142 protein-coding genes, 1 tRNA gene and 10 pseudogenes (1 of these 153 only partly in view) are annotated in these 182500 nt (G+C 35.9%); 72 read left to right on the forward strand and 81 right to left on the reverse strand.

All coding sequences use genetic code 11. The features are described 5' to 3' along the window. The 3 genes from LEP1GSC049_RS215665 to queG form a co-directional block, all read right to left on the reverse strand. Window positions 1–141 carry the beginning of an LA_2444/LA_4059 family outer membrane protein gene (locus tag LEP1GSC049_RS215665; RefSeq protein ID WP_016560832.1) on the reverse strand. It extends 834 nt beyond the left edge of the window, so the window shows 141 of its 975 coding nt (coding positions 1–141); it begins with the start codon at window positions 139–141; its stop codon lies beyond the left edge, outside the window. Between the two features lie 442 nt (window positions 142–583). Continuing rightward, window positions 584–901 (reverse strand): hypothetical protein, encoded by a 318-nt coding sequence (locus LEP1GSC049_RS215660; RefSeq protein ID WP_016748774.1) that lies wholly within the window; start codon window positions 899–901, stop codon window positions 584–586. A 232-nt stretch (window positions 902–1133) separates the two neighbouring features. Beyond that, the gene (queG, locus tag LEP1GSC049_RS215655) at window positions 1134–2072 is read right to left on the reverse strand and encodes a tRNA epoxyqueuosine(34) reductase QueG (RefSeq protein ID WP_004751966.1); all 939 of its coding nucleotides are present in this window, start codon (window positions 2070–2072) and stop codon (window positions 1134–1136) included. Window positions 2073–2092: 20 nt separating this feature from the next. Between queG and LEP1GSC049_RS215650 the strand changes: the two genes are divergently transcribed. Continuing rightward, the gene (locus tag LEP1GSC049_RS215650) at window positions 2093–2515 is read left to right on the forward strand and encodes an LIC_11502 family protein (protein WP_004751828.1); all 423 of its coding nucleotides are present in this window, start codon (window positions 2093–2095) and stop codon (window positions 2513–2515) included. Between the two features lie 381 nt (window positions 2516–2896). On the opposite strand, the gene LEP1GSC049_RS215645 is transcribed toward LEP1GSC049_RS215650, so the two are convergent. From LEP1GSC049_RS215645 to LEP1GSC049_RS215630, 4 genes are all read right to left on the reverse strand, one after another. Beyond that, window positions 2897–3814, reverse strand: coding sequence for a DUF350 domain-containing protein (locus LEP1GSC049_RS215645; RefSeq protein WP_004751725.1), 918 nt, complete (start codon window positions 3812–3814; stop codon window positions 2897–2899). Between the two features lie 10 nt (window positions 3815–3824). Continuing rightward, window positions 3825–4583 (reverse strand): type I methionyl aminopeptidase, encoded by a 759-nt coding sequence (gene map / locus LEP1GSC049_RS215640; RefSeq protein WP_004770678.1) that lies wholly within the window; start codon window positions 4581–4583, stop codon window positions 3825–3827. A gap of 6 nt (window positions 4584–4589) precedes the next feature. Then, window positions 4590–4784, reverse strand: coding sequence for a hypothetical protein (locus LEP1GSC049_RS215635; protein WP_000907541.1), 195 nt, complete (start codon window positions 4782–4784; stop codon window positions 4590–4592). Window positions 4785–5068: 284 nt separating this feature from the next. Continuing rightward, window positions 5069–8482, reverse strand: a complete 3414-nt coding sequence (locus LEP1GSC049_RS215630) for a SpiroCoCo family coiled-coil protein (RefSeq protein ID WP_004752369.1) — start codon at window positions 8480–8482, stop codon at window positions 5069–5071. A 238-nt stretch (window positions 8483–8720) separates the two neighbouring features. Here LEP1GSC049_RS215630 and LEP1GSC049_RS215625 point away from each other — a divergent pair, with 238 nt between their 5' ends. From LEP1GSC049_RS215625 to lmtA, 7 genes are all read left to right on the forward strand, one after another. Continuing rightward, on the forward strand, window positions 8721–9500 hold the full coding sequence (locus LEP1GSC049_RS215625) for a class I SAM-dependent DNA methyltransferase (protein ID WP_004752615.1): 780 nt from the start codon (window positions 8721–8723) through the stop codon (window positions 9498–9500). 82 nt (window positions 9501–9582) lie between these two features. Continuing rightward, window positions 9583–9879, forward strand: a complete 297-nt coding sequence (locus tag LEP1GSC049_RS215620; RefSeq protein WP_004751957.1) for an STAS domain-containing protein — start codon at window positions 9583–9585, stop codon at window positions 9877–9879. Between the two features lie 59 nt (window positions 9880–9938). Further along, window positions 9939–10877 carry an ABC transporter ATP-binding protein gene (locus LEP1GSC049_RS215615; protein WP_016560786.1) on the forward strand — a complete coding sequence of 313 codons (939 nt, stop codon included), beginning with the start codon at window positions 9939–9941 and terminating at the stop codon, window positions 10875–10877. After that, on the forward strand, window positions 10858–11604 hold the full coding sequence (locus tag LEP1GSC049_RS215610; protein WP_016560829.1) for an ABC transporter permease: 747 nt from the start codon (window positions 10858–10860) through the stop codon (window positions 11602–11604). Before LEP1GSC049_RS215615 ends, LEP1GSC049_RS215610 begins: the two co-directional genes overlap by 20 nt. After that, window positions 11601–13307: a GldG family protein gene (locus LEP1GSC049_RS215605; RefSeq protein WP_016560770.1), complete on the forward strand. Its 1707-nt coding sequence runs from the start codon at window positions 11601–11603 to the stop codon at window positions 13305–13307. The genes LEP1GSC049_RS215610 and LEP1GSC049_RS215605 overlap by 4 nt, the downstream gene beginning before the upstream one ends. Then, window positions 13304–14323 (forward strand): DUF4340 domain-containing protein, encoded by a 1020-nt coding sequence (locus LEP1GSC049_RS215600; protein ID WP_004751906.1) that lies wholly within the window; start codon window positions 13304–13306, stop codon window positions 14321–14323. Before LEP1GSC049_RS215605 ends, LEP1GSC049_RS215600 begins: the two co-directional genes overlap by 4 nt. A gap of 421 nt (window positions 14324–14744) precedes the next feature. Next, on the forward strand, window positions 14745–15497 hold the full coding sequence (gene lmtA, locus LEP1GSC049_RS215595) for a lipid A Kdo2 1-phosphate O-methyltransferase (protein ID WP_004769262.1): 753 nt from the start codon (window positions 14745–14747) through the stop codon (window positions 15495–15497). A gap of 1924 nt (window positions 15498–17421) precedes the next feature. Here lmtA and LEP1GSC049_RS215590 read toward each other — a convergent pair. Next, window positions 17422–18162, reverse strand: a complete 741-nt coding sequence (locus LEP1GSC049_RS215590; protein ID WP_004752506.1) for an LIC_11490 family protein — start codon at window positions 18160–18162, stop codon at window positions 17422–17424. A 3-nt stretch (window positions 18163–18165) separates the two neighbouring features. Between LEP1GSC049_RS215590 and LEP1GSC049_RS215585 the strand changes: the two genes are divergently transcribed. The 3 genes from LEP1GSC049_RS215585 to LEP1GSC049_RS215575 all read left to right on the forward strand — a co-directional run bounded on the left by LEP1GSC049_RS215585 (window position 18166) and on the right by LEP1GSC049_RS215575 (window position 21189). Continuing rightward, on the forward strand, window positions 18166–19500 hold the full coding sequence (locus tag LEP1GSC049_RS215585; protein WP_004781825.1) for a hypothetical protein: 1335 nt from the start codon (window positions 18166–18168) through the stop codon (window positions 19498–19500). Continuing rightward, window positions 19500–19964 carry a chemotaxis protein CheX gene (locus tag LEP1GSC049_RS215580; protein ID WP_001167022.1) on the forward strand — a complete coding sequence of 155 codons (465 nt, stop codon included), beginning with the start codon at window positions 19500–19502 and terminating at the stop codon, window positions 19962–19964. The genes LEP1GSC049_RS215585 and LEP1GSC049_RS215580 overlap by 1 nt, the downstream gene beginning before the upstream one ends. Window positions 19965–20637: 673 nt before the next feature. Next, window positions 20638–21189, forward strand: coding sequence for a hypothetical protein (locus LEP1GSC049_RS215575; protein WP_016560814.1), 552 nt, complete (start codon window positions 20638–20640; stop codon window positions 21187–21189). Window positions 21190–21441: 252 nt separating this feature from the next. On the opposite strand, the gene LEP1GSC049_RS215570 is transcribed toward LEP1GSC049_RS215575, so the two are convergent. Continuing rightward, entirely contained in the window at window positions 21442–22437 is a 996-nt protein-coding gene (locus LEP1GSC049_RS215570) for a tetratricopeptide repeat protein (protein WP_004751862.1), read from the reverse strand. Next, complete coding sequence (locus LEP1GSC049_RS215565) at window positions 22434–23045, reverse strand: LIC_11485 family protein (protein ID WP_004752187.1); 612 nt, start codon at window positions 23043–23045, stop codon at window positions 22434–22436. The genes LEP1GSC049_RS215570 and LEP1GSC049_RS215565 overlap by 4 nt, the downstream gene beginning before the upstream one ends. 144 nt (window positions 23046–23189) lie before the next feature. Between LEP1GSC049_RS215565 and LEP1GSC049_RS215560 the strand changes: the two genes are divergently transcribed. The 5 genes and pseudogenes from LEP1GSC049_RS215560 to LEP1GSC049_RS215550 all read left to right on the forward strand — a co-directional run bounded on the left by LEP1GSC049_RS215560 (window position 23190) and on the right by LEP1GSC049_RS215550 (window position 26432). Next, the gene (locus LEP1GSC049_RS215560; protein ID WP_004752458.1) at window positions 23190–23897 is read left to right on the forward strand and encodes a Crp/Fnr family transcriptional regulator; all 708 of its coding nucleotides are present in this window, start codon (window positions 23190–23192) and stop codon (window positions 23895–23897) included. Between the two features lie 78 nt (window positions 23898–23975). Continuing rightward, window positions 23976–24174: pseudogene (locus LEP1GSC049_RS2000000229255) on the forward strand (heavy metal translocating P-type ATPase); the annotation flags it as partial. 44 nt (window positions 24175–24218) lie between these two features. After that, a pseudogene (gene ccoS / locus LEP1GSC049_RS2000000226205) lies at window positions 24219–24390 on the forward strand (cbb3-type cytochrome oxidase assembly protein CcoS). Beyond that, window positions 24380–24576: pseudogene (locus LEP1GSC049_RS215555) on the forward strand (urease accessory protein UreH domain-containing protein); the annotation flags it as partial. The pseudogenes ccoS and LEP1GSC049_RS215555, both read left to right, overlap by 11 nt. A 161-nt stretch (window positions 24577–24737) precedes the next feature. Next, the gene (locus LEP1GSC049_RS215550; RefSeq protein WP_004759026.1) at window positions 24738–26432 is read left to right on the forward strand and encodes a DUF342 domain-containing protein; all 1695 of its coding nucleotides are present in this window, start codon (window positions 24738–24740) and stop codon (window positions 26430–26432) included. A 294-nt stretch (window positions 26433–26726) separates the two neighbouring features. Here the strand turns inward: LEP1GSC049_RS215550 and LEP1GSC049_RS215545 are convergent, their stop codons facing one another. The 4 genes from LEP1GSC049_RS215545 to xerD form a co-directional block, all read right to left on the reverse strand. Beyond that, window positions 26727–27092 (reverse strand): TfoX/Sxy family protein, encoded by a 366-nt coding sequence (locus LEP1GSC049_RS215545; RefSeq protein ID WP_025186044.1) that lies wholly within the window; start codon window positions 27090–27092, stop codon window positions 26727–26729. Window positions 27093–27176: 84 nt separating this feature from the next. Beyond that, the gene (locus tag LEP1GSC049_RS215540) at window positions 27177–27575 is read right to left on the reverse strand and encodes an LA_2478/LA_2722/LA_4182 family protein (protein WP_004759025.1); all 399 of its coding nucleotides are present in this window, start codon (window positions 27573–27575) and stop codon (window positions 27177–27179) included. Further along, window positions 27572–28000: an ATP-binding protein gene (locus LEP1GSC049_RS215535; RefSeq protein ID WP_004752220.1), complete on the reverse strand. Its 429-nt coding sequence runs from the start codon at window positions 27998–28000 to the stop codon at window positions 27572–27574. Before LEP1GSC049_RS215535 ends, LEP1GSC049_RS215540 begins: the two co-directional genes overlap by 4 nt. Window positions 28001–28563: 563 nt before the next feature. Next, window positions 28564–29460 (reverse strand): site-specific tyrosine recombinase XerD, encoded by an 897-nt coding sequence (xerD, locus tag LEP1GSC049_RS215530; protein ID WP_000204200.1) that lies wholly within the window; start codon window positions 29458–29460, stop codon window positions 28564–28566. Between the two features lie 97 nt (window positions 29461–29557). Between xerD and LEP1GSC049_RS215525 the strand changes: the two genes are divergently transcribed. From LEP1GSC049_RS215525 to LEP1GSC049_RS215515, 3 genes are all read left to right on the forward strand, one after another. Then, the gene (locus LEP1GSC049_RS215525) at window positions 29558–30433 is read left to right on the forward strand and encodes a tetratricopeptide repeat protein (RefSeq protein WP_004751824.1); all 876 of its coding nucleotides are present in this window, start codon (window positions 29558–29560) and stop codon (window positions 30431–30433) included. 130 nt (window positions 30434–30563) lie between these two features. Further along, window positions 30564–31592 (forward strand): LA_2486 family SGNH/GDSL-type esterase, encoded by a 1029-nt coding sequence (locus LEP1GSC049_RS215520; protein ID WP_016750126.1) that lies wholly within the window; start codon window positions 30564–30566, stop codon window positions 31590–31592. 256 nt (window positions 31593–31848) lie between these two features. Beyond that, window positions 31849–32382 (forward strand): DUF1564 domain-containing protein, encoded by a 534-nt coding sequence (locus LEP1GSC049_RS215515; RefSeq protein WP_025186045.1) that lies wholly within the window; start codon window positions 31849–31851, stop codon window positions 32380–32382. Window positions 32383–32928: 546 nt separating this feature from the next. Here the strand turns inward: LEP1GSC049_RS215515 and LEP1GSC049_RS215510 are convergent. Continuing rightward, window positions 32929–34365, reverse strand: a complete 1437-nt coding sequence (locus tag LEP1GSC049_RS215510) for an MBOAT family O-acyltransferase (protein ID WP_004752236.1) — start codon at window positions 34363–34365, stop codon at window positions 32929–32931. Continuing rightward, on the reverse strand, window positions 34355–35695 hold the full coding sequence (locus LEP1GSC049_RS215505) for an LA_2490 family SGNH/GDSL-type esterase (protein ID WP_004759109.1): 1341 nt from the start codon (window positions 35693–35695) through the stop codon (window positions 34355–34357). The genes LEP1GSC049_RS215510 and LEP1GSC049_RS215505 overlap by 11 nt, the downstream gene beginning before the upstream one ends. 805 nt (window positions 35696–36500) lie before the next feature. Between LEP1GSC049_RS215505 and trxB the strand changes: the two genes are divergently transcribed. After that, a complete protein-coding gene (gene trxB, locus LEP1GSC049_RS215500) occupies window positions 36501–37448 on the forward strand; it encodes a thioredoxin-disulfide reductase (RefSeq protein ID WP_004752474.1) in 948 nt (315 codons plus the stop codon). Window positions 37449–38906: 1458 nt separating this feature from the next. On the opposite strand, the gene lsa20 is transcribed toward trxB, so the two are convergent. After that, window positions 38907–39500, reverse strand: a complete 594-nt coding sequence (lsa20, locus tag LEP1GSC049_RS215495; RefSeq protein ID WP_004752230.1) for an LIC11469 family lipoprotein adhesin Lsa20 — start codon at window positions 39498–39500, stop codon at window positions 38907–38909. Between the two features lie 50 nt (window positions 39501–39550). Continuing rightward, window positions 39551–41017, reverse strand: a complete 1467-nt coding sequence (locus LEP1GSC049_RS215490; protein ID WP_004770675.1) for an NADase-type glycan-binding domain-containing protein — start codon at window positions 41015–41017, stop codon at window positions 39551–39553. Between the two features lie 169 nt (window positions 41018–41186). On the opposite strand from LEP1GSC049_RS215490, the pseudogene LEP1GSC049_RS08015 reads away from it, so the two are divergent. The 4 genes and pseudogenes from LEP1GSC049_RS08015 to LEP1GSC049_RS215475 all read left to right on the forward strand — a co-directional run bounded on the left by LEP1GSC049_RS08015 (window position 41187) and on the right by LEP1GSC049_RS215475 (window position 48498). Further along, a pseudogene (locus tag LEP1GSC049_RS08015) lies at window positions 41187–42709 on the forward strand (RCC1 domain-containing protein). 15 nt (window positions 42710–42724) lie between these two features. Further along, on the forward strand, window positions 42725–44233 hold the full coding sequence (locus LEP1GSC049_RS215485; RefSeq protein WP_016560807.1) for a di-heme oxidoreductase family protein: 1509 nt from the start codon (window positions 42725–42727) through the stop codon (window positions 44231–44233). Window positions 44234–45839: 1606 nt separating this feature from the next. Continuing rightward, window positions 45840–46733 carry an alpha/beta hydrolase gene (locus LEP1GSC049_RS215480; protein ID WP_016560811.1) on the forward strand — a complete coding sequence of 298 codons (894 nt, stop codon included), beginning with the start codon at window positions 45840–45842 and terminating at the stop codon, window positions 46731–46733. Window positions 46734–47388: 655 nt separating this feature from the next. Beyond that, window positions 47389–48498: an esterase/lipase family protein gene (locus LEP1GSC049_RS215475; protein ID WP_016748788.1), complete on the forward strand. Its 1110-nt coding sequence runs from the start codon at window positions 47389–47391 to the stop codon at window positions 48496–48498. 447 nt (window positions 48499–48945) lie between these two features. On the opposite strand, the gene hisF is transcribed toward LEP1GSC049_RS215475, so the two are convergent. The 10 genes from hisF to hisD are packed head-to-tail and all read right to left on the reverse strand — an operon-like array spanning window position 48946 to window position 63228. Next, a complete protein-coding gene (gene hisF, locus LEP1GSC049_RS215470; protein WP_004752488.1) occupies window positions 48946–49716 on the reverse strand; it encodes an imidazole glycerol phosphate synthase subunit HisF in 771 nt (256 codons plus the stop codon). Further along, entirely contained in the window at window positions 49713–51176 is a 1464-nt protein-coding gene (gene gatA / locus LEP1GSC049_RS215465) for an Asp-tRNA(Asn)/Glu-tRNA(Gln) amidotransferase subunit GatA (protein ID WP_016560805.1), read from the reverse strand. Before gatA ends, hisF begins: the two co-directional genes overlap by 4 nt. Next, window positions 51173–51463, reverse strand: a complete 291-nt coding sequence (gene gatC, locus LEP1GSC049_RS215460) for an Asp-tRNA(Asn)/Glu-tRNA(Gln) amidotransferase subunit GatC (RefSeq protein ID WP_004751692.1) — start codon at window positions 51461–51463, stop codon at window positions 51173–51175. The genes gatA and gatC overlap by 4 nt, the downstream gene beginning before the upstream one ends. 26 nt (window positions 51464–51489) lie before the next feature. Then, the gene (locus LEP1GSC049_RS215455) at window positions 51490–52905 is read right to left on the reverse strand and encodes an undecaprenyl-phosphate glucose phosphotransferase (RefSeq protein ID WP_004752430.1); all 1416 of its coding nucleotides are present in this window, start codon (window positions 52903–52905) and stop codon (window positions 51490–51492) included. Between the two features lies 1 nt (window position 52906). Then, window positions 52907–55882 (reverse strand): LPS-assembly protein LptD, encoded by a 2976-nt coding sequence (locus LEP1GSC049_RS215450; protein ID WP_004759068.1) that lies wholly within the window; start codon window positions 55880–55882, stop codon window positions 52907–52909. Between the two features lie 23 nt (window positions 55883–55905). After that, on the reverse strand, window positions 55906–56742 hold the full coding sequence (locus LEP1GSC049_RS215445; protein ID WP_004752175.1) for an undecaprenyl-diphosphate phosphatase: 837 nt from the start codon (window positions 56740–56742) through the stop codon (window positions 55906–55908). Between the two features lie 6 nt (window positions 56743–56748). Further along, complete coding sequence (locus LEP1GSC049_RS215440; RefSeq protein ID WP_004752285.1) at window positions 56749–57468, reverse strand: lipoprotein LipL31; 720 nt, start codon at window positions 57466–57468, stop codon at window positions 56749–56751. A gap of 46 nt (window positions 57469–57514) precedes the next feature. Next, complete coding sequence (gene mfd / locus LEP1GSC049_RS215435; RefSeq protein ID WP_004752366.1) at window positions 57515–61060, reverse strand: transcription-repair coupling factor; 3546 nt, start codon at window positions 61058–61060, stop codon at window positions 57515–57517. Beyond that, entirely contained in the window at window positions 61057–61914 is an 858-nt protein-coding gene (gene panC, locus LEP1GSC049_RS215430) for a pantoate--beta-alanine ligase (protein ID WP_004752185.1), read from the reverse strand. Before panC ends, mfd begins: the two co-directional genes overlap by 4 nt. Before the next feature lie 30 nt (window positions 61915–61944). Further along, window positions 61945–63228: a histidinol dehydrogenase gene (hisD, locus tag LEP1GSC049_RS215425; protein WP_004752051.1), complete on the reverse strand. Its 1284-nt coding sequence runs from the start codon at window positions 63226–63228 to the stop codon at window positions 61945–61947. Window positions 63229–63327: 99 nt separating this feature from the next. On the opposite strand from hisD, the gene LEP1GSC049_RS215420 reads away from it, so the two are divergent. Continuing rightward, window positions 63328–64092 carry an exodeoxyribonuclease III gene (locus tag LEP1GSC049_RS215420; RefSeq protein ID WP_004751893.1) on the forward strand — a complete coding sequence of 255 codons (765 nt, stop codon included), beginning with the start codon at window positions 63328–63330 and terminating at the stop codon, window positions 64090–64092. Between the two features lie 20 nt (window positions 64093–64112). Here the strand turns inward: LEP1GSC049_RS215420 and LEP1GSC049_RS215415 are convergent, their stop codons facing one another. Beyond that, a complete protein-coding gene (locus tag LEP1GSC049_RS215415) occupies window positions 64113–64586 on the reverse strand; it encodes a hypothetical protein (protein ID WP_004779412.1) in 474 nt (157 codons plus the stop codon). A 1177-nt stretch (window positions 64587–65763) separates the two neighbouring features. After that, window positions 65764–66660: an alpha/beta fold hydrolase gene (locus LEP1GSC049_RS215410; RefSeq protein WP_016560765.1), complete on the reverse strand. Its 897-nt coding sequence runs from the start codon at window positions 66658–66660 to the stop codon at window positions 65764–65766. 32 nt (window positions 66661–66692) lie between these two features. Here LEP1GSC049_RS215410 and LEP1GSC049_RS2000000229260 point away from each other — a divergent pair. Both LEP1GSC049_RS2000000229260 and LEP1GSC049_RS215405 read left to right on the forward strand, forming a co-directional pair. Beyond that, window positions 66693–66907 (forward strand): annotated as a pseudogene (locus LEP1GSC049_RS2000000229260) (hypothetical protein). A gap of 144 nt (window positions 66908–67051) precedes the next feature. Next, window positions 67052–68395, forward strand: coding sequence for a glycerate kinase type-2 family protein (locus tag LEP1GSC049_RS215405; protein ID WP_016560784.1), 1344 nt, complete (start codon window positions 67052–67054; stop codon window positions 68393–68395). Window positions 68396–68796: 401 nt separating this feature from the next. Here LEP1GSC049_RS215405 and LEP1GSC049_RS215400 read toward each other — a convergent pair whose 3' ends face one another. Beyond that, window positions 68797–69789: a GGDEF domain-containing response regulator gene (locus LEP1GSC049_RS215400; RefSeq protein ID WP_004751734.1), complete on the reverse strand. Its 993-nt coding sequence runs from the start codon at window positions 69787–69789 to the stop codon at window positions 68797–68799. Between the two features lie 130 nt (window positions 69790–69919). On the opposite strand from LEP1GSC049_RS215400, the gene LEP1GSC049_RS215395 reads away from it, so the two are divergent. Genes LEP1GSC049_RS215395 through LEP1GSC049_RS215385 form a run of 3 tightly spaced genes read left to right on the forward strand, consistent with a single transcriptional unit; the run spans window position 69920 to window position 71254 of the window. Continuing rightward, on the forward strand, window positions 69920–70297 hold the full coding sequence (locus tag LEP1GSC049_RS215395; RefSeq protein ID WP_004759062.1) for a hypothetical protein: 378 nt from the start codon (window positions 69920–69922) through the stop codon (window positions 70295–70297). A 52-nt stretch (window positions 70298–70349) separates the two neighbouring features. Continuing rightward, a complete protein-coding gene (locus LEP1GSC049_RS215390; RefSeq protein WP_004759046.1) occupies window positions 70350–70808 on the forward strand; it encodes a four-helix bundle copper-binding protein in 459 nt (152 codons plus the stop codon). A gap of 14 nt (window positions 70809–70822) precedes the next feature. Continuing rightward, the gene (locus LEP1GSC049_RS215385; RefSeq protein WP_004758970.1) at window positions 70823–71254 is read left to right on the forward strand and encodes an LIC13259 family plasminogen/vitronectin/complement-binding protein; all 432 of its coding nucleotides are present in this window, start codon (window positions 70823–70825) and stop codon (window positions 71252–71254) included. 1030 nt (window positions 71255–72284) lie between these two features. Here the strand turns inward: LEP1GSC049_RS215385 and LEP1GSC049_RS215380 are convergent. The 3 genes from LEP1GSC049_RS215380 to LEP1GSC049_RS215370 all read right to left on the reverse strand — a co-directional run bounded on the left by LEP1GSC049_RS215380 (window position 72285) and on the right by LEP1GSC049_RS215370 (window position 77026). Continuing rightward, window positions 72285–73736, reverse strand: a complete 1452-nt coding sequence (locus LEP1GSC049_RS215380; RefSeq protein ID WP_016560789.1) for a sensor histidine kinase — start codon at window positions 73734–73736, stop codon at window positions 72285–72287. Between the two features lie 22 nt (window positions 73737–73758). Next, window positions 73759–74790, reverse strand: coding sequence for a sensor histidine kinase (locus tag LEP1GSC049_RS215375; RefSeq protein WP_004752543.1), 1032 nt, complete (start codon window positions 74788–74790; stop codon window positions 73759–73761). Window positions 74791–76567: 1777 nt separating this feature from the next. After that, a complete protein-coding gene (locus LEP1GSC049_RS215370; protein ID WP_004752607.1) occupies window positions 76568–77026 on the reverse strand; it encodes a peptidylprolyl isomerase in 459 nt (152 codons plus the stop codon). A gap of 201 nt (window positions 77027–77227) precedes the next feature. Here LEP1GSC049_RS215370 and LEP1GSC049_RS215365 point away from each other — a divergent pair, with 201 nt between their 5' ends. The 3 genes from LEP1GSC049_RS215365 to LEP1GSC049_RS215355 are packed head-to-tail and all read left to right on the forward strand — an operon-like array spanning window position 77228 to window position 83304. Next, window positions 77228–80092 carry an adenylate/guanylate cyclase domain-containing protein gene (locus LEP1GSC049_RS215365; protein WP_004752059.1) on the forward strand — a complete coding sequence of 955 codons (2865 nt, stop codon included), beginning with the start codon at window positions 77228–77230 and terminating at the stop codon, window positions 80090–80092. Continuing rightward, entirely contained in the window at window positions 80076–82193 is a 2118-nt protein-coding gene (locus tag LEP1GSC049_RS215360) for a FecR family protein (protein WP_004751943.1), read from the forward strand. The genes LEP1GSC049_RS215365 and LEP1GSC049_RS215360 overlap by 17 nt, the downstream gene beginning before the upstream one ends. Further along, a complete protein-coding gene (locus LEP1GSC049_RS215355) occupies window positions 82183–83304 on the forward strand; it encodes an LIC11435 family protein (protein ID WP_004752192.1) in 1122 nt (373 codons plus the stop codon). Before LEP1GSC049_RS215360 ends, LEP1GSC049_RS215355 begins: the two co-directional genes overlap by 11 nt. Before the next feature lie 351 nt (window positions 83305–83655). Here the strand turns inward: LEP1GSC049_RS215355 and LEP1GSC049_RS215350 are convergent, their stop codons facing one another. Next, window positions 83656–85527 carry an ABC-F family ATP-binding cassette domain-containing protein gene (locus LEP1GSC049_RS215350; protein WP_004752046.1) on the reverse strand — a complete coding sequence of 624 codons (1872 nt, stop codon included), beginning with the start codon at window positions 85525–85527 and terminating at the stop codon, window positions 83656–83658. A gap of 42 nt (window positions 85528–85569) precedes the next feature. Continuing rightward, on the reverse strand, window positions 85570–86994 hold the full coding sequence (locus tag LEP1GSC049_RS215345; RefSeq protein WP_016750270.1) for a sensor histidine kinase: 1425 nt from the start codon (window positions 86992–86994) through the stop codon (window positions 85570–85572). A 282-nt stretch (window positions 86995–87276) separates the two neighbouring features. Between LEP1GSC049_RS215345 and LEP1GSC049_RS215340 the strand changes: the two genes are divergently transcribed. Beyond that, entirely contained in the window at window positions 87277–90330 is a 3054-nt protein-coding gene (locus LEP1GSC049_RS215340; protein WP_004777069.1) for a PAS domain-containing hybrid sensor histidine kinase/response regulator, read from the forward strand. A gap of 75 nt (window positions 90331–90405) precedes the next feature. On the opposite strand, the gene LEP1GSC049_RS215335 is transcribed toward LEP1GSC049_RS215340, so the two are convergent. After that, the gene (locus LEP1GSC049_RS215335; protein ID WP_001164880.1) at window positions 90406–90882 is read right to left on the reverse strand and encodes a cyclic nucleotide-binding domain-containing protein; all 477 of its coding nucleotides are present in this window, start codon (window positions 90880–90882) and stop codon (window positions 90406–90408) included. 584 nt (window positions 90883–91466) lie between these two features. On the opposite strand from LEP1GSC049_RS215335, the gene LEP1GSC049_RS215330 reads away from it, so the two are divergent. Beyond that, entirely contained in the window at window positions 91467–92456 is a 990-nt protein-coding gene (locus LEP1GSC049_RS215330) for an alpha/beta fold hydrolase (RefSeq protein ID WP_016560821.1), read from the forward strand. Window positions 92457–92714: 258 nt separating this feature from the next. Here the strand turns inward: LEP1GSC049_RS215330 and pgsW are convergent, their stop codons facing one another. The 7 genes from pgsW to LEP1GSC049_RS215295 all read right to left on the reverse strand — a co-directional run bounded on the left by pgsW (window position 92715) and on the right by LEP1GSC049_RS215295 (window position 98808). Next, window positions 92715–93812: a poly-gamma-glutamate system protein gene (gene pgsW, locus LEP1GSC049_RS215325; protein ID WP_004751931.1), complete on the reverse strand. Its 1098-nt coding sequence runs from the start codon at window positions 93810–93812 to the stop codon at window positions 92715–92717. Next, window positions 93809–94267, reverse strand: a complete 459-nt coding sequence (gene pgsC, locus LEP1GSC049_RS215320; protein ID WP_004752111.1) for a poly-gamma-glutamate biosynthesis protein PgsC — start codon at window positions 94265–94267, stop codon at window positions 93809–93811. The genes pgsW and pgsC overlap by 4 nt, the downstream gene beginning before the upstream one ends. Further along, the gene (gene pgsB / locus LEP1GSC049_RS215315; RefSeq protein WP_016560775.1) at window positions 94255–95478 is read right to left on the reverse strand and encodes a poly-gamma-glutamate synthase PgsB; all 1224 of its coding nucleotides are present in this window, start codon (window positions 95476–95478) and stop codon (window positions 94255–94257) included. The genes pgsC and pgsB overlap by 13 nt, the downstream gene beginning before the upstream one ends. Window position 95479: 1 nt before the next feature. Next, complete coding sequence (locus LEP1GSC049_RS215310; protein WP_004751802.1) at window positions 95480–96736, reverse strand: SpoIIE family protein phosphatase; 1257 nt, start codon at window positions 96734–96736, stop codon at window positions 95480–95482. A gap of 60 nt (window positions 96737–96796) precedes the next feature. Beyond that, a complete protein-coding gene (locus LEP1GSC049_RS215305; protein ID WP_004752333.1) occupies window positions 96797–97918 on the reverse strand; it encodes a sensor histidine kinase in 1122 nt (373 codons plus the stop codon). A 108-nt stretch (window positions 97919–98026) separates the two neighbouring features. Continuing rightward, window positions 98027–98416 (reverse strand): FKBP-type peptidyl-prolyl cis-trans isomerase, encoded by a 390-nt coding sequence (locus tag LEP1GSC049_RS215300; protein ID WP_004752350.1) that lies wholly within the window; start codon window positions 98414–98416, stop codon window positions 98027–98029. Continuing rightward, entirely contained in the window at window positions 98413–98808 is a 396-nt protein-coding gene (locus LEP1GSC049_RS215295; RefSeq protein WP_004752328.1) for an RNA recognition motif domain-containing protein, read from the reverse strand. The genes LEP1GSC049_RS215300 and LEP1GSC049_RS215295 overlap by 4 nt, the downstream gene beginning before the upstream one ends. A gap of 110 nt (window positions 98809–98918) precedes the next feature. Between LEP1GSC049_RS215295 and LEP1GSC049_RS215290 the strand changes: the two genes are divergently transcribed. From LEP1GSC049_RS215290 to LEP1GSC049_RS215275, 4 genes are all read left to right on the forward strand, one after another. Beyond that, entirely contained in the window at window positions 98919–99965 is a 1047-nt protein-coding gene (locus LEP1GSC049_RS215290; RefSeq protein ID WP_004782000.1) for a serine/threonine protein kinase, read from the forward strand. 283 nt (window positions 99966–100248) lie between these two features. Next, entirely contained in the window at window positions 100249–102540 is a 2292-nt protein-coding gene (locus LEP1GSC049_RS215285; RefSeq protein ID WP_016560830.1) for an inorganic phosphate transporter, read from the forward strand. A 624-nt stretch (window positions 102541–103164) separates the two neighbouring features. Next, on the forward strand, window positions 103165–103653 hold the full coding sequence (locus tag LEP1GSC049_RS215280; RefSeq protein ID WP_004752142.1) for a GNAT family N-acetyltransferase: 489 nt from the start codon (window positions 103165–103167) through the stop codon (window positions 103651–103653). Window positions 103654–103755: 102 nt separating this feature from the next. Then, complete coding sequence (locus LEP1GSC049_RS215275; protein WP_016560762.1) at window positions 103756–104229, forward strand: hypothetical protein; 474 nt, start codon at window positions 103756–103758, stop codon at window positions 104227–104229. An 11-nt stretch (window positions 104230–104240) separates the two neighbouring features. On the opposite strand, the gene clpX is transcribed toward LEP1GSC049_RS215275, so the two are convergent. The 5 genes from clpX to LEP1GSC049_RS215250 all read right to left on the reverse strand — a co-directional run bounded on the left by clpX (window position 104241) and on the right by LEP1GSC049_RS215250 (window position 108264). Continuing rightward, window positions 104241–105503 (reverse strand): ATP-dependent Clp protease ATP-binding subunit ClpX, encoded by a 1263-nt coding sequence (clpX, locus tag LEP1GSC049_RS215270; RefSeq protein WP_004752381.1) that lies wholly within the window; start codon window positions 105501–105503, stop codon window positions 104241–104243. A gap of 11 nt (window positions 105504–105514) precedes the next feature. After that, entirely contained in the window at window positions 105515–106111 is a 597-nt protein-coding gene (gene clpP, locus LEP1GSC049_RS215265) for an ATP-dependent Clp endopeptidase proteolytic subunit ClpP (protein WP_000111455.1), read from the reverse strand. After that, window positions 106108–107463 carry a trigger factor gene (gene tig / locus LEP1GSC049_RS215260; protein WP_004752608.1) on the reverse strand — a complete coding sequence of 452 codons (1356 nt, stop codon included), beginning with the start codon at window positions 107461–107463 and terminating at the stop codon, window positions 106108–106110. The genes clpP and tig overlap by 4 nt, the downstream gene beginning before the upstream one ends. A 34-nt stretch (window positions 107464–107497) precedes the next feature. Next, a tRNA-Gly gene (locus LEP1GSC049_RS215255) sits at window positions 107498–107569 on the reverse strand. A gap of 62 nt (window positions 107570–107631) precedes the next feature. After that, the gene (locus LEP1GSC049_RS215250; RefSeq protein ID WP_004752733.1) at window positions 107632–108264 is read right to left on the reverse strand and encodes an arylesterase; all 633 of its coding nucleotides are present in this window, start codon (window positions 108262–108264) and stop codon (window positions 107632–107634) included. A 62-nt stretch (window positions 108265–108326) separates the two neighbouring features. Here LEP1GSC049_RS215250 and LEP1GSC049_RS215245 point away from each other — a divergent pair, with 62 nt between their 5' ends. The 3 genes from LEP1GSC049_RS215245 to LEP1GSC049_RS215235 all read left to right on the forward strand — a co-directional run bounded on the left by LEP1GSC049_RS215245 (window position 108327) and on the right by LEP1GSC049_RS215235 (window position 112115). Beyond that, window positions 108327–110069, forward strand: a complete 1743-nt coding sequence (locus LEP1GSC049_RS215245) for a glycoside hydrolase family 3 protein (RefSeq protein ID WP_016748793.1) — start codon at window positions 108327–108329, stop codon at window positions 110067–110069. Further along, on the forward strand, window positions 110066–111229 hold the full coding sequence (hemW, locus tag LEP1GSC049_RS215240; RefSeq protein ID WP_004751926.1) for a radical SAM family heme chaperone HemW: 1164 nt from the start codon (window positions 110066–110068) through the stop codon (window positions 111227–111229). Before LEP1GSC049_RS215245 ends, hemW begins: the two co-directional genes overlap by 4 nt. A gap of 478 nt (window positions 111230–111707) precedes the next feature. Next, window positions 111708–112115 (forward strand): acyl-CoA thioesterase, encoded by a 408-nt coding sequence (locus LEP1GSC049_RS215235; RefSeq protein ID WP_004759021.1) that lies wholly within the window; start codon window positions 111708–111710, stop codon window positions 112113–112115. Window positions 112116–112464: 349 nt separating this feature from the next. Here LEP1GSC049_RS215235 and ilvN read toward each other — a convergent pair whose 3' ends face one another. Both ilvN and ilvB read right to left on the reverse strand, forming a co-directional pair. Further along, window positions 112465–112950, reverse strand: coding sequence for an acetolactate synthase small subunit (gene ilvN / locus LEP1GSC049_RS215230; RefSeq protein WP_016560825.1), 486 nt, complete (start codon window positions 112948–112950; stop codon window positions 112465–112467). Continuing rightward, a complete protein-coding gene (gene ilvB, locus LEP1GSC049_RS215225) occupies window positions 112947–114656 on the reverse strand; it encodes a biosynthetic-type acetolactate synthase large subunit (protein WP_004763503.1) in 1710 nt (569 codons plus the stop codon). Before ilvB ends, ilvN begins: the two co-directional genes overlap by 4 nt. A gap of 414 nt (window positions 114657–115070) precedes the next feature. Between ilvB and LEP1GSC049_RS215220 the strand changes: the two genes are divergently transcribed. From LEP1GSC049_RS215220 to LEP1GSC049_RS215210, 3 genes are all read left to right on the forward strand, one after another. Further along, on the forward strand, window positions 115071–116180 hold the full coding sequence (locus LEP1GSC049_RS215220) for a tetratricopeptide repeat protein (RefSeq protein ID WP_016560823.1): 1110 nt from the start codon (window positions 115071–115073) through the stop codon (window positions 116178–116180). Between the two features lie 665 nt (window positions 116181–116845). Further along, a complete protein-coding gene (locus LEP1GSC049_RS215215; RefSeq protein WP_004752262.1) occupies window positions 116846–119377 on the forward strand; it encodes a methyl-accepting chemotaxis protein in 2532 nt (843 codons plus the stop codon). 80 nt (window positions 119378–119457) lie between these two features. Continuing rightward, window positions 119458–119727, forward strand: coding sequence for a hypothetical protein (locus LEP1GSC049_RS215210; RefSeq protein ID WP_004422893.1), 270 nt, complete (start codon window positions 119458–119460; stop codon window positions 119725–119727). A gap of 382 nt (window positions 119728–120109) precedes the next feature. Here the strand turns inward: LEP1GSC049_RS215210 and LEP1GSC049_RS215205 are convergent, their stop codons facing one another. After that, a complete protein-coding gene (locus LEP1GSC049_RS215205; RefSeq protein ID WP_004763482.1) occupies window positions 120110–122113 on the reverse strand; it encodes a hypothetical protein in 2004 nt (667 codons plus the stop codon). Window positions 122114–122284: 171 nt separating this feature from the next. Here LEP1GSC049_RS215205 and LEP1GSC049_RS215200 point away from each other — a divergent pair, with 171 nt between their 5' ends. From LEP1GSC049_RS215200 to LEP1GSC049_RS215175, 6 genes are read left to right on the forward strand one after another with little or no spacing between them, the layout of a single operon-like run. Continuing rightward, on the forward strand, window positions 122285–123577 hold the full coding sequence (locus LEP1GSC049_RS215200) for an ABC1 kinase family protein (protein ID WP_016748797.1): 1293 nt from the start codon (window positions 122285–122287) through the stop codon (window positions 123575–123577). After that, the gene (locus LEP1GSC049_RS215195) at window positions 123574–123819 is read left to right on the forward strand and encodes a FeoA family protein (RefSeq protein WP_016560815.1); all 246 of its coding nucleotides are present in this window, start codon (window positions 123574–123576) and stop codon (window positions 123817–123819) included. The genes LEP1GSC049_RS215200 and LEP1GSC049_RS215195 overlap by 4 nt, the downstream gene beginning before the upstream one ends. Window positions 123820–123844: 25 nt before the next feature. Continuing rightward, a complete protein-coding gene (feoB, locus tag LEP1GSC049_RS215190; protein WP_020767480.1) occupies window positions 123845–125911 on the forward strand; it encodes a ferrous iron transport protein B in 2067 nt (688 codons plus the stop codon). Between the two features lie 11 nt (window positions 125912–125922). Continuing rightward, window positions 125923–127878, forward strand: coding sequence for an LTA synthase family protein (locus tag LEP1GSC049_RS215185; protein ID WP_016560816.1), 1956 nt, complete (start codon window positions 125923–125925; stop codon window positions 127876–127878). A gap of 15 nt (window positions 127879–127893) precedes the next feature. Further along, window positions 127894–128892, forward strand: a complete 999-nt coding sequence (locus LEP1GSC049_RS215180; protein ID WP_004752171.1) for an N-acetylneuraminate synthase family protein — start codon at window positions 127894–127896, stop codon at window positions 128890–128892. Continuing rightward, window positions 128885–130030 (forward strand): peptidoglycan DD-metalloendopeptidase family protein, encoded by a 1146-nt coding sequence (locus LEP1GSC049_RS215175; protein ID WP_004752379.1) that lies wholly within the window; start codon window positions 128885–128887, stop codon window positions 130028–130030. The genes LEP1GSC049_RS215180 and LEP1GSC049_RS215175 overlap by 8 nt, the downstream gene beginning before the upstream one ends. 538 nt (window positions 130031–130568) lie before the next feature. On the opposite strand, the gene LEP1GSC049_RS215170 is transcribed toward LEP1GSC049_RS215175, so the two are convergent. Continuing rightward, a complete protein-coding gene (locus tag LEP1GSC049_RS215170) occupies window positions 130569–131630 on the reverse strand; it encodes a saccharopine dehydrogenase family protein (RefSeq protein ID WP_004752396.1) in 1062 nt (353 codons plus the stop codon). Between the two features lie 574 nt (window positions 131631–132204). On the opposite strand from LEP1GSC049_RS215170, the gene LEP1GSC049_RS215165 reads away from it, so the two are divergent. Next, window positions 132205–132744, forward strand: coding sequence for a hypothetical protein (locus LEP1GSC049_RS215165; protein WP_004752666.1), 540 nt, complete (start codon window positions 132205–132207; stop codon window positions 132742–132744). Window positions 132745–133042: 298 nt separating this feature from the next. Continuing rightward, window positions 133043–133966, forward strand: a complete 924-nt coding sequence (locus LEP1GSC049_RS215160; RefSeq protein ID WP_016748801.1) for a hypothetical protein — start codon at window positions 133043–133045, stop codon at window positions 133964–133966. Between the two features lie 414 nt (window positions 133967–134380). Here LEP1GSC049_RS215160 and fliH read toward each other — a convergent pair whose 3' ends face one another. From fliH to fliF, 3 genes are read right to left on the reverse strand one after another with little or no spacing between them, the layout of a single operon-like run. Further along, entirely contained in the window at window positions 134381–135304 is a 924-nt protein-coding gene (gene fliH / locus LEP1GSC049_RS215155; RefSeq protein WP_001096786.1) for a flagellar assembly protein FliH, read from the reverse strand. A gap of 3 nt (window positions 135305–135307) precedes the next feature. After that, window positions 135308–136276 (reverse strand): FliG C-terminal domain-containing protein, encoded by a 969-nt coding sequence (locus tag LEP1GSC049_RS215150; protein ID WP_004759080.1) that lies wholly within the window; start codon window positions 136274–136276, stop codon window positions 135308–135310. Then, window positions 136276–137979, reverse strand: a complete 1704-nt coding sequence (gene fliF / locus LEP1GSC049_RS215145; protein ID WP_004761960.1) for a flagellar basal-body MS-ring/collar protein FliF — start codon at window positions 137977–137979, stop codon at window positions 136276–136278. The genes LEP1GSC049_RS215150 and fliF overlap by 1 nt, the downstream gene beginning before the upstream one ends. A gap of 1205 nt (window positions 137980–139184) precedes the next feature. Here fliF and LEP1GSC049_RS215140 point away from each other — a divergent pair. From LEP1GSC049_RS215140 to LEP1GSC049_RS2000000229265, 13 genes and pseudogenes are all read left to right on the forward strand, one after another. After that, entirely contained in the window at window positions 139185–139601 is a 417-nt protein-coding gene (locus LEP1GSC049_RS215140) for a GNAT family N-acetyltransferase (RefSeq protein ID WP_004752210.1), read from the forward strand. Between the two features lie 343 nt (window positions 139602–139944). Next, window positions 139945–140028: pseudogene (locus tag LEP1GSC049_RS2000000227910) on the forward strand (IS5/IS1182 family transposase); the annotation flags it as partial. Between the two features lie 320 nt (window positions 140029–140348). Continuing rightward, a complete protein-coding gene (gene fliI, locus LEP1GSC049_RS215135) occupies window positions 140349–141713 on the forward strand; it encodes a flagellar protein export ATPase FliI (RefSeq protein ID WP_004751760.1) in 1365 nt (454 codons plus the stop codon). Between the two features lie 2 nt (window positions 141714–141715). Then, window positions 141716–142282 carry a flagellar export protein FliJ gene (fliJ, locus tag LEP1GSC049_RS215130; RefSeq protein ID WP_004759082.1) on the forward strand — a complete coding sequence of 189 codons (567 nt, stop codon included), beginning with the start codon at window positions 141716–141718 and terminating at the stop codon, window positions 142280–142282. Window positions 142283–142313: 31 nt separating this feature from the next. After that, on the forward strand, window positions 142314–142439 hold the full coding sequence (locus tag LEP1GSC049_RS2000000228950; RefSeq protein WP_004752444.1) for a hypothetical protein: 126 nt from the start codon (window positions 142314–142316) through the stop codon (window positions 142437–142439). Window positions 142440–142441: 2 nt separating this feature from the next. Beyond that, window positions 142442–143089, forward strand: a complete 648-nt coding sequence (locus LEP1GSC049_RS215125; RefSeq protein WP_004752237.1) for a periplasmic-type flagellar collar protein FlbB — start codon at window positions 142442–142444, stop codon at window positions 143087–143089. Between the two features lie 12 nt (window positions 143090–143101). Then, complete coding sequence (locus LEP1GSC049_RS215120; RefSeq protein WP_004752704.1) at window positions 143102–143494, forward strand: transporter; 393 nt, start codon at window positions 143102–143104, stop codon at window positions 143492–143494. 110 nt (window positions 143495–143604) lie between these two features. Then, window positions 143605–144062: pseudogene (locus LEP1GSC049_RS2000000229065) on the forward strand (SH3 domain-containing protein); the annotation flags it as partial. A gap of 470 nt (window positions 144063–144532) precedes the next feature. Next, entirely contained in the window at window positions 144533–145537 is a 1005-nt protein-coding gene (locus tag LEP1GSC049_RS215115) for a hypothetical protein (protein WP_016560833.1), read from the forward strand. A gap of 808 nt (window positions 145538–146345) precedes the next feature. Further along, window positions 146346–146660, forward strand: a complete 315-nt coding sequence (locus LEP1GSC049_RS215105; RefSeq protein ID WP_016560831.1) for a nucleotidyltransferase family protein — start codon at window positions 146346–146348, stop codon at window positions 146658–146660. Continuing rightward, window positions 146650–146850 (forward strand): HepT-like ribonuclease domain-containing protein, encoded by a 201-nt coding sequence (locus LEP1GSC049_RS2000000228755; RefSeq protein WP_004777063.1) that lies wholly within the window; start codon window positions 146650–146652, stop codon window positions 146848–146850. The genes LEP1GSC049_RS215105 and LEP1GSC049_RS2000000228755 overlap by 11 nt, the downstream gene beginning before the upstream one ends. A gap of 12 nt (window positions 146851–146862) precedes the next feature. After that, window positions 146863–147000: pseudogene (locus LEP1GSC049_RS2000000228760) on the forward strand (HepT-like ribonuclease domain-containing protein); the annotation flags it as partial. Between the two features lie 154 nt (window positions 147001–147154). Then, window positions 147155–147536: pseudogene (locus LEP1GSC049_RS2000000229265) on the forward strand (integrase core domain-containing protein); the annotation flags it as partial. A 444-nt stretch (window positions 147537–147980) separates the two neighbouring features. On the opposite strand, the gene LEP1GSC049_RS2000000226270 reads toward LEP1GSC049_RS2000000229265, so the two are convergent. From LEP1GSC049_RS2000000226270 to asd, 18 genes are all read right to left on the reverse strand, one after another. Next, a complete protein-coding gene (locus tag LEP1GSC049_RS2000000226270) occupies window positions 147981–148562 on the reverse strand; it encodes a guanylate kinase (protein WP_078131343.1) in 582 nt (193 codons plus the stop codon). Continuing rightward, window positions 148559–148840, reverse strand: coding sequence for an extracellular matrix/biofilm biosynthesis regulator RemA family protein (locus tag LEP1GSC049_RS215090; protein WP_016560763.1), 282 nt, complete (start codon window positions 148838–148840; stop codon window positions 148559–148561). Before LEP1GSC049_RS215090 ends, LEP1GSC049_RS2000000226270 begins: the two co-directional genes overlap by 4 nt. After that, on the reverse strand, window positions 148840–149880 hold the full coding sequence (locus LEP1GSC049_RS215085; RefSeq protein WP_004751868.1) for a hypothetical protein: 1041 nt from the start codon (window positions 149878–149880) through the stop codon (window positions 148840–148842). The genes LEP1GSC049_RS215090 and LEP1GSC049_RS215085 overlap by 1 nt, the downstream gene beginning before the upstream one ends. A 45-nt stretch (window positions 149881–149925) precedes the next feature. After that, a complete protein-coding gene (locus LEP1GSC049_RS215080; protein WP_004752326.1) occupies window positions 149926–150279 on the reverse strand; it encodes a hypothetical protein in 354 nt (117 codons plus the stop codon). An 8-nt stretch (window positions 150280–150287) separates the two neighbouring features. Continuing rightward, a complete protein-coding gene (locus LEP1GSC049_RS215075; RefSeq protein WP_004752416.1) occupies window positions 150288–152273 on the reverse strand; it encodes a FapA family protein in 1986 nt (661 codons plus the stop codon). Between the two features lie 26 nt (window positions 152274–152299). After that, complete coding sequence (gene whiG / locus LEP1GSC049_RS215070) at window positions 152300–153100, reverse strand: RNA polymerase sigma factor WhiG (RefSeq protein ID WP_000039671.1); 801 nt, start codon at window positions 153098–153100, stop codon at window positions 152300–152302. A 127-nt stretch (window positions 153101–153227) separates the two neighbouring features. Then, window positions 153228–153704 carry a hypothetical protein gene (locus tag LEP1GSC049_RS215065; protein WP_004752146.1) on the reverse strand — a complete coding sequence of 159 codons (477 nt, stop codon included), beginning with the start codon at window positions 153702–153704 and terminating at the stop codon, window positions 153228–153230. A gap of 3 nt (window positions 153705–153707) precedes the next feature. After that, window positions 153708–154622 carry a MinD/ParA family protein gene (locus tag LEP1GSC049_RS215060; protein ID WP_000371638.1) on the reverse strand — a complete coding sequence of 305 codons (915 nt, stop codon included), beginning with the start codon at window positions 154620–154622 and terminating at the stop codon, window positions 153708–153710. A 27-nt stretch (window positions 154623–154649) separates the two neighbouring features. Next, window positions 154650–155930, reverse strand: a complete 1281-nt coding sequence (flhF, locus tag LEP1GSC049_RS215055; RefSeq protein ID WP_004751794.1) for a flagellar biosynthesis GTPase FlhF — start codon at window positions 155928–155930, stop codon at window positions 154650–154652. 52 nt (window positions 155931–155982) lie between these two features. Beyond that, entirely contained in the window at window positions 155983–158100 is a 2118-nt protein-coding gene (gene flhA, locus LEP1GSC049_RS215050) for a flagellar biosynthesis protein FlhA (protein WP_004752545.1), read from the reverse strand. 9 nt (window positions 158101–158109) lie between these two features. Beyond that, window positions 158110–160302 carry an EscU/YscU/HrcU family type III secretion system export apparatus switch protein gene (locus LEP1GSC049_RS215045; RefSeq protein WP_016560771.1) on the reverse strand — a complete coding sequence of 731 codons (2193 nt, stop codon included), beginning with the start codon at window positions 160300–160302 and terminating at the stop codon, window positions 158110–158112. Next, window positions 160299–161078, reverse strand: a complete 780-nt coding sequence (fliR, locus tag LEP1GSC049_RS215040) for a flagellar biosynthetic protein FliR (protein WP_004752158.1) — start codon at window positions 161076–161078, stop codon at window positions 160299–160301. Before fliR ends, LEP1GSC049_RS215045 begins: the two co-directional genes overlap by 4 nt. 6 nt (window positions 161079–161084) lie before the next feature. Continuing rightward, window positions 161085–161348: a flagellar biosynthesis protein FliQ gene (gene fliQ / locus LEP1GSC049_RS215035; protein WP_000137385.1), complete on the reverse strand. Its 264-nt coding sequence runs from the start codon at window positions 161346–161348 to the stop codon at window positions 161085–161087. After that, a complete protein-coding gene (gene fliP / locus LEP1GSC049_RS215030) occupies window positions 161345–162148 on the reverse strand; it encodes a flagellar type III secretion system pore protein FliP (protein ID WP_016560803.1) in 804 nt (267 codons plus the stop codon). Before fliP ends, fliQ begins: the two co-directional genes overlap by 4 nt. A gap of 32 nt (window positions 162149–162180) precedes the next feature. Beyond that, on the reverse strand, window positions 162181–163014 hold the full coding sequence (fliO, locus tag LEP1GSC049_RS215025; RefSeq protein ID WP_016560822.1) for a flagellar biosynthetic protein FliO: 834 nt from the start codon (window positions 163012–163014) through the stop codon (window positions 162181–162183). Beyond that, the gene (gene fliN / locus LEP1GSC049_RS215020; RefSeq protein WP_004752432.1) at window positions 163011–164075 is read right to left on the reverse strand and encodes a flagellar motor switch protein FliN; all 1065 of its coding nucleotides are present in this window, start codon (window positions 164073–164075) and stop codon (window positions 163011–163013) included. The genes fliO and fliN overlap by 4 nt, the downstream gene beginning before the upstream one ends. Before the next feature lie 518 nt (window positions 164076–164593). Next, complete coding sequence (locus tag LEP1GSC049_RS215015) at window positions 164594–164920, reverse strand: DUF971 domain-containing protein (RefSeq protein ID WP_004752643.1); 327 nt, start codon at window positions 164918–164920, stop codon at window positions 164594–164596. Between the two features lie 302 nt (window positions 164921–165222). Then, window positions 165223–167448: an archaetidylserine decarboxylase gene (gene asd, locus LEP1GSC049_RS215010; protein WP_004759110.1), complete on the reverse strand. Its 2226-nt coding sequence runs from the start codon at window positions 167446–167448 to the stop codon at window positions 165223–165225. Window positions 167449–167498: 50 nt separating this feature from the next. Here asd and LEP1GSC049_RS215005 point away from each other — a divergent pair, with 50 nt between their 5' ends. Beyond that, window positions 167499–168365 (forward strand): LIC_11366 family protein, encoded by an 867-nt coding sequence (locus tag LEP1GSC049_RS215005; protein WP_004759014.1) that lies wholly within the window; start codon window positions 167499–167501, stop codon window positions 168363–168365. Window positions 168366–168478: 113 nt separating this feature from the next. Here the strand turns inward: LEP1GSC049_RS215005 and LEP1GSC049_RS215000 are convergent, their stop codons facing one another. After that, window positions 168479–169675 (reverse strand): sterol desaturase family protein, encoded by a 1197-nt coding sequence (locus LEP1GSC049_RS215000; protein WP_004751914.1) that lies wholly within the window; start codon window positions 169673–169675, stop codon window positions 168479–168481. A 6-nt stretch (window positions 169676–169681) separates the two neighbouring features. Next, on the reverse strand, window positions 169682–170467 hold the full coding sequence (locus LEP1GSC049_RS214995) for an SDR family NAD(P)-dependent oxidoreductase (protein ID WP_004751997.1): 786 nt from the start codon (window positions 170465–170467) through the stop codon (window positions 169682–169684). Between the two features lie 187 nt (window positions 170468–170654). Here LEP1GSC049_RS214995 and LEP1GSC049_RS214990 point away from each other — a divergent pair, with 187 nt between their 5' ends. Further along, on the forward strand, window positions 170655–171311 hold the full coding sequence (locus LEP1GSC049_RS214990; RefSeq protein WP_004752312.1) for a glutathione S-transferase family protein: 657 nt from the start codon (window positions 170655–170657) through the stop codon (window positions 171309–171311). A gap of 73 nt (window positions 171312–171384) precedes the next feature. After that, window positions 171385–171621 carry a hypothetical protein gene (locus LEP1GSC049_RS214985; RefSeq protein WP_004752400.1) on the forward strand — a complete coding sequence of 79 codons (237 nt, stop codon included), beginning with the start codon at window positions 171385–171387 and terminating at the stop codon, window positions 171619–171621. Window positions 171622–171628: 7 nt separating this feature from the next. Here the strand turns inward: LEP1GSC049_RS214985 and LEP1GSC049_RS214980 are convergent, their stop codons facing one another. Next, a complete protein-coding gene (locus tag LEP1GSC049_RS214980; protein ID WP_004771486.1) occupies window positions 171629–173584 on the reverse strand; it encodes a M3 family metallopeptidase in 1956 nt (651 codons plus the stop codon). Between the two features lie 517 nt (window positions 173585–174101). Here LEP1GSC049_RS214980 and lsa23 point away from each other — a divergent pair. Further along, window positions 174102–174713, forward strand: coding sequence for a surface adhesion protein Lsa23 (lsa23, locus tag LEP1GSC049_RS214975; RefSeq protein ID WP_004752226.1), 612 nt, complete (start codon window positions 174102–174104; stop codon window positions 174711–174713). A gap of 352 nt (window positions 174714–175065) precedes the next feature. After that, a complete protein-coding gene (locus LEP1GSC049_RS214970; RefSeq protein WP_004751338.1) occupies window positions 175066–176244 on the forward strand; it encodes a MaoC family dehydratase in 1179 nt (392 codons plus the stop codon). Window positions 176245–176384: 140 nt separating this feature from the next. On the opposite strand, the gene LEP1GSC049_RS214965 is transcribed toward LEP1GSC049_RS214970, so the two are convergent. Next, complete coding sequence (locus LEP1GSC049_RS214965) at window positions 176385–178301, reverse strand: DUF1561 domain-containing protein (RefSeq protein WP_016560802.1); 1917 nt, start codon at window positions 178299–178301, stop codon at window positions 176385–176387. Between the two features lie 269 nt (window positions 178302–178570). On the opposite strand from LEP1GSC049_RS214965, the pseudogene LEP1GSC049_RS2000000226280 reads away from it, so the two are divergent. Continuing rightward, window positions 178571–179354 (forward strand): annotated as a pseudogene (locus LEP1GSC049_RS2000000226280) (alcohol dehydrogenase catalytic domain-containing protein). Window positions 179355–179838: 484 nt separating this feature from the next. Here LEP1GSC049_RS2000000226280 and LEP1GSC049_RS0205995 read toward each other — a convergent pair. The 3 genes from LEP1GSC049_RS0205995 to metK form a co-directional block, all read right to left on the reverse strand. Beyond that, window positions 179839–180159 (reverse strand): ATP-dependent Clp protease adaptor ClpS, encoded by a 321-nt coding sequence (locus LEP1GSC049_RS0205995; protein WP_004751351.1) that lies wholly within the window; start codon window positions 180157–180159, stop codon window positions 179839–179841. A 111-nt stretch (window positions 180160–180270) separates the two neighbouring features. After that, the gene (locus LEP1GSC049_RS214960; RefSeq protein WP_016560828.1) at window positions 180271–181233 is read right to left on the reverse strand and encodes a transketolase family protein; all 963 of its coding nucleotides are present in this window, start codon (window positions 181231–181233) and stop codon (window positions 180271–180273) included. Window positions 181234–181240: 7 nt separating this feature from the next. Next, a complete protein-coding gene (metK, locus tag LEP1GSC049_RS214955) occupies window positions 181241–182401 on the reverse strand; it encodes a methionine adenosyltransferase (protein WP_004751317.1) in 1161 nt (386 codons plus the stop codon). Between the last annotated feature and the right edge of the window lie 99 nt (window positions 182402–182500).

Below are 182500 nucleotides of genomic sequence, written 5' to 3' on the forward strand. Positions count from 1 at the left end.
CAATAATTCAAACGTGTTTTTTTTATTGTCTTCGGTTTGGGATAAAACAGAATTCGAAACGAATATATAAAAGATTAAAAAAATATAAATCATCTTAAATCTTTTTTTTCGAATCCAAAAATACGAATTCTTTTTTAACATCGTTTTTGCCCTCACTTACTTTTACATCTTTACATGATAATGTATTATGAATTTTAAAACAAATCCAACTTTTGTAAATTCCGCAGTTTTCCGATTTCTTTGTGAAAAGTTGTGAGTTTTATTCACGCTAATTTAGAACGCGAACCAATTTTGAAATTTCTTTGTTAAGTTTGATACGCTCCTTGTTTGACTTTTTTATTTACAATGCCAAGTGAAACAGATTAAAATTATAAGGCTGATTGTAGCGTTTTGCAAGTGCATAACCGTTATTCGGAATGACATACCCCCGTTTTTATACCAGCATAATGTGTGAAAATCCTGTTAAGCAGAACGTCTTAAATATTCCTCCGGAGTCAAACCCCCGAGTGAACTTGAACTATACGGCCTTTTCGAATTGTAGAAGATTCTGCGTGGTATTATATTTGGAGAAAATTAAAGAATCCTAATAAACTTCAAAAATTATTTTAGATTTTGGAAGCAATTTTCGAATTTTTTCTCTTTCTTCGAGTGAGAGTTGATTATCTATCAAATACAACTTTTGCAAATTCTGTAGTTGTCCGATTTCTTTCGGAAGTGTTGTGAGTTTTTGTCCACTTAAATTCAAAACTCGAACATCCAAAGGATTTTGAAGCGCTTTTGTTAAATCAATATAAGTTCCTAATTCTACTTCTTCTGCTTGAATCTTGCAAGAAAGATAAATGAGAAACAAAAGGCAAATTGTTATTTTTTGTAAGTGAATCAGCGTTATACGAAATTTCATAAAGGTTTTCTGGATTTAGATTTTATTTAAATTAGAAGACAAGTTCCTAAATAAAAACGTCATTCAATTTAAACGCTCTTTTTTGAACTTCTGCATGTTTTTGAAATGAAGATCGAAAAAATCTTTGTCTTCGGTTTCAAATCCAAAATTTTCATTCTATTCAATTAAAATCAGCCTAAAGTTCAAAATAGAAAAACAATTTATTTCCAAGTTAAATATTACATTACAGTTTTTAGATTTTCTTTTTTAACTTATTTACGTTTCTTTGATACATTTTGAAACTCATCCTTGATATGGCGGAATCTGAAAAGTTTTTTTGAAATTCCTGTTCATTTAGAGTTAAAATCGATTCCGGATTTTCCTTTAAATAAGATCTAACTTTAAATTCTTCTAATCCAGTTCTAATTCCTTTCTTAAACGCTTTCACTCGATTCCAAGGACACACGTCTTGACATATATCACAACCCGCAAGCCATCCGTATGTATCCGGAATTTCTTCCGATGAATCCTCTAAAGTATGATGAGAAATACATTTTCCAGCGTCAATTTGATAGGGTTTTAACGCCCCAGTTGGACACGCATCTATACACGCAGTGCAGGTTCCACAACGATCTTTAACCTGAATCCGAGCGGTATACATCGGCAAGTCAGTAAGTATCACGGTTATAAAAAAGAAAGATCCAATTTCTGGATGAATCAAATTCGTGTTTTTTCCATTCCACCCAAGTCCTGCAAGTCGAGCTAAAACTTTCTCAGGAACCGGCAAAGAATCCACACCTTGGCGAAAATGATGATTGGGATATTTTTTTTGAAGAGCTTTTATTAAAGGTTTTGCATGTTCTCTCAATACTCTGTGATAATCTTCGCCAACCGCATATTTAGAAAATCGAAAAGTCATTCCTTTTTGAACTTCTTCGTATTCCGGATCGTTGTAAATCGCTCCGAGTACAATTACGGACTGCGGATCAAAACCTAGATTCTTAAAATCTAAACGAAGATCCATATTCTTAGGATACCACTCCATCTTTCCGTGGTTACCTTTGTTTACCCATAAAAGAATTTTTTCTCTATCTTCTTCCGGAACTTTGGCCTCACAAATCCCATAAAGATCAAAACCAGATCTTTCAATCAAAGTTTTGAATTCGGAAATTATTTCTTTACTTTCAATCATAAAGTGGATATAAATTGAATATGCAAAAAAAGTTATCAGAAAATCCCAATTTTAATCGCAAGGATATAACAATCTTTGCAAACGATCCGATTTCCATTTCTCGTTCAGACTTTACAACAGCGGTTCGTCTTACTCTATCATCAACGAACATAAATTTTAAGACTTCAGAACGAAGTCTTAAAAATAACCGTAAATTTTCCAAACAAATCATTTTCGCTTCCGTACTAGGCGCACTCAAAGGTTTTGAAGAAAGAGATTTAAAACCGTTTCACGTAAATCATAAACCCATTTTTGCGGAAATCGGTTCCGAAATTTTAAATACCGAATTCAATTCAATTTCAAACGAAGATAAAATCGAAATTCTTAAAAATGCTTTCGACTATGGAATCCGTAAAGTATATCACTTAGAATGGAAACTCTATACTTCCAAGGAACTCTATTAAAATTCTCTAATCGTTTTTTTAGAATGGTTCACTTGGCGTCCCTTGATAAGGATTCCCGCCCCAAAATCTTACGATCTATCGTCTTTGAATTCCCACCAAAACCGTCGTATTGTATGATTTATTACTTTTTAATATTAAAATTTCTGTATGAGTCCCATCATTTTTGCGATAACTACAAAATGACAATTTCATTCAAAAAAATCTGATTAGATATTACTCTTTTGAATTTTGTTCATATTTCCATTATATACCAAAAAAGAATTTTATAAAAAATTTATATACTTTTAAACAACTTCTTAAGATAAACTCAAAATCCTCGCATTTTGATGATGATGCGATTTTTTATTTTAAGTTTTAGACCGAAATCTTAAAAATGAATCCTTATACTGCGTAAAATAAAATTCCAGCAAAACTAACGAGTACGACCGCCTCTAAAATTCCGACTCCTACGTTCTGATCTCTACTGATTTCTTCCTTCAAAGTACTTCCGGGTAATATCACAGCGTCGGTTAAAAGCCTGACCGCAGGTATAACCAGTAGTCCAAGTATAAAATCTAAAAAAACCTGAAAAAGGGTATGTTCCATAGACACTGGTTCTTTATGAAGCGCCCTCGCAATGATGATTCCAATAGAGACTAACGCACCACTGTAAGAGATCCCAGAAGCTAAATTTTCTTTTTCTTTTAATTCCACATCCAAGGAATAAGGTATAATCTTTCGATACGCAATCGTAAATAAAATGAGCGTTATTTGGCCTACGATAAAGAATACAATTCCTAACAAAGTTCCATCTAAAAGTTTCTGAACCGGTTCCAAAAGATCCAAATTTTTCCAAATCGAAAACGCAAGCCCTGCATTCTCTCCGCTGAGAGAAGCCGCCACGATGATCGAAGACGCAAGGCTGCTTCCAAACACTACGGCTCCTACGGCCACATTTCTTCCGGAATAAACAAGCTCATTAAAATCCAAACTCCGAAAGATCAATTTATCATTGATAAAATAAGATAAATTGAGTAGTAAAATTCCGAGAATCCCGTAGTATAAAACCTGAAAACAATCTGAAATAAAATCCGTACCCGGAGAAGATAAGATCACAAGTAGAATCAGAGTAAGTCCCAGATAATAACCGGATAAACCAGTCGATACAGCGGTATTGTTCTTAACCACGATTTCCTGATCCAGATCTCCAGGTTCGATCCAGTCTTTGATTTTTTTACCGATATAAAATAGAATAAAACTGATTAAAAAAAATACTGCGTCTCTACCCAAAACACTCAGATAACTAAGTATCGTTTCCATGATCGACAGATTAATCGGATACGGTTAAAATTTCATAGCCTTTTTCAGTGACTAGAACCGTATGTTCAAATTGAGCGGACCATTTACCATCTTTTGTAGTCACGGTCCAATGATCTTCTTTGGAAAAATTTACCTGCCAGGTTCCCAGATTCACCATCGGCTCAACAGTAAATACCATTCCAGGTTCTAGTTTGGCAAGTTTACGATTCTGACGAAAATGGGGAATCTGAGGATCTTCATGAAAACCTCTTCCAATTCCGTGCCCCATTAAATCTCTTACAATTCCGTATCCCTTTGGAGTAAGAAAATCATCGATCGCATTCGCAATATCGTGAACACGATTCCCAGGTCGTACTTGTTCGATCCCGATGAACATCGCTTTCTCCGTATCCTGAACTAGAGTTTTAACCTCAGAACTTGTATTACCTCCTACGATAAACGTACGAGATGAATCCCCATGATAACCATCCAAAATAGGAGTTACATCTATGTTGATGATGTCTCCTTCTTTTAAAACTTCATTTGCTTTGGGAATTCCATGACATACAACTTGATTTACGGAAGTACAAATTGACTTAGGAAATCCTTTATAACCGAGCGGGGCGGATCTTGCCCCGTGCTTTTTAGTAAACTCCTCACAAAGATCATTCAACTGCAAAGTAGAAACACCCGGTTGAACGTAAGAGGAAATATAATCCAAAAGCCTAGCGGCCAGTTTCCCAGCCGCTCTCATTTTTTCGATTTCGCTCTTGTTCTTAATAAAGATCAAATCGAATTAGAAATCTGTCGGACGAACAGTACTTCTTTTATTGGATTCAGTACGTTTCACCGCGTCGTCGATCAGTTGATGAATTTTTTCATTCAAACCGTCAATCGCATCTCCGGAAGTCATAAATCCTTTAGACTTGATATAAGCCTTTACCTTACTTGTTACGATCAGGGTTTCCCTTTCGACATTCTTTCCAGCCATTGAGTTCTTCCTCTCTGTCTTAGTTTTCTTCTTTTGTGCCATCTTCAATATTGCTCCGGTTCATGGTCGTCCAGTTTGTTTTTGTTCCGATTTAGATTTCAGTTTGCATTCTTTCTAGAAACCCAGAAAAAGAACAACCTTTTAGAACTTTCCCCTTCGCGACCTTACCTTTGTTTTAAAAAAAATGATACCATAACTTTAAACAGATCCAAATACGGTCACTTGAATCCGATTCAAAATAAAATGAGACATAGAGCTCACGTTGAGAGCCGTCAAGAAATATTTCATTTCTTTTTAATAGACTCACTTTGTAGAATCGTATTCACCAGACCAGTCTCTAAATTTAATTTTTCCGCAATCGTTTCAGCAGGCCATTGAAAGTTATGATACAAATTGAGTACGGTAGCTTTCTTTCTTTGAATCAAATGATCCTTAGAAGAATCTTTAGACTTACCAGAAGTAACGTTGCCTACCGCATCTAAAAAGCCGGAAAGTTTTTCAAACTTATCGTCCGCTTCTCCTAAAAGCCCTTCCAAGTCATCCTTAACGACCATAGCTCCGTTCTTTAAATCTTCCATACGATGTTGTAAGGTGGAAATTTGTTTATGTCTTTCCGAAAGATCCACCATCAGATCTTCTATTTTTTCAAACTTAGCTTCTACGGAACGGATCTCTTCTTTTTTACGGAACAAGGACTCGATTCGATCGTCTGTTTTACGAACCGTTTCTGCAATTTCCTTTTCTCTCGCTTCTAGAATTTCAACGTCGTTTTGAAGAGAATAAAGTTTATTTACAATACCTTTGGCGGATTCTTTATGAGTTTCCGTTTCTTCAAAAAGTGTCTTCACTTCTTCACGAACCGACTCTAAAGTTTCCAGTCTGGAAGAAAGATCGCCAAAAGTTTCTTCCATTTCCAGAGCTTTTTCACCTGCTTCCAAAAGTTTTGTAAATGTATCTTGCCATTCAGAAGACCTTCGTTGAAGTTCCTCAAAATCGGATCGTAATAGATCCGAAGATTCTTTGATAGAATGAAAAGAATCTAATTTAAGTTTGAGATCTTCGGTTTCGTGAACGAGGGAATATTTTAAATCTTGTAATTCGTTTAATTTTTGGCCGAGTTCGCTTAACAACGGGGTCTGTTCGTCAGCTCTAGAAAGTAACTCTTCCATCGTCTGAATATAAGAATCGGTCCGATCAACAATCTCGCTGGCTTTTTGAAAGAGTTCCATCTTTTCTCCGAATTCATCCATCTTATCGGTAATTTCTTCCACAGAAGAACGTAAGTTTTCGGATTCTTCTTGGATTTCGGAGATGAGATTTTGTTTTGAATTACGGATTTCTTCCAAATCTCGTTTTAAATTGATTTGAAGTTCTTTATATTCTACCATCGAACCATCAAATTCTTCCTTACCCGAACGAAGAATTTCTTTAGCGGCGGCCTCCATTTCATACAACTGGTTTTGAAGTTGTTGTTGAAAACCTTTCATCTGATCGTCGTTATCTTTGCGGGAATTTTTCAGAGATTCTTCTAAATTCTTTTTCACATCTAGAATGTATTTACTAATTCTATCTTCAAGCTGACCCAGTTGCAGTTGACCTTTGTCCATCAAAGAAGTGAGTTGTTTAGAAATTTTAGAGTCTATGGTTTCGTTTAAACGACTGATTTTTTCCTCTTGTTTTTCAAAAAATACTTCTGCAGAATCTTTCAAACGGTCTAACACGCGTTCGGCGTCCCTACTTGAATTTTCGAGACTTGATTCTACGTTATTTTTAATTTTTTCGGCGTGAATTTCTAGAACCTTTTCGTTCTTTTTAACGATCTGTTCCATCTTATCGATGGTTCCGGAAAACTCTACTCTAAGAGTCTGTAAAATTTCGTTCCCTTCTTCTTTAATATGACGTAGAGATTCTCCAAGACGATCCGAAACCAGCTCCCCTTCTTTTTGAAAATTAGATTTATAACGGGAAACGAACTCTTCGATTTTATCTTTTTGAATCGAATATTCATTTTTAAACTCTTCTAAAAGCCCTTTTCCTTCTATATGAACGTCTCCTAATTTTTCTTGAAGACGACCCATTTGATCCTGCGCGTTTAATCGAATATTTCCGAGTTCCTCTTCCCAATAACGACTTAAATTTTCAAATCTTTGATCGATTTTACGAACTTCTTCGTCCACGGTTCCGGAAAGAAGATCTACTTTGTCTTCTACTTGCGCCATCAAATCGCCTGCACTAGACTCCATCGCAGCTTGAAGATCTCCAAGATAAGAATCCACGTCTTTGATCCGAGTAGAAATCTGTTTATCCAGCGTTTCAATAGATTGACGCACAACCTCCAAGTCCTGTCGGATCAAAGCGGATCTTTCGGAATGAAGTTTAGAAAGTTCTAAATCGAATTCTTCTTTGAGAGAAACGATTCCTTGAATCGTCTTTTCTTTAGCGTCTTCTTTTGCCACTTCAAGAGTGGAATGAAATTCCTTGAAACCCAATAGAATTTCTTTTTTCAAAACGTCTGCGTCATTTCTAAGATTACTGCTGATACGATTGAATTCTTCTTCAAATGTATCGATCTGACGTAACAATTCAGACTTACGTGCATCCGCCTGACGAAGAAGTTTATTTTCTGCTTCTAAATATTTTTCTTGGAAAAATTGAATGGATTCGTTAATCGATTCCGCCTGACGTCTGGTTTCGTTGAGAATTTCGTCTCTACGAGTCATGGTTTCCAAACTCATCCCTTCTATTTCTCTACGAATAGAATCCACTTCCAATTTGACACCGTTGATAAATGCTTCCTTGGAATGAGTCACTTGTTCTAAAATTCGATCCAGTTTTTCCTGGGAGGATTTTTCGGCGAGTTTGGCCATTTCCTCTAGTTTATGATCCGCGGCTTCCGATTTTTCCTCGATGCGTAAATCCAAACGTTCCAACTTATCGCTTACGGTTAAAAATATGGTTTGTAACTTTTCCGATCTAAGATCCCAGTCTTCTTCTTTATTTCGAATGGTTTCAAAAAGAGACGTTATTTCCGAACGAAGCTGTTCTACTCTTCCAACGGATTCACGCATTAGAGAATTGGAATGTGCTTCCAGACCTTCTCTATAATTTACAGCGATAGAATTTAAACCTTGATCGATCTTATCGTTTTTAATTTCCAATAATTCTTCTAACTCTACAATTTTAGAAGCAAGAGATTGTAATAATTCGTCAGAACGAAGATTCACCTTATCAGAAAAAACTTCTAAGATCGCCTCAGCTTCGGATCGTAGATCCAAAATTTTCTGATCTAAAAGTTGAATTTCTTTTTTGCCGGACTCCATTCTAAGAAGTCCTTGTTGAATCGCGTTGGATTCCTCTCTGATCTCGGAAGAAAGTTGTACTACTTCTTTAAGATCGTGCGCAACCGAATCTAAAAAATCTCGATTAGTTTTGATAGATTCCAATAATTGTCTAGATTCTTCGTTGAGGGAATGTACTTCATTTGCAAGTTTACGAGTTTGTTTAAGACTGATTTCTAGATCAATTCCGGCGTCTTTTACAGAACCAATCTTTTCGAGCGCGATACCGTTTAATTCTTCTTGAACTTTTCCGGTAAAACGTTTGATCTGACTGAGTTTATAGTTGGATTTATCCAGCCTTCGGAGAAGGATTGTAATTCCTACGCTGGCTATAAACGGCAGGAGTAACTCTATTCCCATTGAATTTTATTTACCTATATAAAAAGAACTCGTTGTTTTGAAAAAACTCAGGAAACTTTTTTCCATGGAACAGAAAAGATCCTAAACATAAAATTTATGCTATCATCCTCAATTTCAAAGTTTGGATGTTTAAAAAAAACTATCCCTTTGAGCTGTAAAGTCTCCAAAAACATTATGTCTCATCAAATTACGATTGACTATTCGAAAGATCGTAAAAAGAGCAAGAAAAAATTAAATTATGTTTAAAAAAAAGCCCTATTCCGGTTTTTCGTCGGTTTATGACGCAGTAATGAAAGAGGTAAATTACAAACGTTGGTCAGAATTTATACTCTCTTCTTATACAAATCATTCAGAAAAAATTTTACCAAAAACGGTTTTAGATCTGGGATGTGGAACCTGCAGACTCTGGGAAGAATTTCCAAAAAACATACTGTGCACTGGAATTGATATAAGCGCAGAAATGCTTGAAATCGCTAAAAAAAAAGAGATTTCTGGAGAATGGATTTGTTCCGATTTACTCGATTTAGATCTGAAGAAAAAAAAATTCGACCTCATACTTTCCACACACGACACCCTCAATTACTTAAAAGACGAAGCTGATCTGAAAAAAGTTTTTTCCAAAGTAAGAACCCATTTAAAACCCAAAGGACTTTTCTTTTTCGACCTAAGTAGTCTTTATAATTTTAAGAATCACTTCGACGGACATAAATTCATAGAAAGAGTTGGAGATTATAAAATTGAATGGAAAAACCGATTTCTAAAAACTTCAAACGTTTTAGAATCCACACTCACCTTCTCTCATAAAAAATCCAAAGAAGAATTTTCAGAAATCCATAGGCATACATATTTCCCAAGGAATACGATTCGAAATCTACTTTTAGAATGTGGGCTTATACTTTTAAAAGAAGGTTCCGATTATAAAGATTGGGTTATTGAAGAAGACGCTTGTCTTGTAAATTATCTGTCTGGTATTTCAGAAATCAATTTACTAAATCGACTTCATAAACACAAGTTTTAAGACACTCAATTCTTACGTCAAAATTTAACAGAAAGGGAATAGAGTTTTCATTTAAAAGTAGAAAAACTCTAAGCAAAATCGTATGTCTAAGTTCAAAATCAATGGAAAGTCCGCAAAGGTAACGATCGATACCGTTGTAATCGACGGTTATGATAAAATTTTCGACGAAGTAACTCAAAGCGCATCCAAAGGCACGGTTTTAGACGTAGAGTTTCTTTTAGAAGAGGTTAAAAAAATAACTTCCAGTGGAATCGCAAAACTACTGACCGTAAAAAACAGAATGGATCACTACGGAGTGAAAATGAAAATCAAAGATTTAAGTCCGGATCTTTTAGAAGTTTTGAAAAAATTTAAAGTGGATGATAAACTAGGACTTTAAAGTTTTTGAAAAAAGATTGTTTCCTTTTGTAAACTTCTAGAAATCTATGACAAACTCTGATGGGAACGATTTCAGTCAGTCAACTTTCAAAATCCTTTGCCAATAAAAGCGTCATTTCTGATCTTAGTTTTGAAATTCCCAAAGGAAGAATCACCGGTTTACTTGGACCTAACGGTGCCGGTAAAACCACCACCTTAAGATTGTTAACCGGTTCCTTGCATCCAGATAAAGGAACGATTCAATACGACGGTTTTGATTTTTTTGAAAACAAAATCGAAATCCAAAAAAAGATCGGTTATCTTTCCGAATCCTCTCCTATCTATTGGAATCTTACGGTTTTTGAATATCTTTCCTTTTTGGGAAAAGCAAAAGGAGTTTTAAAAAAAAATCTAAAAGAAAAAATCGACTTTGTCTCCTCGCTTTTGCAATTAGAAACGGTTCTCCCAAATCCGATCGGTTTTCTTTCTAAAGGATTCCGTCAAAGAGTCGCCTTAGCGGGAAGTCTCATTCAAGATCCTGAATATATCTTTTTGGACGAACCCAGCTCGGGTTTAGACCCGATTCAAATTGTGGAATTTAAAAAACTCGTTCGTATATTAGGAAAAACGAAAACGATTCTTTTTTCTTCGCACGTTTTGCAAGAAATAGAGGAAATATGCGATCACGTTCTCATTTTATACGAAGGAAAATTGATTTTCGATCAATCTTTAGTTTTTATCTCTCAAAATAGACCCTGTTTGATATTGGCAAAAACAGATCCGGAAACTTTTAAAAATTTTTTTTCACTTACGGATTACGAAATAGAAACTACCGGAAGAACGGAAAATTCTTTTTTAGAATTCAGAATCCAATCCCCAAAATCGTCTTCGGAAGAAATCTTTCAGATTTTAAAAAATGCAAATTTTCCGATTCGATCCATAAACCCGGAAAAAAATTCATTAGAATCCATTTTCAAATCCTTAATGACAAATAAACAAAATGAAACTTTTAGAATTTAGTAAAACATTTTTTTTGAATATTCAAACTGTATTTTGGAAAGAATTTTCAATTTATTTTAATTCCCCTGTTGAATCGATTTTCGCCTCGTTCTTTTTATTTTTGACCTCATTTCTATTTTTTTTTGGATTGGGTGAAGGTTCTTTTTGGGACTTTAAATCGGCAAGTATGGAAACGTATTTTTTTTGGATTCCGATTTTATACGTAATTTTTATCCCTGCCCTTTCCATGCATCTTTGGTCCGAAGAAGAACGTTCCGGAACCTTAGAAATTCTTTTCTCCCTTCCTTTGAAAGACGTAGAGTTGGCGTTCGGTAAATTTTTAGCTGCTTGGAGTTTTTTAGGATTTGTTCTTTCGTTTACTTTCTTAATCCCCGCCACAATTTTTTATTTAGGAGATTTGGATCTAGGAACAACATTCGCGGGTTATTTAGGAATTTTTCTTTTAGGTGGTGCCAATCTTGCTTTGGGAAGTTTTGTATCTTCTTTAACCAAGGATCAAATTAGTTCTTATCTATTAGGATTTATTTTTTGTCTTTTCTTTTTTTTATTGGGATATAGACCCTTTCTTCAATTTTTAGGAACCGGTCAAATTTCTTTTTTTTCCCTTTCCAAACATTTTGAACCGTTTCGTCTCGGAATTTTGGACGGAAGAGAAGTTTTCTTTTTTATCAGCTTCATTAATTTATTCATATATATAAATGTTTTAATTTTAAGGTCCAAACGATGATTTCCAAAATCAGAACATTACTTATCCGTTTTAATTCGAATACTTTATTTTTATTTTCTCAAGCTTTTTCTATATTCTTATTTTTGAATTTAATTATATCTAAATTTGACTGTAAAAAGGATCTTTCCCAATCCGGTCGTTTCGAAACCAGCAAAAGTACACAGAAGATATTTCAAAAATTACACTCTCCACTTTATATAGACGCTTATTATTCTTCTAAAATTCCTGGAGAATACAAAGTGCGCCTGGATCTAACCAAAGAATTGTTAAGCGAAATCGCTTCTTTAGGCAACCAGAATGTCATATTACGTTTTCATGATCCTAGCGAATCCGTAGAAATGGAAAAAAAAGCGATCGAGGCAGGGATAACACCTCAAATTTTAGAAAAAAAAGAAAGGGGTTCCTCTCAAATCAAACAGGTTTTTTTAGGACTGACTTTAACCTTAGGAACCGAAAAGAAAACGATTCCATTTGCATTTTACGCAGAAGAAATCGAATATCAAATTCTAACAACTCTTAGAAAGATGGTTCGTAAACCAGAAGACGTAAAAATCGGAATTCTCTCACTTCCGGAAAGTTTCGCCGCCGGATTCTCTGGTTTTGAAAACGGAAAAGATACGATCGGAATTTTTACTGATCAGATTTTAAAAGAAGAATACGGAATCGTTCCGGAAATTCATATTGAAGAAGAAGAAATTCCGGATTCAATTGGTACTCTTCTTTGGATAGGTGGAGGAGCGTTATCCGAAATATCTTCTTACAGACTAGATCAATTTTTAATGCGAGGAGGAAATCTAATTCTTCTTTTTAAATCCATGGACTTCCGCTTAACACCTTCTAATCGGGAAAACGGAATCGGAATGGACTCAATTAGTCCTGGAATAGCCAAACCTGCCTCCTATATCGAAGAACAAAATCTTATTTTTGAACATTACGGTTTTAAAGTGAATACAGATCTAGTCTTAGAACCAAATCATTCTCTTCCCATAGGCTCTTTGACGGAAGTAGAACCGGGAGTGATAGGAAGATACGCCTACCCCCCTTGGGTTCTTGTCGGAAGTTCCGACCAAATGTTAAGCGAAGTAAGTCCGTTTACAAGTCCGTTTCAAAATTTACTTCTACCTTGGACTTCCAGCCTAACACTTTTTCCGGATAAACAACCTAGGGTAAAAATGGAAACAATTCTTTCCTCTTCCGAAGAAGCGGAGATACGATCTTCGGTGGTAGCCATCGGTGAAAAACAAATCCTTGCAAATCCAATTCGAAGCGGAGGTAGAAAAATCATTTTAGGCGCAACGTTAGAAGGAAGTTTTAAGTCTCGTTTCGATTCCATTCCAAAAACATTCAAAAAATCGAATTCTTTTTTTAAACAAACTTTAGAAGGTAAAACCACTAAAATTCTTGTTATAGGATCTCCTTATTTAGTATCCGATTTTTTAGCACTTCCGGAAACAAGGAAGATATATCAAGAATCAAATATTCCATTTTTATTAAACTCTCTCAATATATCCGAAGGAGACACGGACCTGATAGAGATACGCGGAAAAAAATCAGCTTTTTTAAAACTCAATCCGTTCTCCGAAACAGAAAAAAATATATTTAATTTTCTGAATATACTTGGAATTCCCGCCCTTTTAGGACTTTATACGTTTTTAAGAATACGACGTAGAAACTCCATACAAAACAGTAATTTTTCATCATGAAATTTTTGGAAAAAATTTTTACTACAATTTATAATTTCATAAAAAAGGAAACCGCTTTCTGTCTCTTTTTGACAAATATAATTTTATGTTTTATTTATATTCTTACGTCGGATCCTTTCGGATTTTTTCAAAGAACGTATTTAAACGCAGATCCATTTTTTCCTTTCAAAAAAAACGAAATCGATAGGATTCAAATCGGTAGAAAAGGACACGAGACGGTTCTCAAAAAAAACAAGGGAACCTGGTCCGTAGAAGTTCGAGAAATCGAAACAAGATCCGATTTAGAAAAAACTTTTTCTTTTTTAAATACAATTTTAAGAATCAGAAAATTCACTAAAATTTCTCCAATCACAGATCCTAAAAAATTTGGTTTTAACGGAGAAGAACTAAAATTAGAAATTCAAACCGAATCGGGAATAATCGGAAAACTAGACATAGGAACTTCTGAAAACGGAACCTTTGTAAAGGAACCGGACACTGGAGAAATCTGGATTGTAGAAGAAAATTTAAATTCTCTTTTAGGACGTGGGAATGAAAATTTTTTCCTGTCCGGTTTTTTATTGCCCGAAAACATAGATACACAAGAAATTCATACTATTCTAATTTATAATTCTCAAAATAAAAATACAAAGCTTGAAATAGAACAAACTGAAAATGGAATCTGGAAACCACTTTCTTCCGTTTCTTCTTTTTGCCCAGGCGAAGACTGTTCCAGAATCGTAGATAAAATTTTTTCGTTAAAAGCAGAGAGGATTTTAAAAAAACCGTTCGAGGAAAAAATAATTCCATTGAATTCTAAAAAACGTTTTAGAATTGAAATACATTTTCGTTCGGATCAAAATTCATTTTTGGTTTTAGAATGGATTGGAAACTCCATTCATGACGAACCCGTATTTCGTTCGGATTCAGATTCGATTTTATATCTGGTAGATCCGGAATTTTTACGAGAATTTCGGGAAACTTCCGAGAATAAAATTTTTTTTATAGAAGAATCGGATCCAATTCGAGCTTTATAAAATCTATATTCAATTTCGGGAATATTCTAACAGGTTCTAAAACTTCAAAAAAACGGGAACAAGTTTCTTTAGATATTTTTAATAAAATGCAATCATTCCCACAAAAAACGTCTCATCCGAATATTTATGAATTTTTGTATGAGTTTCTACATTTTGAAAAACACAATCCATGAAGTTAGGTCTTAGGATAAATCACTATCATAAAATAACCCGAACTTTAATTCCGTGTGAAAAAAAGGTTTCAAGTAAATAAAAGAGTTCGAATCGAAAGTAAACGATAAGTTATTTTAAAATTCTATTTGCTATACAAAAAATTTTAGAATGACTTAATCGTCACAACGCAGATCTGGCTGATTCTCTATTGACATCCTAAGGGCCTTCCATTTTCTTTCATAAGAAAACTAAAAATTAGGACACAAGTATGGCTTTGATCGAAGAATTTGAATCTCAAGGAAATTTTCTATTTCGTTGGAGATCTTACATCCCCGGAATCATCTTAGTTCTTTGCCTAGGACTTTTGCCATTCTATCAATTTCCCGGGAATTCTTATATTTATCATTTATACTATCAATCCTTCTGTTTTACGATCAGCATTTTGGGACTTTCGATACGTAGTTTTGTGATCGGCTATGCGCCCGCGAGAACTTCGGGAAGAAATACGAAAGAACAAGTGGCAGACTTAGTCAACCAAGAAGGAATTTATTCCCTCATCCGTCATCCTTTATATGTTGGAAATTTTTTAATGTATTTAGGTGCCGTTTTATTTTTAAAAAATTTTCTGATCGCATCTGTATTCATTCTTTTTTTCTGGGTATATTACGAAAGAATTATGTTTGCAGAAGAACAATTCCTGCGTAAGAAATTCGGAGAGGCTTATCTTTCCTGGGCAAATTCCGTCCCTGCGTTTATCCCTAAATTCAGCGATTATAAAAAACCGGCCCTTCCTTTTTCGATCAGAAACGTAATCAAAAGGGAATATCCAAGTCTTTTCGGGATTTTAGTCATCTTCAGCGTTTTTGATTTAGTGGCTGTTTATTTTAACGAACCAGTCAGTAATTTTATGGAAGCGATTCGTCTTCCTCAAATGATTCTGTTCGGCGGAGGACTTATTTTTTACATTTTAGTAAGAATTATCGTAAAAACTACAAAACTTTTGCATGTAGATGGTCGCTAAAACAATCTCTCTAGCTACTACCTAACGTTGAGTTTAAAAGAATAAAGTGGACGTTATTTTTTTAGCCGGAATCATTTTAGAAAGTTTGAATTTGTCGTTATTTCAGCAGAATATACTCAAAAAATATAATTTTAGAAAAGTAGAATTCCCTAATATATTAAATCATCCAGTCAAAACATATAAACTCAGTTTCAACAAGAAAAGAAATTGCTAATAATAGAGTTGTTGAAAAATGAATTCTCCATTTATTTCTGTTTCATGGAATGGTCGATTGAAGCAGTTTTGTTAATCGCCACAACAACTCTGTTGTAAAGTTTTTCGAACACTCTAAAAAAGAATGACGCAAATTTATAGTTTCTTTGAAGATAACAAAACCTTATCATAATCATTTTACTGATCCCTATCAAATTGAGTATCTAAATAACGTGAATTCAACGTAGGAACTTGTAATTTTGAAAAAAGCTAGAATCTGAACTTTATAGATTGATTCTTTAAATGTAGGAACTATTACAATTTATAAAATAGAAGTTTATAACAATTGAATCTGTCGTATTCAAATGTGGGAACTATTACAAAACCTAGGTTTGTCTGTAAAATGACGTAGGAACTCTCACAAATCAAGATTTTACAGACAATTCTAAAATTGTAGGAACTCATACTTTTAGAAAATTTTTTCTCAGCCGAATTCATGTTAAAATGAGATTTAAACTTTAATAATGGCCGTGAAACAACGGTTTTATGTAGAAATCCGATTGGACGATGATTCTTTTGGTATTTTATAGTAGTTCCGACAATTTTCAAAGTTTAACTGGTAAATCCACACGATTTGTGAGAGTTCCTACATTTATTTTTTTACGAAAAAATTGACCTAGGATTTTTCCACGAATTTATGCCACTTAAGTATTTTAGAAAAATTGACTTTAGTTTGTAGAAATCTGTTTTTGAAAAAAACGATCCAAAAAAGGAAGAATTCGATTCCTAATTACAAATAAGAAAAATATAAAATTCAATTATTTTAAAGTATTAGACTTTTACAAATGGATTAAAAAGTTCGTTCAAAACTCGTCTCACGACTATAGAAGTAATAGGTTTTAGTTTTACAAAAAATTGTAGGAACTCATACAAAAACTATAAATGTTACTCATATCTATAAAATTGAGTACCTAAATGTTTAATCACAAACCACCGTTTCATGTTAAATTCGATCAAATCCAATGCGAAAACGATTGAAGCACTCAGCAGAATGCTCTCTATCATAACCAACCCACAAGTTGAATAGGATTTTAAAATCAAAATAACTCAACACAACGCTCTCTATGGATCGCGTTGTGGGATCAAAAACGCACATTTTCAAGTGTTCTGCCTTCCATTGTTTCAAAACAAAGTAGCTAACTCTGCTACTTCTTTTACAGCGCGTCCCAAAACCTAATTCTGCTTTATCAGAAAGATCAAGCTGTAAGGTTCTGTCCCAGTTTTAGGACAGGTTCTTATCGTAAACGAACCGTTTAACGTCGGTTTACTGCTTGTTCCCGAAATTCCGGCGAATAGTTACTTCTTCTTTTCATTATCACCTTTTACCTCATTCTTGGCGAAAAAGGTGTCCACTTTTATGTTACCTAGTCAAATCACAACTTTTACGGTAAAATACCCAGCGTAAATTCATTCAAAAAAATTCTTAAAGTAATATCTTACTACAATAGAATTGTTGAAAAAATCTCTATCTACAACGATTTTATAATTCGTTTTATTAAAAAACATCATAGAATATCGACATTTCAAGCAAAGATAAAGTATTTTGAGATAGATTTTACCAATTTAGAAATTATCTTTAAAACCAAAATATTATAAATTTATACTATTTTATTTTTGCAAAAATATTATAAAATGATTGTATTCTATTTTTCTTGAAGTTGAGGAAAAATTCTTAAGTTGAAAATACCTGAGAAGAACTTTCTAAATAAGATTTCAAATGGCTCGTTTCTTTCGTAAAAAATAATGGAACCGGATAATTCGTTTTAGAAGGAATCAAAACGATTCCCTCGTCAAAAAAAAGAATTTTTTCAATTTCGGAAAATGAATATTTATAACTGCTATTTAAGGCTTCAAAAGAAAAAGAATCCCTACCCTCATTCAACTTACCCGGACCGATTCGTTTTAAACCTTTCCATTTATCCGGAGTTAAACTTTCTTTTTTATCCGCAAGTTTTTCAAACGGAAACTCTCTGTTTTGATCTAAATATAAAATCCCTTCGATTTCAAAACGAACTTCTCTAATTTCTTCCTCTTGGAGTTTTTGTTCTCTCTCCTGAGGAATGGATTCTTCTAAAACTTCGATTCCGGATTTTTCTTCAGTTACTTCCTCGTAAATAGATTCAGGTGGAGAAGATTCTAAAACTTGATTCTTTTTTGGAATTTTTCTTTCTTCCACAAATAGACTTTCCAGATGTTTTTGTTTTTCGATCTGTTCCCAACTAGGAGTTTTTTTTGAAGCAGCCAGAATCTCCGCGCCTCTACGTAAGTTAGGCCCGGATTCGTTCTGATAATTTCCTTTTCTAACATTGGACTGAAAGCTCGATTTCTCTCGATCCGTACTCGGATTTAAAGAAACATAGATAAAACAAAGAAGTCCGACTAAAACGAGTGTGATCGCGATCAAGAGCATCATTTTATGTATCTGTCGATCAGACCGGTTTCTGAAGCGTTTTTCTCACTTTTCTCCTTTACAGAAATATTCCTTCACAGACCCTTTCAGTTTATTGATACAATCATGGAATTAGAAAACGTTTCACTCAAAGACAAGATCATTCGCGCTGTGGTCGGTTTTTTTCTTTTTATACTTGTAGGTGGTTTGATCATCACCTTTCTACCTGGAGACGCCGAAAAGAGCTTTTTTGACGTAATTTCCGGTAAATCCAATGTAAACGCCGGTAAAATCGGGGACTATTCCATTCCGATGGATTATTACCAAGCCGCCAAAAGAGAATGTTATTTCCAATATAGAAACATAGCACCTTCTCTTGCGGAAGATCCTTCTACTCTTCAATCCTGTGCATTTCAGACAATCCGCAGTTTAGTCGTGACGGAACAGATTGCAAAAGCGACCGGGTTTTCAGTTTCTGAAACCGGAATTCGAGAAGAACTTTCGGATGAAGCTCGTAGGATTTATAGAGAATCCGTAAACGGAGCCGGATATTCGGACGACGAAGTGCGTAAACCGGAAGTCATCTACAAACAAATTTTAAATTCCGCCCCGATGCAGTATAGAATCGATCGTAAAAACGCGAGTATTATCTACGACGCTCTTCTCAACTCCGATTTAAAAAAGACAGACGGAGAAATTGCGGTTCAAAAGGAATCCACTTCTGCTCGATTCCGACTTAGAATCGTGTCTTATACAGACGATCAACTTTCTAAACTCGCAGAAAAAGAAGCTCCTATTTCCGAAGAAATTTTACGGGCCAAATACGAAAACGAAAAGAAAGAAGGAAAACTACCTAAAAATACGGAAGGAAAAGAAATTTCTTTTGAAGAAAGAAAAAACTTCCTCAAGAGTAAACTACTTCTCGAAATACGTTCTAAATCCCAAGAAGAATGGAAAGTTAGACTTAAAACCATCCAACAAGAACCAGACGGACTTTCTAAAATCGCTTCTTTGTTAGGCGCCAATATTCAAGAATTGAAAGATCAATCCCTTTTGGATCTATGGGAATTAAAATCAGGGAATCAAAATATTCGACTCGGAAGTAACACTCAATTCCTTAAAGATTTGACAACCGTTGCCTTTGGTTCTAAAAAAGTCGGTGGTCCTTATAAAGAATCTGAAAAAAATGTTTTTGTAGAATTTGCTTCCTTGGAAATCGATTCGTCTAAGATCAATAATTCCCAAGGACCCGATTTGAGAGACAACCCAAACCTAATGAATGGGTTTGTTATGGAAATCAATCAGGCGCTTCAGGAAAAATATCCGATTGAACGAAGGATCGGTCAAAAGGTAGAAGAATAATGCAAATCCGGGCAGAATTGGTAAATCCATTTTTAGAAGCGGCTACGATCGTTTTTAGAGACGTTCTGAAAACCGATTTGATCCGTGGCAAGATAGGAATCAAAGATAACCCGGAAACCAATCTGGAACTTTCCATCGTGATCGGAGTAATTGGAACGTTTAACGGAGAAGTTGTCTACGGACTCAACTACGACGCTGCTTATAAGATCGCCGGAGTTTTGATGCCTGGCATGAGCGAACAGGAAATCAAAAACGAATATAAAGACATCTTAGGTGAAATTGCAAATATGACCACCGGAAATGCTATGAACATTTTCGCAAGTTCCGGTCAATCGATAGAAATCACCGCACCAAATATTGTAGATTCGAAAAGTGAAACTTTGAAAATTCCTAGAAAACCTTCTTTAGGAATTAGTTTATTTTCCAAATTCGGAAAATTAGACGTAAACGTTTCTCTTACATAACAACTGTCCCAAAACTACGGCACTTAAGTTTTCTAATCCAGTAGAATGAGATTTTAGAATGCGCCGTAAAAGTTGCCTTGTCCTTCAAAACTTAGAACGGAGTCTTGCGGCTTAATTTCTTTATTACTCATAACTATATAATAAAGTACCTAATATTTTACATAGAATCAGTATTTTGTGATAAAATTAACGGTACTCAATTTTATAGAGATCAGTAAGAACAAAATTAAGTCTCGAAATATATATAAGATTTTTAGAACTGACTCAAAGTTTTATATAAGGAAATCTAGATATACAATTCAGATGTTTACTGATATAAATTTTAATCTCAATGTTTATTTAGATTAGAACGAGTTTGATATAAAAGAAATTAGGAAAAAAAAATTTTCTAAAATTAGAGTTGTTGAAAAATTAATTCTTGATCTGTTTGTATTGGATTGAATGGACAATTGAAGCAATTTTACGAATTTTCACTATGGAATTTTTCAACAACTCTATTGTAGGAACTCATACTTTTAAAAAATTCTTTCTTACGCCCTGCTCACGCTAATAAAGTATCTGATCTTTACGGCAAAAGTCTGTTTGAATGTAAAAAACGTTAGACACTTTGTTATTTAGTTATTAATAGTAAGAAATAGAATTTCTTTTTTACAAACCCAATAAGGTCTTTTTTATGCTGCAGAATTTTTTGAAAACCAGTAGAATACTTTGTATCCTAATAATCAGTTTAGGAATCTTTCTATTAGAATGTTTTAAAACCGAACAAAGATCTTTAGAAGTTTCAATCGCAATTCCAGGAAACGATAAAGAAAAAAGTCTATTTCTCTACGAATCGAGCGATAAAATCATATTTCATGTTTTAGTAAAAAACGTCTCCAATAAAGAAGTTCGTATTTGGAAGGACTGGAATAGTTGGGGTTATAATAATTTATCTTTTCAAATACAAACCGATCAAGAAAGTATAAGTATATATAAAGAAGAAAAAGAATGGTTTAAAAACTTTCCTGACTTTTGGAGCATCAAACCAAACGAATTCGTAATACTAAACGTAAACTTTGACGTAAAAACTTGGCCAAAACTTAAGGAATTAAAATTTAAAAACGATAAAGTTAAAATCAAATGTATTTATGAAATTAAAGAAGATCCTTATAGTGAAAAATACAACATATGGACCGGAAAGATAGAATCTAGTTTTGTTGAGGCATCGATTTATTCTAATCTTTGAATATGAATAAATACAACTTACAGATTTTATTACTAGGGCACATAAAAATAATACTGATGTGAATCTCCTTCAAAAAGTCAACAAATCTGGGTTAAACGCCATTTTTTGAAAACTTTCACATCTTTGGTAAAATCGATTGTTAATTTTTGGTACTATTTTTATACGTCTGAGTAATATAGAATTTTTTAGAAACTATCGCTTCTTTAAAATTTTGGTTCTTTTAGGATTTTATGGAAGTTTTGAGAAAAGTTCTTAATAATATCTTCGTTTTAAAATTCCTCTCAATTCTTTTACAAAAGGAGAATCTTCAGAAGCATCCGGATTCAATCGGTTTAGATACGTTTTTGCCCAATTCTCCGCTTCTTCATACTTTCCTTGATCTCCGTAAATTCTAGCGATCAAAGTTACCGCTTTTTCCAATTGATCCTTTTTAGGATCTAGTTCAGGTTTTTTACGAAGAAGTTTCACCAATTGTAAAAGATACCTTCTTGCAGAATCTTTTCGTTCCGTAGAAGAAAGCATTTCCCCCAAAGAAAAAAGAGAAATCGATTGAAAATTTTCAGGAGCCTCAGTTATGATTTTAAGATACTGAGTTTCCGCTTCCAAAATTTTTCCGTTACCTCTTAAGGCACGTGCTACCTCAAAGACCGCCTTCCACTTTTCATCTTCCGAATCGATTTGTTCCGTAATAGCACCCGTGTCATTTGAACTTTCCGCGGTTAATCTTGCATCTTCCAACTTAGAAGCGTTTGCAGATTTCCCTTGTCCAGAGGATTGATTGAATTCACTTTTTGCATGACTTCTTTGATTTTCTCTCAAACGCAAAAGCCCTTTTTTGTATCCGCTTTCGGAGGGATCTTCCTTCTTTTTATTCTTTTTCTTTTTTAAATTCGTTTTTTCGGAATTTGGGAGAATCGTTTTAGTTTCGGATTTAGAAAGAGTTTCAGCGGAATGTTTTTCTAAATTAGAATTTATAGAAGAAGGGTCTTGCACAGAAGATTCCATCGAAGAAACGTTAGTCGTCTTTTCTCCATCCACCTGCACATTCTGATTGGAAGATTCTTGAGTAGAATTTTCTTTTGGTTTTATTTCATTCGGACTTGTAACTTCAGAAGAATTCTCTGGAATCCAATCCTTTGTATTTTCCGAAATTTCTGGAAATGGTAAGGGCATGTCCGCAAAAAGAGCACCACTTGTTAAAACCGCAGACAAAAAAAACAATAGGATCAAATCAGTCCAGTCTTTCATCTAGGTTCAAAAGTATCTTTAGAATTACTTTTAGGAGGTTTCATTAAGGTAGGACGATCTTGATTGTTGGAACTGCCTCGTTCCGAAGAAATCGTTCCTGGATCATCCAAATTTCGATTTGTATTAGTAACTTTTTCTCGATCTTGTGTCGGAAGTACGTCCGATTCTGTAGGCAATTTAGGAGTTCCTACCCCTTCTCTTCTTCCATCTCTCAATGGATCTTTTCCTTCGGGAATATTTGACTCAGGTAAAAGTCCATCCTTAGGTTTTTCCCTTTCATAACGATCGATTTCCAGATTAGAAGACGATTCTCTTGTGAATGATAAATCCGGATCACTATAACGAATGGATCTACGTCTACGATTGTAATCTCTTTCTAGATCCTCTAAAAACAAAGCCTTACGATCCAATTCTTTTGCTTGATCATCAAACGCAGCTCCTTCTTTTCCTCTTTGAATTCCGATAAGCACAGCCAACGCAATCCCCAACATAGCCAATGAAATCGCCGTATATAAAAGAGTCTTCTGAACTTGAGGTGGAAGATTACGAGACAGATTGTCGATCGAGGAAAATCCAGACTGAAATTTATCTTTTACGTTAAAATCCATTGTTTAAGTCCATTGTATATTTTTAGTTTCGGTCATTTTTCTAATTCTAATCAGTGATAGAAAATTTTAGATCCGTTTTTTTAAACCTGATTTTATCGTCTTATTTTTTAGAGGTCAAATCTAACCTCTCAAATTAGAATCAAAATGGGAATTGAAAACGAAATTCCAGATTGTTATTTTTGTCCCAACCGGCATAAATTCAAATGTATATCCTTAGATACCCTCGAAAAAATCAACTCCACTAAAAAGTTCAGACTCTTTCGTAAAAACGAACTGCTTATTCAAGAAGGAACTAAAACAAACGGATTTTATTTTATCAAATCTGGATGTGTTCGTATATTTCGAAATTCCTCCTCCGGAAAAGAACAGACCTTTTCAATCCGAAGGCCTGGAGAATGGGTAGGATTTAGAGATCTTTTAGCGGGAAAAACTTTTGTTCAAAATGTAGAAGCCATAGAAAACGTTGAAGCATGTTTCATCTCAAAAGAAGTTTTGAATGAACTGATGGAAGAAGATTCAAATTTTCAAATGGAAATTCTAAAACAAATGGCAACAGAATGGAAACAACTAGAAGACCAGACCCTTACTTTAGGAACAAAACAAGTCCACGGTAAAATTGCTGAGCTTCTTATTTCTTTTAGAACGACTTCCCCTGATAAATCCGAAATAGAACTCAACCTCACAAGAGAGATCATGGCCTCTATGGTTGGAACCTCCACCGAGACGTTGGTGCGCGCGCTTTCCGATTTCAAACATAGAAAATGGATTAAAATCCGCAAGAATCGAATCTGTTTTTTAAACGTAGATGCCTTGAAAGAAATTTCAGGCATAGAGACTAAAACATATCATTGATTTTAGTTTTGAGATATAATCTCGTCCATTTCTGGTTCTTAATTTTTATTTATATCTGAGCAGGTCCGTATCACTTGAAAAAACAGTACACTTACTAGAACTTCTCTATGGATCGAAAATTCAATCCAATCCTAAACCGAAAATCCAAAGAGTAACGGACAAAATTTCAACTTATTTCATCCAAATTGTTCTGAGAATAGAGATTTTAACTTTTATTATATTCGGTTTTTATTATCATTCTTGGGAATTTGCGATCTTAAACACAATCAGCGTTTTGCGATAGAATTAACGGTACTCAATTTTATAGAGATCAGTAAAACCATGAATGCACTGTATCTCACAATCCCTTTGGCGATATTGATTGCGTTAGTCGCTTTATCTACATTCCTATGGTCCTTAAAATCTGGACGATATTGAAGGCCCAAAATACAGAATGTTTTTCTATGACGATAAACCCAAAATTTCAAAAAAGGGGGAACTTCATGCAGACTAAACTTATTATAACCACGATCTCCGTGGCCTTTCTACACGGAATCACTAGCTCTCTACATTGTATAGGAATGTGTGGGCCTTTTGCCGGAACGTTAAACATGGTCGGAGAAAAAGGAAAATTTAAAATGAATCTATTGTATAACTTAGGGAGATTCATTCCTATTCTATCTTAGGTACAATTTTAGGAATTTCGATGATTTTTTTCCGAATGAATCATACTCCACATGATTTTCAAAAAATAAGGTGGAATTCCTATCATCACTAATGAAAAATCTTTCCAAACATTCAAGTTTTTTAGATAGATTTCGATTGTAAAAAGGGACAATGGTCTCTACACTGAAACCCCGAATGAACGATTCTCTCAAGAATTTCACGGATTCTCTCTTAAAGGATCTGGAAGAAAACGAAAACGGATTTTTTAAAATCGAAAATGAAGACGGCCTTGCCTATCTTTCCGTTTTTCCCGCAGGAAAAAAAGGAAAGCCGGTAGACTCCAAAGAAATTTTAAGAAGAATCGAACTGTTTCAAATTACAGAAAGTTCTCATACGATCATCAAAGAAATTGCAAGTAAATCGGACGGACTGACTCATCTAATCGGAAAATGGCCGGGTAAGCCCGAAAGTTCAAGAATAGAAATAGAAATTTCCGAAGATAAGATGAAGGCCTTTCTAATCTTTCATCCGCCAAAATACGGCGGAAAAATTTTAAACTCCGAACAAATCCAAAAATCGATCGGAGAAAGAGGAATTAAATTCGGAATTCGAAAGGAAAACTTAGATTTACTTTCCGAAGAACCTGAATACGGAAAAAAAATTCTAATCGCCGAAGGAGAACCACCGGTTCCGGGAAAAAACGGAGATATACGAGTTTTATTCATTCATCCAGCAGCTCCCAATTTAGAAGAAGACGAATATGGAAGAATAGACTTTAAGAATATTCAAATTATTCAAAGTGTTGCAAAAGATCAAAAACTAGCAGAAAAAATCTCACCTCTTCCAGGCAAAGAAGGGAAAAACGTTCTAGGAGAAATACTTCCATACGATTCTGGGAAAGAAGCGGAATGGAAATTAGGACTCAACGTTAGACTCTCTTCAGACGGAATTTCAGTTCATTCTTTAATCAATGGAAGACCGATTTTAGATCGTCAAGGAACAATCCGAGTCGATGAAATCTGTCACTTAGAGAATGTTGATTTTTCTACTGGAAACGTCAATTTTCCTGGAACCATCATTGTAGAAGGTTCGATCGCAGACGGCTTTACTTTAGAAACAGAAGGATCAATTATAGTCAAAAAATCAGTTGGCAAAGTTTTTTTGAAGGCAGGAGGTGACGTCGTTTTATCCGGAGGTTTTATGGGAAGAAACGGAGGACTTATCGAATCTGGAGCCGACATTTACACACGTTTTGTGGAACAAGGAAGACTGATCGCAAAAAATACCATTTTTATCGAAGAAGCATCCATGCATTCGGAATTGGTTGCGGGAGAATCAGTAGTAATACGAGGAGGCAGAGGAGAATTGATCGGTGGAAGTTGTGTCGCAGGTAAGTCCATCGTCTGTACAAAGTTAGGTGCCATTGCAGAAACTAAAACTTCCGTATCCGTCGGAATTCGTCCGGAACTTTTAGAAGACTTAGAAAAACTACGTTTAGAAATCCAGAAAAATAAAGAAATACTTAAAAAAGTGGAGCAGAGTTTAATAAAATTAAATGAAGATTCTCAGAGAAGACAACTTACGATCGAAGAAAAAGAAAGCCTTCCCAAACTTTCGGCGATTAAACAGAAATATTCAGGAATTCTAAATAACTTACTCGGACAGGAACAATCCATGATCATGGGATTTGAACCAGATAAGGATTCGTATGTTGAAGTGGAACAAGAAATTTTTCCGGGTGTAGATATTTATCCAGGCAAAGGAAAAAATTTTAAAGTACGTCTGAAAGAAATTCCAGGCCCTTCTTTTGTGTTTTTAGGAAACGATGGAAACCCTCAGATTACAAAAGTGAAACCGAAACGTTTGGGGATTCTGCAAGAAGAAAATTAACCAACGTTAGAACTATCCGTTTTTTACTGAGGGTCATATAATAAAGTACCTGGTTCATTAGATTAAAAACAAAAGTTTATAATAAAAATTTAAAGTAGAGATCGGTAATTATTTAACGTGAGTTCGGTGTAAAAAATTCGTTTGAGATACCCCATTTTTAGTGCCAGTATAAAATGTAGGAACTACTACTTTTAAAGAATTCTCTAATTTTCTCATATCGAATTTACATTAAAAAACATTTCAAATGACATCCAAAATGATTTTAAATCTTTTAAACCACGTATAATGCAAAATTCACTTTTTATTAATTTTTACTTTTTTTGCGACGATACGTTTTTTTTTCTTAGGTTTCATTTTTGGTTCCGGAAGCTCTTGAGCCGTAATTTTAACCAAATGACTCATCCACTTTTTATCTTTCAATTGATCTAAAATCAAAAAACTCGGTTTTGCACCCGGATACGCTGGCGCTTCTTGGACGTTTCCGATCCATTTCCTACCACCTTCCGTGGGTTTTACGAAAAGGTGATTGTCGCAAACAAGAGCTACAATTTTACCATTGCAATAAATTGCATATTCTCCGAACATTTTTTTAGATACAATTTGACCCGCATCTTTCACTTGATCTACGATAAAATCCACAAAACTTAAATCCGAAGCCACTTTTTAGACCTTATTATTTTAGTACTCAAAACCATATCCCAAATTTTACACCTCTGGATTTGTTTCAAAACTTGATACAATACGTTATTCGTCTTTAGAAGACTGAAACAATTCTTGACAGGAAGGAATCCCTCCACCTTCCATTTCTTCGCAAGGCACTTTCAATAAATCTTCCATACAAGTTTTAACTTTGGCAATCTGAGCGTCCGTGACCTTTTCGTATTCATCTGGAAGAATGTTCTGATCTTTCTGTTCTTCCATACATTGTTCCACGGAATAAGTTGTGTTCTCGGAAGATTTTTCCGAAGCAGGTAAGGTTTCTAAATAACGACTGGCACATTCAGCGGTTTTAGTACAAAGTCTGATGAAATAATCCTTACTTAGTTTTTGAACCTCTTCTTTAGAAATAGAAGGGCCTTTTTTACAAGTAAAAGTTGAAACAAAAATAAAAAACAGTATTATGATTTTAGATGAAATATTCATTTTAATTTTGTAAGAATCAGTTTATTTCCTTCCGGTAAGGATTGATCTAGATAAAAATGATCCGTAAGTTTTTTTACAAGATAAAGACCGATTCCTTCCTCCCGATAATCACTTGGTTCATATCCTCTCATTTCGGAAAGATTTTTCTGATTTCCGAAATCCCGAATTCTAATTTCCATACGATTATCAAAAAGACTGATTTCCAAAAAAATAGGTAAATTTTTTTTACCTTCGTAAGAATGTTTGATGACGTTGAGAAGACATTCTCCTACTGCAAGTTTTAAGTCTGCGGAATCACTCGCTGTAAATCCGTTTTCAAACGCCAAATTATAAACCAAACTTCTAACAATGGACAAATAACGTGGATGAGAAGGGATCTGCAAACGAAACAGATTATCTAAACTTTTCTTTTTCCCGGAATCCATTTTAATTCAATTTTTATAATAAAATAAACTAATATCTTGTTATACGCCGCAAAAATTCCATCGCCGTACGACCTATCAAAGATTACTACAAAAAGTACGCTAAGTCCAACAATTAACTCTTCTAAAACAAAAATTCAAAAGAGTTGTTGAAAAATTCCATAGTGGAAATTTGCAAAACTGTTTCAATTCTCCATTTCAATACAATGAAAACAGACGGAGAATTTATTTTTCAACAACTCTAAAATACTTTGAAAACGATCTATTGAACATTAATTAGATGAATTCACAACAATAGATAGAAAATCTAAAATTGTAAAAACTTTTATACATCACGTTTCTGTAAATAAAAAGTTTCTTTTTATAAAATTTACAAGTATTTGATTTTTTTCTAAATCTATATTAGAGTTATTGAAAAATTCCATAGCTGCGATTGACAAAATTGCTCCAATCAACCGTTTTCATAAAATAGAAACAGATGGAAAATTCATTTTTCAACACTCTATTGATTTTCTAAAACATTAGAAATGTTTTTTAAACTATTGCTATCAATTTAGGTTTTACTACTATCCTCTAGGATGGAATTTCTTATGAACTTCTCTTAGAGTTTTATTCGCCATATGAGTATATATTTGGGTCGTAGCAATATCGATATGTCCTAATAGTTCTTGAACCGATTTTAAATCCGCGTGGTTTTCCAATAAGTGAGTCGCAAAAGAGTGTCTGAGAGTATGAGGAGTCACTTTTTTTAAGATGGAGGTTCTTTTAATATAATGGTTAAGAAGTCTCCAAACGGATTTACGATTGATGTAAGAACCTTTTTTAGAAACGAACAAATATTCGCAGTTTCTAGATTTAAGAATAAAAGGACGACTCTGTTTCAGATAACGATTCAGAATATCCAAGGATTTCTCTCCGAAAGGAACTAGTCTTTGACGTCCTCCTTTTCCTTCGACCGTCAATGTCATTCCCTCTAGATCCATGTCGTTTAATCTTAAATTGCAGGCCTCTGAAATTCTTAGGCCCGAAGAATAAAGTAATTCAAAAATACATTTGTCTCTAAGCTCATAGAGATTATCTTCTTTGATGCTAGCGAACAATTCCTCGATTTCATCCTGAGTCAGATAATCTGGAATGCTCCTCATCACTTCGGGAGTTTCTATTTTTTCAGTCGGGTTGGTATCTAGTTTTTTCTCGTCCTTTAGAAACTTATAAAACTGCCTAATCGCCACCACTTCTCTCGCGATCGTTTTAGAGCTAATCTTACGATCTTTTTCCTCGTTCAAAAATCGCATAATATCGTCCGCTTGAACTTTTAAGAAATCTATATGTTCTTTTTCTAGAAAGTTCTTGAACTTGTTCAAATCGTATCCGTAGGAATAAATCGAATTGTCGCTAAGTCCCTTTTCTACCGAAAGATATTCTTGAAAATTTTGAAGTAGGTTGTTATGTGAAGATGTCACTGCTTTTAGTCCCGTCTGAAATGTTTAACAAGTACTAAATCCTTCGGACGTTTCCCCTCAGGAGAATTAAACTTTTTTATGTTGCCTAAAGGGTTTATTGGAAAATTCTAATCGAAACCCCGGACAAATTCAGTTCCGGTTTTCTTTTTTTCTACGGATGAGAATAAAAACTTCTGTATTTATGAGACTAAATATCCGATACGTTTCTTTCTCTTTTTTCCTGTTGTTATTTTTTGTTTTCTGCTCCTCTGATGAAGAAATGATTTGGGAGGCAAGAGACTCCATTTCTAAAGGAAACACCGCGGAAGCAATGCGTCTTTACGAGACGATTCTTAAAAAAAATCCGACCCATTTAGAAGCCAATCGAACTCTCGGAATGATTCTAGCGGACAGTGGAGTCGCTCTCAATTCCGCTGCGTTTTATTTAGAACGAGCGGAATTGTCTCTTCCAGGCGATTCCTCTCTTCTACTCTACCTTCTTGAAATTCATTTACAAGAAAAAGATAGGGATAAAACCAAACGAATTTTAGAAAAATTTTCCAAATCGAAAGATAAAGAAATGGAAAGTTATGCGATTTTTCTCAGAGACTGTCTTTTAGATAAAAAGAAAAACCTATCTGAATTCAATCGATTTAAAACCAGCGAAATTCCCGCCTTTCTTCCCCCTGCGAGAAGACTTTTCTTAAAATGTGAACTTTCACTTTACAGCGTTTCCCAAAGTTCGGAACAATTCCATTTTGATCATTCAATCGTAAAACGATTCAAACGGAATCTGCTTCTTTCGCAACAAAGAGAAATTTTTTTTAAACCGATCGCAATAAATCCTAAAATTTTATCCATAGAAAAAAAGACTTTCTCTCAAATAATTTCAGTAGATTATAATAATATTAAATATTCCTTTTTATCAAATTCAGATATCTTTTTACAAAATTCCCATTTGCAAAGTTTTTTCCACGAGCCTCTCATTCTATGAGTCATTTAAAAAATTTTTCTTTTTTCATTTTACAAAGTAAGAATGTTTTATTTTTAAAATTTAGTTTTTTATTCGTTTTTAAACCAGAAACACTTTCCCACAAATTACTCTTCTGTATCGATTTTTTTGTATGAATTTTATTTCCATCAGTAAAATCTTTTTTCTCTTTATCGTCTGCATTTTGTTAGTTGAATTTATAATGAGAATATTCCCTCCTACGGGTTTGGTTTATAAACTCAGAGATAAACAAGTTCATTGTATCGAAGAATGGGAAATTCCTGAAATTTTACTCTGTCCTAATTCAGATACAATCCTTCCCCACCCTGCCGGATTTACTTTTCGAGTTCGGGTAGATGAACAAGGAGAAAGAATCGTCTCGGAAGAAAAAACGGTTCCAGGTAAAAAGCCTGAAGTTTGGCTGATGGGGGATTCGATTGCTTATGGTTTTGGCCTCAACGATTCTGAGACGATCGCTTGGAAAATGCAGGAGACTCTCCAGCAGTTCGGGTTCCAAGTTCGAAATCTGGGCGTTGACTCCCTTGGTACAGGAGGGATTCAAAGAAGAATGGAAAGAAAACTAATTTGTAAAGAATCGAATCAGAATCATTGTATTTTGCCGAAGGCAATCTTTTGGATCTATCATCCTTCGGATCTGCAAGACGTCCACAGGGATTTTTACTTAAGAAATTCATTATCCGGTAGATGGTTTTTTCGCAGTTCGATTTTTCTATCCAGATATAGTGCCCTTTATAACTTTTTTAAAATCCAAAACGAAATTAGAAAACTTGAAAATCTTCGTAAAAAAGGTCCTGAAATTATTCCGGAAACTCTTTCCGATTATCCGCAAGACCATCCTTCCTTTTTTGAAATGAAAACTTTTTTTGATACATGCAAAAAATTGAATATTTCTTTGACCGTGGTTTTATATCCGAACGGCTCACATTCCTTAACCCCTCTTATTTCTACACCTTTGTTAGACCAAATCGCTCAAATTGCAGAAAAAAATGGTTTTTCTGTTTTGGATACAAGGCCCGATTTTATTCAGGAATTTAATCAATACAAAACGGATTTTTATCTTCCTAACGACGGTCATCCTAATTCTACCGCAGCCAAACTCATCGCAGATAGGATTTCAAAAGAAGTTATTTCAAAGTTTTGATAAAATTTTATCACTGCCACTGTAAAGAGTAACACCCAAAATATACGGCTCATTTTTATGTAATGCGGGCTCTGCGTAAAAACTGAATTTTTCTATAAAAAATGTAGGAGCTCATACAAATCTAGATTTTATAGATCCATTCTGGAAATGTAGGAACTACTACTTTTAGAAAAAAATTTTAATCATTCATTTGATTTTTTCCTTTTTTTTATCTAAAAAACGATCTTCTCGAATCTATCTTGGAACCGTTTCTGATATGGGCATACTATTATTGAATTCAGATTATAAGATACAGTCTACTCTTCAAGAAGACCAAACTAACGTTGTAACCCTTCTGATTCCGGAAGCTACACTTCTGCTATATCCTGAAAAGGAGAGAAAAAACCTTCCTAAAAGAATTCCACAACTTTTGAAAGTATATGGCAAATACTTAACCTCAGCCAATCGTTTGGGAAAAAAAGCGAATAAAACAATGTATCAAAACAGTCCTGGTAAAAAGAAGTTAAAAAAAATTAGCGTTCGGATAAGCACCGGAAACTGGGCTTTGTTAGGTGCACTTTCTCAATCGCATGGTGTTTCCCGTTGTTTTCTTTTTAATTATCTTTTATGGTTGGATCGGATTGGAGTTGGAGACTCTATCGTGAGTACGATGAATGAAGGAGTTCCCACGTTTCACAGAAACTACAGCTATATCTTGAACCTAGACTTATTCAACAATCAAATTTCAAGGATCTTAAAATGTGATCCCGAAAATTATTTTAACGTGAAGCAGGACGTAAGGGACCCATAATTCTGAAAAAAGCTGGGATCTGAACTTTATAGATCGATTCCTTAAATGTAGGAACTAACACAAAACTTAGGTTTGTCTGTAAAATGATGTGAGAAACTACACCAATTTATAAAATAGAATTTTATAATAATTGAATCTGTCGTATTTAAGTGTGGGTACTACTGCAAATCACGATTTTACGAACAAATTCTAAAATTGTAGGAACTCATACTTTTAAAGAATGTGTTCTCGACCGAACTCACGTTAAAATGGGATTCAAATTTTGATGATGACCGCAAAACAGCAGTTTTGTGCAAAAGCCGGATGAACGATGATTCTTTTTGTATCTCATAGCAGTTCCCACAATTTTCAAAGCTTAATTGTAAATCCACGATTTGTAAGAGTTCCCACATCTATTTTTTTTTACGAAAAAATTGACCTAAGATAAAACGAATCTATTACGCCGAATTCGCGTTATTTTAACGTTTTAAATTATCAAGACTGATTGATTCGATTCTTAAAACAAACTTTTAAAAAATTCCAAACGAAACAAAAGATTCAAAAAACTTAAAATTGAAAATAAAGAAAAGGTTGGCTAACGGTTACGCTGTAGAGAATAAAACCAACTAAAATCATCATACCCGCCAAAGGATAAACTACCCAAGATTTATTTTGAACTCCTTCCATCCAAACTTGTTTCTTTTCCTGTAAATAATCCGCACCGAATAAAAATACTACGGCTAACACAACCGAAAAAGGAACTTGAATTGTTTGCCCGTTTTCCCAAGAAAAACTTCTTTTTACGATCGCAAAGGCAAGATCCAAACTAGAATGATAACCGTATTCTGGAGAAGGTTTGGCTCGGAAAAAAAACATAGAGAACGAAAAAATCAAAAATGAATACGCGTATTTAATCCATTCCGGAATTTTATCCCAAGTTCGTTTCAAACTGGAAAAGGAAAATATAAATCTTTCTAAAACCATCACCAAAGCGTGGCAAGCCCCCCAAATGATAAAGTTCCAATCCGCTCCGTGCCAGATTCCGCTTACAAACGTAGTGATAAACACATTAAAATAAGCGCGAAAGACGCTCACCCGATTACCACCTAACGAAATGTAGATGTAATCTCTGAGCCAAGAAGAAAAAGAAATATGCCACCTTCTCCAAAGCTCGGTTACGGTTTGAGATAAAAAAGGGCGCGTAAAATTTTCCGGTATAGAATATCCCAAAATTCTTCCGGTACCGATAGCCACATCTGAATAACCCGAAAAATCGCAATAAATCTGAAAAGAAAATAAAAACGCAGCCATCACCAACGAAACGGAATCGTAGGCTCCTGGATTGGAAAATATCGGATCTACTGCAATGGAAATAGGATCGGCAACGAAGGTTTTTTTATAAAGCCCCCAAGAAAGTTGTCTAATTCCAGGAAGTAAATTTTCTTTTTTAAAAGTATAACTTTCCAAAAATTGATGAAGCATATCTTGGGCACGAATGATAGGTCCCGCCACAAGTTGCGGAAAAAAAGAAAGAAAAAGTCCGAACTGAAAAAGATTTTTTGCCTGTGGAACGGTTCCTCGATAAACGTCCACCGCATAAGAAATCGCCTGCAAAGTGAAAAATGAAATTCCCATCGGAAGGATAGCGCCAGTGGAAGAAACATAAGAAGGGTCGCAAGGTTTAGAGTTTGTAAATGAATTCCAAGCATGGATGGAAAAGTCCAAATATTTGAACACGTAAAGAAGAAACAGATTCCCCCAGACTGCTACATTCAAAAATAATAATTTTATAAATTTAGAATTTACCGCTTCCATCCATTTGACCGCACAATAAGTCAAAACGATAGAATAGATCAAAAGAAGAACAAAAGGAATTTTGAATATAGCGTAAAAATATAAACTTGCTGCCAAAAGCCAATATTTCTGAAATTTTGAGGGAAGTTTAAAATAGAGAAAAATTACGAGAGGAGCAAAAACGAGATATTGAACCGAATTAAAAAGCATTTTTTTCCAATTCCTTGAGTTGTTTTTCCAAGGCTCGTTTTGCCCATCTATTTCCTGACACAGTCAAATGTCCGTCTTCTGGAATGAAATAATCCCTGATTCCGGAGAATTTTTTTTCTCCTTGAACTTCGATAATTTCTCCGCACATTTCAGAAGTTTCTTTTCTCAGTTTCAGTACCGGAATTCCTTTTTTTTCAAAATAGGCCGCCGCACGAAGAGCATAGTTTTCCAAAGGGTGATACAATCCTCGGTTTCTACAAAAAATTTCCTCTATTTGAATCGGCATGAGTACGATGACGAGTCGAATTCCATTGGACCTAGTATATTCCACCATTTCATCATAAGCTTTTCTTGTAATTTCAGGAAGAGGTTCCAAAGAATTTAAACGAGGTTCTTTTTCCTGACAGGAAAAATAATCCGGAATTGGCTCCGGACAAAACTTTCTTTTATATTCTTCTTTACTCATGATTTCCGGATTTGGAATCTCAACTACATTCTTTTTTTTGAATGTTTCTTGTATATTTGGATCGCACGTTGTTTCCGGAGTTCTAAAAAAGGAATCCTTCATATACTTTGCAGGCGTCTGTTCCACAGTTGATGTTGAAGAAAATCCAGTGGAATTCCATTCTGATTTCAAACGAAACAAAGTAAAACCGTATTGAACCTTTAATTGTTCAAACGCTAGTTTTAAAGCCTGAAAAGTATAAGAGGCGCGAGAAAGTTCAAATTGAATCCTAAAATTTCGGTTAAAGTTCAGATCTCTACTTCGAATTTCATCAATCTCGTCATCTGATAACATTCCTTTAGCTCTAAGTTCTTCCGGAAGAGTGAAATCGTTTCCAGAAACGAAAAACAGAACTTCTTTTAGATTCTTTAACTTAGGAGCCATGTCTTGTAACCTTCTGAGTGCACCTAACGACCCGTAGGCGTCCACGGCCAAATTTAAAGTTTGTCTGGCTCCACCTTTCAACTCAATGCCGTTCAATTGATGGCAAAAAGTATCCTCGTCGGAAACGCCAAAACCCATCACGAGACTGTCTCCTAAACAAGCCAATTGAGGTTTTGTAGAATCGGGTTCTTCTAAACCCCTCATTCCAAGAGAGTTGGTTCTAAATCTACCTTCCCATTTACCGGTAAAATGACGAATGAATATGTCCTTGTTCGGTGCAAGGTCCACGTAATAAATCGGGTTGTATCGATGGAGAAGTTTTTGATCTCTATAAAATTGAAGAGAAGGACTTTGGAGTACGTTAAGAAGAATTTCCGTTCCGACCAAAACGAGGATGAAAAATACAAGGGCTCGTCCTGCCCAGTAGAAGAATCCTTTCATGGATAGAGGAAAGGTTGAAATACAAGGCTTTCATGGCAAGCGAATTAGTTACAAATTACGGCTCTAAAAAAATCACAAATTGTAACTATTCAATCCAGACTGGAACCTAAAAAAACGTGAATTCGGTATAATGCCGCGAAAGAATCGCGAGGAACGCTCTCTCAAACTAAAGCGTCTCACTTCTTGAATTAAAATAAAACGTTTCCTGAATGCCAATCCTTAGAGAGGCGCATTCACTGAGTTTTCCGGGTCGCATTTTATAGGCGCTCGACAGATCGTATTCTGCATTAAAACTAAAGACGATTGTTGTATTATATTTCCTATATACAATTGATTGACCAGAGCTAAAAAGCCCACCGGCTTGCCACAGAAAGCCCCGATTGTCAAAAATAGAATATGTCTGAATTTTTAGTCATTTGTCAAAAAGAACGAATATCCAAAAAATAAATGTCTTTCTAATTCCCTTGAAAACGTGGGAATTACTACTTTTTTCCGTTTTTTTAACGTGAGTTTCGGCGTAAAGAATGTTCATTTTTCTAAAAAAAGTTGTGATCTCAATTCCTAAAATGTAGGAACTACCACAAATCACGATTTTACAAACAAATCCTAAAATCGTAGGAACTCATACTTTTAGAAAAATCTTTCTCGTTTCCTTACGCTGAACTTACCATGATAAATCTGTATGAGTTCCCACACTTTAAACAGAGAAAAACTTTCAAAATTCTCATGCGAAAAAAGGATCTGCTTTACAACGAAAGAGTCTAAAAATAGATCAAATTTAGAACCATTCTAATTCGAGGAAACAATGGCCCATAAACTAATTATCATAGGTTCCGGACCAGCCGGACATACTGCAGCGATTTACGCCGCCAGAGCCAACTTAAACCCGGTTATGTATGAAGGATTTATGGCGGGTGGAATCGCCGCAGGAGGCCAACTTACTACTACCACTGAAGTGGAAAACTTTCCAGGTTTTCCGGAAGGGATTGATGGAACTAAATTAACTCAACTTTTTCGGGAACAATCTATTAAATATGGGACAAAGATCCTTACTCAAACCATCACTAAAGTAGATTTTTCTTCCAAACCGTTTAAACTCTGGTCGGACGATGAACTGATCGAAGCGCATGCAGTCATCATAGCCACCGGAGCCACCGCAAAAAGAATGAACGTGATGGGCGAAGACATTTATTGGCAAAGAGGAATCTCCGCCTGTGCAGTTTGTGACGGAGCCCTTCCGATTTACAGAAATAAAGAACTCGTAGTTGTAGGAGGTGGAGACTCGGCGATAGAAGAAGCTTCCCACCTAACTAAGTTCGCATCAAAAGTGTATTTGGTTCATAGAAGAGATTCTCTGCGCGCTTCCAAAATTATGCAGAAAAGAGCAACTACTCATCCTAAAATAGAAATCATTTGGAATTCTCAAGTGAAGGAGGCCAAAGGCGATGGTAAAAATCTTACCTCTTTGACTTTAGAAAACACGGTAAACGGCCAAAGAAAAGAACTTCCAGTCGGCGGACTTTTTTATGCAATCGGACACAAACCCAATACGGACATTTTCCAAGGGATTTTGGATTTAGATGAAAGCGGTTATATCAAAACAATTCCCGGCTCCACCAAAACGAACATAGAAGGAGTTTTTGCAGCGGGAGACGTTCAAGACAAAATTTATCGCCAAGCCGTCTCTGCCGCAGGTTCCGGATGTATGGCTGCCTTAGACGCAGAACGCTGGTTAGAGTCTATAGAAGAATAAGAGTTTTAGAATATTCTAAAATTTTTAATATCCTTAATTTAGATTTTACGAAACTTACTTTTTTATTTTTTACATCTAAAAAATTTTAAAACTTAAACGCAGTTTAGTCAGAACTATAGAATAACGTGAGCAGGATGTAATAGATTCGTTTTATAAAAACATGATTTTTCCATAAAAAAATAAATGTTTAAAATTTGTAATGCGACTTAATCTGTGGGAACTCTCACAAATCGTAGATTTACAGTTAAACTTTGAAAATTGTGGGAACTACTATAAAATACAAAAAGAATCATCGTCCATCCGGTTTTTACATAAAACTACTGTTTTGTGGTCATCATCAAAATTTGAATCCCATTTTAACGCGAGTTCGGCTTAAGAAAACATTTTTTAAAAGTATGAGTTCTTACAATTTTAGAATTTGTTCGTAAAATTGTGGTTTGTGAGAGTTTTCGCACTTGAATACGACAGATTCAATTATTATAAAATTCTATTTTATAAATTGGTGTAGTTTCCCACATCATTTTACAGACAAACCTAAGTTTTGTGTTAGTTCCTACATTTAAGGAATCGATCTATAAAGTTCAGATCCCAGCTTTTTTCAGAATCATAGGTTTCCTACTATAACCAACCACACAAGTTGAATAGGATTTTAGAATCCAAATTGAACTCAGCAAAACGCACATTATTCAAGTGTTCCGACAAGAATGAGGTTTTTTACTTGCAAAAAGTATGTTTTTCTGATAGAGAAAAATCTTTCAAATTTTCCCACCACCTCTCCTCCTCCACCCGAAACGCGGGCGGGGCCGATCTTTTTACAGAGGATTTGTCGTAATTCCGACAGATTTATATTGAGATCCAAATACTTGTGTGGTTGGTTATGGCCTCTCACGTTAAAATGAGTTCCCAATATTTTATATTGAAACAAGATTTTATGATTAAAATTCGCGACACTCAACTTTATATGGATCCGTAAAAATGATTTTCAAAGTGAAGTTCGATTTTAAAATTTAGAAATTTTAGAGTTTTCACAAACTCAAAGTATGGTTGTAAAATTCTAGAATTATTGCAACTGCTCGCAAAAGATTTTATCGGTACGAATTTAAAATCGAGGGTATCAAGTTCTTTGGTTGACGGATTCGTACCGTTATCAATAGAGTTGTCGAAAAATTTCTAGTGAAAATTAGCAAAATCTGCTTCAATTGACCATTTCAATACAACGGAGAATTTATTTTTCAAAAACTCTAATTTCTACAGATACATTCAAGATCGAATTAAGACATTCTTTTATAAAAATTGCTCCTCTTTCACTGTCTGAAAATTACGAGTAATTATTGAGCATTAAATTAACATAACGATAGCCGTTTTCAGAAATATTTTTGGATCGAAATAGTAATGAAATATAACGTTTTCAAAAAACCGTTTTTATAATATCTCATATTTCTACCAAAACCAATTGGATCAATCTTCACCGCTTAGACCACTTCCTATCCCTTTTTGATAAAGACGGATTCTATCTTCGTCCATTCCTACAAGTGTATGAGAAATTTTTAATTCTTTTCCTAAAACCTCCGTTCCGGTTCTTAATTCAACCACTCTGTACCAAATTTCGTTAGAAGGAATATAAAAAGCGTGATTGACACAAAGACATTTGAACTTAAAACCTAAAGAACCTTCTGCGGGCACCATAGAATGAGGAGCCGCAAAAAAATAAAAATCTTCTTTGGTTGTGTTTCTAACAACCAATACGAATTTTTTTTTAGAACCGGGTTTGAAATAAAATTCAGATCCTTCTATTTTAGAAGAAACAGGAGCCTCCGACAGATCCTTAACACTTCCGGTAGCCCATAAATCTACGGGTCTTTGAGAAGCTCCCTCGTAGAGTTCCATTTCTAAAGGAAAATTTTTTTTCTCCCAAAGAATTTGAACCTGAATCTGCCGATTTGGATCAAAAGAAACCGATTCAAGATTTTCAGAATTGGAAATTTCTTTTTTACAACCAAACAGATCTAAAAAAAGAATCAAAATTAGAATTTTATAAATTAACTTCTTCAATTGAAAAAAACCTAAAATTTTAGAATGTAAAATTTCTCTAAAAAAGAAATCTACTCAAGAGCCATCTCTAAGATTTGAAAATCCAGCTTACGACTCGAACTTGTATTTTGGATATAAACGTTTCCGTTCCATTTTTTAATCGTAATGAAGTCTTGAAAAATAATTTCCTTTTTATTAGGATCTTGATTTCCCATATTACAATCTCTACCACAACCATTACAATCCATGTCCGAATACTTCTCCATAAAAGTAGATGAGTATTTTCGCATATACCCAAATACTCTCAATTCCAAAGAATCCGCTGAAGACTTTTTGACCTCATAGTTTCCAATTGCATAAAACTTACTCGTCTCATTAAATACCCCTTGTGCACCTGCATTTTGATCACTCGTATTCCCTTCCATAAAAAAAGAACCGTCTGATCTCATTCTTAAAGACCAAGTTGAGTCCGTCCTGACATTTCCCTGTTCATCCGAATTCTCCGAAGAAGAAATCATTTCCGTACTCTGCATTTCCGTTGGATAATCTGAAATTTCAATACCTCTTAATCCTCGATTTAAAATCTCATTTAAATTAGAAGAGGTAAATTGAAGATGATTCGACTGAGCAATACTTTGAGACCTTTTAATCGGATCGATCAAAAACCAATCCTTATCTTTTCCAAAACGAATTTCACTGAGTACTAACCCTTTGTACATCTTTCCTTCGTAAATATCGTCTACGGTTAAACGTAAAGAATTTCCTTTATACGTTTTTTCTAATAGGATTTCCTGAGGACCAAGAATGTCCTGAAGTTGAATTTTTTGACTATAACCGTCTTCTCCGGTTAACGTAGCAGATTTTAATCTACCGTTCGAATAACAGTGTTGATCCGATCTTTGATACCCATTCCAAATTTTGATTTTATTGAACTTTTGAGTTTCTTTAAATTTAAAATCGAGAGTAATTCCTTTACCTTTTTTATCCGAAGCCCAAGCGTATTCATAACGAGAATCAAAAAGATTCATCACGTCATAAGATTGAACCGGACTTGCAGTTTCTGAGGCGATAACCGAACCTTCCACTATATTAGGAAGTTTTAAAGAGATCTGTTTATCTTTTTCGTCGTAAAAACGAACCTCTCCGATACAAAGTTCTTTGTTCTTTCTAAAATTAATCGTTACGGATCTGGCAAATACCGCCTTTTCAAAATTTACAGTGGCTTTTTTTGCAGAAAGATCAGCTGCAGCGCTGGTTTCATCGAAATTGATATAAACCGTCACTGCGTCATTAAATTCAGACTTACAAGAATCTATTTCCACTTTTTTTAACTGAAAACCTTCATCCGGATAAATGTGAATTTTTACAAATTCGGCCCCATCTTCCGGCTTCCAATTTTCTCCATTAAGAGCAACAAACGCGAGTTTATCGCTTAAGGAAGTGGACGTTGCCATAGAAACGCTGAGTTCTTTTTTGCAATCTTGAAGAATCAAAGTTAAAAAAGAAATTAAGAGCAAAAAGCGAATCTTATGACCCATTTGAGAACGCTCCAATAAAGAATTTCTACGATTCTTTTGTTAAAACACTCTCTGTCAAATGCAAAGGTAATAGAATCTGAGGAATCCTTGACGTTCAAGATACTTTCCTTTTCTTTGATTAATAAGTGAGAATAATTCTCAATCTCATTATTATATAATAGGAGAAATCGTGAAACAAAAAATTGCATTCATTCTATCTACCGTTTGGTTCATCTCTTGTAGTCCCCAATCTCGAATCGACATTACTCCCTTGCTTTTGGCCGCGCTTTCTCCTCAGACACCCGGATCCCAAAACGAAATTTCTTTCCAGGTTCTTTCTCCTCGAGAAGGAGAAATTCTTACTGTCTATCAATTAGAAACAACAGTTCAAGCAAACTCGGACGGAGAATTCGAAATCCTTCATGAAGGAAATAAATTATTTACATTTAAATCTACCCCATCTTCTCCCCAAACATCCCCTACCTTTAAACCTAAAAACGGCGAGAATACGATCAAAGTTCGTTTCAAAAAATCTAACGGCTTCATTCTCTCTCAAGAAATCCATTTCTACTTCGGAACCAAACTGAGTGCAGGCGGAGCACATTCCGGTTTTTTAATAAACGGAGAACTTTATACAGTTGGCAGAAATAACTTCGGTCAACTCGGAATGGGTATTTCTACGGGAGACAATATCAACGATAGAATTATGAAAGTGGATCGTATTCGAGATATTTTCAGCATTCACTTCAATCAAAACAATTCAATGGCGATCTCTCAAAGCGGAAGAGTTTATACCTGGGGAGCGAATTCAAAAGGACAACTAGGAATTGGAAACAACAACACGGACCCGGCCAAAGCAAGCGATGCTGGAAACAGACAACCTCCTACCGAGATTCCCGGAATCAACAACGCCGTGATGGGAGCTTACGGTTTTAATCACGCGTTGATTTTAAAATCGGACGGAACCGTAGTTGCATTCGGCCAAAATAATGTCGGTCAATTGGGAAATGGGGAAAACAATTTAAACCGTAATTCCTTTTCTTCTAATCCTGTGAATGTAGTTCAACTTAGAAATGTAATCCAAGTAATTGCAGGCTCGGAACATTCCGCCGCCCTTACAGAAAACGGAGAGGTTTATGTTTGGGGTAGAAATCAATACGGAAATTTAGGCAATGGTATTGTCTCTCCAGCTAACACGGTTCAATCCGTTCCCGTAAAAGTAGAAGGCCTTCCCAAAATCAAACAAATCGCAAACGGTAGAGATCATATCCTGGCGTTAACGTATGATGGAAAAATTTATTCCTGGGGTTTAAACGCAAGCGGTCAATTAGGAATCGGAGGAAATGGAAATCCCCCACCCACTCCAATCCCAACAAAAATTTTGAATATTCAAGATGTAGCATCTATTTGGGCGGGCGGAACTCAAAGTTTCGCGATCTTAAAAAACGGAGAAGTGAAAGGTTGGGGAGCAAACGGCAATATGGCAAGCCTTGCTCTTGGAGAATCAAATACGCCAAAAGTCTACGAACCGAACAAAGCGGTGGTAGGTATTGACAACGTAGTTCATTTCGGTTGCGGCGCCACTCATAACTTCGCACTTCTTGGTAACGGAGAAATCTATGGTTGGGGTTGGAACTTTAAAGGTTCTCTAGGAAGAAACGATCTACAAAATAATTGGGGGCGCCCAATCCAGTATCCATCAAGCTTCCATAATATTATAATTTTAAAATGAATTTAAATCTCTTTTATTTTTCATCAATTTCTATCTTTTTAAAAAGACAATCGAATCAGATTCTTTCGGTCTTTCTGATTTTTATTTTTTTGTTTTTGTCAAATTGTACTTCAAAAAAGACATTTTGTTCCTCTAACGATTGTAAAATCGCAATTTCGTTGGTCTCAATTCTTTCCTTACTCGATGACAGCCAAGACTGGGAATATGAAGCAGGAGAAGAATTTCAGGGAGGTATAAAAATGACTAGTTTCGAATTTGGAGAATCCGCATTTCGACAATTTTCTAAAAATGCTTCTTTACGTTCTATTTCCGAATATACGGTGGGACAAACGGTATTTGAAGTTCCTTGGACTCCCGGTTTTTCAGCCGCTATTCCGGATAGAGACGGGTTAGGTCCTCTCTTTCATACCGACTCTTGTCTGAACTGCCACGCAGGGAATGGTCGTGCGCTCGAAGAAGAAGACGAAAATTTAACCTTTAGTCTCGTCCGACTCAATGTAGGAGATAATTCTCATCGCTCCGAACCAAGATACGGAGGTCAATTTCAACCTAATTCGGTTCGTGGCGTTCCCAAAGAAGGGGACGTTAGATTGAATTATCAGGAAATCAATGGCGAGTTTGAAGACGGTACAAAATATACATTACGTTCTCCTATATTAGAATTTTCAAATTTAGGATACGGTCTTTTTGCAAACGATACAAGAACTTCCGTTAGAGTTCCTCCACAGGTTATAGGATTAGGGCTTTTGGAAACTGTTCCAGAAAATACAATTCTTTCCTTTGCAGACCCATCCGATAAAGACGGAAACGGAATTTCAGGTAGACCAAACTACGTCTTAAACTTAAATGGAATCGGGCAAACACTGGGAAGGTTCGGTTGGAAAGCAAATAACACTGATTTGTCGAGACAAAGTTCCGCCGCCTTCTTAGGTGATCTTGGAATTACCTCTCCCATGTTTCGAACGGAAAATTGTACAAACTCTCAGGCAGAGTGTCTGGCTTCCAGAAACGGCGGTTCTCCCGAAATACCTCAAAATAGAATCACAGCAATTACAAATTATCTTAAATTGATCGCGGTTCCCGCAAGAAGAAAAGCGGATAACACAAGTGTACTGTTAGGAAAGAAAATTTTTTTTAAAGCTGGATGTAAATTCTGTCATATTCCCAAAATGCAAACTGGGTACAATGATAATTTTCCTGAACTCTCTTATCAAACAATCAGACCCTATACAGATCTTTTGTTACACGATATGGGAGAAGGCCTTGCAGATAACAGACCAGACGAAGAAGCAAACGGAAGAAAATGGAAAACACCTCCTCTTTGGGGTATCGGTTTGTTCGAAGAAGTAAACGGTCAAACTAGATACCTTCACGATGGAAGGGCAAGAGATCTCATGGAAGCCATTCTGTGGCACGGTGGAGAGGCCAAATCTAGTAAAGATTTTATTCTTAAATTGGATGTTAGAGATAGAGCACATCTTCTCAATTTTTTGAAATCACTTTAACGGTAGTTTAAAGTAAAAACTGAATTTTTCCGTAAGTTAATTTTTAGAGCTGTCTTAATTTATATTTTAGAAATAAATTCTAAACACTCAAAAACAAATACTTTTATAAATTCATTCTAATAAACGCTACTTTAGAATTATATAATTTAATTCCCAATCTTTTACACTTCAATAACGTAAATTTAGGAAAGAAAATCTGGGCAGTCCTGCGCTTGCCAGATCGCGCTTTTTACTCCAATTCTTTCAAAATTTAAACTCAATGTTGCTTCCTGAATGCCGATCCTTAGAGAGCATTCGCTTTTGTTTTCCGGATCGCTCTGGAAACTTTAGCAAACGCTTTCTACGAATCGCGTTAACCCAGCAAAACGCTTTTTACTAAAGCGTTTTAGGTCGTTCGAGGTAACTAAAGCGTCTCGCTTCTACGGTCGCTCGACAGGTCGCGTTTTAGAATTTAACATAAGAATCACTTTCACATTGAATTATAACGAATACGCGTTATCCGACACTTCATCACAATATTTACGGGTGCCTAATATTCTACATTCAAACAGAGTTTTATAATAAAGACTTATAATAGAGTTGTTGAAAAATTCCATAGTGAAGATTCGTAAAATTGCTTCAATTGTCCATTTCAATCCAATATAAACAGATCAAGAATTAATTTTTCAACAACTCTAATACTTAATTTTATAGAATCCATTAAAACTTTTTGATTCGAGAAACCACGCAGTAATTGAATTAAAAAATATTTAAACTTCGCAAAGAGACTTAATTTGTAGGAACTACCACCTACTACTCGAACGTATAAAAATAGTATTCAAAATCAATGAACGATTTTACCAAAGATACAGAAGTTTTCAAAAATTGAGTCTGGCCCGGAATCATTTAACATGAATTCGACGTAAGGAACCCATCATTCTAAAAAAAGCTGGAATCTGAACTTTATAGATCGATTCCTTAAATGTGGGAACTCTCACAATTTATAAAATAGAAGTTTATAACAATTGAATCTGTCGTATTCAAGTGTAGGAACTATTACAAAATTTAGGTTTGCCTGTAAAATGATGTGGGGAACTATTGCAAATCACGGTTTTTACGAACAAATTTTAAAATTGTAGGAACTATTACTTTTAGAAAAAATTTTTCCTAATTTCTCTCACATCGAACTCATTTTCAATAGAAACCGGTGATAGTTCATACATTTAGAAAAATACAAAACCTGTGGTAGTTCCTACACTAGTTTGATATACAAAATATTCCAATTTCCTTAAATGTGGGAACTCTCACAAAACTTAGAAATCATTGTTCCTATCAGTCGATCACTAAAAAGTAGGAACTATTACTCATATTTATATATTAGAGTATCATAACTTTTGAAAGGAGGCTCTCTTTCAAAAATAGAATTTTAGATACTCTAATATATATGGTTCTAAGTAAAAAACTAAAATATTTAGAAATTGCTTTAAAAAACGGAACAATTCTTAGAACCGGTCTTTTCGTAAATCATAAAAAACTCACATACTTCTTTAAGAATCTAGAATAAATTGTTCTAGAAAAAGAAAATTTCTCGAAAAAAATCAGTAGCTTTATAAAAATTCCGTTTCAGATGATCTACTTCAAACAATTCAAAGCACTTAAAAAAAATAAAATACATTCTCCTCTTCTTTTCATTCATGGCGCTTGGCACGGTTCTTGGTGTTGGGAGGAAAATTTTGTCCCCTACTTTCAAAAGGCGGGTTACGATGTTTATACGATGGATTTAAGAGGGCATGGTAAAAGTCCAAATCAAAACGGAAAATTCAGATGGAATTCTATCCGTAATTACGTAGAAGACGTAGAAGACGTTATAAAAAAGTTGCCTCAATTTCCTATTTTAATCGGGCATTCTATGGGTGGACTTATCGTTCAAAAGATATTAGAAAAAAATCATGTTTCCAAAGCAGTTCTTCTTGCAAGTGTACCTCCACACGGGGTTTTTAGAATCACACTTGAACTATTAATCCGTCATCCGATTCGTTTTTTGAAAGTTCTACTCACACTTTCCTTGTTTCCAATCGTAGAAGATACAAAATTAGGAAGTGAATTATTTTTTTCAGAATCTCTCGACAAACAAAAAGTGCTTCAATTCGTTTCGAAAACTCAAGACGAATCTTTTCTAGCATTTCTAGATATGTTGATCTTTTCTCTTCCAAAATCAGATCAGATACAAACCCCGCTTCTTGTACTCGGTGGAGAAAAAGACAGATTTTTTGTTCCTTGGGAAATCAAAAGAACGGCTAACACGTATCAGTCGGAAATGGAGATTTTTCAAGGAATGGGCCACAATCTTATGTTAGACGAAGGCTGGGAAAAAGTAGCGGAAAGAATCTATATTTATCTTAACGATTCGAAAGTCCATTTAGAAAAAAAGAAAAACGAAACATTCGTTTCCAAGAAAAAGAATAGTACGAAACAAAAGTCAGCAAAATTAAAAAATAAATCTCAAAAACAAAAAACCTGACCTGAATAGATTCAGGTTTTTCCGTCTCGTCTAACCCTAACCGTAATAACTGAATTTTTATAAAAAGTCTGTTCTGAATCACGACTCAAAACCGCCCCCGTTTTGTTGAGTTCAAGGAGTGAGAAGCTTTAGTTTAGGAAAACGTTTAGAGCAGGTCGTTGTGCTGAATTCAAAAAATAAGAAGTTTTACTCAGAATCATATTAGCATAATATTTTGCACTCCAACAGCACTTTGCAATAAAAACTCATGGTATTCAATTTTATAGGGATTACTCATAACTATATAATAAAGTACCTAATATTTTACATAGAATCAGCGTTTTGTAATAGAATTAACGGTACTCAATTTTATAGAGATCAGCAATAGAACCAAAATACACTTTAAGAAAATTTAAATCTACCACGTTTTGTTTTGAAAACTGTTGGAGACAAGCCGGCATTTAGGTAATCAATTTTATAGAGATCAGTAGTAAAACAAGTTCACAATAGTATTGTTTTGATATATCTGAGTAGAAAGACCACTCAGAAAAACAATATAACCAAAGTAATATATACCATATAATTAATATACTTAAGTATAGAATTATTCTTAAATAAACTTTAAGCTTTTAAATTTTCACTTGCGTATATCTACTCATATTCGTTTATCAAGAATATGAGATTGGTTCAAATTATTTCTAAAACTTTTATATTCTTTCTTTGTATTTTACAATTTTTCTACTGTAAACCAAAAGCAGAAAAAACAAATACCGTAGAAGACATTCTAAAAAATATTGGATTTTCTTTTTGGGACGAATTCAATCACGAACTTTATAAATTTATTCCTATTTCTTCTATCCTTTCCAAAAACGATTTTATATTAGATCAATTCACAATTGCCACTCCTGATTTAAAGGTCAATAAACCGAAAATTATTTTAATTCATGGCTGGGACTTTGAAGAAAGAAATTTCGAACTTCCTACCACCAAAGCTAAAAAAGTTGCGAATATTAGAAAAATCTGGGGTGACGCTCTGGAAATGTATTCTCAAAATCTTTTCGAGACTCAGAACACTTATGAATTTTATACTTTTACGTATCGAACCTCGGACTACGTGGAAAATAACGGTAGAAGACTGATCGATAAACTGAATTCAGTTTTTACTTCTGACGATAAGGTAATTTTGTTAGCCCATTCTATGGGAGGTCTTGTTGCTAGATCCGCTCTTTATCACGTTAATAACACAAACGATATTATTGATTTTATTGTAAGCCTTGGAACTCCTTACTTAGGTTCCCCTTTTGCCTCTCCTAGTTACAGAAAACATTTAGGAGCGTTAGGCGAACTGATCGGATTTGTGACCGGAACGGCAGGAGGGAAAGATCTTGCTTATACAAACGCGTTAGGCACATCGTATCAGGTTCCTGAAGGTGAAATCATTCCAGGCGCTTCCAATGCCTACTTAGAAAGACTTTTAAGCGAATCTTCCAAAGACTCAAAAGTAACAGCGTTTTACGGTGAAATGTCCCAGTGTAAAGGTCATCCAGGTTCCGGAACCGTTTTCATTATCGGTTGTGATATTTTAAAAGACGAAGAACCTAGTTTCGCCAATAAAAACGACGGAATGGTTACTTCCACCAGCGGCAAAATGTCTTCTAAACTTCCACCTGAAAGACAATTCGTAAAAGATTTAGATCACTATCAGTTATCGTTTAGTAGTCACGTAAATGTTATTTCTAGAAACACATATTTTGGAGAAGTGATAGCTATCATTAACTCATTGTAGTAAATAGATCTAAAAAGATCACGAGTTTTATTTTTGAAACCATACTTTGGCCTTATAAAATATACTCCCGCATATCCCACTGAATTTTAAGCATGAGTAAATTATATTTTACTTATGCTTTATAAAATAAAGTAAGTCCGATATATAACGCAAAAGGGATCGGTGCAAGGACGCTCGACAAATCGCACTTGAAACTAAAGCGTTCCACTCTCCATGGATTGTTTGACGGATCACGTTTTATATTGAAACTAAAGACGATATATTGCATAACGTTTTCTGCATACAATTTTATTGACCAGAGCTAAAGAGCCCAGTCCGGCTGCCTATACAAACCGGATTCGTCCTGATTTTCTTACGTCGAATTCACGTTAAAATAATATTGCCTAACAAAAACTATCACATTTCAAAAATAGAAAATCGTATTCAATATCATAGATAAATATCATTTCAATCCAAACGAACCGAAATGCCCATCTCTTCCATAGCCTTTTTAGTTTCGCGGATGGAATATTCTCCAAAATGGAAAATAGAAGCAGCAAGTACCGCATCTGCTTTCCCGCGTAAAATGGCTTCCACCATGTGCTCCGGATTTCCGGCCCCTCCAGATGCGATGATCGGAATTTCCAGAGACGAAGAAAAATTTTTTAGAAGATGAATATCAAACCCATTTCTAGTTCCATCTCGATCCATAGAAGTAAGTAAAATTTCTCCGGCGCCTTTTTCAGCGGCCTCCTGAGCCCAATCCAAAGCCTCTCTTCCGGTTGCTGTTCTTCCTCCGTGTAAAAAAACTTCATATCGATCTCTTTCTTTTTCATGTTTAACGTCAATCGCACAAACAATACATTGAGATCCGTAAATTTCGGAAGAATACGTTAATAGTTTGGGATTTTGAAAAGCGGCGGTATTGATTGATACCTTATCCGCTCCTTTTTCTAAAACGGCTTTCACATCGTCTACGGTTCTAATCCCTCCTCCTACCGTAAAAGGAATGAAAATCTTTTCGGCGATTCTCTCCACAAGATGAAGTAATATCTCCCTTCTATCTGAAGAAGCGGTTATATCTAAAAAACAAAGTTCATCGGCTAAATTTTCTTCGTAGATCGCCGCAGATTCCACTGGATCTCCAGCGTCCACTAGATTTACAAAATTTACTCCTTTGACTACCCGCCCGTCTTTAATATCCAGACAAGGAATCACTCTGGCAGTAAGATTACTCATCCAATATTTTCCGGAAATTGAATATTCATACCTTCTAATGTAGAAAGTGCTAATGCAGTTCCAAAAAGTTTTCTTTCTTGAAAATGGGGCGCCGTGATCTGCAACCCGATCGGAAGCCCTTTTTGATCCGTTCCCATAGGAACACTCATTGCAGGAAGTCCGGCAAGATTTACGCTCGTGGTCCAAATATCAGCCTTATACATCTGAATCGGATCTTTCGTTTTTTCACCGATTTTAAACGCCGTCGTAGGAGAAGTAGGTTGTAATATACAATCCACTTTTGAAAAGAAAGACTCGTATTCCTTACGAATCAAAGCCCTTGCCTTTTGTGCGGTTCCGTAATAAGCATCATAATAACCCGCAGACAAAGAAAAAGTTCCCAAAAGAATCCTTCTCTTTACTTCCGATCCAAATCCTTCCGTTCTAGAATCTACAAAAAGATCTTCTAGTTTTCCAGTTTTATCTTTTCTAGATCCAAAACGAATCCCGTCAAAGCGAGAAAGATTAGAAGAACATTCCGCAGTCGCTATGATATAATAAATTGGAATCGCAAAACCGAATTTCGAAAAATCAAGATCGACTAACGTGGCTCCTTTTTCTTTCAATTGATTTAGAATTTTATCATACGATTTTACTACTTCGGGTTGAATTTCCGAAGTCATTTTGATAACACCTACTTTCAATCCTTTGAAATCCTGAGTCGGAACGTCCGAAGCCGAAAATTCAGGACGATGAATAGAAGTAGAATCCTTTACGTCCTTTCCGGAAATCACAGAATATAAATCTATACAACCTTGTAGTTCTCTAGAAAAAGGTCCGATCTGATCTAAACTAGAAGCGTAAGCTACAAGTCCATAACGGGAAACGGTTCCATATGTAGGCTTAAGTCCATACAATCCACAAAGAGAAGCAGGTTGACGAACCGATCCTCCTGTATCCGATCCAAGTGCCAGTGGAACCATAGAAGCTGCGACCGCTGCTGCAGAACCTCCGCTGGAACCTCCAGGTATTCTTTCCAAGTCAAAAGGATTTCGAGTCGTCTGAAAAGCCGAATTTTCCGTGGAACTTCCCATCGCAAATTCATCCATATTGGTTCTTGGAAATAGTATAAAACCTTTTTCTAAAAGTTTTTCCACAGCAGTTGCGTGAAATGGAGATTTATAATTTTCTAATATTTTGGAAGAACAAGAAGTGATCGTATCCCGAACACATATATTATCCTTAATTGCAACCGGCATTCCATCAAATTCCGAAAGTGATTTTCCTGCTTTTCTACGTTTGTCGCTTTCTTCTGCGGCGCTTAGTATTTTTTTTTCATCTAAGGAGAGAAACGCTTTTACAAAACCATCTACTTCTCGAATCCGATCGATACAAGCGCTTACAAGTTCTGTGGAAGATATTTTTCCAGAATTCAGAGAACTTTTTAATTCCACATAAGATTTTTTTAATATTTCGTTCATGTTTCTATCACCTTAGGAACCACGAAATATCCGTTTTGAAAGGAAGGTGCAAACGTCTCTATCTCTTCTCGAGATAAATGTTTACCGGCCAAATCGGGACGAATTGCATTTTCATGATGTAGATAAATTTCATCGTCCTTGATTGAACTCACGTCTAGACCTTTTATCTGATCTACATATTCTAAAATCTTGTTGAAGTCTTGAAGAGCGGCCTCTTTCTCTTCGGAACGGATTTTTAAACGAGAGAGTTCGGCGATTTTTTGCAAAGAATCTTCGTTGATGTTCATGATTCTCCCCTTGCGGCAAGAGTGTTTTAGTATGCGTTTTTGTCCATGATTCCTTTAAAAGGAGTCAGTAGAATAATCTTCAAATCCAGCCAAATAGACCAGTTTTCAATATAATAAATATCCGCAGCGATTCTATCTTCGATCGAAGTATCTCCTCTCAAACCTTTGACCTGCGCGAGTCCTGTAATTCCCGCCTTAACCGCGTGCCTTCTCATATAATGTTTATGATCGTTTTTAAACTTCTCTACAAAATGAGGACGTTCCGGTCTAGGCCCAACAACTGACATATCCCCAAATAAAACGTTAAAAAACTGAGGAGTTTCATCTAAAGAAAGTTTGCGTAGAATTCTTCCCACACTCGTAACCCTAGGATCGTTCTGAACCGTCCAAGTCGTTTCGGATTGAGTTTTAGCTTGAACTACCATCGTTCTAAACTTAATCATTTTAAATTTTTTATTATCCAACCCTACTCTTTCCTGATAATAAAATACCGGACCAAAAGAAGTCAGTTTTACGAGTAAGGCCATCAATAGATAAAACGGAGAAAAAAACAAAATGAAAAGAATCGAAAAGGTTAGATCGAAAATTCGCTTTATGAATTTATTATATCCTAATCGAATCGGAATGTTCCGGATCGAAATTACAGGAAGACCTTCCATTTCTTCTACTCTTCCACGAGCTTTGATGAATTCCTGAAAACCGGGAACGATCTTCAGATCAATTCCTTCGTGATCACACGCGTCCAAAACTTCTTTTAAATAATCCCCTTCCGAAGATTCCAGAGTATAAACCACTAGATCGGGTCTTTCCTTTTCTAAAATGTGCGAGATCTTTTCGATCTTACCGATCACTTTCATTTCTTTACCGACCGGTTTTACACTTTTTGTTTGAACAAATCCTAAAATCTTATAACCGTATATTCCGTGTTTGATGACCGCGTCGTTAAAACGTTTTGAAGTTTCAGAAACACCTACAACCAATACACTTCTTAGATTGTATCCTTTTCTACGAAGAATACGCAAAATGATTCTAGCGGTATAATGAAGAATACTAGAGGTCAGAATGTTGATTACCGCAAAGGCAAGTACTACATATCTGGAAAACCGTTCGCTTCCTAAGTCTCCTCTAAAAAAGAATAAAACGGCGAGCACTAATACAAGATTGAGGAATACCCCGCTTACGATCGTCAAAAATTCGTCTATAAAGGAAAGACCTCTTCTTGGATGATAAAGATCGATCGCAATGAACACAATCACTTGAAAAAAAGCTAATAAAAAGAAAAGGAATATATAACTTTCAATATCTACATAACGTCTATCTGTTCCATTTTCGTCTAAAAAATAAAATCTAAAAACGAACGCCAAAACACCGCTAAATAAAGCATTTGAAAAATCTAATATCGTAAATATCAGCTTGAATGTTTGACTTCTTTCCTTTAACATATCAAGGGTTCTCCGAAGAAATTCCAGTGCTGTCCCCCGCTTGGAAAGGACGCTTTCGGAATCTAAACAAACGAACTCTGGTCAACTCCGAAGAATCTTGTTGTCCCAAAGTAAAATCTGTGATCGAAATCGAGAAAAATACGGATTGATCATAAAAGGAAACAAGTCCGTCCGTTCTTCCTCCAGGAACCGAACGTAGATCCATACTATATCCTAACCTAAAGTTGGCAGTATGAAGATTGTATTTAATCGTTCCCATAAATCGATTGATATTTAGAGCCGTGTTTTGTCTTGCACCGTTTCCATTAACTCCAGTTCCGTCTAACAAATCTTTTTGAAGAGAAGTTCGATCTAAATTGATCGTGGCGACAGACATGGTAGGATCGTTTCCGTAATAGAAAGTATCGTATGTATTACCAACCTGATTTGTATATCTCCAAGGTTGACTAACTCTAGAATCCAATTCCGCCTCAATTCCTAAATACCGAGTAAAATCTACATTCGCTTTTACGAATACTCTATAACCATCTAAAATTGGACTGTTATAAACGTGATACCAGGTTCCACCTAATTCCAGTTCACGAATCAAACGTACTAAAGGAAGTGTAAAACCTCCCATCTTATAAGAAGCCGTCAAACTGTTGTAAAGTGGTTTTGCTTTTGGATTGTGATGTACATAATCATTATTTAGAAACAAACCGGAATAAAAACTTCTTTTTCTTTCCAATAAGGAAACTCGTTTAGGCCGTAATCCATCCAAAAAGTCAAAATATCCAGAAAATCGAGCAACCGTAAAATACCATCTTTCTGCATCCGTAGGCTGAGGTTTGTACTCGTCAGAAAAAGTTCTTAAGTCTCTTATGGTTCGGATGGATATTTCAAAATTTTCTAAAGCATAACTTTCCAAAGAAAGTTCCAGTTCATGTTGTCTGGTTTTACCTAAAATAGGATCCTGTAGTTCCGGTTTATATATTTCAGTTTTTCGATAGGTGGTATTAAAAAATAAAAGTGGGATTCCAAACCTTAAGTTAGAAGAGGTTCTTAGGTATTCGTAAGATTCTCTTGCAAGATACCTTTCCAAAGAAGTAAACGCGTTATCCGTAACACCAGTCACCGCAGTATTATTCCTAACGTTTGCAGATTGTTTTTTAGCTCCGAAAAAAGCGTTTGGGGTAAATGCCAAATAACTTCCAAAATTGAGAGTGGTCCTAAGTCCGGATTCACCCTGAGTAAAATACTGAGTTCTAAATACGTTTTCTTTATAACTTCCCCAAGGGTCTTGAAAAGAACCGTCCAGAGTGGGAATTTTCAAATTTTCACGGATCGGAGCCCCGTAGTATCTTAGAATTGTATTATTTAGAAAAACGTCCCAATAAACCGCTGAATTAAAATAAGGAATTCTTCCAATTTCGGAAGAATTTCGAATCGTAGTAGTAGGTATCGTGTCGACCGTAGGAAAATATCCGGACTTATCCGCAGGATTTAATATATAATAGAGAAGATTTCGTTTCATTCCTATATTGATAGAAAGATCCCCTCTATTTTCCGTATAATCCAATTTCCATTCTAATGTGTTACGGATAAAACCCATACGAACGTTTCTAGCAGTATAAAGAGATTGTAATGTATTTGCAGGTTCGTATCGATTTCCGTATTCGTAATCAAAAAGCCTGTCCGTATAATTTTCGTATTGTAGACTGATGTTTCGGGTAACGTCTTTTTCCGTATTGTTCGTTTTAGAATTTAAAAGTATTCTACCCTTCCACCAAGGTTCTACGTCCGGTCCGATATTTCTAAGAGGAGCATTTGGGTCAGCCGAATAAAGAGCACCTCGATCCACTTGATTTGTAACCGCGGTTGTACCCACTCCGAAATTATGAAAACGATCCTCGTAAGCGGTAGTGGTTTGATACCTTCTATGATTGGCATAGGCTATATCAATTAGATAATTCAAAGCAGGGCTTTGATTCCACATCTCCATATGAAACGCCTGGCCCGTTTTTTCGTAAAAATCCGCTCTAAATTTATAACCCATAGGAGCCAACGGAAAGGTAGGAATTGTAGACCATTGATACGAAGTTTGTAAAAATAATCCTTGTGTGTTGTTTTTACCCGCTTGAGCAATCCATCCGTTTCCTAAATTGCTATTGTATAAAAATGGCAGCCAAAGAACGGTCGTACCTCCAACTTGATAACGAACGTTAGTCGCCATCACGGTTTTATCCTCATAGATATAAAGTTTATTTACCTTAAAGGAATAGTGAGGTTTTTCAGCGTTACAAATTGTAAAATAACCCATCTCTAACGCATAACGTTTATCATCCAGTTTTTTGAGTTTTTCTCCAATAAAATGAGCCGGAGAAAAAGTACCTTTTGTTTTATAGACCACCCCTTTTTCTAAACGAAAATCGTAGATAAACTTATCACCTTCTACAATCGCCCTACCATCCTTATAGACGATCCCACCTTCTGCATAAATTTCCTGTCTTTCGCTATCGACCGTGATCGTTTCCGCTTCTAAAGATCCCGAACGTAGTTTTAAACGAACTCTACCGCGAAGAACTAAAACCCCGGACTTATTTTTATCCACTTGAAGAAGTTCTCCTTCCGAAGCGTTTTCAATAGAAATAGGAAGCGCCTTTTTAGTTTGTGGAAGTTGGACCATTGGATCTACTGCTACCGGAAGAGGTTCCTCCAGAGCAGCTCGTAAGCGTTTTCTTCGAGTGAACAAAGAACCATCCCGAGTAAGTCCTAAAGAAAGTAAAAGATCGTCTACTTCTCTATCCGGAAGTGTATCTATAGATTTACCGAGGAGACGGTTTTTAGCTCTGAGTATGGCTAATTTTTTATCATCACCGGAGGAGGAATCCGATCCAGCCCCCGTAAGTAAACGAAGAGTCTGTTCATCCGTAGACTGAGCATAGATAGGAATCTTAATCAGCAGTAAAGATAAAATCAGAATCAGACGGAGAGGCATACCGTGTCAGATTATTCTCCTCATCAAATCAACTTAGTGAGAACGAGAACTCCGACCCCCAATAAAATTCTATAAACTCCAAAAACACTAAAAGAATGTTTTTGTAGATAACGTAAAAACCAACGAATCACCAAAGTACAAAGAAGAAATGAAACTAAAAAACCAAACATCAAAACTGGTATCGTATTTCCATTCAGAATAGATCGATACTTAATTAATTTATAAATCCCTGCGGCAAGAAGAACCGGCACAGCGAGAAAGAAAGAAAACTCAGCACTACTCTTTGTATCCTTTCCTAAAAAACGAGCCGTAATGATCGTAGCCGCTGATCTAGACATTCCTGGAACCAAAGCCATACATTGAAAAATTCCGATCAGAATAGAATCCTTAAAATGAATCGGTTTTTTTTCCTCCGTTCCTTTTTGATGAAAGTACCATTCCGCAATTAGAATGAGAACCCCTCCAAAGATCCAAGCGCCTGAAAGAATCTCTAAAAGATCCGGTCTTGCTTTGATCGTATCTAAAAATTTTTTCGCCATAAAACCGGCGATTAAAATCGGAAAAGCGCCAATACAAATTTGAATTAAAAAGTTAAATCCTTCTGAATCTGAGTTTTGTTTTAAAACGTATCGGAAAGAAGAAACGATCTGCGACCTGAATTTCTCTCTATATAAAAATAAAACAGAAAGAATCGCACCACTCTGAATGAATATATCAAAAAGGTCATCAAATTCTAAACTCTCTCCATAAAAGGGGAAAAAAGAACTGAATAAAAAAAGATGTCCTGTAGAAGATACCGGCAAAAATTCTGTGATCGCCTCAATGATACTTCTCAGAAAGGCGTTCAGATAGGGATTCAATTGAAATTACTGCCCGGTAGTTTTCGGGGTTTCCGTTTTAGGGGCAGCTCCTGTTCCAGACGAAGATTCTTTTTTATCCGCCTCGCCACCTACTTTTTTCTTTAAGAAAGCATCCAGATCGAACTTATCATTGTGTTTGATTGCAACCTGTTCTTTGATTCTTTCTAAAACCTTTGGAAGAATTTCCTGGGATTTATCCTTTTTCAACTTCGCTCTTGCAAAAAGAATACAACGATCGATAGGAAGAGAACTGATTTGAGGTTCCTTAGAACGAAGTTTTTGACATTCTTCCATCGCTTCTTCTTCGGAAATTTTAATCTTACTTTCTACAAGATGCATTACATAAAGTTGGGAAACGATTTGCATTTCCTGAAACTTTAGAATTTTTTTAATATCATCCCGTTTTGTAAAACCGTCTTTTTCGGCTGCGATCGTAGTGATCATCATGTCTCTATATTGATCGTAAAAATTTTTCTTTTGAAACTGATAGTTCAAAGCCCTCATCTGTTCCGGAACTTCCGATATGTCTTTAGAAATAAATTCGAGAAGATTTTCTTTTTCTATATTTTGAACTCGGCTCATCGCATCAATGGCTACATTATAAGTATCTTCAAAACTGTTCACAGTAATCTTGTTACCGTCCAAGGTTTCAATCACTTCGGAATTATCTCCACAACTCGCAAAAAACGCGATTAAAATAGAAATGAGAATACTGTTTTTTTTCATCGGACTAAAGTTCCTGTTGCAAAGATAGGATTCGCGCCTGGATCGTCTATACTTTTTTAGAAGGTAGCATTTCCGAAAGAAGAAAGATTAAACTATCTAGCTTTTCCTTTTCCAACTTCTTTCCAGTCTGAAAAATCAATACATTCGGTTCTTTAGGATTGAGGGTGAGTCCTGTTCTAGCAGAGATTAGCTGAATAATTTTAGTATGATCTCCTCTAAAATAAGAACCGGACTTCATCTTAATTTCATCTTTCATTTCTGTTACGGATTCAAAACCTAAACTAGACGCAAGAGTTCTGATCTTCTCTAAAAGTATAAACGTTTTTGCATCCTCCGGAGGTTCTCCAAAACGATCCAACATTTCAGAATAAATTTCCTCAATCTCATCTAAGTCTCTTGCACCTTCTAACTTTTTGTAAAATTCTATCTTCTGTCTTGTATCAGAAATATATGTTTCCGGAATAAAGAAGTTTGTATTCAAAGTAACAGAAGTTCTGACTTCGACTACGATTTCTTCTCCCTTAATTCTAGCGATCGCGTCTTCTAACATACGAACATAAAGATCAAATCCTACTTCCATGATGTCCCCGGATTGTTCTTTTCCGAGTAAATTACCAGCTCCTCTGATTTCTAGATCACGCATCGCCACCTTAAAACCAGAACCTAACTCTTGATATTCGAAGATCGTATTGAGTCTTTTTTCCGCCTGTTCGGTTACAACCCTATCTTTTGGTAACAACATATAAGCGAACGCTTTACGATCACTTCTACCAACCCTACCTCGAATTTGATATAACTGAGAAAGACCAAAAAGATCTGCCCGTTTTACAAAAAGTGTATTTACATTGGGCATATCAATTCCCGATTCTATAATCGTAGTAGTAACTAAAATATCGTACTTACGATTGTAAAAATCCAAGAGAGTTTCTTCTATTTCGTCTTCCGTCATTTGACCGTGTAAAATTCCAATAGAAACTTCTGGAACGAGTTTGTTCAGATAACTGGTTTCTTCTTCGATCGTTTCCACACGATTATAAAGATAAAAAACCTGACCGTCTCTTTGAATTTCGTTTCTAATTGCGTCCGCGATCAAATCGTCTTCCTCTTCTAAAACATAAGTTTCGACCGACTGACGGTTCTTAGGTGGAGTAGCGATGATGGAAAGTTCTCTGATCCCGGTCAAAGCCATGTGAAGAGTTCTTGGGATCGGAGTCGCGGTCAAAGTCAAAACGTCTACTAAATTCTTAAACTTCTTAATGGTTTCCTTATGATTCACACCGAATCTTTGTTCCTCGTCTATAATCAAAAGTCCTAAATTTTTAGGTTTTAATTTAGAGGAAAGAATGGCGTGGGTTCCGACCACCATATCTACCTTACCGGCGGAAAAATCGGCCAATATATCTCTAATTTCTGCGGGAGTTTTAAAACGGGACACGAGTTCGACTCGAACCGGATAATTTTCGAAACGATTTTTAAAAGTATTATAATGTTGTAATGCTAAAATAGTAGTAGGGGCCAACATCATAATCTGCCTACCCGCCATCGCAACCTTAAACGCAGCACGAATTGCCACTTCCGTTTTTCCGTAACCGACATCTCCACACACAAGACGATCCATTGGTCTAGAAGATTCTAAATCTTTTTTTACGGCTTCAATCGCTTCTATCTGATCTGGAGTTTCCTCGTATTCAAACTCGGCTTCAAATTCCTCTTGATAAATCGTATCCGGAGGAAACGCATACCCTTGTAGTTTGAGTCTGTTGGAATACATCTGAACCAAATCTTCTGCCAAGGCTTCGACCGCTTTTTGAACACGGTCTTTCGTTTTTTTCCAAGTGCTTTTCCCCAAACTATCCAAACGAGGAGATTCGGTTCCGCCAATGTATCTCTGAACCAAAGAAATCTGGTCCAAGGGAACAAACAAACTATCTCCACCCGAATATTCCAGTTTAAGAAAATCCCTTTCTTTACCACCAGCGCTGGTTCTTTCGATTTTTACAAATTTACCTACACCGTGATGGATATGGACTACATAGTCTCCCTCTTTTAGATCTATAAAACTCTGAAGTGCTTTGCTGCTTTGTTTTTTAAAACGTGTCTTACGTTTATATTCTCTTCCAAAAATGTCGTTCTCGGAAAGAATTAGAATTTTCTGATTTTCGAATATAAATCCGTTTCTCAGTTCGGACAAAACTAAAAACGCATCCGACTTGTGATTCCCCAAATGAAATGGAAGTGGTTCCGTAGAATCTTCGTTTAATAAAATCACACCTTCTTTTTCAAAAAGTCCTTGTAACCTTTTGGTCTGAGCTTCAAAAGAAGAAGTCAAAACGATCTTCCAACCTCCTGTCGCCCTCAATTCTGAAATTTTTTCTCTTACCTCTCTAATTTTACCTTTAAACGAAGGAGCTTCTTTTAAAAAAGAAACCAAATCGTTTTCGTTTCTAGGAGGAAGTCCCACAAAAGAAAGGCCGATCGATTCAGAAAGAACCTTAAACTCTTCTCCAAAAGACAAAAGTTTTTCAGGGGGGGCACATAGAACTTCTCGGGAACGTTTTTCAAAAAGAGAAACGTATTCTTTTTCCAAATGAAACAATTTTTCTTTTACAGAATTTGCAGAAGGAAAAATAAGAATCGGAGGTTGGGAAAAGTAAGAAAGAATTCCGTGGTTTTCTCTGACCAACGGAACAAGTTCCTCGTAATAAATTCCATAGTTACCTTCTGGAATTTCAGGAAGATGTAAAGAAGAATCAGAAGACTTTAGAAGATTCTGATATTCTTTTTTTTGTTCTTCGGAAAGAATATATTCGTCCGCGGGAAGAAGAATCGCCTGATTTAGATCGGCCATAGATCTTTGGCTGTCCGGATCAAAAGTACGAATCGATTCTATCTCTTCTCCAAAAAGATCAATTCTCACAGGCTCCGTGGAATACGAAGAAAAAATATCCAGAATTCCACCCTTTAAACTAAACTCTCCGAAAGTTTCACAAACCTCTACCCTTTTATAACCTAGATCGATCAATTGAATCAGAATAGATTCTAAATCAATCTCTTTTCCCTTTTCTAAAACGATCGCTCTTCCTTGCATCGTTTGTATCGGAGGAAGAGTTTTCAAAAAACCGGAAACGGAAGTAAATATCAAAGCGGGTTCCCCACTCAGTATTTTCGCGATGGCCTTAATTCTTTCCTGTTTCATCTCGGAAGGATAACGCATGTACTCGTAAGGAAGAACTTCCTGACCGGGCAAGTAAATCAGATCATTAGAGGGAAGAAAACTAAGAGCTTCTCTAAATAAAAATTCAGCCAATGTGTTGTTTTCGGAAATTACTAAAATCGTTTTATTCAATTTTTGAAATAAAGAAGAAGCTAATATAGAATGACTTCCCGTGGTAACTGAATATACCGAACCTACTACATCAGTGTTTACGGAAGGATTTTTTTCCGAGGCGGAGGAAGACTGCGTTTTTAGAGTAAAATTCGATTGAGTTTTTGTAGCCGAAGATTTTACTTTTGAAGTAGAATTTTTCTTTTTAGAAGAAAATTCAAACCTTGAAAAAATCTCCTCACCTATCACGTTCAAAAGATCTTTCATAAAATAGGAACACTCAAAGTAAGATTGTCTATCAAACGGACCGGGCCTATAAAAACTGCGATCGCCAGTAAGATTTCCCCTTCTAAAATTTCCAAAGGATCGAGAGTATTTGCATTCAAAATTTCTAAATAATCCAGACGAATTTTAGAAGAAGAATCTAAAACGTCCTTCATGATTTCTTTGACCAAAACGGGATCTTTCATTCCGGAAAGAATTTGATTTTCTCCTAGTTTGAGAGATCTGTAAATCAAAAGTGATTCTTCTTTTTCTGTTTGGCTCAAACGAGCGTTTCTAGAACTAAGAGCCAAACCCTGGGGAGAACGAACTGTTTCACAACCAATCACTTCCACTGGAAACGCCAAAGTATTACAAAACTCCCGGATGAGTAGATATTGCTGATAATCTTTTTTTCCGAAAAAAGCAAAATCAGGTTGTACAAAATGAAAGAGCCTAGAAATTACCAGAAGCACACCTTCAAAATGTCCTGGCCTAGAAACGGCACATAAGTTTTTCATTAAATTAGGAATTTTTAATATAGTATTCGGAATTCCTCCGGGATACATAGTTTCTTTGTCCGGTAAAAAAACAAGATCCACTTTTTTAGATTCACAAAGTTTCAAATCCCCTTCCGTATTGACCGGATATTTGGCGTAATCTTCCGGATCGTTGAACTGAGCGGGATTTACAAAAATAGAAACCACGGTTTTATCCGTTTTGGATAAAGATTCTTCAAATAGGTAGGTGTGACCCTCGTGCAAATAACCCATGGTAGGAACAAAACCGATCGTTTTTCCTTGGGTTTTCCACAGACGAACTTTGTCCAAAACTTCTTCAGGAGTTTTACATACAATCATAATATTTAAATATACTTAAGTTCTACTTTTTTACAGCCTAATTCTCACCGAATGTCCGTGTTCCTCGTCAAGACCCTCGAATTCGGAAAGCACTTTAACGTGTGGATACAGATTTTGGAGAGACTTCTTAGAAACCTCTTGCCAAGTAACACGTTTTAAAAACGTAGAAACTCCTAAAGAAGAATAAATCCTAGCGGCTCCTGCGGTCGGAAGTATATGATTGGTTCCGCTAATATAATCCCCCATGGCAACCGGAGAATAATTACCTAAAAAGACGGAACCGGCGTGTTTTACTTTTTTTAAATCCTTCTTAAAACTTTTGGTTTGGATCTCTAGATGTTCGGGAGCAAATAAATTTGAAAATACAAAACATTCTTCTAAATTAGAAAAAACAAATATTCTTCCATGATCTTCAATGGACTTACGTTTCATCTCTCCTCTTTTAGGTCTTTCTACAAGAGCCTTTTCCACTTCTTTTTTTACTTTTTGGGCAAGAGATATAGAATTCGTACAAAGGATCGCAACAGAATCTTCTCCGTGTTCCGCCTGAGACAAAAGATCTGTCGCGACCCAAATAGGATCTGCAGAATCGTCGGCTATGATCAAAACCTCGCTGGGACCCGCTGGGCTATCGATTCCTATCACACCTTGACCGCTTAAATATACTTTTGCGGCGGTCACAAACTTATTTCCGGGACCGACCACAAATTCGGAAGAAGGAATACTTTCCGTTCCATAAGAAACAGCAGCAATTCCCTGTGCACCTCCCGCCATAACGATTCTATCAGCTCCGGCGATTTTGGCGGCTGCAATCAGACCTTCCGGTAGACCTCCTTTTCTAGGAGGGGTCACAATTTGTATATTTTTTACTCCGGCGAGTTTTGCTGGAATAACTCCCATTAGAATCGTAGATGGGTACAATGCTTTTCCACCTGGAGCATAAACGGAAACAGATTCAACCGGAGTATGTAGGATTCCAAGTTTATTTCCGTGTATTATAATTTCTTTATTTTCTGGAATTTGAATTTTATGAAAGTTACGTATATTTCTTGCTGCTTTTATCAGGGCGGTTTTGAATTTGGGATCGATTTTAGGATTCAGTTTAGAAATTTCCAAAACAAAGGATTTAGGAGGAACAACCTCGTCAAACTTTTGAGTGTATTCTCGAAGTGCAGAGTCTCCTTTATTTTTTACGTCTTCTACGATCGGCTTTACGAGAGCCAACGTGGAACTTAGGTCTTCTCTAGCACGTTTTAAAACAGGATCTAAAATAGAATGATCCTTTAAACCGACTTTCAAAATTTGTATCGCCATCTAAGAAACCAGAATTTCCAAAAGAACGAATCCTGCATCTGAAATTTATTCAAAAAACAATTGCTTATAGAAGGAATTCCTTCAACTTACACACTGCTTATGAAATTTATCTCACTCAACTGTAACGGAATTCGTTCTTCCCTGGAAAAAGGACTGGCTGATTATATTCGGAATATAAAACCGGATTTTATCTGTTTTCAAGAAACAAAGGCAAACCAAGACCAGGTCCCGCCTTCTCTCTGGGAAGAAGGAGGTTATACTCCGATTTTCCACAGCGCCGAAAAAAAAGGATACAGTGGAGTTGCCGTTCTTTATAAAAAACCCCCGGAAAAAATCACAATCGGAATCGGAGACCCGTTTTTTGACAAAGAAGGAAGAAGTATCTATTTAGAATATTCTAACTTCGCGCTTTGGAATTTATACTTTCCCTCCGGAACCACTGGAGATGTACGCCAAGCAGCGAAGATGAAGTTCTTGGATCTATTTCAAAAAGAATCCTCTAAAAGGAGAAAAAAACAACCGAATATCATCGTATGTGGCGACGTAAATATTGCCCACACTCCTCAAGATATTCATGATCCAAAAGGAAATGCAAAGAACAGCGGATTTTTACCCGAAGAAAGAGAATGGTTATCCGGATTTTTAAACAAAGGTTGGGTGGATACATTTCGATATCTACATCCGGACAAACAGGAATATTCTTGGTGGACCTTTCGCGCGGGAGCCAGAGCCAAAAATAAGGGTTGGAGAATCGATTATTTTTTTGTTACAGAAGAACTTAAGAAAAACGTAAAGAGCCATTCTGTCTACAGAGACAAGCCTCTTTCCGATCACGCCCCTCTTGAGTTTGAAATTAAACTTTAGAATTTTATAATTTTAACTTTTTAACACGCCTTTTTATGATTAGATTCTAATATGAGTTCCCACATTCTGAGGTTTTTAGGAAAGTGATTAGGTAAAATCGCCTTTTTTGAAAATTCTAAAATTTTCCATTCTTTAAGATCCAATGGAAATTTAGGTAAGAATTTTTTAACCAATCCAATCGCATCGGATTCAAATAAAAGCACGTTATCTGTCATCCTATTCTGAGATCTGGAACGAACTATTTTCTTTTCGGTGATGGTCCCATGAAGTAATATCGGATCTTTCCAAAAAGGAATTTTAACTTCCAAAGTGGCAGGTTCACCTACGGAATCCAAATTAAAACGTTCTAAATTTAGGCTCATGGAAGTGCCTTCCCAACCGCCAATTTCTGCTGAATAATTTCCGGTTTTACTGTGAACTTCTAAAGGAATACGAACTGATTTTACGGATTCCTTAACTGAATCTTTGAAATCTTCGATTATTTTTTCGAGCATTGTGTACCCACTTTTTAAAGAGAAAAGAATAGAATTCTGTCTCATTAAATTTTCTCATATTTTGTTGTGCGATGCAATAACAAAATATTTTGCTAAATTTCGATTTCGCATCTATTCAAACAATCTGATCCTTTGTTTTTTTCAATTTATCTATGATTTTCGAGTTGATAGGCTTTTTTTGAAATGGTTTCTATTTAAGAAAATGTAGGAACTACTACTTTCAAACAAAAATTCACCATTAACCTTATTATTGTTTCCATATATCTTAGTCGCCAAAAAGAAACGATCCCACTTGTTACTCTTACTGATCTCTATAAAATTGAGTACCGTTACTACTCGGACGTATGAAGATGTACCAGTTATTAACGACCGAATTTGCAAAAAAAATAACAGTACTTAAAAAAATACCGCAAATTCGGGATTTACGGCATTTTAGAGCAAGACCCAAACATTCAAATTTTTGAAACAATCAACCCAAGTATTCTATTTATGTGCCGAGTAGTAATTTTATCACAAAACACTGATTCCATGCAAAATATTAGGTACTTTATTAGAGTTGTTGAAAAATTCCATAGTGGTGTTTAACAAAACTATTTCAATTGCTCGTTTCGATGAAATAGAAACAGATGGAGAATTCATTTTTCAACAACTCTATTATATAGTTATGAGTAATAAGAAATAATTCAAATTCCATCCTAAAAAATTTTTCCTGCTCAGAACTATATAATAGAGTTTCTAAGCTCTGTTTCTGAAAGGGGGCTTCCATTCAAAAGTTATGATACTTTAATATATGGATATGAGTAGTAGTTCCTACATTAGTGATCGATTGATAAGAACAATAATTCTTAAGTTTTGTGAGAGTTCCCACACTTGAATACGACAGTTATAAACTTCTATTTTTTAAATTATGGTAATTCCCATAGATTACTCGAACACATAAAAACAATACTATGATGAGCTTGTTTCAAAAATTAGAATACGAGATCTCTTTCAAAAAAGTCAAAATTCCAGATTAGGCATAATTTGTAAGAATTATTACGTCTTCATAAAATCGGCCATTAATTTTTAGTATGATTCTCATTCGTCTGAGTAGTATATAGTTCCGAATAAAAGAAGAATAGAGTTGTTGAAAAATTCCATAGTGGTGTTTAAAAAAACATTCATATTAAAAAATATACTAATTTTCTAATTTAATAAAACGAAATATCTCTTTTGCAACAAGCTCTGGCGCTTCCAAATGCAAAAAATATCCCGCCTTACCGATTACTTGAAAAGAAACCCTAGAGTAAAATTCTGATTCAAGACCTTTGTAGACAGAAGTGGAAATACATTCGTCCTTTTCTCCAGCAAGTACCAAAGTAGGAACTGAAATTTTATGAAATACCAATTCCCGACTCGAATTCCAAAGAGCTAAATTCCCAGGAGTTAATAAACCCCTATAATAACCAAGAGCGGTGATTAAATTTTCGTGGACCTTTAGATTTTCAAAAACCTCTCTAAAACGTTCTTCGGGAATTTTCCAACCGGGACTCCAATCTTCCCAAAGTCTACGCAAAAGATCATTTTTCAACAATGCAGCTTCCGGAATCCCTGCTCTAATTTGAAAGAATAAAACATACCAACTTCGAACAATTTGAGAAGGATAAACGAATAGATTCTTTAAATACGTAGGAATAGGAGGAACAGAAAGAGAGACTAACGTATCTATCGTTCCAGGAGAAAGATTAGCAAACGCATAAGATGCAATGGCTCCCCAATCGTGACCCAATACCACGGTGGCTTCCGGATTATATCTGGACTTCAAAGATTCTACGATAAATTTTAAATCTCCTGCCAATTCGGCAATACTAACAGTTGTAGAAAAAGGTACGCTGGAACCGGGAGAATATCCTCTCATAAAAGGAGCGATACACGTAAAATCTTTTTTAGAAAAGATCTCCATCAATTCTTTCATAGAACCGGCGTCGTCCGGAAATCCGTGAAAGAAAAAAATAAGCTTTTTTCCATTCCCTAAACTTAGATATTTATATTCTCTTTCTCCATTTTTTAAAAAAGAGGTTTTGATTTCCGACATGAAAACTCCCATTATTACCGAGAACTTACACAATAAATCACCTTGAATTTGTGTACAAAGCTACCGCTTAAAAACGGAATTCTCTACAAATTATGATGTAGTTCTTTCAGTAGTTTTGTTTTTCAAAAAGCATTTTGTGAGGAACTACTTTGAAGTTTTAAAATCTATTGTCAAAATAAATATAAGAATTTCTATAAAATGAATTTTGGATTGGATTTATGAAACGAGAATTTTATATAAAAATTAGCACTTCATTTTTAAGTTTGATAAAAGACAATCTCACTGGAGATAAAACAACTTTCTAAAATCCACAAAACAACAGTCCAACTTTCATGATGATTTTAACTAAAAACGTTTCTTTTTTAAAAGGATCTTTTGTCTTTGGAATCCGATGCCACGTCTCTCTTTTTTAAACGGCGAAAATGTAAACATTCATTCTACTCAATCCATCTTATTTCATTTAGGTGGTATTGCGATCCGAAACTCTTTGCCCGGACTTTCCGTTCGTAAGTTTTTATTAGAACAAAAACCAAAAGGAAGAATTTTACTACTTTCTATCGGAAAAGCCGCAGAAGAAATGGCCAGCGCCGCTTATGAAATACTACAATCTCAGATTTTCGGAGGAATTATTCTCACAAAATACGGATATACTTCGGGAAAAAAATTTCCACCTTTGGAAATTTTAGAAGCGGGACATCCAATTCCAGATACAAATAGCCTACTTGGTGGAAAAAAAATTCTAGAACTCTGTTCCAGTTTACAAAAAGACGATATTGTCTTAATGCTTCTTTCCGGAGGAGGTTCCGCTTTAATGGAAGTTCCCGAACCCGGCCTAAATCTAGAGGATCTAATCGCCTGGAACTCTAAACTCCTTTCCTGCGGGGCAGACATCCAAGAAATCAATTCGGTAAGAACTCTTTTATCCTCACTCAAAGGTGGTGGTTTACTTACAAACATTCTTCCTTCAAAATCGATCACCTTAATTCTATCGGACGTAATCGGAGACGACCTTTCCAAAGTAGCTTCCGGGCCAACGATTCCTTCTGAAATCGATAAAGATTCTATTTTAAGAATATTCAAACAATATGATTTATCTTTAGATCCCAAGCTCGAAGCTGTTCTATACAAAAAAACGGAAGGATCCGTAAAAAGTTCAAATCAGAAAATCAAACCCAAAAACTTTTCAGCAGAACATAAAATCGATCCAAACAAGAATTCCGTCCATTGTATCGGAAATATAACCCAAGCGCTCGAGGCCGTTCAAAGAGAGTGCATAAATTTGAATATTCCGGTTCTTTTACTAACCTCTTCCTTAAATTGCGAAGCAAAGGAAGCAGGTTTCTTTTTAGGAGAAATCGCAAAAGAAAATCTGAAAAATAAAAATTTTTCCCTTTTAATTCTCTGCGGAGGAGAAACCACTGTGACTCACGACGGTTCCGGAAAAGGGGGAAGGAATCAAGAATTAGCACTCTCTTTCTCCAAACAAATCTCCGGTTGCCAAGGAATCACTTTATTCTCTCTCGCAACGGACGGAAGCGACGGTCCTACCGACGCAGCGGGAGCAATCGTAGACGGAAACACTTGGAAAAAAATTTACAAAACCAACGACGCAAATTTGGCTCTCAAAACACATAACTCCTACGAAGTTTTAGATCAAGTCGATTCCCTGGTTTTTACGGGTGTAACTGGAACCAACGTAAATGATATTCAATTTTTATTGATTACTGCGCCTTGAAAATTTTTTCTTACTCAATCATAGGATTTTCGATTTGTTATGTCTTACTCATACCTATCAAATTGAGTATCCATAAATCTTGTGATGAAATATCGGTTAACGATAGTCCAGTATAATTCAACACAAAAGCGATTGAAGCTCAGCAAAACACTCTTTCAAAGTTTAACCGGTAAATCCATGATTTGTAAGAGTTCCCACTGATTAAGCATTAGAGTTGTTGAAAAATTAATTCTTGATCTGTTTGTATTGGATTGAAATGGACAATTGAAGCAATTTTACGAATCTTCACCATGGAATTTTTCAACAACTCTATTACAAATTCTTAAATATTTATTATTTTATGGAAACGATCGCAGTTTTGTGAATCACCACTTTCAATAACTTTAATTGAATAAAAGAAGTCAGTCGTTTTGAGGATAAAATCGAAGACAGTTTCTTCCTTCCTCTTTTGCCAAATAGAGCGCCTTGTCGGCACGTTCGATTAACTCGGAAATGGAATTTTCAGGACTTGGACTTAAGGTAGCCATACCTATACTGACAGTTACAATTGAAGCGGTCTTAGACGCGGCATGTGGTATTGCTAAATTCTCTACATTTTCCAAAATGTTTCGACTCACAACAACCGCATTCGACTCAGTTGTTTCGGGTAGTACAACCGCAAACTCTTCTCCGCCGTATCTAGCCGCCACATCTCCCGCTCTTCTTGCACAATCTCGAATCGCAGAAGCCACCCGCTTCAGACATTGATCACCACCTTGATGACCATACGTATCATTATAAAGTTTAAAATGATCTATGTCCAACATAATAAGAGCAATACCAGCTCCAGTTCTCCAGCAACGTTTCCATTCCGTAGATAAAATCTCATCAAAGTATCTACGATTGTAAAGTCCGGTCAGAGAATCCGTCCTGGAAATGGCGACTAAATAGGCATTCACTTCTTGAAGTTGGTCGGTCAATTTTTCCAACTCCTTTTCTCTTTCCTTTCTTCGAGTCATTTCTTCAAAAAGCCGAAGTGCAGAACGAACCCTCGCCAAAAGTTCGATCGCGTCGAATGGTTTTACTACGTAATCGATTGCACCGGAATCAAACGCTTTTTGCAAAACGTCCGATTCTTTCAGAGCCGTGATCATAATAACAGGAATATCTTTCAATTCTTCCTTTTCACGGATCAATTTGAGAATTTCAAGTCCTGTAATTCCTGGAAGTAAAATGTCCAAAAGAATCAAAGAACATTCTTTTTGAGGAGGTTCTTGGTTTTTTAAATTCAACCAACCGATGACCTCTTCGGGGGACTGGCTTGTATAAGTATTTTTGTATCCCGACTTTCTCAGGATACCCTGCATCAACATACAGTTCTCCTGTGCATCGTCTAAAATAAGAATGGAATCCATTTCAAATTTTCTCCTCGGTTTTTACAACGGACAGCAAACTAAGAAAGGAATACAAATGTCACTTTAATATCAAACGATTTTTTAAAAACTTCTTGCCCTATCTTTTGATTTCTTAAGTCTAAGAGACAAGATGAAGGCAAAACGTTGCGCAGCTTTTTTAGGAATGATCAGTTTGACTTCTGCTCTGATTTGTTTTACTGTAATGCTTTCCGGAAACACTTGCCCCGCATTCACCCAGACAATTAAAACCAACTGTCACCCATCCGAAAAATCGGATGACCAAACCTCTTCTACTTGTTCTTCCTGCAATTTACTTTTTTCTGCGGAACATTCTAAAACTCCAGAATTGTACAGAAACTATTTATCCGTTCTTACAATTTTTCAGAACCCTTCTCATTTTGCATCTTTGATTTTTCATTTTCCAAAAACGGGGAAAGATCAAAATTCAAATCTAAACGCGCAAAAGTTCGTCATTCAATCCATTTCTTCCATCAGACTATTGATCTGATACCAACTCCCTTTTAAAATTATTTTACAACTTTAAAATTAAGGAATATTATATGTTAACTAGAAAAGAATTACTCACACAATCCGCGGCTCTAATTGCATTTGCATCCGGAGCAGATTTACTTTTGGCAAAAGGATCCGATTCTAAATCCTTAAAAAAAACCGAAAAAAAATCGTATCAAAAGATAGATAAAAAAATTTTAGAGGCAGCAACTAAATGTGCGTTAAACTCCGAAATTTGTCTTTTCCATTGCGAAGAAAATCTATCAACGGGAGATACGATGCTCGCAGACTGTCTCAAAGCGGTAAAAGATACTTTGGCTCTTTGTAAAACGTTCGTAAGTTTAGGGTCTTCTCAGTCTACTTTTGCAAAAGAAATAGCCGCAATTTGTATCAGAGCCTGCGAAGTTTGCGAAAAGGAATGTAGAGTTCACGAATCTCATCATGAGGTCTGCAAAAACTGCGCGGACAGTTGTCAAGAATGTATCTCGGAACTGAAAAAAATAGCATAAACAGGAAAAACAGAATGAAACAGAAAATTATAATATTCTACTTTATTGGATTTATTTTGGTAGGTTTTTCGGAGGCAAAATCAATCCTTCCCACAAGACCCGCAATTTTGTCCGAGTTAAATCGGATCCACCAATCTTTTTTTAACGGGGAAGAAGTAATCGTGGAACCGCTGATCGCGTCCTTACAACAGGAAACGGCTAGAGATTCTTCTCTTTCGCCTGCTCTCAAAGCAGCGAAAAAACTCAAAAACGCATCGGACGAAAAAACCAAACTAGAAGCTTATTCCGAACTTTCAGAAACGCTCAAGGAGTATATTCAAAAAGATGAATCTACCGGATTTCACGTATTTTATTGCCCTATGGTAAAAAAGAAATGGATCGCTTCCGGAGATAAAGTTCAAAATCCCTATGATCCAACTATGAAAAGTTGCGGAAAAAAAATATAAACGAACCGTTTTTAAAACAACTTTTAGATCCCGCGATCTCAATTGAGATCCGGGGTCTAAATTTTAAAACAAACCACTAACAAAACTCAGCAGAATAATCTAATATTTTGCACTGAAACAGAACTTTAAGATAAAAGTTCATGGTATTCAATTCTATCAAGATTAGAAAATTTCTATAAAAAGCTTTTTCATTTTTGTAAAGGTCGCAAAACGGCGATTTTATGCAAAAATTGGATTGGAAGATTATTCTTTTTGCATTTCCTAGAAATTCATTATTCAGAACCAAATAAAAAACGCGAACAGGGCAAAAGAATTTTCTAAAAGAATAGTTTTAAAGATTTAACGGTAAAATCTAAATTTGTAATAGTTCCTACATTTTAAAGATTTAACGGTAAAATCTAAATTTGTAATAGTTCCTACATTTTAAAGATTTAACGGTAAAATCTAAATTTGTAATAGTTCCTACATTTTAAGAATTGATCTGTAAAGTTCAAATCTCAACTTTTTTCAGAAAAATAAATTCATTGCACCGAATTCACGTTAATAAAGAACCCAATTCAATACATCCAACGAAAGAGAATCAGGGCGAATCCGGCGTTGCCGGACCGCGCTTTCAGCTCCAGTCGATAAATTGTATGAAAAAAACGTAATTCTATATTTCTCCTTTAGTTACAATTTAATCGACTCCGCCTCAATCGCTTTCGCGTTAAATTCCATTGAACTTAGGTAAAACAGTATTTTATAATAAACATTTAGATACTCAATTAGATAAAGGTTCAATGGTCCCTGTCTGTTGATCGGATAAAATAGGACTTACTACTCGGATACATAAAAAGAATACTATGCTGCGGTTGTTTCAAAACTTAGAATGTAAGATCCTTTGAAAAAAGGTAATGATTCTAGGTTTGGTCCAATTTCGTGAGAACTTCTATATCTTTAAAAAAATTACCTGTTAACTTTTAATACGATTTTCATACGTTCGGGTAATAATAGATGTAAAACTCTTACAAATTGATAACCATTCCGGAATTTATAGCTTTTTTTCAACAGCTCCTTTTTGTTCCGGAAATCGGATTTCAAATTTAGTTCCCGGATCCAAAATCTCAAGATGTAATTTACCCTGGATTTGTTTCGTGAGAATATTAACAAGTTGTAATCCAAGAGTTTCATGATTTTTATTTATCATCTCTTTCGGAATTCCCTTTCCATTATCTTCAATGGTTACGATCGTACTACCCAATTCGCAACGAGCGATAATTTTTAAAAGCCCTTCATAACCATCTGGGAACGCGTATTTGATGGCATTTGTGACCAGTTCACAAACGATGAGTCCAAGTGAAATTGCAATGTTCATGCTTAAGACCAAACCTTGGGCTTCTACCAAATGTTTAATTTTTAAACCTACCCCATATAAATTCCAAAGATTTTCTAAAAGCATATTCAAATAACTATGAAAATCCACATGAGAAAGATCGTTGGATTTATAAAGTTCGTTATGAACCAAGGACATAGAAAAAACTCTGCTCTCCGTATCCTTTAATAAATTATAAAGTTCTTTTGCAGTGAGATTCCTAGACATGGCGTTGTCCGCCTGTAGATTTAAAAGAGAAATCATGATCTGCATGTTGTTTTTGACTCTATGATGAATTTCCTGAATCAAAGCGTCTTTTTCCGCAAGAGTAGCAAGAATCGATTCTTTATTTCGAACCATCTCGGTAATATCCGTGACGACCGCCAAATCTAAAATTTGATTCTGATAACGAAACTTATAAACAGTAGTATCCGCGATCAATTTTTCTCCGTCCTTTTTTTTGTGAACAAAAGAGGAAGCTTGATTGGCTCCGAATTGAAAGAAAATAATTTCCTGTTTTACTTTATCGAAATCAGACAGTTCAAAAATCTGTAGAATCGACTTACCAATCAAATCCTTCTCTTCGTAACCGTATTTTTCAAGAACGGCTCGATTGATTTCTAAAATTTTCAAAGAGTCGTGTTCAAATAAAAAAGCCGGATGAGGATTGTATTGAAAAAACAAACGATACCTTTCTTCGTTTTCTTGTTCAAAAACGTTTTTCTTTTCAAGTTCCAAAGCTAAACGATTTCTTTCGTAAGCAAAAACGAGAGAACGACTTAAGGAATAAGAGTCGAACTTACCCTTATAAACGTAATCCTGTGCTCCTATCTGAAGAGCATTTACAGTAATCTCTTTGTCTTCCGCTCCGCTACAAATGATCACAGGAATTTGAGGAAACCTTCTTTTAATTTCGGATAACGCTTCCAAACCGGCCCGATCTGGAAGAGAAAGATCCAACATCACTAAATCGGGACTTTCATTGGTGATGAGACTAAGCCCGGCGGAGAAATCGGCGCTACGACTGATCTGAAAAGAAGGACTTTGAGATTCACCCAGATATTCCTGAATCAATCTGTAATCCGCGTTTGAATCCTCGATCAAAAGAACTGAAAAAGTATCTTTAAACATAAGAATGAAACTCTCTACATATTCATCGTTCTAAAATAAATTCTCGTGGTAAACGTATGATGACACCGAAACCGGAAGTACGATCGGTTTCTATTTCCAGATTGCCTCCGTGAAGTTCCGCAATCCTTTTACAAAAAAAAAGTCCCGTTCCAGACCCAGAAAGTTCTTCCGATGAATGAAACGTTCTAAACAAATCTATGAAATAATTTTTTTCCAAATAATGAACACCTATCCCATTATCTATAACTTGAATTAGGTGAAACTGAGATTTAGAGTCGCAGGAAATACAAACTTTACACGCCGCGTTTTTATTTCTAAATCGAATAGAATTTGAAATTAGGTTTAAAAAAAGTTCTTTGAGAAGAGACTTACTTCCTAAAATATCCGGAAATTCCCCTTGAACCTCAACGTGTAGACTGGTATTTATTAGATTTTCATGAAGAACTGTAATACTTTCCTCTAAAATTTTTTGAAGAGAAACTGTTTTAAATACATTTCTTTCCTTTTCGATTTTTAAAAATAAAAGCAAACCGTTAATCCGCTCCCAAAGACGTTGGGAGGATTGGATACTAAACTGTAAAAACTCTTTGCCTTTTTCATTTAGAGAGTTTGAATATTTTTCGTATAAAAGATTTAAAAAAGTATTCTGATTTCGTATCGGTTCTTGCAAATCATGATACATCCTGGAAACAATAGCCGCAATTTCCATTTCCTTTGTTTTAATTTTTAAGTCTGAAATTTCTAAAAAAAGAAATTCACTTTCCTCGAATTTTTGTTTAGTCATAGAACCTTGAAAATCTACTTTTTCTCTAAAAGAATTCAAAAGTTGTTCTTCAAAAAAGATCGTTCGGTTAAATTCACAATTTCTAAATCTTTCTAATAAAGATGAATTTTGAAAGGAGAGTATTTGATCTAATCTTTGGTTTATTAACTCTTGAGCTCGAGAAGCAAAGCAAACTTTTACAAAAGAAGAATTGCAATTTATAATACGCAAATCACTATTTAAAATGGCGATTGGAGCCCTTAAATGAGACAAAATTTGGCATTCAATCATTTCCAATGATCCTTAGTATACCTTGAAAAAGTCTCATATAAGATTCTCAAAAACGAACTCTTTAAATTTCAGTAGAATAAATGCTAATCTAGATTTTTTGACCTACTTTTATTATCGTAAAAAAAGTAATTATCTCAATAAAAATGTCAATCCTGGTTGTTATTTTTTTACGAATTTCAGAATATTCTTTTTTTCGAATTTATATTCCTTTAATTTTCCCGATTCCAAAATAGCTCATTTACTTTCAATTTTCAGCAAATGTTTTGTCCCATTTCATGTGTTTTCGAACAAATCATAACAAAACAAGACGTTTGAATTTCAAAAATTATTACGTATCCTAATTTATCTTAGCATTTATTCAGAGTTATATAATCAAATATCCAATTTTTGGCGTTAAAACAGTGTTTTGCGATCAACATTAGGATACTCAATTTCGAGTCTGCCCTTGAAGAATCTAAAACGCGATTCATAAAGAGAGTTTTGCTGAGCTTTAGGGAACAAGACTCTTTAGTTTTAGAAAAATGTGGGAACTCATACATTGGATTGAAGATTCAAAATTGATTTATTCAAAATTTTAAGACAGATTCTTTATAGAAATTAATAATATAAATTTATTCTAATTTTTTATAAAAAAGGAATCTCTATACTATAAAAACTTATGAAACGAATATCAAAAAGAAACATGGATTTTTACGAAAATGTAGTATATCCTACAATTTATGCACCATTCATTCCGGAATCTATATTTTTTTGAAGTAGTTCCTACATTTTAGCTTTTGAGTTCAAGATTTGATTCTATTCTCCTTTGTAGTAATATAAGAATCTTTTTATTTAACATGAATAATACGAAAGAGATCAATGCTAGGAAACTTTAGTAAAACGCTCTCTATCATAACCAACCTACAAGTATTTGGATTTCAATATAAATCTGTCGGAATTACGACAAATCCTCTGTAAAACTTACACCTCCAACGCGAATCCATAAGGAGCATTGCATGAGTTTTCTCTAATTTTGGGTGGCAACTCAATGAATTGCTTCCCATGGGTCGCAATTCAGGTGGGAAAATTTGAAAGATTTTTCTTTATCAGAAAAACATACTTTTTGCAAGTAAAAAGACTCATTCTTGTCGGAACACTTGAAAAATATGCGTTTTGCTGAGTTCTTTAACGCGACCCTTAGGAGAGAGCGTTCAGCTGAGTTCAATTTTGATTCTAAAATCCTATTCAACTTGTGGGGTTGGTTATGTTTCTCTCAAACTAAAGCCGTCTCACTCCCGATGGATCGTTCGACAGGTCGCGTTTGAAATTCATGTTAAAATAGATTTTTAATTTTTGCAATGGCTGCAAAGCGGCGATTTCATGCAGAAATTAGATTTTATACAGATTTCATTATCACTGATCAATCTAATGTAAACAATTTCATTTTTATAAAACTCAATTTTTCCGTGAAAATGTGGGAACTCATACGAACTCCCAACTACAAAAAATAAATGTTTAAAAATTCGTAATGTTACTTAATTTGTAAGAACTATCACAAATCTAAATTTTACAGATAAATTTTGAAAATGTAGGAACTCATACAATTTTAAAAACAGAAATGTCTATTATCAAGCGACGGGGCTACTTTTATAGATATTCTTTCAAATTTTCTTATCACTGATCTTTATAGAATAAGTAGTACCATGAATTTTGAGACAAAATTCTAAGACACTCTTATTCTATAATTCTAAGCAACACTCTAGAATCCTTCAAGGAAAGATTCAGTGGAAATGTAAGTTTAAGGAGAAACCGTAATTGTTTCTATAATCACCGACTTTGTAGGTTTATCTTGAAATCCTGTTTCCGTTTCTGAAATCGTTTCTACTATATCTATTCCTTCTGTAACCCTTCCAAAGACAGCATGTTTATTATCTAAGTAAAAATTATCTCTTACATTGATAAAAAACTGAGATCCGCCCGTATTCGGTCCTGCATTTGCCATCGAAAGAGTAAATTTTTCGTTCTTCAGATCCTTATGAAACTCGTCTTGGATTTTATAACCAGGTCCACCGGTCCCATTTCCAATGGGACAACCTCCCTGAATCATAAAATTTTTAATAACTCGATGGAATGTAAGTCCATTGTAAAATCCATCTTTGGCCAATTTGATAAAATTACCCGCAGTAATAGGAGCCTTTTCCTCATCCAAATAAACCGAAAAGTTTCCAAAATTTGTTTTAAATATCGCAGTCGACATTCTATTCTTCTTTAACTCCTCTATTTTAAGAATTTATTTCCACTTTCCGATACTAGAGTACGATAGAAAGCGATTTCTTACGAAAAACGAACAAAAACGCTGGAATTAAGTAATTATACTATTTTAAAGGAATTCCGAAAACAAAATAGAATGTTCTTCTCGAAGGAAATATTTTTTTTTGGATCTTAAGAGTCTTTATTTATGTTAGAAATTCATCGTCGTTATCTTCCCTTTGGAACTTCTGGAGCTCTCATTTTTATTTCCGACTCTCTTCCAAAGGACCTTTCCGAAGAAATCTCCAAAAAAGAAATCGGAACGATTTGTTTTGTCTCTAGTCAGGTCGATTCCAATATACTTGATTCAATTCCTACTTCTGTAAACGTTCTTTCCTTACTCATACCACCTGGCCCAGAAACAAATGACTCTGTTTACAGTTCCTTTTTACAAATTCAAAAATTCTTAAAAAGAGGAAATATATTATTTTTAATCTCACCCGATTGTGAAACTAGATTTCCTTTACTACTTTCTAAACTTTTATTAGCGAGTTCCCCTTCTCTAAGTGACTCAGAATTACAAAATCAAATTTCTCATTTAGGATATTCTTATTCAGAACCAGACCAAGCCTCATTTCGAAAATATATTTCTAGACACAAATCCGCTCATTCTATTCCAGAAATTCCACCCGGTGAATTTTCCGTATCGGTTCATATCGCTCAGGAAAGTAAACGTCCTTCCACTTTGAAATATAAAATTAAATACGAACCAGGAGCAGAAAACTTAACCCAAATCAAAGCGGTTCCCTATTCAGAAGAAGAAAACAAAAAATCCATCTCTTCCTTTCAATCTTTTCCTATCGACGCAATCGAAATCGATCATTTAGAAGATACTCAAAAACTAAAAGAATTTTCAGTTTCAGGAGAATCACAAGAACCAACAACTACCTTAAACGAAAATTCTTCGGAATTAAATCATGTATCCTTACCTTCCGAATCTAAATCGGAACTTTCTACGCCACAAATAGAAAACCCACAAACTTCTGAAAACGTTTTAACACACCAAATCGAATCGACTCAAATTGAAAATAAACCTACAGACGAAATTCAATTAAAATCACAAACGGAATCGATTTCAAATACAGAACCTACTTCTTCTAAAATAAATAAAGACACATTAGACGAAACAAAAACGAATTCACTCTCGTCTACAAACACTCAAGAACTTTCTACTTCTCAAGTAAAATCAAAGTTTCCGCTTCAGATCAAATTGATGGCGGTTATTTCCATTTTGATGACGTTTACGGTTTCCACGATCATTTTCTTTGCATCTTCTGCCTTTCGAGACGATTCCGAAGTCAGGGTTCTTCAAAACAATTTAAATTTAGTGAATATTCTAGGACTAAAAATTAAAACCGACATCAAAGAAATTCTCACTAATGGCAAACAAATGGTAGGAGCTTTAGTTCAAGGAAAACAGGGAATTTCATTTGCAGATATTTTCTTTCAAAACGATCCCGACTTTATCTATGCAGGTCTCTTCCAAATGGAAGGCAACATTCCGACCATGGTCAATGAGTTCTTTAACGAACCTTATTTAAGCGAACTCAAAGTCTCTCCGAAAGAAATTTCAGATCTTGTGGGAAACAGACCGGGACTTATTCAAAAATCAGTTCTTACCGGCGGAAGAATGGAAAATCTAAGCGCTGAGTTTAAAGAACCCATTCTCGCCATTGCAATTCCTTCTTCCGGTTCCAATTCTAAGGTTTTAGTTTTAGTTCTTCGATTGGAGAAATTTCTAAACGCATTCCAAAAACAAGATATTTCCGAAATCTTTCTGGTCAACGGAGAAGGAGATCTGATCGCTCATTCAGATCCTAAACTTCTACAATCGAATACAAATTTTATGAATCTTCCGATCGTGGAATCCATGGTCAAAAGTTCCGAAAATACCAAACAAATCGAATACAAAGATAAGGATGGTAACGCCTGGTTTGGTTCTTATCAAAAATTGGGCTTTGGGGGAGCCGCGGTAGTTTCCATCGTTCCAGAAAACAAAGCTTTTGAAGCAGTCTATAAGATTCAAAAAACGAATCTTCTAATCATGGGAATCGCTCTGTGTTTAGCACTCATCATAGTATTCTTTTTTGCAAAAACGATCACCAAACCGGTGTTAAATTTATTACGCGCCACAACTGAAATTGCACAAGGTAATTTTAAAATTAAAATTAGTTCCATCACAAACGATGAAGTAGGTCTTCTTACGGATTACTTTGTGGACATGAGCAAAGGTTTGGAAGAGAGGGAAAAAGTAAAGGACGCTTTAGGAAGATTTGTGAACAAAGAAATCGCCGAAATGGTATTAAAACACGAACTCACTCTCGGAGGAGAAAGAAAGATGTGCGCCATTTTCTTTTCCGATATTCGAAGTTTTACTTCCATTTCCGAAAAACTACAGCCGGAAGAAGTTGTAGAATTTCTAAACGAGTACATGACCGAAATGGTCCATTGCGTCAATGAAACTCACGGGATCGTCGACAAGTTTATCGGAGACGCAATCATGGCGACTTGGGGAGCCGCTAAAACTTCCGATAGAGACGCCGAAAACGCGGTTAATGGAGCTTTGATGATGAGAGAAGCGCTCATAAAATTCAACCGGGGTAGAGGTGGTGAAAAAAAACCGATCATCAAAATCGGTTGTGGTCTTAATTTCGGTCCGGTCATCGCCGGACAAATCGGCTCCGAACAAAGATTGGAATATACAGTGATCGGAGACGCTGTAAATCTCGCGTCCAGAGTAGAAGCTCTGAACAAACCCTTTGGAACAGACATTTTGATCACACAAGAACTTTTAGATCACGTCTCAGAAATCTTCAACGTAGAAAAGATGCAATCGATCAAAGTAAAAGGAAAAGAAGAACCGCAAGTGATCTACGCGGTTTTGGGTAGAAAAGACGATCCAAACTGTCCTAAAAATTTAGAAGAACTGAGAGAAAGAATAGGAATCGTTTGGGAACCACCTAAAAAAGATTCCGATTCCGAAAAAGAAGTTAAGTATGAAATACTTGACTGAAGAAAAATACGTAGTCACTGTTCTCACGGGACTCATTTTACTTTTTAGTATATTATTATACCTTCATATAACTTCCGGACATAAAAAAGGTAGTAATCCAGAAATCGGAAAAATCATTTTTAAAAACAGAAAAGCTCAGAGAAAATACGATTCCGAAGTTCTTTGGGAAGAGATCGAAACCGAAATGAAAGTCAGAAACAGGGATACTGTCCGAACGGACGACGGAGCCGAGGCCGTTTTGGTTCTAAACGATGGAACTGAAATCAAACTCGATCAGAAAAGTATGATTTTTTTAGACTTTTCGGATAAAAATCTATCGATCGACTTTGCATACGGTTCCGTTTCCGCAAATAAAGATAGTGGTACCGAACTTCAGATTAAAAGCGGTGAAACCACCGTGGAAGTTGGAAAAGGAGATCTGAAACTTTCCAAAACAGAAGATCAAGCTCTAAATCTTGAAGTTTCCAAAGGAAACGCAAAAGTCAAATCCGGAAATCAAGAGTCAAACGTAAGTAACAACCAAGCGATCGAACTTAAAAACGGTAAGTCCGAAATTCGTTCTTTATCAATTTCCCTAAACTCTCCCACAGAAAGAAAGTTTTTTCAAACTTCTTCTAACTCGTTCCCGATTTCTTTTAGCTGGAACAAAGCGGAAAGTGCAAAGGAATATACATTAGAAATTTCGAATCATCCTAGCTTTTCCAAAAACGTGATCCGTACTAAATCAAACGGAACTTCTTTAAATAGATCTTTGGAAAAAGGAACACACTACTGGAGAGTTACCGCAATCAATCCGGGAACCGGAAAGTCGGAATTCAGTGAAACCCGTTCTTTTATTATATTAGGAGAATTGAAATCTTCTCTTTTTACTCCTGCAAAATCGGAGGAGTTCAAATTCACATCCAACGTTCCAAGTATAGTTTTTCAATGGACGCCAGTGGATTTTACGAATAACTATATTTTTGAATTAGCCAAAGATAAAGAATTTAAGGAAATTCTAATTAACCAAGAAATTCAAGGAACTCTTTATCGTTGGGACAAAACAAAGGAAGGAAAGTATTTTGCAAGAGTCATTCCAAAACCTTCCTTAACCGATTTAAAAGCAATTCCATCCGATTCAGTTTCGTTTAACGTAAGAAAGTTGGAAAAACCGGAGCCCCCCGTTTTGAAAAAACCTTCCGATCAGGAAGAAATTTCTCTTCGAAAATTTTCCAAAGAAGGAAACTTATTCGTATGGTCGGGTTCGGCGGACTTTTCGGAATACACACTTGAAATCGCAAACGACTCTGAATTCAAAAACATTCTATTTAATAAAAAAACCAATTCTTCTTCTTTAATCTCTTCTCCGATCTCGAACGCAGGCACTTATTTCTGGAGAGTCAAAGGAACACTCAAAGAAGGAGACCCTATTTTTACAACTGTAAGACAATTTAAAGTCCAATCCTTAGAAAATTTAGAGCTTTTATTTCCAGCAAACGAACAAGAATTGGGACATCCGGCCAACCATAAATTGACATTCCGCTGGCAGAGACCTGAACCTTCAGGAGTATATAAATTAGAGGTTTCTAAAAATTCAGAATTTTCGGGAGAAGTAATTCGTGAAAATTTTCGCTCTTCATTCGGAACCGTTTCTATTCCTTCCGTAGGAGAATATTTTTGGAGGGTGTCTCTTTTAGGTTCCAGCGGCGAAAATTTAATATCGAGTAAAACCCAAAAGTTCAAAACTTCGGACAGTACTCCTTTCTTGAGTCAAAGTAGTCCTGCAACCGAAGAAACCATCGACATTTCCAATCGGGAAAGTATCGATTTCCGTTGGGAAACGGAAGGAAATACGGAGTCTGTAATCTTGGAAATTTTAGAAAAAAAAGCGGGAAAAAACAAATCGATTCTTAAAAAAGAAATCAAAGGAGACTCTTACTCGCTTAAAGATTTTGGAATATTAGAAGAAGGTAAATTTATTTGGAGACTCTCCGCCAAATACAAAGACAAAACAGGAATTCAAAAATTTACGATTCCGGTTTCTAGAAATTTCGAAATTAAATTGAACAAAACGATCCGACCTCCGGAAGTTCTTTCGCCAAAGGAAATTTATGTGGAATAAAATTCTTTTATCTTTCATACTATTTTTGATTTCTTTTTCTATTTTTGGAGAAGACTACTTAGAATGGAAACCGGTTCCTGAAGCGGGAGGTTACTTGGTTGAAATCAAGGATTCCGGCGGAAGAATCACCAGAGAAAAAACGAAGTCTACTCGTTTCGAAGTGAATTTACCTCCTGGAGTCTACGAACATAGGATTGGTGTTCTCAATAAATTTGGAAGAGTTTCCGTGTTTACCGATTGGATTTCTTTTGAAGTAATCCTTTCCAGAGCTCCTTTTATCAATCCGGATTCTAACGCTAAACTTTTAAAAGAAAAATTAGGATCTCACTTAACCGTCAAAGGTGATAACTTCACGGAAGCGATGAACGTTACTCTCCTTTTGCCTTCGGGTGAAACAATCAAACCGGACTTCGAATTCGTTAATTCTAAAGAAATCAAACTCAAAATAGAGAATCTAAATCTCAAAAACGGAAGTTATACACTTTCTCTGGAAAATCCTAGAAATAAAAAAACAGCTAAAAAAGGTTTTTTGATCCTTGCAGATTCCGAGGAAGAACTTGCGCAAATCACTAAACGAAGTGAACAGGAAAATCAAGTCACATCTCCGGGAATTCAATGGGGTCCCGCAATTCAATCTTCGGTTTTGCCCGGTTGGGGACAATACAACCAAGATAAAAAATACAAACGTTGGATTTTTCCAATTTTAATTTTAGGAGCAATCGCTTTTTCTGCAGAACGTTTTTCGGCATACAATTCTAGTTTATCAGCTTTGAATCAAAGTAAAACCTTAAACCAAACTTTCTTTTTGATGAACGACCCTACTCTTACTTCCTTGGCGGCTTATAATTATATACAAGGACAATCCGATTATTCAAATTCATCTTCTCTTTACAATCAGCTCAACGTTTCTTTGGAGATCATAGCAGTATTATATTTACTAAACATACTGGACGCCGCTTTAGTTGGGTCCACAAATTCCGAATCATCTACTTCCGAAGGAAAAGTAATTCCATTTTTTAAGACAAGACGATTAGAGTCCATCCAAGCGGAACGTCCTTCCGGAAACTTTTTTCCAAATTCATTTGAATTCGGTATAAAAATTTTTCTATAATTTCAGTAAAACAAAATATTCTAATTTAATGTGAGTAAAACAAAAAAGATCGCTCTATAAAAATCCGATTTTTCGATAAAAAATAAATATGGAACTCCCACCGACTGGAGTCACAAAAAATGGATGTTTAAAAATCTGTAATCTGCAAAACTCCACACAAATTTATATTCCAACGTGAGTTTGTGGGGAAATCCATGATTTACACCAACTTAAAAAAATTGGGATCTGAACTTTACAGATCAATTCCTAAAATGTGGGAATTATAGCAAATCAAGATTTTAGAAATAAATTCTTAAATTGTAGGAACTCATACTTTTAGAAAATTCTTTCTTACGCCCTGCTCACGTCAAATTAAACTAGATTTTGAAGCTCTTCCCAACGATTCAATTTTAAAGATAAGACAGAATGAATCTCCGTTAGACGATTTCCAACGTTGGCTAACTCTTCCGGTTTTGTGGTTCCGGATTGCAAAATATCCGTAAGACTACGTTCTTCTTTTTCCAACAATGAAATTTCGGACTCCAAAACTTCTAATTCCTTTTTCTGTTGAAAACTCATCCCCTTTTTATTTTTAGTAGAATCAGCTTCTTTAGGTTTAATCTCCAATTCTTTTTTTTCTTTTTGCTTATTTAGATAATTAGTATATTCTAAATATTCGGAATAGTTTCCTGGAAATTTTTCTACAACTCCCTCTCCCTGAAAAGTAAAAAGATAATCCACGGTTCGGTCCATAAAATATCGATCATGAGAAACCACCAATACACAACCATCAAACTCCGCTAAAAATTCCTCTAAAACGGAAAGTGTTCTAATGTCCAAATCGTTCGTTGGCTCGTCCAAAATCAAAAAGTTAGGATTAGTCATCAGAATCGAAACGAGATAGAGTCTTCTTTTTTCTCCGCCGGATAAATTTTTAATATAACTACCTTGTAATCTAGTATCAAAAAGGAAGAGTTCCAACATATCAGCAGCGCTTAAAACTCGATCGTCGTTCATTTTAATCGACACCCCGCATTCCTTTTTGATATATTCGATCACCCTCATATCGCCCGAAAGTTCCTTGGAAACCTGATCAAAATAACCGAAATTCGTATTCATTCCCACACTTACGTCTCCGGAATCAGGTTTTTCCCGACCTACGATTATATCCAGAAGTGTAGACTTTCCTATTCCGTTCGGTCCTACGACTCCGATCCGTTCCCCGTTCTTAAATGTATAAGAAAAACCGTATATAATTGGTTTATGATATGATTTTCTAAGATTTTTCAGTTCTAAAATCTTTTTTCCGAGTTTTTTACCGGAAACTGAAAAATCCAAAACGATTTCCTTTCCTGCCTTTTTGCGACTCAACACTTCGAGAGCTCGATCAGTTCTGCCTTTTTGTTTGGTTCCTCTCGCTTTGGGTTGTCTGCGAAGCCATTCTAATTCCTTTTTAAGAAACTGTTTTTCTTTCTGTTCCGTTTTTTCACGGATCACTTCGGCCTCTGCTTTTTTTTCCAAATAAAATCCAAAATTCCCCGGAAACGAATTTAGATTTCCACTTTCCAATTCCAAGATACGATCCGTTACTTCTTCCAAAAAATAACGATCATGAGTGACCAGTAGAATCGCTTTTTTAGTCTCAACCAAATAATCTTGAAGCCAAAGAATCGTTTCCACGTCCAGATGATTGGTCGGTTCGTCTAACACTAGAAGATTGGATTCTTCGATCAGAGTCTGAACCAAAACAACTTTTTTAAACATTCCACCAGACAAAGAACCCATCTTTACATTCAGATCTAGAATCTCTAATTCTTTTAAAATGGACCGAAACCAAGACTCCAGTTCCCAAGCTCCGAGTCTGTCCATTTCCTGCATCAAACGATTGTATTCTTTTTCAATTTCCGAATCGCCCAAGTCTAAACGTCCACAAATTGATTCGTAAGAACGAATCGTTTTCAAAATGGGACTTTGACTGGAAAAAATATGTTCTATGATAGTATGATTTGGATCGAAGGAGGGTGACTGAGACAAAACCGCAATCTTTAGAATTTTATTCCTTAAGATCTGTCCACTGTCAGGAACTTCCATTCCTGCAAGCATTTTTAAAAGGGTAGTCTTACCGGAACCGTTAATTCCTAAAATTCCTATTTTTTCCCCTTCGTTAATTCCAAAACTGATTTGATTGAGTAATACCTTAGAACCTATCTCTTTGGAAATCTTATCGACGGAAATTAAATTCATAAGATGGATACTTCAAGTTTCAAAGTATAAGGACAAGTGTTTTTAACTTTTGAATATAATTTGAAACTTGGTTCCTTTTTCCTTTCCAGGAGGAAGAAGAATGAACTTACCTCTCAATTGTCTTGCAAGAATTCCCACAAGTTTTAAACCCAAGGATTCAGATTTATCTAAATCGAATTCTTCTGGCATACCAATTCCGTTATCTTCAACTTCTAATATAGATTCCAGCACGTCCAATCTAAGATGTACCGAAATCGTTCCATCCTTTCCGTCAGAAAAAGCGTATTTTAAAGAATTGGTAGCGAGTTCATTGACGATCAATCCCAATGGAATCGCGGTTTCGATAGAAACAAAATTCGGTTTGGAAGAAATTTTGAACTCCACTTTTTTTTCTTTTCCAAAAGAATGAAGAAGGCTGACCAGAAGAGTACTTAGATAATCATAAAAATCTATTTTTGTAATATTCTCGGATTGATATAATTCTTTATGGATCAAAGCCATAGATTGAATTCTACGTTCACATTCCTTAAGAATATGAGAAATCCTTTCGTTTCCGTAGTGTTCTGATTGTAAACTCAAAAGACTAGTCACCACTTGTAGATTGTTCTTTACCCTGTGATGAATTTCTTTTAACATCACTTCTTTTTCTTCTAAAGTTTTTTTCAGTTTTTCTTCATCGTGTTTTCTTTCTGTAATGTCCCGAATGATCTGAGTCGCGCCAATCAGATTATGAGAAGAATCTCGGATAGAACTATAACTAATTTCGAATATAGCCGAATCCTGCACTAAACCCTGCATCGCTCTTTCGGTAGTATATACTTCTCCTCGAAGTGCACGGCTCCAGTTTTCGATAACCACACTCCGTTCCACAGGATCCAAGATGAGTTCTGGAAGTAGATTTCCTTCCTCTATTTTTTTACCATAGAGTTTCCAAAAACTAAGTTCAAAGGAAGAGTTAAAAGCGATCACTCTAAAATGAATATCTACAGCACAGATGGCATCTTTAGTACCTTCAATTACCCCAAGAAGTCTTTCCTGAGTAATTTTGAGTTTAGAACGAAGCCTTTCTAGTTCTAATTCCATTCGTTTTCTAAAATTGATATTTTTGACTACTACTTGAAAATACTGAACTTCGTTTTCAAAAAAAGCTGTGGCGGTCACTTCTACAAATAAGGTAGAGCCGTCCTTTCGAATGAATTCTTCTTCAATGGCCCCAACTACCATGCCCTCTTGACTCATTTTCTGAATTCTTTCTCTTACAACACCTTGAGATCTTGGATGAACAAATTGAAGGACCGGCTTTCCAATCACCTCTTCGATCGAATCATAACCAAGCATCCGAATCAATGTATCATTTGCTCTTAGAATTTTTCCTTCAGAATGAATCGCCAAACCATCCTGAGAAAGATCAAAAAAGAACTGATAGTGTTTGATTGAAATCGGCTCTATGGAATCCAAGTTATCCATCCTACAATTGAGCATGCTTAGAAATTTAGAAGGAAAGTCAATCAAAGCCGACAAACGTCCGAAATTATCAAAAAACTAAGATTTTATGTCAAAATCGATCTCTCAAGAAATAAATGTTTTTTCGAGATTGAAAATTTCTATTTTGATTAGCATTTTCTAAAAAAATGATTTTTTTTGATTAGTATTCGATCATTTGAGAATATTCCTTTTCTTTGAAACATTTTTGCTATTATTTTGCTTGTTTCCGATTCGAAAGCAGAAATAATTTTCGTTAATAAAAAGATGACTTCTTTACGATCCGACTCTAATTTTCTAATTCTAAATTCCTCCGGAGAAATAATCACATGGAACTTTTACAAACCACTTCAGGAATTTGAATCGAATTTAGAGAGGAAAATTCATCCTTCCCAATGGAATTGGGCAGTCTCAGATTCGTGGACATCGGTTTGGAAAAAAGCTAAATCTCCTAGAAAAAAAACTTCATTTTTAAAAGTAAGTTATATCACTCAAAAAAAAGAACCCTTAGATTTAGAAGTTAAGATCGTATTTTTAGAAAACAATCATATTCTGCTTTTATTTTTTACAAATTTTGAATTCTATTTTTCAGAAACCCCAAGTATCTTTTTACAAGACTCAGAACTTCGTTCTACGATCTTTCAAAAATCAGCAAACGCGATCCTACTTTTAGATCCGGATAAAGATCTGATTCTTGAAATCAATCAGACCGCAAGTAAGTATTTTGAAATCCAAAACCAATCCGAAATTCTAAATCTTCCTTTTTCAAACTTGCTGGCTCAGGATTTTACTCATTCAGAATACATATCCAGAAAAAAGAAAATTTTATCTGGAGAAACTCCTTCCTGGGATTTGGAATTTAAAACGTTTCGAGGTAAGAAGTTTTGGGGGAACACCTCTTGTAGAATGATTTCCACTCATCTAAATAAAATCATTTTGGTTCAGATCAAAGATATTACGGAGAAAGTCAATACTCGAAAATCTCTTTTAGAACAAGCGGGAACCATTGCAGAACACGAAGCAAATCTGAACGCGATCATTGAAAATTCGGAAGCGATGATATGGTCTATAGACAAAAATTATAAATTACTTATATTCAATTCTCAATTCCAAAACGTAATGCAGGATTTTTATCACTCAGAAATTTCTGCCGGTTTTAACTTATTTCAAAAAGAACTTCCCACGGAAATCGCAAAATATTGGAAAGAATTTTATGACAGAGCGTTATCCGGTGAAAAATTAAGCGTAGCTAGAAAAAGACCAAATCAAGACGGAACTTTCGTTTTTAGCGAACTTTCTTTTCATCCTATACGAAATACAGAATATGAAATTACCGGAGTCAGCGCTATTTCTGTGGACATTACGGATAAAAAATTAGCGGAAGAAAAATTCAGACTCTTGTTTGAACGTTCAAGCGAACCTCACGTTTTGTATGATGATTCCGGAATTTTCGAATGTAACCCCGCGACACTGAGAATGCTTCGATGTCCGGATAAAAAACTAGTCTTAGGAAAACACCCAATCCATTTTTCGGTCGAAACGGAAAAAGAAAAAACAAATGAATTAGAATCTATCGCTCTCGAAAAAGGCTCTTATACCTTCGAATGGGTATACAAACGTTTTAATGAAGAAGAATTTTCGGTGGAAGTCACTTTGATCCCGATCATCATCCACCAAAAAAGAGTTTTTCTTTCGGTCTGGCACGAAATTACAGAACGAAAAGTATATGAAGATTCTCTAAAACGTGCCAAAGAAATTGCGGAAGCGGCTTCCAAAGCAAAAACGGACTTTTTAGCAATGATGAGTCACGAAATTAGAACCCCTCTCAACGGAGTCATCGGAACGGTAAGTCTTTTAGAGGGAACTTCTTTAAACGCAGAACAAAAGGAATACTTAGACATTATCAAATCGAGCGGACAGAATCTTCTCATTTTGTTAAACGACATTCTAGATCTTTCCAGGATCGAATCTGGACAACTCAAACTAGAAATACAACCTGTATCCCCTGAAAAACTTACAAACGAAGTGGTAAGTTTATTTCGTCCTATGGCTGAAGAAAAAGGTCTTACGGTCGAATCTGAAATTTCTCCTAACGTTCCCAATTGGATCATTTCCGATCCGTATAGACTGAGACAGGTACTAACCAATCTTATCGGAAACTCTATTAAGTTTACTGAAAAAGGAAAAATTCATCTGAGTGTGGAAGCCGAAAAATTTCCGAATGACAAATTCAGACTTATCTTTCATGTAAAAGATACCGGAATCGGTATTGCAGAAGAAAAATTAGAACTTCTTTTCAGAGCTTTTAGTCAGGTAGATTCCTCCACTACTCGAAAATACGGAGGTTCCGGATTGGGTCTCACCATCAGTAAAAAATTAGCGGAATTGATGAAAGGAGAAATTACCGTAAAAAGCCAAGTAAACTTAGGTTCTGAATTTTCACTTTCTATCTTAACGGAAAAATTAGAATACGAAATTCCTGCAGGAATTCAAGAACTACATTCTAAAAACTTAGCGACTAGCGCTGTCATTTCTATTCAAGAATTCCACTTTAAAGAACAGATCAAAAAATTCTGCGAAAGAAACGGTTTTTCGGTTAAGACGACTAGAACCGCCAAAGAAACAATTCGAATGATCGGAGAAGAAGAAAGAATCGGTGTATTTCTTACCGATCTAAACTTTCCGGATATGAATTTACCCGAGATGTTAAACGAACTTAAAAAACAAAATCCTTCTCTAAAACTTACGATCATTCTTTTTATGGAAAAGGAACTAAAGGATTCCTATTATCTAGTCACCAACGGTCTATTCAACCGACCTGGATTTCAGATTTTTATGATGTTCAAACCGATTCTTTTAGAAGAACTGAGTAAAAATTTCGAAAAAGCCTTTCCTATTAAAGTTCTTAAAAAAGAAAAACAAAATGAAAATAAAAAATTTCTCTCCGAAAAAATTCCTCTTCAAATTCTTTTAGTAGAAGACAACGTAATCAATCAAAAGATCGCCCTTAGACTTCTCACAAAATTGGGATATAACGCAGAAAGTGCGTTAAACGGCTTGGAAGCAATCGAAAAACTGAAAACAAAAAATTACGATTTGATCTTTATGGACATTCAGATGCCGGAAATAGATGGATACGAAACTACCTTTCAAATCAGAAAAGATTTTGGAAAATCGAAACCGGTGATCGTAGCAATGACGGCTAACGCGATGGAAGGAGATAGAGAAAAATGTTTAGAGGCAGGTATGAACGCATACATCTCTAAACCGATCCAAATTCAAGACATAGAATCCACGATCGTTCTTTTATTTCAGCCTTAAAGAAAATAAATTTAGGAGTTTAAATTTATACTCATTCAAACTCCTTTAAATTTTAGAAATACGATTTTTAAAAAATCAAATCGTATATCTTTTTCTAAGTTCTCGTGCGTAGGCTAAATCGTGAGTCAACATTCTCAAACGTTTCGCCAAAAAATGAGAAATCGCTTGATAAAATTTTAACGAAGCATTGGAATCCTTTTCAAAAACCGCTTTTAAATGATCGTAAGGAATTCTCAAAAGTTCAGATCTTTCCATCGCTTCTACAGATGCAGAACGTTTACCCGGATCTAAAAACGGCAATTCACCAAAATGATCTCCCGTTGCAATCGTAGTCACGTTGACGTCGTCCCCTTTTTCAGTGGAAGTAAGTACCTTAAGAGTCCCGTAAATCACTACGAAAAAGGCTTTCGCTTCGTTCCCTTCGTGAAAAATCGAATCACCCTGTTCGTAAACCTTATATTCCGTTTTCTCCGCAATAGAGCTTAATTCGTCTTCCGTAAAATTGGAGAAAAGATAAATCTGTTTTAAAATTTCTTCTTTCGTATGTTGCATAATATTCTCGAAATGTGAGTGTAAATCTCAGTTTAAATAAATGCAAGCAGGTTAGATGTACAGATATACAAAAATGTCTTCGAGTTCTTAGAAAGAACTATCTTTCGTGTTTAAATTCGAGCACATCCCCAATCGATTTTTATATAAATTTTGTTATCAAAGATTCATCCAAAAATTAGAATTCCTATTCAAAAAATAAAACCATTTTTACTTCAAACAAATAGAATTCAATGATTCGTTTTCTCAAATCCAGAAAATTCGATCCAAAGTCGCTTAATCGCTTAAATCCCGTTAAACGAAATATAAACATATTGGATCGTAAAGTCATAATTACTTACAAAAACTTCGAAAACTAACTACAATTTTTTGCGAAAATGTATAGATCGCACCCATTGAAAATCTATGACTTTTTTGAAATAGATCTTACATTTTAACCAACCCGTAAATTATTTCTGTAAAAAAAATAAATAAACTTATAGTTAAGAATATTATAATACAGATTGAATTTCTATTTCCTTACAATTCAATTAGATCCAAGATAAAAAATCGTGGACATATTTCAATTAGAACCGAAATAGAAAAGAATGAAAAACTTTCGTTCTTCTTCAAACCCAAAATCGATCCAAATTCCAATCGGAAATTCCCAAGTTTTAGCCGCGGAAATTTTTGGAGAATTTCCGATCTCTAAAAACTCTGCTCCACCAGTAATCTGTATTCACGGTCTTACAGGGAATCTTAAAAATTTCACCCCTCTTGCAAAAGATTTAGTAAAACAAGGTCTTACAGTAATCACGTATGACCTGAGAGGCAGAGGTCAATCTTCCAAACCGCAAACTCAATATTCCCAGGATCTACATGCAAAAGATCTAAAGTCCTTATTAGATTTTTTAAAAATTAAAAAGGCAAATTTACTCGCACATTCCTTAGGTTGTTGGATTTCTCTCACATTTGGAAAAAATCATCCCGAAAGAACGGACAAAATTTGTTTGATCGATGGAGGAGGACAACTTTCCTTCAAAAGAAAACTTTCCAGCTTACTCATGATCCAAGAATCTCTACAACGTCTAGGAAAATCGTTTTCATCCAGAGAAATTTACTTAGAACTCGCTAAAAAATCTCCAATTTTTAGTTCTTGGAATAAAGACATAGAGGATTTTCTAAACTACGAATTAGAAGAAATTTATGAGAACGGCTCCGTTCAATACAAATGCAATATTCCGATTTACGTGATCGATTCCGAATTAAAAAGTCTGGGAGGTGCATTCAAACCCTGGCATATTCCATTCCAAATTTTACGAAACCCAATTTCAAATTTTAGAATATTCAATAAAAATAAATTACTTCCTTACTCCCAAATCCATTCTCCGGTTCTCGTTATCCAGGCCGGAAAATATAATTTTCAGAAAGGAGACGAACTACTCCCAGAAACTGCGATCGACGTTTTTAAGAAAAAACTTAAAAAAGTAGTGTTCCTTACCTTACCGGATAAAAATCACTATGAAACGATTCTTCTTCCCGATCTTAAAAGGGACGAAACCATCTCTTGGTTTTTTCAAAATTTCAATCCCCTTTGATTGGTTTCTAAAAATTGAAAAAAATTATTTCTAATTTAAAATTCATCTATAGGATAAAATCTTTTCTTTTTATTCTGAGTTTCTTCACAATATTCTGACAAAACTCGCAATTCGTTTTTTAAACAAAGATAACCTATAAGAGTTTAAGTCCATAGGTTTTCAGAGAAATTCGGTTAGATCAGTCTCTTATAAAATTCAACCTATTCATTTTCCTATAAGTTTACGTTCTGCATTTTCAAATTGTAATCGATTCTTATATTACAATAAAATTGTGTCTTCCTTAGTGGGATCCGAAATAGAAATCCAAGTTGATAATATCCAAATCAAACTAGATAATAAAACGAAAAAAAATCCTGCAAGCCAGCGATTATATTTTTTAGGAAAAATCAGATCCGAAGTTCCAGGTTCCGAAATTTTTCCGGGTGAATATCTCATATTAGACTCTTTAGAGATCATTTCTACTCCGCTTACATGAAGCACCGGAATTTTTAAATCAAGATAGGTTTTTAAAATTGAATCCGGCAATTCCATAAATTCCGCTCCCGACAAAACGACTCCTTTAGGAATTTGTTTTTTACTCAAACTCGTTCCGGAAGAGACAGTCCCTCCTCCTATATTGACATACAAAGAAACGGGACTACTATTATATACGTCCATCCTTTTCAAAAGTGAATCCTCAAAAGAATCCGAAGATAAATACTTATAACCGTTTCTACGAATAGAAGCTAAAATCAACTCCCTACCCTTTTGGCCAAGACCTATTCCCGAATCGGAAACACCCCCAATGGACATAAAAACAGATTTTTGGAATATAATTTTTTCTTTATATAATAAATTTTCAATATCAGGCCATAAAAGCCATGGATCATTCGCTCCGTATTGGGATGAGGCAGCGCTTGAAATCGAAATCACCTTCAATTCCATAATGTCCGAGGCAATCCAAAACGCTATGTTCAATGCAGGAAAAGAACCGGAAATTCCGGCGGCGATCGTATCTCCTTTTTTTAATCCTGCCTTTTGGAAACGATCCACAAACCAAGCCGCAAAGTCAGGATGTATCGAAGCCTGTTTAGCCGAAAGTTTTCCTGCAGAACTAGTGACGGGTGAAATTTCTGGACCAATTAAGCCGGATAAATACGAATCCAATTTAGGATCGATCTGAATTTTTTTGGAGAGTTTCAATTCTTTGATTTTTAAAAATGTTTTGTACGTTTTTTGACTCGCCTCGTATTTTTCTTTTAGGTTTGTAACCGGTAAAATAAGCGGAAAAAATTCCAAAACTGAAACAAATCCTACACTTATAATATTCAAAAAAAGAAGAACAGTCCAAGTTTTGTTTTTAAAAAAACTATTCATAGAACAGAAACTTCACCGAATAAAAAGATCAAAAATAAACGAACTAAAACGGAACAGATAAGAATCGCTGATAAGGTTCTGGGAACACCTTGTTTTTCAGCAGAAAGAGCGATCAATCCTGGAACGATATATCCTATCGTCTTAGATTCAAAATCACTTTTAGATTCTAAAAATAATTCTATAATAAAACGAACACACACCGAAATCAAAATAGAAAGAACTAAAATAAAAACGGTCTTTCTTTGACCAAAACTCAAAAACCAAAATTCGGAAATTCGATAAATATAAAATGTAAGAACGGAACTCAAAACCAAAACTATAATCAACCAAGGATCCGATAAAAAAAGAGCAACGTAACCCGGAACTACCCAACCTCCAGGTTGAAGTCCCGTTTTTTCCCAAAGGAAAAAACCAAATAGAATACCAACTCCGATCGATAACGTTAAAATTTCCAATCTTTCTCCTCTATCACGTTTAGATCTGCGGCCAACTTCTCCAACCAAACCCTTCCAGAACCCTGATAATTTCCGGCGCCTATCCATAAATTGGACTTAGAAAAAATTTCTTTCAAATCGAATATAAGATTCTTCTTATAAAAGGTTAAATCCGCATTTCCTTTATATACGGATCGAAATACTCTTTGCCAAGAGCCAAAAAAATAAATTTTTGAAAGACCAGAAAAATCCGTTAAAAATTTACCGAACTCAATGGTTCTAAACGGCCTTTCTCGTTTAGAATTAAAAACTAAAATTATAGAATTAAATTTACTCCATTCTTTTTGATCAGACTTTAAAATTTTTTCAAAGGAAACTACATCATTGGCGGCAAACGCAAATACAAACCTTTGAAGTTTATTTTTGACTTCCTTATCCAAAATTTTAAGCGCTCCCGGATCGGAGACCGCATTTGTGATTCCTCGTAAAATAGACTCAGAAGACACGCCTAACGTTTCACAGACACGAACGGCTATTTCCACGTTTTCATAATGTTCCGGATAACGTATGTATCCAAACGCAGTTTCAATTTGATTTCTAGAAAGTTCGGGTTCCGCAAGAATCAATTCTGTATTTTTTAAAGAAGCGGCTTTCAGAAGACTTAAATTTAACTTCAATTTTTGACTTGGATTCCAATTCGGTTTTAAACTCTCAACTATATAATTTTTTCCATATATTAGAATTCCATTATTAGGAATCGTTTTTTTAAAACCTTCTAAAATTTTTTCTTCCGTATCGGTCCATTCCCAGTGATCCGGACGGATATTCGTAATTACGCCGTGAGTGGCGCAGATCAATAATTCTTCTGAGTCTTTCTGATATTGAGGTTGAACCGCCATACACTCCAAAACGATCGCTTGTGCGTCATTGTTTACGGCAAAACGAAGAAAAGATTTTTGTTCTTCGATAGAAATTTTATTTCTAAATACAAAACTTTCATTTCGATTTGGAAACAAAAGACTGGCGGTAGATCCGGTAGTTTTTGCGAAAACTTTCCAACCCTCCTCCACTAAAATAGAATGAATCAACCTGGTTACGGAAGATTTTCCTCTGGTACCGTTGACGTGAATTCGAATCGGAATTCGTTTTAATATTCGGTCGTGACTTTTTTTCTCTAAAAAAAGAAACGCACAAAAAACCAAAAATAAAAAACTTAAAATAGAAAAAGACATCTCAAAGATGGGGAGAATCCAAAGCGATTAAAATCGCAGTTATATCGTCTTGTATTTTTTGCTGACCTAAATGGTCGATCAGTTTCTGTAAGATCGCCGGAATGGTTTCCTCCATAGGTTCCGAAAATTTTTTCGCTAAAATTTCTTGAACCGCAAATTCGCCAAATTGCTGTTTGTCGGAATTAAACTCCTCGTAAATTCCATCCGTAAATAAAAATAAACGATCTCCGTATTGATAACTTAGTTTAAAAACGTCGTATTGATTGTTCAGATCTAAGCCGAGTAAAGACCCAGTTCGATCTAAACCTAAAACCAAATCTTCAGAAAGAAAAAATTGAGGAGGATGACCTCCGGAAGAATACACTATCTTTTTAGAAACGGTATCTATGTCGGCGAGAAAACAGGAAAAGAACATTCCTATATTCCCGAAGTTCTTGCAATACTGGTAATTAAATTCCGTGAGAATACTTCCCGGATCTGTATCTTTTTTTTTAATCGATTCTAAAATTCCTTTGAGTGTCATCGTAAGAAGTGCAGCTTGTATACCGTGTCCTGTCGCGTCCGCAATAAATACGCGTAATACCCCTGGACGGATTTCAAATAGATCGTAAAGATCTCCTCCTACTTCCATCATTGGAAGATACGTGGAATGAATTTTAATTCCCGCAAAAGAAGGGATGTCCGGCAAAATTTCGGTCTGTAATTTTTTTGCAAGATTCAGTTCTTCTTTCATTCCTTTGTAATAATTGGCGAGTAATCTAGATCTCTGCCTAACTTTCTCTTCAAGTTTTTCTAGAAGTTCTTCTTTTTCACGATCCATCTTTTTTAAAGACTCGTTGGCTCGTTTTAACTCCATTAGAATTCTATGTTTTTCTGATATGTTTCGGATGACTATGTGATAACGATAGTCTTCCACGGGTCCGGTGGCAGAAACGGAAATCTCAGAAATTAAAGTTTTACCGTCCTTTCGAGACAAACGGATCGGCCCAAAAGGTTTTTGTCTTTTTTTATCAGGAAGTTTAGCTACATTATTTAGAATTTTATAAAATCGATTTCGAATGTGAAAAGGAAGCAGACATTCGACTAAATTTCCTATCAATTCAGAAGTTGTAAATCCGAACGTCTTTTCAGTAGCTGGGTTTGCTAAAATGACTCTAAATTCTCTGTCTAAAGAAACGATCGAGTCTATCGCAGATTGAAACAGAATGGAATAACGGGGCTCGTAACTTTTCTGTTCTGATCGCCTGGAACCGGTCATAGAGGAGTTTAAAAGGAGTCTATTAGGATGTGATCGTCCTCCTATAAAGTCAAGGATCTTTCAAATCGATTCAGGAAGATCCAGATAAAAGCGAGTCACTCCGTTCTCACTTTCAAAAAAAAGTTCTCCGCCCATTTCGCGAGTCAAGTTATACGAAACCGTAAGTCCTAAACCGGTACCTTTTCCGATGTCCTTTGTAGTGTAAAAGGGATCAAAAAGTTTATGTCTATTTTCTTCTGGAATACCGATTCCAGTATCTTCTATGATAGTACGTATAAAATCCCTATTTTCTTTTTTCAATTTTTCCCAAAAAACGCTCACAACTCTTTTTTGGTTTGGATCGGTATTACTTTCGATAGCGTCTTTTGCATTTGTAAGTAAATTAAAATAGATCTTTCTCAGTTTTCCGGCGGAACAAGCCGCAAAAATAGGAGTTTCCGGATCAGATACGACAGTTTCGATTTTTGACTTATCGATACAGGTTTTAATCACACTCAACGCGGAACCAAAAATGGATTTAATATCATGAATTTTGATATCTTCTTTTTCGATCCGAGTGAATGTAAGCATATCTTTTACGATTTCAGAAATTCGATTTCCTTCTCGTAAAATAATTCCTGCATATTTACGAAGAGGATTTCCATTTTCGATACCGTTAACCATCATTTCCGCATAGTTGATCACTCCCATCAGTGGATTATTAATTTCATGCGCAACTCCAGCGGAAAGAGTTCCGATCGCGTCTAATTTCTCCTTTTGAACCCAAGCCGCACTTGGATTTTCCCAGTCCTTCTCTGCTACAGAAGTTTTTAGGGAATCAAATTTTACGACTGGTTTATCAAAAACCTGAGGAACTTCCAAATAGGCAAAGATTCTCAATTCTTCACGATCAAAAGCAAAAGAAACTGAACATTCTTTTTGAACCCCATCTTTTGTAAAAAGTAAAATAGAATAAGAAGGATTTTCGCTCGGCAGATTTGTACAAGGCCAAAGAGATGGATCGGCAAAATGGAATTTTACGTCTTTAAATTCACAGATTTGATCCCAATTTAGAATTCCTTCTAGTTCTTCTTTTGAATAACCTATGGTTCTACAAAAGGCAAAATTTACTTTTTGTATCAAAAGAGAAGGCTCTAAAATACAGGCCGGTAAGGGGAAATTTTCAAAAAAATTGTAAGGCATCCAGTTCTAAGCTATCGCAGGCTTCTCCTTTCTGAAATAGATTAGAACTGGAAAAAGGGCCGAATCCTATGTCAAAATTCGGTAAAATTTACTACAAACGAAAAAAACTCAGTACACTTTTAACAATTCAACTTCAAAAATGAGAGTAGAATTAGGAGGAATCGCGGCTCCGGCTCCTCTGGAACCATAACCTAATTCTGGAGGAATTGTAAGTTTACGAATCCCACCTTCTTTCATTCCTCGAACTCCTCTGTCCCAACCTTTGATTACCTCTCCCGCTCCCAAATTGAAAGTAAAAGGGGTTTTTCTGTCTCTGGAACTATCAAATTTTTTACCATTCGTCAGTGTTCCTACATAATGAACCGTAACATTCGAACCCGAAAAAGCTTCTTTTCCAGTTCCGATACGAATCTCTTTGATGACTAAATCTTCTGCAAATGTAGGAACTACTACAGCACAAAGAATAGCTAAGAGAAATATTAAACGTGTAAATTTCATTTTCCTCTTCCTCCGGTTCTTCTAACCCCAGCTCCAGAAAAACCTCCGGTCTTTGATTGATTTCCGTGAATCTTACCGGATGATCCTCCATTCTTTAGAGATTGTTTTCTTTCGAATTCTTTTTTTAATTCCTCGGAATCTACCACGGCGATTTGTTTTCCTTGGATTTCTTTTTTATTCAATTCCGCAATTGCTTTTGCTCCGGCGGAATCTTCCATTTCAATGGATCCATAAGATAAAGAACGACCTGTGGTTTTATCTTTTTTAATATGCACTTCCTGGACGGTTCCGAATTCCGAAAAAATCTTTTTTAGTTCGTCTTCGGTCAACTCCTGAGGCAGATTTCCTACTGATATCTTCATGATTTTTCCTTCTCGAGAATCAATTTGCAAAATCTAATTCTATTGAAAACCAAATTCCATCTACATCGGAACAAAACTCTATAGTTCTACGTTCTTTATAAAAAAATTTCCAAGAAAACCGGAGACAAGAACATGGAGTTGTGGCGGATTTTTTTCAACTCAACCCAGGAGAAATTCTTACTCTGGCCGAAAAGGCGGGTTACGAACCTTCCGGTCATTGTATGGCTCTCAATAGTTTAGAAAACAGAGTTTTTGATCTCAGACTAGAAGATGGCTCCCATATTATTTCTAAATTCTATCGTCCAGGCAGATGGAATCGGACACAAATCTTAGAAGAACATAAATTTCTGCAAGATCTAAAAGAAGAAGAAATTCCCGTTTGTTCTCCTATCTTATTCCAGGACGGAGAAAGCCTATCTTCGTTTCAAGAAAAAATATTTTATTCCTTTTGGCCCCGTGTAGGCGGAAGATCTCCAGACGAACTCAGTCCGGAAAATTTAAAAATTATAGGAAGGCTTCTTGCTAGAATCCATAATGTAGGCCAATCTCAACCCTTCAAACATAGAATCACACTAAATTCTAAAACCTATGGAACCGATCCACTGGAAAATTTACTTCAAGGAGAATGGCTTCCTTCCAGTTGCAAAAAAGAATATTTAGAAACCACAAACCGGATTTTAGATTTATTCCAAGAAAGTATAAAATCGGTTCCATTACATAGAATCCACGGAGACTGTCATAAAGGAAATCTACTCTTTGGAAAAGAAGGTTGGTTTTTTGTAGACTTTGACGACTGTCTGCAAGGTCCTGCGGTTCAAGATTTTTGGATGTTACTTTCCAAAGGAAAAGAAGGTCTCGAAGAAAGAGAATATATACTTTCCGGCTATAGAGAGTTTAGAGATTTTGAAGACTCTTGGTTTGATCTAATAGAAATTCTAAGAGCGATGAGATTTGTTCACTATTCCGCTTGGATCGCCAACCGATTTCATTCCGATCCTTCGTTTCCAACCGCGTTTCCTCATTTTGCAGGAACAGACTATTGGGAAAAAGAAACTTTAGAACTGAAAGAACAATACAATCTAATTTTAAATTTATCCGGAAAGAAAAATTTCTTTTCTGTTACAGAATCGATTCCAGAAGATAAAGAACTTACCAATCGAGATTTTTTTTGGGATCTAGAAGACTAAGCGATTGATTTTGTAATGGAAAAGTAATAATCCAGTGTTGATTTCGAACAAAATTTCAGTTGTCCGGTTTCTTAGATTCAAAAGACTCAAGAAGAACTCTAAACGAACTGTAAGATGCAGTTTCAAAACTTTTCGAAACCTGACTCGTGTCGCACTTTTTTGCTTAACTTTATGTTGTATTCCAACAGAATGCAAAAATCGCACTTGTTATGGAACGAATCTACGTTCTAAAAGAGTCAAAGCGAAAATTGTAGATTCTACAAAACAATAAACGGAAGCGTTCATGGACTTTTTTTTAATCATAGTCGTTCTCATGGCGATCCTCGGTGTAGGCGACCTCTTAGTAGGTGTCTCAAACGACGCGGTAAATTTTACCAACTCCGCCGTAGGTTCCAAAGCATCTTCAAAAAGAATCATTCTGGTAGTCGCTGGAATTGGAATCGTCCTGGGAGCCCTTTCTTCCAGTGGTATGATGGAAGTTGCTAGAAAAGGAATTTTTCATCCAAGCGGATTTGCACTACAGGATCTGATGTTCCTATTTTTAGCGGTTATGCTTACAGACATAGTACTTCTAGATCTTTACAATACTCTTGGACTTCCGACTTCCACTACGGTCTCCTTAGTATTCGAACTTTTAGGAGCGGCTCTTGCAATCGCACTTTTAAAAACGGGTACTCTGCAAGGAGCATTTCAAATTATCAATTCTGAAAGCGCTCTTAAAATCATATTTGGAATTGTTACGAGTGTGATCGTGGCATTTTTTTCCGGAATCATTTTGCAATTCGTGTTCCGATTCATCTTTTCATTCAATTTAAAGAACTCGATGAAATACTTCGGAGGTCTTTTCGGAGGACTTTCCCTTACTACTGTGGTTTTCTTCACACTTTTATCAGCGATGAAAGGCTCCACATTCATTCCTAAGGAAATCATAGATTATCTGAATAAGAATTTTACAAATATCCTTTTAATCAGTTTCGCAGGATTTTCCATTCTATTTCAAATCCTAGTATTATTAGAATGGAATATTCTAAAATTCTTAGTTTTAGTCGGAACCGGCTCTCTTGCAATGGCTTTTGCTAGCAACGACTTAGTCAACTTTATAGGAGTTCCTTTAGCAAGTTTTACTACTTGGACTTTGATCCAACAGGCGGGAGGGGACGCTAGTATTTTGGCAACTGGACTTGCGGAAAACGTTCAGACTCCGAACTTTATACTTTTAGGCGCCGCCTGTGTTATGCTTTTTTCACTTTGGTTTTCTAAAAAGGCAGAGTCCGTCACACAAACCGAAGTCACTTTAGGTTCCCAAGGTGAAACATTAGAAAGTTTTAATACTAGTTTAGTAGCCCGTGTTTTTGTTCAAATTGCACTCGGAATTTATACTCCGATCAAGGCGATTCTTCCCGCAAAATTACGCAGTTTTATAGGAAAACGTTTTGAACAGAAAAACTCCTTTGAAATCGTCAGAATGCACGAAACCGAAGCATTCGATTTGCTAAGAGCTTCCGTGAACATTCAAATTTCAAGCGCTCTAATTTTGATCGGAACTCTCTACAAACTCCCCCTATCCACCGCATTTGTTACCTTTATGGTGGCGATGGGTACATCTCTTACCGACGGAGCTTGGAACAAAGAAAATTCAGTAAACAGAGTCAGCGGAGTTCTTACCGTCGTGGGAGGTTGGTTCTTTACGGCAATCATTGCTTCTGCGACCGCTGGTCTGATTGGTTCGATTTTGTATATTTTCGGATTTTCTTCGGTGATCGTCTTAGTTTTAGTTGCAGTACTTTTAATATTCCTTTTTGCAAGAATTCATAAAAAACGCCAAGAAGCTTATGACGAAAATCTGGAAAAACTAATCACTCTTAAAAAACATCCGGAAAGAGCTCTTTCTAGAACCATTTCGTCTATGCTTGCAAGTTTGAACGTCGCTCGTAAAGCTTTGAACAATGTCTGCGCAGGTTATATCAATGGTAAAAAGAAAAATTTCAAACAAACCCAAAAACTTCTAAAAGACTTAAAGAAGATGAGGGAAAATTCTCTTTCCAGTTTTTTATCGATCGCAAATAAATATTTGGAAGAGGAAGATCTTTCCTCAATTCACCCGATTACAGAATCAATCAATCATCTGGATAGAATCACAGAAAGTATTTGGAATATTCTTAGAACTTCTTCAAACGGTATCAGTTCTTTTCACGAAATTTCCAAAGATGAGAAAGAAGAAGTAAAAGAACTTAGAAAATCCGCCACCAACCTGATGGAACTGATCGCAGACTCCGACAAATTTCCGGACCTTTTAGAAAAAGCCAGATCGGAAAAGAAAACCAAAAATCTGGAAAAGATCAAACAGAACATCTACAAAAGTCAAATGAAACGGATTAAAAAAGGAGATAGCAAACTGAAATCCAGCGTTTCCTATTTTGTAATCATAGACGAACTGATAGACATCAACGATAATCTTCTTTCTCTCGCGGAAGAGTTGAGTGTGGCGATTCCTTGGACCGAAAGAAAAAAAATAGAATTACAAAGTAAATCTCTTCTCGCTTTCAAAGCAGAAGAAAAGAGAAAGAAGAAATAAATAAGGTCTTTTGTTCTGCCGTGGTTTGTAATATGAATCGCGGCAGGATATAATCTTTGAAAAAAATAAACCTGAACAAAACCAAAGCGAATCTCGATAAGACAAAAATAAGCCGGAACAAAATGGAAATGATTCGGTTTCGGGTAAAAAAATAATTTCTATAAAAATAAAAAAACTGCCTCGTTCTAAAAGTATAAGTTCCACATTTTGAAAATTTTACTACAAAATTTAAGTTTGCAGTAGTTCTTACAAATTAGATCGCATTGATTCATATTGAAGTTTAAAACAGATTTTCCCTACTATTATAACTATATAATAAGTACCTAATATTTTACATAGAATCAGTGTTTTATAATAGAATTAACGGTACTTAATTTTATAGAGATCAGTTCATGTGGTAGTTCCCACATTTTAAAAATCAATCCGTAAAGTTCAAATCCCAACTTTTTTTTAGAAAAATGAATTCATTAAGTCGAATTCACGTTAGACCAAAAAATCCTAGAAAGAGAAAAATAGAGTTGTTGAAAAATTCCATAGTGAAAATTCGTAAAATTGCTTCAATTGTCCATTCAATCCAATACAAACAGATCAAGAATTAATTTTTCAACAACTCTAATATTAAACATGGAATTTGAAATTCAACTCTATAATAAGGATCAAATCGAATACGATCTAGAAATCGAAAGTATATTAAAAAAATCATATATTGAGGCAGGATTTACCGATCCGGAAATAGCCGAAAAAATTTTTGTGATCGATGAAATTAAAAAACGCGGAAAAATTCTGGTTGCACTTGCAAATGATACAGCGATCGGATTGATTATAGTCGGAACTTATACAAATCCCTACCGACAAATTGCAGAAATCGACGAAGCGGAAATGCAATTAATAGCCACCTTACCAAAGTTTCGACAACAGGGAGTCGCTTCCAGTCTTTGTAGAACTTTCGAAGAGGAAGCCAAAATACTTGGGTTTCGGAAAGTAGTTCTTTCCACTCAATCCACAATGAAAGCTGCTCACAAACTTTATGAAAAGTTAGGATATTTAAGAAATCCTTCCAGAGATTGGATCCGAAATAATAGACAGTTTTGGGTTTATGAAAAAAACATATAAACCATGATAATTGCCTATTCTTTAAATATTACAGATAACGATAGTTATATGTATGGCTCTGGCTTTAGTCTATTTGAAATATTACCGAAATTGCATGTTTGTTTGTCTTGTGGTTATAGAAAATCCTTAAACTGGGATAATCCTTTTTTTGAACTTAAAAAACCATATATTGACTTTTCATATACATATGACGGAATTTGTATCGTTTCTCAAAGAGTAATCGATTTTATGTTCAGATTTCAATATGAGAATGATGTTGAATGGGTTAGATTGAAAAATTTTCCGAACTTCTATACCTTTCTACCACATCGATCGGTCGCATTCGACTCGGATCGAAGACAAACCCGATTCGAAAAACAATGTAAAATTTGCAGTTTTTACGAATCCGTAACAGGAGCTACGCCAGTATTCTTAAAAGGAATCTCAAGTCGGTTAGATCGCGGCTTTTATAGAACCGATTTACAATTTGGCTCCGGCAACGAAAAAAGTCCCATCTTGATTGTGGGACCTCAAACGAAAGAAGAATTAATTTCTGAAAAGTTTACCGGAATCACCTTTCAAGAAGTAAACTCTTAAAAGGTAACGAATTAAGCAATCTTAGATTCTTTTTTGAGAATCAAAGTAGGAGCCACTCTGTTTGCAATCACTTCTGCAGTGATAATTACTTCTTCGATGTCCTTGCGGGAAGGAATATCAAACATCAAATCCAACATGATGTTTTCCACGATGGCACGCAATCCTCTGGCACCGGATTCTCTTTTAATCGCGAGTTCTGCAATCTTATCAATCGCTTCGTCATGGAAAGTAAGCTTCACGTTTTCGAGTTCTAAAAGACGAGTATATTGTTTGAGAACTGAATTTTTAGGCTCTCGGAAAATCTGCCTAAGCATGTCCACATCCAACTCTTGCAAAGTAGCAATGATCGGAAGTCTTCCTATAAACTCCGGAATCAGTCCGAACTTGATTAAATCTTCCGGAATCACCTGTTCCATCAAAGTGTCTTTGTTTTCCGATTGAATTCTTTGTTCTTCGGAACCAAAGCCGATCGTTTTAATCCCCGTTCTGGATTTGATGATATTAGGAAGATCTACAAAAGCCCCGCCTAAAATAAACAGAATGTTTTTAGTATCTACTTGTAAATATTCCTGATGTGGATGTTTTCTTCCACCTTGAGGAGGAACGTTAGCCACCGTTCCTTCGATGATTTTCAAAAGGGCTTGTTGTACACCTTCTCCACTAACGTCTCTCGTGATAGACGCACTATCCGATTTGCGCGCAATCTTATCTACTTCGTCTATGTATATAATACCAACTTCTGCTTTTTTAATATCGTTGTCCGCGTTTTGGATCAATTTGAGAATGATGTTTTCTACGTCCTCTCCTACGTAACCTGCTTCCGTAAGTGCAGTCGCGTCCACGATCGCAAACGGAACTTTGATAATTCTTGCAAGAGTTTGAGCCAAAAGGGTTTTACCGCTTCCAGTCGGTCCAATCAATAGAATATTCGATTTTTCGATTTCTACGTCTGACTTTTTTTCTTTGAGATTTACTCTTTTGTAATGATTGTAAACCGCTACAGAAAGTGCTTTTTTTGCGTGATCTTGTCCGATTACATACTGATCCAAAATAGCCTTGATGTCCGCTGGACTTGGAACCTCGCTGAAAACTTCTGACTTTTCGTGGGAATGTTCGTGATCTTCTGCAATAATTTCATTACAAAGAGAAATACACTCGTCGCAGATATAAACACCTGGTCCAGCGACTAAACGTTTTACCGCATCCTGTTCCTTTCCACAAAAGGAGCAAAATAGTTTTTGTTTACCGTTGTTTCCCGGTGATTTCTTAGCCAAGTGAAACTCCTTTATTCAGTTTGTTTACGATCGATCTGAATTACAGTATCAATAATTCCGTAATTCTTCGCTTCATCTGCTGTCATGTAAAAATTTCTTTCTGTATCTTTTTGAATTTGTTCCACAGTTTTACCTGTGTGTTTATGATAAATAGAATTGAGAATTTCTTTTAGCTTGAGTACTTCTCTCGCTTGAATCTCAATGTCGCTCGCCTGACCAGTCGCTCCGCCCATCGGCTGATGCATCATGATTCTTGCATTCGGTAATGCAGAACGTTTTCCAGCCGCTCCTCCCGCAAGAAGTAACGCCGCCATAGAAGAAGCCTGACCTAAACAAAGAGTTCTCACATCCGGTTTAATATACTGCATAGTGTCATAAATTGCAAGACCAGAAGAAACATATCCACCCGGAGAATTGAGATAAAGGTAAATATCTCTTTCCGGATTTTCGGCTTCTAAAAATAACAATTGGGCCGTAATGACGTTTGCATAATCATCGTTGATTGCATTCCCTAAAAATATGATTCTATCTTTTAAAAGTCGAGAAAATATATCATACGATCTTTCTCCTCTACTCGTTTGTTCGATCACATACGGGATTACGCTCATGCTTTCACTTCTTCCTTTTGGTTGAGATAATCTTTTATCTGCCCAATGTTTAATTTGTCAGTATATTTCTTTTCTACAAGACCAAAGAGTACAGTATCTATTTTTTTTGCGAAAAAATTCTCCCGATATTGTTCCATGAGTTTTCCTTTTTCCAGTTCTTTTTTAAGATCGGACAGAGAAATTTGATAACTTGACGCAAGTTTTTCTAAATCCGCATCAAAATCTTGTTCAGAATAAGAAATATTTTCCATCTCTGCAATTTTTTGACGTGTAAAGTAGTGTTTGAGACGAGTTTCAGCCAATTTTTGAAAGGATTCTTGGACTTCCTTTAAATCCTTTTGAATCATATCCGCGTATTTTTCCATCGTAATATGAGGAAGTTTGAATTCATGAATCATATTGTGAAATACGTGTTCTGATTCTTCCTTAAGATAAGACTCCGGGAAAACATACTTAGAGTCGTCTATAATTTCTTTATAGATCTCGTCTAACTTTTTGTTCTTAACTCGATCCTCAAAACCTTCTTTCAAATTTTTACGAATTTTATCTTTGAGAACGTTTAAAGATTCAGAACCGTCAAACTCGGAAGCAAGATCATCGTCCACGGCTGGAAGTATGTTCACATAAAGGGCTTTGATCATAACGGAATATTCAAATGTCTTTCCCGCAACCTCATTCTGAGAATAGTCTTCCGGAAATGTATGAACAAAATCCTTTTTCTCTCCAGATTTCATTCCATAGAGATTTTCATCAAAACCTTTCAGATTATTTTCGTGACCCAGGTGATAGTCATTGGATGTATTACCTGAATTTTTAGATTCCTGACCTTTTTCGCAAACCGTATATTCCATATCGATAATATCTCCGGCAACGGCGGTCTGACCTTCTTCCTTTAACTGCTTACGAGCGAGTTCTTTACGAACCTTTTCTATCTCCTCGGAAACGTCCGAATCAGAGACGGAAACTTCCGGAAGTTTGATTTTTATTTTTTTATATTTTCCCAAAGTGATTTCTGGATTGGTTTCATAAACCGCAGTAGCGATCAGATTTTTACCCGGTTGATAATCTTGAATTTCAAATTTAGGAAATCGAATCATTGGATGTTCCAACTTCGAAAGAATAGAAGTCATTCCGTCTACGATCAAAGTATTGATCGCATCACTGGCCACACTATCGCCTAAATGACGTTTGACCATGTTAAGAGGAGCTTTTCCTGGACGAAAGCCAGGAATTTTTACATTTTTTTGTTTTTCCTCATACGTTTTATCAAAGGCTTTTTCTATGTCAGAGGCTTCGAATGTAAGTTTAATATCAACGGTAGCGTTAGAATTTTTTTTTGTTTTATAATCCATGAATCGACCTGGGGAAGGATGATATAAAAGAAAAAGCGGGAAACGGGATTCGAACCCGCGACCCCCTCCTTGGCAAGGAGGTGCTCTACCACTGAGCTATTCCCGCGATCATTTAGGTAGATCCATCATTTCTAGGAAAAGTAAGGTGTAAACACACTTTTTGGAGAATCATTTACTCTTCAAAATTTTTTGAAAAAATGGAATTAGATTTTTAGCGAGAATACGATGTCCTTCTGCAGTCGGATGAATTCCATCTTTCTGATTCAAATTTTTGATCCCTGCAACTCCATCTAAAAAGAAAGGAACTAAAATTAGATTTTCTTCTTTTGCAATTTTAGGAAAAACGGCTTCGAACTTTTTTCGATATTCTTTTCCTAAATTTGGAAACGTCTTCATACCTAAAAGAAGAATCTTTGCTTTTGAATTTTTCTTTCTCACTTTAGAGATAATCTCTTTTAAATTTTTTTCGGTTTGATCCGGAGAAATTCCTCTCATGGAATCGTTGGCTCCTAACTCCAAAACGAACAAATCGAAATCGGAAGACATCGCCCAATCCAAACGAGCCAGTCCTCCGGAACTTGTATCCCCGCTTACACCTGCGTTGATCGTTTGAGAAATAATTCCTTTTTTAGAAAGTTCTTTTTCTAAAAGTGCAGGAAACGCTTCCTCGGGAGAATTAAGACCAAAACCTGCAGTGAGACTATCTCCTAAAAATAAAATTCGGATCGTTTTAGAGTCGGAATGAATAGAAGTAAAAAAGAAAGAACCTAAAATAAAAATCATTATCTTGAAAAAAAACATAGGATCATCTACTCCCGGAATTTGTTTTTACAGAATTTCCGGTTTTCTTATTCTGTCAAACTATGATCCGACGCTTTCTTTTTGTGTCCCTACTTCTTTTGGGTTTCCTAACCATACTCTATTATGTAAGTTCTTATCAACAAGATCTACAAGCGAACAGTTTGGATGGATATTTAGAATTCCAAGCCAAAGAAATCGTAAACAAGATGAGTCCGGAAGAATTGTCGGGACAAGTAATCCACGTATCAATTCCTGGCAAAACCTTAGATCAAACCGCAGAAAAAGAAATCGAAGAAATTCTACCTGGGGGAATTATTCTTTTCGGAATCAATTTAGGCACAAAAGAAGAAATCTCAAATCTGAATTTAGAACTACAAAAAAAGAGTATGGAATTTTCCAAATTGCCTCTTTTGATTTCAGTAGATCAAGAAGGTGGAAGAGTTTTACGAGTGAGAGACGGAGTCACTCAGTTTCCGGGTGCGATGGCTCTCGGCCAAACCAAAAACTCTGATTACGCGTATAAAGTAGGTTTTGTAACTTCTTATCAACTCAGAAAACTAGGATTGAATTTTGTTTTTGCTCCCGATTTAGATATCAACAACAATCCGGATAACCCAGTCATCAACACTCGTTCTATGGGAAGTACTCCGGAAATGGTTTCTATCGCAGGAATCGGATACGAAAAAGGTGCAAGAATCGGCGGAGCCATTCCTACGATCAAACATTTCCCAGGTCACGGAGACACAAACGTAGACAGCCATCTAGGACTTCCAAAGATTGATAAGACCTTAGAGGAATTGGAAAAAATGGAACTCATTCCATTTCAGGAATCGATCCAACAAGGCGCAGAAGTTGTCATGAGCGCCCATATAGTATATCCTAAATTAGATCCTGATTTTCCGGCTACACTTTCCTCTAAAATTCTCAAAGGTGTTTTAAGGGAAAAAATGGGATTTAAAGGTGTAATCATCACAGACGCAATGGAAATGGATGCAATCGATAAACATTATAAAGATAAGGATCCTGGGGTTCTTGCTATATTAGCAGGAGCTGATATACTCCTTATGACTAGCTGGGGAAAAACCACCAGAGATATGAAAAACCAAATTTTGACCGCATACAAAAACGGAATTTTTCAAAAAGGAGAAAGAAATCTTTTAAAAGAAGCGGTGTACAGACAAATTTTATTAAAACTCAAACACGGAATTGTATATGAATTCTCCTCTAAAAAATCGGAATCAAAAGAAAAATTATCCGATTTAGAAATCAAAGAAATCGACTTCTTTCAAAATCAAATCGCACAAAGAGAGAAAAATTTTTCGGAAATATTTTCCCCCAACTTAAACACGGAAATTTCCAGGGCTTCGATCGTTTCTTTTCCTTCTTTATTTGATCCGAGTTCTGTCAAAACGGAAGAAACGATTTTTTCAGTGCGCGGAAAGGAATTTGAAACTGCATTAGAAGAAAAGAATATTCCAAACGTAAACTACTCAAAAATTCCCTTACTGGTAAAACAAAACAAGTTCAAACGAATTGTAGCGGTTACGTTCAGTCAGTTGGAATTGGACCTCGTCGCAAAACTTGCAAAACGTCATTCCAACTTGGAAGTAGTCGCACTTCATTATGGAAGTCCATTTCTAAAATTGAATACTCTTCCCAACCTTAAAATTCTATTTTCTTTTTCTCCTACGTTAGAATCTAAAAAAGCTCTTTTGTATTCTGTATTAGAAAGAAAGTCTACGATTCCGGTCGTGGATCTGATTTTAAAAGGTGAAAACGAAAAAACCGCGTCCCAACAACCATGACATACAATTCCGGAAATCCGATCTCCAAGATCGGACATCCCGGAGTCTACATACACTACCCTTATTGCATTCAAAAATGTGAATATTGTGATTTTTATTCCGTAGGAAACGATAAAAATAAGGTCCCAGATGAAGCCGGGCTTTTTCAGAGATACAAAGAGGAAATTACAACAAGAATTTCGGATAATCCTTTCATTTCTAAATTAGAATTTGACACTATCTTTTTCGGAGGGGGTACACCTTCCAGAGCGGAAGTTTCTGAAATTTCGGATTTAATCGTTTTTTTGCGAAATAACATTAATCTTTCAGAATATTCAGAAATTACTATGGAGTGTAATCCCGAAGATATTACTCCGGATTTTTTAAGATCTATCGAACAAGCCGGAATTAATCGTATATCTGTGGGAATTCAGAGTTTTTATCCGGAAAAACTTCAATTTTTAGGAAGATACTACGATCCAGATCGTTATGAAAACGTTTTAGAAACTGTGAAAAGCTCGGGGATTTCCAATTTTTCCGCAGACTTAATCTATGGAATTCCAGGTCAAACGATTCAGGAAATTCTACAAGACATCCAAAAGGTTTTGTCGGCGGGAGGAAAACATATCAGTCTCTACGCTCTGACCGTGGAAAAAGGAACGGAATATTCCAGAAAGGTAATGGATAAAATCTCTCCGAGTCCAGAAGAAGAAATTCAAGAAAAAATTTTAAAACTTCTACCCGATTTACTTTCGCCCTACGAATTATTTCAGTACGAGGTCAGTAATTTTTCTAAACCTGGTTTTTTTTCCAGACACAACCTCAAATACTGGACGATGGAATATTATCTGGGAATCGGGCCGGGAGCACATGGTTTTCTTACTGCGGGAAGATATTCCAATCCTAGAAACGTGGATACTTATAAAAGAAAGAATTTTTCCAAAGAATACACAAAACCGGATTTCTATGAAGAATTGGTTTTATCTTTATTTCGTTTATTCCAACCGATTTCGATGAAAAGTTTTTATGAACTGATTCCAGATCAATGTCAAATTTTAGATCTGCGGTTAAGAAAACTTCAAGAATTAGGACTCTGCGAATTTTCGAACGGAATCTTTCAATGGAAACCGGAAGCGATTTTGTTTTTAGATTCTAAAATTTTAGAACTAACCTCTTATTGATTGAATCTATTCTACAATTCTTTTGGACATTTTCTATTCGATTCCAGGAAACTAACGTTTCTATTTTTATCCTTTGAATCGAACAATCAAAATTTAAATTTTCAGTGTTTTTACACACAGACCTTGTAGAAACAGTTTAAAAAAATTACGATATAAACAACAGATGCTGTCTTTTTAGATAGAATTCTATTAAAATGAACTGATTCAAATAATAAAATTTACCAATAAAAGTAAATTTGACCTATTTTCAATCTTTAAGCATATCTGGGCAATATTCAAAAATAATTGTATACAATTTTCAATATATATCAGATTTATAATTAAACTCTCACGACTCATAAAAAAATGGATTTCGCATCGTTTTGTACCCAAACTATCTATATTCGATCCAAATTCTCCTAAAAAAAGCCCATTGAGCCATTTTAGAAGCAAATTTACGGCGCTATTCTTTTTATTCTAACAGTTAGGGAAAATAGGGATGATAACAACGCATACAAAAATACATTACTTTGAAATCTCTGTTGAAAATTATCATTGTGATGAGGACAAAAATCTAAATTTAGAAAATGTACAACTCTTTTTGAACGAAGCCAGAAAACAAGCTCTCAGAGAAATCGAATTGAATTCTCAAAACTTAGACCTAGCTCATATCGAACCAATCGTACTTTGGTCAGAAAGTGATTATAGAGGTCAGATTCATTTTCCGGATTCGATTTTAGTTCAAACCGAATTTAGGACCATTACAAACGCACGTTACAAAATCATTCAAAAACTGATCCGAAAATCAGACAGTAGAGTTGTTTGTAATTCGAACTCATTTTGTATTCTTTTTGATTCCAATCGAAACAGACCTTGGAAACAATCCGTTTCTTTAAGAGCAGTTTAAAGTTGGTTCCAGAATCTTAAGATCAATCGGACTTACTGATAGAATAAGATTTTTTTGAAAATGTGGGAGTTACTGTATTTCTTAGAAAAAGAATACTTTATAAATCCGTAATCGGACAAAAACGCAGCTTGTAGGAACTACTACATGAATGTCTACGGCAGGTTCTAAAACAAGGTGGGTTCGGCAATGAGAAATATTTTTTAAAAGTATGAGTTCCTACATTTTTGTGAAATGAAAGCGTCTCGCTTTTTAGAAGCGCTCAATAGATTTTGAGATAGGTTCCTAAAAATTTCTTTAAGAGCAGTTTTCTGATTTCGGAATTTGAAACGACCGACTTGCAAAGTTCAGTTTAAGATCCGACACTTCTATAACGAATCGCAATTTGTCCTGTGCGAATAATTTCTTCGATTCCATATTTGGACATGATTTCTACGATCGCATTCACTTTGCGGAAATTTCCCGAATATTCTATCGTTAAAGAAGAATGTGTTAAGTCCGCTATTTTTGCTTCGAAGACCTCACATACAGAAAGAATTTCCGTTCTAGTTGTTTCGGTTAGTTTTACTACAAGTAATACCAGTTCTCTACTTACACAATCATGATACGCAAGATCTTCCACTTCCAAAACGTCCGGAAGTTTCAAAAGTTGTCTTTTGACTTGATCTACCGTAGCCTCGTCCCCTTTGACTACGATCACCATACTTGAAATTTCCGGATTTACGGTAACACCTACCGCAATCGAATCTATATTATAACTTCTGCGAGTAAATAATCCGGATACATGACTCATAACTCCGGGATGATTGTTTACCAGAATTTTTAGAATATGTTTCATACTTTTTTTAATCCGGCTAAATCTTTAAATTCGATCATTTCTTTTTGAGACTTTCCAGCGGGTATCATCGGAAATACTTTTTCTTCTGCCGGTATCATTACTTCTAAAAATGCGGCTCCGTCGTCTTTTGTAAAAAACTCAATCGCTTTATCTATTTCCGATTTATTTGAGATTTTCATCGCGGGAATAGAATACGCTTCCGCGAGTTTTACAAAATCAGGATTAAAATTCCATTCGGACTCTGAAAATCTTTCCTCGTAAAATAATTCCTGCCACTGACGAACCATTCCTAAAAAGTTATTATTGAATACTAGGATTTTGACTCCTAATTTGTTTGCTACGATAGTTGCTAATTCTTGAATATTCATCTGAATCGATCCGTCACCCGAAATACAGATGGTAGTTTTATCCGGTCTTCCGAATTTCGCTCCAATCGCTGCTGGAAGTCCGTAACCCATCGTCCCCAATCCTCCGGAAGTGAGCCAATTATTTGGTTCATCCATAAGATAATATTGAGCGGCCCACATCTGATGTTGCCCTACATCCGTGGAAACAATCGCTTTTCCTTGAGTCTTTTTATAAAGACGTTCCAAAAAGTCCTGCGGTTTTATTTCATTTCCAGAATTGTCAAAATCTAAAGGATGTTCTTTTTTCAAATTTTGAAGATGAGTAATCCATTCCTTACGTTCTTGTTTTTTTACAAACGGTAGAATAGCACTTAACACGTCCTTTAAATCTCCGTGTAAAAGATAATCCACCTGAATTCGTTTATTAAATTCCGCCGTGTCTATATCAATATGTGCTCGAACCGCTTTTTCCGCAAATTCTCCTATTTTCGCAACTCGGTCGTCAAACCTAGCCCCTAAATTGAGTATATAATCACATTCTAATACTGCTTTATTCGCAGTGGCGGTCCCGTGCATTCCTAACATTCCAATACTTAAAGGATGAGTTCCTGGAAAGGCCCCAAGCCCCATCAGAGTTGTTGTAACCGGAATTCCTCCTTTAGTAGCTAATTCTAAAATTTCTTTGGAGGCGCCTGCGTTAATCGCACCTCCTCCCACATACAAAAGAGGTTTTTGAGATCGATTGATCGCTTCTGCAAATTCCTCTAAATTTCCACTAACCGCCGGCTTTTTATAATGATGAGGAGCAATTTTTAATCGGGACGCCTTTCTTACGTTAGTCGGTTCCGTTTGTACGTCCTTAGGAAAATCCAATAAAACCGGCCCAGGACGACCACCTAACGCGACTAAGGTGGCCTCTTCAAAATGTCTCGCTATATCGTCTGCCGATTTTATCAAAGCGTTGTATTTTGTGATCGGTATGGTGATTCCAAAAATATCCGCTTCTTGAAAAGCGTCCGTCCCTATCGCATTTGTAGCCACCTGTCCCGTAATGGCTAGAATCGGAACCGAATCCATCTTTGCGTCAGTAAGCCCGGTGACTAGGTTAGTTGCTCCCGGTCCAGACGTTGCGATACAAACTCCCAATTTTCCTGTCGCTCTTGCATATCCTTCGGCCATATGAACTGCACCTTGTTCATGCCTCACTAAGATATGTTTGATTTTTTTACTCTTATAAATTTCATCATAAAAGGGAAGAATGGCTCCGCCAGGGTATCCAAAAACGACATCCACTCCGTATTCTTCCAGTAGTTCCACCATCAATCTAGCACCGGTTATTCTTCCTGATTCTGTGGACATGATTCTACCCCTTAACGTCCATAAAGATAGCGGAAAGGCTACTGTCAAGAGGAACCGTATTTTCAAATCTTCGGTTCTTTTTCAGAAAAATGTGGTTTTAGATCGTTTTAGAAACTTTAAAAATGAATGAATCTTTTAAAATTGAATCCATACAAAACGTCATTTGTAGAATGAATTCTACTCTTCAAAAAACTTTTATGAAAACGAAAACGAAAATTTTTTCCAGAATCCAATAGAGAAAATGGACTAGTTTCTCTATTGAAATCACTTTTTATTTTGAGAGTGGAATCATACATTCTTATTTTCTTTACAGAATATTTAAGCTTAAAAGAATATTCAATCAATCTAGTGCGTCAAAAATAATAATGCGAATTCTAAATTTGGAAGAGAACAAACTTTAAAAGAGAGAATCAAATGGAAAATCCTAACGTGGAAAAAGAAGAAGAGGATAAACAATTTGCCATCATCAAAGGACTCGCTAAAGAAGCCTATAAACTTTTAGATTCACACCAGTTTCCAAAAGCAGAAGCGAAGTTGAAAGAACTTCTGGAAAAAGATCCGCACAATACTTATGGCTTAGTAGGAATGGGCGATCTGTTTTTTAAGAAAAAAGATTATAAGAACGCAATCGAATATTATCATAAATGTATCCAAGAGGATCCTTCTAATAAATTCTCGCTCATGGGACTAATGAACTGTTATCGGGAAATGAATCTTCTTTCCAAAGTCATCGAAGTAGCGGAAGAATACAGACATATCACCATTACAGACGCTTCTATTTTAAGTCGAGTCGCAGACGCACATAGAAAATTAAAGAACTTTAAAGAATCAGAAATTTATTATATGCAAGCTTTACAGATCAATCCTAAAGATCAGTATGTGATCGTAGGTTTAGGACATCTCTATTTCGCCTGTCAAAAATACAAAGACGCAATCCATTGGTGGGAAAAACTACTTCTGATTCAACCAGACAACATTAAAATTCTTACTGAGATAGGAAATTCCTATCGTAAAATCAAAGACTACGACGAAGCGATCCAATATTATCATAGGGCCGCTGAATTGGATAGAAAAAACTTTTTCGCGTTATACGGTCTTGCAGAAAGTTATCGAGGTAAAAAAGATTTCCACAAGGCAAATCAAGATTGGGAAAGAATTCTGGAATTTGATCCGGATAATAAACTCATCATTAACCGTTATGCGGATAGCCTAAGAGGTATGGGTGAATTCGACAAAGCGCTGGAATGTTTTAACAAGATTTTAGCAGAAGGAGAAGACTATTTTGCACTTCTTGGAAAAGCTTCTTCTCTCAAATTAATTGGTAAAAAAGATAAAGCAGAAGAAATTTATCTGGATCTACATAAAAAATTTCCTATGGATCCAAGACCTCTTTTAGAACTTTCGGATCTACACGTTGAAATGGGTAAACCTACAGAAGCAATTCGACTATTGGAAGACTTTCAGAAAAAACAACCTCTGAACGAAGAAATCAAACATAAACTTGAAAGTATTCGAGGTGAATAATGCCCTCCCTTAAAAAGTATAGAATCGTCTTGAGGTAAAAGTATCTTTTTAGAATTTTCGTCCTAGTTCAAGACCGTTAGTTACTCTTAATTCCACAAAAACAAAACTCATATTATCTGGTGAGTTTTGAAAATTAAAATCGGATTTTAATTTTCACCTCCTCCAAAAAAAACGAATTCCTATTTTATTATATTATATTTTTTTAAAGTATTTAACTACTTAAGTAATTTGCAATATAGAATTGAAAACGAAAATTAATTTCTACTATTATATAGTTATTACCCATAACTATATAATAGAGTATCTAATATTTCACATAGAATCAGCGTTTTGTGATAAAATTAACGGTACTCAACTTCATAGAGATCAGTAAAAAGAATAAATACTCCATCCGCTTCTGTTTTATGGAAATGGTTGATGAAAGCAGTTTTGTTAAACTGAACTTTTAACAATTCTATTCTATTTTTCATATAACATCACCTACTTGTTTTCTAAGAAAACGAAATCACAAAAGCTCCCCTCCTCTTTTCATACCTCAAGGAATATTTCCTTAAATGACAACTAACGTTCATTTTATCTAATATTTTTCGCTTTATCCTTGTATTAATTAAAGTAAATCCATAAGCTTATACAGCACACATAACGTATACTTTCGGAACAAAATTATGAACAACAACATTACAAACTCGATTCGTAAATTCATTCTTCATTTTATTTTAGTAACCGAGGTAGTTGGATTTACTCTTACGATAGGTATAGCCATTGTATTTTTCACTACATTTTTGGAAATGGATTCCGATCAACTTAAGATCGCAATTCGTATCACTTTGACCACCGCAGTTTTCACTGTTATGTTCGCAATTTTTTCGGATACGTACAGATTAAGGCCCATTCATAAGTATCTTTTTATGTTAGAAAAAGGAATCACAGATAAACAGATTGCACTCAATGCACAGAAATCAATATTTCGAATTCCTTTTTTTCATTCCATAGACATTGGCCTTAGAATAATAGTCACCGCTTTCGTAGTAATCTATCTACTCAGCCAATTTATAATTTTAGAAACGGCGGATTACTACAACCTGGGATCTCTTACTCTCATTATGTGTCTTCTTGTAGGGGTATATACTTTTTTTGCTTCGGAACAACTAACTTCCAATCTAATCAAATCGGGGGTGTTCGACCACATTAACATTTCCTCTTTGAGTAAGGTTCGCCTAACTCGTTCACTTACGATAACCTTTATTTTTATTGTTTTCGTTCTTGCGATCACTGTTTCGGGTCTAGTTTTTAAACTCAACTATTCCGGAATTAGAAAATCTTATTTCAATCAAATGAACAATATGAACGAAACTCTCAGCATTTTCACAGAATCCATTTTCGAAGAGGTTCGGTCGGACTCTGAAAAACTTAAAAGTGATCCTTTTTTTATTTCTTTAATTAAAAATCATAAAAAAGACGAGATTCAGAATTTTTTGAAAACACTTTTAGAACGTTCTCCAATATATGAATCCATTTCGCTTATCAAACCGGAAAACCAGTCTTGGAAAGTTATAGCGGGAACCGAAACTCTAAATCAAAATACAGATTCTATTTTAAAGGACTTTCAACTCCCTGTAGTTTTAGAAACAATTTCTAAACATAAAACCTTCTTTATTAAACCTATCTCTTCTCCTATTTCTGGAACTCCGATCCTTTTAATTTTGGAAACAGTTTTTGAAAACTCAAACCTTTTCATAGCGTATTCTCTCAAAATAACCGACCTTACTCAAAAAATCATCGGTTCTATTCAGATCGGGAAATCTGGTCATATAGGCCTTATGGATCATGAAGAAATAGTAATCAATCATATTAACTCTTCATTATATTTAAAAAAACTTAAAAACATTCCTTTTTACGAACAAGTTAAAAATTATAATTATGACGTTCCAATTCGGTTTCTTTCTGACGGAAAATATAGATATATGATTTTTCATAAAAATAAAAAATACAATTTTATCACGTTTACTTCGATCGAAAACGAAGAGATCGCAGGAGAAGCGATCATCTGTGTTTACGTTATGACCGGGATTTCTTTTTTTGGTCTTTCTTTTATTGGAATTCTGGTCTATCTGATCCTTAAAAAAAGAATTCGCCCTTTGGAAGAGAGTAGAAAAGTTTTAGAATCTATGACAGAAGGAGATCTCACCAAAGGACTTCAAGTTTTTTCAATGGATGAAATCGGAGAAATGAGCATTTCGATCAACCTGTTTAATAAAAAAGTGAAAAAGATTTTAAATAAAATTATTACCGCATCCGAAAATCTTGCAGGCTCTTCCGACGAGATGTCCAGAGCTCTGAATTTTATCTCTGCAAACACTCAAAACCAGGCGGCTTCTTCGGAGGAAATTTCTTCTTCGATCGAAGAGATAGTCGCCGGTATGAACGGAGTGGAAATCCAAACCAACGAGCAGGTATCCTTATTGAATCAACTCGCTTCCGATATGAATCAATTTTCAGATTCGATTCATAAAATTTCGCATAACATGGAAAAGACGATGTCGGAGGTGGAAAGAATTACGGAAGAAGCGAAAAAAGGAGGAAATTCCTTAGAACTGACCAATCATTCGATCACTAAGATCAGTAATAGTTCGGAGGATATTTCAGGAGTTATAGAAATCATCAATACGATTTCGGAACAGATTCATCTTCTGGCGTTGAATGCGGCGATTGAAGCGGCAAGAGCCGGTAACGCGGGTAGAGGTTTTGCCGTCGTAGCGGATGAAATTTCTAAACTCGCCGATAAGACTACAAACAGTATTAAAGATATTGAACGTATTATTAAAAATAATGAAACCGAAATCGGAGCCGGAATTCAAAATATCACAGATACGGTCAACGTCATTAGCGGTATCATAGAAGGGATTTCCGAAATCAACCACCAAATGAAGGTAGTAAATCAGTTTATGGAAAATCAACTTTCCAAAAACGATCAGATGAATCTCACCGCAAAGGAAGTCAAGGATAGAGCCGACGTAATTCAAATTTCGGTTCAAGAACAGAAAAACGCAATTGAGGAAATTTCGAAAACGACCGCTACGATCAACGAACTCAATCAATCCTCCGCAGCCTCTTCAGAAGAACTTAGTTCCAATTCGATGGGCTTAGCAAAATTAGCCGAAGATTTAAAACACGAAGTAGTATTTTTCAAACTTTAATTCTAAAGATGGTTAACTTAAAGTATTCAAAAAGCACAAGAAACCCTTGATTTTTCCGCCCTCCGTTTTACTCTGCGCTTATGGAATGGGAAAAAATACTCAGGGACTCAGTAAAAGACAATAAAATCAAGGAGCTGCATCTTAGAAAAGTCCCCACTCTCAAAACCTGCGACGATTGGAGTAAAGTTCGGGAGATAGGACTGATCGATCATAAGACCAAGTACGCACATTACAAAGGAGGGTTGGTTAAGTATGGAGACGCTCTCTTTTTTGTTACGGACGAAAGACTTCAAGCTATAGCACCGTATCGTAAATGGGAATTCAAATCTAAAATCAAAGTAGAAGAATAGTCTTATTTTAAAATCTTGTGATTAAAATAAAAAATAACTTCTCTTCAGACTTAAAATCAAAAATTTCTTAAACAATTTTCGAGAAGTTCTCAAAAGCGAAAAATCAGCGTTTTTGTTATATTGTATATTTCTAATATTTTGAAATTTTAATTTTCTAAACTCAGCAATCCGAACAAGGCAACGTGGTTTTTAAGATTTAGACATTCGGATAGAAGGTTGATCTTAAACATTAGAAAACCGAATTATTGATCTTAATACGAATTTATAAATCGATCTTAAAAATATTTAAGAGACCGTCTATTCCGAATCGGCTTCTTTAAAATTTCGACTCTTTTAGGATTTTATGAAGGATGCAGGGACAAACTGACTTTAAATCAAAAGATCAACGAGTTAAATTTACGATTAAATTCAATTTTTCGGAAACGGTAATGACGTCTTGAACTCGATTTTTATCTACAAGTATCGCCGTAGGACCAATTTCATCTAAAACGATTTTTTTTCCTTTGATCTGTCCGAGAAGTAGTTCCATCGTGTTCTGATCCTTCGTTCGAACTAGAACACAGTCTTCGGTGATTTCTACTACTGGAAGATTTCCGCCCCAATCTTCCAATAAAAAGAGTAAGTTTTGAGCAAGATCTGCTTTACTAGAACTTTTTAAGAAATCTATAAACTCTACGGGTTTATATCCTAAAAGAATTCCCAATTGAAACGCTTCTTTAGTCAAAACGAAAGTATAAACTCGATCATAATCCTTGAGTTCAGTAAACGCTTTTAAAAGATGTAGACCATAAATCGAAACACGATCCGGAAATGCAATGATCGTAAAGTCCGGATTGATCGTAATTCCACCCTTCTCCGTTTTATGAGAAAGTTCTCCCGTTTGAAAGAAATACTCTCCCAACTTAGAAAGAGAAAGGAAACGATTTGGATATTCTACTTCTAAAAGACCAAACAAATGTAGATAAAAAATTACACTCATAATTTCTTTACGTAGTTCCGCAAGGTCAGACTGAAAATTTTTAGTCCTAAATCCGGGAGAAAGTATCAGATGTTCTCGGATGATGTTGGAAAAAATTACGGATAGATGAATTCGTTTGGCCTTGATGATCAGACTCACACATTTGTCTAAGATAGGCTTATCATAAAATGGCATTTCGGTCGCGGTAAAAACCTCCGCGGGAATAACCCGTTTCATTCGAGCTTCGTTCACTTCATGTACGACGAGTTTCATGATTTCGAAAATATCCTTTCCGTTAAACTCGTTCATTTCTTCTCTGAGTACAATGTTTTCTCCCTTAATATCCACTATATTCAAAAGTTTTAATACTGGGAGAATCAGTTCCATCTGATAGATCTGACTTTTTTCCGGAAAAATCCCTATATCAGGATTGAGAAGTTCTTGTTCCGTTCTTTTATGATCCGCTTGTTTTACCTTTCCGGATTTTGCAAGAACCAATCCTTTACGACTGATGTAAGATATGAGCTTTTTTGTATTGAGAAAAAAATCTAGATCATTGGTCGCGAGCTTTTCAGTTCTTTGTTTGGTTCCTTTTTTTACGGAAGGTAAAATAGGATGTGTCTGAACGTATTTTAAAATTTCATCCGGAATCACAAACACCCGAACGAATTTTTCGTCTACAAAACAAACGTCTACCACAAGGCCTTTGGCGATCAAAACAGGTACGATCAGTTCATATTTCCCTCGACTGGTAACAACGTAACTGCGTATATCTTCCGCTTCGGAAACACCACCGCTTAAATAAACTCTCACCAAGGTATCCCTTTCCAATTCGGAAAGAGATTGAAGGTTTAGATCGATTCCTTCTTCGGAAGAAGCAAGAGCATAAAACTTCTTCATTCCGTCCAATTGTTTCGGAGCTTTAACGACCGCTTTCCACTCATCGGAAATTTCGGTTGTCTTTTTTCGATCCAGATATTTTTCTAAAGAGATCTTATACTTGTCTCCCTTTAGATTCTGTTCGAGAGGAACCAGATCGGCAATTTCCTCAAACGCATGATATTTATCTAAATTATTAGTAAGACGTTCCCTATTTTTTCTCTGATATACGAGATGATATTTTCGTAAAAGGTTTAGCTCCATCTCTACGTTGATCGGAGGAATATTTACCTTTCTAGAAATTTCTCCGAGAGTCAGTACATTCTTATTTTTAAGAATACTTGAATAAATTGTAACCTGCAATTGAGTGAGTTTTTCAAGAACTCCTTTGAGATAAAAATCGTTTTGAAAAATCTCGTAGAGATAAGTTACGTTTTTATTTTTTTCTTTATAAGGAAGTTTTGTAAGATTCCAAAGAGCAGCGACTTTCTTCAGGTCGTTCTGTTCCAGTTTATCGAGTTCCTGAAGTAATACTGAATCGTTACTCATAAGAGAAGATACGCCGAGACGGAGTATTTTATGTAGCCATAATCAGAATTTGCTCTCGTTCGTAAACAAAAAAGCGAATTTGACTCGCATACATTCAAGTGAATTCATCCATTTTTTCAGACTTCTTTTCTGTAGTTGTATTTTGAATCTAAGTCCAAAATATTTGTGATTATGGCCGGTTTTTTTGATTCCCTGAAAATTGGTTTTGGCGGCGCCTCTCGAATTCTAAACAGCAGTTTTGTATTCTCCACAAAAACCATTCTTCTTTTAAAAGATCTTGCATTGGGTGACGATACGTTGCCGATCCGTCTTCGAGAAGCGTTTGAAGAGTTAGGCGCCACATATATCAAGTTAGGTCAATTGATTGCCTCTGCTCCTTCTCTTTTTCCAGATGAGTTCGTTTCCGAAATGCAAAAGTGTTTGGATCAGGTTCGCCCGATTCCCTATTCTACGATCAAAACCATCGTCGAAAAAGAGTTAGGTGGAAAACTATCAGATCATTTCCTAAGTGTGGAACCGATTCCGATCGCCTCTGCTTCCATCGCACAAGTACATTCTGCGGTCACCAAGAACGGATTAGACGTAGTGATCAAAGTGCAAAGACCGGATATAGAATCTACGTTATCCGCCGATTTAAACCTAATCTACTTTGTTTCGGTTCTTTTTGAAAAATTTGCTCCCGGCCTAAGTAAGTCCGGCATCGCGGACATGGTAGAACAATTCCAAATTTCTATATTAGAAGAAATTGATTTTTATAAGGAAGCAAACAATATAGAAGAGTTCGAAAAAGAACTTCTTTCTATGGGAGAAACCAGGGCCAGAGTTCCCAAAGTTTACAGAGAATTATCTACGAAAAAAATTCTTACCCTAGAACGTTTTTACGGAGCTCCTATCACGGACGAAAATTCGATCCGTAGATATTCTTCCGATCCCCAAAAGACACTGACAGACGCCCTTGAAATCTGGTTTTCCACACTTTCTAGAAGTGGCTTTTTTCACGCGGATGTACATGCAGGAAATCTAATGATTCTCAGAGACGGTACCGTTGGTTTTATAGACTTCGGTATCGTAGGTAGAATTTCTCCCCGCGTTTGGGAAGGTTTGATGATCTTTTTAGAAGGCCTCAGTTTAAATCGAACCGAAAAGATCGCCAAAGGTTTGATCCAAATGGATTCTACCGCCAAAGGTGTGGACGAAAAGAAATTTTCAAAAGATTTAGAGACCGTCTTTTCTAAAATGACCGAAATGGTCTTGAAAGTTCAGATGGGAGATTTAGAATCTTTAGACGATAAAAAATTAAACGCGATCCTTTTTGAGTTCCGAGAAATTTCAATTCAAAACGGTTTAAAAGTTCCAAAAGAATTCGGACTTTTAATTAAACAAATTTTATATTTCGACAGATACGTAAAAACGATGGCTCCCGATATAGACCTGATCCGAGATCGTGATAAATTTCTAATATGATGTTAAACGAATTAAAAAAGGGGCAAGAAGCACCCATCGTTTCCTTACTTTCTAAACCGGGTAAAGAAGAACTGTTCCGTAACATTTTAGACATCGGATTACTTCCAGGTACCTTTGTACTGATTCTTGAAAAATATTCTTCTCAAAACAAAATGGTGATACGAGCGGGTGAAATAGAAATAGCGATCCGAAAAGTAGAAGCAGAGTTGATTCAAGTAGGAGAAATCCGTGGGTCATTCTGATAGTTCAAAAATGTTTCGGATTTTGATGGCAGGAAATCCAAATTGTGGAAAATCGACTTTATTCAATCGACTAACAGGGCTTAGACAAAAAACCGGCAACTATCACGGCGTCACCGTCGAAAAAGCGGAAGGTATTTTTCATCACTTAGATCAATCTGTAAAAATTTTGGATCTTCCCGGTGCGTTTAGTTTGGGAGGAAACTCAGAAGACAAACAGATTACAAGTAGAGTTCTGATCGGTCATGAAGCAGGAGACCGCATACTTTTTGTGATGGACGCCTCCCTTGCAGAAAGAAGTCTTCAGTTTTTACTTCAAATATTAGAATTAAACGTTCCCGTTTTAGTCGCAGTTACGATGAAAGACGTTCTAGAAAAAAAAAGGATTCAACTCAGATTAGATTTACTTTCAAACGAATTCGGAATTTCATTTCAATACGTAAATCCTAAAAACGGAGAAGGAATCAAAGAACTCAAAGATCGGATCGTTTCTCCAAAAGCGTTTTGCCTTCCTACTCGATCCTTTCCGTGGGACTCGGAGAGAGAAAAGTTTCTAAACGATCTTTTAAATTCACTTTCCTCAGAACATTCCAATTCTTTAAAGTTTGTTTTGACCAATTCTCTTAAAGAACTTTCCGGCGAAGTTTTACAAAAAGGTCTCCCTGGACTTTCTCTTTTTTCGGAAATTCCCTCAAAACTCATCCGTGAAAAATTTGAGCGTTTTGGTAAACGTTTTACTTATTTGGAAGAGCTGACCCAAAAATCCATCTATATTAAAAAAATATTAAGCAAAGCAATCGTTGGTGATCCGATTCCGAACGAAAGGGTTCTTTCCAAAGCGGATAAAATTCTATTACATCCTTTTTGGGGACTGGTTTCTTTTTTAGGTATTATGGCATTGGTATTTCAGGCGCTTTTTACTTGGTCGGAAATACCTATGGATTGGATAGAATCCTGCGTTCGAAATGTAGGAACTTTTGTAGGAAGTTTTTTAGAAGAAGGTCCTCTTCGTTCCTTAATCCAAGAAGGAATCATAGGTGGGGTCGGAGCCGTCTTAGTGTTCATTCCTCAAATTAGTCTTTTATTTTTATTTATCGGTATTTTGGAAGAAACCGGTTACATAGCCAGAGCTTCCTTTGTTATGGATCGTTTTATGGGAAAGTTCGGCCTTTCGGGTAAGTCTTTCATTCCATTGTTATCATCCGCGGCGTGTGCAGTTCCTGCGATTATGGGAACCAGAACTATTGAAAACAAATCGGATCGACTAACAACGATTTTAGTTTCTCCTTTGATCACTTGTTCGGCACGTTATCCGGTATATGTTTTAGTGATCGGAGCGATTTTTCCCTCAAAAAATTTTTTGGGAATTTTTAACGTTCAAGCGCTTACTATGTTCGGGCTTTTTCTTTTGGGAATGATCGCGTCTATGCTCGCGGCTTTAGTTTTCAAAAAGACTTTTTTTAAATCGGATTTTTCCTATTTTTTAATGGAGCTTCCAGCTTACAATACCCCTTCGATCAAAAGCCTGGCACTTACAGTATTCAAAAAATTGAAAGCGTTTTTATCTACCGCAGGACAAATCATTCTATTTATTTCTATCTTACTTTGGTTTTTGGCAAATTATCCCAGAATCGATTCATCCCTTTATCCAAACCTTACAGACGCAGAACTAAAAAAAATACAGATCCGGGAATCCTACGCGGGACGCAGCGGTAAATTTATGGAACCGGTTTTAAAACCAATCGGTTTTGATTGGAAGATGGGAATCGGAATCATTACTTCGTTCGCTGCAAGAGAAATTATGGTCTCCACACTTTCCATCATATACGGAGTCGGTGGAGAAGAATCCACAGACGACCTTAAAGAGGCCCTCCTAAAAGATACAGATGAAAACGGCAAACCAGTCTGGGGATTGAGTAATTCTGTCAGCTTACTTCTGTTTTTTGCGTTTGCCTGCCAGTGTATGTCCACTTTAGCAGTGGTGAAAAAAGAAACGAATTCTGTTTTTTGGCCCTTGTTTTTATTTACATATATGACAATTTTAGCATATTCTACTTCTTTTATAGTATTCCAGGCCTGGCAATTATTCTCCTAGAAAAAATTAGAATGTCTCGAAAATTTCCGCCCAACCTGAAAATTATTTTAAGTTTTACAATTTTGTTTTTGATTTTATTGATTACGTATCGAGTTAGTTTTACGATCGTTTTCTTTTCTAAATTCTATTCCGCGTCTTTTTTTGAAGTTATACTGGCATTTTTAGTCGGAATTCGTTTTGATCTTTCCGTCTGTGTATTTTTAATCGGACCCTTTTGGATCCTTTCCGCAATTTATCCTCTAAATCGTTTTCGAACCTATTCTCTTTTCTGGGGAATTTCTCCGATCGTTCTATTTTTTTGGGCGTCGTCTCATCTAATCGGAGACATTTTATATTTCGGAGAAACCAATAAACATTTAGGTTACGAAGGTTTTATATTTTTAGGTTCTGAGTTTTGGATCATTTTCAAAGCATTTTTTGTAGGCCATACAATTTTAGCGATTATTTCTTGTCTTCTAATCGGAATCTTACTTCCGTTCAGTATCTATCAATATATTCAAAAAAACTTATATATTTTTGACCCAGCTCAAAAAAGATTGGAGTTATTACAACTTCCTTTTATTATCCCGGTTCTATTTCTGCTCGTGCGAGGTGGGTTTCAATCCAGACCGCTTCGTGCGAGCGACGCAATGATTTCAGAGACTTATATAGTTAATCAACTGGTTTTAAACGGCATTTTTACCTCCGTTATGGATATTAAAAACCAATCGATTCCAAACAATTTACAAGTTACTTATCAGGATGCGGTCGTTTCCGTCCAAAAAGAAATAGAATATCCTACCTCTAAATTTATTTCAGAAGAATATCCCTTATTGAGAGAAACCGAAAAAACCAATCCGGGCAAACCACCTAACATCGTTTTGGTTCTTTTGGAAAGTTGGACCGGAAAATACACTTATACAAACGGGCAAATTCTCCCCGAAGGCAAACCGATCGCCCCCCATTTCGAAAATTTAATCCGACAAGGAACCTATTTTCCCAACTTTTTCGCAAGCGGAGGAAGAACCACAAACGGTCTTTTATCCACGTTAACCGGAATACCTGATGGCCCTGGTTTGACCGTAGTCAGAACCCCCAGAATTTTGAGTCGTTTTGGTGGACTCGGAACCATTTTGAAATCGATCGGTTACAAAACCTTATTTGTTCATGGTGGAGACGTAAACTTCGATAATATGAGTTTTCTTTTTTCGCATTGGGGTTTTGATACCATTTTAGGCCAGGAATATTTCGATTCTTTAAATAAATACAAACCCGGTCCTTGGGGTTACTACGACGGAGATTTGTTAAACGAATTTCACGAAATTCTAATAAATCAAAACACTCCCTTTCTTGCGGCTACTTTGACTTTAACCACTCATTATCCCTATAAGGTCCCCACCCCGGAAGACGAAGTATTTTCGTCCCAACTTGAGGAAGCAGATTACTTCAACGTATATCGTTATGCAGATAAATCGATTTATCTATTTTTAGAAAAAGCGAAAAAGGCCCCCTACTTTCAAAACACCGTTTTTATATTCGTAGGAGACCACACACATCATAGAAATCTAGATTATTTCGAAGATAGAAACGTTCCTTTTTTAATCTATTCTCCCGGAAAAATTTCCGCTAAGATAGATGATAGAATCTCCTCTCAGTTAGACGTCATTCCCACGATTTTAGGAATCGTCGGTAAGAAAGTACGTTTCTCCGCAATGGGTAGAAATCTTTTAGACAAACATATTCAAGGTGGAAAAGCCTACTTCGCTTTTGGAAATTTATTTGGTTGGATCGAAGACAATTGGATCTTCTATAGTTTTACGGATAAAATTAGAAAGTCTTCCTTTTCCATTGTTCCAAGAATCGGAGAAACTGAGGAATGTAAAAACGATCCAGTTCAATGCGAAACGTATCATCTGAAAGCGAAATCATTTTGGAACTTAAGTTATGAACTAATGAGCCGAAATCTTATATATCCAACTCAAAAATAAAACACGAAGTAAACCATGAACTTTTCAAAAGAATTTTCAATCGCATCCAAATTAAATCTAGGCCCTGAACATCCTCCGATTGTAGTAGCTGAAATTGGACTCAATCACAACAACGACGAAGAAATCGGTAAAAAGACAATCGCAGCCGCTAAAAAGGCTGGAGCCCAAGCGGTAAAATTTCAATCCTACGTCACAGAGGAATTTATAGACGTTCATAATCCGGAAGCAAAGGTTTTAGTGGATATATTCAAAAAATATGAACTATCCGAAACGATGCATAAAAAATTCCAAAAAACTGCGGAGGAAGAAGGTTTGATTTTTTTCTCCACTCCTCTTTGTATCAGTTCTCTAAATCTGCTTATAAGTCTAAAAGTTCCAGCAATCAAAATCGCAAGCGGAGACGTAACCAATAAAACACTTCTTTTAGAAACCGCAAAATCTAAACTACCCGTAATTCTTTCTTCGGGGGCTGCGGATTTTTTTGAACTGAGCAGAGCAATTTCCTTTTTAGAAAAAGAAGGAATCGATCAACTTTGTCTTTTACACTGCGTTTCCATCTATCCAACTCCTCCCGAAAAAGCGAATCTCAAAGTGGTAGAAACATTCAAAAATCTTTATACGTTTCCGATCGGTTTTTCGGATCATACCGCAGGAAATATCGCCGCATCCGTCGCCGTTTCCTTAGGGGCTTGTATGATTGAAAAACATTTTACTTTGGATAAAAACCTGGACGGTCCCGATCATGTTATCTCCGCAAGCCCAGAAGAATTGAAAAGTGTTTGTGAAAGCGCTTTTATTTCTTGGAAAATGAAAGGAAACGGCGAAAAAAAACCTTGGCCGGAAGAAATCAACGGAAGATTTTTCGGCAGAAGATCCTTATACTCGGACCCAAAAGGAAATCCGATCGCACTTCGTCCGGATTTGACTCAAAAAGACAAAAAATATTTGGATTCTTGGGAAACGGAAAAAACAAATCTCTTGAGTTCGAAACCAGGCAAACCTTTCCATGTCTAATCGATTCTATTTTTCTAAATTAGAATATTCAATTTTACGAATTTTATTTCTGGCGTTCTTCGTTTCTACCTCTGCCGTAGGCGCACCTACAATCGCCTATGGCAATTTAGGTTCGGAAGTGGATTTTATCGATTTCGGCAGATGGACCGCCGCACCTTTTAGTTATTCTGTATCATCTTCATTTTCCGCTGAATACGGAGGATTTAATCTTTTTGATTCAGATTCAAACACACATTGGTATTCTGCCAATCGTTTGGGTTCTGAATGGATCATCGTAGACTTCGGTTCCAAAAGACTAATCAACGGTTTAGAAATTACGGTTCCTATTTTTAGAAAGGAAAGGGCAGTAAAAAAATACGAGATCCAAGTTTTAATCCGAGACGACTGGAGAACCATTCTTACAAATCAAAACGTAGAACTGCATAATTTTCATAAACTCGGAAATATAGACTCTTCGGTTTTAAGAATCCATTTTCCCGATTCCACAAATCGTGAAGTTGTAATCAGCGATCTCAAACTTTTTCTGAATCAAAAACTTTTAAATGGAATTGAACCTAGACTTAGAGGTTATTCGTTTCCAGTTCCTGACGGACTCATTTCCAGTTTTGATTCCCAACTTCCAAACGCTCCTAGAACCTATCGAAACGGAGTCCATAAGGGAATCGATATATACAAAAAAAAGGATATAGACGGCCAGATTCGAAACTTAAATTTCCAAGACGAGGTAGTCTCTCCCGAAGACGGAATCGTAGTTCGAGCAGATCATTCCTATTCCCCTATGACTTTATCAGATTATGAATATCATACTACCCAGTCCCAAAAAGGAACCGTGACTTATGTTGAAAAAGATTTTGGAGGAAGACAAGTTTGGATCGATCACGGCCACGGTGTAATGACTAGCTTCAACCATCTTTCTTCGATTTATAAAAACATAAAAGTAGGTGAAAAAGTCAGACAAGGAGAATCGATTGGAACCGTTGGAAACTCAGGTTTATTAGAAGAGGCGAAAGGAATCGCAGACAATATCCATCTTCATTTTGAAATCTGGGTAGACGGTGAATTTTTAGGAAACGGTCTCCCTCCCTCCCAAGTTCGCAAATTACTTCAGTTCTTTTTCAAAAGAAACGGAATGGATTAATTTCCACACAACTAACGTATGTTTAAGATTAAAAAAGTTTTTTAACATTCTCCGCAATCGCAAATAATGATTTTCTTATTTAGCGTGAGTTAACGCGAAAGGGATCGATGCGGGGAAACTAAAGCAAAACGCTCTCTCAAACTCAGCGTCTCGCTTCTATTGGCGCTCGACAGATCGCGTTTTAAATTGAATCTAAAAACGATTATTATATAATGTTTCCTATATACAATTTATTGATCAGAGCTAAAGAGCCCGGTCCGGCGGCCTATGGCAAGCAGGATTTCTCTGGTTTTCTTACGTCGAATTCACATTATTTAACGTTAATTCGATGTAAAAAATTTATTTTATAAAACCCGATTTTTCTGTAAAAATAAAATGTAAGGCCTTATCACAACACCTTTAGACAGGAAAACTACTAAATTTTTACACTTTATAACTTATAGATATAAAATAGTTTTATAATATATCAATACTCAAATAACCGCCTACTTTATTACAGCAGAACAAAAATATTCATCCGACAAAACACTCTAAAAGTTTAAGATAAAATTTTAGTTCCCGGAATTTCCAATACAAACTTAGAACCGAATATTTTTGCAGGAGTAGTGAAACCTGCATGGAATTTCTTTTTTTCTACTTTGGAAACTGCGGCTAACGCAGATTCGACGGTAAATTCATACGCTTCCAAACAACGCATCCGAATGGAAACTCTCTTGGAATTCGCTTCGCTCCAAACTTCTCCCCAAAGAAGCACTTCTCCCTTTTTTCTTTTTTGTTTATCCGGTCCACTTGCAATCACTTCTACAATATTTTGTATTCCTTTTAAAATCGCAGAATTTTTTAAGAAAAAAATACTAGGTTGTAATAATTTCAAAATCCTAGTTTGAAATTCCGGAAAAGAAGAATATACCGTGATGTTTGGTATTTCCGTGGAAATAAATGAAGTAAAAACGTCCCCCCAAGGAACTGCAAAAAATTCCGCATAACGCCCGTTTATCTCTATTACTTTTTTTAAACTCAACTGTGGAATCGTTTCAATCTTTCCGTTTCTTCTTATCTTAGATCCATAAGGAAGTTGAGCCAGTGCACTTTTTAAAGTTCCTCTGGATAAGTCCGTAAAACCGGTAAATCCCAATTCTAAAAAATGGGCTTTGGAAAGTTTTTCTTTGAGCATTACCGCAAGACAATCGGTAGGTACTACGTCAAACCCCACTCCCGGAAGTAACATTACATTTTTTGCAAGTGCCTTAGGGGATAAGGAATACAACGTTTCAAATACCGGAATTTCTCCGGTAACATCCAAATAGTGGACCCCGGATTCTACACAAGCTTTTGCTATTGGAATCGCTGTTTCTATAAATGGACCGGCACAATTTAAAACTAAAAAACTATCTGAAATCTGATTTTGGATTTCTTTTGGATTTTCCAAAGAAAATATTCTAAACGGAAGTCCTAGTTCTTCAGCAATAGAACGAATTTTAGATTCAGATCTTCCGGCCAGGATCGGCGTTTGCCCTCTTTCCACGGCCTTTTCGGCAATCAGTTTTCCCGTATAACCATTCGCTCCATAGAGAAGCCAGTTTTTTTTCTTAGTGGCCATAAACCAAATTTACCTTGAATATAAGAATTAGTCAAGTTTTGACAGAAATTTACGCACGATATACACGATCTATAAGTCGATTTTTACTAATGACTTTAGGGTTAGTTATCTCTTACACAGATCTTTAATACTTAAATCTAAAACTCGAATTTCAGAGATCCGAATTTAAATAGAAACCAGATCATCCCTAAAAAGAATTATATTTTTATAATTTATCTTTTTGATAATCTGTTCAATCGGCTACTTCATACAAAAATTCAATGGATGATCATTTTTTTAAATATAAAGATACTTTAAAAATTTTGAAAGTGATTTTTAAATATTTCGTAATTAATAGAAAGTTTTTGAAAGAACATATAATTCATAAATAATGGTGGGTTAATTACCAAATTCAACAATGTTAAAAATAATATTCATTAGAGTTGTTGAAAAATTAATTCTTGATCTGTTTGTATTGGATTGAATGGACAATTGAAGCAATTTTACGAATCTTCACTATGGAATTTTTCAACAACTCTATTTTAAAATAAAAAACGACTTGTTTAAAACTAATTCGATTTTTTAAAATATCTTTATGTGTTATTATATTACTGCTACCATACCTAATCACATAAATTTAATTAAAACGAGTGAAATTTTAGAAAACCACAACTTAAGATTTGAAGAAATTATAAATCCGAGTATTTTAAACCAGACTTCAAATCTTTATTTCTATTTTCGACCCACCACAGGCATCTGTGATTGTGAAACTACATTAGGATCTAAAATAAATTCTCATCAATCTACAATTTCTAAGTTAGAAAAAAAAGGTTGGAGTAAAACTAAAATTAATCGATGGCTTTCGGAAAAGGTTCGTTACGAACTTAAACAAAAATCCAATTCTGAAGTTTTAAAAAAATCTAATTTATTAGAAACGGAATTTTGGCATCAGTTGATTTTGGAATTTTTCTCTATGAATCTTTGTAACGAATTCGGATTATTAATTCATTGGTATGAAGGACCGTTAGAAGAAGAATTTAAACTCAAAAGTATTTTGAAAATCAATTCAAATCATCTGCCCAATTCGTTCTTTGAAGAAATGGAAAACGACATTCTATATTTATTTCAAAAATAGTTTTTTGAATTTAGATTCAAAAAAATAGAATTCAATTGAAAATCCCATCCAAAATTGATGTTAAATTCAAAAACGAATTATAAAAAGTATTTCATTTTGACCTAAAAAAATAAAACCGTCTTACTCGTTCGGCTGTTTTTGAGACTTGTTTAAATTCAAAAAAGAATAGCTCCAATTTATAGATTTAAGATTCTTAGCAAGTTTTTATAAACCTAAACGTTTTTAGTTTACTTTGTATGACCGCTTACTGTTTTTTAATTATGTCTTGATCGGAAAATTAAATTTTATCTTAGAAATTATGAAAAAGATTTTTGCTCAAATCAGCAGATATTTACTCTTCTTTACACCTCTACATTCTCTTTTATTACTGACTGCTTCCTTTTCAAAAGAATTACGCGATCTGCAATATCATCCTACCGACTCATTGGATTGGGTAATATTAATATACTTAGTTCCAGCAATTGCAGCCGCATTTTTAAACCAACTGATTCCTTATACTTATTTTGACACAACCAAACACAAGATTATCACCACTGTATATTTATCGATTGGCGTAATGATTTTATTTTGGAATCAATCTCATTGGGGTTATTATCTTTCGCGTCCATCAATACCAAATTCAATCAAAGAAGTAAAACGATTGGTATCTGAATTGTCTCTTGAACCAAATATCTTTCCCGCCTGTAATTTGAAATCAAAAGATCGTGACTGGCAACTTACTAGCTCAAAACGATTTGATTACGATACCACACAAGATAGAATCGAATACTTTTTAGACGATATTTCCATACGCCTATCCAATGAGGATGAAACAAATTGGCGCCAAGCCTTAAATAAAACTTCATTTCGTTTGAATATCTCCAAGGGCATAAAGATTCACGATTTCATTCAAAAAAATTATACCTTTGAACAACCGGAAGCTGAATATAACCAAGTATGCTTTTTTCTTGCAGTAGATATCTTTGAATTTATAGATTTTGACGGGAATAAAATCTACTATGTAGGTTATTCCACACACCAACTATCAAACGACCACTATGCGTATTATGAATTTATAATTTATGAAAACGAAAATGGTTATCAAATTAAACAATCCAATCGATTCTTTTACGATATAGCTGGAATCGAAGGTTTAGAATTTCCTTATTTTATGCTTCTATTCAATATTATTTATATATCTTTCTCAGGATCAATAGCCGCAATTCATAAAAGCAAATCTTAAATATTTCAAATTTTCATAAACTAACACGAGTTTGGCGGTTTAAAATCCGGGCGAATCCCGCCAATAGTCTGCAAAAGAAAGATTCAATGAAACAGGCGGGACCGGGCTCTTTAGCTTCAGTCAAGTTATTGTGCACATTAGTCATACATTCAATTTCTTTAATTTCAATAACTTGACTCCGCATCGATCCCTTTCGCGTTAAACTAAAGAACGATCCGACAAAACATCTAGAAATTTTACATACAAATGTTGTTTTACTTCAAAAATTTACGACTTCCTTTCAAATAAAAATCGAAAATCTAAGTTCTATTTATTTAAAACTAGGACGTATAAAAATAGTATCAGGAAAATGAATGAGCGATTTTATAAAGATACAGGATTTCTCAAAAAATAGGATTCAAAGTTCACCGTATTTTAGATCGGTTCCGCATTTCGGATCGCTTCTTCAATTTCTTTAAGCTGAGTAGAAATTCTAGCGTCAATCGCCCCCACGTCAGTTTCGATGATAACGCCACCCCGATCCACACGAGAATCTTCGTATATATTAACCTTGCGAAGAGATTCCATAAGTTTGATCAGCTCGTCTTTATGAGCGGTTGTAAGTTCCAAATCCGCAAAGTTGACTCGAATATCCACGCGATCTCTATCTTTGATCCTTTTTAATGCTTCTCTAATATTATTAAGAACAATTTCTTTTCTTTCAATAATTTCGTCTTTGATAACCTTACGTGCGATGATTAAAATCATCTCCACCATTTGTTTTTCCGAAGCTTGAATAATTTCTTCTCGGATATCTATCGCCTTACCTACGATGGTTCCCAAACGATCGATTAAACGTCTGACTTCTCCTTGACCTTTTTTAAAACCTACTTCTCTACCGGCGTCGTAACCTTTTAGATAAGCCTCGTGTTCGATCTCAGCCACCTTCATCTCGGCTTCTTTGATCATCCTTTCGACTTCCATCTTGGCTCTATCAAGGATCTGTTCTGCTTTGGCCTTACCTGTATCTTCTTCTAGTTTTACTTTTTCTTTAGAATCTTGGATCATTTGAAAGGCGCGTTTGCGTCCTTCTTCTTCGATCTCTTCTGACTTTCTTCTGGCGTCTTCTAGAAGTTTACGAACCTGTTCTTCGTTTTCTTCTCGGTAACGATTTAACTCCGCCTCAATTTCTTCGATCGAAGGACCTTGGTATTGTTCGATGATATTTCCTTCTTGATCTACTTCAAACTCTTCCGCGTCTTCATCTCTGTGAAATTTTTTATATTTATCAGGAATTGCTAATTCTACCTGATCTTTCATATCCGAAATTTGTATGGGTTTAAAGACGAGTTTGGCCATGACTTAAGTCGCTCTCCAAAATTTGATACTTCCTTCTTCGATCTCTTCTCGTAACCTTTCCAAAATTCCGTTTTGAGCGGTCTCCATTTCCGCAAGACTAATCGGTCCCATAGAATCGGATTCCAAACGAATCGAAGCGGAGAGAGCGGGTTCTAATTTTTCAAGAATTCTAAACTGTATCTCCGTTTCAGTCCCCTTTAAAGCGCACGAGAGAACGATCGGATGAAAAGAAGAAAAAAAACGATTTAAAGGTTCTCTTTCTAAAAATAATAGATCTTCCATCCGAAAGAAATGTTCCATTATATTTTCGGCAAAACCGGGGCGCTTCTCGCGGATTCGAGCGAATATTTTTTGAGAATCTCCCGGCCGCAACCTACCTAAAAGATCAGCCGCTTTTTTTCCCTTTGGGTTATGTATCGGAAGACTTTTTTCTTCGAGAGCAATTGCTTCCAGTTTGAACCTTAAAAATCTTTCCAAACGATTTTTTTCATATTCGCTGGAAAGATCTAGATCGTGAATCTGGATCAAAATTTCTTCTTTTATCATTTCCGGAAAGTCGTTTAATACGGCTGCGGCTACATCCGGATTTCCAAAACAAAGAACTAAAGCGATCATGTCCGATTTTTCACCGGAAACGATCTTGGAAATTTCTTCCGAGTTTTTTGTCTTCAGTTCTTGTAAAAGATCTCTTTCTTCCTTTTCTTCTTTGAGAAGCGCTTCCAGTTCCCGGATGAGATTTAAACTTTCCGGATCGATGGATTCTTCTTTTTGAATTTTAGAAAGAGAATTCAAAAAAGAAGAGAGAATTTCTCTCTCTTCTTTCGAATCTGGTTTTCCGGTTTTGTGAAACGTTTCTAAAAGTTTTCCGGTGACTTCCGGACCTAGATGTTTGTAAACTTCCGGAGGAAGATGTTCTCCTAAAATCCGAAGTAAACTTCCGGCCCTGTTTTGTCTGGAAGACAGGTTGTTCATCAACCTGCTTCCTCTTCAGAGAGCCAAGTGCGAAGAAGTTGTGCGACCTCCTCCGGTTTTTCTCTGGCGAGGTTGATCGCGTTTTCGAGAAGTTCTCTTCTGTATTTTTCGTCGAGAGAAAGTTCCACTTCGGCGCCACTTTCGTCCATAACTCGAAGGGCGGCTTCTCTCATCATCTGTTGTTGAGCGGCAAGTTCTTCTTCTCTGAGTCTTCTTCTTCTTCTTGCGATTTCTTTTTTGATCGCTCTGTAAACCAGTATGCTTACGATTAAAAGTAAAATGATGATTAAGGATGCGATGATCATTTGACGAATCGCTTTTTGTTTACGTAGCTCTTCGTCTTCCGCAGCAAATTGAGCCGATCTGTCTTTTGGAATCGTGACCACAGAAATTTGGTCTCCTCTGGCCTTATCGATTCCGACTGCGGATTCCAAATTTTTACGGATCTGTCTGAGTTCATCTTCCGAAACCGGAACATATTTACGATCGTAACCGGTCCCGTCTTCTTTCTCTTTCTTTTCCCAGACCCCGTCTATGACGACAGATAAGTTTACCTTTTCTACTTTCCAAGGTTGTTTTTGAACTTCAGAAACCCTTCTGTTAAATTCATAGTTATTGATGTTTTCGGCTTTGCTGTATTCCGCTTTTTGATAATCCGTATCTTTATAACCGGGAGCAATGTTCGGTTCGGTTCCTGCGGGTCCGTCCGGGGTAAAACCTCTACCTTTAAAGTCTTCTTTGGTTTCTTTAGAAGAAACTTTGAGCGAATAACCGTCTACGAGTTTTAGTTCTGAATAAGGAGTGTTTGGATTATCTGGAATTGCGACAACCGGCGAAACGGAATTGTCCTTATAAGATTCCTTATCCCAATTTAAATTATATTCAAAACGTGTAATATCTACTCTGTCTTCGCCGCCTAAAAGCCAGCGAAGTGTGTTTCTCATATCGATAAGACGTTGTATTCTCTGCTCTTCTCCGATTCTTAATTTTTCTTGAACGATCCTAAGTTCGAGTCTCTCTTTTTCTAAGTCTTCTTCAAAGTCGCTGATGATTTTACCGTCTGCGTCTGCGACGCTCACGTTTTCCGGTTTTAATTTCGGAACCGCTCTAGAGACCAAGTTTACGATCCCTTTGACTTCTTTTCTAGAAAGGGATTCTACTCCGGGAATGTAGTGCAAGATAACAGACGCTTTTACGGGAGATGAATTGGAACTAAAAAGTTCTTCTTCCGGAAAGGCTATGTTTACGTAAGCCTTGTCTACGGAACGAAGAGTCATAAGAGATTGTTCAATTGCACCTTTTAAGGCTCTATATTTTTTAATATCTTTGTCGAACTGTGTTTCGGTGAATTTATCTACGTTAAAAAGTTCCCAACCTTGAACTCCGGCCGGAATTAAATTTTCCTGAGCAAGTTTTGTGACGATCTCTTGTCTTTGTTCCGGATCAACTGTGATCACACTTGTATCGGAACTACCGTATTGATAACCTAGAGAATCCAGTTTTTTAGTTACTTCTGCAAAGTCTTTGCTGGTTAAGTCTTTAAACAAAACTACTCTGTTTTTTTGAAGAGAGATCGTAGAGAGGATTCCAATCGCAATCAAAACGGTTAGAGCCACCCCTCCCAGGATGAGTTTTTTAGTAGTGTCCAGGGTTGTGAAAAATTCCCGGATGTTATTTAAAATTTTCTGTAACTGCTCTGGCATAACGGATCTCCACCGAATTTACAATACGGGACATAATCAAATATCGGAAATAGAGTACAATCTCTTTTCAATTTTTTTAGAAAAATTTATTTCGGTACACAAATGTTAAGCGAAATTGAATAATTATATTCGCCTTTTTGAATGTGTTTGGGTACTGAATTTTTGTGTAGCGGAATTTGTTCCAATTTTTCACTAAAGACAATTTTTAAGATATGTGTTGAACGAACATTTTGATTTACCTTTAAAACGTCCGAACTTGGTTTAGAATTTTATAAAAATCAGTAACCAAACAAGAAATCGCTATTAGGTGTGAGTATGGATGATAATAGAGTTGTTGAAAAATTAATTCTTGATCTGTTTGTATTGGATTGAAATGGACAATTGAAGCAATTTTACGAATCTTCACTATGGAATTTTTCAACAACTCTAATCTTTATCCAAATAGTTTCAATTTAGAAACTTTGAGTCTGTCCTACTGATCTTTATAAAATTGAGTATCTTAAATTTAAATCATAAATCCTATTTCGATACAAAATACTGATTACTTGTTGCCTAATTCAGAGTGAAATACTTATAGTTTAGAATTTCTTGTTTTTCTAATGCTTATTTTATTTTCTTTGGAAACACATTTTATAGAAAAAAATCGAAATCGTTCTATAGAAATCGAACATAACGTTACACGCCATTGATATATTCCCTAGTTATTTTTTGTCCTGTTGTGATCTTTTGCTCCTTGTTAATTTTTAAGGAGTGTAAGATCAACTTCTAACTATTACAAATAATATTAAGATTCTCAAAGTATTTGAATCGGATCTAAATTTGTGAAATTGAAATTTTATAAATTGCATCAATACTGTTTAAAGGAATGGAATTTTCACTGCACAAAATATCCTGTTCGAGAAAATCAATCTTAAAAACTTAGATTCATCAACAATAAAGAATTTGAATAACGAAATAATCTTTTTGGCTGTAGAACTTTAAATGCTTTGCATTTGTCAACGGCTATCGAATTCGCAATGAACTTGGTGAAGATTTACATATATTTTCGTATGATAAAGATTTCAATAAAGTTGCGAATGAATTAAGTTTCAAAACTGTATAAGCAAAACTATTGCTTTTAACTATGACGGAAATTCAATTAAATTCAGAAAACAAATATAAATTTTCTGTCACTTTTTTAATAAGAATAAACCATTGAAAACAACATGAATATTAGAAAAGTCCAGGAAACAGATGTAGATAATATTTTCAACCTAACAGAGCAATTTGCTACTTCTTTTAAAACCGATTATGCGCTATTCAAAATTAGTTTTAATTCTCTCACTCAAGAACCTTCTGCTCACTTTCTATTAGCTGAGGAAAATGAAAAAATTATAGCATATTGTCTTGGATTTGATCATTATACTCTTTATGCCAATGGAAAAGTTGCTTGGCTTGAAGAAATTTTTGTTTTAGAAGATCATAGAAGGCACGGAGTTGCTCGACTTTTAATGTCTGAATTTGAAAACTGGGCTCGATTTAGAAATTCAAAACTTATTGGACTTGCGACCAGAAGAGCAAGAGATTTCTATACATCAATAGGATACGAAGATTCAGCTATTTTTTTTAGAAAACTACTTTAGAAAATCGGAAAATAAAAATAGTGCAAGTCGCCTAACTTCGGATCTGCGCATTTGCTTTATCACCTGATTTGCAAGACATCTCTATTGCCACTGAAACCTCGCGCATAAACGTTTCAGGAGAGTTAACGTTTATAAACCTATTTTATTATGCGTTATGATTAAAAGGAAATCATAAGATCATTATTTAACGTGCGTTCAACGTAAGGAAGTAAAAGTTGGAAATTGTTTTCGGATTTCAAATTCAAAGAAGATTTTTTTGGAAAAAATGAAAATACAACTAAACTGCTTAGAGCTTGTCCCAAAACCTCCTTGTACTTGTAGTCTAAAGAAGTAGATATGACATATGAATTCAAATTTAGGTCATTTAGATATCTCTGAAGAGATTTGGAAACGCCTTCATTCCTTACTACCAAAGCGCAAAGCAAACATCATGATTTGCTTCGAAAATTAAAATGTAGGAACTCCTTCAAAAAAAGGGATTATATATATATTTTAAGAACTTCTGCATCTTTTGTAAAATCAACCGTCAATTTTGAGTATCATTCTTTATATGTCTGAGTAGTAAAAATCTCTCAAGTTAAGAAAATCCAAAGCTAAAACCGAAAATCTTTGAACCAAACTACTGTATCTCGACAAAATTGAAAATCTTAGCTTTTTTCAAAAACTGAATTATAGCGACATAATTTTTTTATTTTCTCATAGATACTTGACTTTCTTGTAAATTCTAGATACCAAGAAATAATCCTTATGATAGAGAAAAAATTTCATGAGAAAGTAGACGTAATGTCTAAATATTTCCTAATCATGGATCGAACCGAAACGATCCGGAAATCCGGAAAAGTCATTCGAGTCTCCGGAAACGTAATCTATTCAGAAGGCCCACCCGACTCTAAAATTGGGGAACTGATGGATGTTCAAAAAAGTGGGAAAGAAGGTTATCTCCAATGTGAAATCGTAGGTTTTGAAGGTCACGTCTATACTCTTATGCCCCTCGGCCCCATTGAAGGGATTTATCCGGAAGCATTTGTGTTTTCTTCCGGCAGAAAACTCGCGGTTCCCGTCGGAAAAGAACTACTTGGAAGAGTCTTAAATGGGGTCGGAAGACCGATCGATAAAAAAGGTCATATCATCACCAAAGAAGAACGTCCCCCCGATAACGAAGTTCCCAATCCTTTGGATCGCCCGATCATTCGAGACATTCTCATGACTGGAGTTCGAGCCATCGACGGGATTTTAACCATCGGAAGAGGACAAAGAGTCGGAATCTTTTCCGGCTCCGGCGTAGGTAAATCCAGTCTACTTGGAATGATCGCACGTTATACCGACGCAGACGTAAACGTGATAGCTCTCGTAGGGGAAAGAGGTAGAGAGGTAAACGAATTTATCGAAATCGATCTCGGAAAAGAAGGACTTAAAAAATCGGTCGTATTAGCCGCAACCTCCGACGCACCAAAGATGGAACAGGTAAACTGCGCCTTACTCGCGACTTCCATCGCAGAATATTTTAGAGATCAGGGAAAACACGTAAATCTTATGATGGATTCTTTGACTCGATTTGCACAAGCTAATCGTGAAATCTCCGCTTCCAACCACGAACCTCCTATTACGAGAGGATTTAGTTCATCAGTTTTTTCTAAATTAGCAAAACTTGTTGAACGCTCTGGAACTTCGAAATCGGGAGGAACTATCACAGGATTTTATACGGTTCTGACAGAAGCGGACGAAATGGAAGATCCAATCGCAGACGCGGTTCGAGGTTATATAGACGGACATATCATCTTGAACAGAAAACTCGCCGAAAAAAATCATTATCCTGCTATCGATATACCCGCTTCCCTTTCCAGGGTAATGGCGAGAATTTCTCCAGAAGACCAAAATCTAAGAGCGGGAATGATCCGAGAACTGATCAGCGTTTATAACTCTGCCGAAGAATTGATCCGCTTAAATGCGTATGTTTCAGGCTCGGATTTAAAAGTGGATCTTGCAATCCGTAAAAAAGACAAAATAGATCGTTATTTAAAACAGAAAATTCAGGAACGTAGTACTTATTCCCAAGCCTTACAAGGTCTAAAAGAAGTTTTAGAAGAAGAACAGGAAGAAGAGGAATTCTAAACTTGAAACGTTTTCAATTCAGTCTAGAACCGGTTTTAAATCTTCGCAAAAAAAAAGAAGATGAAAAACTAAAAGCGTTCTCGAAAGTTGCGGGTGAAATCAATCAGATACGCAACTCCATTTTAGAAAACGAAAAACAAATCGAACATCTTACGGGAGAATCTTATTCTCTTTACGGCGCCTCTTTAAGAGACTATCAACTCCATCAAGGTTATATTCGCTCTCTTATTACCAGAAACGAAAATTTAGAATCCGATATAGAAAATAGAAAATCAGAGTTAGATTCTAAAAGAACAGAATTAATACTCGCCCAAAAAGACCGTAAGATTTTGGAAATTCTCAAAGAGAATCAATATAAAGATTACAAAAAGTTATATTTTAAAAAAGAAAAATTTGAACTCGAAGAACATTACAATCAACTAAAATCCATTGAACGGAGAGAAATGAATGAATCCTCTGAACCGGCTCCGAGAGTCTTTACATACGATACTGGATCCAACTCCGAATCGTCTAACGACGATTCAGGCGCATCCGAAATCAAAAAACTATACGACAGATATAAAAAATGATTCCTTATTTCAGAAAATTTTAAATGTCGCAGTGGGAAATTCCAATCAAACGACAGATTCTATACTCAGCCTTCAGAAGAAAATTACCGATTTTCAGAAAAAGGCGGAACAATTGGAAAATAAAATCAACGAGAATCGAATCGATCTAAAGGTTTAAATATGGCATCCTTAAGCGATAAAGCAAGAGCTATCTATTTAGTACTCCTTATTCTTTTTTTATTGGCGATCGGTTTTTTCGTTTTCGATTATTTCCAAATCATCAACGCCTCCGAAATTTTTCCATTTCTTCGTAAAGAACCGGCTCTCGTAAATCAAGACAACGAATCTCCCACCGAACTTCAAAAATTAGAATTTGCTAAAGCTCAAGAAAGATTTGCAGAAGAACTAGACGAACTTGAAAAAAGAAAAACAGAGCTTATCGCCGAAAAGGGAAAACTTGAGGCCGAAATGGAAAAGTTAGAAGAAATGCGTAAAGGTCTCATTACCAAAGAAAAAGAAATGAAATCTGCGGATTCAGAAAAAAACAGTCGCCAAAAACTGGTTAAAGTTCTTGCGGATAAAGTAGGAAACATGCCTCCCGAATCAGCGATCGGAATGCTTGTAAACTGGCCCGATGGAGATATTATAGACGTCTTTATTCAGATGGATAAGGACGCGGAAGAAGACGGAAGACCTACGATTACTACTTATCTTCTAACACTTTTTCCCGCAGACAGACGCGCTATGATTACAAACAAATGGCTTAGTAGATCCGGTGGAATCAAAACTCCGGGCATTCCAGATGATGCAATAGAATCGAATCCATAATTCGGAGAAACCATGAATTTCAAAATAAAATCGTTTTTTATTTTTTTCGTATTTTTACTGTTAGTTGGAAATTCTATTGAATCTAAAAAGAAAACAAATTCACCTCCTCCCAAGGTAAGCGGTTACGAATTAGTCTCTAATCCATCCGCAGCCTTTGGAAAGACGATCCAAATATCCGGAACCGTTTCTGAAATTTTATATAAAGGAAATTCAATTCGTTTTTTGGTCTATTTTTCCGGTAAACCGGTCGCTCTGGATTCAGATTCAACCTCCCTAATTTCCAACGTCCAAGTAGGAAGTTACGTTTCCGTATGTGGTTTTTATTTAAAAGACAGGGAACTCAAAGCAAACGGAACTCCGATCACCATGCCTTTTATTTTAGTAGATTCTCCGGATTGTAGATAAACAAAAAATAGCTTCGTATTTTACAAGTTAGGTGAAACGTGCGCGTTTGATTTTGAAAAAACTCCTTTTAACAAATCCTACTTTTAAACTCTTTGCAAACTTCAGAGAAATCTATAGAAAAAGAGGACACGAACATCCGGAGAAAATGCAGTCGGTCGATACCTTCTTCTCTTGCAAAAGAGAGTAGTAATTTTAGATTAGAAATTGATAAAAACATCGGATTTGAATCTTTAAATATTGATCAAAACACAAAATTAAAAATTCAGAATTACGGATGTACGACCTATTTTGTCGAATTTTATTTTATCATAAAAGAAACCAAAATAAAAAGCAAAGCCGTTTCTGACTTTAAAAAAAAGTAAAATATCTACTTAGCAAAACAAAAGAAAAAACAAACTCTCCACTTTCACTTGATCATGCAATCAAAGTATTGGATCAAAAAAAATTTCAATTTAATAAAAACATTTCTTATACTGAGAACGAATTTGGACAATTTATAATTTTCAGAAGACCTAAATTTAAAAAAGAATCAGAAATCATTCATATTTCATTTATTATTAATTTATAATACAGTAGAGTTGTTAAAAAATGAATTCTCCATCTATTTTTATTTTATGCAAATCGGCAATTGAAGCAGTTTTGTTAATCGCCACTATGGAATTTTTCAACAACTCTACTGTACACAAATCAAACAAAACGTATTCACCCTAAATTTGATCCCAGGTCAATATATTATAATTTTAAAATATTATTGAAATATAAAAAAACAAATCCAAATATTCCTGGATCAATTATACAACGAATGGGAGTTTTGTTTTTCGCAAAATTTCTATAACGAAATCGAAAGCGTAGAACTTTTTGAAGCTTCAGAATTCTCCAAAACAATTTCACTTGTAAAAAGTGTATGAATCCAATCTTAAATTTTGATTGAGTTAGGAAAATTCGCAATAAAACCCATTCGGTCAAAGTAAGTATTTTATTAAAGATTTGTTTTAAATATGTATTAACATCACTTAAAAACCCTAACTGTTATTTCCTATGGAAAATGACTCCGATTCCAATAATTTGAACCCTTCCGCAGATTTAGAAATTTTAAATTACTATGATATTGAAAGACCCATCGCGGCCCTTGCAATTACAGAAAAGAAATTAGCCATTTTAGACATAGAAAGTAATCTTTCCATATTTGATATTCAAAGTGGAAAACCGACTCTTGAATCCAAGATAGAAAATAACAAAGAATTCATAGATAAACATCTAACAAGAATTAGTTTTTCAAATAAAAACGAATTATTTGTAGCTAGCGAAAAAGGATCCCTACTCTATACGTTTTCAAATTCGGAATGGAAAATCAATTTTTCTGATAAAAGTAGATTAATAGGCGGTATCTACAACGACGGTATGCTTTTTTTAGTCACAAAGATAGATACTGGAAATTATAACATCGTTCATAATATTGTAGCGAAAAATATAAAATCAGATTCCGAAGTTGAGCTTGTTCCAAACGCATTCAGAATTATGAATATTTTTGAGTTACAATCCGTATGCTACGACCAATACCTCATTCTTATTTCTTCTCATAACAAAGAGATTTATGTATTCGACATTTCCGATCGATCCAATATTCAGACAATTATAAAAAGAAAAGAAAAAGAGAATCGATTTTATACAATTAGAGAAAGTCCAATTGTATATTTTGAAAAGGACGAAAATAAAATAATCTCTTTTAGTAACGCTTTTGAAACCGGACCTTTGAAACGTTTTGGACTTAGAGGGAATCCTTATCAAGATGCCTCTGGAAACATTTGGATGTCTGTAAATAAATATATCAATAGCAAAAAACAACGTATAGAAGGAATTGGCCTTTTGAATTGGGAAAAAGATCATTACGAAAGTAGATTTTTATCTCTTCCGGAAGTTAAAGATCATCCACAAGGTTCAGATTCGTTCATTCATCATCTGAAGCAAGTTTGGACATTTAAGGAAAATTTATTTTGTTTATACGGTTCAGGTAGGCTTGTGGAAATGAAACTAACTTCTTAGAATTTTAGTATAGTAAGAATTTTTTAAATCAACTAACGTGAGTTTGGCATTAGAATCCTTTTTATGAAAGTCAATCTTTGTGTAAAAGACAAAATGTAGGAACTATTACAAAACTTAAGTTTGTCTGTAAAATGATGTATGAGTTCCCACAAACCACGATTTTACGAGCAAATTCTAAAATTGTAGGAACTCATACTTTTAGAAAACTCTTTCTTAAGCCAAACTTATGTTAAAATGGGATTTAAATTTTGATGATGGTCGTAAAACAGTAATTTTGTGCAAAGATTTGATTGGACGATGATTCTTTTTGTATTTCCTTAATAGTTCCCACAATTTTCAAAATTTAACTGGTAAATCCACGATTTGTGAGAGTTCCCACAGATTAAGACGTATTACAAGTTTTTAAACATTTATTTTTTATGGAAAAATCAGATTTTTATAAAATGAATCTCTTAACGACCTCTGCTCACATTACTACTCGGACGCATGCAAATAATATTACCATGAACTTATTTCTTATTTCAAAAGTTAAAATGTGGGATCTCACACAAAAAAGCTAACGATTTCAAGTTGGATATTATTTTTTGAGAATTCCTACGTCTTTGGAAAATCACTCATTCATTTTTCTGATACTATTTTTATACGTCCTATCAGTAAGGTGACCAATTGTATGAACTTTATGGAAAAGAAATTAACCTTTGAAAGGGGAATGAAAAATCCAAAAAGGCGAAAAAACTTCGACAAGGATTTTTATTATCTTCGAAAGTCCTTTGCTTGACTTTCGAAGAATTATAGAGAAATTTTAACTATGGTAGCCGTTGATTCTTTAGATAAAATAACAATTCAAGAATCTTTACGAAATCACAAAAGAGAGTTAGATTCTTTAGGGGTTCAGGCTATTCATATTTTTGGCTCAGTCGCAAGGAAAAACGCAAATTCGAAAAGTGATATAGACTTTCTCGTTACTTTCAAAAGCGGAATGAAAAATTTTGATAACTATATAAATCTTATTTTTTTATTAGAAGATTTGTTTGAAGTGAAAATTGATCTACTTACTTCTGATTCTATTTCCAGCTCCCTTAAGCAATCTGTAGAAAAAGAGTCCATCTTAATTGAAGTCTGATTTAGATTATATTAAACATATTTACGGAGAAATACTTTTCTTAAAAGAAGAGTTTAATAAAACAAATAAAGACTTATTTTTAATTAACAACGTACTTAAACGAGCCTTTGTTAGAAGTATTAAAATTATCGGGGAAGCTTCGAATAAACTTTCTGATTCTTTTAAAAAGAAATATCCTGATCCCGAGTAGAGAAAGTTTTCAGCAACCAGGAATCATCTGATTCATGGATACTTTACCGTAGATTACGATATAGTTTGGGATCTTGTTGAAAATAAAATCCCTACATTACACTTACAAATTACAGAAATTTTGGGGAAAGAAAAAACTCTTTTCGATTAATTACAATAACGTTAACAAGCCTAGTTGTTAGGTGAAAGTGTCAAAATTTTTCTTTTTAACAAGGTTTCAATAAATGCCAACAAATTTAGGGAATTTGGATTCCTCTAAATGAGGGAAATACGATCTTAAAATTTTATTTGATAATTGATATGTTGGTCGTTTATCGATAGTAACTCAACCCGAGTTTTCAATTCCTTCTGAAAGAGTTATAAAAATTTTGAATGAAGCAATCGAAAGTTTACGGCCGCCAAAACAAATTGTTGTAGACAACAGTTTTGAGTTTACTTGAAAAACTTTTTTGAATTGGGCAAAAGATTGATATTCATTTTACTACTTCCGGAAAGTCGACGGAAAATGCTTTCATTGAAAGTTTCAACGGTAAGATGCGAAACGAATGTTTAAATGAAAATTGATTTAAAAATATTGAAGAAGCCCAATGTCTTGTAAAAGTTTGGAGAAACTTCTACAATTCAGTGAGGCTGCATAGTTCACTCGGGGGGTTAACTCCGGAGGAATATTTAAGGCGATCTGCTTAAGGAGATTTTTAACACTTTACAATGGCACTAATTTCGGGGGCATCTCGATTCTTACTTGAAAGAAAGCCGTGAATTTTTGAAGTAAACCAACATTTGTATGTAAGATTTCTGGATGTTTGTCGGATCGTTCTTTAGTATAACGTGAATTAACGCGAAAGGGATCGATGAATGAACTAAAGCACAACGCTCTCTATGAATCGCGTTGTGGAGTCAAGTTATCGAAATTAAAGAAATTGAATGTACAACTATAATGCACAATAACTTGACTGGAGCTAAAGAGCCTGTTCCATTGAATCTTTCTTTTACAAATCATTGACGGGATTCGCCCGAATTTTCAACCGCAGAATTTACATGATTAAAATGTAAACTATTATTGGATCGGGTAATTTATTATGTAATTTCGAGTTCTCACATCTGAAGTCTTGTTAAAGTTACACAATCTGTTTATTTTTCAGTCGTAGATTTACTCTCACTCTTTAAAATAATATTCTCCAACTTAGTCAGAGCACGATCTAAATTGTCGTTTACAATTTTATAATCAAATTCGTTTTGGCGTTCCAATTCTAACTTACCGTTTCGGATTCTTTTTAAGATACTTTCTTCGGAATCAGTTCCCCTGCCTCTAAGACGTTTTTCCCATTCTTTTTCATTTGGAGGAAGAATAAAAATGGTCACGATTTTATCGGGAAGTTTTTCTTTGACGATCTTTGCTCCCTGAACGTCTATATCCATAATCACGGAAGAACCTTTTTGAAAAGCCTCTTCTATAAATTTCAAAGGAGTTCCGTAATACTGATCGTGAACAAGAGCCCATTCTAAAAATGCAGACTCAGAAATTCCTTTCTCAAATTCTTCTTTAGTTAAAAAGAAATACGTTATGCCCTCTTTGTCTCCTGGACGAGGAGCGCGAGTTGTACAAGAAACTGAAAAAAGAATCTCAGGATGTTTCTCCCTGATTTTTTGAATGAGTGTAGATTTCCCTCCGCCTGCAACCGAAGAGAGAACAAAAAGTTTAGGAGAGTTCAGTCTAAATCTTCCTCTTCGGAAGCGATCGAATTATCTCTGGATTCAATTCTTTTAGTCAGAGATTCAACTCTTAGATTGGAAAGAATAAGATGATTGCTGTTCGTCACTATAATCGAACGGGTTTTTTTACCCTGAGTCGCATCAATTAGGCTGTTGTTACTCTTCGCTTCGTTTCGAATTCTTTTAGCGGATGCAGAATCCGAATGAATGATACTTACGATCTTAGAAACCAGAACGATATTCCCGAATCCTACGTTGAGTACGCTAAACTGGGACATCAGAACCTCCTATTTCTGTCCAACCTGAACCTTTCAATAATATCCACCTCGCCCAAAGCGAGATCCAAAACTTCCGAAATTTCTTCATGAGTATATTTTCTTTTCAAAAGGAAAACAACTTTCTCTATTTTTGTAGAATCCTCTCCGATTTCGAGTAACGCAGATTCGGCGGAAATTTTTGTAGAATCCGGTTTGATAGGTTGATAACCTACGATATTTTCTTGTAGAATTCTACCAAAATCAGCTTCTTTCGGTTTTAGATTATCCCTAAAAACGAGAGAAGACGTTTCGTTTAACTTTGATTCGGAAACGGGCGTAAACGGATTTTCATCCAATGAAATGTCTAAAGTAGTATTTCGAGTTCCAGGAAAAAAATCGCTCTCAGAAGTTTCATTTTCCGCACGAACCGTTTTAATTTCCTGAATGCCAAAAAATTTACGAATTCCCTTTCCGATCGTTTCTAAAACCAGATTAGAAGTAGACCCTTGTGGAAGAGTCTCTGGTTTATTCTTGGATACAACTTCCTTTTTTACTACCTTAGAAGTAGTTTCTGATTTTTGAATATAAGAAGTATGAATTTTAGAATTGGAAACCTTCTGTAAATTAGAAAACCCTTCCACGTCTTCCTTAGTCAGATCTAGATTTTCTTTATAGATATGACCAATCCCTTGTTGAACAGAACCGGAAATTCCACCTTTGAGAGAATATAAACTCTCAGATTTTTTGTTTTCATCATTAATTACAGAATCCTTATCTACAATTTGAATCTTTTCGAGAATATCTGGAGACGTCGCTTGTTCAATTCGTTTGACCAGTTCTTCAGCCTTAGAAGTGATCTCTTTAAAAGTCAGAATTCTAGCCCCCATAAGATCGACTTGTCTAAGAGATTCGGTTTCCAACTCGTCTATAAAATCCCTGATTTCCTCGTTGATTTTTCCCAACATATGGGTACGAATTCTTTCGGTTACTTTTGAAGTGATCGTATAATATAAAACAACAGAAACAACCGCGTTGATCGCAAATACTGCAAATAGTTCCATACTTTTCCCCCGGCACGTCTCCAACAACATTCCTTAGGAAAAAGTTTAAGCGAAAAATTCGATTTTACCTCGATTAGACGGAACGTTAGACGCCTTTTGACCATTAGAAGAATACGTATAAGACTTATCGTCCGAAGCCGACTTATATGTTTTTAATCGATCTTTGATCTGATCTATTTTTTGATTTCTTGCCAAAGCCATCCTTTCCCTGGATTCAGGAGAAAGAGAAAAAACGTCTGTATACAATTCAACGGCGTATTTACGCGTATCGTTGTATTCTTTGACCACCCGAGAGGTTTCGGAGATCACATGAGGCATGGTGAAAGGATTTTCCACCTGCTGCTTCCGGATCATATCCGGAGCCTGACCATAACCTAAAAAAGTATCGCTCAGCCTCATTCTAAGGTTTAATTACCACGATTTCGTTTTTTTCTCCAGTCTTTTTTGTCCGGCTCAGGATCTTCGTAAGGAACTTGACGAATCATTCCATTTTCTTCTACAAAGGTTTTGTTCTTAATCTCGTTTCTAGTTTTAAAATCAGAGTTTCGGATTCTCATAGTCACTCCACCATAAAGAACTTTTTCGATACTGATCTTACCGTGAGACGACTTTTCTTCCATGTAATTTTTAAGATTATTAATTTCCGTTTCAAACTCTTTGATTCTAGAATCGAGTTTATCCACTGCCTTCTGCATTTTAGAAAGTTGATTCTCGTGTTCTTCCGTAAAAGAAGCCGGATCAGATTCTTTTCTGGCCTGAAGAGTTTTTAGACTTTTGAAAACTTGTTCGTGTTTAGCCTGACTTTCGTGCATCTTCGCTTCATAATCAGCGATCTGTTTTAGAACCTTAGGATCAATCCCCACAACAAGTTCAGTCGCCGGGTTTGCAGAAGAACCGATACTTCTGGCAGCGATCAACTCAGAAGCCCGAACTGTTCCACCTACGATTTGGCCTCGTTTTCCATTGCAGAGAATTTTTCCTCCGGCACTTACAAAAGAATGTAAAACTCCCTCTTGAACCATAACATCCTTTTCGGTGATCACAGTGGCGCTCTGTATGAATTTAGCGATCACGTTTCCGCCTGTGGATTCTACATGAGCTTCTTCTCTTCCGGAAATTCCTTGGCGAATGATGATGTCTCCATCCGCTTCCACTCTAGCCTTTTGAACAGTTCCATAGATTTCGATATTACCAGCGGCTTTGACGGAGTAATTATCCTCCACGTTACCCGTAATCACAATCGAACCTAGGAAGGTAACGTTACCCGTTTTGATTCCTACGTCTCCGTTAACTCTATAAACGGTTTCTACCGAAAGTCTTCCAGTCGCATAAACAACCTGGCCGTTTACTTCCGCAGTTAACTTACTTCTATCTTCAGAAAGAATCGTTCCCTTTCCTTGTTTTAAGTCCGTATCTGCTCCGTCTTTTGCAGGAAGAAGTTCGTTAAAAAGAGTACGGCCGTATTTTCCTTTTTCCGCAGGAATTTTTTCGGCGAGTAACTGACCCACTACTACGTTTTCGATCAAATCCAAATCTTTGAAGTCTACCCTTCCGGATTCGTCTTCGCGGAAAGAAATATTTTTAGAGGTTCGAACGTGATAGATGATCTGAGCATTTTTGCCGTTGATTGGATAATCCCCTTCCGCACCGATAAAAGGTTGATTGTAAAATTCCTCTTCCAGCTTTCTTTGGATTTCCTCTTCTTTAAAACCGTATTTTACTCCAGCGTTTTTGAGATGATTAACTACGTCTTTAACTTCAAAATCCCTTCCACCGGGTCTAGGAGGAAGAATCGTGACTTTCGCTTTCATCTTATCAGCAGAAATGTCTAAGAGTAGTTTTGCTTCCATTCCTGGTCTAGGTTTTTGTTGAGAGATAAGAATAGGCTCTCCTTTTGCTTCCTTTACGATTTTGCGGACCAACTTACCGTCCTCTCCGGAAACACCTTTTAGAGAAAGTTTTTTAAAAACCTCGTCCAGATCCACGGGAAGGCCGTCACCTAACGGCGCAAAAGTGGTAAGATATACTCCGTTTCGAAGAATTTGAACTAGAACTTTTCCGTTTTTGTCCTTGGGCTGAATCAGATCTTTGAGATCTTTAGAAACGAGTTTACCCGAACCACCAGTAAGTTTTTGATCTAGTTCGGTCAACTCATCCAAAAAGTTATCTTCCGGAAGAATCGAAACACGAATGTGCCAAGGTTCGTGGCCGAAAAGTTTTTTCTTTCCACGTTTTAGAACTACATAGTCTAGTTCATGTACTTGTTTTTTAAGATGTTTTGCGGCGAGACGTAGTGAGTTTTCCAGAGTATCTCCGTAAACTTCTACCTGTTCGTTCTGGATACGATCCAGTTCCTTGCTTTGGTCTTGTAAGAATGGTATTAGAGAACCCATATTCTCCCGTCCTAGTAAATCAAAAATTACTTACGAGAAATGACGGACTTTACTTTACCGAGTTTACTTCTCAATCTGGAAACGGCTCTGGTGTGTAACTGAGAAATTCTAGACTCCGTAACCTCCAGCACCTCGCCGATTTCCTTTAAAGTTAGATCTTCATAATAATATAATACGATTACTTTTTTTTCCTTTTCTGGAAGGGTTTTGATCGCTTCTACGATTACGTTCTTAATTTCTTCTTTTTCTATAATCGTATCTGGATTCATATTCATAGGAGATTCTAAAGTTTCCATAAAAGAAACCTCGTCGTTTTCATCTCCTAAAAACCAGATGTCGTTTAACGAAACAAGAGAGGTTCCGCTAATTTTTGTAAGAAGGGAATTGTATTCTTCCATAGAAATTCCCAATTCTTTTGCAATCGCGTCGTCGTCTACTTGCTGGCCTTCTTTGTTCTCCAGCATTCCTATGATTTGTTCTAGTTGTTTTGCCTTTTGACGGATAGATCTAGGAATCCAATCGATGGAACGTAATTCGTCAAAGATACTTCCTCGAATCCGAGTCATTGCATACGTTTTGAACTTAATCAGTCTTTCCGGATCGAATTTTTCGATCGCATCCAAAAGGCCAAAAACTCCATAGGATACAAGATCGTCGAATTCAACGTTTTGAGGCATGCCTATAGCAATTCTACCTGCTACGTGTTTGACTAGCGGAGAATATTTTTCTACGAGATAAGAGCGGATGTCCTGATCTTTAGTCTCTCGATAGGATTTCCATAGTTCCGTCTCATCCTGCTGGTTATATTTCTCATATTTTTTGGACATAAGCTCGGATCTGGAAGACCTTCATTTAAAGTGTCGAGCTTCTCAGAAAATTGCAATAGCATTTTTTAGCGCAAAAACGGGGAAATCAAGCAGTTTTTTGTCTCATTCGATTTCTAAGATCAAACGATTATTTTTCGCCCATATCGTCTCGAGCCAACATAGTACGAATCGCCTCTGCCATGAGTTTAGGCTCGTTTTTGATCGCTATATTTTCGACCATAATGTGATCTCCAAAGTTTCCATCCTTCTGACGTTTCGGAGCAGAAGAAGCAAAAACTTCAGAACTGTTGGAAGATCCATCCGCAAAGTCAGTATCACTTGCGTTACTCGTATAATCTCGTCCTTTGACTACATTCTCCGAATCGGTAGTCTGAGTGGGAGGAATGTATTCTCCTCCTATATGAGAAAGAAAATCTAAAAACTCTGGAACTTTTGTTTCTAAAATCGCGTGTATTCCAAATCCTAAAACCGCGAACGCGATCATGGAAAGAAAGGTTACAAGAAGGATATGACCAAAAGAATTTCCGATTAGAAATCCGCAGAGTGCGCTTATGACAAAAGCGACAATTACAAAAACCCCGATAAATAAAATCTGAAGATTCAAGGACTATTCTTCTTCGTCATTCTTGTCGAATTCTTTGTCTCGGACGTCCATAAAGTTAAAAAACTTTTTGAAAAAACCTCCGATCCCTGAATCTTCCAAAGGTTCTATATCCTGATTTAAAAGTGAATACGTTATACGATTTAAACAAGCGGCCGCCTTACTTTTAGGTGAATTGATGATATACGGTTTTTGTTCCCGAATACTTTTTTCCACCTCTTCATCCTGAAAGATGAATCCCAGATTTTCCACCTTCACTTCTAAAAATTGTCCGCTAATATCGATGACTCTATCCGCTACTTTTTTACCTTCGATTGCGCTTCGAACCCGATTGACCACCATTTTGAGATTTTTATCCCTACTTTGAGATACAATCGCTTTGATGAGTCCATAAGAATCAGTGATTGCGGTCGGTTCCGGTGTTGTAATTACAATCACGTCGTCCGCGGGCAGTGTCAGTCCGATTACGTTAGAACTGATTCCCGCACCGGTATCGATGATCATAATATCATAATTATCTAATTCGGAAAATCCCTTGATCAGAGAATTTCTTTGAGTGTCGTTTAAGTTTGCAAGTTGGGAATATCCGGAAGCACCCGCGATAATATCCACTCCTTCCGGAGTTTGAATGACTATGTCCTTCAGGCTTTTATGGCCTTTGACTACGTGATAAAGATTGTATTTAGGAATGATTCCTAAAATTACATTTACATTAGCAAGTCCTAAATCCCCATCGAATACGAGTACTTTTTGTCCCGCCCTTGCCATAGAAATAGCCAGGTTTACGGAGATGGTACTTTTGCCCACTCCCCCTTTCCCGGATGCGATCGCTACGATCTTAGTCGTCGGTTTTCTGGATGACAGAACTTTAAGACTCGTGTTTCCCTCGGTAAGTTTCCGTAAATGAGCCGCCTGATCCATTCTTTACCTCTTCGAAAGCCGATCAAATCAGTCACCTGCAACGGTGAAAACCTCTCCTCTCAGCTCAGCAATTTTCTCCGGAGTTACCACACATTCAGCCATAAGATTTTTTTCGGCAGAAAGTATGTCAAAAGGAACTTCCTGACCTACGCTGTAGTATGTGAAACTCTTAGAGTATGTATCGGCCAGTTCGAGAAAACCACCTAAAAAATCCGCCTCATCTAGTTTTGTGAGGAGAATTCTTCGGTAATTTAAAGACTCATAGGCTTTCAATACAGTGCTCGTATGATGGTAGGAAGAAGTGGACGAAAGGACAAGTAGATTTTCCACAGAATCTTTTTCTCCAAAACAAGAAAGCAGACTATTCATCCTTTCTAGTTGTTCTAAATTTCTATGACTATATCCCGCGGTATCGATTAGAATGAGTTCTGAACCATCTCGGGCCAGGGTTTCCTTGAATTTTTTTATGTCTTTAACCGGATAAAACGGCATTCCCATCGTGTCTGCATAACGTTTAAGTTGTTCGATGGCGGCAATTCTATAATTGTCCGTAGTATAAAGAGAAACCGATTTACTTCTATGTAAAAAATATTTTGCGGCAAGTTTTGCCACACTTGTAGTTTTACCGGAGCCGGTAGGCCCTACAAAAAAGATCACTTTTCTTTGATTTTTTCCGGTTCCCCGAAAAAGATCCGGGTCCACACTCACCCTTTCTTTTAAAATTTCAATCGTCCTTTCTAAAACGGCGTGATTGCGTCCTTGATCTAATGGCGAAAGTCTTTCTTCTACTTTAGAAATAATTTCTTCCACATAGGACTGACTCATTCCTTCCCGAACTAATTTTTCTCCCAATCGGATCAAAGGGGAATCCTTTCGAACGATAGAAGTTTCTCTTCTCGAAAAAGAATTTTTATCTAAAAGTTCCTTTTCGAAAGAAAGTCCCACTCTGTCCGGCTCAGTAATGATTTCTTCGATTTCCTCTTCGACTGCAATTTCTTTTTCTTCTAAAGTTTTAGAAAGAGGTTTTAAAGTTTGTAGAGTTTTTCTTCTTTCCGGAGAAGTATAAGATTTTTGCTTTAAAAGATCCTTTAAGTCTTGAAGTTTACGTTCTATCTTTTCTCGAGACGCCTGTTTTTCCGGAATTCCGATCTGTATTTCGATCATTTTTTTTGCAAGAAGTCCGGTGCCCATCACACCACCTTCGGTTACGACCGTTTGAGAAATTACGGTAGCCTCTGAACCGTATTTCATTTTCATTTCCATTAAACAGTCTTGATAACTTTTGCCTCGAATTTTAGCAAATTCCATATTCAACTCCTCTAATCATTCCACTTTATAAAGTTCGAATATTCTAAGTATTTCATGTTTCTTCCGAAACTCCAGCCGCCTGTGCCTGCGGAAGTTTGAGTTCGGCCTCTATCACAGAATCTACGGAAGAATGAATTTCCTCGTAGGCAAGAACTCCGAAATTGCGAGGGGGAAATTCCTTTGCAAGCATATACGAAAAAGGTAAACGTACTTCTCGATTTACTACAAAAATAGGAAACTTTCCTTCGGTCCTGAAATTTCTATAAAGTTCGGCGACACTATCAATCAACCTTCTATAAAAATCTGGCGCAAGGGACAGGACGTCTCTGTTTTCGATTCTGTCCTGAGTAATGGATTTATTGAGTCGATCTAAAATCCTACTTTCGAGAGTGATCACTCTTAACTTTCCGTCCATGGACAGATAATCCCGAACTACGGTTCTTGAAATAGACTGACGTACAAGCTCTGTGAGTATGTACGGATTTTGATATTTAGACAAATTGTTCGCGATCGATTCTAAAATAGGAACTAGGTTTCTAATTCCAAGTCCTTCTCTTAAAAGATTTTGTAATACTTGTTGAATGATCCCTAAGTTACCCGGTTTATCCGCGTCCAATTCTCCGATCAGAGTTGGATAACTTGTTTTGTAATGATCCAGAAGTTTTTTGACTTCTTCCCTTCCTAGTAAAGTGGACGCGTGTGTCGCAAGTAGTTCTTTCAAGTGTGTAACTACTACCGTGGACGCGTCTACTACGGTGTAACCTTTCGCTTCCGCGTCGGATTTGTCTTCGGCAGAAATCCATTTTGCCCTTTGACCAAAAGAAGGTTCTAAAAAATCCTCTCCGGAAATAGACTCCGCGGTTCCGGGGCTAGTATTGAGAGCCATCAATTTGTCCGGTTTTACAGTGGAAGTCCCCACTTCGGTTCCGTTAATTTTGATCGAATATGTATCCGGATTTAAATCAAGATTATCTAATATTCTCACGGGAGGAATGACCACGCCGTTATCCTGCGCAAACTTCTTTCTAAGATTACTGATCTGATCTAAAAGTGCTCCACCTTGAGAAACATCGACTAACGGTATAAGATGATAACCGACTTCGATTTCGATCGGATCGGTTCTTAGTTCTTCATAAAAATCTTTCGGTTTACGATCTTGACCGGATTCTTTTTCTTTTTTCTCAATCGACTCGAGCTGTTCTTTGACGGTTTGTTCCAGTGAATATCCTAAATAGGCGATTCCAGCAGAAAGCAGAACCAAAGGAATAAATGGAAGTCCCGGAATAAATGCGGCAAATCCTAAACTTCCAGCAACCACATATAGAACCTTTGAATTACTAAATAACTGACTTTTAAACTGAGTCGCCAGATCAGACTCAGACCCGGAACGAGTTACAATGATACCTGTCGCCACAGTCGTTAAAAGCGCTGGAATCTGAGATACGAGGCCGTCTCCTATGGTGAACTTTCCGTAAGTTTCGATGGCTTGTGTAAAAGATTCTCCCCGAATTGAAGATCCAATAATTACTCCACCTAACAGATTGATGGCGGTGATAATCAGCCCGGCTCGAACGTCTCCCTGTACAAACTTACTCGCTCCATCCATCGATCCGTAAAAATCCACTTCGGCTTCGATTCTTTTTCTTCTTTTTTTGGCTTCTTCTTCGTTGATGTTTCCGGAAGAAAGTTCCATATCGATCGCCATTTGTTTTCCAGGTAAGGCGTCCAAAGTAAAACGAGCCGCAACTTCCGAGATTCTAGTCGCTCCTTTAGTGATCACTAAAATCTGAACGAGTACTAAAATGATGAATATGATAAAACCTACCACATACTTAGAAAGCCCGGACTCACTCCCTATAATAAACGATCCAAAAGCGTCGATTACATGACTGTTCATCGCGGGTCCTTTGGAAAGTATCTGTCTCGTCGTAGATACGTTCAACGCAAGTCTGTATAAAGTAGTAATCAAAAGTAAGCTTGGAAAGATAGAAAAATCTGCAGGTTCGTTAACAGAAAGAGAAGTCAAAAGAACTAAAAGTCCGATCGCCAAACTGACAATAATCAAAATATCTAATATAAATCCGGGAAGAGGAATGACGAGCATCGCCACTACTGCCACAGCTCCAATTCCCAAAATTACATCCGACTGGTTCCACCACTTCTTTTCCATAACTTCCTCTTACACGGCTCTCCGGAAGGATTCCAAACGAGAGAGAATGGTCGCAATCGCGCGATAGAATTGTTGAGGAACTTCCGCGCCTAGTTCCACTTCCTCATAAAGCCCTCTTGCTTGAAGACGATCTTCCACGGTGGGCACTCCGTTTTCTCTTGCAATTCGAATGATCAGCAGAGCAAAATCATCCACTCCTTTTGCAATCACAATCGGAGCCTTATGGATTCCAGGTTTGTATTCTAAAGCCACAGCAAAATGGGTAGGATTTGTAATCACCACGTCCGCTTCTGGAACTTTGGCTAACATCTTCCTTTTATTCATCATGTCTCGAGCGAGTTGTCTTCTCCTTGCTTGGAGAGATCTGTCCCCGTCGGATTCCTTGGCCTCTCTTTTTGCTTCGGATGGAGTCATCTTTAAAGATTCTTCATATTCGTATCTTTGATATAAATAATCCACGATACTGATCGCGAGTAGTATGATCCCAACAATTAAAAATATCTTAAAAGAACTGTTCATTACAAGCGCGACCGCTTGCTCCAGTCCCATTTCTCCCGAAAGAAGAATCGGAAAAAAATCCTTACTGATAACAATATAAGAAACCCAAGCGATCAGTCCTACTTTTGCAAGAGACTTTCCTAGGTTAAAAAGTGTCTGACGTGTAGGTAATACTTTCTTAAAGTTAGGTCTGATCCTACTGAAGTTAAAACTTAATGCACGAGGTGTAAATATAAAACCTACCTGTGCTACGTTTCCGATGATTGCACCCACTAACGTGATCCCAAGCAAGGGCCAAAGAAGAGTAAATAAATCCGTGGAAGCATTTTTTAAAAGTTCTGTCACGGACTCGGAACTTATATCGGTTTTAAGACCTACTCCGTGAATGTATTTGCGTAAAATGTAATATGTTCTCATGAAAAAATATTCTCCCATAAGATACACTAAAATGACTCCAGCAAGCAACACTACCGCCGCAGGAAGTTCAGGAGACTTAGGGACGTTTCCTTTTTCTCTTTCTTCCCTTCTTCTTCTTTCCGACCCGGGTTCTGTTCTACCCTCGTCTTCAGCGGCAAATAACTGCAGATCTATTTTGAAATCAGCGGTCGATGAACATATATTAGGCGGGAAAATATTAAATCGGCAGATACGTTGAACGATCTTAATCGTTGAATTTATAAAACCAAACTGCAAAAAGTAACAAAACGAATTAGAATTAAAAAACTCGATTAATTTGGAATCAATTGGTTCCGTATAATCTTGAACCATTTTTACAATTTTTTTATAGAATAAAAAAGTTCCGACCAAAAGGATCCCTGAAAATTTCTCTTTAAAAGAAAGTTCTTTTATGTTAGAAGAAAATCCCTTGATTCTTCTCAGCATCCATCGAACGACCCATAGAGAGTGAGATACTGATTTTTGTCCACATCGATTAAAATAATAAAGGGAACCGAAAGTAAATGATGTAGGATGTATTGCAAAATCTTCTTGTTTATTTTGTAAGGAAACAACATTTAGATTAGAAAAGCGATCACTATTCGATTCTAGTTCTACTACGTTCTGTAAATTGTGGGAACTCTTACAAAGTTTGTAATCCGATAAATTTGTGGGAACTCTTACAAAGTTTGTAATCTTGTAAAATTGTGGGAACTCACACAAAGTTTGTAATCCGATAAATTTGTGGGAACTCTTACAAAGTTTGTAATCCGATAAATTTGTAAGAACTCTTACAAAGTTTGTAATCTTGTAAAATTGTGGGAACTCACACAAGGTTTGTAGTCTTATGAAATTTGTGGGAACTCTCACAAAGTTTGTAATCTTGTAAAATTGTGGGAACTCACACAAGGTTTGTAGTCTTATGAAATTTGTGGGAACTCTCACAAAGTTTGTAATCTTGTAAAATTGTGGGAACTCACACAAAGTTTGTAATCCGATAAAGTTGTAGGAACTCTTACATTTTGTACTAAAATTAGAAAATATAGCATACTGTTTCCCAAAGATAAAAAACTCTACAAAACGTTTCCAAAAAAGACTAAAACGATAAGATACGTCTAACACCGATTTTACGAAAGAATTCTTACCCGATTTACAAATCCAAGAAACCAGAAAAAAACACTTATAGAAAACTCTTACAAAAAATATCTCAGGGTTTTGTATTAAAACAGCCGTCAATTTTTTCGTTCTCAACCAAATTATCTCTTTCATTTCGGCCACTCCTGCAACATTAGATTTACCTTATCAAAGGATAAATCAAAAGCCGCTCCCATCTGGGAGACCAAATAAGGGGTGATAAAAATCATCACGATCAGACCAATCGTAACTTTGATCGGAAACGATAATTGCAAAATGTTAAGTTGTGGAGCCGCCTTACCCATCAAAGCTTCGGAAACGGTCACGAGTAGTATAATTCCCAAAACTGGAAGAGATAACCGAAATGCTACAAAAAACATTGCTCCCACCGCGTCTTCCATAGCCTTATAAATTCCGTTTTGAATCTCCGGAACAAATCGTAAAACCTGAATCTTTTCAAAAGAATAAGCAAGACTTTCGAACATGATTCGATAAGCGCCTAACGTTAAAAAAAGCAACATCCCCAATAAATTTTTTAAAGTACTGATCACGGGCAAACTGGTTTGAGTAACTGGATCTAAAATCTCCGCATAACCAAAACCCAATTGAACGTTAAAAAATTCACCCGCCATCTGAAAGGCCGCAAAAATCAAACTGATCAAAAAACCCAAAAGAATTCCGATCAGAGCTTCAGCGATTATCACAAGTCCATAACTCCCCATATCTCCCGGAACCGGAGGTAAAAAACCTGCGATCACCGGAAATAAAATCACCGAAACTAAAAAGGAAAAAATCATCTTTTGAGGAACACTGATAGAAGGATACGAAAAGACAGGCGCAACAGACAATAATCCCATCAACCTCGAAAGGATCAGTAAAAAAACCTGAAAATGATTGATAAAGTATTCCATAATATACTAAAATTTCTCGATCATCAAAAAAAGGTTTCTGGTATAATCGGTCATCGTCTGGATCATCCAGGAAGAAAAAATTACGATCACGATAAAAATCGCTAAAAGTTTAGGAACAAACGCGATTGTAGGTTCTTGAATTGAAGTAGTAGTCTGCAATATCCCTACGATCAAACCCACTACCAAAGCCGTAAAAAGTATAGGAGATGATATTTTTAGGGTAATATATAAGGAATCTCTAATTAAAGTCATAACGTCTAATTCCGTCATTTATAACTCCTTACGAGTTCATAGACGATTAAGTTCCAACCATCTACAAGAACGAATAAAATCAGTTTAAACGGAAGGCTGACCATCACCGGAGGCAACATCATAAGACCCATAGAAAGAAGCGCCGAAGCCACTACTAAATCGATTACGATAAACGGAATAAAAATGACTATACCGATCCAAAACGCTTTTTTGATTTCGCTTAACATAAAGGCTGGAATCAAAACGTAGGAAGGAACGTCGTCGAAAGATTCTACTTTTTCTACCTTTCCAATTTTTAAAAAAAGAGCCACGTCTTTTGCGCCGGAAGTTCCAATCTGACGCATCATAAATTCACGAATAGGAACGATTCCTTTTTCAAAAAAGGCGTTCGTATCGATCTTACCTTCTAGATACGGGCCGAGTGCCTTTTCATTGACAGTGTTCAACGTAGGCGCCATGATAAAAAAAGTCATAAAAAGAGCGAGCCCCATCATTACCTGGTTAGGCGGAAGATTCTGAATCGATAAAGCCCTTCTTACAAAATCTAAAACGATCACGATTTTAGTAAACGATGTCAAAGACATCACGATCGCCGGGGCCAAGGAAAGAATCGTAACTAAAAATAAAACCATGAGAGAAAGACTAGTCTCTCTCGGACTCTTGGCCTCGTTTACATTGATATTTAAATTCGGAATCGGAATTCTAGTTCCTGCAGATTGAGCTTCTAGGGTAAAAAAAACGGAACCCAAAGATAAACTCGCTAGAAACAATAAAACCCAGGTTATGTTCTTGATAAACTTTTTATGTCTCATTTTCATCTAAGAAACGAATTCTCTCATGATAACTAAGGTCATTTCAAATCGAAAAGCCCGCCTTCGAGCGAGCTTGTTTTTTCTTTGAGTTCTTCTAATTTTTTTCGGGCCTGTTTTCGTTTTTCTTCCCGATTGGCACCTCTGTCCGGAGGTCCCTCTGTATTTCCAGAAATCCTAGAATTTAAATCCTTAATCTGTTCCAGCACAGTAACTAAAAAACCACCTTCTGGAGGTTGAAAATTTTCTTTCTTTTGTAAAATCCTATGTTTTACTTCCGGATCCAAAATTTCTGTAATCAAATTGATCCCATTGTCGGCAACTCCGAGAACGTATAGTCTTTGCGAAATTTCCACAATCTGAAGTTGTTTATTGGGTCCAAGGATCAGACTCGAAAGAACGCTCATTTCACCTCGAACCGGAAGCCTACCTTCCCGATTCTTAGATACGTATTTTAGAATATAATAAAGTGCTGCACAAAGTAGCCCCAGTATAAAAACCACCCTGAGAAGAGTTCCCGCAATTCCTGGACCTTCATCTTTAGGACGATACCTTTCTTCTACCGGATTGGATTCCTGTTGTGTTTCAGAAGAATTTGATTGAGAAGTTCCGTTCTGAGTTGATTTAATTTCGGTAGAAGAATTAGCGGTAGGGGCATCCGCTTTTTTTCCCTCGGAATTCGTTTCTGAATTTCTCTTTGGAGAAAAATCCCCTAATTCTTTTTTAAGAGCCTCGTCCATCAGCTCTCTTTCAGATTGAGCCGATAAAGAAATAACAGTAAAATTGAATATAATCAAAATGGAAAGAACGGAAAAAATGGAAAGAATGGAAATCGTTTTCTTTCCGTTACTTTGGGAAGTTTCCAAAAATTTCACTTCCCCTCCGGTTTGATCCGATCGATAGGGCTTACTATATCCGTTACACGCACTCCGAAATTTTCGTCGATGACCACTACCTCACCTTTTGCGATCAATTTGCCGTTTACTAAAAGATCCACTGGCTCGCCAGCGAGTTTATCCAATTCTATGATAGAACCTTCCCCTAAACCTAAAATGTCTTTGATATACATCTTAGTTCTTCCCAGTTCCACGGTAACGCTCATCTGAACGTCCATTAATAGATTCAAATTAGGAGTATTGGAAGCACCACTCGCAGTTCCTAAATTGGGGAACGCGACAGACTTGACGGACATAGAACCCGGAGCCATTCCCATTCCGCCCATACCCCCCATCCCCATTCCACTCATATCACCGCCCGCACTTCCGGAACGACGATAAAGATTCAAAAGATCCGAAGCAGTGGAAAGTGAGAGTAAAAATTGAACTCTAAAAGAAGGTATATTTTCAATCGTAAGATTAAAGAAGACTCGAATCAGAGTTTCCCCGTCCGGCAAAACCAAAGCCGCAGGAGAAGTTACATTTCTAGTTTCGGAAGGAGATCCATTCACTCCTCCTCCCGTTTTTGTACTGATCTGTGAGATCAAAGCCCCCATTACAGGAGTCAGAGAATCTCGGAGTGTTTGCATCTGAGCTTCGTCCAATTCTCCAGAATCGAAACCGCCCATCATTGAATTGGAAATTTTTACCGCATTCTCTGCGGACATTGCTAAAACGACTCTTCCATTCACACTTCCAGAAAGTGTAGAATATAAAAGAAAAGATCCGGATTTTAATTCGGACTCTATATCTTTTCGGGTTTTAGTTTCTACATTCGGATTTAAAAATGCAGAGGAACGAGAAAGAACGGCACCTAACGTGTTTCCTGCAACTTGAAAACAAGAAGCTAAAAGATCCGATAAAATATCCCGATCTACGGGGGATATTCCCGGAACTTCTTTTTGTGTAGCCGCAGGCGCCACAGTTCCCGGATCAAACGAATCGCTTGCTCCGGCGAGTAATGCGTCTATTTCTTCCTGTGATAAGGAACCTTCACCCATTTTTGGGATTTCTCCGGGAGTTTTAGTTAATGAGACATAAGAAAAGAGTTTTTGTCACCTCTTTTTTTCTTTCCAGTCTGTTTTCACCCAATTTTTAGGTGAAAACAACCTTTTTTTGGAAATAGAGAGAATACAAATTTGTGCAGTAGTTCCTACATTTTTTGTAAAAATGCAGACTTCATGGGAATACGATCGTGTTCAAGCCAACGGAAAGAATCTCTTGACTTTAAAAGAAAAAAATAATTTTGCAAAGAATAACTTAAATTCAAATAATTACGACTTCACCACAAACATCAAACATCAAACATCAAACATCAAACATCAAACATCAAACATCAAACATCAAACATCAAACATCAAGACTGATTCATAAATTCAATAGAATTTAATTTTATAATATTAAAATATAAGCAACCTTTTTTAATTTACCAGAATTACAGACAAAAATTTGATTTGAAAAATAGTATCTTTAAATTTTATAGAAAGTTTACCAAATGTCTCTTCAAAGCCGTAACTTTTTAGCTTAATTCCCCTCCTAAACCGTCCGCAAACATTCTCAAAGAATCGTAAGAATAAATCCCAGTTTGATGGTTGTCGCTCCAGATCAGATTGATTGCGTATCTTCCAACTTTATTGACCGAATAGAGCCGAATCGACTGAATTGCCCCGGTAGTAGTTCCGATCTTCCCTCCGTGTCCACCTTTACAAACCACACAAGGACAACGTTTTCTAAGATCTAACAAATCGAAAATAGAAATGACCCCATCCTTCCACGTAATTTTTAGATGATTTTCATCAAAGTCAATTTGATCGGGTGTAGTTGCTTTTAAACTGAGCTGAGTCATATTTTATTTATTCCGTTTTCTTAAAGGTAATTTCAAAATTATAGTTCGCATTTTTCAACGATTCCAGACCATATTTTCTGAAAATAAAATTTGAACTTCTAATACATTCATCTACACTAATTCTATTACTGATCTCTATAAAATTGAGTACCGTTAATTTTATCACAAAACATTAGTTACATACAAAACATTAGGTACTTTATTATATAGTTATGAGTAGTAGAAGTAATTTCAAAAATGATTCTGATTCCATACAACGATCTTTCAAAAACAAATAGATAATCTCTGAAATCATTTTTTAATTATTTAGGAAGTTTACACCTTTTCTTTTTAAATTTTCCGATCGTAGTTCCATAAGTAATTTTTTCATTCACCGTTAGAGAGCCAAATTGAAAAGTGTCCTTCTCCATCAGTAGAATTACAGTGGAACCCATCTCAAATCTACCTAATTCCGCTCCCTTACCAATCATGATCGAAACTTCCTTATACTCTACCGTCCTTGCGGTTCGGATAAGAGTATTTGTTACGATCTTATTGTCATAAGTCACTCGAATCCGCCCAACGTTCGAGGCACCCACTTTTATAACCGCAACCTTTCCGTATTCCGTTTGAAGATAAGTAATCAATCTTTCATTTTTTGGAAAAAGACCTCGAATACCGAAAACGGCAAGTTCGTTCACAGGAAACAACTTTCCGGGTTCATAATAATACCCTAATATTTTTCCATACGCCGGAGAATGTATTCTATGATAGTCCTGAGGAGATAGATAAAAAGTGATGTATTTTCCGTTCGTAAAATCCTCTAAATATTTTGACCCACCTAAAAGTTCTTTTAAATTATAGTCCACTCCTTTGGCTTGGATGATGATTCTTTGATTGATGTCTCCGTATCCAGTAATTTTTGCGTCTACCGGAGATACCATCTCGTCATCTGAGGAATCGATGATTCTAGCTTCAGCTTTTAAAGCTCTTGTAAAGAATTCGTTGAGAGAATTATATTCCTGAATCTCCAATTCGGCTTCGTCCACGTTGATCTTATATGCTCTTGCAAAAGCTTTTAAAATCGGAATCAAAATAAAACGGGGAAGTCTGGAAGAAGCAAGTAATCCGAACAAACGAGAAAGTAAATTTTTAGGAACGACAGACAATATTAGAAGATAAAAATCTTTTAATACTTCGTATCTCGCCCCGCTCTCCGTCAAAAAACGTTTCAACTCGGTTCTTGCAATCTTCTCGAGTAAAACCAAAGAAATCAAAACAGGTACCGCGGTTATAATCGAAAGAGAATAACCCAATCCAAAAGCTTCGAAAAGAATCTGTTCCCCGTTTTTCTCATAAAGATACGCGACCGCAAGAATCGTAAATAGAAAAAGCATCCTAAAAAAGTTCGCGAACTTTTCTCCAAACACATAAAGAGCTTTTTGTTCTCCCGTATAAAACCAACCAGTAATCGAAACCACTCCAAACAATAAAAAGGAAACGAAAAAAGCCGCGTTCATAGGATTTGTATTCCCTTGAAACAAAGCGTTTAAAAATACGAGTTGCTCCTCCATTTTAAAAGCACCGTAAGAAGAAAGTGCATAAACCACTAAAGTGGATATGATAAAACCTTCAAAAAAAGTGGCGAGCATACTTACTAATCCCTGTTTGGCGGGATAATCCGTTCTTACAACTCCTGACAAACCTGCGCTTTTACCGATGCCGGTTTCTGTAGAAACAAAAAAAATCCCAGAGGCCATACCGTAAACTCTCGCAAGTACAAAACCTCCTCCTGTAATCGCCGCCGCAGGTTGAAACGCTTCTTTAAAAGATAACCAAATAAATTCCTTAAAGTTCATTAGAGAACCTTTGAATAAAAAGAAATATCCCAAAAAAAACAAAAGGATTCCGATAGGAGCCAGATACGCAGAAACTTTTCCCACTCTTCTTACGCCACCTAACACAATGAATACGAGAATCACGGATAATAAAAAAGGAACCGTCATTCCATTGATTTCGAAAACCCGATTGGCGATATGGGTCACATATAACATAGGAACCACACCACCCATTACGAGTACAGTAAGAAGTCCTACGGCTGCAAAACCTACCGCAAGCCATCTCGCTTTGAGAGCGCTTTCTATAAAATACATAGGACCGGAAAGATACCTTCCAGAAGCGGTTTTAGTTCTAAAACGTATCGCGAGCGTAGAAGAAACAAATCGAAGTGGCATAATAAAAAACGAAGAAATCCATATCCAAAATAAAACTCCAGGACCTGCAATCATCAAAGCCAAAGCAGAACCGATCACTGCACCGGGAAGAAGAGAAGAAGCGGTTCCGGAAAAAAAAGCCTGAGAATGGACCAATCTCCCCCTGGAACCTTTATAATCCATATTGCCCGAAAAAATTTTTATCGCTAGAAATAAGAATCTAAGCTGTGGAAACCGAAGACGAATCGTCAAGAAGACTCCGATAAAACTTAAAAAATAGAAAAAGAATTTGAGCAAATCCCAATCCAAAAATTGAAAAAAATGAAATTGCAACATGACCTGAAAATCCGCTTTTTATAGAAGTCCTTGCTATAAATCCTGTAATTATGAGGGCTACCAGCAAAATTTTCGGGATCTTATTGAGTGTTTTATTTTTTTTACTTTGCCCTTACCCCATTTTAAAGGCGCAGTCTTCTAAAATAAAAGCTCATTCTGTCAAACCCGCATTAGAAATCCCAAATCCAGAAGAAGAAAACTGGGAACTCGGATTCAGGGCCGGTATTGGATACAAGGGAGAAGATAGATTGAATTCTTTCTTAAGAGGTTTCACAAACACATACGATCCCGGAATCGCCTCTAAAACGGAACTGGATCCGCCCAAACAAACCACTCAAGTAGAACTTTTCATGCGTAAAAAAATCGCTTCCGAAAGCCAAATTGGACTCATCGGAGGTTATAGAGAATGGCAAAGGTTCGGCTTAAAACAATTTTCTTCAGAGCCTTTTTATACGGATTTAAAATTTAAAATTTCCAACCCTTATGCTCTTCTTATGTATTGGCACGAATGGAATTACAAACGTTGGGTTTTTCAAGGTGGATTAGGAGCTGGGATGTCTCAAGTGTATTGGGACTCAGAAGGTTACGCGACTTCCGGGAAAGAAACTTTTCGTCAAGAAGGTTCACTCAGCGGGACCGGTATAGAATTCCGTTTGGAAGGTGCGGTCAGCAGAAGAATTACAGAATCTGCAAGTATTCAATTAGGAATCGCATTTTCCTGGATCAACATTCCCTCCTTATCCGGAACCTTTAACGGAGAATCTGCGAGTTTTTATCTGAGAGAAAACGGAAGTATTACCCCTCTTACCGAATCGGACAATCAAACCTCAATGCTCGTCACCAATCAGTTTTCCCGTAAATTGGAATTTCAAGTTTTGACCACCACTCTCTTTTTTGGAATCGCTCAGAAATTTTAAATATTATTTTTTGAATATAATACTTCTATAAATATGGTGCTGCTATAGAAACCACCGTTGTATGATTTACAATTTTTTCCGAGTCTCGTTTGAGTATTTTAAAAATAGATTCTTTAGACAAAAAATAAAATCCAGTAAAGTATCATTCCTCCTAAAAAAAGTAGGACGATACGAAACTTTTCGATTATATATCCATCCAAAACCAATCCAGTAAATCTAAATCCGTAAAAGAAAAATACGATCGCAGGAAAAATTTTCCATAGTTCAAAAATTCCAGATTTAAAATATTTTAATAATAATAGAGAAAAAACGGTCAAAACCAAAAATTCCAAAAGACCTAAAACAATTCTTTGTTTGGATACGATCGGATCATATTTTATATATCTACTTCGATCCACTTCTTCAGCATGAACCGATGACCCTAAACTTTCAGGCCTCCATCCGGGAGGTTTTAAGAATAGTAGAATTTTTTCTTTCCAACTACTTGTTTTTTGTACCAATGAAAAAATCTCTTCGTAAATATGAACGTTTGTGTAGATCGGATCAAACGTAGTCACAGGTTTTGTAAGTCCATAAATCGGTTCCTCTTCTTCTCTTGCAAAGGAACCGAAAATTCGATCCCAAAATACTAAAATCCCTCCGTGATTCTTATCTATATATTTTGGATCTCTTCCGTGATGCACACGATGATGCGAAGGTGTAATTAGAATTTCTTCTAAAAATCCTAACTTTCCGATCAACCTAGTATGTACCCAAAACTGATAGATTTTTAAAATCCCATGAACCAATAAAAACGCCTGCCAAGGAACTCCACAAAACGCGATCGAAAGATTGAACATATATTCGAAAATTCTTTGAAAACTAGACTGCCTTAGGGCGACAGAAAGATTAAATTCTTCGCTAGAATGATGAGTAACGTGACAGGCCCAGAGAAAATTGATTTCATGTGTAGCCCTATGAAACCAGTAATATACAAAATCCACAGCCAAAAAAACAAAGATCCATCCGGCTAAACTCTTAAAATCGAAACGCCAACCTACAGAATCCGGCCAGATAGGGATTCCAAGTGGAATTTCAGAAAACCCGAATAAAGTCTGCAAAGAACAGAATATTCTAAATTTCTCATATACCCAGAGAGAAAAGACAGTTACACAAATCCCAGTCAGAGAAAACAAAATTCCAGTGCTTAGATCCGCTACCGTATCATTCCATCGATAGACTTTTTTTCTAACGATCTTAGAATACAAAACCTCGAGTACGATCAAAATCAGAAAAAATGGCACCGCTAGATCTAGAACGGATCCTTGCATTTTGTTTTAACCGTTTTGATTGAAAAATTTTGTAATCTTACGTGTGATGAATCTAGGGGTAACTCTTACGCTCTGAGCTAATATTTTATTCAAAGCTCCGGCGATTACAACTGATTTCCCTTTTTTTAAAGCGTCGTATCCTATTTCCGCCACTTCTTTTGCGTCCATAATCGGTGCCATCGGATTGTCCAAAAGTTTTGACTTTGTGATCTCCGCCCTTTCAAAAAATTCGGTCTTGGTAGGCCCTGGGCAAAGAGCGGTTACAGTCACTCCGTCTTTTTTTACGTCTTCATAAACCGCTTCCGTAAAAGACAACACATAAGCCTTAGTAGCGTAATAATTCGCCATATTCGGTCCCGGTTGAAACCCTGCGATGGAAGCCACGTTCAAAATTTTTCCATTCTTACGTTCTACCATACCTTGTAAAAAAAGATGAGTCAACTCCACTAAAGAAGCCACGTTTACCTGAATCATCTGAAGTTCTTCTTTGAGATCCATTCGATCGAATTTTCCATTTGTTCCAAAGCCTGCATTGTTTACTAAAACTTCCACAACCGCTTTTGTTTTTTTTGCAAAGTCAAAGATCTTCTTAGGAGACTTAGGATCTGCCAGATCCAAAGAAAGAATGTCCACCTTTACTTTGTTTGACGATTCAATTTCTTTTTTTACCTTTTTTAAGGTTTTTTCGTTTCTAGCGACTAAAATCAAATCGTAACCGTCCGCTGCGATCAATTTACTCAGCTCGTAGCCGATCCCCACCGTGCCACCCGTAATGATTGCCGTTTTTGTCATTTTTAATTTCCTTTGGAGTCGAAATTAATTCTATAAAAAAAGAGCGAAAGACTTTTTTTGCAGAGCCAATCGAACATTACGTTTTCATTTTAAATGAAGTCGCCTAAATCCAATTTTTTGAACAAATCATAAAATCGTTTCGAAAAATGATTTCCCAAAGGACCTAAGATTTGTATTTTTCTTTTTTATGATCAAACTTCACGGCGCAAGTATCAGTAATTACGTTAATAAAGTAAAACTAGGCGTTTTAGAAAAAGGTTTAGAATACGAACAAGTCAGAATCGCCCCTTCTCAAGAAGAGGAATTTTTGAAAATCAGTCCTATGGGAAAAATTCCGGTTCTGGAAATGGATGGAAAATTTATATTTGAGTCGGGAGCTATTTTAGAATTTTTAGATACGATTTTTCCACAAACTCCTAAATTGATTCCGGAAGATCCCTGGAAAGCGGCAAGGGTTAGGGAAATCTCTACGATAATAGAAACCTATTTGGATATACCCGCCCGAAGAATCTATCTACCTACAGCCAAAGTATCTCCGGAAATAGTAGAAGAAGTGCATCCGATTTTAGTAAAAGGAATCAAGGCTCTTCAAAGAGTGGTTCGATTTTCACCTTATATAGCGGGAGAAGTTTTTACGATGGCGGATTGTTCCGGTTTTGCCCACCTATCCGTGTTAGACGAAGAACTACGCCCCTTTTATCCGGACAATCATCCCTTAGATTTGTTAAATGGTTGGAAAGAATACTTTGAATTTATGAAAACTAAAAAAGGTCCCGCACTCGTAGAAAAAGATAAACAAACTCTTAAAAAAATTTTAGCAAGAGTCAAAACAAAAATCGAATAACAGCGGAAATTCTTAGGCTAATTTAAAATTGATTTGACTCTCTAAATCAGTAAAATAGCCTACTGTGGTCTTTATGGAACCTGAAAAAGTAATTTCCATTCCGATCCGGGAACTGCCTCATCTCAAAGTTCTTTTGGCAGGTTGGTATAATTTTCTAAAAGAAAGCTACGATCAAAAAACGATCGACCAAAGCGAATTCAAAGATGCTCTTAAAAGTAATGTTGTCTATAACATAGATCAGGATCAGGTAGAAGTACTTTTAGCGGGAAAAGAATCTTTACTTCAAAGTTTTAGAAAAAGTCTTTCCTAATCTATGTTTAAGCAGCTTCTTTAAGTCCGTATAATTTCAGAAGAGATTCTATTTTTGGTTCTCTTCCTAAAAATCTTTTAAAAAGAACCATCGCGTTTTCACTTCCCCCTTTTTCTAAAATTTCTCTAAAGTATACTTCGCTAAGTTTAGAATCAAAAATACCTCTTTCCACAAAAGCGAAAAATGCATCGGCACTCATAACTTCCGCCCACTTATAGCTATAGTATCCCGCGGCATAACCTCCCGAAAAAATATGGGAGAATCCATTTTGAAAACGATTGTATTCCGGAGGAATCACAACCGAGACCTCTTTACGAATATCATTCAGAATGGAATGCACCTCTTCTTCCGTATGACTTTTTAAGTGAATGAAAATATCAAAAAGTGAAAACTCTAACTGCCTTACGATTCCCATTGCGGAAAGAAAGTTTTTAGTCTCTTTGAGTTTTACGATCATCGAATCTGGAATCGTTTCTCCTGTTTTATAATGTTTTCCGAATATCTTTAGAACATCCGCTTCGGTCGCAAAATTTTCCAAAAACTGGGAAGGAAATTCCACTGCATCCCACTCTACTCCATTGATACCACTTACAGGAGGTTCTTCTATTTTTGTACAAAGATGATGTAAAGCGTGCCCCATTTCGTGAAAAAAAGTTACCACGTCACTATGTTTCAAAAGAGATGGGGAATCTTTTGTGGAAACAGGAAAATTACAGACCACAAACGCGGTAGGAAGAACTTCACGTCCCTTCATTCTATTTCTGGAATGCCAGTTGTGCATCCAAGCCCCACCTTGTTTATCCTTACGGGCTTCCAAGTCCAAATATAAACGGGAAATAAGTTTTTTCTCTTTGTATAGATCATACACTTGAACCTTGTCTTCCCAGACTTTAGCGGAAGTTTTGCGAAATTCAATTCCAAAAAGCATATTCAAAAATTGGAATGTTCCAGAAATTACACTGTCTTTTTCAAAATACGGACGGGTTTCTTCTTCGTCAAAATCGAACTTGGATTTTATCATTTTTTCGCTTACAAACGCAGTATCATAAGCCTGGATAGAATCGATTCCCAAAGTTTTTGCAAAATCAGAAAGATCTTTAAATTCTTTTTCCGCAACCGGTTTAACTTGTTTGGCAAGATCTCTTAAAAATTTCAAAACCGCAGGAACGGAATTGGCCACTTTGGTGGCTAAAGAAAGTTCCGCGTAACTGAAATAGTCTAAAAATTTTGCGAGTTCGTTTCTTAAAGAAAGTATTTCCGAAATCAGTTTTCCGTTTTGAGGAGCGCGAGTAGTATAAGCCTTATATAATGATTCTCGAATATTCCGATTCGGACCGTGAGTCATATAGGCGGTATAACTAGGTGCCTGAAGAGTAAAACGATATTTACCGTCCTCTGTTTTAGAGGCGTTTAAATCGGATTCTGGAATACCTTCTACGTCTTCTTGACGATCCAAAATCAGTTCAAATGTGTTTGTCGCGTCTAAAAGATTTTGAGAAAACTGATTATTTAAATCGGAAAGTCGAATTTGAATTTCCTGGATTCTTTTTTTAATCTTCGGTTTTAAACCGATACCACTCAATCGAAATTGTAGGATGGAGTCTTGAAGACTTTTTTTTCGGGGAATACTCAGAGTATTTTCTTCGTTCTTTAGAATTTCCTGATATACAGAATTTAATTCTTCGTTTTGTCCTAAGTCGGAATAAAAAGCGGTAATCTCCGGAAGTATTTCCGTATAATAAGCCTGGATCTCCTTAGAATTTTTTACACTATTTAAATGGGCAAGAACGGTAAACTCTACCTGCATTTCTTGCACGAGATCGTCTAAAGGACGAATAACGTTTTCATAAGTCCTTTCTTTTTGAGAAAGTAAAACCGGAATTTCTTCTCGAATCTTTTTGATTTTTTCTAAAATTTCGTTCTTAGTGAATATGGCTTTATCTGATTCGAATTCTGGAAACATACTTCCAGTTTCTTTCCTACGTTCGAAACTTCATCCATTTTTTTGGCTTATACAAAAATAGAATCGTGACTGAGTCCTCATTTAAAAAATCTAAACATTTTTGAAAATTTTTATCTGGGGCTTGCCGTCCGAAAAACGGACGGCCGCGCTGCTACGGGCTCGCGAATCTCGCTCGGTCTTCGTCTACGACGAAGACTTCCCCTACACATCGCTAAGCCATATGTGTTCTAAGATTTATATGAGTTCTTAAGGATCCTTTTGTAAAATGTGTTAGTTCCCACGTTTTTTAAAACTTGCCTCAAAACTTCCATAAAATCTCTATCCAATTGAGTACCTATAAATTTTGTGATAAATGTAGATTCATGTGAGTTCGGTATCATCCAATGCGAAATCGATTGAATGTTGAATTCAATCTCAATGTTTTAAAAAATAAAATTGAATTCTTTTTTACAATCTACCTATAAGATTTCGTTTCAAGTTTGACTACAGACTATTAAGTTGTAAAACACGAAAACCTATGTCTGTCTCTTCTATTTTTTTTTATGGATTTTTGATTTTTTTGTTAGGTGGATGTTCTCCTATCAAAGAAGAACTTCCTTACTTTTCCTCTCATTTAGAATGTTCTAAAGAAGACATTCCTCTTTTTATTCAACCCGCCCAAGACGTTGAAACTGGAAACCGTTTAGAAGTGATTTATTGTAGTAAGATGGAAACTCTTTTAGTAAAAAAAATTGAACTGAGTCTTGTTTTTCAAGACGAAAGACATCCATCGATTTGGAAAGATAAAATCTATCGAATTTATAGAGGTTTTAAATACGGAAGACATAAGGATATTGAAACACTTCTTCTCGAATTTTCAAAAAAGGGAGAACTACTCAATATCCATCTCAAAAACGTTTATTCAGGAGAACAAAGATTTACAGCAGATCCAGTACGTCATTTTGATTCCGTTTTAAAATCAGAACAAATTATGAAAGATGAAGGGAAACCAGTTTTATTTATCAATACTTGGAATCATATGCTCTCGGAAATGAATATGAATCCGGAACTTTCCGAAAAAAAATTAAATTCTATAGAACTCCGAACCGGAAGCAGAGAAAAATTAGACTCCTTCTATTTAGAAAAATAAGATTGGCTTTTCCAAATTCCTTCGACTGAACTAAATTTAATAAATGCCTTAGTCAAATCCTGGCCGCTCATCTTTTCTATACAAAGAACATATCTAGAACGCGATCCGTAGAGAGCGTTCTGCTGAGTTTCAAACGCGATCCTGCAGAGCGACCCTTAGGGAGCGATGCATTGAGTTTCAAGAAAGCGTTGTGCTTTAGTTATTCTGATTCTAAAACCCTATTCAATTTGTGGGGTTGGTTATGGTAGAGAGCGTTCTGCTTTAGTCCATTCAATTACTCGATAATAAAAAACTTTTCCGTGTGATTATAGACAAAATACTGGGAAAATCGAAAATACCAAGAGGCCTATATATGACCCAAGTTCCAAACAAACCTTTTGCAGAGTTGGCTCCAAACACCGCAGTTTCTAAAGATCAAGTAAAACGGAATATTTACGGAAGATATTTAGAAGAATTTACAGAAGGAGAAATTTTCGAACACCCCAGAGAAATCACAATCGATAGAGCCTTTGCTCAGGAATTTGCTACAACGTTTATGGATGCAAACCCTCTTTTTTTATCTGCACCTTATGCAAAAGCACACGGATTTCAAGATATGTTGGTTTCTTCCCTTCAGGTTTTTAATATCGCCCTTTCTCTTGGAGTACAAAACGATTCCGAAAAGGCGCTCGCAAACTTAGGATACTACAACGTTCAATTTCTAAAACCGGTCTATCCTAGTGATACACTTTCCGCAAAAACTAAAATTCTCAAAGTAGACGATAAAGGTTCAGACAAACCTGGAATTGTAAGCGTTCGTACTATCTGCTTGAATCAAAACAAAGAACTGGTTTTACAATATGAAAGAAAAATTATGATCTATCGTTCTAATGGAAAACCAAAAGGAAATCCAAAGCCTGTAATCAAAAACGCTTTTTTTCCCGAAACGGATTCTCCAGTTATCGAACTTCCATCTCTTAAATTTCCGGTAGAATTTAAAGCCTCTACTGGGTCAGATACTTATTTCGAAAATTTTCAACCAGGTCAAATCTATATCCACCAAAACGGAAGAACCATCACAGACGAACATTTTCCTTGGACTTATAGAGTTGGAAACACTCACCCACTTCATTATGATAAACTGTATTCCGCAGGAATTTCCGGGCCGATGGGAGGAGAACCTGTGGTCTACGGCGGACTCGTCTTTGCATGGTTATGCGGAATGGCTTCCAGGGATATTACAGAAAACATGATCTGGGATTTAGGTTTCACTGAGGGTTATCATACACAACCTTCTTTTAGCGGAGATACAGTCACTGCGATCACTCGGGTTCTTTCTGTGGAAGATCGTGGAACCGACTTCGGAATTCCTGCGGGAGCGGTTCACCTTCAAATCATAGGTCTGAAAAACATCAAAGCAAATGACGCTTTCGAAAAGTTCGGTGAAGATCTATTTTTAAAAGAAAACGATAAGAAAAAACACGGAAAAGAAAAACTAGCAGAGAAAATTTTTGAAATCGAAAGAAAAATTCTAGTCAAGAAAAAAGGTTAATTCTTTTAAAATCAAAAGGTAAACTTTCTAGAATTTGAAATATCGATCCAATATAAGAGCGTTGACAAAGTAAATTTGAACTTACAGTCAACAGCTCTTTTTTCTAATTTGACGTTAAGGGCTTATTCTTCTCAATTCAATCATTGCAGAATACATCTACCTTCTAAACACTGATTTACAAGTGAGCTGGTTGGATATTCCCCTGTTCCTCTTCTATCCTCCCCTTCTCCAGTGCAATTTCTGTTAGAAATCATAAAATCAAAAGAGTTTTGATAAGATCCTACCAACTGTATTGTTATAAGTCTTATAAGAGCCCTATCTGGTCTTCCTAATCGATTATCAACTATCTGGATCGGATCTGTAGAGGGTGTTAAAGATTGTCTGTAAAAGCTAAGTGACGCAGAGATTAAGCTAGTTCGCATTACTACTAATCCTTGAGAAGTCCTAAGAATGGTAGCCGCATGCCAACCTAAAGTTCCATCTGGACGTCTCCTTCCCAGTATCGCAATCCAAAGGCTCCCATGGGAAGAATCGATGAGTGAACTAACGTGCGATAATATCTCAGAACGAGTAGTGAATTCAGCAGAGATAGCCCAATTGTACTGAGGTAGAATAGTTCTAGCAGATGCAAATGTAACTAGTCTGTTTCTGTTGTCGGCAGGAACAACATTAATGGAATGATACGTTCTCGGTATATCCGTCAACAATCTATCCAAGAACGGATAACGTTGTCTAAACGAGATAAAAGGATCAGTATTTGGAGCTGTATCGAAAAAATATCCACCACTCTGAAGAGGCTCTTGAGAATGATATTCCTGAAGTTCAGCTAACATTTGAAAAGCCTGAAGTGTACAAATACCACATATCCCACTTCCCTGGGTCGTATTTACAGTTGAAATTGCTATTTGATAAAGTCTCCGAATCCATGCCTCGGATAATTGAAAGTCTGGCGGTAAGGTTCTGACTATTCTTTTATGCCCTAAACTTACGTGATTACCTGCTGGACAATACTGTGTCGTCTTACCCAGATTAGACGACACATAACGCGTCCAATTCAGTAAGTCTTTAGTAACTACAAACAAAGAAGTGGGACTATTCCGAGTATCCGTTTTCACAAAACCAGGTTTGGCTGTATAAGCAACACCCCAATTGGATCCATATCTAGTAACTCTCAAAATATTACCTTGATAATCCGTGATGATCCCTCCTTGATCTGTTCCAAAAGACACGTTCCAAAAAGCTGAATTCTCCTTACTGATCACTGCGTCACTACACAATGCCCAAGTCACCCAATTCCAATTCGATCTTCCCACGTTAGAATACATACAATATAAAGATCCGCTAATAGAATTGTATTGAGCAATATGACCACTTTCAGGATTGTAGTAGAGAAGAGTTGTATTTTTATCGGAACTTCCCCTACGAATAAAATAACGTTCATTTCCCTCAGTAGTTTGCAAATCCCAAGCGATAGAAGTTTGAATACTGATGTTTCCGGGAGTAGCCACGGTCTCCACCCAGTCATTCATTGAAGAATCCAAAGTATGATTATAGTTATCACCAGAATTTCTAGAGATATAGCCGTACCAATTTATATCCTTCAATCGATAGTTCCCATCTACTGTCCAAAAAGCGTTTTCTTGTATAATCCATCTTTGCAGAGGATCATTGATTGTACAAGGTCTAAGGTGAACATAGTCCCAGATTTGTTCTGCTTTAATTACTTTTTCTGGAGCAGTAATACACAACCACGTATTATTGATGTTATACGAAATTCTTTGAAATACATCATATCTTGCATTCATAACGTGTTGTTCCGAGCACTGTTCAACTATAATGTAACTTTCACCTCCGCTAAAAATAGGACCGTAACAGAACTTTACACCGTCATGAATAACGACCTTGATCGCTTTATCTTTTGGTGGATCAGTAGGTTTTTGAACAATTGAACCAGTAACACCCGATGGAATAGGTGTAAATGCAGGATTCACTCCATAAGAGTAGTCAACTCTAATAAAAACGAACAAAACTAACAGTGACACTTTCCATTTACGCATTTTTCTTTCCTTTTGTAAAATTAAATAAAATTCTCGTTATTTAGTACATTCTAATGATCTGATAAATTATTTATTCTAGACTTAAATTTTAATTATATTAAAATTCTAATTCGTATTTTTTCTAAATTCCGAAAGTCAATTTATTATTTTCACGTGGGTTCGGCGTAAGAAATGTAATATGATTTTTAATCTTACGAATTAAAATAGACAATTCGCTTAAAATATAGTATCCATGTTTTAATATTCTTTTTCAAACAATTAGGTAACCTATGAAACGAATCGTATTCAAAAAGAAACATGTATTGGAATGGGAAAACGTTCCCGAACCAAAAATCCAAGTAGTCAAACCAATCGCGGTTTCGCGTTGTGATCTAGATCTTCCGATAGTAAACGGCTACACTCTATTTAGACCGGGAATTCCGATCGGTCACGAGTTTGTAGGAACAATCGAAGAAACGAGCCTAGAAATCGCAAATCAATATCCGAAAGGAACCAAGGTAATCATTCCGTTTCAAATTTCCTGTGGAATTTGTCCGGATTGTACAACAGGACGTTCCAAGGCTTGCACTTCGATCCCTTACGCGAGTCATTACGGAATGGGACCTTCCGCAAAAGAATTCGGCGGAGCCTTGTCAGAAAAAATTTGGATTCCATAGTTTTGTATTTGGATAACGATTCGGAAAGACTTAAAATTGCGGAAAATCTAGGCGCCATTGCGGTTCCGTATTCCATTCTTCCCAAAGCCTGGGAAAGAAAATTTCCCTTAATCACGAATTAAATGAAGGAATGGATTTCGCATTAAAATCTCTTTCTACGGAAGGTATCTACGGTTCTGCGTCTATCTTCTGGACAAATCAATTAGAAATTTCTTATTTAGATTTATATAATACTAGAGCAACCTTGAAGATCGGAAGAGTAGACTCGAGAGAACATATTTCATATATTTTAAAAAAGATCGAACCCGAAAAAATCGTGACTAAAATCTGTTCTTTCGAAGAAGCAGTCGAAGCCTGGCTCGAACCGGCAATAAAACTCGTCGTAAAAATAGATTGAATCACATTCTAATTTCTGAATCAACCTAAACTACCACTCCACAAGAGTCCGCTTTTTTTTAGTTCTTCTATGTAGAATGAATGGATTTGGCTCCAGTGAAATAACACGAAACTTTGCAAATCTATTCTTATGAAAAACTTGTAATAGTTCCTACAAAAAATTACTGTCGGTAATCTACTTTAACGTGAGCAGGGTGTAAGAAAAAATTTTTTAAAAGTAGTAGTTCCTACAATTTTAGAATTTATTCATAAAATCGTGATTTGTGAGAGTTCCCACATGATTTTACATACAAGCCCACTGCGCCAGACTCAATTGTTATAAGCTTCTATTTTATAAATTGTGGTAGTTCCCACATCTAAAAAATCAATCTATAAAGTTCAGATTTCAACTTTTTTTAGAATCATAGGTTTCTTACGCGAATTTACGTTGAATGGGATTTACTTGATTTCACGAAAAAAGTTTTGTCGGAATTCAAAATAGATTTTTATCTTTCCAAGGTGGCACTCATGGAACCTTTAGAATTGGACATTCTAGGATCGGCTCCATAATTTAAGATCCTCTCTTGGACGTGTTCTGCGTGTTCCAACTCTCCCGAAAAAACGACGGTTCTTTTTTCTTTATCTACTTGAACCGCATGCAGAAATGCCTTTTCTACAGTCATCATACAGATTTCAACGAGCATCTCAATTACATATTCGTAAGTATGTTCATTGTCGTCCCAAAGCACGACTCTCCAAGGCCCTCCCGTTGATTTCGTGGACTCCTTAGTAATTTCATTTAGGTCTGGAGTTTGTGTACTCGCCATCTCGCCAAAAATCTTACCAAGAAATAAGTGTAAGAAAAATTTCTTTTCTCATGAAAACCTTCGCCCTTTGAAAAAGATGAAACGAAATTTCATATCCACTGATCTAGAATTTTATTTCTTGAGAGTCTTCGCCTTCTTCACTGTTTCAACGATATTTTTAGAACGAAGACCAAAATAATCTAAAAGTTCCTTCCAAGTTCCGGACTTTCCAAACTGATCTTTCATACCCACCTTTAAAACGTGAACCGGATATTCTTCCGATAAAAACTCGCTGACTGCAGAACCAAGTCCACCGACCACGTTATGCTCCTCGCAAGTAACTACTACCCCACATTCTTTTGCGTATTTTAAAATCGTTTCCTTATCGATCGGTTTGATCGTGGCCATATTCAAAAGGGTCACTTGAATCCCTTCCTTGGATAATTCTTCCGATGCTTTGATCGCCTCGTTTACAAGAACTCCATTGGCGATGATGAGCACATCCTTACCTTCTCTCATCACTTCCGCTTCTCCAATTTGAAACTTATAATTTTCTCTTTCGATTACAGGAACATTCGGACGTCCTACTCGAACATAAACCGGACCTTTATAATCAGCGATTGTATGAATTATCTGTTTGCATTCGTTGTAGTCAGAAGGACAGATCACGGTCATTTCAGGAATGACCCTCATAATTGCAAAGTCCTCGATACATTGATGAGAAGCCCCGTCCTCACCAACTGTAATTCCTCCATGAGAAGCGACTAGCTTTACGTTTAAAAACGGATAAACCACGCTATTACGAACAATTTCCCAAGCTCTTCCGGAAAGAAACATCGCAAAAGAAGAAGCAAATGGAACGAGTCCAGAAAGCGCCAGACCAGCTGCATGACCAACTAAGTTCTGTTCGGCGACACCTACATTAAAAAAACGATCCGGAAAAGCTTTTGCAAACTTATTTGTTTTTGTAGATCCAGAAAGATCTGCATCTAAAACGACCACATCCGGACGAGAAGCACCTAATTCATGCAGCGCGTCTCCATAACCGTCACGAGTAGCTTTTTCAGTCGCAGTCGATGTGTTTGGAGCTCCCATTTTTATCTTATCCTTTTAAAGCAGAGGCTTTGTCGGTTTCTTCCCAAGTAAAAGTGGAACCTTTTCTTCCGAAATGTCCATAAGAAGCGGTTTCTCTATACTTTCTTCCTTTTTCAAGAAGTTTGAGAGATTCTATAATTCCTCTCGGAGTCAGTTTGAAATTGGCTCTAATTCTTTTTACCAATTCTTCTTCGGAAATTTTTCCGGTTCCGAACGTATCCACATGAACGGAAACCGGTTCTGCAACACCAATCGCGTAAGCAAGTTGCACTTCACATTTGTCAGCAAGTCCCGAAGCCACTACGTTCTTTGCAATATAACGTCCCATATAAGCGGCGGAACGATCCACTTTAGAAGGATCCTTACCGGAAAATGCACCTCCTCCGTGTCTTCCATATCCGCCGTATGTATCCACGATGATCTTTCTACCAGTTAACCCCGCGTCTCCGTGAGGTCCTCCAATGATAAACTGACCCGTAGGATTGATAAAATATTTCGTATTGTTCAGAAGATTTGCAGGAATCACTTTCTTGATACATTCTTCAATCAAAGCTTCTTCAATTTGTTTATGAGTTACATCCGGAGAATGTTGTGTAGAAATTACCACCGTGTCTATACGAACCGGTTTTCCGTCTTTGTATTCTACCGTAACCTGAGACTTTGCATCGGGTCTTAAGAATTTCAATTTGTTGGAATGTCTAAGTCCGGCTAAATGTTTAACCAGCTCATGAGAATAGTAGATCGGCATAGGCATCAATTCCGGAGTTTCATTGATCGCAAAACCGAACATCAAACCTTGGTCACCTGCACCTTGTTCTTTGAAAAGACCTTCTCCTTCAGTTACACCTTGAGAAATATCCGGGCTTTGCGCATGAACGTGTGCGGAAACTACCGCAAAGTCGGCGTCAAATCCCATCGTAATATCATTATAACCTATATCTCGAATTACATTTCTTGCAATTTCTTGTGCGTCTACTTTTCCCTTACTTGTAATTTCACCTGCAATTACCACCAGATTTGTGGTCACTAAGGTCTCGCAAGCAACTCTAGATTTCGGATCTTGATCGAGATAAGCGTCTAGAACCGCATCGGAAATCTGGTCACATACCTTGTCCGGATGACCTTCGCCAACTGATTCCGAAGTAAAAATAAAATCTTTTAAAGACATCTGTTTTTCCTGATAGGTGAAAATTAACGGGGAAGTTCCCGTTCTGATCCCAAAAACCTACGGATTGCCTTGGTGTCAAGAAGATCCAAACTATGTTCC

Origin of the sequence: Leptospira kirschneri serovar Cynopteri str. 3522 CT, from assembly GCF_000243695.2 — a bacterium.
In the GTDB taxonomy this organism is placed as follows: Bacteria; Spirochaetota; Leptospiria; order Leptospirales; family Leptospiraceae; genus Leptospira; species Leptospira kirschneri.

What these genes read in the sequence shown, in the direction of transcription:
- queG (WP_004751966.1), bottom strand. Translation starts at nt 2,072, where the DNA reads ATGATTGAAAGTAAAGAAATAATTTCCGAATTCAAAACTTTGATTGAA.
- LEP1GSC049_RS215280 (WP_004752142.1), top strand. Translation starts at nt 103,165, where the DNA reads ATGGAATTTGAAATTCAACTCTATAATAAGGATCAAATCGAATACGAT.
- LEP1GSC049_RS214965 (WP_016560802.1), bottom strand. Translation starts at nt 178,301, where the DNA reads ATGCGTAAATGGAAAGTGTCACTGTTAGTTTTGTTCGTTTTTATTAGA.
- LEP1GSC049_RS214960 (WP_016560828.1), bottom strand. Translation starts at nt 181,233, where the DNA reads ATGGGAGCTCCAAACACATCGACTGCGACTGAAAAAGCTACTCGTGAC.
- LEP1GSC049_RS215375 (WP_004752543.1), bottom strand. Translation starts at nt 74,790, where the DNA reads ATGATTGAATGCCAAATTTTGTCTCATTTAAGGGCTCCAATCGCCATT.
- pgsW (WP_004751931.1), bottom strand. Translation starts at nt 93,812, where the DNA reads ATGAATAGTTTTTTTAAAAACAAAACTTGGACTGTTCTTCTTTTTTTG.
- LEP1GSC049_RS215560 (WP_004752458.1), top strand. Translation starts at nt 23,190, where the DNA reads ATGGGAATTGAAAACGAAATTCCAGATTGTTATTTTTGTCCCAACCGG.
- LEP1GSC049_RS215540 (WP_004759025.1), bottom strand. Translation starts at nt 27,575, where the DNA reads ATGAATATTTCATCTAAAATCATAATACTGTTTTTTATTTTTGTTTCA.
- LEP1GSC049_RS215045 (WP_016560771.1), bottom strand. Translation starts at nt 160,302, where the DNA reads ATGAAAGAGATAATTTGGTTGAGAACGAAAAAATTGACGGCTGTTTTA.
- LEP1GSC049_RS215335 (WP_001164880.1), bottom strand. Translation starts at nt 90,882, where the DNA reads ATGCAACATACGAAAGAAGAAATTTTAAAACAGATTTATCTTTTCTCC.
- LEP1GSC049_RS215410 (WP_016560765.1), bottom strand. Translation starts at nt 66,660, where the DNA reads ATGTCGGAAATCAAAACCTCTTTTTTAAAAAATGGAGAAAGAGAATAT.
- flhF (WP_004751794.1), bottom strand. Translation starts at nt 155,930, where the DNA reads ATGGAATTTGCTAAAATTCGAGGCAAAAGTTATCAAGACTGTTTAATG.
- LEP1GSC049_RS215480 (WP_016560811.1), top strand. Translation starts at nt 45,840, where the DNA reads ATGATCTACTTCAAACAATTCAAAGCACTTAAAAAAAATAAAATACAT.
- LEP1GSC049_RS215535 (WP_004752220.1), bottom strand. Translation starts at nt 28,000, where the DNA reads ATGGATTCCGGGAAAAAGAAAAGTTTAGATAATCTGTTTCGTTTGCAG.
- LEP1GSC049_RS215000 (WP_004751914.1), bottom strand. Translation starts at nt 169,675, where the DNA reads ATGCAAGGATCCGTTCTAGATCTAGCGGTGCCATTTTTTCTGATTTTG.
- fliH (WP_001096786.1), bottom strand. Translation starts at nt 135,304, where the DNA reads ATGGCCAAACTCGTCTTTAAACCCATACAAATTTCGGATATGAAAGAT.
- LEP1GSC049_RS215080 (WP_004752326.1), bottom strand. Translation starts at nt 150,279, where the DNA reads ATGAGGCTGAGCGATACTTTTTTAGGTTATGGTCAGGCTCCGGATATG.
- LEP1GSC049_RS215150 (WP_004759080.1), bottom strand. Translation starts at nt 136,276, where the DNA reads ATGAACAACCTGTCTTCCAGACAAAACAGGGCCGGAAGTTTACTTCGG.
- fliI (WP_004751760.1), top strand. Translation starts at nt 140,349, where the DNA reads ATGATAGAGAAAAAATTTCATGAGAAAGTAGACGTAATGTCTAAATAT.
- LEP1GSC049_RS215210 (WP_004422893.1), top strand. Translation starts at nt 119,458, where the DNA reads ATGGAATGGGAAAAAATACTCAGGGACTCAGTAAAAGACAATAAAATC.
- LEP1GSC049_RS215200 (WP_016748797.1), top strand. Translation starts at nt 122,285, where the DNA reads ATGGCCGGTTTTTTTGATTCCCTGAAAATTGGTTTTGGCGGCGCCTCT.
- LEP1GSC049_RS215600 (WP_004751906.1), top strand. Translation starts at nt 13,304, where the DNA reads ATGAAATTTTTGGAAAAAATTTTTACTACAATTTATAATTTCATAAAA.
- fliP (WP_016560803.1), bottom strand. Translation starts at nt 162,148, where the DNA reads ATGAAAATGAGACATAAAAAGTTTATCAAGAACATAACCTGGGTTTTA.
- LEP1GSC049_RS215455 (WP_004752430.1), bottom strand. Translation starts at nt 52,905, where the DNA reads ATGTTAAAGGAAAGAAGTCAAACATTCAAGCTGATATTTACGATATTA.
- whiG (WP_000039671.1), bottom strand. Translation starts at nt 153,100, where the DNA reads ATGTCCAAAAAATATGAGAAATATAACCAGCAGGATGAGACGGAACTA.
- LEP1GSC049_RS215385 (WP_004758970.1), top strand. Translation starts at nt 70,823, where the DNA reads ATGAAACAGAAAATTATAATATTCTACTTTATTGGATTTATTTTGGTA.
- clpP (WP_000111455.1), bottom strand. Translation starts at nt 106,111, where the DNA reads ATGAGCGTAATCCCGTATGTGATCGAACAAACGAGTAGAGGAGAAAGA.
- LEP1GSC049_RS215355 (WP_004752192.1), top strand. Translation starts at nt 82,183, where the DNA reads ATGTGGAATAAAATTCTTTTATCTTTCATACTATTTTTGATTTCTTTT.
- LEP1GSC049_RS215250 (WP_004752733.1), bottom strand. Translation starts at nt 108,264, where the DNA reads ATGTTTTTTTTCAAGATAATGATTTTTATTTTAGGTTCTTTCTTTTTT.
- fliF (WP_004761960.1), bottom strand. Translation starts at nt 137,979, where the DNA reads ATGCCAGAGCAGTTACAGAAAATTTTAAATAACATCCGGGAATTTTTC.
- LEP1GSC049_RS215420 (WP_004751893.1), top strand. Translation starts at nt 63,328, where the DNA reads ATGAAATTTATCTCACTCAACTGTAACGGAATTCGTTCTTCCCTGGAA.
- LEP1GSC049_RS215120 (WP_004752704.1), top strand. Translation starts at nt 143,102, where the DNA reads ATGAATTTCAAAATAAAATCGTTTTTTATTTTTTTCGTATTTTTACTG.
- LEP1GSC049_RS215370 (WP_004752607.1), bottom strand. Translation starts at nt 77,026, where the DNA reads ATGTCGACTGCGATATTTAAAACAAATTTTGGAAACTTTTCGGTTTAT.
- LEP1GSC049_RS215075 (WP_004752416.1), bottom strand. Translation starts at nt 152,273, where the DNA reads ATGGGTTCTCTAATACCATTCTTACAAGACCAAAGCAAGGAACTGGAT.
- LEP1GSC049_RS215610 (WP_016560829.1), top strand. Translation starts at nt 10,858, where the DNA reads ATGAAACTTTTAGAATTTAGTAAAACATTTTTTTTGAATATTCAAACT.
- LEP1GSC049_RS215235 (WP_004759021.1), top strand. Translation starts at nt 111,708, where the DNA reads ATGATAACAACGCATACAAAAATACATTACTTTGAAATCTCTGTTGAA.
- LEP1GSC049_RS215450 (WP_004759068.1), bottom strand. Translation starts at nt 55,882, where the DNA reads ATGCCTCTCCGTCTGATTCTGATTTTATCTTTACTGCTGATTAAGATT.
- LEP1GSC049_RS215565 (WP_004752187.1), bottom strand. Translation starts at nt 23,045, where the DNA reads ATGGATTTTAACGTAAAAGATAAATTTCAGTCTGGATTTTCCTCGATC.
- LEP1GSC049_RS215005 (WP_004759014.1), top strand. Translation starts at nt 167,499, where the DNA reads ATGAGGGCTACCAGCAAAATTTTCGGGATCTTATTGAGTGTTTTATTT.
- gatA (WP_016560805.1), bottom strand. Translation starts at nt 51,176, where the DNA reads ATGAACGAAATATTAAAAAAATCTTATGTGGAATTAAAAAGTTCTCTG.
- asd (WP_004759110.1), bottom strand. Translation starts at nt 167,448, where the DNA reads ATGTTGCAATTTCATTTTTTTCAATTTTTGGATTGGGATTTGCTCAAA.
- panC (WP_004752185.1), bottom strand. Translation starts at nt 61,914, where the DNA reads ATGATTGTATGTAAAACTCCTGAAGAAGTTTTGGACAAAGTTCGTCTG.
- metK (WP_004751317.1), bottom strand. Translation starts at nt 182,401, where the DNA reads ATGTCTTTAAAAGATTTTATTTTTACTTCGGAATCAGTTGGCGAAGGT.
- LEP1GSC049_RS215400 (WP_004751734.1), bottom strand. Translation starts at nt 69,789, where the DNA reads ATGGATTCCATTCTTATTTTAGACGATGCACAGGAGAACTGTATGTTG.
- LEP1GSC049_RS215340 (WP_004777069.1), top strand. Translation starts at nt 87,277, where the DNA reads ATGACTTCTTTACGATCCGACTCTAATTTTCTAATTCTAAATTCCTCC.
- LEP1GSC049_RS215415 (WP_004779412.1), bottom strand. Translation starts at nt 64,586, where the DNA reads ATGCTCGAAAAAATAATCGAAGATTTCAAAGATTCAGTTAAGGAATCC.
- LEP1GSC049_RS215635 (WP_000907541.1), bottom strand. Translation starts at nt 4,784, where the DNA reads ATGGCTGGAAAGAATGTCGAAAGGGAAACCCTGATCGTAACAAGTAAG.
- LEP1GSC049_RS215165 (WP_004752666.1), top strand. Translation starts at nt 132,205, where the DNA reads ATGTGTTATTATATTACTGCTACCATACCTAATCACATAAATTTAATT.
- LEP1GSC049_RS215220 (WP_016560823.1), top strand. Translation starts at nt 115,071, where the DNA reads ATGGAAAATCCTAACGTGGAAAAAGAAGAAGAGGATAAACAATTTGCC.
- LEP1GSC049_RS215505 (WP_004759109.1), bottom strand. Translation starts at nt 35,695, where the DNA reads ATGAAAGGATTCTTCTACTGGGCAGGACGAGCCCTTGTATTTTTCATC.
- LEP1GSC049_RS0205995 (WP_004751351.1), bottom strand. Translation starts at nt 180,159, where the DNA reads ATGGCGAGTACACAAACTCCAGACCTAAATGAAATTACTAAGGAGTCC.
- trxB (WP_004752474.1), top strand. Translation starts at nt 36,501, where the DNA reads ATGGCCCATAAACTAATTATCATAGGTTCCGGACCAGCCGGACATACT.
- lsa23 (WP_004752226.1), top strand. Translation starts at nt 174,102, where the DNA reads ATGTCTGTCTCTTCTATTTTTTTTTATGGATTTTTGATTTTTTTGTTA.
- tig (WP_004752608.1), bottom strand. Translation starts at nt 107,463, where the DNA reads ATGGATTATAAAACAAAAAAAAATTCTAACGCTACCGTTGATATTAAA.
- gatC (WP_004751692.1), bottom strand. Translation starts at nt 51,463, where the DNA reads ATGAACATCAACGAAGATTCTTTGCAAAAAATCGCCGAACTCTCTCGT.
- LEP1GSC049_RS215570 (WP_004751862.1), bottom strand. Translation starts at nt 22,437, where the DNA reads ATGAAAGACTGGACTGATTTGATCCTATTGTTTTTTTTGTCTGCGGTT.
- LEP1GSC049_RS215520 (WP_016750126.1), top strand. Translation starts at nt 30,564, where the DNA reads ATGAATTTTATTTCCATCAGTAAAATCTTTTTTCTCTTTATCGTCTGC.
- LEP1GSC049_RS214985 (WP_004752400.1), top strand. Translation starts at nt 171,385, where the DNA reads ATGGAACCTGAAAAAGTAATTTCCATTCCGATCCGGGAACTGCCTCAT.
- LEP1GSC049_RS215365 (WP_004752059.1), top strand. Translation starts at nt 77,228, where the DNA reads ATGTTAGAAATTCATCGTCGTTATCTTCCCTTTGGAACTTCTGGAGCT.
- LEP1GSC049_RS215625 (WP_004752615.1), top strand. Translation starts at nt 8,721, where the DNA reads ATGTTTAAAAAAAAGCCCTATTCCGGTTTTTCGTCGGTTTATGACGCA.
- LEP1GSC049_RS215185 (WP_016560816.1), top strand. Translation starts at nt 125,923, where the DNA reads ATGTCTCGAAAATTTCCGCCCAACCTGAAAATTATTTTAAGTTTTACA.
- mfd (WP_004752366.1), bottom strand. Translation starts at nt 61,060, where the DNA reads ATGAAAGATCTTTTGAACGTGATAGGTGAGGAGATTTTTTCAAGGTTT.
- LEP1GSC049_RS215125 (WP_004752237.1), top strand. Translation starts at nt 142,442, where the DNA reads ATGGCATCCTTAAGCGATAAAGCAAGAGCTATCTATTTAGTACTCCTT.
- LEP1GSC049_RS214980 (WP_004771486.1), bottom strand. Translation starts at nt 173,584, where the DNA reads ATGTTTCCAGAATTCGAATCAGATAAAGCCATATTCACTAAGAACGAA.
- LEP1GSC049_RS215195 (WP_016560815.1), top strand. Translation starts at nt 123,574, where the DNA reads ATGATGTTAAACGAATTAAAAAAGGGGCAAGAAGCACCCATCGTTTCC.
- lmtA (WP_004769262.1), top strand. Translation starts at nt 14,745, where the DNA reads ATGGCTTTGATCGAAGAATTTGAATCTCAAGGAAATTTTCTATTTCGT.
- LEP1GSC049_RS215085 (WP_004751868.1), bottom strand. Translation starts at nt 149,880, where the DNA reads ATGGAACTATTTGCAGTATTTGCGATCAACGCGGTTGTTTCTGTTGTT.
- LEP1GSC049_RS215620 (WP_004751957.1), top strand. Translation starts at nt 9,583, where the DNA reads ATGTCTAAGTTCAAAATCAATGGAAAGTCCGCAAAGGTAACGATCGAT.
- ilvB (WP_004763503.1), bottom strand. Translation starts at nt 114,656, where the DNA reads ATGTCCACAGAATCAGGAAGAATAACCGGTGCTAGATTGATGGTGGAA.
- LEP1GSC049_RS215650 (WP_004751828.1), top strand. Translation starts at nt 2,093, where the DNA reads ATGCAAAAAAAGTTATCAGAAAATCCCAATTTTAATCGCAAGGATATA.
- LEP1GSC049_RS215360 (WP_004751943.1), top strand. Translation starts at nt 80,076, where the DNA reads ATGAAATACTTGACTGAAGAAAAATACGTAGTCACTGTTCTCACGGGA.
- LEP1GSC049_RS215350 (WP_004752046.1), bottom strand. Translation starts at nt 85,527, where the DNA reads ATGAATTTAATTTCCGTCGATAAGATTTCCAAAGAGATAGGTTCTAAG.
- LEP1GSC049_RS215590 (WP_004752506.1), bottom strand. Translation starts at nt 18,162, where the DNA reads ATGATGCTCTTGATCGCGATCACACTCGTTTTAGTCGGACTTCTTTGT.
- LEP1GSC049_RS215440 (WP_004752285.1), bottom strand. Translation starts at nt 57,468, where the DNA reads ATGAAAAAAAACAGTATTCTCATTTCTATTTTAATCGCGTTTTTTGCG.
- LEP1GSC049_RS215475 (WP_016748788.1), top strand. Translation starts at nt 47,389, where the DNA reads ATGAGATTGGTTCAAATTATTTCTAAAACTTTTATATTCTTTCTTTGT.
- LEP1GSC049_RS215395 (WP_004759062.1), top strand. Translation starts at nt 69,920, where the DNA reads ATGAAGGCAAAACGTTGCGCAGCTTTTTTAGGAATGATCAGTTTGACT.
- LEP1GSC049_RS215060 (WP_000371638.1), bottom strand. Translation starts at nt 154,622, where the DNA reads ATGGATCAGGCGGCTCATTTACGGAAACTTACCGAGGGAAACACGAGT.
- LEP1GSC049_RS215140 (WP_004752210.1), top strand. Translation starts at nt 139,185, where the DNA reads ATGAATATTAGAAAAGTCCAGGAAACAGATGTAGATAATATTTTCAAC.
- LEP1GSC049_RS215515 (WP_025186045.1), top strand. Translation starts at nt 31,849, where the DNA reads ATGGGCATACTATTATTGAATTCAGATTATAAGATACAGTCTACTCTT.
- LEP1GSC049_RS215485 (WP_016560807.1), top strand. Translation starts at nt 42,725, where the DNA reads ATGAATTTAAATCTCTTTTATTTTTCATCAATTTCTATCTTTTTAAAA.
- LEP1GSC049_RS215175 (WP_004752379.1), top strand. Translation starts at nt 128,885, where the DNA reads ATGTCTAATCGATTCTATTTTTCTAAATTAGAATATTCAATTTTACGA.
- LEP1GSC049_RS215105 (WP_016560831.1), top strand. Translation starts at nt 146,346, where the DNA reads ATGGTAGCCGTTGATTCTTTAGATAAAATAACAATTCAAGAATCTTTA.
- LEP1GSC049_RS215285 (WP_016560830.1), top strand. Translation starts at nt 100,249, where the DNA reads ATGGACTTTTTTTTAATCATAGTCGTTCTCATGGCGATCCTCGGTGTA.
- LEP1GSC049_RS214995 (WP_004751997.1), bottom strand. Translation starts at nt 170,467, where the DNA reads ATGACAAAAACGGCAATCATTACGGGTGGCACGGTGGGGATCGGCTAC.
- LEP1GSC049_RS215390 (WP_004759046.1), top strand. Translation starts at nt 70,350, where the DNA reads ATGTTAACTAGAAAAGAATTACTCACACAATCCGCGGCTCTAATTGCA.
- feoB (WP_020767480.1), top strand. Translation starts at nt 123,845, where the DNA reads ATGGCAGGAAATCCAAATTGTGGAAAATCGACTTTATTCAATCGACTA.
- fliQ (WP_000137385.1), bottom strand. Translation starts at nt 161,348, where the DNA reads ATGACGGAATTAGACGTTATGACTTTAATTAGAGATTCCTTATATATT.
- LEP1GSC049_RS215345 (WP_016750270.1), bottom strand. Translation starts at nt 86,994, where the DNA reads ATGGATAACTTGGATTCCATAGAGCCGATTTCAATCAAACACTATCAG.
- LEP1GSC049_RS215115 (WP_016560833.1), top strand. Translation starts at nt 144,533, where the DNA reads ATGGAAAATGACTCCGATTCCAATAATTTGAACCCTTCCGCAGATTTA.
- LEP1GSC049_RS215215 (WP_004752262.1), top strand. Translation starts at nt 116,846, where the DNA reads ATGAACAACAACATTACAAACTCGATTCGTAAATTCATTCTTCATTTT.
- LEP1GSC049_RS215575 (WP_016560814.1), top strand. Translation starts at nt 20,638, where the DNA reads ATGCTGCAGAATTTTTTGAAAACCAGTAGAATACTTTGTATCCTAATA.
- LEP1GSC049_RS215605 (WP_016560770.1), top strand. Translation starts at nt 11,601, where the DNA reads ATGATTTCCAAAATCAGAACATTACTTATCCGTTTTAATTCGAATACT.
- ilvN (WP_016560825.1), bottom strand. Translation starts at nt 112,950, where the DNA reads ATGAAACATATTCTAAAAATTCTGGTAAACAATCATCCCGGAGTTATG.
- LEP1GSC049_RS215310 (WP_004751802.1), bottom strand. Translation starts at nt 96,736, where the DNA reads ATGACCGGTTCCAGGCGATCAGAACAGAAAAGTTACGAGCCCCGTTAT.
- LEP1GSC049_RS215205 (WP_004763482.1), bottom strand. Translation starts at nt 122,113, where the DNA reads ATGAGTAACGATTCAGTATTACTTCAGGAACTCGATAAACTGGAACAG.
- LEP1GSC049_RS214990 (WP_004752312.1), top strand. Translation starts at nt 170,655, where the DNA reads ATGATCAAACTTCACGGCGCAAGTATCAGTAATTACGTTAATAAAGTA.
- LEP1GSC049_RS215090 (WP_016560763.1), bottom strand. Translation starts at nt 148,840, where the DNA reads ATGTCCCAGTTTAGCGTACTCAACGTAGGATTCGGGAATATCGTTCTG.
- LEP1GSC049_RS215300 (WP_004752350.1), bottom strand. Translation starts at nt 98,416, where the DNA reads ATGAAATTTACACGTTTAATATTTCTCTTAGCTATTCTTTGTGCTGTA.
- LEP1GSC049_RS215170 (WP_004752396.1), bottom strand. Translation starts at nt 131,630, where the DNA reads ATGGCCACTAAGAAAAAAAACTGGCTTCTCTATGGAGCGAATGGTTAT.
- LEP1GSC049_RS215510 (WP_004752236.1), bottom strand. Translation starts at nt 34,365, where the DNA reads ATGCTTTTTAATTCGGTTCAATATCTCGTTTTTGCTCCTCTCGTAATT.
- LEP1GSC049_RS214970 (WP_004751338.1), top strand. Translation starts at nt 175,066, where the DNA reads ATGACCCAAGTTCCAAACAAACCTTTTGCAGAGTTGGCTCCAAACACC.
- LEP1GSC049_RS215305 (WP_004752333.1), bottom strand. Translation starts at nt 97,918, where the DNA reads ATGCCTTACAATTTTTTTGAAAATTTCCCCTTACCGGCCTGTATTTTA.
- LEP1GSC049_RS215550 (WP_004759026.1), top strand. Translation starts at nt 24,738, where the DNA reads ATGAACGATTCTCTCAAGAATTTCACGGATTCTCTCTTAAAGGATCTG.
- hisD (WP_004752051.1), bottom strand. Translation starts at nt 63,228, where the DNA reads ATGGCGATACAAATTTTGAAAGTCGGTTTAAAGGATCATTCTATTTTA.
- LEP1GSC049_RS215330 (WP_016560821.1), top strand. Translation starts at nt 91,467, where the DNA reads ATGAAAAACTTTCGTTCTTCTTCAAACCCAAAATCGATCCAAATTCCA.
- LEP1GSC049_RS215660 (WP_016748774.1), bottom strand. Translation starts at nt 901, where the DNA reads ATGAAATTTCGTATAACGCTGATTCACTTACAAAAAATAACAATTTGC.
- LEP1GSC049_RS215160 (WP_016748801.1), top strand. Translation starts at nt 133,043, where the DNA reads ATGAAAAAGATTTTTGCTCAAATCAGCAGATATTTACTCTTCTTTACA.
- hemW (WP_004751926.1), top strand. Translation starts at nt 110,066, where the DNA reads ATGACATACAATTCCGGAAATCCGATCTCCAAGATCGGACATCCCGGA.
- LEP1GSC049_RS215405 (WP_016560784.1), top strand. Translation starts at nt 67,052, where the DNA reads ATGCCACGTCTCTCTTTTTTAAACGGCGAAAATGTAAACATTCATTCT.
- fliR (WP_004752158.1), bottom strand. Translation starts at nt 161,078, where the DNA reads ATGGAATACTTTATCAATCATTTTCAGGTTTTTTTACTGATCCTTTCG.
- LEP1GSC049_RS215490 (WP_004770675.1), bottom strand. Translation starts at nt 41,017, where the DNA reads ATGGGTCATAAGATTCGCTTTTTGCTCTTAATTTCTTTTTTAACTTTG.
- LEP1GSC049_RS215630 (WP_004752369.1), bottom strand. Translation starts at nt 8,482, where the DNA reads ATGGGAATAGAGTTACTCCTGCCGTTTATAGCCAGCGTAGGAATTACA.
- LEP1GSC049_RS215380 (WP_016560789.1), bottom strand. Translation starts at nt 73,736, where the DNA reads ATGTTTAAAGATACTTTTTCAGTTCTTTTGATCGAGGATTCAAACGCG.
- LEP1GSC049_RS215580 (WP_001167022.1), top strand. Translation starts at nt 19,500, where the DNA reads ATGCAAATCCGGGCAGAATTGGTAAATCCATTTTTAGAAGCGGCTACG.
- fliN (WP_004752432.1), bottom strand. Translation starts at nt 164,075, where the DNA reads ATGGGTGAAGGTTCCTTATCACAGGAAGAAATAGACGCATTACTCGCC.
- LEP1GSC049_RS215245 (WP_016748793.1), top strand. Translation starts at nt 108,327, where the DNA reads ATGATCCGACGCTTTCTTTTTGTGTCCCTACTTCTTTTGGGTTTCCTA.
- hisF (WP_004752488.1), bottom strand. Translation starts at nt 49,716, where the DNA reads ATGAGTAATCTTACTGCCAGAGTGATTCCTTGTCTGGATATTAAAGAC.
- LEP1GSC049_RS215585 (WP_004781825.1), top strand. Translation starts at nt 18,166, where the DNA reads ATGTATCTGTCGATCAGACCGGTTTCTGAAGCGTTTTTCTCACTTTTC.
- LEP1GSC049_RS215615 (WP_016560786.1), top strand. Translation starts at nt 9,939, where the DNA reads ATGGGAACGATTTCAGTCAGTCAACTTTCAAAATCCTTTGCCAATAAA.
- pgsB (WP_016560775.1), bottom strand. Translation starts at nt 95,478, where the DNA reads ATGTCTTTTTCTATTTTAAGTTTTTTATTTTTGGTTTTTTGTGCGTTT.
- LEP1GSC049_RS215180 (WP_004752171.1), top strand. Translation starts at nt 127,894, where the DNA reads ATGAACTTTTCAAAAGAATTTTCAATCGCATCCAAATTAAATCTAGGC.
- LEP1GSC049_RS215645 (WP_004751725.1), bottom strand. Translation starts at nt 3,814, where the DNA reads ATGGAAACGATACTTAGTTATCTGAGTGTTTTGGGTAGAGACGCAGTA.
- flhA (WP_004752545.1), bottom strand. Translation starts at nt 158,100, where the DNA reads ATGGAAAAGAAGTGGTGGAACCAGTCGGATGTAATTTTGGGAATTGGA.
- LEP1GSC049_RS215015 (WP_004752643.1), bottom strand. Translation starts at nt 164,920, where the DNA reads ATGACTCAGCTCAGTTTAAAAGCAACTACACCCGATCAAATTGACTTT.